The following is a 230,686-nucleotide window of genomic DNA, read 5'->3' on the forward strand; positions in this document are numbered from 1 at the left end:
GGCGCAGGTCTGCGCGGACGAGACCTGCGGGCCGGTCCCCTTCGGGCTGGACCTGTACATCCACCCGGTGGTGTGGGGCGGGATCGGGGCGGCCCTGACCGCCGCCGTCATCGGCCCGGTCGTGTCCCTCCTGAAGGGCTGGTACATGTCGTTCTGGCCGGTCTTGTCCCTGGCGCTGATCATGGTGAGCTCGGCGGCCGGAACGATGCTGACCCTGTTCAGCGAACGCTATTGGCTGTGATCGGGCCGCCATCACCATCCCGTGACGGCGCCGCCGCGCCGTAGCCGGCTGAGACCGAAATCACAACTGCGCATACGGGATTGGGCCACCCCAATCACCGTCCGGTCACGGTACGACAAAAAATCCCCTGGGGCCCTGGCGGCTAACTCCGTCTGTTGTCAAAGTGGCTGTTGTGACTGATGTGAATCGGCCGTCTGACGGGCCGGTTCACTTCGCAAGTGCCATGGACGGCGCGGCCCCAGCGTGGGGGTCGTCGCCCGGTCCATGAACCGGGGGCGGACGCGCGAGGTCACCGCGTCGAGGCCCAATGAGTGCCTGGAGAGGCCAGGGAAAGGCCAGAAACATGAAACGCATCTACGCCTTCGCGATCGGTTTGGCCCTGCTCGGGGCGCCGATGGTGGTTTCCACCGTCGCGACCGCCGACCCGGGCGCCAGGTCGATGGACTATCAGCAGGCCACCGACGTGGTGATCGCCCGCGGTCTGTCGCAGCGCGGTGTGCCGTTCTCCTGGGCCGGGGGCGGCATCAACGGCCCCACCCGCGGCACCGGCACCGGTATCAACACCGTCGGCTTCGACGCCTCGGGGCTGATGCAGTACGCGTACGCGGGCGCGGGCGTCAAGCTGCCGCGTTCCTCCGGGGCGATCTACCGGGTCGGCCAGAAGGTACTGCCGCAGCAGGCCCGCAAGGGTGACCTGATCTTCTACGGCCCCGAGGGCACCCAGAGCGTCGCGATGTACCTGGGCAACAACCAGATGCTCGAGGTCGGTGACGTGGTACAGGTCTCGCCGGTGCGCGCCAACGGCATGACCCCCTACATGGTCCGGATCCTCGGGGCTTCCGCGGCGACGCCGCAGGCCCCGGCGCAGCAGCTGCCCACCCAGCAGGCCCCGCTGCAGCAAACGCCGGCGCAACAGGCCCCGGCGCAGCAGTCGCCGTTCACCCAAGCGCCGCAGCAGCAACTGCCCACCCAGCAGGCGCCGCTTCAGCAGGTTCCGGCCCAACAGGTCCCGACGCAACAGGGCCCGACGCAACAGTCCCCGCTGCAACAGGTCCCCACGCAACAGGCGCCGTTGCAACAGCTCCCGACGCAACAGGCGCCGGCGCAGCAAGTGCCGACCCAGCGCGCCCCGCTGCAGCTGGCACCCACGCAGCAGGCGCCGTTGCAGCAGGCTCCCCTGCAGCAGCTGCCCGCCCAGCAGGCCCCATTGCAGCCGGCCGGCGCCGGTCTCACCCGGTAATTTCCCCGGTCGTCCGCTGCCTTCCGACACCCGCCACTCGCCCCCCCGCCGCGCGCGATGGGGAATGGGTGGCGGGTTTTGGGTAAATTAGCGGTCGATCATGCAGACCCCGACGCGCTCTTCCTCACCGGCGGCCGCCGCCGATCCGGGCGCCGCAGGGGCGCCCACTGAGGGTTCATGGGGATCTCAGGGGTTCTATCGCGACGACCTCGACGGCTTGCGCGGCATCGCGATCGCGCTGGTCGCCGTCTTCCACATCTGGTTCGGCCGAGTCTCCGGCGGCGTCGACGTGTTTCTGGCGCTGTCCGGATTCTTCTTCGGCGGCAAGGTCATTCGCGCCGCGTTGAACCCAGCGGCCACCTTATCGCCGGTGGCCGAGGTGATCCGGCTTATCCGCCGCCTGGTTCCGGCCCTCGTCGTCGTGCTGGCCGGGTGCGCGCTGCTCACCATCCTGGTTCAGCCCGAAACCCGCTGGGAGACGTTCGCCGACCAGAGCCTCGCCAGCCTCGGCTACTACCAGAACTGGGAGTTGGCCAACACCGCCTCCGACTACCTGCGCGCGGGTGAGGCCGTCAGCCCCCTGCAGCACATCTGGTCGATGTCGGTGCAGGGCCAGTTCTACGTCAGCTTCCTGGTCCTGATCGCCGGCCTGACCTACCTGTTCGGGCGTTCGCCGCGCGCCCGGCTGAAGACCGTGTTCCTGGTGGCGCTGAGCGCGTTGACGCTTGCCTCGTTCGTCTACGCGATCGTCGCGCACCAGCAGAACCAGACGGCCGCCTACTACGACAGCTTCGCCCGCGGCTGGGAGTTGTTGCTGGGAGCGCTGGTCGGCGCGCTGGTGACCCGGATTCGCTGGCCCATGTGGTTGCGCACCGTGCTGGCCACGGTCGCGCTGGGCGCGGTGCTGTCATGCGGGGCGCTAATCAACGGCGTGCGCGAGTTCCCGGGCCCGTGGGCCCTGGTGCCCGTCGGCGCCGCCATGCTGTTGATCCTTGTCGGAGCCGGCCCGACGGGCGATTCCGAGCGCCGGTTGCCGCTGCCGAATCGGCTGCTGGCGACGCGCCCGCTGGTCGAGCTGGGTGCCATGGCCTATTCGCTCTATCTCTGGCACTGGCCGCTGCTCATCTTCTGGCTGTCCTACACCGGCCACAAGCACGCCACGTTCCTCGAAGGCGCGGTGTTGCTGCTGGTGTCGGGTGTGTTGGCGTATCTGACCAACCGGCTTGTCGAGGACCCGCTGCGCTACCGCGCGTCCTCGAAACCGGCACCCCGGCCGGCCGCACGGACGACCCGATGGCTGGGCCGTCTTCGGCGGCCGACGCTGGTGTTGGGATCGGCGGTCGTGCTGCTGGGTGTGACGCTGACGGCGACGTCGTTCACGTGGCGTCAACACGTGACGGTGCTGCGGTCGGCCGGCAAAGAGCTCAGCGTTCTCAACCCGCAGGACTATCCCGGCGCGCGGGCCCTGACCGAACACGCGCGGGTGCCGGCATTGCCGATGCGACCCACGGTCCTGGAGGTCAAACAGGACCTACCCGCCTCGACCAAGGACGGGTGCATCAGTGACTTCGTCAACCCGGCGGTGGTCAACTGCACCTACGGCGATGCGGCCGCGGAGCGCACGATCGCGTTGGCGGGCGGGTCGCACGCCGAGCACTGGCTGCCCGCGCTGGACATCCTGGGCAAGGCGCACCACTTCAAGGTCGTGACGTATCTCAAGATGGGCTGTCCGCTGTCGACCGAGCAGGTCCCGCTGATCATGGGCAACAACGCCCCCTACCCGCAGTGTCGCGAGTGGGTGCAGCAGACGATGACCAAACTGGTCACCGACCGGCCCGACTACGTCTTCACCACGACCACCCGGCCGTGGAACATCAAGTCCGGCGACGTGATGCCCGCCACCTATATCGGGATCTGGCAAACGTTGTCCGACAACAACATTCCCATCCTCGGGATGCGAGACACCCCGTGGCTGGTGAAGAACGGCCAGCCGTTCGACCCGGCAGACTGCCTGGCCAAACGGGGCGCCACCGCCCGATCGTGTGCGATCAAGCGGTCCGACCTGCTCTCCGACCGCAACCAGACCCTCGACTTCGTCGCCCGGTTCCCGCAGCTCAAGGTGCTCGACATGTCCGACGCGGTCTGCCGCGCCGACGTCTGCCGCCCCGTCGAGGGCAACATCCTGGTCTACCACGGGGCCCATCACCTGTCCCCCACCTACATGCGGACCATGGCGCCGGAACTGGGCCGCCAGATCGCCGACAACACCGGCTGGTGGTGAGCCGCCCCGCGGACCGCCGTATGTTCGTGAGCGCCCCGCGGCGCGGATAAGGTCGAAAGGTGTCCACCAACAATCCCGCTTCAGAATCAGGCGGTTACCAACAACCCAAACTCGCCACCGTCTGGCCGGGAGACCCCTATCCGCTCGGCGCGTCCTACGACGGCGCCGGGACCAACTTCTCCCTGTTCTCCGAAATCGCCGAAAAGGTCGAGCTGTGCCTCATCGATCACCACGGCGGCGAATCACGGATTCCCTTAGAGGAAGTGGACGGATACGTCTGGCACGCCTATCTGCCCAATATCAATCCGGGCCAGCGCTACGGGTTTCGCGTCTACGGCCCCTTCGACCCGGCCGCCGGCCACCGGTGCGATCCCAGCAAGCTGTTGCTCGACCCGTACGGCAAGGCCTTTCACGGCGATTTCACGTTCGGCCAGCCGCTGTTCTCCTACGACCTGAAGGCCTACAACGACAGGGATCCCGACGGACCCAACGCCGACGGGGCCGACCCGGGGTCTCCCCCGATGGTCGACTCGCTGGGCCACACCATGACCAGCGTGGTGAGCAACCCGTTCTTCGACTGGGGATCCGACCGCGCCCCGCTGACCCCGTACCACGAAACCGTCATCTACGAGGCGCATGTCAAGGGCATGACGCAGAACCACCCCAGCGTCCCCGAGGAACTCCGGGGCACCTACGCCGGCCTGGCCCACCCGGCGATCATCGACCATCTCAAGTCGCTCAACGTCACCGCCATCGAGCTGATGCCGGTGCACCAGTTCATGCACGACTCGCGGCTGCTGGACCTGGGATTGCGAAACTACTGGGGCTACAACACGTTCGGGTTCTTCGCCCCGCACAACCAATACGCGGCCAACCGCAGCTCGAGCGTCGCCGAGTTCAAGTCCATGGTGCGCAGCTTCCACGAGGCGGGCATCGAGGTCATCCTCGACGTGGTCTACAACCACACCGCCGAGGGCAACCACCTCGGCCCGACCATCAATTTCCGCGGCATCGACAACGCCGCGTACTACCGGCTCGTCGACACCGACCTGCGGTTGTACAAGGACTACACCGGCACGGGCAACAGCCTCAACCCGCGCCACCCGCACGTGCTGCAACTGATCATGGACTCGCTGCGCTACTGGGTATCCGAGATGCACGTCGACGGGTTCCGCTTCGACCTGGCCGCCACGCTGGCCCGCGAACTGCACGACGTCGACCGGTTGAGCGCGTTCTTCGATCTGGTGCAGCAGGATCCGATCGTCAGCCAGGTCAAACTGATCGCCGAGCCGTGGGACGTCGGCGAGGGCGGCTATCAAGTCGGAAACTTCCCGGGTTTGTGGACCGAGTGGAACGGGAAGTATCGCGATACTGTGCGCGATTACTGGCGGGGTGAGCCCGCAACCCTGGGTGAGTTCGCCTCCCGGCTGACCGGGTCGTCGGACCTGTACGAGGCGACCGGCCGGCGCCCCAGCGCCAGCATCAACTTCGTCACCGCGCACGACGGGTTCACGCTGGGCGACCTGGTGTCCTACAACGAAAAGCACAACATGGCCAACGGCGAGGACAACCGGGACGGGGAAAGCCACAACCGCTCGTGGAACTGCGGTGTCGAAGGCCCCACCGACGATCCCGACATCACCGAGCTGCGCTACCGCCAGATGCGCAACTTCTGGGCAACGCTGATGGTCAGCCAGGGCACGCCGATGATCGCCCACGGTGACGAGCTCGGGCGCACCCAGAACGGCAACAACAACGTCTACTGCCAGGACTCCGAATTGTCTTGGATGGACTGGTCTTTGGTCGACAAGAACTCCGACCTGCTGGCATTCGCGCGCAAGGTGACCGCGTTGCGCAAGCAGCACCCGGTGTTCCGCCGGCGCCGGTTCTTCGAGGGCGAGCCGATCCGCAGCGGCGACGAAGTGCGCGACATCGCCTGGCTGAACCCCAGCAGCCGCGAGATGACGCACGAGGATTGGGACGAAAGCTTTCACAAGTGCGTGGCCGTCTTCCTCAACGGGGACGCCATCACCGCCCCGAACGCCCGCGGCGAGCGAGTGGTCGACGACTCATTCCTGTTGTGCTTCAACGCCGGCGACGAACCGGTTCAGTTCTCGATGCCGCCGGATGACTACGCCCGGGAGTGGACGGTGGAACTGGACACCAACGAACCGACGGGCCTCAAAGAGGGGGGCGATCAGGTGGTGGCCGCCGAGGAGAAGGTGTCGCTGCCCTCCCGTTCATTGCTCATCTTGCGTAAGACTTTGTGACGCATGGATTTACCCATCCTGTCCACCTATCGGCTGCAGCTGCGTGGTGAATCCAGCGGGTCCGCGTTCACCTTCGCCGACGCGGAAAACCTGCTGGACTACCTCGACGACCTCGGGGTGACGCACCTGTACCTGTCGCCGATCATGACCGCGACCACCGGGTCGAGCCACGGCTACGACGTCACCGACCCCACGACGGTTTCCCCCGAGCTCGGCGGCCACGACGGCCTGGCCCGGCTGTCGGCGGCGGCCCGGGCGCGGGGCCTCGGCCTGGTCGTCGACATCGTGCCAAACCACGTCGGCATCGACCAGCCCCAGCAGAACCCCTGGTGGTGGGACGTCCTGCAAAACGGCCGTTCGTCGCCCTACGCAACGTTTTTCGATATCGACTGGGACCTCGACCCGCAGGGCCGCATCGTGCTGCCGGTGCTTGGCTCCGACGACGACGCCGCCGACCTGACCGTCGACGGGGACCTGCTGCGCCTGGGCGATCTGGCGCTGCCGATCGCGCCGGGCACCGCCGGCGGCACCGGCCCCGAGGTGCACGACCGCCAGCACTACCGCCTGGTGGGCTGGCGCAACGGCGTGTGCGGCTACCGCCGCTTCTTCTCGATCACCTCACTGGCGGGGCTGCGCCAGGAAGATCGCGCGGTCTTCGACGCCACCCACGCCGAAGTCGGGCGGTGGTTCACCGAGGAGCTCGTCGACGGCGTGCGCATCGATCATCCCGACGGCCTGTCCGATCCGTGCAGCTACCTGGCCTGGTTGCGCGAATTGGCCGGGCCGTCGGCCTGGATCGTGATCGAGAAGATCCTGGCCGTCGACGAAGCGCTCGAGCCCACCCTGGCGGTCGACGGCACCACGGGTTACGACGTGCTGCGTGAGGTCGGCGGTGTTTTCCTGGATCCGCGGGGTGCCCCGGCCCTGACCGCGCTGGTGGACTCTTCCGGCGTGGACTACCGGGCGTTCCCGGCCATGCTGGCCGATCTCAAAATCCGTTCGGCCACCGACACGTTGGGCAGTGAGCTGGCCCGGCTGCGCCGCAGCATCGTGGCCGCCGCCGGCGCCGATGACCCGATGCTGCCCGACGCGGTCGCCGCGCTCCTCACGCACCTCGGGGTCTACCGCAGCGACTACCCCGGCCTGGTCGCACTGCTGCCCACCGCGCTGGCCGAAACCGAGGCGGCCGCACCGGAATTGGGCCCGGCGCTGCAGGTGCTGGCCGCGGCGCTGGCCCACGGCGGCGAGCCGGCCACCCGGCTGCAGCAGCTGTGCGGGGCCGTCACCGCCAAGTCTGTCGAGGACTGCCTGTTCTACCGCGACGCCCGCCTGGTATCGCTGAACGAGGTGGGCGGCGAGCCGCACCGCTTCGGGGTCGGCGCGGCCGAATTTCACCACAGCGCCGCCAGCCGCGCCCGGTTGTGGCCGCATACGATGACCACGCTGACCACCCATGACACCAAACGCGGGGAGGACGTGCGCGCCCGGATCGGGGTGCTGTCCCAGGTGCCGTCGCTGTGGACCGAGTTCGTCTCCCGGTGGGAGATCGACGCCCCCTCCCCCGATCCGGCGACCGGACAGTTCCTGTGGCAGAACATCTTCGGTGTGTGGCCGGTAGGCGGGCCCGACAAAGGAAAACCCACCGCCGAGTTGCGTGACCGATTGCACGGCTACGCGGAGAAGGCCATCCGGGAGGCGGCCTGGCACACCTCGTGGAGCGATCCCGACACCGACTTCGAAGACGCGATCCACCGCTGGCTGGACACGGTGTTGGACGGCCCGGTGGCCGGGCAGCTGACCGAGCTTGTCGCGCAACTCAATCCGCACGCCGCCAGCGACGCGCTGGGCCAAAAGCTGCTAGCGCTGACCGTGCCCGGGATACCGGACGTCTACCAGGGCACCGAGCTGTGGGACGACAGCCTGGTCGATCCGGACAATCGCCGCCCGGTCGACTACGCCGCCCGGCGCGCCGCCCTGCAGGCACTACAGCACCCGAAGATCCGGGTCGTCACCACCGCGCTTCGCGTGCGCCGCGCCCACCCGGACAGCTTCCTGCGGGGCGACTACGTCCCGGTGCTGGCCGACGGGGACGCCGCCGACCACGTGCTGGCCTTCCGCCGGGGCTCAAATGGCGGAGACATCGTGGTCGCGGTGATCCGCTGGACCGTGCGGCTCACCGAAACCGGTTGGGGCAACACGGTGTTGCCGCTGCCCGATGGCACCTGGAAAGACGCGCTCACCGGGGCCGTCGCGGATGGACCGACCTCGGCGGCCCAGTTGTTCGCCGACCTGCCGGTCGTTCTGCTGGAGCGCCATCATGACTGACTTCGGTGTCTGGGCGCCCAAACCCGAGCTCGTCCGTCTCGACGTCGACGGCGACGTGCACCCGATGACTCGCGCGAAGGACGGCTGGTGGCATGCGAGCGTGGACGCCGCGCCGGACGCCCGTTACGGATACCTGCTCGACGACGACCCCACGGTGCTGCCCGACCCGCGCTCGCCGCGCCAGCCCGAGGGCGTGCACGCCCGCTCGCAGCTGTGGGATCCCGCCGCCGCGACGTGGACTGACACCGGGTGGGCCGGCCGGTCGGTCGAAGGCGCGGTGATCTACGAGCTGCACCTGGGCACGTTCACCGGGGCAGGGACCCTCGACGCCGCCGTCGACAAGCTGGACTATCTGGTGGATCTCGGCGTCGACTTCGTGGAGCTGATGCCGGTGAATTCCTTTGCCGGCAGCTATGGCTGGGGCTACGACGGGGTGCTGTGGTACAGCGTGCACGAGCCCTACGGAGGGCCCGACGCGCTGGTGCGCTTCATCGACGCCTGCCACGCGAAGGGTCTGGGCGTGCTGATCGACGCGGTGTTCAACCACCTCGGCCCGTCGGGCAACTACCTGCCGCGGTTCGGCCCTTACCTGTCCTCGGCGAGCAACCCGTGGGGTGAGGGCATCAACATCGCCGACGCCGACTCCGACGAGGTCCGCCGCTACATCATCGGCTGCGCGCTGCGCTGGATGCGTGATTTCCATGCCGACGGCCTGCGGCTGGACGCGGTCCACGCGCTGGTGGACACCACCGCCATCCATATCCTCGAGGAACTTGCCACCGAAACCGATTGGCTGGCCCAGCAATTGGGGCGCCCGTTGTCGCTGATCGCCGAGAGCGACCTGAACGACCCGCGGCTGATCACCCCGCGTGACCGCGGCGGCTACGGCCTGACCGCGCAATGGGCCGACGACATTCATCACGCCATCCACACCGCGGTGTCCGGCGAGCGCCAGGGCTACTACGGCGACTTCGGCAGCCTGGCCACCCTCGCACACACGCTGCGCCAGGGCTTCTTTCACGCCGCGACCTATTCGTCGTTCCGGTACCGGCGCCACGGCCGCCCGCTGGACACGACCCAGAAATCCGGCATCCCGGCCACCCGGCTGGTCGCCTACACCTGCACCCACGATCAGGTCGGCAACCGAGCCCTGGGCGATCGCCCCTCGCAGAACCTGAGCGGCGGCCAGCTGGCCATCAAGGCGGCGCTGGCGCTCGGATCCCCGTACACCACAATGCTTTTCATGGGCGAGGAATACGCGGCCTCCACCCCGTTCCAGTTCTTCAGCTCACATCCCGAACCGGAGCTGGCCCGGGCCACCGCCGAGGGGCGCAAGGCCGAGTTCGCCGAGCACGGCTGGGACGCCGACGAGATCCCCGACCCACAGGACCCCGAGACGTTCGCGCGCTCCAAGCTGAACTGGGAGGAGGTCGACACCGGCGAGCACGCCCGCCTGCACCGGCTGTACCGCGACCTGATCGCGTTGCGGCGCACCGATCCGGACCTCGCCGACCCCTGGCTGGAGCACCTCACGGTCGACTACGACGAGGACCAGGGCTGGATCGCCATGTCGCGCGGGCGGCTGCGCATCGTGTGCAACCTGAGCGCCGAGTCGGTGCGGGTGCCGATCGGCGGCGACGTCGTGCTGGCGTGGGGAGAACCGGCTGTCGACGCCGACGGCGCTGTGCTGCAAGGCCATTCGTTCGCCATCCTGGCGGCGCCCACGGGGCCTGTGGATAACTGATTGGCGGCCGCGCCGGATCACCCCCGATGATGCGGCCATGAGTCATTCTGAATTCGGTCACAAACTGCGGCGGATCTGCTCGCACAATCCGGCCCGCCGGGGCCTCACCACGCGGCGCACCGTGCGCCGCGACACGCCGTCCAACACCATCGAACTGTTGTGGACCGGCCCAGGGCCGGGTGACGACGAGACGGCGTGACCCGCGGCTACACGATGGGCCGGCCGGCGGGGCGCACCGCCTGGGCGACCGCGTCGGCGAGCGGAGCGATCTCCTCGGGCGCCAGGTCCGAGATCGTGAGGCGGATGCCCGCCGGCGTCCGCATGCGGAACCGGGAGCCCGGCGCCGCCGCCCACCCCGCCCCGAACAGGCGGGAGATCGCGACCGCCTCGTCGGGGACCGGAACCCACACGTTGAGCCCGGAACGCCCGTGCGCGTCGAGACCGCGCTCGGCCAGCGCGTCGCACAGCCGCGACCGGCGGTCGGCGTAGTGCCGCTCGGCGCCGGCGACCAACTCGGAGGCCGCGTCGTCGGACCACAGGCCGACGGCCAGCCGCTGCAACACGTGGCTCACCCAGCCGGGGCCGAGCCGCAGGCGGCCATGCACCCGCTCGACGGTCCGGTGGTCGCCCGCCAGGACAGCCACGCGCAGGTCGGGGCCGTAGGCCTTGGACGCCGAGCGCACGAACGCCCAGTGGGTGGTGCATCCGGCCAGGGTGTGCAGCGGTACGCCGGCGATGCCCGCGCAGTGATCGTCTTCGACCAGCAGCAGGTCGTCGGCCCGGCGGGCCAGCACCGCGCGCAGGTCATCGGCGCGATCCGCCGATAGCGCGGCACCCGTCGGGTTTTGCGCGCGGTTGGTCAGGACCAGCGCGCGCACCCCGCGCCCCAGGACCCGGGCCAGGTCGGCGGTCAACGGCCCGTCGTCGTCCACCGGCACCGGCTCGGCCGAAAGCCCCAGGGCGGCAAGGAGATCCAGGAGGTTGGCCCACCCCGGATCCTCGATGGCCACCCGATCGCCGGGACGCAGATGCGCGGAGAGTGCGCGCTCGATGCCGTCCAGCGCGCCGCTGGTCACCGCCAGGTGATCGGCGGGCACCCCGTCGGCGGACAACGCGCGCCGGGCGAACTCCTCCAGCGCCGGCGAGATGGCCGGGCCGCCGTAAAGCACCGGCTGCGCGGGCGCCGGTCCGGGCGGGGCGGCTCCCGCGATGGGCAGCAGGTGCGGGTTGGGGTTGCCGGTGGACAGATCGCGCACGCCCGCGGGCACCTCGAGCCCGAGCAGCGAGCGCGGAGTGGTCGCCGGCCGGCGCCGCACCCGGGTGCCACGCCGGCCCGCGGTCTCGACGGCCCCGCGATCGCGCAGCAAGCGGTAGGCCGCGGCGGCGGTGTTGGCGTTGACGCCGAGTTGCGTGGCCAGCTCGCGGACCGGGGGCAGCGCGTCGCCGGGCGTCAGGGAGCCGGCCGAGATCGCCGCTTCGATGCTGGCGGCTATGGAATCCGCGCCGGTTCCCGTTATGCTGTTTTGTACTGGCACGCAATTCATTATGTACTAGGACAATTGTGAGGGCAAGCTCGTGGACATCGCATACCGACCGACCGCACGCACCACCCCGACCCGCTATCGGGAGCGCGCCCGCTACGACCGTCATACCGTCCACGCCATCCTCGACGAGGCGCTGATCTGCCATCTGGGCTACCTGAACGCCGGCCGCCCGGTCGTCCTGCCGACCACGCACGCCCGCCTGGACGAGAGGCTCTACCTGCACGGTTCGAGCGGCGGGGGCCCGCTGCTGGCGGCGCGGACGGCCGAGGCCTCGGGGTCGGGCCTGCCCGTGTGCGTCACCGTCACGCTGGTCGACGGGCTGGTGCTGGCGCGCTCGGCGATGCACCACTCGGTGAACTTCCGCTCGGTGGTCGTGGTGGGCGAGGCACGCGTGGTCGACGACCCGGCGGAGAAGTCGCGGGCGCTGGGCTGCCTGCTCGACCACATCGCGCCGGGGCGCGCCGCCGACTGCCGGGCCCCCGACGCCCGCGAGCTCGCCGCGACCGGGGTGCTCGCGCTCGACCTCGTCGAGGTGTCGGCCAAGGTGCGCAGCGGTCCCCCGGTCGACGACCCGCAGGACCTGCCGCTGCCCCACTGGGCCGGGGTGGTGCCGCTGACCTTGACGGCCGGGACGCCGGTGGCGGCGGACGACCTCGATCCGGGCACTGCCGCGCCGGCGTACCTGGGGCGGCCTCGGGGCTGAGCTCACGCCTCCGGTTGCCGGTCGCGTGCCCGGCGGGTGTTGTCCCACCAGGTTCCGACGACCATGACCGCACCCGCCCAGGCCATGCCCAGCAGCCAGCCCGCGAGCACGTCGCTGAGGTAATGCACGCCGAGGTAGACGCGCGAGAACCCGATCAGGAACGCCGCGCCGATCGTGACCGCCCACACCGTCACGCGCCCGGTCCACCTGGGGACCAGCCAGCGGGTCAGTATCCACGCGGAGATGACCATGATCGCGGCGGTGCCGGTGGCGTGTCCGGAGGGAAACGAATACCCGTCCGCGTCGACGAGGGCGAACGGCAGGGCCGGGCGGTTTCGCCCCACCAAGGCCTTGGCGGTGAAGAGCACCAGCGGGACCCCGGCGCCGCAGACGAGGGCCAGCACCACCGGGCGCCACGTCCGGCACCGCCAGCCGGCCACCAGGGAAATCGGCAGGGCGAACGCGGCCAGGAACAGGGGGCTGCCCGCGACGGTGATCGTCCGCAGGACGGTGGTCAGCCACAGGTCACGATGGGTCGCGAGCCACCGGGTCACCGGGTGGTCGATCACGGCGATGCCGTCGCCCTCGAGCACGTCGTCGAGCACTTCGGTGAAGCCGACCGCCAGCGTCACGACCACGGCCAGCCCGACCAGCAGGGCGACGGCCGCGACCTCGCTCACCGGCAGCCGGGCGGCCAGTGCCCGCCACCGGTCGCCGATCCGTTCGCGCGCCCAGGCCAGCGTCTCGCCGATCACCGCGGCGCCCGACACCCGCTCCCACAAATCCCGCAGCCGGCGCCCGCGCCGGGCGACCCAGATCGCGGCCCACGCGAGCAGGACGAGCGAGGCGATGATGGCGGCGCTGACCAGCCCGAAACCGGGCGTCCCGGGTCCATACGGCTCGTGCATCTATCGCGGCCCGGGGTTAGAGCAGCAGGTAGCGGTAGGCGGGCGAGCCGGGTTTGAGGGTTTCGACGTGCAGCTCCGTCGCGCGCATCCTAGACAGCAGGCCGTCCAGGTCGGCCGATGAGCCCAACTGGATGCCCACCAGTGCCTCGCCGGTCTCCCGGTTGTTGCGCTTGACGTACTCGAAGAGGGTGATGTCGTCGTTGGGTCCGAGCACCTCGTCGAGGAAGCGGCGCAGGGCCCCGGGCTCCTGCGGGAAGTCGACGAGGAAGTAGTGCTTGAGGCCGAGGTGGACCAGCGAGCGTTCGAGCACTTCGCCGTAGCGCGAGACGTCGTTGTTGCCGCCGGAGATCAGGCACACCACCGTCGAGCCGGGCTCGACATCGGCCTCGAGCAGTCCCGTCACCGACAGCGCACCCGCGGGTTCGGCGATGATGCCCTCGTTTTGGTAGAGGTCGAGCATCGCGGTGCACACGGCGCCCTCGTCGACCGCGGTGATCGACACCATGTCGCCGGCGGCCGCCAGCGCGGCGTAGGTCAGGTCGCCGGCGCGGCGCACCGCGGCGCCGTCGACGAACTGGTCGACGTGGTCCAGCGTCACCGGCTCGCCGGCGGACAGGGCGGCCATCATCGCCGCGGCGCCGGCCGGCTCGACGCCGAGCACCGACGTGTTCTCGGTCCGCTCGGCGAGGTAGCTGGTGATGCCGGCGATGCAGCCGCCGCCGCCCACCGGGACCACCACCAGGTCCGGCTCGGTCTCGAGTTGGTCGAGCAGTTCGACGGCGATGGTGCCCTGGCCCGCCATGGTGCGCAGGTCGTTGTAGGGCGGGACCAGGGTGGCGCCGGTGCTTTCCACGTCGGCCAGCGCGGCTTCGGCGGCAAGGTCGTAGGTCGTGCCACCGACGATCAGCTCGATGAAGTCCCCGCCGTGGTAGCGGATCCGGTCGCGCTTTTGCATGGGCGTCTTGGCGGGGACGTAGACGCGGCCGTGTACCTGCAACATCCGGCACGCGTAGGCGAAGCCCTGGGCGTGGTTGCCCGCCGACGAGCACACGACGCCCGCGGCCAGTTCCGTGTCGGACAGCTGAACGAGCAGGTTGTAGGCGCCCCGGAGCTTGTAGGAGCGCACGATCTGCAGATCCTCGCGCTTGAGATAGACCCGCGCGCCGGTGATGGCCGACAGCCGGTCGCTGAACTGCAGCGGGGTCGGCGTCACGACGGCCGCGATCCGCTTGGCCGCGGTGTCGATGTCCGCCGCGGTCAGCGGCGCGACGCTCGGGGAATGGCTCAATTCAGCGGACACTGATCAATGGTGCCATGCCAGCTGGTCAACTCCGGAATTCAGCCGACCGGGGTCAGCACGAACACCGGGATCTGGCGGTCGGTCTTGGTCTGATACTCGGCGTAGTCGGGCCACGCCTCGACGGCCCGTTCCCACCACGTCGCCTTCTCGTCGCCGAACACCTCGCGGGCGTCGTAATCGCCGGTGACGGCGCCGTCCTGCAGCTCGACCCGGGGGTTTTTGGTGATGTTGTGGTACCAGACCGGGTTTTTCGGCGCCCCGCCCAGCGAGGCGACGACGGCGTACCGGCCGTCGTGCTCGACCCGCATCAGCGGTGTCTTGCGGAGCTTGCCGGTCTTGGCGCCGACCGTGGTCAGCAGGATGATCGGCTTGCCCTTCATGTCGGCGGCCTCGGCGCCCCCCGACGCGGCGTACTTGTCGGCTTGCTCGCGAGACCAATCCCAGGGTGATGGCTCGTACTCTCCGGAAAGCGGCATGCCACCAACTTTAAGCGCGGGGGCGATCGGTGGCCCGGTACCTTCGCCGCATCGGTCGCACCTGTCCCGTCGGCCACGGCGCGGAAGGCATCGTTGCACGTGCCCGTCGCGGTGGTCGCACCTAGTCCCGGTGCTCAGGTTGCGGCGCGGCGAACGGACGAAGGCGCCGCCGCGTCTGGTGGTCGTCGGCCCCGGACTCGCCGTCGCTGTGCCGGCCCCGGGTGTAGTCGCCCTGCCAGGGCACCCGCTCGCCGGTGGCGCCGTCGGCCGCCTCCTGCTCGCGTCCCAGCGCGCCGCGCGAGCCCAGGAAGAATTCGTGCTTGCGGTGCAGTTCTTCGTCGGACTCGATGGGGCGGAGCTCGGGGGCGAACTCCTCCAGCTCGGCGCGGCGCTGCGGGACGATCATGCAGATCGGCTCGTCGACCTCGAATCGCACCGGCATGAACTCGCGGGTGAATTTCCAGTTCATGCTGAAACTCGAACTGGACCAATCGGTTTCGACGATCCCCTCCAACGGGGAGATGGCGTCCTTGGGATGGTTCGCCGGACCGCGCACCAACAGGTTGTAGCCGGGCGGGGTGCGAAACAGCATCGGCAGATGCCAGGTCAAGATGCCGTAGCCGAAGTGGCTGGAGGGCAGAAACTGGCCGCTTTCGCGGGTGTCGGGCGCGATCATCAGGTTGGTGCGGTCGTCCCCGCCCATCCACGTCGCGGTGAAGGCGTTGCGGTTGCGCACTTCCCAGCCGCTCTGATTGGCGATGAGCATCGGCAGGCACCGATGGGGCCACCCCTGGCGCATCTCCGACATCCACGCCCGCCCGATGGGTGCGGGGGTGATCTGCGGCGCGATCTCGTGGGTGACGTACCCGATCAGGGGGCGGGCCTGCCCGGTGGTCTTGTCGCTCATCAGATCCTCGCTTCGCCGATAGGGCCTACGCACTATCGCGACCACACGTTAATGGCCGGTGAACGACCGCGCCGGATGAACGAGCCCGGTCAGCAGGTCCTGGCCAGCTCCGCGATGGTGTTGACGCGCCGGACCGCGGTCGCGACCTCGTCGGCGAACTCGCGCCGGCGCCGGGCGATGTCCGGCTCCTCGGCGCCGTCGACCAACTCGCGATGCCGGGCCAGCCGCAGCGCCGTCTTGAACAACTCCATCGACCGCGACTCGGCGCTGGCGATCCTGCGCTGCAGCTCCCACTGCTTGCCGACCTCGAGGCACTCGGCGAGAAACGCCTCCTCGTCGAACGATTCGTCGTCGTAGGCGGCGAGCCGGTCGGCGACGATGTGGTAGGCGTCGAGGAACGGCCGCAGCACGAGGTGCGCCAGCAGGACGTCGGCCTTTTCCAGTAGGCCGCGCACGTCGGCCGCGCCGGCCGCCTTGCGGGTGTCTTCGACCCGCCCGATCAGGCGCACCTCGTCGGCGAGCTCCTTTTCGAACTGTGCGCGCGCCGAGAACAGGAACTCGAATTTCAGCAACTCGCGCAGGCGCAGCGCCTCGTCGCGCACGGCCGTCGGCTGGACCAGGCCGTCGACCGAGCCCTCGGCGTCTTCGATGGCGGCCAGCAGCGCCGTCTCGGCGATAGCGCGGTCGACCACGATGTGAATGGCGGCGTTGCGGTAGAACGCCGCCACCAGGTGTTGCTCGGCCCCGATACCCCAGACCGGTTCGGTGCCGGCGTCGTAGACGCTGACGACGCCGGAGGCGACCAGCTGGTGCAGGGTCCAGCGGATGGTGGAGCGGTTCGTCAGGTCGGCGGCGCCGGCCACCGTCCAGTTGCGCGCCGCGATGTAGCTCGCCAGTGGCCGCACGGTGGCCAGCACCTCGCTGATGGACAGCGAGCGGTCGGCGCCCAGCAGCGCCAGGCTCACCACCGCGGTCGGGGTGACGGGCGTGGCGCGGTTGATCCGGTGCTCGACGTCCAGGGCGATGCGTTCGATCTCGGTGCTGGTGCCGGACTCCGATGTTTTTTGTAAGGCGCGCAGCTCCTCGAGGCGTTTGCGCAGCGGCAGCGGTTCACCGAAGTCGAGGTAGGCGCGGCCGAGCCGCTCGCCCTGCTGGCGCGCCAGGCGGATCAGGAAGCGGAAGTCCTCCGGCCGCTTCGTCGCGCCGTAGGCCTCGGTGGTCATGGCTTCGACCTCGTGCAGCTGGTCGTAGACGATCGAGGTCGGCACCAAATACACTTCGGGGCCGTCGATTTCGTCGACCGCGTCGGCGATGTACCGCAAGATCCCGAACACCGGCGGCCGCAGCTTGCCCGTCCTGGTCCGGCCGCCTTCGATCGACCATGTCAGGTTGGCGTGGTTTTGCACCAGCTGCGCGGCGTACGCCCGCAAGACGAAGCGGTAGACGGGAATGTCCTTCGTCTGGCGCCGGATGAAGATCGTCCCGGTTCGCTTGGCCCAGGCGCCCATCGGGAAGAAGTTCAGGTTCGCGCCGCCGAACGTGAGCGCCGGCGAGAGCCGGTTGGCCTGGATCACCTCGGGCAGCAGCAGGCCGTCCAGATACGAGCGGTGCGAAAAGGCAAACGCCAGAGTGGCTTTGCGATCCAGCTTGCGCAACTGGGCGATCTGGTCCTCGTCGACCAGCACGTCGTAGGCCCGCATCAGCCAGCAACTGAAGCTGCGCCAGGCCCGCACCGCCCGCTCGTCCAGCGAGGGCGCCATCTCCCGCAGGTAACAGGCGGCCTCGGCGCGCACGGCGGAAAGATCGCGGCCGAGGTCGTCGGCCAGCTTGCTCAGCCGCTCGTCATACCATGGCGCGCGCAGCAATTGGGCGACCTCGACCGGGTCGGTCGCCAGCGGCGTCGTCGACTCCTCGATGAGTCCGGTGCGTTGCAAGAGCTTTCGCGCTCCGACGCGACCGAGTTCGCGGGCGCTGCCCGCCGGCCCGCCGATCATGCCGGCTGCACCGTTGCGGCGCCGGCAGGCTCGTGCACCTCCGGATGCGGATCGTCGATGTAGAGCTGTTCGATCTCCTCGGCGTATTTCGTCATGATCGGCTTGCGTTTGAGTTTCATCGTCAGCGTGATCTCGTCGCCGCCGGGCTCCCACAGTGTCGGCAGGATGCGGAACCGTTTGATCTGTTCCACCCGTGAGAGTTTCGCGTTGCCCGCCGCCACGCCGGCGGCGATCTCGGCGACGACGTCGGGGTCGGCCGCGAGGGCGGCGGGTGACGCGTCGGGCAGTCCGCGCTGGGCGGCGTACGGGCCGACCGAGTCGGCGTCGAAGACCATGAGCGCGGTGTTGTAGGGCCGCCCGTCGCCGATGGTGATCATCACCCCGACCATCGGGCACGCGGCCAGGATGGAGTTCTCAATGTTGGCCGGCGACATGTTCTTTCCGGCCGCATTGATGATCAGCTCCTTCTTGCGGTCCACCACCCGCAGGAAGCCCTGCGCGTCGGCCTCGAGGATGTCGCCGGTGTGCAGCCAGCCGTCGGCGTCGATCGCCTCGGCCGTCTTCGCCGGTTCCTTGCGGTAGCCCTTCATCACCAGCGGGCCGCGCACCAGGAACTCGCCGTCGTCGGCGATCTTGCCCTCGAGCCCGGGGAGCAATTTGCCGACGGAGCCCAGCCGGGCCTCGCGGGGATGGCTGACGGCGGCGACGCAGCTCAGCTCCGACATCCCCCAGACCTCGGCGATCGGAACGCCGAGGCCGACGAAGAAGGCCAGCGTCTCCCTGGGGATCGGCGCCGCACCCGAGACCGCCCAGCGCAATTCGCCGAAGCCGAGCCGCTCGCGCAGCTTGGAGAGCACCAGGTCGTCGGCGGTGGCCCATTCGGCGGCCAGGTCGTCCGGCATCTCCTCCCCGGCCACCAGGGCGGCCGCGCGCTTGGCGGCCACCGACATCGCCCACTGCAACGCCTGGCGCGTGGCCTCGTCCGCCTCGTTCGCGATCGCGAATTCGATTCCCGCCTTGAGCTTTTCCCACACGCGCGGCACCGCTCCCCACACGGTAGGCCGCGCGTCGGGCAGCGCGGCGGCGATGGCGCGTGGGTCGGAGACCACCGTCACCCGGGCGCCGAACACCTCCAGGCTGTAGAGGCCCATCACGCGGTCGGCGATGTGCGCCGTCGGCAGAAACGACGTGACGCGGTCGGCGTACTGGCTGGGCAGCACGGCGTCGAAGGCATACATCTCGAAGAGCAGGTTGGCGTGGGTCATCTCCACGCCCTTGGGGTTTCCGGTGGTCCCGGAGGTGTAGATGAGGGTGGCGATGTCGTCGGGTCGCACCGAGCGCCAGGTGGACTCGAAGTCGAAATCCGTTGGCGCGGCGGCATACAGGTCGTCCACCGAGAGGGTGCCGGGCGGCGAGCCGTCGATGCAGACAATCTGCTCGATGGGTGCACCGCTGGCGCGGATGCGGTCCACGTACTGCGCCTCGCAGATGGCGACCTTGGTGCCGGCGTTGTCGAACAGATACGTCAGCTGCTCGGCCGGCAGCGTGTTGTACACCGAAAACGATGTGGCCCCGAGGTGTTGGGCGCCGATTTCGAAGGGGTAGAACTCGATCCGGTTGGCCATCATCAGCGAGACCGTGTCGCCGCGCCGAACCCCCAGCCCCGCCAGGCCGGCGGCGACCTTGCGCACCTGCGTCGCGAGCTCTCGCCACGTCAACGTCTGGGTGTCGCCGGGCGTGCGGAGCGCGACGGCATTCGGGTCGATGTCGGCGGTGCGCTGGAACGCCTCGCACAGGGTGGCCGGATGCTCGGCAGTCGTCATTTCCGTAGCGTACGTCGGCGCCCAGGGCGCGGATACGTTTTCAGGTGCCGGGACGCCAGAGCTGCACCGTGCTCGTCGCGCCGGCGGGCAGCTCCAACAGTTCGATCGGTGTGTCGTCGGGGTCGTAGATGAAGAACATCCGCACGCCCCCGATATCGACGGGTGGGTCGGCCCGCACGCCGGGGTGCAGGCGCACCACGTCGTCGTAGGCCGCGTCGAGATCGTCGACCCGGAACGACATGTTGGTGTAGCCCAGGTGCGGGCCGCTGGGACATTCGGGCACCGCGCCCAGCGACAGCAGCTCGATCATCGTGCCCCCGATCAGCCCGCCGATCATGCGGCCCTGCTGGGCGGCGCCGCCGGTCACCGAATCGAGTCCGGCGCCCGCGAGTTCGACGTCGAAGACGACGTCCATGCCCAGCACCGCGGTGTAGAAGGCCAGGGACGCCTCGATGTCGGAGACGCCGACGCAGAGGTGGGAGAAGTTCTGCACGGCGAGGGGACGCGGTTGGCTCATGGCTGCTCCTTGGCGGGGTGGGGCGGATGAATGCCGCACGTGCAGGCGTCTATTGACGGGCAGGTGCAGCGCATCCCCCATTCGATGACGGCCCGCGCCCGGGTCAGCGACTCCAGCTGGGCGTCGATCTCGGCGAGTTTTGCCTCGGCGAGGGCGCGGCTTGCCGGGCGTCCCGGGGCGTCGTCGGCGAACAGCAGCTGGATCTCGTCGAGGGAGAACCCCGCGGACTTGCACAGCGCGATCACCTCGAGCCGGGACAGAATCGAGTCGTCGTAGCGGCGCTGCCCGCCCCGCCGCGTCGGCTCGGGCACCAGGCCGATCTGCTCGTAGTAGCGCAGGGTCGTCGCGGCGACCCCGGTTTCGCGGGAGATCTCTCCGATGGTGCGGCCACCGGCCATCGCGCCTCCCTCCGAAACCGATGCTTGACTTAGAGCCAACTCTAAGTCCTTGACTGTGGTTATGGCTATCCCCTCACGCCCTTCACGAGCGGAGCTGAATGCTTCCCGCTACGCCCTGCTCCGGTCCTTCCGCCGCGACGGCACCGCCGTCGAGACCCCGATCTGGTTCGCGTTCGACGACACTGGGCTGCTGTTTCGAACCAAGGTCGGCCCGAAGACCCGGCGGCTGGCTGTGCGCGGCGACGTCGAACTGGCGGCCTGCGATTACCGGGGCAGGGTGCGGGCGGCCGCGACGCCCTGGGTGGCGGGCCGCGCCACCGTGCTGTCGGGCGCCGACGCCGAGCGGGCGAACCGCGTGCTGCACCGCCGCTACGGCTGGCAGTGGAACATCGTGCCGCTGATCAAGGTCCCGGGCGTGACCAACGTGCATCAGGAGCTGTGCGTCCGTGAGAAGGTGCGGCGCGCGCGGGATCGCGGGGTGTGGCCGGACAGTGTCATCGTGCGGGTGGAGCTGCCGTGACGGGCACCGCGGTCTCCGATCCCGTCCGCTCCCCCACCCTGCGCCAATGCTGCGGCGCCGCAGCCGGACTCGTGCGCGGCATGGTGCGCCCGAAGCGGCCCGACGACCGGTTCCTCGGCAGCGTCGTGGACGCCGGGCTGCCGAACGCCGGCCGCACCGTGACGGTGCGGGCGCTGCGCCAGGTGCCGCGCCCGGTGCCGACGGCCGCCATCGTCGAGGGCACGTTCACGCCGGCGCGCATCGAGAATTCGCTCACGTCGTTCCTCATCGCCCACCCGCAGGCCACGTTCATCGTCGATCCGGCGGTGTGCGTCGACGCCGAGCACCGCGCGATCGCCCAGCTACCCGCCGTGTTGCGGGTCGCGGTGCGCCCGCCGGCCAGCACGCTTCCCACCATCACCGCGCTGGCCGAGCTGCCCGACGCGCCGGCGCTGGATTTCGCCTTGCCGACGCACGCGCACTGGGACCACGTCTCGGGGCTGCTGGATTTGCCGGACCTTCCCGTGTATCTGCACCGCCGCGAACACAATTGGATCGGTTCCGGCCCCATCGCACCCGTCGGCGGGGTGCGCGATTCGCTGCGCGGGCGACCGGTCAGCGAATACGAGCTCGACGGGCCGCCGGTGCTGACGTTCACCGCGAGCCACGACCTCTTCGGCGACCGTTCGGTGCTCCTGGTGGATCTCGCCGGCCACACTCCGGGCAGCGTCGGGGTGCTCGCGCACACCCGGCACGGATGGATCCTGATCGCCGGCGACGCCGCCTGGCACCGGTTGCAGATCGACAAGGTGCGGCAAAAGTCAAGCTACCCAGGCAATCTGGTGGACGAGGATCGCGAGGAGGCCTTCAAGACGCTGCAGCGCCTGCACCTGGCGCGCCACGCGGTCACGATCATCCCGACCCACGACCACCAGGCGGCGCTGGCGTTGGGGTGAGCGCGCGCCACGAGTGTGCGGCCAGCCGCGCCGCCGGACACGAGTGTGCGGCCAGCCGCGCCGCCGGCGGTTGGCCGGCGAGCGCCGCTAGCCGCCCAGGCAGCCCGGGCCGAGCAGCTCCTTGAGGTCCCCCATCAACGCGGGCGACGGCGTCACCCGAAGCGACGCATCGAGTTCCAGCGTGGTGATCCGGTCACCACTGATCAGGCGCAGATGCACCTGCGAAGTCCCCGGATGCCGGGCCAGCACCTGCTTGAGCGCGCTGACCTTGTCGATGGTGCACTGCCGCGTGGGCAGGCTGACGGCGATCGGACGATTCACCTGGGCGGTCGAAAAGTCCGGCACCACAAGCTCGTTGGCGATCAGGCTGATCCGGTCGTCGCGGATGGCCACCTTGGCGTTGATCAGCACGACGGTGTCGTCGGCGATGTCGGCGCCATAGCTGGAATACGCGTGCGGGAAGAACATCACCTCGATACCACCGGTGAGGTCCTCCAATTGCGCTGACGCCCAGGGCATCCCGTTCTTGTTGACCCGCCGGTTGACCGACGCGAGGATGCCGCCCACCCGCACCTGGGTCTCGTTGGCCACGTCGCCGTCGAGGATGGCCGGGATCTGGGTGTCCACCTGCGCGGCCAGCAGGTGCGCCACCCCGTTGAGCGGATGCCCGGACACGTAGAGGCCCAGCATCTCCCGCTCGAGCGCGAGTTTGTGCTTGTCCTCCCACTCGTCGTCGGGCACCTTGATGGTGAACACCGACTCGGTGCACCCGTCGTCGCCGCCGAACAGGTCGAACTGGCCGATCGCCTCGGCCTTCTTGGTGCCCAGCACCGAATCGACCGCGTCGGTGTGCACCAGGAACAGGCCCTTGCGGGCGTGACCGAGCGAATCGAAGGCACCCGCCTTGATCAGCGACTCGGTGACCTTCTTGTTGCAGGCCGCGATGTCGATCTTGTTCAGGTAGTCCGAGAAGTCGGTGAACTTGCCCTTGCCGTTGCGGGTCCCGATCAGCGAACCCACCACGTTGGCGCCGACATTGCGCACCGCGCCCAGCCCGAAGCGGATGTCCGTTCCGACCGAGGCGAAGTTCACCAGCGACTCGTTGACGTCGGGCGGCAACACCGTGATGCCCAGCTTGCGGCAGTCGGCCAGGTAGACGGCGGCCTTGTCCTTGTCGTCACCCACCGAGGTCAGCAGCCCGGCCATGTACTCGGCCGGATAGTTGGCCTTCAGGTAGGCGGTCCAGTACGAGACCAGGCCGTAGCCGGCCGCATGCGACTTGTTGAACGCATACCCCGCGAACGGAAGGATGGTGTCCCACAACGCCTTCACCGCTTTTTCGGAGAAGCCGTTGGCGGTCATGCCCTCGTAGAAGCCCTTGTACTCGGCCTCGAGCACCTCGAGCTTCTTCTTGCCCATGGCCTTGCGCAGCGCATCGGCCTTACCCATCGTGTAGGAGGCGACCTTCTGGGCGATGAACATGATCTGCTCTTGGTAGACGATCAGGCCGTGCGTCTCGGCCAGGATGTCGCGCAGCGGCTCCTCGAGCTCCGGGTGAATGGGCTTGACCGCCTGACGACCGTTCTTGCGGTCGGCATAGTCGTTGTGGGCATTCATGCCCATCGGCCCGGGCCGGTACAGCGCCAGCACCGCGACGATGTCGTTGAACTCGGTGGGCTGCATGCGTCGCAGCAGATCGCGCATCGGCCCGCCGTCCAGCTGGAACACGCCCAGGGTGTCGCCGCGGCCCAGCAGCTCATAGGTGGGCTTGTCGTCCAGCGGGACGGATTCCAGGTCGAGGTCAATTCCCCTGTTGGCCTTGATGTTATCCAGGGCGTCACCGATGATCGTCAGGTTGCGCAGGCCCAGGAAGTCCATCTTCAGCAGGCCGATGGCCTCACACGACGGGTAGTCCCAGCCGGTGATGATGGCCCCGTCCTGAGGCCGCTTCCACAGCGGAATGGCTTCGGTGAGCGGCTCGCTGCTCATGATCACCGCGCACGCGTGCACACCGGCGTTGCGGATCAGGCCTTCCAGTCCGCGGGCGGTCTGGTAGATGGTGCGGACGTCGGGGTCGGTTTCGATCAGGCCGCGGACCTCGGCGGCCTCCTTGTACCGCTCGTGGGCGGGATCGGTGATCCCCGACAACGGAATGTCCTTGGCCATGATCGGCGGCGGCAGCGCCTTGGTGATCCGGTCCGCGATCGCGAACCCGGGCTGACCGTAGTGGATCCGCGCCGAGTCCTTCAGGGCCGCTTTGGTTTTGATGGTGCCGAAGGTGATGACCTGCGCGACGCGGTCGGAGCCCCACTTGTCGGCGGCGTAGCGCACCATCTCGCCGCGACGGCGGTCGTCGAAGTCGATGTCGATATCGGGCGCCGACGGACGTTCCGGGTTGAGGAACCGCTCGAACAGCAGTCCGTGTGGAATCGGGTCGATGTTGGTGATGCCCAGGGCGTAGGCCACCAGCGAGCCGGCCGCCGAACCACGTCCCGGCCCGACCCGGATGTCGATGGACTTCGCGTGGTTGATCAGGTCGGCGACGATCAGGAAGTAGGCCGGGAATCCCTTGTCGCAGATGACCTTGATCTCGTACTCGGCCCGGTCGATGTAGTCCTGCCCGGCCCCGGACGGGAAGCGCCGCTGCAGACCCGCCATCACCTCGTGATGCAGCCAGCTCGCCTGGTCGTGGCCCTCGGGGACCGGGAAGATCGGCATCCGGTCGCGCGGCGCCCAGACCTCGTCGTAGGGCTGCACCCGCTCGGCGATCAACAAGGTGGAGTCGCAGGCGCCGGGGACCTCGTCGTCCCAGATCCGGCGCATGTCGGCGGCCGACTTGAGGTAGTAGCCGTCGCCGTCGAACTTGAACCGGTTGGGGTCCGAGAGCGTCTTGCCGGTCTGCACGCACAACAGCGCCTCGTGGTTGTGCGCGGCGTCGCGGGTGACGTAGTGGCAGTCGTTGGTGGCCAGCGGCGGAATGCCCAGCTTGCGGCCGATCTCGAGCAGCCCCTCGCGGACTCGCTGCTCGATGGACAACCCGTGGTCCATCAGCTCGAGGAAGTAGTTGTCGGCGCCGAAGATCTCGCGCCACTTGGCCGCCGACTCCAGCGCCTCGCGGTCGTGACCCAGCCGCAGGCGGGTCTGCACCTCCCCCGAGGGGCAGCCGGTGGTCGCGATGATGCCCTCGGCGTTTTCGGCGATGATCTCGGCGTCCATGCGCGACCACTTGCCCAGCTGGCCCTCGAACGACGCCAGCGAGGACAGCTTGAACAGGTTGCGCAGGCCGGTGGCGTTCTCGGCCACCATCGTCATGTGCGTGTAGGAGCCGCTGCCCGAGACGTCGTCGGACTTCTGGCCGGGGTCGCCCCACAGGATCCGTCGGGTGTCGAAGCGCGACGCCGGCGCGATGTAGGCCTCGACGCCGATGATCGGCTTGATCCCCGCCTTGGTCGCCGCGTTGTAGAACTCGCTGGCGCCGAACATGTTTCCGTGGTCGGTCATCCCGACCGCGGGCATTCCCAGCCGGTCCACCTCGGCCAGCATCGGCGCGATCTTCGCGGCACCGTCCAACATCGAGTACTCGGTGTGGTTATGCAGGTGCACGAACGACGACTCGCGACGAACGCCCGCGTGAGGAGGAATCGAACCGGTCATAGGGACGCCAGTCTATGACCGCCGACCGACACTAGTTGGGCGTGTCGCCGCGTGTGTTGCGATCAGTCGTCGGCGTACAACTCGACGAAGTTCTTCAACGACTTCTGCACGTCGCCTTTGACGGCGCGAGCCGCCGCCGCACCCACCGGACCGAACAGCGGGCGCCCGCCCAGCTCCAGGCGCAGGCCCAGCGTCGATCCCTCGCCGGTGGGCCGCACGGTGAGCGAAACGGCGTATTTGGCGCCGCCCTTGCCCGAGCCCGACATCGCCACCTCATGCGGCGGGTCCCACTTGGTCACCGTCCAGGTCACCCGGTTGCGCAAGCCCTTGGCCCGGGCCACGCCGACGACCTGGGTGCCTTCGCCCAGCTCGTCGGGCAGCTCGCTGCGCCACCCCTCGTGCATGACCAGCCAGTCGCCCAGGTCCGACAGATCGGAGACCTGGTCCCACATCCGCTGGGGGCTCATCGGTACGTCGGCGGTCATCTCCACGGCGGCCATCGACTGAGCTTAGCCCGCCGTCACATCCGTCACTCGAGTCGCGGCGCCTGCCACATGTCCTCGAGACTGCATCCACGCACACCCGTCTCGGCGTGTTGCGGACGTGGGTTCAGTGTCGCGGTCTCGCACGTCGATGCGAGACCCGCGACCCCTCGACCCCTCAGCGCTTGGGCCCGCCGCGGAATCGGTTGCCGATCCGGATGCCCGGCAACAGCAGGCTGCGCGGCGCGAACCGGCCACCCGTGCTGACCACCTTGGGCACCACGCCGGGCACCACCGTGCGCCGGCCCGACAGCATGCCGCCGATCGCCGCCTCGGCCACGTCGCGCGGCGAGACCTGCGCGAGCGGAATGCTGAATCGCTCGGCGTTGGCGATCTCCGCCCACTCGGTCGGCACCGGCCCCGGGCACAGGCAGGTCACCGACACCCCGGTGTCGTGCAGCTCCTCGTGGACGGCCTCGGAAAACGTCTGCACGAAGGCCTTGGTGGCCGAATAGACGGCCATGTAGGGAACCGGCTGGAAACCCGCGATCGAGGCGATGTTCATCACCGCGCCGGCACCGCGTTCGACCATGCCGGGCAGGGCCGCGTGGGTGAGCTCCATCAAGACCAGCGCGTTGAGGGTGACCTCTTCGCTCTCGCGTTCCACCGGCAACTCGTGGAAGACCCCGCTGGTGCCGAAGCCGGCGCTGTTGCACAGCCCGGCGATCGGCTCGGCGCGCAGCCGGTTCGCCAGCTTGGCGCGCGCCTGCTCGTCGCCCAGATCCAGCGGCAGCACCTCGACGGCGACCGAATACTCCTGGCCGACCTCGTTGGCCAGCTCGTCGAGGCGCTCGCGGCGCCGCGCCACCAGCAGCAGCGGGAAACCGCGGCGCGCCAGCCCGCGAGCCAGTTCGGCGCCGATGCCCGATGAGGCCCCGGTGATGACGACGGTGGTATCGATGTCAGGTTTTGGAAGGCTCATGTCTCACCAATGTATCCCTCGGGTCGCCCGTACAAACGTCTCGCTGCGTCGATCGAATTCCGTTGTGTCGGTGGTCGATTCACCACCCTTTGCGGCGCTGGAGTCGCTGAACATGGCGAACGCCCGGTTGCGCACCCGGTCCATCACCGCCGGGTTGACCGCGTCGGCGACGGCGGCGAACTGGCCGAACGGCGAGCTCGCCCGGCGGGGCCGGTGCACGATCGCGTCGGTGATCACGCCGGCCGCCTGGTCGGGCGTCAGCGCCGGGAACTTGTCGTAGAGCGTGGTCGGGCTGATCATCGGCGTGCGCACCAGCGCCATGTGCACGGTGGTGAACCGGACGTCGTCGTTCACGGTCTCGGCCTGCAGCGCGTCGCACAGGCTATCCAGCGCGGCCTTGCTCGCGATGTAGGCCCCGAAGCGGGGCGCCCGCGTCTGCACGCCGACCGAGGAGACGTTCAGCACGTGCCCGTAACCGCGTTCGCGCATCCCGGGGATGAACTTGAGGATCAGCTGGACCGCGCCGAGGTAGTTCAGCTGCATGGTCCGCTGGTAGTCGTGGATCCGGTCGTAGGACAGCTCCAGCGAACGGCGAATCGAGCGACCCGCGTTGTTGATCAAAATGTCGACGCCCCCCAGGTCGTCGAGCACCTGGTCGGCCATCGTGGCGATGGCGTCCATGTCGGTTAGGTCGCACGGGTAGACGTGGGCGGTCCCGCCGGCACCGCGGATTTCGTCGGCGACCTTCTCGAGATTTTCCCGGGTGCGGGCGACCAGCGCCACCGTGCCGCCGGATTCGGCGATCTTCTTCGCGGCGGCCTCCCCGATGCCCGACGATCCCCCGGTGATCAGTGCGGTCTTGCCCCCGACGGCCTCCTCGAGCGTGCGGCCCTGCACCGCGTCGAGCAGGTTCCTCAGATAGAACGGTCGATACCGGCCGGCCGAGTTCGGGGTGTTGACGATGTGCGACACCGCGGCCAGCGGCTTTTCCACCAGGTTCCCCAGCGAGTTCTCCACCAAGTTCGTCAAGTCGCCAAGGTTCATCGGCGTTCGCTCCTGGACAGTGATGTGACGTGCGTCATACCGCCAACCTAGGTCATCAGCCCCCCGCCCCGATGCAGATTGCGCTCATGTGACCGGGTGCGTTCTCTCACGGTTCGCCGACAGCATTTGCTATTTGCGGGCAATCGACTTGTTACACAAGGCAATCCGGGCGTGATCGCGCACTAACCGACGGGCAACGCCGGGATGTTCGAATCGGCTCTATGAAAATTCTGGCGCGCTTCCGCAAGTCCGGACCGGTCAGCATCTATGACCGGATCGGCGGGCACGAGGCGATCGAGGTCGTGGTCGACGACTTCTACGTCCGGGTGCTTGCCGACGACGAACTGGCCGGGTTCTTCACCGGCACGAACATGAACCGCCTCAAGGGCAAACAGGTCGAGTTCTTCGCCGCCGCCCTGGGCGGCCCGGAGCCCTACACCGGCGCACCGATGAAGCAGGTGCACCGGGGTCGCGGGATCACCATGCACCACTTCGGTTTGGTGGCCGGGCATTTGGCCGAGGCGCTAACCGCCGCCGGGGTGCCTCCCGAGACGGTGACCGAGATCCTCGGTGCGGTCGCGCCGTTGGCCCCCGAGATCGCCACGGGCAACACCAAGGCGACCGTCTGACCTCAGGCCTGCCATCCGTCGCCGACGGTGCCTAGCATGCTGACATGCGGCGCACATTTGACGACCTGATCGCGGAGGCGGACGCCGCACCGGTCGACGGCTGGGATTTTTCGTGGCTGGACGGCCGGGCGACCGAGGAACGCCCGTCGTGGGGCTACCAGCGCCTGCTGCGGCAGCGGTTGGCGAGCGTGTCGGCCGCGCTGGACATTCACACCGGCGGCGGGGAGGTGCTGTCCGGCGCAGCCCCGTTCCCGCCCACCATGGTGGCCATCGAGACGTGGCCACCCAACGCCGCCCTGGCCACTCAGCGCCTGCATCCGCTGGGCGCGGTGGTCGTCGCGACGCGCGATGAGCCGCCGCTGCCGTTCGCCGACGACGCGTTCGACCTGGTGACCACGCGCCATCCGATCTCCGTCTGGTGGAGCGAGATCTTTCGGGTGCTCCGCCCGGGCGGCAGCTACTTCGCGCAGCACATCGGTCCCGCCACGATGGCCGAGCTGGTCGAGTACTTCATCGGGCCCCAACCGGAGAAATCGACCGAGTTCCATCCCGACGCCGTGCGAGCGCGGGCCGAGGCGGCCGGGCTGCAGATCGTCGATGTGCGCATGGAGCGGATGCGCGCGGAGTTCTTCGACATCGGCGCCATCGTCTATTTCCTGCGCAAGGTGATCTGGTCGGTGCCCGGCTTTACCGTGCAGCGCTACCGCGACCGGCTGGCCGAACTGCACGAGCGCATCGAGTCCGAGGGGCCGTTCGTCACCGATTCCGTGCGGTTGCTGGTCGAGGCCCGTAAGCCGGGCTGAGTCAGCCCTCGTCGCGCAGCACGTCCAGCGCGTGCTGCAGGTCGGGCGGATAGGGGCTGACGATCTCCATCCGCCGCCCGTCGGCCGGGTGGGCGAACGACAGGGAACGGGCGTGCAACCATTGACGTTCCAGCCCAAGCCTTTTCGCGAGCTTGGGGTCGGCGCCGTAGATGAGGTCTCCGCAGCACGGGTGGTGCAGCGCGGAGAAGTGCACCCGGATCTGGTGGGTGCGGCCGGTTTCCAGGTGCACGTCGAGCAGGCTGGCGGCGACGAAGGCCTCCACGGTGTCGTAGTGGGTGAGGCTGTGCCGGCCGTCCTTGGTGACCGCGAACTTCCACTCACCGCCGCGGTGCCGCCCGATCGGCGCGTCGATGGTCCCGCTGGACGGATCCGGATGGCCTTGCACCAGCGCGTGGTAGCGCTTGTCGACGGTGCGCTGCTTGAACGCCCGCTTGAGCAGCGTGTAGGCGCGCTCGGAGAGCGCCACCACCATCACCCCGGAGGTGCCGACGTCGAGGCGATGCACGATGCCCTGCCGCTCGGGCACGCCGGAAGTGGTGATCCGGTATCCGGCGGCGGCGAGGCCGCCGAGCACCGTCGGCCCGCTCCAGCCGACCGACGCGTGCGCGGCCACCGCGGCCGGCTTGTCGACCGCGACGATGTCGTCGTCGGAATACAGGATCGTCATGCCCTCGATGTCGACCGGCGTGTTCTGCGGCGGCGCCGGCGCCTCGGGCAGGCGCACCTGCAGCCACGCGCCGCCGGTCAGCCGATCGGACTTGCCGGCCCGCACCCCGTCGAGCTCGACGTCGCCGTCCTCGGCCAGGGCCGCCACCGCGCTGCGCGACAACCCCAGCAGGCGGGCCAGCCCGGCGTCGACGCGCATGCCCGCCAGTCCCTCCGGGACCGGCATGGAGCGGTCACTCACCCGCGCTGTCCCCGTCGGCCTTGGAGCGCCGGCCAACTGAGTCGAAGTCGAAGCCGAAGATCGACAGCACCACCAGCAGGATGGCGCCGCCGACCACCGAGGGGTCGGCGACATTGAACACCGGCCACCAACCGACCGAGAGGAAGTCGACGACGTGGCCGCGCAGCGGTCCGGGGGCCCGGAAGAAGCGGTCGACCAGGTTGCCCATGGCGCCGCCGAGGATCAACCCCAGGCCGACGGCCCACCAGGGCGACACCAGCCGCCGGCCCATCCAGAAGATGCCGACCACGACGCCCGTCGCGATCAGGGTCAGCACCCAGGTGTAACCCGTCGCCATCGAGAACGCGGCGCCCGAATTGCGCACCAAGGTCCAGGTCACCGTGTCGCCGATGATCGGCACCGGCTGCCCGGGCGGCAGCAGCTTGACGGCGAGCACCTTGGTGACGACGTCCAGGGCCAGGACGATCGCCGCGACCGACAGCAGCAGGCGCAGCCGCCTTGGAGCAGACTCACGCGGCCGCTGCGGGTCGGTCGCCGCGTCCTCAGGCTTGTCGGCCGAGGTCACCGGCTCGGTCGATCCCGTTGGTTCTTCAGGCACTACCCCATCATCCCCTACTGCCCCGCGCGGGCGGGCGACGTCCGCGTCGGCGATGCGCAATGATTCGAAGATGGCCCGCCTCACCGTGATCGCCACCGGGGGCACGATCTCGACCGGTACCGGCGCCGACGGGGTGCACCGGCCCTCCTACAGCGGGGCGGATTTGACGGCGCCCTTTCGCGGGGAGCACGACGTCGACGTCGTTGACCTGCTGGCGGTCGACAGCTCGGAGCTGACGCTGGCCGATTGGGACCGGATCCGCGACGCGGTGACGGCCGCGCTCGATGACGGCGCCGACGGGGTGGTCGTCCTGCATGGCACCGACACCATGGAGGAAACCGCCCTGTGGCTCGACCTCACCTATGGCGGCGACGCGCCAGTGGTGCTGACCGGCGCGATGCGCAGCGCCGACGCGCCCGACGCGGACGGCCCGGCGAATGTGCGCGGCGCTCTGGCCGTGGCGGCCAGCCCGGCCGCGCGCGGCCTGGGCGTGGTGGTGTGTTTCGCGGGCCGGGTGCTGCAGCCGCTGGGCATGTACAAGGTGGCCACCGAGGACCTGAGCGGCTTCACCGGCCAGGTACTTGGCACCGTCGCCGGCGAGGTGACGCTGTCCGGTCCGAACACGCGGCCGTACGTGGGCGACCTGCGGGCGGGGTCGGCGCCGCGGGTCGACATCGTCGCGGCCTACCTGGGCAGCGACGGGGTGGCGCTCGACGCCTGCGTGGCCGCCGGGGCGCGGGCCGTGGTGCTCGAGGCGTTGGGCTCGGGGAACGCAGGGCCCGCGGTGGTCGAGGCGGTGCGCCGGCACTGCGGCGACGGCATCGTCGTCGCGGTGTCCACCCGGGTCCCCGGCGGGCGGGTCGGCGCGAGCTACGGCCCCGGCCATGACATGGCGGCCGCCGGGGCGGTGATGGTGCCCGGGCTGCGACCGTCTCAGGCGCGCGTCTTGCTGATCGCCGCGCTGGCCGCCGGTTTACCCGTCGCCGACGTCATCGGCCGGTGGGGCTGAGACGGCGTCGGCCTGCAGATCGCCCACGTAGTCCGGCCAGTCCAGCGAGTCGACGGGGTTGGCGCGGGTGAGTTCGCCGCTGTCGGCGGGAAACGTCCGGGCCAAGCCCGGTCCCGAGATGCGGGTTTCGAACCGCGCGGTGACCACGCCGTGGCCCGCGCCCTGCACCCAACCGTGCCCGAGGTCGGGGTGCACGACGTCGTCGCCCACCCGCCAGCCCGCCGCCTCTTCCCTTTGGGGCCCCGGCGCATACATCGCCTCGGCCGCGGTTTCGACCGACGGCGAATCCTGTTGCTCGCGCGGCAGTTCCAAATCCGGAAACAGTGACTCCTGGCGCACGTCGCTCAGTCCCGAAAACCCCACGCCGAGAAGGCGAATGGGCCCAATCTCGCGCGGATCGAGCAACAGCCGCCGGGCGACGCCGACCAGCGCGGCGACCTCGGTGGTGGCATAGGGCAGCGTCGCGGACCGGGTCAGCGTGCTCATGTCGGATTTCTTCAGCTTGACCGTGACGGTGCGGGCGCCGCGACCATCGCGCAGCAGCCGGTGATGGGCGTGCTCGGCGATGGGTTCGATCGCCTCGCGCAGCTGCTCGAGGCTGGTCAGGTCGGTGGCGAAGGTCGACTCGGAGCTGATCTGCTTGGCTTCGGCGCGCTCGGCGACGGGGCGGTCGTCGACGCCGAGGGCCAGCCGGTGCAGCGCCGGCCCGATCGTGGCGCCCAGGATGTTGGCCGCCTCGGCGTCGCTCAGCGCGGCCAACTCGCCGATGGTCTCGATGCCGAGGCGATGCAGTTTCTCCTCGGCGACCGGACCGATTCCCCACAGCCGGCGCACCGGCAACCCGCCGAGCAGGGGCCGTTCTTCGTCGCGGCGGACCACGCGGATCCCGTCGGGCTTGGCCAGACCGGAGGCGATCTTGGCGATCTGCTTGCCCGAGCCCGCACCAACCGAGGCGATCAGCCCGGTCTGGTCGCGCACGCGCCGGCGCAGGTCCTCGCAGAAGGTTTCGACGTCGGCGGCCGACGCCCCGGCCAGCTGCGCGGGTTCGCCGAATCCCTCGTCGAAGGAGAGCTGCTCGACGACGGGGACGACGGCGCGAATGGTGTCGAAGACCCGTCGGCTGGCCACCCCGTACACCACGCCGCGCGGCGGCAACACCACCGCGCTCACGCCGACCAGCCGGCGGGCCTGATGCATGGGCATGGCCGAGCGGGCGCCGAACACGCGCGCCTCGTAGCTGGCGCCGGCGACCACTCCGCGCCCGCCCAAACCGCCGACCAGCACCGGCCGACCACGCAGGGTCGGCCGGGTGAGCTGCTCGACGGAAGCGAAGAACGCGTCCATATCCAGGTGCAGCACCCAACGCGACTCCACAGGTTGATGCTATTGGTCTGGTGTCCAGGCCGTGTCCGCACCGCGAGAGTGCAACTGCAGACGTTCTCTCTCGGGAAACACGTCGTGGTTGCACTTTCGCGGCTCAGGCCTTGGCGATGCTCACCCGCACGCCGTCACCGATGTCCGCGCCGTCGGTGGGCTCGCCGAATTCGAAACTGGTGGCCAGGATTTCGCCCGCGATGAGGTCGCGGTGCGTCTGCGCCCAGTCGGCACGCTCGGCGGGCACCGCCATCACGACGCTGATGCGATCCGAGACGTCCAGCCCGGTCGTCTTGCGCAGTTCCTGCAATTCGCGGATGCGGTCCTTGGCCCAGCCCTCGGCCTCCAGCTCCGGAGTCACGGTGCCGTCGAGCACCACCAGCCCCGCGCCATCGGGCAGGGCCGCGGTGAATTCCGGGTCGGCGGCGACCAGCCGCGAGCTGTACTCGCCGGGCTGCAGCACCGCGGGCCCGGCGGTCAGGGTGCCGTCGTCGTTGACGACGCCCTCCCCCGCCTTGACCGCCTTGATCGCGGCCTGCACGTCCTTGCCCAGCCGCGGGCCGGCCACCCGCGCGTTGACGGTGAGCTCGAAGGAGCCGTAGGTGTCGATCGCATCGGTCAGCTCGACGCTTTTCACGTTGAGCTCGTCGGCGATCAGGTCGGCGAACGGTTCCAGGAGATGCGGGTTCTCCACGGCCACAGTGAGTTTCGGCAACGGCAGCCGCACCCGCAGCTTCTTGGCCTTGCGCAACGACGAGGCGGCCGAGCACACCTCGCGGACCTGATCCATCGCGGCGACCAGGTCCGGGTCGGCGGGCACCTCACCGGGCGCCGGCCAATCGGTCAGGTGCACCGAGCGCCCAGAAGTCAGGCCGCGCCAGACGATCTCGGTCACCGACGGAAGCAGCGGCGCGGCCAGCCGCGCGGTCACCTCCAGCACGGTGTGCAGGGTGTCGATCGCGTCGACGTCTTCGGTCCAGAACCGCGAACGCGACCGTCGCACATACCAGTTCGTCAACGCCTCGGTGAACAGGCGCAGCTGCTCGCAGGCCCGGGAGATGTCACAGCTGTCCATCTCGCGGGTCAGGTCGTCGCGCAGTTCGGCAAGCTTGGCCAGGATGTAGCGGTCCAGCACCTGAGTCGAATCGGTGCGCCAGGTGCCGACTTTCGGCGCGTAGAGGGCCAGGAAGCTGTAGGCGTTCCAGAACGGCAGCAGGACCTGGCGCACGCCCTCGCGGATGCCCTGCTCGGTGACGACCAGGTTGCCGCCGCGCAGGATCGGCGAGGCCATCAGGAACCACCGCATCGCGTCGGAGCCGTCGCGGTCGAACACCTCGGACACGTCGGGATAGTTGCGCAGCGACTTGCTCATCTTCTGGCCGTCAGAGCCCAGCACGATGCCATGTGCCACACAGGTTTTGAAGGAGGGCCGGTCGAACAGCGCGGTGGCCAGCACATGCAACGTGTAGAACCAGCCGCGGGTCTGGCCGATGTACTCGACGATGAAGTCACCGGGATAGTGGGTCTGAAACCAGTCGGCGTTCTCGAACGGGTAGTGCACCTGCGCGTACGGCATGGACCCGGAGTCGAACCACACGTCGAGCACGTCCGGGATGCGGCGCATCACCGAACGCCCGGTCGGGTCGTCGGGATTGGGCCGGGTCAGCTCGTCGATGAAGGGGCGGTGCAGGTTGGTGGGCCGCACCCCGAAGTCGCGCTCCAGCTCGTCGAGGCTGCCGTACACGTCGATACGCGGGTAGGCCGGATCGTCGGACTTCCACACCGGAATCGGGGTGCCCCAGTACCGGTTTCGCGAGATCGACCAATCACGGGCGCCCTGCAACCACTTGCCGAACTGGCCGTCCTTGACGTGCTCGGGATACCAGGTGATCTGCTGGTTGAGTTCCACCATGCGGTCCCGGAACTCGGTGACCGCGACGAACCACGACGACACCGCCCGGTAGATCAGCGGATTGCGGCACCGCCAGCAGTGCGGGTAGGGGTGCTCGTAGGTTTCGTGGCGCAGCAGCACCGCCCCGTTGGCCGCGGCGGCGCCGGTGCCGTTCTTCAGGTCGCGGATGATGTGCGGGTTGGCGTCAAAGACGTGCTGCCCCTGGTAATCCGGGACGCCGGCGTCGAATCGCCCCTTGGAATCGACCGGGGTGACCGGGGCGATGCCGGCGGCGTCGGCGACGGCCATGTCGTCCTCGCCGTAGGCCGGCGCCATGTGCACGATGCCGGTGCCGTCCTCGGTGGTGACGAACTCGCCCGGCAGGACCTGAAATGCGTTAGGAGCGTCCATGAAATACGGGAACGGCGGCAGGTACCGGGTGCCCAGCAGGTCGGCCCCGCGGTAGGTGCCCAGCACCTCGGGGTCGTCTCCCAATTCCTTCGCGTAGGCGGCCAGTCGCGCCTCCGCCAGCACGAAGCGGTGCTCTCCGGAACGCACCTGCACGTAGGTCACGTCGGGGTTCACGGCGACGGCGAGGTTGGACGGCAGCGTCCAGGGCGTCGTCGTCCAGATCAGCAGATGAGCCCCGTCGAGCGAGCCGCCCACCACGCGGAAGCCGACCGTGAGTGCGGGGTCCTGGCGGCTCTGGTAGACGTCGTCGTCCATCCGCAATTCGTGGTTGGACAGCGGGGTTTCGTCGCGCCAGCAATACGGCAAGACCCGGTAGCCCTCATAGGCCAGGCCCTTGTCCCAAAGCTGTTTGAACGCCCAGATCACCGACTCCATGTAGGGCAGGTCCAGCGTCTTGTAGTCGTTGTCGAAGTCGACCCAGCGCGCCTGGCGGGTGACGTAGGCCCGCCACTCGTCGGTGTAGCGCAGCACCGAGGCGCGGCAGGCGTCGTTGAAGGCGGCGATGCCCATGTCGTCGATCTGCGACTTGTCGGTGATGCCCAACTGGCGCTCGACCTCGAGTTCGGCCGGCAGCCCGTGGGTGTCCCAGCCGAACCGGCGTTCCACCTTGTAGCCGCGCATGGTGCGGTACCGCGGGACGATGTCCTTGACGTAGCCGGTGAGCAGGTGCCCGTAGTGCGGCAGGCCGTTGGCGAACGGCGGCCCGTCGTAGAACACGTACTCCGGCGAGCCATCGCGGCGGGCGATGCTGGCGCGGAAGGTGTCGTCGCCGGCCCAGTAGTCCAGCACCTCGACCTCGAGCGTCGGGAAGTCGGGCGCCCCGCTGGCCAGCTTCGGGTAAGTGTGCTCGGTCAAACGTCGTCTCCTGTGCCAGTCTCAGGCCTGGGGACGACGACGCGCTGGCTGCGCGAGCGCCGCGGTACCACCCCGCTTGCCGCGCTCGCGCGCGACCGCTCATTGAAAGGGCTGTGACGGGCCTACCCGTTCGGTTCTACTGAGCCGGCCGGCTGTTCTTCCGAAAGCTCCCCGGTGATGGCCGGATCGACGCCAGTAAATCTTATCGCGAGACTGCAACTGCCGACGCAAACGCCGAGTGAAGCCGGCCGTTGCAGTCTCGCGGTCGGACTGTCAGCCCCGAACCTCGAGCACACCGGCCCGCCACAGCGCCGCGTACACGTGGCGCAGCGGGATGCTCAGCAACCGGCAGGCGCCGTTGATCAGCGGGTCGCCCCCCGGGCCGAACAGCGGGTAGTCGCTGCGGCGCGGCTCTTCCACGGGCGCGGGAACCTGGATTTCGGTGACGTCGGGAACCACGCGCAGGGTGCGGGCGGGTGCGACGGTGACGACGTCGTCGTAGAGAGCTGCGGTCATGATCGACTCCTAGAGGAGAATGCCAACGGGGACCAAAAAGGACTGATGTGTCCCGTCCCGGGCGGTTCCGATCTCAGAACGCTTGGCGGATAAGCACTTAGCGTGTGCGCGACTCAGCCGAGAAGGTCGCGCCGGAGAACGGATCGGGACGAAACAGGGTTCGGACTTCGATCCGGACTATCGCTAGAACTCATGTGTCCCTCACCTCCTCGCGGTCACGACGCATGCGGGGTCGCATGCGATCTAGGCGCAGCAGAAGGAGCAGAATCCGACGACCGCCGGAGATCCGCACCCCTCTCGTCAGAGCTTCGGCACCACACGACGTGTCCTGGCCCGGAAGAACGATCCGAGCCGGAAGCCACCTGGGCTCAACCCTTAAGCCGGGAGGAGCTGTCCTGACCCGGGGCGTCTTTCGACGTTCGGGGTCAGTGGCCTGTATTCGTGTAGACGCCTCACCTAACGAGGTGCTTACCCGACCGATAATGCACGAGCGGTCTGACGCGGTCAAATCCCTGGCGAGCGTGTCCGCGATTCGTTACCGACCGGCCCGGGATCACTTCTCGACCAGGCCGTCGAGCCGGCCGATCGTCTCGATGAACTCCTCGACCATGTCCAGCACCACCGAGCGCGTCGGGCGGACCCGATCCAGCGAGCCCACCACCTGCCCGACGAAGTAAGTCGCCAGCTCACGCGCCTTGGCGCCGTCGTGGGCGGCGGCGGAGTTGATGCGCACCTGCGGCTCGGTGATCAGCGCGGTCTGCAACGGCATACCCAGCGGGTCGGGGTTCTCCGGCCGGTCCCACTCCTCGGTCCAGGCGGTGCGCAGCATCCGCGCCGGCTTGCCGGTCATCGAGCGCGACCGCACCGTGTCCGAGGACGTGGCGGCCAGGAACTTCTCCTTGACGACGGGCACCGTCTCGGCTTCCTCTGTGGTCAGCCACACCGACCCGCACCACACGCCCTCGGCGCCCAACGCCAGCGCCGCCGCGATCTGGCGGCCGCGGGCGATCCCGCCCGCGGCGAGCACCGGCACCGGCGCCACGGCGTCCACGACCTCGGGCACCAGCACCATGGTCGCGACGTCGCCGGTGTGGCCGCCGGCCTCGGTGCCCTGCGCGACGATCAGGTCGACGCCGGCCGCGGCGTGCCGCTGGGCGTGGCGGGTGGTGCCGGCCAGCGCGGCCACCAACACGTCCTGGTCGTGGGCGTGTGCGACGAGGTCCGCCGGGGGTGGGCCGAGCGCGCTGGCGATCAGCCGAATGTTGTGGTCAAAGGCCACGTCGAGTAGCGGCTGGTAGCTCTTGGGCGAGATGTTCAAGCCGCCCGCGGACGCGCGGGGTTCCCCGGCCGGCGCCGTCACGCCGTAGCGCGCCAACAGGTCGTCGACGAACGCGCGGTGCTCGTCGGGCAGCAGAGTCCGGGCCTGGGTGGCGTCGATCCCGCCCTGCTCGGCGCCGACGTATTTGGGTGGCAGCAGCAGGTCGACCCCATAGGGCTTGCCGCCGGTCTGCTCCTCGATCCAGGTCAGCTCGCTGTGTAGCCGCGCCGGGCTGTGCGCGGTGGCGCCCAGGATGCCGAATCCGCCCGCGTTGGTCACCGCGGCGACCACGTCGCGGCAATGACTGAAGGCGCAGATCGGGAATTCGACACCGAGCATCTCGGCGACCCTGGTTCTCATTGCCCGACGCTAAGAGTTCTCGATTGATAAGTCAATCGCTTACGGCCCTGAGCAATTCACGCCGACGCCCGGGCCCTAGGGGCCGGGTGGGCGGCCGTCCGGGGGCCAGCTGGACACGCCCTCCTCCAGCGGCACCTCGAGGCTCTGCAGGATGGAGGAGACCATGCGCCACGCCCCGATGACCGTGACAAGCTCAACGAGAACCGTTGTGTCGCCGTCGAATTCGCGCTCGCAGGCCGCCCAGCTGGCGGCACTGACCGCGCCGTCGCGCACCACGTCATCGGTGGCCGCCAGCACGGCCCGCTCGGCGGGCCCAAACCCGGCATGGTTCCGCCAATCTCGCACCCCGAGCAGGTCCTCGCCCGGGACGCCGAGGCGGGACGCGACGCGCCAGTGCTGTGTCCATTCGTAGTCGCAGGCGGTCAGCCAGCCGATGCGCATGATCGCCAACTCCCGCAACCGCGCGTCGAGGGCGCCGTGCCAGAGCATGGTGGCGAGCAGGTCGTTGATGGCGCGCGCCAGCGGCGGATGGTTGAGCAGCACTTGAAAGATGCTCAGTTCGGCCATGTAGTTGGGGACGGCCGCTTCGTCGGCGGCGGCTTTGGCTTCGTCCAGTGGCAGTTTGGGCAGGCGCGCTGTTGTCACGGATGAGCACTCCTCTCCTGCGGCGGGACAGTCGCGTTCTACCGGTCATGGTAGTCAGCGGCAGGCGCGGCGATGACGGCTTCGGGCCGGGGCGGCGAAATACGCTACCGGACAGGGTGTTTCAGAGCAGACCGAGCAGCTGCAGGTCGGCCACGTATTTGACGATCACCGCCGGGGTGATATGCGGGATGTCGTTGTCGGGGCCGATCTTGGCTTCCTGCACCGCGGCGCGGAACCGCTCGGTCGGTCCCAGGCAGCCGCGCGCCGGGTCCGCCGGCGGCACGTGTTGGGCGTTGCGCAACTGCAGCAGCTGCAGCACCGACTGGTGGCGCTGGCGTTCCGGCAGGGCGTGCAGCGCGGTCTCCATCCGGCGCAGCCACTCCCCGAAGTCGTCGACCCGCTCGATCGGGTAGCCGGCCTCGATGACCCAGTCGACGTACTCGTCGAGCCCGACGCCGTCGTCGTGCGGGTTCATCACGTGATAGGTCTCGAACCCGGCGGCGGAATCGCGGCCGACCTGGGCGCCCAGCGTGGTGATGGATTCGGCGACGAACTCGACCGGCAGTGCGTCGAAGTGCGCGCGTGGCCGGTTGCCGTGGGAGTCGAGCTGGTAGAACGAGCCCGGGGCGACGCCGCTGGCCACGACGCTGAACAGCAAGCGGGTGAACATGTCCGACAGGTTCAGCTGGCCCGCGTAGGTGGTGTCGGCCAGGATCATGTCGCAGCGGAACACCCCGACGGGCAGCGCACACAGGTCGTGGGCCTCGCGCAGCAGCACCTCGCCGGCCCACTTGCTGTTGCCGTAGCCGTTGCCGTAGCTGCCGTCGATGGTGCGGATCGGGCCGGCGACGCGGACGTCGGCGTCCTCGGTGAACGCGGCCGGCTCGATCTGGTCGCCGACGTTGGCGGTCGAGACATACGTGTACGACTTGAGTTTGGTGGTGAGCGCCAGCCGGATCAGCTCGGCGGTGCCGGCGACGTTGGGGGCGAACAGTTCGCTGTAGGGCAGCACGCCGTTGACCACGGCCGCGGAGTCCACGATCAGGTCGACGGTGTCGGCCAGCCGCTGCCAGGTCTCCTCGTTCAGGCCCAGATTCGCGTGGCCCTTGTCACCGGCGATGACCTCGAGGTGGTCGGCCGCGAGTTCGTCGAAATACCGCCGCAGGGCGGGGTCGCCTGCACAACCGGGGGGGTCGAAGGTCCTCTCCAGCCGGCGCCGCGCATCCTCGTCGGAGGTGGCCCGCACCAGGCAGATCAGCTTTCCGTCGGCCAGTTCCAGCCGTTCCAGCCATTGCAGCACCAAATAGCGGCCCAAAAAGCCGGTGGCCCCGGTCAATAGGACTGTGCGCACCTCGGCGCCCGGTCCCGGCAGCGACGGCGCGGCGGCCAGCGTCGGGGCGTCGATGAACTTGTCCAGCGTGAGGTCGCAGGCGTACACCTCGGTGGCGTCGCGGCCGTGCACCGAGGCGAAGTCGCCCTGTTGGCCTTCCGCCGCATCGTGATCGCGGTTGAGCTGCTGGCTCAGGCTGCGCACCGACGGCGCCTCGAAGACGGCGCGCACGGGCAGGTGGATGTCGAGGGCGTTGTAGATCGCGGCGACCAGGCGCATGGCCGACAGGGAATCCCCGCCCAGGTCGAAGAACGACTCCTGCACCCCGACCCGCTCGAGGCCCAGCACCTGGGCGTAGAGCCAGGCCAGGATCTCCTCGACGGCGGTGGCCGGTGCGAGGTAGTCGTCGCCGCCCTGGTAGTCGGGGGCGGGCAGGGCGCGGACGTCAAGCTTGCCGCCGGGCGTCAACGGCAGCGCATCCAGGACCACCACCGCGGCCGGCACCATGTAGGCGGGCAGGCGCTCGGCGAGCAGGGTGCGGAGTTCGGGCGGGTTGGCCGTCCCGGTGATGTAGCCGACCAGCCGCTTGTCGCCCGGGCGGTCCTCGCGGGCGATCACCAGCGCCTGCTCCACCCCGTCCAGTCCGGCCAGCGCGGACTGGATTTCGCCGAGTTCGATGCGATACCCGCGGATCTTGACCTGTTCGTCCGCGCGCCCCACGTAGCGCAGCTGCCCGTCGGAGCCCCACCACGCCAGGTCCCCGGTGCGATACATGCGCGCGCCCTCCCCGCCGAACGGGCACGCCACGAACCGGGACGCGGTCAAACCGGGTCGGCCCAGGTAACCGGTGGACACGCCGCCGCCGGCAACATACAGCTCGCCGACCACGCCCGCGGGTACGGGCTGCAGGCAGCCGTCGAGCACGAACAGCGCGGCCCCGGACACCGGCGAACCGATCGGCGGCACTTCGGGCCCCGGCGTGAGCGGCGCGCTGATGGCCGCGACGATCGTGATCTCGGTGGGGCCGTAGACGTTGACCATCACCCGCCCGGACGCCCACCGCTCCACGATCTCGACCGGGCACGCCTCGCCCGCGACCGCCAGCACGGCGGACTCCAGGCCCTCCGTGGCGAGCATCGCCACCTCGGACGGTGTCTGGGTCAGCATGTCGACCCGTTCGGCAACGAGCAAGGCGTGCAGGTCTTTCGGGGAACGCACGACCTCGTCCGGTACGACGAGCACCCGCCCGCCGTGCAGCAGGGCGCCGAAGATCTCCCACACCGAGAAGTCGAAGGCCAGGGAATGGCAGTGGCTCCACACCCGTCCCGGCGCCGCGGGCAGGCCGGCGGCGCCCAGCGAGGCGAACAGTTGGGTGGCGTTGTGGTGGGTGACCGCCACGCCCTTGGGGACCCCGGTGGTGCCCGAGGTGTAGATCGTGTACGCGATGTCGTGCGGCGCCGGCGCCGGCGGCGCCGTGGTGGGCCGGTCCTGGATCGCCGGGTCGTCGAGGTCGATGACCAGCAGGCCGAAATCGTCGAGGCGCGAACGGTATTCGGCGGTGGTGAGCACCGCCGCCGGTGCGGCGTCGCCGAGCATGAAGTCGATCCGGGACGACGGCAGGCCCGGGTCGACCGGGACGTACGCGGCCCCGGTCTTGAGCACCGCCAGGATGGCGACGACGGCCCGGGCTGAGCGCTCGGTGAGCAGCGCCACGCACTGTCCCGGCCCGGCACCATGGTCAATCAGCGTGTGCGCCAATTGGTTTGCGGACTCGTCGAGTTCGCGGTAGGTCCACGAATCCGCCCCGTGGGTCAGGGCCATCGATTCGGGGGTGCGCGCGACGTGGCCGGCGAACACCTCCGGCATCGACGCCGGGGGCCGCGACGGGCCGTCCAGCACCAGCCGGTTGCCGATCGCGTCGAGGCGGGCGTGCTCGTCGGCGCCGAGGATGTCGATCGACGACAGGCGCCGGGCCGGGTCGGCGGTCATGGCCGTCAGTACGCGGTGGAGCCGGGTGATCAGCGCTTCGATGGTGGCGGCGTCGAACACGTCGGTGCGGAACTCCACGGCGCCGCCGATCCCCTCGGGCTGGCCGTCGGCGCCCCAGCGTTCGGCCAGCGACCACGCGAGATCCATGCGGGCGGTGCGGGTATCGACGGGCAGCGGGGTGACGCGCACGTCGCCCAGGCTCAGGTCGGCGGAGTCGGTGTTCTGCCAGGCCAGCATGACCTGCACCAGCGGATGGTGCGCGAGACTGCGGGTGGGGTTGAGCCGTTCGACGAGGACCTCGAACGGCACGTCCTGATGTTCGTAGGCGGCCAGGCTGCGCGCGCGCACGTGGGACAGCACCTCGGCGATGGTGGGGTCGCCGGCCAGGTCGACGCGGAGCACCAGGGTGTTGACGAAGAAGCCCACGACGTCGTCGAGGGCGGGGTCGCGCCGCCCGGCGATCGGGAAGCCCACGGCCACATCGGAATTCGCGCTGACCTTGGCCAGCAGGACGGCCAGGGCGGCCTGCACCACCATGAAGCTGGTCGCGTTGTGGGCGCCCGCCACCGCGCGCACCCGCTGCTGCAACTCCGCGGGCCAGTCCACGGCGACGCTGGCCCCGCGGAAATCGGCCACCAGCGGATACGGCCGATCGGTGGGCAGTTCGAGTCGCTCGGGCATTCCGGCCAGGGCGTGTTCCCAATACCGCACCTGCCCGGCGATGAGGCTGTGCGGGTCCTGCAGTTCGCCGAACTGGGCGCGCTGCCACAGCGTGTAGTCGACGTACTGCACCGGCAGCGGCGCCCAGTCCGGGGCGCATCCGGCCGAGCGGCCGGCGTAGGCCTCCCCCAGGTCGCGCACCAGCGGGGTCAGTGACCACCCGTCGGCGGCGATGTGGTGCACGACGGCCACCAACAGGTGCTCGGTGTCGTTGAGGCGGAAAAGCAGTGCCCGCAACGGGATTTCGGTGGCCAGGTCGAACCGGTGGCCCACCACGGTCTCGATGGCGTTACGCAGCCGGGCGGTTGACCACCCACGCGCGTCGCTGATCTGCCAGCCGCAGTCGGCCTCGTCCACCTCGACGACCAGTTGCCGCGGTATCCCCTCGCGCGCCGGGAACAGTGTCCGCAGGCTTTCGTGGCGGGCCATCACGTCGGCCAGCGCCGCGCCGAACGCCTCGGCGTCGAGGCGGCCGTGCAGCTGCAGGGCGATCGCCATGTTGTGCACCGGTGAGGGCCCGTGCAATTGGCCGATGAACCACAGCCGCGACTGGGCGAACGACAGGGGCACCATCTCCGGCCGCTCGACGGCCACCAGCGGCGCGCGCCCGCCGCCGTCGGTGCCCAGGCGCGCCGCCAACCGGCGAATGGTGGGCGCCTCGAACAGGGCCCGCACGCCGAGGTGGACGTCGAGGCCGGTGTTGACCTCCGCGACCAGCCGCATGGCCGACAGCGAATCCCCGCCGAGGTCGAAGAAGGAGTCGTCGATCCCGACACCCTCGACGCCCAGGACGTGGGTGTAGATGTCGGCCAGAGCCTGCTCGACGGCGGTGGTCGGCGCGCGGTAGTGATCGGCGCCCTGCGACCAGCGCGAGTAGTCGGGCGCGGGCAGCGCGCGGGTGTCGAGTTTTCCGTTGGGCGTCAACGGGATTGCGTCGACGGCGAGCATTATGGCCGGGACCATGTAGGCCGGCAGCCGCTCGGCCAGCTGGGCGCGGACCTCGACCGGATCGGCGGTACCGGTGAAATAGCCGACGAGCCGCCGGTCGCCGGGCCGATCCTCGCGGGCGACGATCGCGGCCTGCTCGACGCCGTCCAATTCGGCGAGCGCGGACTGGATCTCGCCGAGCTCGATGCGGTAGCCGCGGATCTTGACCTGTTCGTCGGCGCGGCCCAAGTACTCGAGCTGACCGTCGTGGTTCCACCGCACCAGATCCCCAGTGCGGTACATGCGCGCGCCGGGTGCGCCGAACGGGCAGGCCAGGAACCGCGACGCCGTCAGGCCGGCCCGGCCGACGTAGCCCGCGGCGACGCCCGAGCCGGCGATGTACAGCTCGCCCGTCACGCCGGTGGGTACCGGCCGCAGCCACGCGTCCAGCACGAGAAATCCCAGATGCGCCAACGGCATTCCGATGGGGCTGGCGTTGGTCTCGAGGTCGCTGTCGGCGATCTCGCGGTAGGAGGCGTGCACCGTCGTCTCGGTGATGCCGTACATGTTGATCACGCGCGGGCGGTGGGGATGGTTGTCGAGCCACTTCGCCAGCCGCTGGGGGCTCAGCGCTTCGCCACCGAACACCAGGGTGTGCACGCTGAGCCGCGGGCCCGACTGCGCGCCGTCGACGCTCTGCAGCGCCGAGAACGCCGACGGGGTTTGGCTCAGCACGCCAACGTTCTCGGCAATCAGCAAGGCGTGCAGGTCTTCCGGCGAGCGCACCACCTGGTCGGGCACGACGAGCAGGGTCCCGCCGCCGAGCAGTGCGCCGAAAACCTCCCAGACCGAGAAGTCGAAGGCCAGCGAATGGCACTGGCTCCACACCCCCGTCGCCGACGCCAGCCGGTCGTGCAGCGCGGCGAGCAACTGGGTGACGTTGTAGTGGGTGACCGCGACGCCCTTGGGGGTGCCGGTCGTGCCGGAGGTGTAGATGACGTAGGCGACGTTGTCGTGGGCCGGCGCCGGCAAGGCGGTGGCGGACCGGGTGTGCACGGCGGGGTCGTCGACGTCGATGACCGCTCCGTCGAACCCGTCGAGCCGGTCCCGCAGGTCCGCGGTGGTAAGTGCGGCGATCGGTGCGGCGTCGGTCAGCATGAATGCGACCCGCGTGTGCGGCATCGCCGGGTCGATCGGTAGGTAGGTGGCCCCGGTCTTCAGTACCGCCATGATCGCGGCGACGGCGGGGGCCGAACGTCCCAGCAGTACCGCCACGCACCGGCCCGGCCGCGCGCCGCGCTCAATAAGCAAGTGCGCCAGGCGGTTTGTGGACTCGTCGAGTTCGCGGTAGGTCATCGAGCGGCCCTCGAAGGTCAGCGCAACCGCCTGGGGGCGGCGCGCGACCTGGGCGGCGAATATGGCGGGGATCGAGGCCCGGATCGAGGCCGTCGCATGCGGCCGGCGTAGCGCCGCGCGGTTGCCGATGGCGTCGAGGCGGGCGTGCTCGTCGGCGCCGAGGATGTCGATCGACGACAGCCGCCGGGCCGGGTCGGCGGTCATGGCCGTCAGTACCCGCCGCAATCGCTCGATCAGCGCTTCGATGGTGGCGGTGTCGAACACGTCGGTGCGGAACTCCACGGCGCCGCCGATGCCGGCGGGTTGGCCGTCGGCGCTACAGTGTTCGGCCAGCGAGAAGGCCACGTCGGTGCGTGCGGTGCGGGTGTCGACCGGCAGCGGGGTGACGTGCAGGTCGCCGAGGCTCAGCTCGGTGGGTTCGTCGTTCTGCCAGGCCAGCATGACCTGTACCAGCGGATGGTGCGCGAGGCTGCGGGTGGGGTTGAGCCGTTCGACGAGGACCTCGAACGGCACGTCCTGGTGCTCATAGGCGGCCAGGCTGCGCGCGCGCACCTGGGCCAGTAGTTCGGCCGTCGTGGGGTCGCCGCCGAGGTCGACGCGCAGCACCAGGGTGTTGACGAAGAAGCCCACGACGTCGTCGAGGGCGGGGTCGCGCCGGCCGGCGATCGGGAATCCCACGGCCACATCGGAATTCGTGCTGATCTTGGCCAGCAGGACGGCCAGGGCGGCCTGCACCACCATGAAGGCCGTCGCGTTGTGGGCGCCCGCCACCGCGCGCACCCGCTGCTGTAATTCCGCGGGCCAGTCGATGGCGACGCTGGCCCCGCGGTAGTCGGCCACCAGGGGGTAGGGGCGATCGGTGGGCAGTTCGAGCCGTTCGGGCAGCCCGGCCAGCGCCGCCTCCCAGTACGCCAGCTGTGCGGCGATCGGGCTGTTGGGGTCCTCGAGGTCACCGAACTGGACGCGCTGCCAGAGCGTGTAGTCGACATACTGCACCGGCAGCGGCGCCCAGCCCGGCGTATCCCCGACCGATCGGCTGGCGTAGGCGAGCGCGAGGTCGCGCACCAGCGGGGTCAGTGACCACCCGTCGGCGGCGATGTGGTGCACGACGGCCACCAGCACGTGCTCCTCGTCGCCGAGCCGGAAAAGGCGCACCCGCAGGGGGATTTCGGTCGCAAGGTCGAAGGTGTGCCGGGCCGCGTCGCGGATGGCGCCCTCGAGCCGGGCCGGTGACCAGTCGGTGGCGTCGGTGGTCTGCCATTTGACGTCGGCGCGCTCGGGGGGCAGCACCACCTGCTGGGCTATCCCGTCGGTGGCGGCGAACACCGTCCGCAGACTCTCGTGCCGCGCCACCACATCGCCGAGCGCGGCGCCCAGCGCGTCGGCGTCCAGGCGTCCGGTGAGGCGCAGCGCCGCCGCCATGTTGTACACCGGGGACGGGCCGTGCAGCTGATCGATGAACCACAGCCGCGATTGGGCGAACGACAGCGGCACCACCGCCGGCCGCTCGCGCGCCACCACGCCGGCCAGGCGCCCGCCGTTCGCGCTGACGCGGGCCGCCAGCGCGCCGATCGTGGGCGCCTCGAACAGCGTTCGCACGCCGAGCTGCGCGTCGAGACCCGTGTTGATCGCGGCGATCACGCGCATCGCCGACAGCGAATCCCCGCCCAGGTCGAAGAAGGAGTCGTCCACGCCGACCCGCTCGAGCCCGAGCACCTGGCCGTAGATGCCGGACAAGATCTCCTCGGTGGGCGTGGCCGGGGCCCGATACTGACCGCCGGTGTATTCGGGCGCCGGCAAGGCCCGGGTGTCGAGTTTGCCGTTGGGCGTCAACGGCAATGCCTCGATCGCCACCACGGCGGCCGGCACCATGTAGGCGGGCAGCCGTTCGGCCAGCCGGGCGCGAAGCCCGGCCGGGTCGGCCGTGCCGGTGATGTAGCCGACGAGCCGCTTATCACCGGGCCGGTCCTCGCGGGCGATCACCGCGGCCTGTCCGACCCCGTCCAATTCGGCGAGCGCCGTGTGGATTTCGCCCAGCTCGATGCGATGCCCGCGGACCTTGACCTGGTGGTCGGCGCGGGCGACGTAGTGCAGCCGGCCGTCCGGTGCCCAGCGCACCAGGTCGCCGGTGCGGTACATGCGCGCGCCGGCCGGGCCGAATGGGCAGGCCACGAACCGCGATGCCGTCAAACCGGCGCGCCGCGCATACCCGACCGCGACCCCGTGCCCGGCCACGTACAGCTCCCCAACCGCGCCGGCGGGCACCGGGCGCAGCCAGTCGTCCAGCACGACAAGCGCCGCCCCGGATACCGGGGACCCCAGCGGCGGCGCTCCGGCGCCAGGGGTCAGCGCGGCGCTGAGCGTCGCATCCACGGTGGTTTCCGTCGGGCCGTAGGCGTTGATCATCACGCGGTCCGGGGCCCATTGGTCCACGAGCGCGGCCGGGCAGGGCTCGCCGCCGATGATCAACGACGCGTGCAGCTTTCGCGGTGACAGCGCGGTGAGCGCCGACGGGGTGTGGCTCAGCACGCTGACCCCCTCGGCGGCCAGCAGCGCGTGCAGTTCGTCCGGTGAGCGCGTCACCGACTCGGGCACCACCACCAGCCGGCCGCCGCCGGCCAGCGCGCCCCAGATCTCCTGCACCGAGACGTCGAAGCCGTACGAGTGACATTGCGACCACACGCCCGCCGCGGGCAGCGGCGCGTGCAGGGATTCCAGCAGCTGGGTGACGTTGCGGTGGGTGACCGCAACGCCTTTGGGGACGCCGGTCGTCCCCGAGGTGTAGATGAGGTAGGCGACGTTCTCGGGTGCGGGCATCGGCAACGGATCGGCGGGGCCGGTGGGGGGTTCGCCGGCGTCGATGACCGGGACGCCGGATCCGTCCAGCCGGGACCGCAGGCCGGCGGTGGTGAGCGCGGCGACCGGCGTGGCGTCGCCGAGCATGAACTCGAGGCGCGCCGCGGGCAGGGCCGGGTCGATCGGCAGGTAGGCGGCCCCGGTCTTGAGCACCGCGAGGATCGCGACGATGGCCTCGGCCGAGCGGGGGAACAGCAGCGCCACGCACTCCCCCGGCCGCGCGCCACGTTCGATCAGCCTGTGCGCCAACCGGTTCGATGCGTCGTCGAGGTCCCGGTAGGTCATCGAACGGCCCTGGAAGGTGACCGCTCCCGCCTCCGGAACGCGGGCCGCCTGGGCGGCGAACAGCGCCGGCAGCGATACCGGGGCGCTGGGCCGTTCGGTCAACGTCGCGTGGTTGCCCCAGAGTTGCAGCCGGGCGCGCTCCGGCGCGTCGAGCACGTCCAGCGACCGCAATGGCCGAGTGGGATCGGCGGGCATGGCCGCCAGGAGCCGGTGCAATCGCCCGATCAGGGCGTCGACGGCCGCGGGTTCGAAGACGTCGGTGTCGAATTCGATGCGCAGTCGCAGTTCGTCGCCCGGTACGGCTTGCAGCGACAGCGGGTAGTGGTTGTATTCGTGGCTGGTGAACTCGGTGGCGGCCAGGCCGTCGGCCGCCGAGAGCGCGGCGGCGTCGATCGGGTAGTTCTCGTACACCAACAGCGTGTCGAACAGCTGGTCGTGTCCGGTGCTGCGGTGAATTTCGTTCAGCGCCAGGTGCTGATGCTCGACGGTGTCGTTGTGGGCGCGTTGCAGCCGGTCCAGGAATTCGGCGACGGTCGTCGTTGCGGTGGCGTGGGCGCGCACCGGCACTGTGTTGATCAACAGTCCCACCATCGATTCGGCGCCGGGCAGCTCGGCCGGCCGGCCGGACACCGCGGTGCCGAAGGCGACGTCGCGCCGGCCCGTCAGCGACATCAGCAGCTGCGCCCAGGCGGCCTGCAGCACGGTGTTGAGGGTGGTACGGCAGGTACGGGCGAGTTCGCCGAGCGCACTGGTGGTTTCGGCCGAGAGCCGGACCGCGGCGACTTCCCGCGGCCCGAGCTCCGCGCGGCCCGGCGGGCCGACCAGGGTGGGGGTGTCGAAACCGTCGAGCGCCTCGCGCCACGCGGCGTGCGCGGCCGCGACGTCCCGGTCCGCCAGCCAGGTGACGAAGCGGCGGTACGGCGGCGCGGCCGGTAACCGCGACCCGTGGTAGCAGGCGAAGACCTCCTGCAGCAGGATCGGCAGCGACCAGCCGTCCATCACGATGTGGTGGACGGTGAGCACGAACCGGAATTCGTTGTCGCCGACGCTGATCAGCGCGGCCCGCAGGGGCGGTTGATCATCGAGGTCTCGGACCGCGGTGCGTTCTTCGGCGGATATCTGCCGGACCTGCTCGTCGATGTCGCCGCCGTCGATTTCGATGTGCCGGTAGGCGAACTCGGGGGCGGCCGGGATGATCTGCAGAGGCTCGCCGAAGCCGGACCAGAATCGAGCGGCGAGGTTGGGGTGGCGGGCGATGACGGTCTGCGCGGCGCGGTGGAGACGCTGCGGGTCGAGGGCGCCGCGCAGCGTGATGGTCAGCTGCACCGCGTATACGTCACCGTCGGGTTGCGAATGAAAGAGCAGCCCCTGCTGCAGCGGGGTCAGCGGCAAGACGTCGGCGACGTCGTACCGCCGCTCGAGTTCGTCGATCTGCTGCTGGTCCAGGCGGGCCGGCGCGACGTCCGACGGGGTCAGCCCGCCGCCGCCGCGTCGCACGTGAGCGCAGATTCCGGCCAGGGCCTCAAACCACAACCGGCTCAACCGGTTTACCTGCTCGTGGGTCAGCGCCGAGGACGCCCACGACCAGCTGGCGTGCAGGCGCGGGCCGTCCTCGCCGTCCATGGTGCCGGCGTTGAGTTCCACCGTGTGCGGCAGTGGCAGGGCCACCGCGGCGACCGCGGCGCTCAGCGCGTGAGTGTTCGGGCTGAGTTGCCATAGCTCGTCGGACGATTCGGCGGGCGCTGCCCCGACGCGGCCCAGGTAGTTGAAGCCGATGGCCGGGTCCGGACCGTCCACGCCCGCTTCGGGATTCAGGTGTCGCAACAGCCCGTAGGTCAGGCCGTCGGGCAGGGCGCGCAGTTGCTCCTTGGCGTCCTTGACCACCGCGCCCAGCGCGGCCTCACCCGCGACCACGCGAGCCCAGTCCAGCCCGTGGACGTCGAGAGCCACCGGGTACTTGGCGGTGAACCACCCGACGGTGCGGGACAGGTGCACGTGCGGGCCCAGATCCTCGCTGCGCCCGTGCGCCTCGACGTCGACGCCGATCGGCGTCACGGTCCCTAGGAACTCCGTGAACGCCAGCCCGAAGGCGATCAGCAGGATGTCCTGCACCCCGGCGTGAAACGCGGCGGGCACCTCGCCCAGCAGCTGGCGGGTCGTCTCGGCATCCAGCGACGCCGACAACTGCCCGGCCGTCTCATAGGTGTCCCAGGGCTGGACGGCAGGCAGCACCGGCGGCGTCTCGGTGACCCGCCGCCACGCGTCCGCCAGCTCGGCCACCGCCGGGTCCTTCGCGTGCTCGGCCAGCAGCGACGACCAGCGGGCGAAGGAGGTGCCGGGGGTGGGCAGCTCGATGGGCTGGCCGCGGTGGTGCTGGGCCCAGGCGATGTTGAGGTCTTCGATCAGGGTCCGCCAGGAAACGGCGTCGACGGCCAGGTGGTGAACGATCAGCGCCAATTGGTTTGTCGCGCTTGACCATACCGCGCACAGCAGGACGCCGGCGCCCGGGTTCAGCCGCGCACGAGCACCTATCAGCGCCGCCTCCGAGAGCACGTCGACGGTGCGCAGGCAGGCGCGCGCGTCCACCGACCCCGCCTCGGGGACGTGCATGTTCCAGCCGCCGGCACCGTCGTCGTCGACGCAGAGCCGCAGCATGGGATGGCGGTCGAGCAGCGCCTGCAGCACAGCCACCACGTCGGCCTGGCTCACCCCGGCGGGCGCCGCCAGCACCATGGTCTGATTGAACTGCTCGATCGGGCCGTCCATATCGCGCAGCCAGCGCATGATCGGGGTCGCCACCACCGGCCCGGTGCCCTCGTCGACTACGTCGTCCTCGCCGGTGGCCAGCGTGACGACCCGCGCCAGCCGGGCCACCGACTGCTCGACGAAAACATCGCGGGGCCGGCACATCACGCCGGCCGCCCGGGCCCGGGCAACCACCTGCATCGACAGGATGCTGTCCCCGCCCAGGTCGAAAAACGAGTCGTCCACCCCGACTGGGTCCACGCCCAGCACCTGGGCGTAGATGCCGGCCAGGATCTCCTCGATCGCGTCGGCCGGCGCGCGATACCGGCTCACGGTGTATTCGGGTGCCGGCAGGGCGCGGGTGTCGAGCTTGCCGTTGACCGTCAACGGCAACGCGTCCAGGACCACCACCGCCGAGGGCACCATGTAGGACGGCAGCCGCTCGGCGAGCCGCGCCCGGATTTCGGGTGGGTCGGCGGTCCCGGTCACGTAGCCCACCAGCCGCGCGGCGGCGTGGTCTCCCCGAGCGATCACCGCGGCCTGCTCGACGCCGTCCAATTCGGTGAGGGCGGAACGGATTTCGCCCAGCTCGATACGGTGGCCGCGGATCTTGACCTGCTCGTCCGCGCGCCCGAGGTACTCCAGCTGACCGTCGTGGCCCCACCGCGCCACATCCCCGGTGCGATACATCCGCGTTCCGTTCCCGCCGAACGGACACGCCACGAACCGCGACGCCGTCAACGCGGCCCGGCCCAGGTAACCCGCGGCGACGCCGCGGCCAGCGATGTACAACTCGCCGACCACACCGGGCGGCACCGCGCGCAGCCATGGGTCCAGTACGAACAGGGCGGCCCCGGGCACCGGCGCACCGATCGGCACCCGGGCGGAGCCCGCCGTCAACGGGGGCGTCATGGCCGCGAACATCGTGGTCTCGGTGGGGCCGTACTGATTGACCATCACCCGCCCCGGAGCCCACCGGTCCATGACCTCGACCGGGCACGGCTCACCGCCGACGATCAGCGCCACCGATTCCAGTCCGTGCGGCGAGAGCGCCGCCACCGCCGACGGGGTCTGGCTCAACACCGTGACATGTTCGGCAATCAGCAAGGCGTGCAGGTCTTCCGGGGAACGGACGACCTCGTCGGGGACGACGACCACGCGTCCCCCGCGCAGCAGCGCGCCGAAGATCTCCCACACCGAGAAGTCGAAGGCCGGCGAGTGACAGTGGCTCCAGACCCGCCCTAGGCCCAGTTCGGCGTCCACCGACCGCAGCAGCTGGGTGACGTTGTGGTGGGTGACCGCCACGCCCTTGGGCACGCCGGTGGTTCCGGAGGTGTAGATGACGTACGCGACGTCGTCGGGCGACGGGTCCGGCAGCCCGGTGGCGGGCTGGTCGGCCAGGGCGGGGTCGTTGACGTCGATGACGAGATCGGGATTGCTCAGGCGGGAGCGGAATTCGGTCGTGCTGATCGCCGCGATCGGGGCGGCGTCGGCGAGCATGAACTCGATGCGGGCGGCCGGCAGCGCCGGATCGATCGGCACATAGGCGGCCCCGGTCTTGAGGACCGCCAGGATCGCCACGACCGCCTCGGCCGACCGCGGGATCACCACCGCGACCCGCTGGCCCGGTCCCGCTCCGCGACCAACCAGCATGTGCGCCAACCTGTTTGTGGCCTCGTAGAGTTCGCGGTAGGTCCACGCCCGCTCGCCGCAGGTGATCGCGACCGCCTTGGGGTCCCGCGCCACCTGCGCGGCGAACAACGCCGGGATCGACGACCGTGCGGTCGGGGGCCGGCCCAGCACGGCGCGGTTGCCGATGGCGTCGAGGCGGGCGCGCTCGGGTTCCTCGAGGACGTCGATGGCGGACAGCGGCCGGGCGGGGTCGGCGGTCATGGCGGCCAGCACCTGCTGCAACCGCGTGACGAGCGTCTCGATGCTGGCCGCATCGAAGACGTCGGTGCGGAACTCCACCGTTCCGCCGATGCCGGCGGGCTCGCCGCCCTCGCCCCACCGTTCGGCCAGCGACCACACCAGATCCATGCGGGCGACCTGGGTTTCGAGCGGCAGCGGCGTCACCCGCACCTCGCCGAGGCTCATGTCGGCGGGCTCGTTGTTCTGCCAGGCCAGCATGACCTGGACCAGCGGGTGATGAGCCATGTCGCGGGTCGGGTTGAGCCGTTCCACCAGCACTTCGAACGGCACGTCCTGGTGTTCGTAGGCCGCCAGGCTGCGCCGGCGCACCCGGGCCAGCAGTTCGGCGACGGTGGGGTCACCGCTGAGGTCGACCCGCAACACCAAGGTGTTGACGAAGAATCCGACCACCTCGTCCAGCGCCGGGTCGCGCCGGCCCGCGATCGGGAACCCCACGGCCACATCGGGACTCGCGCTCACGGCGGACAGCAGCACGGCCAGGGCCGCCTGGACGACCATGAAGCTCGTCGCATTGTGCGCCCGCGCCAGCTGGGCGATCTGGTGCTGCAGGGCAGCCGGCCACTGCACGTCGACGCTGGCGCCACGATAGTCGGCCACCAGCGGATAGGGCCGGTCCGTGGGCAGCTCAACGTGTTCGGGTAGCCCGGCCAGGGTGTGATCCCAGTAGTGCAGTTGCGCCGCGATGGGGCTGTCGGGGTCGTCGAGGGAGCCGAACTGGGCGCGTTGCCACAGCGTGTAGTCGACGTATTGCACCGGCAGCGGTGTCCACTCCGGCGCCCGCCCGCGGCAGCGGGCCGCGTAGGCGGCCCCGAGATCGCGCACCAGCGGGGACACCGACCACCCGTCGGCGGCGATGTGGTGGACGACGGCCACCAACACGTGTTCGTCCTCGCCGGTCTGGAAAAGCCATGCCCGCAAGGGGATTTCGGTGGCCAGGTCGAAGGTGTAGCGCGCCGCGTCCTGGGTGGCCTCCGCCAGCCAGGTCGCCGGCCACCGCGTCGCGTCGACGATCTGCCAGTTGACGTCGGCCTGCTCGGCCGGCAGCACCACCTGTTGGGGGGCGCCCTCGGGGGCGAGGAAGATCGTCCGCAGGCTTTCGTGGCGGGCCACCACGTCGTCCAGGGCCGCCCCCATCGCGTCGGTGTCCAGGCGCCCGGACAGGCGCAGGGCGACCGCCATGTTGTACACCGGCGACGGCCCCTGCAACTGATCGATGAACCACAAGCGGGACTGCGCGAACGACAACGGCACCACCACCGGCCGCTCGCCGACGACCAACCGTCCCGCCCGACCGGCGCCGGCCTCGACCCGGGGCGCCAGCTGCGCGACCGTGGGAGCCTCGAACACGGTCCGGACCGTCAGACCGGCATCCAGGTCGGCGTTGATCGCGGTGATCAGACGCATCGCGGAGAGGGAGTCTCCGCCGAGGTCGAAGAAGGAGTCGTCGGCCCCGACGCGGTCGACGTCGAGCACCCGGGCGTAGATGCCGGCCAGCGATTCCTCGAGCGCGTTCTCGGGCGCCCGGTAGCGGTCGGCGTCGCGGTATTCCGGCGCGGGCAGCGCGCGGGTGTCGAGCTTGCCGTTGACCGTCAACGGCAAGGCGTCGAGCACCACGACCGCCGAGGGAACCATGTACGTGGGGAGCCGCTGACCCAACCGGGCCCGAATGTCGGCGGAATCAGCGGCTCCGGTCACATAGCCGACGAGACGCTTCTCGCCGGCACGATCTTCGCGGGCGATCACCGCGGCTTGCTCGATACCCTCCAATTCGGCCAGCACAGCGCGGATTTCGCCCAACTCGATGCGATAGCCCCGGATCTTGACCTGATCGTCGGTGCGGCCGACATAGTGCAATTGCCCGTGGTGGTCCCATCGGACGAGGTCGCCGGTGCGATACATGCGCGTGGCGTTGCCGCCGAACGGGCACGCCACGAAACGCGACGCCGTCAGGCCCGCTCGCCCCAGATAGCCGGCGCCCACCCCGGCACCGGCGACGTACAACTCCCCCACCACCCCGGCCGGCACCCGGCGCAGGCACCCATCGAGCACGAAGAACGCGGCCCCGGCCACCGGCGACCCGATTGCCGGTGGCCCGGACCGCGCCGGCCCCCTTGTCAAAGGGGCACTGTGTGACACCCAGATGGTGGTCTCCGTCGGCCCGTACACGTTGACCATCACTCGACCGGGCGCCCACCGGTCCACCAGCTCACCCGGGCACGGTTCGGCGCCCACCACCAGCGTGACCGTCTCCAGGCCCTGCGGTGACAGCATCCCCAGCGCCGACGGCGTCTGCGCCAACACCGTGACGCGCTCGCCGATCAGCGTGGCGTGCAACTCGTCCGGCGACAGGGACGCCGAGTCGGGAACCACCACCAGGCGCCCGCCGTGCAGCAGCGCGCCCCAGATCTCCCACGCCGAGAAATCGAACGCGAGCGAATGGCACTGGCTCCAGACCTGATCCGGTCCCAGTGCCACTCCGGCGTCCAGCGCAGCAAACAGCTGGGTCACGTTCGCGTGACTGACCGCCACCCCCTTGGGCGTGCCCGTCGTGCCCGAGGTGTAGATGACGTGCGCGACGTCGTCGGCCGCCGGCCCCGCCGCGACTGCCGTCACCGGGTGGGCCGACAGGGCCGGGCCATCGATGTCGACGACGGTCCCACCGAATTCGCCGAGCCGCGAACGCAACTCGTCGCTGGTCACCACGACGCGCACACCGGCGTCGGCGACCATGAAGCCGATCCGCGCCGTCGGCACCGACGGGTCCATCGGCACGTAGGCAGCCCCCGTTTTCAGCACTCCCAGGATCGCGATGACGGCCTCGGCCGAGCGCTCCAGCAACACGCCCACGCACTGGCCCCGGCGCACACCATGGCCAATCAGCAGGTGCGCCAGTCGATTCGCGTCCGACTCCACTTGCCCGTAGGTCCACGAGCGCCCGCCGCACCTGATCGCCACCGCCTGCGGCGCGCGTTCCACCCACGCGGCGAACAGCGCCGGAACCGACGCTCCCGCCGCCGGCCGCCCCAACGCCGACCGATTGCCCCACCCGTCAAGCCGGGCGTGCTCGTCGTCGTCGAGCACGTCGATCGACGAGAGCCTGCGGGCCGGGTCGGCGGTCATGGCGACCAACACGCGCCGCAACCGTTCGGTCAGCGTGTGGATCGTGTCCGGGTCGAACAGGTCGGTGCGGAACTCGACGGTGCCGCCGATCCCCGCCGGCTGGCCGTCCCCGGTCCAGCGTTCGAACAGGGAGAACGTCAAATCCGTGCGTGCGGTGCGGGTCTGCACCGGGACCGCGGTGATCTGCAGCTCACCCAGGCTCAACTCGGCGGGATCGTTGCCCTGCCAGGCCAACAGCACCTGCGTCAGCGGATGATGCGTCAGGGAGCGAGTGGGGTTGAGCCGCTCCACCAGCACCTCGAACGGCACGTCCTGATTTTCGTAGGCCTCCAGGCTGCGCCGGCGCACCCGGGCCACCACGTCGGCGACGCTGGGATCACCGGCGAGATCGACCCGCAGCACCAACGTGTTGACAAAGAAGCCCACCAACTCGTCCAGCGCGGGATCGCGCCGCCCGGCGATCGGAAAGCCCACCGCCACATCGGAACTCGCCGTGAGCTTGCCCAGCAGCACCGCCAGCGCCGCCTGCACCACCATGAAGCTGGTGGCGTTGTGCGCCCGCGCCACCGCCCGGATCTGTTGCTGCAACTCGGCCGGCCAGTCGATGTCGGTGGCGGCGCCCCGGTAATCGGCCACCACCGGGTACGGCCGATCCGTCGGCAACTCGACCCGTTCGGGCAACCCCGCCAAGGTCCGCTCCCAATAGGCGAGCTGTCCGACGATCGGGCTCTCCGGGTCGTCGAGGTCACCGAATTGGGTTCGCTGCCACAGCGTGTAATCCACGTACTGCACCGCCAGCGGCGACCAATCCGGCGCCCGTCCGGCGCAGCGGCCGGCATAGGCGACCCCCAGGTCGTGCACCAGAGGATTCAGCGACCAACCATCCGCAGCAATATGATGGACCACCGCCACCAGCACATGCTCGTCGCCGGAGACTCGGAAAAGCTGGGTCTGCAAGGGTATTTCGGCTGACAGATCAAATGCATAACCGGCTGCGCCATCAACGGCCTCCTTTATTCGTGCCGGCGACCAGCCGGCGACATCTATCACGTCCCACCCGACAACGACCCCCTCGGCGGGCAGCACCACCTGCTGTGGCGTCCCGTCGGACACGGCAAACACCGTGCGCAAACTCTCATGGCGGGACACCACGTCGACGAGCGCCGCACGCAGCGCGTCGGTGTCCAGCGGTCCACGCAGCCGCAGCGCGGCCGCCATGTTGTACATCGGCGAGGGTCCCTGCAGCTGATCGATGAACCACAGCCGGGACTGCGCAAACGACAAGGGCACCACCGCCGGCCGCTCGGCGGCCTCCACTCGGGCAATCCGCTCCGCACCGCCGTACAGGCGCGGAGCCAATTGGGCCACCGTGGGCGCCTCGAACAACGCCCGCACCGAAACCCCGGCGTTCAGACCGGTATTCACGGCGGCGATCAGACGCATCGCCGACAGCGAGTCCCCGCCCAGGTCGAAGAAGGAGTCGTCCACCCCGATAACCTGGGGCGGCTCCACGCCCAGCACCTGCGCGTAGATGCCGGTCAGGATCTCCTCGACGGCGCCCGACGGCGCCCGGTACCGGTCGACGTCGCCGTATTCCGGCGCCGGCAGGGCGCGGGTGTCGAGCTTGCCGTTGACCGTCAACGGCAACGCATCGAGCACCACCACCGCCGAGGGAACCATGTACGTGGGGAGCCGCCGACCCAACCGGGCCCGAATCTCGGTCGGGTCAGCGGCTCCTGTCACATAGCCGACGAGACGCTTCTCGCCGGCACGATCCTCACGGGCGACCACCGCCGCCTGCTCGACGCCGTCGACGTCGGCGAGCGCGGCGCGGATCTCACCCAACTCGATGCGGTAACCGCGGATCTTGACCTGCTCGTCCGCGCGCCCGAGATATTCCAGTTGCCCCTCACCGGAACTAGAGCTGCCCCACCGCACCACGTCCCCGGTGCGATACATCCGTGCGCCGTACCCTCCGAACGGGCAGGCGACGAACCGCGCGGCCGACAGCCCCGGGTGGCCCACATACCCGGTGGCCAATCCCCCACCGGCGACGTACAACTCGCCCACCACCCCGACGGGCACCGGGCGCAACCACCCGTCGAGCACGAAGAAGCCGAGGTTGGCAAGCGGCACCCCGATCGGGCTGACGTTGCCGTCGACATCGCCGCCGAGGATCTCGCGGAACGAGGCGTGCACCGTGGTCTCGGTGATGCCATACATGTTGACCATCCGCGGCAGGCCCGGATGACGATGCAACCACGTCGCCAACCGTCGCGGATCCAGCGCCTCCCCACCGAACACGACCGTCTGCAACTTCAACTGCTCACCGAGCTCCGGCGCCAACGCGTCGGCGCTCTGCAACGCGTAAAACGCCGACGGCGTCTGACTCAACACGTTGACGTTTTCGGCAACCAGCAAGGCGTGCAGGTCTTCTGGTGATCGGACGATGTCGTCGGGCACGACGACCAGGCGGCCGCCGTGCAGGAGGGCGCCGAAGATCTCCCACACCGAGAAGTCGAAAGCCAGGGAATGACACTGGGTCCAGACCTGCCCGACGTCGAGTTGGGAGTCGATGCAGTCCAGCAACTGGGTGACGTTGCGATGGGTGACCGCCACACCCTTGGGCACGCCGGTCGAGCCCGACGTGTAGATGATGTAGGCGATGCTGTCCGCCGCCGGCACCGGCAGCCCGGTGGCGGGTCGGGTCCGCACGGCGGGATCGTCGATGTCGACGATCGGCCCGGCGAACCCGCCCAGCTGCGGGCGCACCCCGGCGGCGGTCACCGCCGCGATCGGGGCGGCATCGTCGAGCACGAACTGCACCCGCGTCGCGGGCACGCTCGGGTCGATCGGCACGTAGGCCGCGCCCGTCTTGAGCACCGCCAAGATCGCCACGATCGCCTCGGCCGACCGCGGCAGCGCCACCGCCACCCGTTGGCCAGGGCCGGCGCCGTGCTCAACGAGCAAGTGCGCCAACCGATTTGTGGCTTCGTACAGGTGCCGGTAGGTGAACGACCGCCCGCCGCAGCTGATGGCGACCGCCCCCGGGGCCCGGGCGACCTGCGCGGCGAACAGCGCCGGGATCGACACCAGGGCCATGGACGGCAGGGCCAACACCGTCCGGTTGCCGATGTCGTCGAGCCGTTCGTGCTCGGCCGCGTCGAGCAGGTCGATCGACGACAGCCGGCGGTCGGGGTCGGCGGTCATGGCCGCGAGGACCCGCCGCAGCCGTTCGATCATCGTCTCGATGCTGCCCGCGTCGAACACGTCGGTGCGGAACTCCACCATGCCGCCAATGCCGGCGGGCCGGCCGTCCTCGTCCCACCGTTCGGCCAGCGACCACACCAGATCCATGCGGGCGACCTGGGTGTCGACGGGCAGCGGGGTGACCCGCACCTCGCCCAGTTCCAGACCGGCGGCGGGCCCGTCGTGCTGCCAGGGCAGGTTCTGCCAGGCCAGCACCACCTGCACCAGTGGATGATGCGCCAGGTTGCGGGTGGGATGGAGCCGGTCCACCAGGACTTCGAAGGGCACGTCCTGGTGTTCGTAGGCGGCGAGGCTGCGTTGGCGAACCCGGTCCACCAGGTCGGCGACGCTGGGGTCGCCGCTCAGGTCGACGCGCAGCACCAGGGTGTTGACGAAGAAGCCGACGACATCGTCGAGCGCGGGATCGCTGCGGCCGGCGATCGGAAAGCCCACCGCCACATCGGAACTCGCGCTCAACTTGGCCAGCAGGACGGCGAGCGCCGCCTGCACGACCATGAAGGTGGTCGCGTTGTGGGCGCGGGCGACCTGCGCGACCTGGTCCTGCAGTTCGGCCGGCCACTCGACATCGATGCGGGCGCCGCGGTGGTCGGCGACCAGCGGGTAGGGGCGATCGGTCGGCAATTCAAGGCGTTCGGGCATCCCGGCCAGCGCGCCCTGCCAATACCTCAGCTGCGCGGCGATCGGGCTGCCCGGATCGTCGAGGTCACCGAATTGCGCGCGTTGCCAGAGGGTGTAGTCGACGTAGTGCACCGGCAACGGCGCCCAGTCCGGGGCCTGGCCGCCGGACCTGCGCACGTAGGCCGCGCCGAGGTCGCGCACCAAGGGGGTCAGCGACCAACCGTCCGCGGCGATATGGTGGGCCACCGCCATCAGCACGTGGTCGTCCTCGGCGAGGCGGAAAAGCCGTGCTCGCAAAGGGATTTCGTTGGAGAGGTCGAACCGGTGGCAGGCCTGGGTCTCGATGGCCTGGCTCAGCCGGCTGACCGGCCATCCGCCGGCGTCGATGACCTGCCAGCCCACGCGGGCGTCGGCGGCCGGGACCACCACCTGCCGGGGCGTCCCCTCGGACGCGACGAACACGGTGCGCAAGCTTTCGTGCCGGGCCACGACGTCGCCCAGGGCGGTGCCCATGGCGTCGGTGTCGAGCGGCCCGCGCAGCCGCAGGGCGACCGCCATGTTGTGCACCGGCGACGGTCCGTGCAGCTGGTCGAGAAACCAGAGCCGGGATTGCGCGAACGACAAGGGCACCACGGCGGGCCGCTCGGCCGCCACCACCCGCGCGAGCTTGCTGCCGCCGCCGCACACGTGCGGCGCGAGTTCGGCGACGGTCGGCGACTCGAACAGGGCGCGCACCCCGAGGTGGGCGTCGAGGCCGGTGTTGACCGCGGAGACCAGCCGCATTGCCGAGAGCGAGTCGCCGCCGAGGTGGAAGAAGGAGTCGTCGACACCCACGCGGTCGACGCCGAGCACCTGGGCGAAGATGCCGGCCAGGATCTCCTCGATCGCGTTCTCGGGCGCGCGATATCCGTTGCCGCCCTGGTACTCCGGGGCGGGCAGGGCGCGGGTGTCGAGTTTGCCGTTGACCGTCATCGGCAGCGCGTCGAGCACGACGACCGCCGACGGGACCATGTAGGTGGGGAGCCGCCGACCCAACCGGGCCCGAATGTCGGTCGGGTCAGCGGCTCCTGTCACATAGCCGACGAGACGTTTCTCGCCGGCACGATCCTCACGGACGAGCACCGCCGCGCGTTCAACGCCCTCCACATCGAGCAGCGCGGCACGGATTTCGCCGAGTTCGATGCGGTAGCCGCGGACCTTGACCTGTTCGTCGGCGCGTCCGAGGTAGCGCAGTTGACCGTCGGGTCCCCAGCAGACGAGGTCGCCGGTGCGGTACATGCGGGCACCGGGTGCCCCGAAGGGGCAGGCCATGAACCGCGACGCCGTGAGCCCGGGGCGGCGCCAATAGCCCACGCCCACACCCTCGCCGGCCAAATACAGCTCGCCGACCACACCGGCAGGCACCGGACGCAACCACTCGTCGAGCACGAAAAACGCCGCCCGCCTCACCGGCGAGCCAATCGGCGGGAACCCCGACCCAGCCCTCAACGGCGCGCTCTTACACGCCCACATCGTGGTCTCGGTCGGGCCATAGACGTTGACCATCACCCGATCCGGCGCCCACCGATCCACCAACTCGGGCGGACACGGCTCGGCACCGATCACCAACGCCGTCCCATCCAACCCCTGCGGCGACAGCATGCCCACCGCCGAGGGGGTCTGGGTCAACACCGTGACGCCCTCGTCGACCAGCAGCGCGTGGAACTCCTCGGGCGAGCGCGCCACCGCATCAGGCACCACGACCAGGCGCCCGCCATGCAGCAACGCACCCCAAATCTCCCACACCGAAAAGTCGAACGCATACGAATGAAACTGCGTCCACACCTGCTCAGCGGACAACGCGACACCGATCCGCAGGTCATCGAACAACTGCGCGACGTTATGTTGCGTCACCGCCACCCCTTTGGGCACCCCCGTGGTACCCGAGGTGTAGATCACATGCGCCACATCGCCCGGATCCGGCAACGGCGGCGGCGAACTGGGCTGGGCGCCGATCGCGGGATCGGCGATGTCAATGACCGTCAGGTCGAACCCCTCCAGCCTGCCCGCCAACTCCGCGGTGGTGATCACCGCCACCGGGGCCGCATCGGTGAGCATGAACTGCACGCGAGCCGCCGGCAGCGCCGGATCGATCGGCAGATAGGCCGCCCCGGACTTGAGCACCCCCACAATCGCCACGATCGCCTCAACCGAGCGCGAAAACACCAGCGCCACAAACGCACCCGGACCCACACCCCGCCCCGCCAGCACGTGAGCCAGCCGATTAGCGGCCTCATCGAGCTCCCGATACGTCATCGACACATCCCCGAACGTCACCGCCACCGCATCCGGAGTACGCGCCACCTGCGCGGCGAACAACTCGACCATCGACACCGGCATCGACGGCCGGCCCAACGCCGAACGGTTGCCCCATTCGTCGAGCCGGGCCCGCTCGTCGGCGTCGACGGCGCCCAGGGACAGCAGCCGCCGCGTCGGATCGGCCGTCATCGCCGTCAAGAGCTGTTGGAGTCGGTCCGCCAAGTCGCCGGCGTCGAGATGGGCCCACGGTTCCCACCTGCCCGCCGTGCTGAAGACGAGGTCGTCACCGTCGCCGGAAAAGATCAGCCCGAAGCCGTCCGCCTGGCCGGAGTTCGTGTACGACGCCGACGCCGTGACGCCGCCGAAGGGCAGCGTGAACGCCGACGGGATGAAGTTGACGCTGACCCGCTCGGGCGGTTGCGCCAGGCCGCGGACCTTGCGCTCCAGGGCGTGCACCGGAAAGCGCTGGTGCTGGATCGCTTCGTCGATTCGTGTCTCGACGTGTTTGCAGAACGCGGCGACCGTGGTCTCCGGCGAGACGCTCAGCACCAGCGGCACCACGCCGGCGACCATCCCGGGCAGCGTCTTCTGCTCCGGGCGCACGCGGCGGCTCACCGGGAAGTCGAGCACCACGTCCGAGCCCTCGGCGGACCACCCGCGCACCAGCAGCGCGCAGGCGGCGGTGATGACCGACGTCTGGGACACCCCCCACACCTCGGAGAACCGATTCACCCGGCGCAGCACGCCCGGATCCAGGGAGGTCGGGGCGGACGGCCACGGGTCGCGCTCGGCGGCGCCCTGCGACGGCCGATGCTGCGCCTGTCCGGCCGGGGGCAGGTTCGCCGTCCAATACGCCTCGTCGTCCCGGTAGTCATCGGAGCGTTCGTACTCCGATTCGCAGTCGATCAGCTGCCGCAGTGAGCCGAAGACGGCCGTGGGAATGGGCCCGGCGGACACGATCGCGGAGTAGATCGAGGCGATGCGATGACCGACCAGCCCGACGCCGGTCCCGTCGATGACGATGTGGTGGCAGCAGGCGAACAAGAAGAATTCGTCGCGCCGGGTCGCAAATAAGACGAACCGGAACAGCGGACCGGTGAGCGGCATGGGCGTGCGCTGGATCGCCAACGCCCGCCGACGCGCTTCCTGCACCGGATCGGGCACGCCGGTCAGGTCGTCAAAGGTGAGCTCGACGTTCGGGTAATCGACCGCCCGCTGGAAGACCTGGCCGTCGACCTCGACGAAGGCCACCCTGGCCGGCTCGGCTTCCCGCACCGCCTGCCGGATCGCCCACTGCAGGGCGTCGCGCTGGACCATGCCGTCGATCCGCACGAACAGGCCCAGCTGCCACTCGGTATCGGAGTGACCGGTTTCGCGCGCCAGCCAGATGTCCAGCTGTCCGCGCGTCAGCGGAAGTGCTTGATGATCAAGCTGCATCCAACGCCCCAACCACAGGGTCTTCCTTTCAACCCCCCGGTTGACTGAAGCGGCTCGCGCAGAAGCCCGGTCCGCTTCTGCTCGATGTAGCCCCGGCGCCCGGCGCGACCCCCCCTACGGCGCCCCGCCCGACGATCGGGTGGAGCGTTTGGCACAGGCCGACCGCAACCGGTGTTGCAGTTCGTCGCTGACCGAGACGGCCGAGCTGGCGGATGTCGCTATCGAACGGACGACGCTCACCGACTCCGGAAATCTCGTAGTCAACACGAGTGCAACAGTCCGAAACGCTAGTAGACGAGCACCCCGGTAGTCCAGGTTTATCCAAACTTAATGTCCTGTGAATTACCCAAAATCGTCGAGCAGACCTGGTGATCATCGCCTTAAGATACTTCTAGTACTGATCATAGGCAGTCTAGCTACATACAGTATTGACTGGAGCGAGGGGTTCAGTCGTTCCGCTTCCGCCACAACGGCGGCGACCGTTATTGCCGCGTGATAGGCGGCGGGGACCCGGTTACGCCTTTAACACCAATCGCGCATACAGCAGCGCGGCGCGGTCCGTAGGGACCACGCCGCGCTGAAGTTCCGCGAGCGGTTAGAGCAGACCGAGCAGTTGCAGGTCGGTGACGTATTTGACGATCACCGGCGCACTCACGTGCGGGATGTCGTTGTCCGAGCCGACCTTCGCTTCCTGCACGGCGGCGCGGAACCGGTCGGTCGGCGCGAAAGCGCCGCGAGCCGGCTCGGCGGGCTGCAGGTTCTTCGGATCGCGCAGCAGCAACAGCAGCATCTGCAGGACCGAGTTCTGCCGCTGCCGTTCCGGCAGGCCGCGCAGGCCGGTCTCGAAGCGCTGCAGCCACTCGCCGAAGTCGCCCACGCGCTCGATCGGGTAGCCGGCCTCGATCAGCCAGTCGACGTACTCGTCGAGCCCGATGCCGTCGTCGTGCGGGTTCATCACGTGGTAGGTCTCGAACCCCTCCATCACCTGGGCGCCCAGCTTGGCGATCGCCTCGGCGACGAACTCGACGGGTAGCCCGTCGAAGTGCGCGCTCTGCCGGTTGCCGTCGGCGTCGAGCTGATAGAACGACTTGGGCGCGCAGCCGGTGGCCACGACGCTCAGGATCATCCGGGTGAAGATGTCCGCGACGTTGAGCTGGCCGGCGTAGCTGGTGTCGGCCAGGATCATGTCGGAGCGGAACACCGAGACCGGCAAGCCGCACAGGTCGTGGGCCTCGCGCAGCAGGACCTCGCCCGCCCACTTGCTGTTGCCGTAGCCGTTGGCGTAGCTGCCGTCGATGACGCGGGTGGCGCTGATGACCCGGATGTCGGCGTCCTCGGTGAAGGCCGACGGCTCGATCTGGCGCCCCACGTCCGACGTCGACACGTACGCGTACGGCTTCATCTTCGTGGTGAGCGCCAACCGGATCAGCTCGGCGGTGCCGCCGACGTTGGGCGTGAACAGCTCGTTGTAGGGCAGCACACCGTTGACGACGGCCGCGGAGTCCACGATCAGGTCGACGGTGTCGGCCAGCTGCCGCCAGGTCTCGTCGCTCAGGCCAAGATTCGCCTGGCCCTTGTCGCCGGCGACCACCTGCAGGTGCTCTTCGGCCAGTTCCTGGAAGTGGCGCAGCAGTTCCGGGTCGCCGCTGTCGAAAGTCTTCTCCAACCGGCGCCAGGCATCTTCATCCGTGCGGGCCCGCACCAGGCAGACCAGCTTGCCCTCGACCTGTTCCAGCTGCTCGAGCCATTCCAGCACCAGGTAGCGACCGAGGAAGCCGGTCGCGCCGGTCAGCAGGACCGTCCGCACCTCGGAGCTGGGAGCGCGCAGCGACGGCACGGTCGACAGCGTCGTTGCGTCGATGAACTTGTCCAGCGTGAGGTCGCGGGCGTACACCTCGGTGGCGTCGGCGCCGTGCACCGCCGCGAAGCCCGGGCCCGCGGCGTTCTCGGTGTCGGCGCCGCTGGTGATCCGCTGACTCAGGGCCCGGATGGACTGCGAGTCGAACAGGGTGCGCACCGACAGGGCGCCGTCGAGGGCGGTGTTGATCTCGGCGATCACCCGCATCGCCGACAGCGAGTCGCCGCCGAGCTCGAAGAAGGAGTCCTCGACCGAGACCCGCTCCATCCCCAGGACCCGGGCGAAGATACCGGCGACGGTCTCCTCGGTGGGGTTGGCCGGGGCGACGTATTCGCCGCCGCGCTTCTGGTACTCGGGTGCGGGCAGGGCGCGCTTGTCGAGCTTGCCGTTGACCGTCAACGGCAGCGCGTCGAGCACCACCACCGCGGCCGGAACCATGTAGGCCGGCAACCGGTCGGCCAGCTGGATGCGGATGCCGACCGGGTCGGCGGTGCCGGTGATGTAACCGACCAGCCGCTTGTCGCCGGGACGGTCCTCGCGGGCGATCACCGCCGCCTGCTCGACCCCGTCGAGCCCGGCCAGCGCGGCCTGCACCTCGCCGAGTTCGATGCGATACCCGCGGATCTTGACCTGCTCGTCGGCGCGGCCCAGGTACTCGAGCTGACCGTCGTGGCCCCACCGGACCAAGTCGCCGGTGCGGTACATGCGTGCGCCCGGGGCGCCGAAGGGGCAGGCCACGAACCGCGACGCCGTCAGGCCGGACCGGCGCGAATACCCCGTCGCCACACCGTGACCGGCGATGTACAGCTCGCCGACCACGCCCTCGGGCGCCGGACGCAGCCAGCGGTCGAGCACGAACAATGCGGCCCGCGGGACCGGCGAACCGATCGGCGCCGAACCCGCCCCGGTCTGCAACGGCGAGCTCATCGCCGCATAGACGGTGGCCTCGGTCGGGCCGTAGGCGTTGATCATCACGCGCCCCGACGCCCAGCGGTCGACGACCTCGACCGGGCAGGCCTCGCCCGCCACGACCAGCGTCGTCGAGTCCAGGCCCTCCGGCGAGAGCATGCCCACCGCCGACGGGGTCTGGCTCAGCACGGTGACCTCTTCGGAGACCAGCAGCGCGTGCAGCTCGTCCGGGGAGGCCGCGACCGATTCGGGCACCACGACCAGGCGGCCGCCGTGCAGCAGCGCCCCCCAGATCTCATGCACCGACACGTCGAAGACCAGGGAGTGCCACTGCGCCCACACCCCCGCCTCCGGCAGGTCGGCGTGCAGCGACTCCACCAGCTGGGCGACGTTGTCGTGGGTGACGGCCACGCCCTTGGGGACACCGGTCGTGCCCGACGTGTAGATGAGGTAGGCGATGTTGTCCGACGACGGGATCGGCAGCTCGGTGCCGGGCTGGCTGTCCAGCGCCGGGTCGTCGACGTCGATGACCGTCGGGCGGCAACCCTCCAGCCGCGACCGCAGACCCGTCACGGTGACCACGGCGACCGGCTCGGCGTCGGTGAGCAGGAACTCGATCCGCGCGGCCGGCAGTGCCGGGTCGATCGGCAGGTACGCCGCCCCCGTCTTGAGGACCGCGAGGATCGAGACGATCGCGTCGGCCGAGCGGGAGAACAGCAGCGCGACCCGCTCACCCGGACCCGCGCCCTCCTCGATCAGCAAGTGCGCCAGCCGGTTTGCGGCCTCGTCGAGCTCCCGGTAGGTCATCGAGCGGCCCTCGAACGTCAGCGCCGCCGCGTCCGGGGTGCGGGCCACCTGCGCGGCGAACAAGCCGGGGATCGACTTCCCGGTCGCCGGCTCGCTCAGCACCGACCGGTTGCCCCACACGTCGAGCAACTCGTGCTCGGCCTCGTCGACGACGTCCAGCGCCATCAGCCGGCGGGTGGGGTCGACGGTCATCTCCGAGAGCACCCGCTGGAAGCGCTCGGTCATCTTCTCGATGCCGGCCGCGTCGAAGACGTCCGTGTCGTATTCGACGCGCAGGCCCAGTTCGCGCCCCGGGAGCGCCATCACCGACAACGGGTAGTGGTTGTACTCGCGGTTGGTGACATCGGTGATGGCCAGCTCGTGGAAGCCCAGCGGCACGCTGGTGTCGATCGGGTAGTTCTCGTAGAGGAACAGGGTGTCGAACAGCGCGTCGTGGCCCGTGACGCGGTGGATCTCGCTCAGCGCCAGGTGCTCGTGTTCGAGGGTGTCGTTGTGGTGCTGCTGCAGCTGGTCCAGCACGTCGGCGACGGTGGTCTCCGCGTCGACGTTGGCACGCACCGGGACGGTGTTGATCAGCAGGCCCACCATCGATTCGGCGCCGGCCAGGTCGGCGGGCCGACCGGAGACGGCGGTACCGAACGCCACATCGTGGTGGCCGGTGAGCCGCATCAGCAGCTGCGCCCACCCGGCCTGCAGCACGGTGTTGACGGTGGTGTGGCACGAGCGGGCCAGCTCGCCCAGGGCGCGCGTGGTCTCCGCGGACAGCCGGTAGGACTCCACGGCGCGCCGGCCGAGGCGCATGCGGCCCGCCGGACCCACCAGGGTGGGGGCCTCGAACCCGTCGAGCACCTCACGCCACGCCGCCTGCGCGGCGGTGCGGTCCTGGCCGGCCAGCCAGGTCAGGTAGCTGCGGTAGGTCGCGGGCGCGGGCAGCTGGTCGCCGTAGTAGTTGGCCAGGATCTCGCGCAGCAGGATGGGCAGCGACCAGCCGTCCATCACGATGTGGTGGTTGGTGAGCACGAACCGGTACCGGTTGTCCGCGGTGCGGATCAGCGCGGCCCGGAATGCCGGCCGGTTGGCCAAATCGCTCACCGCGGCGCGCTCGGCGGCGCACAGCTCGTCGACGCGCTGCTCGGGGTCGAGGTCTTCGGGGCCCAGCTGGATGTAGCGCCACGCCATGACCGGGTCGGCGGGGATCACCTGGACGGGCTCGCCGAACTGCGGGCAGAACCGGGCCGCCAGGTTGGGGTGGCGGTTCACCACGGTGTGCACCGCCTCGTGCAGCCGGTGCGAGTCCAGGGCGCCGGTCACGGTGATGCCGAGCTGGACCGCGTAGACGTCGTCGCCCGGGTCCTGCGCGAAGCTGGCGTGGAAGAGCAGACCCTGCTGCAGCGGGGTCAGGGGCAGGATGTCGGCGACCTGGTGCTGCTTGCTCAGCTCGTCGATCTGCCGCTGGTTCAGGCGCGCCGGCGCGATGTCCGAGGGGGTCAGCCCGCCGCCACCGCCCTGCACGTGGGTGCAGATGCCGGCCAGGGCCTCGAACCACAGCTGGCTCAGCTGGCTGATCTGCTCGCGGTTCATCGCCGAGGCCGCCCACGTCCAGTTGGCGTGCAGGTGCGGGCCGTCCTCGGTGTCCATGGTGCCGGCGTTGAGGTCGACGGTGTGCATCAGCGGCATCGCCACCGCCGCGGCCGCGCCGCTCAGCGACAGGCTGTCGGGGCTCAACCGCCACAACTCGCCGGGCAGGTCGGCGGCGGCGCCGAGCCGTCCCAGGTAGTTGAAGCCGATCACCGGGTCAGAGCCGCCCAGATCGATGTCGGGGTTCAGGTAGCGCAGCAGGCCGTAGGTCAGCCCGTCGGGCAGGGCGCGCAGCTGCTCCTTGGTGGACTTGACCGCCGCGCCCAGCGCGTCGTCGCCGTCCACCACGCTGGACCAGTCCAGCCCGTCGATGGTCAGGGCCACCGGGTACTTGGTGGTGAACCAGCCCACGGTGCGCGACAGGTCGACGTGCGGTCCCAGCTCTTCCTGGCGCCCGTGGCCCTCGACGTCGATGCCGATCGCCGTGCCGGCAGCCTTGGAACCGAGGAATTTCGTCCAGGCCATCCCGAACGCGATCAGCAGGATGTCCTGCACGCCGGCGTGGAACGCCGCGGGCACCTCACCCAGCAGCAGGCGGGTGGTCTCGACATCCAGCGACACCGACAACTGCTCGGCCGTCTGGTAGGTGTCCTCCTCGGGACGCACCGCGGGCAGGACGGCCGGGGTGGCCACCACCTCGCGCCAGGCGTCAGCCTGCTCGACCACCGCCGGGCTCTGCGCGTGCTCGGCCAGCAGCGACGACCACCGGGCGAACGAGGTGCCGCCCACCGGCAACGCGACCGGCTGGCCGCTGTGGTGCTGCGCCCAGGCGATGTTGAGGTCCTCGATCAGCGTCCGCCACGACACACCGTCGACGGCGACGTGGTGGATGATCAACGCCAATTGGCTTGTCTCGCTTGCCCACACGGCGCTCACCATCACGCCGGCGCCCGGGTTCAGGCGCGACCGCGCCTCGACCAGCGTGGCGTCGGTCAGGGTGTCGACGGATTGCAGGCACTCGGCGGCCTGCACCGAGCCCGGGTCGGGCGCGTGCAACTTCCAGCCGCCGTCGCCGTCGTCTTCGACGTGCAGTCGGAGCATCGGGTGGCGGTCCAGCAGGGCCTGCAGCACGACGACGACCTCGTCGGCGGTGACGCCCGCGGGCGCCGCCAGCACCATGGTCTGGTTGAAGTCGTCGATCGGGCCTTGCACGGTTTGCAGCCAGCGCATGATCGGGGTGGCCAGCACCGGGCCGATCCCCTCGTCGACCACGTCGTCCTCGTCGTCGCGGTCGGTGGCCACGCGGGCCAGCCGGGCCACCGTCTGCTCGACGAACACGTCGCGGGGGCGGCACATCACGCCGGCGGCCCGGGCGCGGGCCACGACCTGCATCGACAGGATGCTGTCGCCGCCGAGGTCGAAGAAGGAGTCGTCGACACCCACCCGTTCCACACCCAGCACCTGGGCGTAGATGCCGGCCAGGATCTCCTCGGTGTGGTCGGACGGGGCGCGGTATTCGCCGGCGCGCTTGTGGTACTCGGGGGCGGGCAGGGCGCGCTTGTCGAGCTTGCCGTTGACCGTCAACGGCAGCGCCTCGAGCACGACCACCGCGGCGGGGACCATGTAGGCGGGCAACCGCTTGCCCAGCTGGGTGCGCAGCACGGCCGGGTCGGCGGTGCCGGTGATGTAGCCGACGAGGCGCTTGTCGCCGGGGCGGTCCTCGCGGGCGATCACCGCGGCCTGGTCCACCCCGTCGAGGCCGGCCAGGGCCGACTGGATCTCGCCGAGTTCGATGCGGTAGCCGCGGATCTTGACCTGCTCGTCGGCGCGGCCAAGGTACTGCAGCTGGCCGTCGGTGCCCCAGCGCACCAGGTCCCCGGTGCGGTACATGCGTGCGCCCGGGCCGCCGAAGGGGCAGGCCACGAACCGCGACGCCGTCAGGCCGGAGCGTCGCGAGTATCCCGTCGCCACGCCGCGGCCGGCCACGTACAGCTCACCGACCACGCCCTCGGGCGCGGGCCGCAACCACTTGTCCAAGACGAACAGCGCCGCGCCGGGCACCGGCGAGCCGATCGGCGGCGCGCCCGAGTCCCCCGCCAGCGGCGCGCTCATCGCGGCGTAGACGGTGGCCTCGGTCGGGCCGTAGGCGTTGATCATCACGCGTCCGGGCGCCCACCGGTCGACGACCTCGGCCGGGCAGGCCTCGCCGGCCACCACCAGGGCGGTCGATTCCAGGCCCTCGGGCGAGAGCATTCCGACCGCGGACGGGGTCTGGCTCAGAACGTTGACCTTCTCGGAGACCAGCAGCGCGTGCAGCTCGTCGGGCGAGCCCGCGACCGATTCGGGGACCACGACCAGGCGCCCGCCGTGCAGTAGCGCGCCCCAGATCTCCCACACCGAGACGTCGAACACCAGCGAGTGCCACTGCGACCACACCTGGCCCGAGCCCGACGGCAGCTTGGCGTGCAGGGTCTTCAGGAATTCGGTCACATTGCGGTGCGTGACCGCGACTCCCTTGGGGACGCCCGTGGTCCCCGAGGTGTAGATCATGTAGGCGATGTCCTCGGGCGCCGGGCCGGGCAGCGCGCTGCTGGGCTGGCTGTCGGCCGCGGCCTCGTCGACGTCGATGACCGGCAGGTCGAATCCGTCCAGCCGGGTGCGCAGGCTGGCGGTGGTGACCGCGGCGATCGGGGTGGCGTCGCCGAGCATGAATTCCATCCGGGCGGCCGGCAGGGCGGGGTCGATCGGCAGGTATGCCGCCCCGGTCTTCAGCACCGCGAGGATCGAGACGATGGCCTCGGCCGAGCGGGAGAACAGCAGGGCGACGCACTCGCCGGGGCCGGCACCCTGGTCGGCCAGCAGGTGCGCCAGCCGGTTGGCGGCCTCGTCGAGCTCCTGGTACGTCATCGAGTGGCCGTCGAAACTCAGCGCCACCGCCTGGGGCGCGCGCGCCACCTGGGCCGCGAACATTCCGGGAATGGACGCCGGCGCCTTGACCGGCTTGGTCAATATCGCCCGGTTGCCCCACTCGTCGAGTCGGTCGTGCTCGCCGCCATCCAGTAGATCGATCGACAACAATCGCCGCCCTGCACCGACGGTCATGACTGCTCCTCCAAGTCCACGGTCATGGCTTCCAGCACCCGCTTGAAACGCTCAACCAGCTTCTCGATCCTCGCCTCGCCGAACACGTCGGTATCGAACTCAACGCGAAGGCCAATTTCATGGCCCGGCACGGCTTGCACCGAAAGCGGGTAATGGTTGTATTCCCGATTCGTGAATCCCCTAATAGTTAACTCGTCCACGGCCGATAGCGCGGCGGTATCGAGGGGATAGTTCTCATACACGAACATTGTGTCGAAAATTTGGTCGTGTCCCGTTACACGATGGATTTCATTCAGCGCCAGGTGCTGGTGGTCCAGGGTGTCGGTGTAGGCGCTTTGTAGCTGGTCAAGTAGGTCGGCGATGGTGGTTTCGGCGCCGATTGTCGCCCGGACCGGAACGGTGTTGATCAGCAGGCCGATCATGGCCTCGGACCCGGCCAAATCGGTCGGCCGGCCCGAAACCGCAGTGCCGAAGACCACATCGTGCTGGCCGGTCAGCCACATCAGCAGCTGCGCCCAGGCCGCCTGCAGCACCGTGCTGACGGTGGTGCGACACGAGCGGGCCAGTTCGCCGAGCAGGCGGCTGGTCTCCGCGGACACCTGGAATTCGGCGACGCCACGCGGCCCGAGCCCCATCCGGCCGGACGGGCCCACCAGGGTGGGGGTGTCGAAACCGGCGAGGACCTGGCGCCACGCCGCCTGCGCGGCGGTGCGGTCCTGCTCGGACAGCCACGTGATGAAGCTGCGGTAGGGCACCGGGGCGGGCAGGCGCACGCCGAAGTAGCTGGCGAAGATCTCCTGCAGCAGGACGGGCTTGGACCAGCCGTCGAGCACGATGTGGTGGTTGGTGAGCACGAACCGGTAGGTGTCGTCCCCGGTGCGGATCAGGGTGCCCCGGAACGGCGCTTTGCCCGCCAGGTCGCAGACGGCGACGCGTTCCGCGGCCGACAGCTGCTCGATCCGCTGGTCTAAGTCGCTGCCGGCGGCCAGCTCGACGTACTGCCAGGCCAGGTCCGGGTCGGCCGACATGACCTGGACCGGCTCGCCGAAGTCCTCGCTGAACCGGGCGACCACGTTGGGGTGACGGGTGATGACGGTCTGCACCGCCTCGCGCAGCCGCTCGGGGTCGATGGCACCGCTCAGCGAGATGTCAAGCTGCACGGCGTAGAGGTCTTCGGAGTCTTGGCCGCCCTGCGCGGTGCCGGTGTGGAACAGCAGGCCCTGCTGCAGCGGGGTCAGCGGCAGCACGTCGGCGACGCGGTGCTGCTGCTGCAGTTCGTCGATGTCCCGCTGGGTCAGCCGGGCGGGCGCGATGTCGGACGGGGTCAGCCCGCCGCCGCCGCCCTGCACGTGGGCGCAGATGCCGGCCAGCGCGTCGAACCACAGCTCGCTGAGCTTGCCGACCTGCTTTTCGTCCAGCGCCGAAAGCGCCCACGTCCAGTTGGCCTGCAGGTGCGGGCCGTCGGCGGTGTCCATGGTGCCGGCGTTGAGCTCCACGGTGTGCGGCAACGGCAGGGCCACCGCTCCGGCCGCACCGGCCAACGTGAAGCTGTCCTCGCTGAGCTGCCACAGGTCGGGCGACAGGTCGGCGGCCCCGCCACCGAGTCGGCCCAGGTAGTTGAAGCTGATGGCGGGATCCGAATCACCAAGGTCCACATCGGGATTCAGGTACCGCAGCAACCCATAGGTGAGGCCGTCGGGCAGGCCGCGCAGTTGCTCCTTGGCGTCCTTGATGACCGGACCCAGCTCGGCGTCCCCGCCGATCACCTGGCCCCACGACAGGCCGCCGACGCGCAGCGACACCGGGTACTTGGCGGTGAACCACCCCACGGTGCGCGACAGGTCCACCTGCGGACCCAGTTCCTCGCTGCGGCCGTGGCCCTCCACGTCGATCGCGATCGGCGCGCCGGTGCCGACGAACTGCGTCCACGCCAACCCGAAGGCGATCAGCAAAATGTCTTGCACCCCAGCGTGAAACGCCGCGGGCACCTCCGCCAGCAACAGGCGGGTCGTCTCGACGTCCAGCGTCGCCGACAGCTGCCCGGCCGTCGCGTAGGTGTCCTCGGGTTGCGCGGCCGGCAACACCGCCGGGATCGCGGCGACCTGCCGCCACTCCTCGGCCCGCTCGACCACGTCGGGGCGGCGCGCGTGCTCCTCCAGCAGCGACGACCACCGCGCGAACGAGGTCCCGCCCGCCGGCAGGGCCACCGGCTGGCCGCTGTGGTGCTGCGCCCAGGCGATGTTGAGGTCCTCGATCAGCGTCCGCCACGACACACCGTCGACGGCCAGGTGGTGGATCATCAACGCCAATTGGCTTGTCTCGCTTGCCCATACGGCGTTCACCATGAGGCCGTCGGCCAGGTTCAGCCGCGACCGGGCGTCGACCAGCGCCGCCTCGGACAACACGTCGACGGTCTCGAGCACGTCGCCGGCCTGCACCGAGCCGGCCTCGGGCACCTCGAATGACCAACCGCCCAGGCCGTCGTCCTCGACGCGCACCCGCAGCATCGCGTGCCGGTCCAGCAATGCCTGCAGCACCACCGTCACGTCGTCGCCGGTGACGCCGGCGGGGACCGCCAGCACCATCGTCTGGTTGAACTGCTCGACGGGACCGTCCATGTTCTGCAGCCAGCGCATGATCGGGGTGGCCACCACCGGCCCGGTCCCCTCGTCGACGACGTCGTCTTCGGGGCTGGCGATCGTGGCGACCCGCGCCAGGCGCGCGACCGTCTGCTCGGTGAAGACGTCCCGGGGGCGGCACACCACGCCGGCCGCCCGGGCGCGGGCGACCACCTGCATCGACAGGATGCTGTCTCCGCCCAGGTCGAAGAAGGAGTCGTCGACGCCGACGCGCTCCACGCCCAGCACCTGGGCGTAGATGCCGGCCAGGATCTCCTCGATGGCGCTCGCCGGGGCCCGGTACCGGTCGACGTCGGAGTACTCGGGCGCCGGCAGGGCGCGGGTGTCGAGCTTGCCGTTGACCGTCAACGGCAACGAGTCGAGCACCACCACCGCGGACGGCACCATGTACCCGGGCAGGCGTTCGGTGAGTTGGGCCCGGGCCTCGGCCGGGTCGGCGGTGCCGGTCACGTAGCCGACGAGCCGCTTGTCGCCCGGGCGGTCCTCGCGAGCGATCACGGCGGCGTGTTCGACGCCGTCCAGCGCGGCGAGTGCGGCCTGGATCTCGCCGAGTTCGATGCGGTAGCCGCGGATCTTGACCTGTTCGTCGGCACGCCCCATGTACTGCAGCTGCCCGTCGGCGCTCCAGCGGACGAGGTCGCCGGTGCGGTACATGCGCGCCCCGGGGGCCCCATGGGGGCAAGCCACGAATCGAGTGGCCGACAGCCCCGGGCGGCCGACGTAGCCGGTGGCCAATCCGCCGCCGGCGACGTACAACTCGCCGACCACCCCGACGGGCACCGGACGCAGCCAGCCGTCGAGCACGAAGAACCCGAGGTTGGCCAGCGGCACCCCGATGGGGCTGACGTTGTTGTCGACGTCGCCCTCGAGAATTTCGCGGAACGAGGCGTGCACCGTGGTCTCGGTGATGCCGTACATGTTGATCATCCGCGGCAGGCCGGGGTGGTGATGCAGCCACGTCGACAAGCGGTGCGGCTCTAGGGCCTCCCCACCGAACACGACCGTCTGCAACTTCAGCTGCTCACCGAGCTCGGGCGCCAACGCGTCGGCGCTTTGCAGCGCGTAGAACGCCGAGGGAGTCTGGCTGAGCACGCTGACCTGCTCGCGAACCAGCAAGGCGTGCAAGTCTTCTGCCGAACGCACCACCGCGTCGGGCACCATCACGAGGCGACCGCCGTACAGCAGTGACCCGAAGACCTCCCACACCGAGAAGTCAAACGCCAGCGAGTGACATTGCGTCCACACCTGGCCCAACCCCAGCTGAGCATCCAGTGTCTCCAGCAGCAACGTGACGTTGCGGTGCGGGATCGCGACGCCCTTGGGCGTTCCCGTCGTGCCGGAGGTGTAAATGATGTAGGCGATGTTGTCCGGTGCGGGCACCGGCAGGCCGGTTGCCGGCTGGTCGGCCATGGCGGGGTTGTCGATGTCGACGATCTGCCCGGTGAAACCGCCCAACTGCGGGCGCACCTCGGCGGTGGTGACCGCCGCGATCGGGGCGGCGTCACCGAGCACGAACTCCAGGCGCGCCGCGGGCACGCTCGGGTCGATCGGCACGTAGGCGGCCCCGGTCTTGAGGACCGCGAAGATCGCGATCACCGCTTCGGCCGACCGCGGGATCACGACCGCGACCCGCTGGCCCGGGCCCGCGCCCTGGGCAACGAGCAAGTGCGCCAACCGGTTTGCCGACTCGTCGACCTCGCGGTAGGTGAACGACCGCTCGCCGCAGGTGATCGCGACCGCGTCGGCGGCGCGGGCGACCTGCGCGGCGAACAGCGCCGGGATCGACTCCTGCCCGGTGGGCCGCCGGGCCAGCACGGCCCGGTTGCCCCACTCGTCCAGCCGTTCGTGTTCGGCGGGGTCGAGCAGATCGATCGACGAAAGTCGTTGCGCGGGATCGGCGGTCATGGCCGTCATCACGTGGCGCAGCCGCTCGATCAGCCTCTCGATGGCGGAGCCGTCGAACACCTCGGTGTCGTACTCGACGCGCAGGCTCAGTTCGTGGCCCGGCGTAGCCACGACCGACAGCGGGTAGTGGTTGAACTCGCGACTGCTGAACTCGGTGACGGCCAGCTCCTGGACACCCAGCAGCGCACCCGCGTCGATCGGGTAGTTCTCGTAGAGGAACAGGGTGTCGAACAGCTGGTCGTGCCCGGTGACGCGGTGAATCTCGTTGAGCGCCAGGTGTTCATGCTCGAGGGTCTCGGCGTGGGCCCGCTGCAGCTGCTCGAGCAGGTCGACGACGGTGGTCGCGGCGGCGATGTTGGCCCGCACCGGCACGGTGTTGATCAGCAGCCCGACCATCGCGTCGGCGTCGGCCAATTCGGTGGGCCGGCCCGAGACCGCGGCGCCGAAGGCGACGTCGTGCTGGCCGGTCAGCCATGTCAGCAGCTGCGCCCACGCGCCCTGCAGAACCGTGCTGATGGTGGTGCGGCTGGAGCGGGCCAGCTCGCCGAGCGCACGGGTGGTGTCGGCCGAAACCGTGTAGGTGGCAACGGCGCGCCGCCCGATCTTGCCGGGCGCGGCCACCAGGGTGGGCGCCTCGAACCCGTCCAGCGCCTCGCGCCACGCCGCTTGCGCGGCGGCGTGATCCTGGGCGGTCAGCCACATCAGGTAGCCGCGGTACGACGGCGGCGCGGGCAGCCGTTGCCCGTAATAGCCCGCGAAGACCTCCCGCAGCAGGACCGGCAGCGACCAGCCGTCGATCACGATGTGGTGGATGGTGAACAGCAGGCGGTGCCGGTCGTCGGCGATGCGGATGAGCGCGGCCCGGAAGGCGGGTTGGCCGGCCAGGTCGCACACGGCGGTGCGTTCGTCGGCGGCCACCGCCTCGAGCTGTTGGGCCTGTTGGTCCGAGTCGCCGCCGTCCAATTCGAGGTAGCGCCAAGCCATTACCGGCTCGGCGGGGATGATCTGCACGGGCTCGCCGAATTCGTCGAAGAACCGGGCCACCAGGTTGGGGTGGCGGTTGACGGCGGTCTGCACGGCCCCGCGCAGCCGGTGCTGATCCAGGCTGCCGCTCACGGTGATGCCCAGCTGCACCGCGTAGAGGTCTTCGAGCTCGGCGGCGAAGCTGGTGTGGAACAACAACCCCTGCTGCACCGGGCTCAGCGGCAGCACGTCGGCGATCTGGTGCTGCCGGCACAGCTCGTCGATCTGCCGCTGGTCCAGGCGGGCCGGCGCGATGTCGGACGGGGTCAACCCGCCGCCGCCGGCGCGCACGTGCGTGCAGATGCCGTTCAGGGCCTCAAACCATAACTGGCTCAACCGGTTTACTTGGTCGTCGGTCAGCGCCGAGGTCGCCCACCTCCAGTTGGCGTGCAGGAGCGGGCCGTCCGTGGTGTCCATGGTGCCGGCGTTGAGTTCCACGGTGTGCGCCAACGGCATCGCCACCGCCGTCGCGATCGCGGCCGAGGCCAGGCTGTCCTCGCTGACGCGCCACAAGTCGTCGGAGAGGTCGGCCCCCGCGGCCAATCGGCCCAGATAGTTGAACCCGATCACGGGGTCCGGTCCCTGCAGGCCGACCTCGGTGTTCAGGTAGCGCAGCAGCCCGTAGGTCAGCCCGTCGGGCAGGGCGCGCAGTTGTTCCTTGGCGTCCTTGATCACCGCGCCCAGCGCGGCGTCCCCGGCGGTCACCTTCGACCAGTTAAGCCCGCCGGTAATCGACAGCGCCGCAGGGTATTTGGTGGTGAACCAACCGACGGTGCGGGACAGATCGATGCGGGACGCGATTTCTTCGTTGCGCCCGTGCCCTTCGATGTCGATGCCGATCGGCGTCCCGGTCCCCACGGACCCCAGGAATTCGGTGAACGCCAACCCGAACGCGATCAACAGGATGTCCTGCACGCCGGCGTGGAACGCCGCGGGCACCTCCCCCAGCAGCAGGCGGGTCGTCTCGACGTCCAGCGACGCCGACAACTGTCCGGCGTTCGCGTAGGTGTCCTCCGGTCCGGCGGCCGGTAGCGCCGGCGGGGTGGCGGCCACTTCCCGCCACGTGTCGGCGTGCTCGAGGACCGCCGGATCCTTGGCGTGCTCGGCCAGCAGCGACGACCACCGGGCGAACGAGGTGCCGGGCGCCTGCAGCGCCACCGGCTGGGCGTTGTGATGCTGGACCCAGGCGATGTTGAGGTCCTCGATCAGGGTTCGCCACGAGACACCGTCGACGGCCAGGTGGTGGATGATCAACGCCAATTGGTTTGTCGCACTTGCCCATACCGCGCTGACCAGGACGCCGTCGGCCACATTGAGCCGGGAACGGGCCTCGACCAACTCCGCGTCGGAGAGCGCGTCGACCGTGCGTAGGCAGTCTGCGGCCTGCACCGAGCCGGCCTCGGGCGCCTCGAGCGACCAGCCGCCGGCGCCGTCGTCCTGCACGCGCAGCCGCAGCATCGGATGGCGATCCAGCACGGCCTGCAGCACCACCGCCACGTCGTCGGCGCTCACATCCGCGGGCGCCGCCAGCACCATGGCCTGGTTGAACTCGTCGATCGGGCCGTCGATGGTCTGCAGCCACCGCATGATCGGGGTGGCCACCACGGGACCGATCCCCTCGTCGGCGGCGCCGAGTTCGCCGTCGACCGCCACTTCGGACACCCGCGCCAGCCGGGCCACCGTCTGCTCGACGAATACATCCCGGGGGCGGCAGATCACGCCGGCCGCCCGGGCGCGGGAGACCACCTGCATCGACAAGATGCTGTCGCCACCGAGGTCGAAGAACGAGTCGTCCACACCGATGCGCTCCACACCCAGCACCTGGGCGTAGATGTCGGCCAGGATCTCCTCGATCGCGTCGGCCGGCGCCCGGTACTCGCTCGCCGTGTATTCCGGCGAGGGCAGGGCGCGCTTGTCGAGCTTGCCGTTGCCGGTCAACGGCAAGGCGTCGAGCACCATGACCGCGGTCGGCACCATGTAGGGCGGAAGCTTTTCGGCCAGTTGGGCGCGCAGCGCCGCGGGGTCGGCGGTTCCGGTGATGTAGCCGACCAGGCGCTTGTCGCCGGGGCGGTCCTCGCGGGCGATCACCGCCGCCTGGTCCACCCCGTCGAGACCGGCCAACACCGCTTGGATCTCGCCGAGTTCGATGCGGTAGCCGCGGATCTTGACCTGCTCGTCGGCGCGACCCAGGTACTGCAGCTGCCCGTCGGGACCCCAGCACACCACGTCCCCGGTGCGATACATGCGCGCCCCGGGACCGCCGAACGGGTTGGCCACGAACCGCGACGCCGTCAGGCCGGGCCGGCGCACGTAGCCGTGCCCGACGCCGCGACCCGCCAGGTACAACTCGCCGACCACACCGGCGGGCACCGGCTGCAGCCACTTGTCGAGGACGAACATCGCCGCCCCGGGTATCGGGGAGCCGATCGGCACCACCGGTGAGCCGGGCTCGAGGGGTGTGCTGATCGACGCGCAGACCGTGGTCTCGGTCGGGCCGTAGGCATCGATCATCACCCGCCCGGGCGCCGCCCACCGGTCGACGACGTCGGTCGGGCAGGCCTCGCCGGCCACCACCAGCGCCGTGGATTCGAGGCCCTCGGCCGGCAGCATCGCCACCGCCGACGGTGTCTGCGTCAGGACGCTGACTTTCTCCGCGACCAGCAGGTCGTGGAAGTCCTGCGGGGAGGACGCGACCGATTCGGGCACCACCAGCAGCCGCCTGCCGCGGAGCAGCGCGCCGAAGATCTCCCACACCGAGAAGTCGAAGGACGAGGAATGGCTTTGCGTCCAGACATCTCCCGGCGGCAGGGCGGCGTCGAGCGACTCGGTCAGCCACGTGACGTTGAGGTGCGGAATGGCGACGCCTTTGGGGGTTCCGGTCGTTCCGGAGGTGTAGATGATGTAGGCGACGTTCTCGGGGGCCGGGTTCGGCAGCGCGGTGCTGGGTTGGGTGTCGATGGCCGGGTCGTGCACGTCGACGACGAAAACGTCATGGCCGTCGAGCCGCGGCCGCAACTCCGCCGAGGTGATCACCGCGCGGGGTGCGGCGTCCTCGAGCACGAAGTCCATCCGCGACGACGCGTGCGCCGGGTCGATCGGCACGTAGGCCGCCCCGGTCTTGAGCACCGCCAGCATCGAGACGATGGCATCCGCGCAGCGGGGAAACAACACCGCGACGCAGTCACCCGGGCCCACTCCATGGTCGGCGAGCAAGTGCCCCAACCGGTTGGACGCCTCGTCGAGCTCCGCGTAGGTCAGCGAGTGGTCGCGGAATGTCACGGCCAGCGCCTCGGGCGCGGCCTGCACGTGCTCGGCGAACGCGGCCGGAATCGACACCGGGGCGGGCGCGGGCTCGGCCAACGCCGGCCGGTTGCTCCACTGGTCGATGAGCGCGGGCTCGTCGGGGGTCAGCAGCTCGATCGACGACAGTGGCCGTTCCGGGTCGGCGGTCATGGCGGCCAGGATCTGCTGCAGCCGGCCCGCCAGGTCGGCGACGCCGAAACTGGCGAACGGTTGACCCGGACCCGCGGTGCTGAGGAACAGCTGGTCACCGGCGCCGAGGAAGAACATGCCGAAGTGCCCGACGGGGCCATGGTTCGTGTACGACGCCGTCGCCGGCGATCCGGCCAGGTCCAGGGTCAGCCGCGACGGGATGAAGTTGATCCCGACGCGGTTGGGCGCCTGCCGCAGCCCGTCACCCTCGAGGGTGTGCACCGGGAAGCGCTGGTGCTGCAGTAGTTCGCGGATCCGCTTGTCCACGTGCTTGCAGAAGTCGGCGACCGTCGTCTGCGGCTCGGTCGCCAGCACCAGCGGCACGACGCCCGCCAGCATCGCGGGAAGCGTCTTCGACTCTGGAGTCACGCGCCGGCTGACCGGGAAGTCCAGCGCCACCTCCGAACCGCTGCCCGACCATCCGCGCACCAACAGGGCGCACGCGGCGGTGGTGACCGAAAACCGGCGGATGGCCAGCTTTTTGGACAGCTCCTTGATCCGGTTGGCGACCGAGGGGTCCAGCTGGACCGACGCGGACGGCGAGTAGTGGTCTTGCTCGGTGCCCGCATCCGGTAGCCGGTCGACCGGCCCGCTCTCCGGCGGAAGGTGCTCGCTCCAGTAGGCCTTGTCCTCGAGGTAGTCCTCGGAGGCCTCGTACCCCGACTCGAGGTCGACCAGGTCCTGCGCCGAACCGAAGTAGGCGTCGGGGATTGGCTTTCCCGCCACCATCGCCGAATAAATAGTCGCCACCCGGCGGCACACCAGGGCCATGCCCAGGCCGTCGATGGCGATGTGGTGGCAGCAACCAAACAAATAGAATTCCTCGTGCCCCGTTTGAAAGAGCACGAATTTGAACATTTGGCCGTTCAACGGCATCGGGGTGCGCTGGATGGCAGACGACATCTCGCGGGCTTCCTGCACCGGGTCCGCGGCGTCCGTGAGGTCGTGAAACTCCAGCTCGACGTGCGGGTAGTCGATCGGCTTCTGGACCACCTGGCCGTCGACCTCGAAGAACGAGACCCGACCTGGTTCGGCCTCGCCGACCGCTTGGGTGAGTGCCTGCTGAAAAGCGTCCCGATGGACCGGGCCGTCGATCTTGACCAGGAGGCCGAGCTGCCACTGGGTGCCGGCGAAGCCGGCTTCTTGGGATAGCCAGATGTCAAGCTGACCCCGTGTCAGTGGCAGCGTCCGATCATCCCTCGCCATCGACTCCCCCAAGTCTCCACCCACCCGCCCCGTACCCCGGCTGGTTACTGGTCAAAACCCCGACCCGTTGCGAGCTTGTCCCGCAGGCTCTTCGGCCTGATGTCGGGCCAATGTTGCTCGATGTACTCCAAACACGCAGCTCGGTCGGCTTCCCCGTGCACCACTCGCCAGCCCGCTGGAACATCGGCGAAGGCCGGCCACAAGCTGTGTTGCTCCTCGTCGTTCACCAGGACGAAAAAGCTGCCGTTGTCGTCGTCGAATGGATTGATGCTCACAATTCTCCAGATACATAGTGGACATGAGTGGAACAGGTCCAAACCATAGTTGAGCTGCTGAGCGCTCGCCCGTGGTTTGGTCAAAGTTCCTGGTGTGGCCTAGAAGGGTCTTTACGCCATCGAATGATTGGTGTGCGAAGGGGCCCCGATGCCCCTGAATTCGCTGCAGTGACCTGCATCAATGGCGTTGGTTGCGAAATGTCGCTATTGGGGCAGGCACGTCCTTCAGGCCGATGAAGTTATTGTGCTTGTCGACACACATCCTAGCCGAACTGGTGAGGGGCACGAAAATCACCCGGAGGCAAACCTGCCAGCTCCCGGCGGGCGTCGTGAACCATCCGGGCCAGTGACACGTAAGGAGTGCTGTGCTTAGGTGGTTGGGCGGCGTGGGCGACACTGCGCGGGCGGATCGGTCGGCAAAACGCTGTTTACGCAGGTCGTGTCGGTCACGATCCCGTATCGCGTTGCCAAAGTACTGATACGGAAGCGACGGGCGTGGTTTACTCGTCAAGACCTGGTCGCGCTCCCCGGGGGCGGGGCTCGCATGAGGTGACGGAGACACGACTGGTCGGCGACGTGCACCGCATTCGAGGCGCCGCAGTCTGGCGTGTTGCTACCGGTCTGTAGTTGCATGTTCGGGTGGCGAAGCCCGCGCGGACGTGAAGACGGCTGAAGGGGGTGCAGTGGTCGACTCCGATGTGCGGGCCCGGCCCGACAACACCATCGCGGAAGGACGAGACATTAGCCAACCGTCTGGCCGGGGACGCGGTTTCCTCGGCTTTGGTCGCCGATCCTCATCTGAACCCACGCAGCAAGGTGGCCGTCAAACGACTCGGCCCCAAAAGGGAGCAGCGGCTTTCGGTCTTCTCAAGCGCCTGTGGATCCCATTGGTGATCGTGGCCGTGGTCATTGCCGGGGGCATGACCGTTTCGCGGTTGCACGGCGTTTTCGGCTCCGAGCACCGCCCTTCCTACGCCGACACCAGGCAACAGGACACCAAGCCTTTCAATCCCAAGCACGTGAAGTACGAAGTCTTCGGCCCGGCGGGGACGATGGCCGACATCAGCTACTTTGACGCCAACGGCGAGCCGAACCACATCAATGGCATCGTGTTGCCGTGGACGTTCGACATCTCGACGACGTTGCCGTCAATCGTGGGAAACGTAGTGGCGCAGGGCAATAGCGACACTCTTGGCTGCCGCATCGTAGTTGACGGCGTTGTCAAAACCGAGAGGATCTCGCACCAATTGAACGCATTCACCTACTGCGTGTTGACCGCCACATGAGCACCGAACAACTGGAGACACAGCAGCCGGCCGCGCGATCACGGGCGGCGCGGCTGATCCACCGGTTGTCGGTGCCCATCATCTTGGGTTGGCTCGGCATTGCCGTCCTCATCAGCGTCGCCGTCCCCTCGCTGGAGCAGGTGTCGGCCGAGCATGCGGTATCGCTCAGCCCCCTGGGGGCGCCGTCGTTCAAGGCGATGGAACGCCTGGGCGAGGATTTCAAGGAGACCAATACCGGCGCTTTGGCCATGGTTCTGCTGGAGGGCCAGCAGCAACTGGGCGACGACGCGCACACGTATTACACGCGTTTGGTTCGGCTTTTGGAGGCCGACCACACGCATGTGCAGCACGTCCAGGATTTCTGGGGCGATCCGCTGACCCGCGGCGCCGCGCAAAGCCAGGACGGCAAGGCCGCCTATGTCCAGGTGAACCTGAACGGAAACGCGGGCGCGGCGGCGGGCGACGAATCTGTGGCCGCAATCAGAAAGATCGTGCAGCAGGCTTCTCCCCCGCCCGGGCTGAAGGTCTATGTGACCGGTCCCGCGGCCATCATCGCGGACATGAACATCGCCGGCGCGAAGACGGTCATGCTGGTTACGCTGGCGAGCCTTTGCGTGATCTTCTTGACGTTGCTCTTTGTTTACCGGTCAATTGTCACCGTCATTCTTTTGTTGCTCATCGTCGGCTTGGAATTGCAGATCGCGCGCGGAATGGTCGCGCTTCTCGGGCATCTCGGGCTGGTCGGCCTTACGACTTTTGCCGTCAACCTATTGGTCGCGGCCGTCATCGCGACGGGGACCGACTACGGCATTTTCTTCGTCGGCCGATATCAAGAGGCTCGGCAGGCCGGTGAAAGCCGGGAAGAGGCCTTCTACACCACGTACGCCGGCGTCGCCAAGGTCGTGTTGGCATCCGGATTGACGATCGCGGGCGCGGTGCTCTGCCTCAGCTTCACTCGCCTTCCCTATTTCCAGCCACTCGGTATCCCCTGTGCGGTCGGTATCGCGGTTGCGGTGCTGGTCGCGCTGACATTGGGACCGGCGCTGCTGGCCGCCGGCGCCCGGTTCGGCCTGTTCGAGCCGCGGCGGGCGGTCTCGGCCCGTCGGTGGCGACGGATCGGTACGGCCATCGTTCGGTGGCCGGCACCCATCCTGGTCGCCTCGCTGGCCGTCGCGCTGATCGGGCTGTTGGCCTTGCCGAATTACCACCCCAGCTACGACGACCAGAAATTCATTCCGCAAAGCATCCCCGCCAATGTCGGGTATGCGGCGGCGGCGCGCCACTTTCCCGGTCAGCGGATGCAGATGCCCGAGATTCTGTTGGTCGAGACCGACCATGATTTGCGCAATCCGACCGACATGTTGGTGATCAACAAACTCGCGAAGGCCGTGCTGGGGGTCCCGGGAATTGCCACGGTGCAAACCGTCACCCGTCCCGAAGGTGTTCCCCTGCAGCACACCACGATCCCGTGGATCATCAGCATGGGTCAGGCCAGCCAGATGCAGAATATGGCCTTTCAAAAAGACCGCATGAACGACATGCTTGTCCAGGCCAACGAGCTGGGAAAAATGATCGGCATCATGCAGCACATGCTGGATCTGATGAAAGAGCTCGTCTCCACGACTCACCATATGGTCCAGACGACACATGAAATGCAGGACATCACGTCAGAGTTGCGCGACCACATCTCGGATTTCGAGGACTTCTTCCGGCCCCTTCGCAGTTACTTCTACTGGGAAAAGCACTGCTACGACATCCCGGTTTGTTTCTCGCTGAGATCGATCTTTGATTCCCTCGACGGCGTAGATGAGATCAGCGACAAACTGGCCGAGATGGTCAAGAACCTCGACCAGCTCGATGCGATCCTGCCGCAACTGGTCATGCAGATACCGCCCATGATCGAAACGATGTCCGGCATGCGCAGCATGATGCTGACGATGCACAGCACCATGTCCGGCGTTATGGGCCAGATGGATTCGAGCTCCAAGGATCCGAGCATCATGGGGCAGGCTTTCGACGCCTCCAGAAACGACGATTCGTTCTACCTTCCGCCGGGGATCATCAACGGCTCCGAATCCTTCAAGCGGGTCGAAAAGGTGTTCATGTCGCCGGACGGGAAGGACTTCCGCCTGCTCATCTCGCAGCGGGGCGACCCGGCGACACCCGAGGGCCTCTCGCGGGTGGAACAGATCAAGACGGCGGCCGAAGAGTCGCTCAAGGGGACCCCTCTCGAAAACGCCAAGATCTACCTCACCGGTACGGCGGCGATCACCAAAGATCTGGTGGACGGATCCAAATTCGACCTGTTGATCGCCGGGGTCTCGGCGCTATGCCTCATTTTCATCATCATGCTGATCATGACGCGAAGTTTCATCGCCGCCATGGTGATCGTCGGGACGGTTTTGCTCTCGCTTGGCGCGTCCTTCGGTCTGTCCGTGTTGGTCTGGCAGTACCTGCTCGGCATGCAATTGCACTGGACGGTGCTCTCTACCTCGGTGATCGTGCTGTTGGCGGTGGGTTCCGACTACAACCTGCTGCTGGTCTCCCGCATGAAGGAGGAACTGGCCGCCGGAATCCATACGGGCATCATTCGCGCCATGGGCGGCACCGGGAAGGTCGTGACGAATGCCGGCTTGGTGTTCGCGTTCACCATGGCATCGATGGTGGTCAGCGATCTGCGCAGCATCGGCCAGGTGGGCACGACGATCGGGCTGGGCCTGCTGTTCGACACGTTGATCGTGCGGGCGTTCATGACGCCGGCCGTCGCCGCGCTGCTCGGGCGTTGGTTCTGGTGGCCACAGTTGGTGCGCCCCCGCCCCGCGAGCACGATGCTGCGGCCCACGGGTCCTCGTCCGTTGGTGCGTTCGTTGCTGCTGAAGCAGTCGCAGTAAGTGGCGGCTTTCCACTTCAGGATGGGAACAGCAATCGTGGGGAACATCGTGACACTGGGCAATAGCGCCGCCGGCCTCCTGGGGGCCGCATGACGACCCAAGGGACTCGGCCTCCCCGCGTCGCCCGGAACATCCGTCGTTTTTCGGCGCTCATCATCATCGGGTGGGTGGCCCTGACTCTGCTGGTGACCTTCGGCGTCCCGCGGCTCGAGATCGTGGGCCAACAGCATTCGGTGCCGCTGGCCCCTCAGGACGCCCCGGCGGTCCAGGCCATGCAGCGCATGGGCAGGGACTTCAAGGAGTCCGACTCGGACAGTTTCGCGATGCTGGTGATCGAGGGGCAGCAGCAGCTCGGAGACTCGGCGCACGCGTACTACGACAAATTGGTGCGCGAGCTCAAAGCCGACACCAAGCACATCGAGCATGTTCAGGATTTATGGGGAGACCGCCTCACCGCGGCGGGCGCGCAAAGTCCCGACGGCAAGGCCGTCTATGTGCAGTTGAATCTGGCCGGCAATCAGGGCACGACCCAGGGGCAGGAATCTGTGGCGGCGATCCGCGACATCATCGCGCGGACGCCACCGCCTCCCGGAATTCAGGCCTATGTCACCGGCCCCGCAGCGCTTTTTTCCGATATGCAGCTCGCGGGTGACCGATCCATTCTGAAGATGACCATGATCGGCGCCTTGATCATTTTCATCGTGCTGCTCTTGGTGTACCGCTCGGTCGTCACCGTGATCCTGTTGTTGCTCACGGTGGGCATCGAGGTCTTTGCCGCGCGCGGTGTCATTGCCTTTATCGCCGATCACAACCTCATCGCCCTATCCACATTTGCCGTCAACTTGCTGGTGGCATTGGCGATGGCGGCCGGGACCGACTATGCGATCTTCTTCTTCGGCCGCTATCAAGAGGCGCGGCAGGCTGGCGAGGACCGGGAAACCGCGTTCTTCACCACTTATCGCAGCGTCTCCCCCGTGGTCTTGGGTTCCGGTCTGACGATCGCCGGGGCCATGCTGTGCCTGAGCTTCACCCGCATGCCCATCTTCCAAACGATGGGCTTGCCTTGCTCTTTGGGCATGCTGATTTCGGTCGTGATAGCCCTGACGCTGGTTCCGGCGGTTCTGACCGTCGGCGGGGGCGTCGGGTTGTTCGACCCGACGCGCACGATCGGGTTCGGTCGCTGGCGGCGGATCGGCACGGCAATCGTCCGCTGGCCCGCACCCATCCTGTGCGCGACAATTGCGATCGCCATTGTGGGTCTGGCCACTTTGCCCGGCTATAAGACGAGCTACAACAACCGGCTGTATATGCCCAACAGTGTTCCCGCCAACGTCGGGTACGCTGCCGCCGACCGTCATTTCAATCAATCGCGCATGATGCCCGAAATCGTGATGATCGAGGCCGATCACGACATGCGGAATTCGGCGGACTTCCTGGTGCTGCATAGGCTTGCCAAGGCAATCTTCGCGGTTCATGGCATTTCGCGTGTGCAAGGCATCACGCGGCCGGAGGGAACGCCGATCCAGCACACGTCGATCCCGTTCCTGCTCAGCATGCAGCAGGCGATGATGAGTCAAGACATCAAATATATGCAGCTGCGTATGGACGACATGCTCGTCCAGGCGGACATGATGGCCAAGCAAATCGAGCTGATGAAGCGCATCTATTCGTTGCAGAAGCGCATGACCGACATCACGCATGACACCATCGTCAAGACCAAAGAGATGGCCGAGGTCCTTTACGAGCTGCGGGGCCATATGTCGGATTTCGAGGATTTCTTTCGGCCACTGCGCAGCTACTTTTACTGGGAAAAGCACTGCTACGACATCCCGATATGTTGGTCGTTGAGGAATATTTTCGAAACGCTCGACGGCGTCGATACGCTCAGCGACAAATTGACGCAGCTCCTCGGAGATCTCGATCATATGGACAAGCTGATGCCGCAGCTGCTCGAGCAATACCCGCCGATGATTGCGATGTCGGAGGACATGCGGAGCATGATGCTGACCAACCACAGCACCATGTCCGGGATCATCGGCCAGATGGACAGCAACAACAAGGACGCCGTTGCCATGGGGGAGGCGTTCGACGCCTCCAAGAACGACGACTCGTTCTATCTGCCACCGGATATCTTCGACAATGCGGACTTCAAGAAAGCGATGAGCCAATTCCTGTCGCCGGACGGAAAGGCCGCCCGCTTCATCATTTCCCACCGCGGTGACCCGGCAACGTCTGAAAGCGTGGGCCGCATCGACAAGATCAGGCAGGCGGCGGAGGAAGCGCTCAAGAACACGCCGCTCGAAAGCGCCAAGATCAACATCGCGGGTACCGCGTCCACTTTCAAGGACTTCCGGGACGGTTCGACCTACGACCTTTTGATTGCCGGCGTCGGTGCGCTGTGTCTGATTTTCATCATCATGCTCATCATTACCCGTAGTTTTGTGGCCGCCCTGGTCATCGTGGGCACGGTGACCCTGTCGTTGGGTGCCTCGTTCGGGCTGTCGGTGCTGATCTGGCAGTACATCTTCGGCATCGAGCTGTACTGGATGGTGCTGCCCATGTCGGTCATCGTCTTGTTGGCGGTCGGCTCGGACTACAACCTGCTGCTGGTGTCCCGCATGAAAGAGGAAATAGCCGCCGGCATCAATACGGGCATCATCCGCGCGATGGGCGGCACCGGGAAGGTCGTGACGAACGCTGGCCTGGTGTTCGCATTCACCATGGCATCGATGGTGGTCAGCGATTTGCGCATTATCGGTCAGGTCGGTACCACGATCGGCTTGGGCCTGATGTTCGACACCTTGATCGTGCGATCGTTCATGACGCCCACCATCGCGGCGCTGCTCGGGCGTTGGTTCTGGTGGCCGCTATTGGTTCGGCCGCGCCCGGCCAGCCTGCTGCTGCGCTCGGTGGGCACCCGCCCGTCGGTGCGCACCCTGTTGCACGACGACGACGCGGACGCTCCGACGGCCGAGATCCCGATCCCCCGGTCAACCGTCTAGGTGGTCCTCGCGTTTCTCATTGCCCGGACGACGGGACGCTCAACGCCCTCAGCGAAGAAGTGGTGAGAAAGGTTGGAAGCCAATGGTTTTGCATCGGACATTCGGAAATCCCCAGTTGCAAACAGCTTTGGGTTACGCCAGCAGATCTACCCACCTATACCGGCACCGCGCCGGTTCGCGCCATGAAATACTTCTACCGTGAGCCCATTGGCGATCGAGGTTGTAGGCCTCACAAAGACATTCGGGCGAGACACGCTCGCGCTGAGTGGCGTGGACTTTTCGGTTCCGGTGGGGACGGTGTGTGGACTCCTCGGCCATAATGGCGCCGGCAAGACGACCACGATCAACATTCTGTCAACGTTGATTCGCCCTAGCTCGGGCAGGGCCAGCGTCGCTGGATACGACCTCGCCCGCCAACCTGCCGAGGTACGGGCCAGCATCGGAATGGCCGGGCAGTTCACCGGCATGGACCCCATGCTGACGGGCCGAGAGAACCTGGTGCTGTTCGGCAGGCTGCGTGGGTTGAACCGGCGGCAGGCGAAGGCACGCGCCGACGAACTCCTCGAACAGTTCGACCTCGTCGCCGCAGCAGACCGGCGACTATCGACGTACTCCGGCGGCATGTTCCGCCGCGTCGACCTGGCCAGCGCCCTCGTGGTGCCGCCCAAGGTGCTGTTCCTCGACGAACCGACCACAGGACTGGACCCCCGCAGCCGGCGCGACGTGTGGGCCCTGGTGAGTTCGCTGACCGTGCAGGGCATCACCGTGCTGCTGACCACCCAGTACCTCGAAGAGGCCGACGTGTTGAGCGACTCGATCGTGGTCATCGACCATGGGCAGGTGATCGCCAGCGGCACCGCCGAGGAACTCAAGCGCGCGGTGGGTTCCAGCTACTGTCAGGTGACCCCGGCCAATCCCGCCGATCTGCCCCAAGTTGCAGGGGCGCTGACCGGGCTCGACGGGGTCGATATCGACACCGACACGAGTTCGGTGTCGGTGTTCGCCCCCAACGGTGTGACGACGCTGGTTGAGGTATTTCGCCGGGTCGATGCGCTCGGGCTCGAACTCGCCGATATCTCGCTGCGTAAGCCGTCGCTCGACGAAGCATTCCTGCATCTGACCGAGCGGACCGTCGCCCGGCCATGAGCGCCCTGGCCGCCCTCACCGAACGCTCGCTGATGTCGGCGGCACGCGATGGCGAGATGATCTTCGAAATCATCTCCCCCGCAGCGTATCTGGCTGGGTTCAGTGTCGCGCTGCACGGCCTGATCGACACTGGACCCGTCAGTTACACGCAGTATTTCCTGCCCGCGGTGGTCGCTCAATCGATGATTTTCGTCGGGCTGCTCACCGCCGACCGCGCGGCGCGCGACCACCTGTTTGGGTTCGGTGAGCGGATGCGGACCCTGCCCGTCCCTGCGGCGGCCACAGTCACAGCCCGCACGGTGGCCACCCTGATGCGCGCCGTGCTCTCCCTGCTAGTGGCGTTGATCGCCGGCTATGCCTTCGGTTTCCGGATAACCGGGGGATTGGGATACGCGGCGGCCTTCCTGCTCATCTCCTTGCTGCTGTGCCTGGCCATAGCTCTGGGCGCCGACGCACTGGGATCGAGCGCAAAGAGTGTCCAGGGTGCCAGCCACTTTTTGTTTGTCCCTCAACTGCTGCTGTTCATGCTCTCCACCGGAATCGCCCCCGAAAAGACCTTTCCCGAGTGGTTGCGTCCGTACGTCCGCAACCAACCGATTTCACAATTCGCCGAAACCCTGCGCGGACTGTCCACCGGGCATGTTTTGGTCAGCAACCTAGCGGCCACTCTGGCCTGGTGTCTGGGCATGGTGCTGGTCTTCGGAGCGATCACGTTGCGCATGCAAAGGCGCGGCTAGTGATGCATCGCCTCGCGCCGCACGGTTCCCTGCTGATCGAAAGTTGGGTGCAGGCAGGACGACTCCTACTCCGGTGGAGGCGTGACCAAGCGGTGCTGATGGGGTCGCTGCTATTACCTGTCTTCCTCCTCTTCATCTACAAAATTGTGCTCGGAGAACAGGTGCACAAGGTGACTGGTGTCGACAGCGTTTACGGCGTGGTCCCCATGTGCGCGGTGATTTCCGCGCTTTTCGGATCGCTGGGCAATTCGGTTGGGATCACCATGGACCGCGAGTCGCGCCTGCTCAGTAGGATGTGGATTCTGCCAATACACCGAGCGAGCGCGGTCACCGGCTGGGTGATCGCCGAGGTTGTGCGCGCGTTCATCGGCACCATCTTGATCACCGTGATCGGGGTGGCAATGGGTTTGCGCTTCACGCAGGGTTGGCCTGCGGCCCTACTTTTCCTTCTGATCCCGTCGATCGTGGTGACCGGGTTCACCGCTCTGGTGATGGCGATGGCGATCCGTAACAATGGCCGCACCGCGATGACTTGGCTCTTGGGCGTCACATTTGCGCTCGCGTTTGTCAATCCCGGTGCCACTCCAATCAAGCTGTTCCCGGATTGGGCTCAGCCATTGATCCGCATGCAGCCGATATCGCCGCCTATCGAGACCATGCGGTCATTAGCCCATGGCGGTCCAATCGGTGCGCCCTTCGTGACAACTTTGATTTGGGCTGTCGTGCTGCTCGCCGTGTTCCTCCCGCTTGCGGTGCGCGGATACCGGTTGTCCGCGGAGTCCAGCGCGTGACCGGTCCCGCCGACCAGCCTTGCCCTCCCGCTTCGGGCCTCGAACCCGCGGCCGCTGACCGAATCGACGATGCGCAGGCCGCGCCGCTGATCTCGGTGTGCGTGCCGATGTACAACAACGCGGCGACAATCGAGCGCTGTCTACGTAGCGTCCTGGATCAGGTTGGCGTCGAGTTCGAGATCGTCATCGTTGATGACCAGTCGACAGACGATGGCGCCGCTACAGCCGCGACATTGCTCCGCGCCGGAGACCGCTTGATACGCAACGACGCTCGCCTGGGCTTGAATGGAAACCACAACAGATGTTTGGAACTTGCCCGTGGCGACTACATCCAGTTTCTGCACGGAGACGATTGGTTGCTCCCAGGAGCCCTGCAGACACTGGCCCGATCTTTTGACGACTCTGACGTCGGGATGGCCTTCGCACCCCGACGGGTGCAGACCGACGATCTCCCTTGGAGCGAGCGGCGGCGGGCACCTAGCAAGCTGCACGTCTATTTTGTGAGGCTTCGGGAGCGAAATCGCGGGTCGTCGTTGGTCCTGCAGATCGTGGCCCTATGGGGCGCAAGCGCCAATTTGATCGGCGAACCGAGCTGCGTGATGTTCCGGCGGCGGCTGGCGGCGGACGCGGGAGGCTTACGGGACGACGTCTATCAGACCGTGGACTTGGATTTCTGGTTGCGTCTGATGCTGCGATCAGCGGTTTGCTTTGTACCGCAAGAGCTCTCGGTACGTCATCACACCGCAACCACCGAGTCGGCCAACATCACCAAGGCCCATCGGCACTGGCTGGACCAGCTACGCATTCTGACGTGGATGATCGTGGACCCGGCATCCACCAGCGCTGTCCGAGCCGCTGCACTGCCATGGTGGGCACTTGTCTGGTTGGGACTGCTCTTCAAAGTGACGGCGTTCGGACCTCAGCGGTCCTCGCGGCTGAAGGCGTTGCTCGCGGCGCCCGCTAGTGAGTTCGCCCGGGCGAGGCGGTTTCGCGCTGATCTTGCGCGCCCATTGCGATAGCCAACCGAAAAGCACGCCGCTCTTCGCCGTCACCGTCGAAATTCGACGAGGGCTGCGAGCGCCGGTGTACGCTCACCGCGTGCCTGTCCTGATGATGGCCGACAGCAACAAGCTCGTACATCCGGCGCCGCCTGGCACCGTAGGAGCTCGCAGTATCCGATTCAGGGCTACTCGGAAGACGCCTGTGCCCACCGCGATGCTCGGGTCTTCACGCACGACGAAAGCCCGTCTCGCGGTGCTGCGGCCGAACCCGACACGCATTGTCTATGAAGTTCTTCCAGGGCAGGCACCCAACCGCAGCTATGGCCGGAAGGATTCTCACCACATTGCCTGACGATGTATCGACATCAGTATCGGTAAATTCCAACGCTGAGGGTTCGCCAATCACCCCGATTATTTCGGTGTGCGTACCGATGTACAACAACGGCGCGACGATCGAGCGTTGTTTGCGGAGCATCCTGGATCAAGACGCTGAATACGAGCTCATCGTCGTTGACGACAACTCACCGGACGATAGTGTCGCCATCGCCGAAAAGATGCTACGCCCCGGAGACCGGCTGATACGCAACACGTCCAATCTGGGCGCGCACGGAAACCACATCAAGTGCTTGGAACTCGCGCGTGGCAGTTACATCCAATACGTGCACGGCGACGACTGGTTGCTTCCGGGAGCTCTTCGGACACTCGCCCGTTGTTTCGATGATCCCTCTGTCGGACTGGCTTTCGCGCCTCGGCGCGTGTTGACGGATGACCTCGAGTGGCTACGCCGATGCGGCACACTGCATACGCGCTTTCGGAACTTGCAAGAACACAACGACGGTCAGTCGTTAGTCATGCAAATGGCGTTGCAGGGCCTCGCAACTAACTGGATAGGAGAGCCCACCAACGTTATGTTCCGGCGCCAGCTGGCGCTCGACGCAGGAGGCATCCGCTCCGACATCGCTCATCTATCGGATTTGGACCTCTGGTTGCGTATGCTGCTGAGATCGGCGGCTTGCTTTGTCCCGCAAGAACTCTCGGTACGGCAACATTCCCCGTTTACGGTGCAAACTTTCGAGGCACGACCCTGGTGGCTTGACCGGCTGCGCCTTCTGACCTGGGTTATCGTTGATCCCGCATCACCCATCATGATTCGACTTACCGCGGGAATGTGGTGGGCGCCCGTCTGGCTGCTACGAGCTCTAGAAGTCATTGTCTACGGGCCGGACAGAGCCTCACGGATGAAAACGTTGCTGCTCGCCCCCGTCCGTGAGTTCGCCCGAGCTCGGCGGCTCCGTGCCAACCTGAAATGGAACGAGCCGTAGTCCCGACGTCTATCTGCGTACTTTCTTAAACCTTGCGGAATACATTTCCGCCTCCATCAGCACCACTTTGGCCGGCACCTTGTAGTCAGTGAGCTTGGATAGACACGCCGAACGCACACGTGCACGTAGCTCCGACAGCGGTTCGGGCTCGGTGAGCGCCACGTGTGCGACCACGATCTGCCCGAGCAGTGTGTGTTTCTCGCCCTTAACAACCACGTCAGTGACGTTTGGTAGTTGCAAAATGACATCTTCGACCTCAGCTGGGTACACCTTCTGCCCCGCCACGTTTATTAGATCGGTCACGCGGCCCAAGATCTTGAACCACTCGCCATCGACTTCCACACGATCCTGCGTGTTGAACCAGCCATCGTGATCAAAGGCAGACGGGGCGTTGAGGTAGCCGAGCATGCGGAACTCGGAGCGAACCCACAATATCCCTTCGCGCACCTGGGTCTCGAAGCCCTGTCCCCCAATTCGCACCCAGAGCGAGCCATCGGGGCGTGACTGAGATCGCAGCACACCAACCTCCGAAAGTCCGTACGTCTGCTGCAATTCGACGTTGGGGAAACGCTCACGGATGCGATCCAGGGTGGCTTGCGGCATGGTTTCGGTGCCATATGTGATGCGCTTCAAGGAGCTCAGGTCGTAACGCGTCGGCAAGTCGGTCGCCGCGAGCATGGTCAGAAATGATGGAGTTGTCGGCAGCAGGTCGACGCTGTACTTCTCGATTGCCGCACATATGGTCGGCAGGAGACGGTCCTCGGTCGTAACCACGGTGCCCAGGCTGCTGGTGATGGCAAGGATGGTGTTAATGCCACCGAAATGGTCAAGCAGGAGGAATGGAACCGCCACGACTGGCGCGCGCTGTACCTTGAACCGGTCCACGACACGCGAAAAGTCATACAGCATTCCTTTAGGCTTGCCTGTCGATCCAGATGAGAACAACACCAGGCCTGGGTTTTTCGTCCGGCGGAATTCAGTCATCAGCTGGTTGGTGACGGGCAGAGAATGTGTTTCCATCTCCCAAGTAATGCCGTTCGGGGAGAAGGTGATCCGGCGGGTACAGCCTGAGATGCTGAGCACCTCATCCTCTTCAATCACCGACCCGCGCGTCATGGGCACGACGGTTGCACGAAGCCTCGCGAGGGCCAGCAGCATGCACACAACTTCAGGCGCGTAGTCAGCCAGAACCACCACCGTTTCATGGTGCCCGACGCCGGCCTGCCGAAGTTGGAGTTCCAGGCTGGAGATGCGATCAACCATCTGGCCATAACTGAACGGCGTGCCGTGGTGAATGAAAGCCGTTCTCTCACCTGCACTTACGAAGCGCTCGATGAGCCAATCCATTGTGGCATCCACGAAGAGCCTTTCTGGAAGGGCATTCGCGTTCAGGCGACCTGCTCTTGTAGTACTAACGACAAAAGCTTGAACGAGGTCGCGTTCGCGGCGTCTTCATCTGGAAACGACACACCGAACTCTTCTTCGAGCGCCAGCACCAAACTCATCTGACGTAGCGAGTTCCAACTCTCGATACTGTCCATGCTGGCGTCCTCGCTGATCGTGGACGCGTCCACTCCCAGAACCGCGGCCATCACCTCTTTGATCTTCGCCTGATCAACCATCAATCAACTCCACCCAATCCCTATCCGCCGGCCGAAAGTCGTCCAGTTGGATTTCGTAACGGCGGCAACCGTCCTCGGATTCTTCCACCTTTGAGAGGCCAAGCCGGTCAAAGAAGTCTGCCACCTGTGTGTTTTTCGCAGTGGGCAGATAACTCGCCGACAAGGCGCGTTTACCGTGTATTCGTGAGTCTTCAAGGACGGCACGCCACACAGCAAACTCAACCCCCCGTCCGATCACACGGCAACTCATCAAGAACGCGTCTACCACGGCGTGTTCGCTGGTGAAGTCCACCACGATCACGCCTGTGACGCCGCACTTCCCAAACCGGTCGCTAACCTCAAACGAGTACACGGTACTGTCCGCGCGGTCCATTAGCGCCACAACTTCGCCCGGAGTGTAACGGCGCGTAGTCAAATTGAACTGGTTTGATTTTTGGGTCAGTTCGGCTATGCGGGGAATCTGCTCGCGCGCGTCGCGGTAGATGCGCACCTCCAAGTCCAACGAGCGCAGGTAATCCTCTTGATTGGCAAAGTTCGCTTGCGCGGCGGATGACTCGGCCAGCTGTCTGTAGTGACGAGTCTTGCTTTCGCTCTCGCTGATTACCCCGCCGGCCACGCAGAGCGCGGCCACGTCGCGAAGCATCGCCGGGTAGTCGCTCAACTTTTTCGGGACCTGGAACACCCTGACTTGGGGTAACTGTGTGCGAACGGCCTCCAACTCGAATACGGAGTCATCGATGAAGATGAAACTCTCGGCTCCAAGGTTTAGCTCCTTCGCCAGAGCTTGCAGGTTCGCAACCTTCGGCTCCCAATTCACCCTCTTGGCCGCGAAGTGTTCGTCCTTCAGCACCGCGTTAGGGTGCGTCGCAAATACCTCGTCCACATCTGCGGCGTTGTTCTTAGTACACAGGCAGAGCAAAACCCCGCTTGATTCAAGCTGGCGAAGCTGTTGCTGCACCGTCCAAAAGACATTGCCTGGGTAGTCGTACGGATCGAGCCCGATGCCGGTCAGCCCATCTTCGCCGACGATGCCTCCCCACAGCGTGTTGTCGCAGTCCAATGCCACAACTTTGTAGAAGTACGAATCAAAGCCACGCGTGGCCAGCGCGAAGCGGCGCGCGAACTCATCAAAGAAGGCGGGGGTATACGGGGCCTTGCCCGAGTAATAGAACCGCGCGTCTAACGCGGCTTTCTCCCCGAGGTGAGTCACGATCCCCGCGGTGTCGAAAAACTGCGCGTTGGCTTGCCCGTCCGCCAAGGCCTTCATTGCACGATTGAATTCGAGCAGCAACTCCCCTGCGGCTCCGTAAGGCCTGGAGTTCCACAGATGGGCGCCGGCAAGCGTCAAACGGCCTACGGAAGCGGTTTGGCCCACTGCGAGCTTGAGTTTGGAGAGCCAGGCCTGCATTCTCTCCTGCTGCTCATTGGTCGTGAGCCCATCGAGTTGAGATTCCCACGCAGCGTAGAGGTTGTCGAAAAATGGGATCACAAGCACGTGGTCAACGCCCTGGCTCACAAAGTCCGTGACGTCGTTCAGCAGATCGTCGTAGGAGCCCGTAATCACTTCCAACTTGACGTCCGCGATGTACGCATAGCGACGGAGATACGTGCCCAGAAGCTCTACCGAGATGTTGGCGGCGATTCCGAGCTTGACCGTCTGGCCGGTATGTTTTGCCTTGTCAAGAGTGGACAACGCCTTAAGCACATCGGTCATGGCCGCGGTTGGGTCGCGCAGAATCTCCAAGGCTTCAGTGCGAGCAGCACTCACGACATCGTTCCCCCGCCATTCACCTTCAGGCTTTGCCCCGTGATGTAGGAGGCCTGGTCGGATAGCAAAAAGGCGACGGCCCCGCCGTATCTTCCGGCGTACCCAAGCGGCGCAACGGTTTTAGACGCGCTGTCATCAACTGCTGCTTTTCAGAAATGCCGCTGATAAATCGGGTGTCCGTCATACCCGGGGAGACGCAGTTGATCGTGATCCCCTGCGGGCCAAGCTCTGCGGCGAGGTACCGCGCCATCGTCGCCAGAGCGCCCTTGGCCGTGGCGTAAGCCGTCCACCCGCTCACGGGGGCGCCGTCGATGGATTCCGATGTAATGCAAACGATGCGGCCTCCCCCGTTATCCGCCATAAGCGGCGCGACCGCTTGGACCGACAGGAATGCGCTTTTAACCTGTACATCGAGATGCTCTTGCACTTCGGCCCAGCGCATCTCAGCGAGCGGCTTGGGGACGATACGTGGCGAGGCGGCGTTGATCAGCGCACTCACTCCCCCAAAGTGCCGTCTCGCGGCGTCGTTCAGTCGCGCGCACCCTTCCGCAGTGGACACGTCCGCCTGTACTGCTACCGCACGCGTCTCAGGGGGCTCGATTGTGTTTAGTTGGCGCACCAGCGCATCGGCTCGATCGCGGCTGTTCAGATAGTTGACAACAAGGGAGTACCCATCAGTGGCGAGCATTTCACAGATCGCGCTACCGATACCCCCGCCCCCGCCGGTGACGATGGCGACCTTGAGCGTCGGCTTCGGTGTCACAACTTTGGCCTCGGGCGCTTCAAGCAGCTTGACCTTGCCCTGGCCTTTTAACACCGTTTGGCCGTGTTGGTTGGTGATCCGCATGTCCAGCTCTAGCAGGCGGTCGCGGGCGTGTTTGCGCACCACGGTGCAGGCCACGCTGAGCGTGTCACCTAGGCGCACCGGCAAGCTGAAGTCGAATGACTGCGATACCCACAACGCGCCTGGCCCTGGAAGTTTCGTGCCTATGACGGTTGAGATGAACGAAGCGCCCAGCATGCCATGGACGACGATCTCTTTGAAGGGCGTGCGGTTCGCAAACTCGGCATCTACGTGCAGGGGGTTGTCATCCCCGGTGAGCTCGACGAACCTTCGAATGTCGACATCGGTGATGGTCTTGACCACCGAAGCAGTGTCGCCCTCTTTTACGTCGTCAAAATTGGTGAACACGGTCATCGCAATCCTCGGTCGATCACCACACCGGCCGAGCCGAGGAACGGATGCGCACCAGCTCGGTGGACAAACATTCGCGCGACCCGCCTCATTGCGGTATCTCCAAAGTCCAATCCCATACGCTCGCCGCGAAATTGAACCCCGCGCCCACGCCGGCTAGCACCACGCGCTGGCCTCGGCTCAACTTGCGTTTGTGCACCGCTTCGCTCAGTGCGATTGCAAGCGATGCCGAGCCAGTGTTACCCACCTCGGCGACGTTGGCATATGTCTTATCCAAACCGAAGCCCATTTTTTTCACGAGGTATTCGATCAAGCGCAGATTCGCCTGGTGAAACACGACGAAGTCGATGTCGCTGATCTCGTAGCCCGACTTGGCGACTGCCTTGCGAATGGTGGGGGGCAGATGGGTGATGGCCTGCTTCCACGTCGCAATACCGTTCATCTCCATCAAGTCCACCGCGCGATCGAACGGCCGACCGTTCGTGGGAAACATCGAGCCTCCGCCGCGCTGGCGCACGGCATCGAAGTTCGAGCTGTCCGTGTGGAAGGCGGAGTGGAGGATGCCGCCTTGCTGCACTCGGCTCAGTACGGCTGCACCGGCGCCATCACTGAGGTATATGGCGGTGTTGACGTCGCTGCCATCGATGTAGCGGCTGAGCATTTCAACGCCGATAACCAGCGCGTAGCGCACAGTGTCGTCCACCTTCATGCGATCGGACGCTGCCGTCAACCCTGTAACGAAGCCCGAGCAGTTGGCTTGCACGTCGTAGATCTGTGCGTGCTTTGCCTCGAGCTGCTGCTGCACCTTGGCGGAGACCGGCGGATAGATGTAGTCCCCCGAGAAGGTGCAACAGATAATGACGTCGAGTTGCTCGGCGGTGACTTGCGCCATCGCCATCGCTTGCTTAGCTGCGGCCACTGCGAATCCCCACGCGGTGTCTTGCGGGTCTGCAATACGGCGCTGGCGGATACCAGTTTTTTCTTCGATCCACTCGGGCGTAATGGCTTGTGCCGGGTCCAGCTTCTGGCACAGCTCGTCGTTGCCGACCACTCGCGCAGGCAGGTGGTGGCCCACTCCGACGATGGAAACGGCGGGCATTGGGACGGCAGAAGTCGGAACAGTGTTCATAGCGTAAAGGCTTGCAACCCTCTCAGTGACAGGCGTGCGCTACGTCGGCATGCAGTGCGGGTCAATCGATCTCCGCCATGAACTCGCGCAGCTTGTGGTTCTTTTCGTGAATGTCTTTCAGCGTCGCGCTGCCGCCGTGTCCCGGTAGTACGAGCATCTCGTCGCCCACACGGGTGAACAGGCGACGCAGTGAGCGGCGCAGCGTCCGCGAGTCCTCGCCAGGCAATTGAGATAAGCCAATTCGCTTGGCATACAGCGAGTCTCCAGAGAAGAGCAAACCATCCACCTCGATCACAGCGCTGCCGGGGGTGTGACCCGGCACTGAATGAAAGAGGAACGACCGCCCGCCGCATTCTAGACGTGAGTCCTCGCCCTCTATCAACTGGAAATCCGGCAGTTCGATGCGCTTTTCGATCTTAAAAGCGGCCATCATGAAGTTAGACATTTTGGCCGCTTTTATATCGGCCGCGCAAAGGTAGACAGGGATGTGGTGCTGCGATTGCAGTTGAGCCGCTCCGCCTACATGGTCGAAGTGACCGTGAGTGCACAGCACAGCTTCAGGGGCCCAGTCGAGGTCGTTCAGCTTCTTCTCCAACGACGCGGAATCCAGTCCTGGGTCGACGATCACACAACGACCAGGTGCGCCAGAGGCTAAAAGGTACGTGTTTGAGGAAAAGCCTTGGTTTGCCACGATTTGCAAAGCGTCGGCGCTGGTAGTCATTTCTGTCAGGCCGCCTCGGTGCTGCAGCGTCGAAGGCGCGGTACAAACGATGTTGAACGCGATATCAGCATCTCAATGCACCCCGCCGAGGTACACCGTCTGCGCAGTAATACACCCGCTGCCAGGCCCGCAAAAGAAATCGAGCACATGCGCCACGTCTTCACGCGTCGCCATGCGCGCAAGCGGCAGGGCGGCGATCACGGCATTGACTTTATCGCGCGGTAGCTGGCTTAACATGTCGGTTTCGAAGGCGCTGACCCCGAGCGTGTTACAGGTGATGTTGGTGGTGGCCAGTTCCTTTGCCATTATGTTGGCGAGAGTGGTGACCGCAGCCTTGGTGGCAGCGTAGACCGAGTCGCCCATTGGCTCTAGGCTCACGGCCATCGAGCTCACGCTGACGATGCGACCCCATTTACCCTTGCGCATGAGCTTCGCGGCCTCGCGTGAGACGAGGAACGTGCCTAATATATTCGTTTCGACCATGGCCTGGGCCGACGCGGCCGGCAGTATCATCGCGTACTGCGAGGTCAGCACTGCAGCGTTGTTGACGCAGATGTCCAGCTTGCCGAAACGTTTGCGAATTTCTTCGAAACCAGCGCTGACTGAACTTGCGTCCCCGATGTCGACGGCTACGTCGTAGCGACGGTCCGACTTGGGAACTTCATCGACATGGCGACTAAACCCCACCACTTGGGCCCCGCGCCGCTCGAAATGTTCAGCGACCACGGCGCCCAGGCCCCGACGCGCGCCGGTTACCAACACCACCTTTTCGTCATAGCTTGCGGACATCGCCGTTACTCAGTCGCCCAGCAGTTCGAGGATGTAGGCGGTCAGTGTCGAGACGTTCAGAAATGGAACCGGATCGCGCTCCATAGCTGCGTCGTCTGTCAGGCTGACGGGCTGGCCGAATTCGTCGGCGGACAGCGTCTCGATGTCGACCATGACTGAGACGAGTTCAAGTGAATTCAACGACGCATCGGGTCCAAAAAGGGCCGTGCCAGGACCGACGTCGATCTGCTCATCCGACGCGCGCTCTTTGTTCAACGTTTCGAGAGCCTGAAAAATGATGCGTTCGACTGCTTCTTTGTTGCTCATGCTTGGACTCCGTTGCATCTCTTGATTTTTGCCCGCGGAACCGCCCACGCTGCCCGACCGACACGCGGGACGGGCGTGTTGGCAACAAGCGTTCCTAAACGCACCTCACTTCGCCTTTCTTGCCGCTTTGATAAAGACCTCCATATTTGGCTTCGTCTTTGCCGCGTACTCTTCGGCCAGCAAACCAAAAATTACCGCATCCTGGAATTTTCCGTTTATGAAATAGTGGTTACGCAACCGCCCCTCTTCGGTCATCCCCATGAATTTCTGCCACTTGATCATGAGCTTGTTGTCGGACGCGACAGATCCATGCACTCGTTGTAATCCCAGCTTGCCGAACGCCAGCTCGTACACGAGCTTCATGGCCTCTACCGCTACCGGCAGGCCGCGCACTGCCTCTTCGTCCCCGATTAAGAAGCGTCCCGGTTCAGCACGGCGGTGCGTGGTATCGACGCCAGTCAGAGAGACCATACCTACGCGACGGCCATCTTTTAGCTCAATGATGAAGTTATATTCCGAGTCGGGCCGCGTGGCGATCCAATTCGTTTGCTGCTCGAGGCTCTGCGGAGGGACGTTCAAGTTGGCCGCGCGCGCGCTTTTGCGCCACGTAAGGGTCAGTGAAGCGTCATCCACCGCTATCGGACGCAGGGTGACGAACTCGCCCTCGAGGGTGATGTCTGCCATGAAGCTCAGCGCTCCGGGGTGCACACCATGGCCATCGCGCCGGGGACGGGCACGCCCCGCGTCGGAGCTGGGTAGGCGTTGGCGAAGTAGTAGTGCTCCACGTGGAGGCCCGCTTCCTCGGCTTGCGCGAGGACGTCCTCGGCATTTCGGTAAAGGTAAATGTGGTCGGCGTTGGCGGCGTTGAGCGCGGCGGTGATGAAGAGCTTGCCGGCGGGGGCCGTCATGTTCTTCAGGGCTCGCAGTAACGCCACGGGGTCTTCGAGGTGTTCAAGCACCTCCACGCAGATCACGTGACTCACTTGGTCTTCCGGTGGCTGCGCGATAACGTCGCGCAAGCTGGTGTCATAGCGATCCAACAGCCCAAAAGCCTCGAGGTGAGCGCGGGTGAAGCGGACCGAGACCGGACTCAGGTCGTAACCAAGGCCTTCCGCCTTCGACACTGCCTGCAAAGCAGTGCGGGAGTACACACCTGTGCCGATACCGACCTCGGCAAAACGGGGTTGGGCCTCTTTAGCCAGCGAGGGCAAGAAGAACCGCTCGAAATACTGCAACTGCAGGTAGTGATGCGGCCATAGGTAATGAGAGAGCAGCAGCCCCGGCAAGTATTGCGTGTGCATGTACTCATCGTTCAGGTAAACCTCTTGCGCAGCCTCGGCGAACGTCTTGGCAGGGTATTCGCGTTCCGCCTCGAAGCGCCGTTGGCGGCGCATCGAGTCCACTGCAAAGGCGGCATAACCCTTGACCGCGTCGGCCATCGCCAGTGGATCACGGTAGACGCGGGCCAGTAGCTGCTCGAAGGCGTTGTCCCATTCAGAACCGAACTCGACGCTGGCCCGTTCAATGCTGCCGCGCGCAAAGCGGGCCTGCGTCTCGATGAGGGCCTGCGCGGCCTGGGTGTACTCGCGGGTCATCGGTTGAATCCCGTCCTCGTCGATTCCAGTCAGGCGTGGGCCCCCAGGCCCAGCGAGAGTGGGAGCGCGTTGGGTCGTTGGCATCGTATAGCGCGTTCACTTAGACAAAGAAAGCTGTGTTCATCCCCCTGGAAGCCATCATGTCAAACCACCCGACGATCAATCGGAAAGCCCAGGGTCGCATACGCGTCAGCCGTACCAAGCCGAATTGAAGAGTCGGCTTGGTTGACGTCGCCCGTGATGATTACTGTGTCCGCCCTATCGCAGCACACGTCGTCAGAGGTCGCCTTCCAGGGCCCCGAAGTCCCGAACGCGCGAGCGGGTTGCCGTCTCCCGAGCAGTCAGCGGGCATCGCGGCGGCGACGCACCTCGATACTCAAGCCGCGAACACCGCGGTGACGACGTAGCTCGATGATCACGTTACGTCGCGGTAAGAGGCGCAGGAGCACTGCGTGGGGCGGAGGCATTTGGTCCCGGAAATCCTCGCTGAAATCCCTGAAGGCCGTTCGGAAAGCATGTTCGCTCGCCCGATAGGCGTCGTAAACACGATTCAGCGCGGACTCTTGCCAGGGCTCGTCACGCGCGGCCGCTCGGGCCGCCTGATAGACGGTGGAAACCCAATCTGTGCCGAATGGCTCCGGCACCGGACCGTAGTCGCGATTGCGATGAAGATCCCTCGTGAGGAACTCGTCGATTGCGCGCTCATCGCGATGGGCCAGGTCGATTCCGAGCGCAGCGGAAATCCGTTTAATTTCGCGGCGCCAGTCGTCGAGAAGGTTGGCATATTCGACAAATACGCGTGGCACGCCGCGCGTATTCCGCTCGGCCAGAAGGTTGTACTTGAGCCACATGGCGCTCGGAAGCGCATGCGGAAGCTCCGGTGAGAGCCTCCGACTCGCCGCAACTGACGCGATGACCTCCTGTGGGCGGCGCAAGGCGACCACGACCGCGATGTCGAATCCTGCCTGTCGCGCCGCCGCAAACCACATCTCCGAAAGTGCCGTTATATAGAGGTCTTTAATCACTACAAGTGGCGCGTACGGCAGCGTCGTGAGGAAAGCCTTAATCTTGTCGATGAAGGCGGTCTTTTCTTCGACACCGATCGCGCCGTCTTCCTGCAAACGCAGTGACGGGTCGGCATCGGTGCTGTAGTGGCGGCGCAGCATATGGCCGTTGAGATGGTGAGTCTCACGCGGTTCCCAGTAGCCACGCGGATTATAGGAGTCGGCGACTTCGAGCTCGGCCGGAAGCGTAGCGCCGCACAGCGAGAGGACACGCGTGAGCGCCGACGTTCCGGACCGAGGCATGCCGAGAACGAATAAGGCGACCGGTCGGCCTCTGGTCCCCGTGGCTGCGGCGTGAACACTCAAGGGTACGTCCTTGCGATTGAGAGGCGACGCGGGGCAACGGCGCGGCATCGGGCGTCTGACGGTTCGAAAAACGCTTCATGCCATCGAGCGAGCGGAACGGTGCTACCTAGCGAGTTGTTCGTTTTCATCGCCGCATCAATGTGATGGGTCTGCACTGTCCTCGGATGGAACGGATGAGACACTGCGGCTCTGGTCGCGGCAGTGCGTCGACGCGTGCTCATCAAGGCGAGATCTTACGCGTGCGTCAGAAATGACGGCAATAGGGCACGCCCACATTTACGAACTTCACCCGCAACGAAATCCGGTGGCTCACTGTTCAACTCGTCCTTCCAGCAGTTATCGGGGCGATATGGCGACACTCTTGGTTGCACGAAAGCAGGCCACGTCCAAAGGCTTTAGAAGACACGGTGAAGTCTTGATGCGCTCGGCTAAGCCCGCCGCTGCAAAGTTGACTGCTATGCGCCTGGCACACAGCGCATCCCACAGCTGGCAGCCGTTCAGATTGAATGCCGATGGCTTACCAGACCTGGGTCACCGTAGCAACATTGGATCCAGCCTTCCGCCAGGCGCTGAGTCCACCTAGCAACTTGCCCGCGTCGCAGATCTTCCGCGGCAAATCGGGGCCGCGCGTGTGGCGGGGAGGAGCGCCGCGCACGCGTGCCTCACGGCGCTAGCGGATTGGAACCGTTCAAACGCATGGACGTAGCTAATATTTATTGGCGATTATCGCTAACCGTGTCGCGACTGAGACCGGCAACCGCCACGAGAAAACGTGCCGCCTCGGATCGGGCGATTCTTACGTTTACCGGCAGGACCGCGCCCGCAAGCCATTACGGCCAAAAACCCACGTCACGTCACGTCGCGTCGCCGTTGTCCGGACTTGACGTAAACGATCGGCAGGCGTCAACCACGCGGGAGATGTCTTCGTCCCGCAGATGGGGGCCAATGGGCAGGCTCAGGTGAGTTCGCGCCGCCCGCTCTGTGATGGGGAAGGCACCCTCGCCGAGCTCTAGTGATGCAAACGCACCAGACCTGTGCGGTGGGATCGGGTAGTGCACCAGAGTCTGAATCCCTCTGGTAATCAGGTACTTCTGTAAATTATCGCGAGATGCATGGTCGACGACGTAGAGATGCCACACATGCTCTCGATTAGGCGCGACCGCGGGCACTCCGAGGCCGGGCACGTCCGCGAGTTCGTCGGTGTAGCGTTTTGCGATCGCTTGCCGACGAGCATTCCAGTCGTCGAGGTGCTGCAATTTGATGCGCAATACCGCAGCTTGGATCTCGTCGAGCCGTGAATTCGCTCCAAGCAGGTCATGAACGTATTTCTTGCTGCTGCCATAGTTCCCGAGTGACCGGACACGAGCAGCAATACCTGCGTCGTCGGTAGTTACGGCTCCCCCGTCACCAAGCGCCCCAAGGTTTTTCCCAGGATAGAAGCTCCAGGCCACCGCGTCGCCGTGAGCGCCAATGCGCCGGCCGCTGTAGCGCGCCCCATGCGCCTGCGCCGCGTCCTCTACCACCGCCAACCCGTGTTTCTTCGCCACGTCGAGAAGTTCAGCAAGATCCGCGGGTTGGCCGAAGAGGTGTACGGGAACGAGGGCACGGGTGCGCGGGGTAATGGACTCAGCTACGCGAGCGGGATCAAGGTTCCACTGGCCGACGACCGGCTCCACGCCCACTGGCCGAGCACCGGTGTGTGCCACCGCGATCCATGTGGCGATGAAAGTATGTGCCGGAACGATAACTTCATCGCCTGGCCCGACCCCAAGCGCTTTCAATGCCAGAGTAATAGCATCCAAGCCATTGCCAACTCCAACGGCATGTCGGGCCTCCGTAAATTCAGCAAACTCCCGCTCAAACGCCGCCGTCTCTTCGCCAAGTACGTACCAGCCGCTGCGCACGACCCGCTCGACTGCTTCCCGCACAGGTGCATCGAGTTCCTGGGTGGCGGCGCGAACATCGAGAAAGGGCACCTGTGCAGGGACGTCAGGCATGACGGTTCCTTGCTTCGACTACGCGGCCGACAGGCCGTAGCCCGATCAACCGATATCACCCCCATCGGCACGGGCGCGGACCATCGACAAGAAGTCCCCATAGTCTCGGATGTAGTCGCGTTCGTCGTAGGGTAGCGAGGCGAACACCAAACATATGGCTCCGGTGCAGAAGCCGGTGATTTCGCGCCAGATCATGCTCGGCAGGTAAAGGCCATAATACGAGCGGTCGAGTGAAACGGTCCGTTGGTTCTCTCCGTCGTCGAGGGTGACGGCGAACGACCCCGAAGCTGCAACGATCAATTGTTGCAACTCTCGATGTGCGTGGCCACCGCGCTCTGCACCACCAGGAACGTCGTAAAGGTAGTAGACCCGCTTGATTGCAAAAGGGACGTGGACCTCGCCATATAGGGGAGACAGAGCGCCGCTGGTACTTTCGATTTTGTCCAGATCCACCAATCTGCATTCGTCTACGCGACTCATTGCTCATTCCTGAGCCGTAGAAAGTCACCATAATCGCGTACGTAATCGGCAGGCGTGAATGGGTTAGAAGCGAGGACGAGCGCCACCGAGTTCGTGGAGAAGTTGATCATTTCCCGCCATATGAGGTTAGGAACGAAAAGAGCATGGTAAGACCGGTTCAACACGTAACGCACTTGATGGGAGCCATCGTCCAAGGTGACCTCGAAACTCCCTGACAGCGCAAGTATCAACTCCTGGCCTGTCCGGTAAGCATGGCCTCCGCGCATTGAGCCGCCCGGGACGTCATAAATCCAGAAGGCGCGTTCTACTTCAAAGGGCAGATACTCCCCCGATTCGATGAAGGTGAGGTTGCCCCGTGGATCGTGAATTTTGGGTAGATCGATCAGCCGGCAGTCGTTGGTGCTGATCATGGATTGCCTTGCAGCTTCGGATTTAATTGCAGTGCGACAGCAAACGCGAGGGTCGGCCGCGAGTGCGATCGTCCGCCGCATACAGGTCGCAGTACGGCCGGCTTTACCCTGCGTAGTTTTCCGGCTGCAATCTTTTGCACCAATGCCTCCCGCAAAAAGCGATACAAACTCGTCCCGGACCAGTGCTAACGCATTACGCAGTAGTCGATATCAGATGTAGGTGTGCAATTCCATCGCATAGCTATTCGCGTGTAAAAATGAAGGCATGGTTCCTGAAGTTCCGCAACCTGCCAAAGCGGCCGCAGTCCTTCTTGTATACCAGCTTAAACCCGAGCTGAGAGACCTTCGCCTCGAGGTCGGTGTCTGTGATGCCCCACTGCCAAATGCCGGGGAAGTCACGCCACGGCCTGTCCATTTCAGGGTGCTTCTCACTAAGCTTCTCGAAAAGGTTTTCGTACTCGTCTATTCGCCGACTGTGCGGCACGTTACGGAAGTATTCTTTCTCGCCTAAATCCAGCAGGCGGACAGTTTCTTCCGAACCCGTCCACTGCTGGTTATAAATCAACAGCGAATTCGTCTGCTTTGCGTACATTTCGAGTATTGCATCCCAGTCAGGGGACACCTGGTGCAGCAATACATCGAACAAGAAGACCGCATCCATGTTACCAACTTGGTCGGCCACGGCTTGATCGCCAAAATTGCCGCCGACAAGGCGAAGCTGCGGATGGGACTGTGCCCGCGCGCTGACGGTCGGCGTCACGTTGAGGTCGACCAGCGCTGCATCCTTTATCTGGTGTGTCTCCAACGCATGAAATGTGTACGCGCCTTCGACCCTCCAAACAGCGCCCAAGTCCGCGAACGATTGGATGCCAAGAGAGGTGAATGCCCGATCTATGAGCTCGATTTTGTCGTTGTTAACCACTCGTCGAGCAAGTTGAAACACTGGTTCCCCTCCAGGATGATCGTGTGTTGGTCAACGCGCACAATACGTCTCACTATCCGATTGGGCGCTTTGCAGCCAGCTACTCGCTCACCTTACAGGCCCAGTCGCGTGATCTCCGGTGTTTGGTTGTCGCCAAGTACCGTCCACACGGGGGCACTGCATCGGCACAAGTTCGACCTGCTACATCAAACTGTGTCGTGCAGTCGGGTGCTGGGGGTCAAGCATGAATGCGTTACCAACGGTCGCTTCCGTCGGTACAAGAGCTGTGGCGGCCGATTCACGGCGGCGGAAACCAATGGAAGCGAGTTAGCAGCTGACAACCAGATAATCGTTGCCATTGCCGCTGCCGCGGCACGGCCACTGGAGCGATTCGTCGTGAAATCTGACCTGAAGAGCGATGGAACTTCCGGCGATGTCGAGCCCCGCACGGCGGTCGGCCGCAGACGGCAGCGCCTCCGCACCGCCGAACATAGAGATTCACTCATCGGCCAGATCTATAAGTGCTGGTAGGCGATTACGAGCGGTTGTCGGCTTCCCTTAGGGCACAATACGCAGACAACCAGAAGGATGGGTATGACCTCCACAGACGACGACACCCAGGATCAAACTCCACCGCTGACTCCTGCCGCAGCGTCTTCCGCCACCGCATCCAAAACGGTTGCTGGTGATGCCGCGGGTGGTGATCAGCGCTCGCAGACGGGATTTCGCCCGGATATCGAGGGGTTGCGCGCTGTTGCGGTGTTGGCCGTCGTTCTTTTCCATTGCAGTGCACCGGGATTGGGTGGCGGCTTCGTCGGTGTGGACGTTTTCTTCGTCATCTCGGGCTTCCTCATCACTGGGATGCTCTGGCGCGAGGCGAGCACCGCCGGGACCGTCAGGTTGCTCCGCTTCTATGGGGGCCGTGCACGCCGGCTGTTGCCGGCGTCGGCCACCGTCGGCGTTGTGACTGCGATTGCCTCGGCTGTGCTGCTGTCCCCGCTGGAGGTAAAAGGCGTTATCGGCGACGGCATCGCCAGCGCACTTTATGTCGGTAACTATCGATTCGCGTTGCAAGGCGTTGACTACTTTCACATCAGCAAGCTTTCGCTCTCGCCCTTCCAGCACTACTGGTCTCTGGGCGTCGAGGAGCAGTTCTACCTCGTGTGGCCGGCGCTGATTCTTGGTACCGCGTGGCTGATCCGGCGTGCGCATCGGCGCGCAGGTGCGGCACATGCCTCGTCGGTGGCTCCTTACGTGTTCGTCCTTGAACTGGTCGCCGCCGTGTCGTTCGCGATGTCGTGGGTGACTACTCGGACGGCGCCTCCCGTGGCGTTTTTTTCGTTACACACGCGCGCGTGGGAATTGGCCGTAGGCGGCCTGGTGGCCCTTACGACCACGCAATGGCGCCGGCTACCGGCATTGCCAGCTGCGATCGTGGGATGGGCTGGTCTGGCCTTGATCTTGGTGGCGTGCAACCAATTGGACGCGACCACGCCCTTTCCTGGTACCGCTGCGCTGCTGCCAGTGATCGGCACGGCGCTGGTGATCGGCGCGGGCTGCGCCACGGCTTCTCGGGGGTGTGGCCGCCTCTTGGCGGTGCGGCCCATGCGAGCGATCGGCCGGGTTTCGTATTCGTGGTACCTCTGGCACTGGCCGGTGCTGCTGCTGGCGACGCCGTTGCTGGGCCGTCCGTTGGGGCCCATAGATGGCTTAGCGGCAGTTCTCGTCTCCTTGGGGTTGGCCGTGCTCACGTTGCGCTTCATCGAGAACCCCTTCCGATACTCCGCTTCGCTGCGCCGGTCGGCCGCCCGCAGTTTGGCTCTCGGTGGTGTCGCCACCGCGATGGCGGTTTGTGTAGGCGTGGCGCTGCTGGTAGTCGTGCCTACCCCGGTCGGCCGCGGGCCGGCGGCCCCAGCATTGCGGGTCGCGGCAGGGCCTCCGCCCACCGGGCGGAACATTGAGCCGTACGACGCGGCGGTCCAGCAGATTTTTGCGCAGGTGCAGGCCGCTGTTGCGGCATCCGTCGACCTGAAGGCCGTGCCGTCAAATCTCGATCCATCGCTGGTCGGCGCAACACACGAAAGTGCGCCACCCGGCCTAGAGGACTGCCTGCGCAACCTCTTAGAAGTCGACCAGCCTGAGTGCGCGACGGGCGACACTGCTTCGAAGACCACGGTGGCCCTGGTCGGAGACTCGAATGCCTATAGCTGGAGCCCGGCGCTTCAGGAGGTCGCAACCCAGCGGCACTGGCGGCTGGAGGTCCTGACCAAGGGTGCCTGCCCGATGCTGGACCTGCCGATCAAAGTTTTCGGTCAACGCAACTACACCGAGTGCGAGCAGTGGCGCAGTCAGATCATCGCCCGACTGCAAAGCGAGCGCCCACGCCTGGTGGTGCTGGGCATGTTGCGCCACGGCGGCACAGGATCCTCGCCCTACGGGGCGGCGTGGACCGAGAGCCTTACACGCCTGGTGCGGCAGCTACGCGGCACTGGCGCGAACGTATTGGTACTCGGGCCAACCCCGGACCTGCATTCGATGGTGCCGGACTGCCTATCCCTTCACCTCGACGATGCGACGGCCTGCTCGTCGGGTTTGTCGACGGCGGTTAATCAGCCGGGTATCGCGGCTGAGAGCTCCGCGACCAAAGTTGGCGGTGGGCAATATGCCGACGTCACCGAACTGTTCTGCACCGCCGACCGCTGCCCGCCCATCGTGGGCAACACTCTCGTGTACGAGGACGAGTTCCATCTGACGCCCGAGTACGCCCGGGTGCTGGCACCGGCAATGGGTGCGCTGGCCGACCGAGCACTCGTCTCCGGTTGACTCGGCGCTGTGTGAGCGGTCGGGCCACCCACCGGTTGAATAACCGTAGATAATGGCCTCTGCCGTCGCCCACACGCACGACCACCGGAAGGACTCGTCGTGAAATTTGCCCTGGCGAGCTATGGAACTCGCGGCGATGTCGAGCCCTGCACGGCCGTTGGCCGCGAACTGCAGCGGCGCGGGCACGACGTGCGCGTGGCCGTGCCGCCCAATTTGGTCGCGCTGGTCGAGTCGGCCGGGCTCGCGGCGGCCGCCTACGGGCCCGACCAGCAGGACGGCTTCTGGGACACCGACTTCCTCAGTAAGGTCTGGAATTTCCCGGAGGTGAGAAGGCGGTGGCGCGAAGCCCAGGACATGCTTGTCCAATCCTGGGCGGAGATGAGCGCGACCCTGGCATCCCTGTCGGAGGGGGCCGACTTGGTGTTCACCGGCCCGGGTTTTCCGGGCGTCGCGGCGAACGTGGCCGAACACCTCGACCTTCCATTGGCCACCATGCATTACTTCCCCATGCGGCCCAATGGCCAGCTCTCCCCCGGCCTGCCCGCGCCGCTGGTCCGGTCCGCCATGACGGCGCTGGACTGGACCCAGTGGCGGGTGACGAAGAAGGCCGAGGACGCGCAGCGCCGTGCCTTCGGCCTACCGAAGGCAAAGGGCCCCGCACCGCAACGGATGGCAGCCCGCGGCGCGCTGGAGATCCAGGCTTACGACGAGGTGTGCTTCCCCGGGCTGGCCGCCGAGTGGGCGAAATGGCAAGACCAGCGGCCCTTTATCGGCACGCTGACCATGGAGCTGACGACCGACGCCGACGACGACGTCGCCGCGTGGATCGCCTCGGGAACTCCCCCGATCTGCTTCGGCTTCGGCAGCACTGCGGTCGATTCGCCGGCCGACACGATCACCATGATCGGAGAGGCGTGCGCGCAACTAGGCGAGCGGGCACTGGTGTGCTCCGGCAAAACCGATTTCACCGGCGTCCCGCAGTTCGACCACGTCAAGGTGGTAGGCGTAGTGAACTACGCAGCGGTGTTTCCGGCGTGCCGCGCGGTGGTGCATCACAGCGGCGCCGGCACCACGGCCGCCGGCCTGCGCGCCGGGGTACCCACACTGAGCCTCTGGAGCATGAGCGATCAAAAGATCTGGGCCGGCCAGGTCGACCGGCTCCAAGTGGGCACCGCCCGGCCGTTTTCGAACACCAGTCGAGAAACGCTGATCGCGGACCTGCGCAAAATCCTGGCTCCCGACTACGTCGCCCGCGCCCGTGAATTGTCTTCTCGGATGACCAAACCCGCCGAAAGCATCGACAGAGCCGCCGACCTCTTGGAAAAATTCGCCAGCACGAGGCACTTTGCCTGAATCCCTTGGTTCGCCGGATGCCAATGACCTTCGATACCGTTGACGCCGCCGGTGCACGGCGACTGCAAGGCAGGGAGCAGTAATGAAATTTGCCCTGGCGAGTTACGGAACTCGCGGCGACATCGAACCCTCCGCTGCGGTGGGCCGCGAACTGGTGCGCAGAGGGCACGAAGTTCGCCTGGCCGTCCCTCCCGAACTGGTTGCCTTCGTCGAATCGACCGGGCTCGTAGCGGTTCCTTACGGCCCCAAGGTGCAGGAGTTCCTCGACGAGGAATTCCTGCGGAACATGTGGGCGGATTTCTTCCGCAATCCGATCAGGCAGGTGCCCAAAGTTTGGGATCCGCTCATCAAGTACTGGGGCGACGTGAGCACGACGCTGAAATCGTTGGCGGATGGCGTCGACCTACTCTCCACCGGCCTGAATTTCGAGCAGGCCGCCGCCAATGTGGCTGAGTACTACGACATTCCGTTGGCCTCGTTGCACCACTTTCCCATGCGCGCCAACGGCCACCTGGTGCCGAGCATGCCGTCACCATTGGTCCGCTCGGCAATGACGATGATCGAGTGGTTGTTCTGGCGCTCAACGAAGAAGGTCGATAACGCGCAGCGCCGAGGACTCGGACTGCCTGAGGCGACACGTCGCTCGCAGCGACGGATCGCCGAACACGGTTGGCTCGAAATCCAGACCTACGATGACGTATTTTTCCCCGGTCTGGCCGCCGAATGGGCGACATGGGGCGACCAGCGCCCCTTCGTCGGCGCGCTCACGATGGAGTTGGCAACGGACGCTGACGACGGTGTCGCATCGTGGATCGCCTCGGGGACACCACCGATTTGCTTCGGCTCGGGAAGCATACCGGTCGAATCCCCTACCGCAACCGTCGAAATGATCAGCACGGCGTGCACACAGCTCGGCGAGCGGGCGCTCATTTGCTTCGGCGGCACGGACTTCAGTGACGTGCCGCACCCCGATCACGTCAAGCTCGCCGGCCCCGTGAACTACGCATCCATCTTTCCCGCCTGCCGCGCCGTGGTTCATCACGGCGGTTCGGGCACCACCGCCGCGAGCCTGCGTGCCGGAATCCCGACCCTGGCCCTGTGGAGCTCGGCCGATCAGCCGTACTGGGGGGCACAGATCAAGCGCCTGAAAGTCGGTACTGCTCGCCGCTTTTCGGCCACCAGCCCGGAATCGCTGGTAGCGGACCTGCGAACCATCCTCGCCCCCGACTACGCGACCAGGGCACGCGAACTCTCGACCCGGATGACCAAGCCCGCCGAGAGCATCGAAACCACCGCCGACCTGTTAGAAAACGCCGTCCGCAGGAAAGGGCTTGGCTGAGGAGCCTTTATCGCCGGCCGGCGGGCGTGGAATTCATCCGGCTGGCGACCGCCTTGAGTGAATCAGGCAGGAACCGCAAGGCCACCCCGACGGACTTGGTGGTCAGCGAGCCGCCAACCACTTTGCGGTCGCCGCGCATCATCGCCTCGAAGCCCTGCCTGGCAACCTCAGCTGGGTCGTCCTTGGGCTTTTGCCCCGCACGCGTATCATCCATACCCGCGCGACTGAAGAAGTTGGTCTCGATGGTGCCAGGCAGCAGAGAAGTGATTGTGATTCCGGTATCACGCAATTCGTCCTGCAAGGCTCCGGCGAAGGACTGCACAAACGACTTGGAGGCGTGATAAACGGCCTCGAAGGGCCCGGGCGCCATCGACGCCAGCGACGACGTGAGCAGGACCCTCCCCGCGCCACGCCGGGTCATGTTCCGGAGCACCAGCTTGGCCAAGTGCACCGTCGACCGCACGTTGAGATCGATGATCGACATATCGTGCGCCAAGTCGCCCTCGACGAAGCTTCCCCCGCCCCCGATGCCGGCGTTCAGCGCGGCCGCATCGAGCGTGCGATCACCTGCTGTGGCCTCCTGAAACAACTCTTCGACGCCTTCAGGAGTGCGTAAGTCGACCTGTACCGGCCGCACATCGACACCCCATCGGGACAACGTGGTGGATGCTGGGTAAATGCCGTCGTTTTCGGCGGCCACCACCAGGTCATATCCCCGCTGGGCAAAAAGCTCCGCTAGCTCGAGACCGATTCCACTGGACGCGCCGGTGATCAATGCTAATGCCATAGCAGGGGCCTACCCGCGCGTTAGGCCGTGAAACCCGCTTGGTCACAGGGCGGTGGTGCTGCTGGCCGGGCGCTCGGAGAGCTTCAGACCGGTCGTTCACCCCAAAACTGTTGGGAGATATCCCATCTCGAAACATGCCCTAGCGGGCCGGCTTGATGAGCAGGCCTTGGCCGGTGGGCAATGTGCAGATTTTCACACCCAGTTCGTCGGCCACCTCGTCCATGGCGGCGCGCTGCTCGTCTCGTCCCCTATTCGCGTAGTCGTCCAGCAGTACGAAGGCGCCGGGAGTCAGACGTGGCCAAAAGAATCGCAGCGCAGCGACTTCGGGGGGAGCGCAATTCATGTCGATATGCAGGTACGCCACGGACGGTGCGTCGACCTGCTCGAGCGTCTCCGGAACCGCGCCGACGATGATGCGGTGGTTTTGCCATTGCGCGAAATTGGCACGGACACTGTCAACCCCGTTGACGTACATCCCGTTGCGCAGGTGTCCCGCGCTCGTTTCCAGCGCCCCGGCCCGGCGTTCGTTCTCAGTGACGAAACGCGGATCGATGCCGGCAAAGGTGTCGAGCAGATAGAACGTCTTGCCCACCCGATCCCAATCGAGGTACTCCATGATGGCGCTGCTCAAGAACCCGTAGCTGACGCCGCACTCGACGAAATCGCCCTCGAGCTTGCTGGCGCTGGCCGCCGCCCACAGCCCCACGTGCACGCGCCACTGCCACTGGTACCAATCCTCGTTGCCGAGGGAGCGCGCACCACGCTGGTAGGCGCGCTGGAATTCGGGATTATCGAGAAACGCGTGAAAGTTGTTGAAGGTGATCAGCGCATCGTTGGCGTAGACGTCAGGCAACAGTTTGCGCGCGAGCCAATATTCGGTGCGCACCCACCACATCCGCAGGCGGGTGCCGGTTGTCAACCCAGTTGCCACGGCGGCAACCATAACATCGGCGCATACCGCCTCCGGTGGAAACGGAAGCGGTACATCATGATTGTGTTTCGCCCACCTTGGACCGGAGGGCAAATCGTCTCGTACACCTAGAGATTCAGCGTTCTCTCAGGACTTACGCCACAGCACGCCGGTGCCGTCTATCTCGACGATCTCGTCAGTCACCCCATGCTTGGCGCGATAGTCGGTCACCGCCTGCGCGCACGCCTTGATCGCATGGTAGTCGTCGACGATGCAGAAGCCCCCTGTCGACAACCGCGGGTAGAGCGCATCGAGGGCCTGGATGGTCGACTCGTACAGGTCGCCGTCAAGCCGCAGCACCGAAATGCGGTCGATCGGGGCGTCCTGCAGCGTGTCCTTGAACCACCCTGGCAGGAAACGCACCTGGTCATCCAACAACCCGTAGCGCTCGAAGTTCGCCTGGACGTGTTCTTGCGGCACACCCAGGATGCGCGCGTGGCGATGCAGCCTGATCCCTTTGTCCGCTTTGTAATTGACCGTGTCGGGGGGCGGCACTCCAGCGAACGAATCGCACAACCACACGGTTCGCTTCTCGTCTCCGTGGGCCGCCAACACGGCGCGCATCAAGATGGACGCGCCGCCGCGCCACACGCCGCACTCGACCAGATCACCGGGGACGTCCTCTTCCAGGACCGTCTCGACGCAGTGCTGCAGACTGGTAAGTCGCTGCATACCGATCATCGTCAAGGCATCCGCCGGCCAGTCCAGGCCCAAGTCACGAGCATTCTTGTTGAATGGCCGTTTGCGCACGAGCAGCAGATTGCGCGTACTGAAAAGGGGACGCCCCAAGCGGTACAACCCCACCGGCACCAACTCGTCGCTGCCGTACCTGGTGAGGTCGCGCCGGAGCAGATCGAGGTATGCAAAACGCGTGTCGTGATCGGTCACCGCCAAAGCTACCCCTTACTCCGCATGCCATTACTACCGGTAGAGAGCCTAGACGTCCGTCGACGCCGTCAATGCGTTTCGCAGTGTATCCGTCACCGGCTGCTCAGCGACTTCGCTCTGCGGATACTCCGGGAACGCAGCGCCCCGAACGCGCGAATTCTTCCAACAGATCGACTGCGTGCCCCGCGCTCTCGGCGGGTTTACTCATCCGGGTCGCGAGCTCACGGGCGCGAGTGGTGTATTCCGGGGCAAGTATCGTCCGCAGATCGGCAATCAGAGTTTCGGGAGTGGCGCCCGAGAAACGTCGGGATGTGCCTACCTTCAGTTGTTTGACGCGCGACCCCCACATCGGCTGGTCGCCGGCCGTCCAAAGGATCAGCGAGGGGATCCCCGCGCGCAGGCCGGCAGCCGTGGTGCCCGAACCGCCGTGATGAACGACCGCGCGACAGGCGGGAAAGATCTTCGTGTAGTTGACCACGCCGACGACCTTGACGTGATCCAACTGGGGGACGTCGCTGAAGTCGCTCCAACCGGAGCAGATCAACGCCCGCTCCCCCAACTCCGCGCAGGCAGCACCGATCATTTCGACCGTCTCGGCGGGCGATTCGGCGACCGGCATGCTGCCGAAACCGAAACAGATGGGAGGCGTGCCCTGGGCGATCCACGCCAGCACCTCGTCGTCGCATTCGGTCGTCAGTTCCATGGTCAGCGAGCCCACAAACGGCCGCTGGCCACCCCACTTCGCCCACTCGTGGGCCAGCCCGGGGAAGCAAACATCGTCGTAGGCCTGGATTTCCAGCGAACCCCGCTCGGCGATCCGGCGAGGTGAGGCCACCGTTGCGGTGGGGAGGCCGAGCTCGCGTCGCTGCCGATCCTCGGCCTTCTTGTTCATGCGCCAGCACATCCAGTCGTACGCGGCCATGCCGGTGCGGACCATGGGTCCGGGTATCCCCGGGACGACCTGGCCGTTGGGGCGCATCGGAATGTAGTGCAGTGTGGCCATCGGGATGCCGTAATAGTCGGCGACGTTGATCGCCAAATCCTGGTAAAGCTGCCCGGTGAATAGCAAATCGGCTCCGGCCCCCACCGCCATCAGCGCCGAACTCATTTCCTGCCAGTTTTTCAGTACCGGTTCCCAGGCCTCTCGCATCAACTTGACCGGGCCGCGGATGAAGTTCTTGAAGAAGTCCCGGATGAACTCGTCGCTCCAAAAGTCGTGCATATCCGGGCCATAGGGGATCGCCGGGACTCCGGCCGCCTCGGCCAGATCGACAAGATTTGGTGGAACGGCCATGCGTACCGAGTGGCCTCTGCGCATCAGTTCACGACCGATAGTGAGGCAAGGCTCGATATCGCCACGCGTCCCATAACTTGCCACAGCAAATTTCATCGCGACTGTTACCTTAATCAATCTCCGACGGCGCGGGCAACTTTGACTGCGGCGTTTCCGCTCGGTAATCTGCGGTCCGCCATGCGCTCTGGGGCTCGGTCGGCGTCATTCGTTGTCGTTGTTCCGCAACGGATTTGGCATCCCGCAGCCACGCGGGATTGTAACGGTGCACCGGAATAGCCGAGTGCGACAAAACCAACCTCATCGGCCCTTCCCCCCGAACCGTAGAAGTGTGACGACCCGTGGGCAGTGTGGCTGAAGCCCAGGTGTCGTCGCCTGATCTTTCCGTTAGTCTGCCAGACGATCGACATCATGTCCGCGAAAACGGGAAGTCGGCCCGGATCCAACGGTGCATCGAAACCGGTAACAAATTCGACTATTCCCCCAGCGCAACGCCCCTAAACCTGTTTGCTGCATCAGGCGCGACTCCGTGAGCTGGCAAACTTTTCCACGATGCCGGCGGCCTTGACGACGCTGTCGGCCGGTTTGGTCATCCGGGCGGCGATCTCGCGAGCGCGCCGCGCGTAATCCGGAGCGAGGATCTGGCTTAAATCCTTGATCAATGATTCGCGATCGGCGGCCGAAAACCGGCGTGTGGTACCGACTTTCAGCCGTTTGAGCTGAGCGCCCCAGATGGTCTGATTCGCATCCATCGAGAGGATCAGCGTGGGGACGCCGGCACGCAGGCTGGCGGCAGTTGTCCCGGAGCCGCCGTGGTGTACGACCGCACGACAAACAGGAAATATCGTCGCGTAATTCACCGGGCCCACCACCTTGACGTGATCGGCGAGCGGGACACCGCTGAAGTCGCTCCTGCCGGCGCAGATCAATGCCCGCTCGCCCAGCTGCGAACAAGCGGAGCTGATCATGTCGACGGTGTCGGCCGGAGATGCGACCGGCATGCTGCCGAAACCGAAGCAGATCGGCGGAGTTCCGTCGCGAATCCAGGACATCACGTCGTCGTCGGCCTCGGTGGTCAACTCCATCGTCAGCGTGCCGACGAAGGGGCGCAGGCCGTCCCATTTCTTCCATTCGTCGGCCAACCCGGGGAAGCATGCCTCGTCATAGGCCTGGATTTCCAGCGATCCGCGGTCGGCGATCCGCCGCGGTGACGGCGCTGTCGCCTTCGGCAGCCCGAGTTGCCGACGCTGGGCGTCCTCGACCTTTTTGTTCAGGCGCCAGCAGTACCAGTCGAACGCCGTCATCGCGGAGCGGGCCAACGGCGGCGGCAGGATCGAAACGACCTGGCCATTGGGCCGCATGGGAACGTGATGCAACGTGGCCAGTGGAAGGTCGTAATACTCGGCGACGTTGGCGGCGGGCTCCTGGTAACTCTGCCCCGCGAACAGCAGGTCAGCCCCGTCGGCCAGTGACAGCAGCGTCGTGTTCATCTGTGCCCAGCACTGGTCGCTGAGATCCCACATCTCGCGCCACATGCCGCGCATCTCCCGGACCTTCCAGAACCCGCGGAAGAAAGCGGTCCAGAAGTTGCGGTAGACGCCGAGCCAGGTCTGTGAGTCCAGCCCGTAAGGGACCGCAGTCAGCCCAGCCGCCTCGGTGAAGCTCACCGAATCGGGCGGGACGGCCATGACCATGTCATGCCCCCTGCGCTGCAGTTCGCGGGCGACGACCACGGAAGGCTCGATGTCGCCGCGCGTTCCATAGCTGGCCAGCACACATTTCATCGCGATTCCCAGCCCTTCGGTTGCGCCATCACGGTGCACCGATCACTCTAAAGATCGACGATCTCCACAGCACCGGTTTGCGCGAGTGCGCAGGCTATGAGTATGGCGTCAACGGCCGTCACGGCTTGCGCCACAGCACGCCGGTGCCGTCGATTTCCTGGATCTCCGCGGTCACGCCGTGCGCTGTGCGGTAGTCGGCCACCGCCTGCCGACATGCGTCGATGGCGTGGTAATCGTCGATGATGCAAAACCCGCCCGACGACAGGCGCGGGTAGAGGGCGTCGAGCGCCTGGATCGTCGATTCATAAAGATCACCATCGAGGCGCAATACGGAAATGCGATCAATGGGGGCGTCCTGCAACGTGTCTTTGAACCACCCCGGAACAAAACGAACGTGGTCATCGAGTAAGCCGTAGTTCTCGAAATTAGCCTTGACCTGTGCCTCAGACACCGCCAGCACCGCCGCGGCGCGATGCAGGTTGATGCCCCTGTCCGCCTCGTAATGCGCGGTATCCGGGGGCGGCACCCCTTCGAACGAATCGCATAGCCACACAGAGCGCTTCTCGTCCCCGTAGGCCGACAAGACCGCACGCATCAGAATTGACGCCCCACCGCGCCACACGCCGCACTCGACCAGGTCGCCGGGTACGTCTTCCGTCAGAACCGTCTCCACGCAGCGCTGCAGGCTGGTCAGCCGCTCCATACCAATCATCGTCAAGGCGTCGGCCGGCCAATCCAGGCCCAGCTTCCGGGCGTGCTCGTTGAACGGACGCTTGCGTACCAGCAGCAGGTTGCGGGTGCTGAAAAGAGGGCGCCCCAGACGGTCCCAACCCACCGGCACCAATTCGTCGCTGCCGTACCGGGTGAGGTTACGTCGCAGCAGGTCAAGGTAGGCGGATCGGGTATCGAGGAACGGAGATCGCATGTCACGATCGGTCACGGTCAAGGCTGCCCCCTGGTTCAAATGAAAACTGGCGGTGGGGGACCCGTCCCTGCCCCTACCGGGTAGTAGCAACCATCATAGGCGTAAATATGCGCTGCTTCGGCTACCGCCAGCCACGCTGGACCGGACTTCTCAGCGGCGTCCCGCCTGTTCAACGGCGGGACGGCCCGGTTCGTTCGATCCGGCGGCGGCCTCGGGCCGCTCGCCGATCCAGTCGAGCAGCGCGCGCAGGCCATCGTCGAGCGTCCACTTCGGGTGCCAGCCGAGCTCGTTGATCGCCGGCTCGATGTCGCAGCTCGCGGCGCGTACGTCGCCGTCACGGAATTTCGGGACGACGGTCGGTTCGGGCGCATCGCACATGGCGGCGATCTTGTTGGCCAGCTCGTGGATGGTGGTGGCATGGCCGGATCCGATGTCGAGGCAGCGCGGCTGGGTTGCCGGGCGCTCGACCGCCGCGAACAGCGCGTCGACGACCGCGTCGATGTAGACGAAATCTCGCACGATCCGGCCATCTTCGTACACCTCCAACGCAAGTCCCTGGCGCGCCAACCGCGCGAAGAGGGCGACGATTCCGGTGTACGAATTGGTCAGCGACTGCCCTGGCCCGTAGACGTTCTGCAAACGCAGCACGCTGAGGTTGGTGTCGTGCGCGGACGTCCAGGCGCCCAACAGGTGTTCTTGGGCGAGCTTGGTGGCCGCGTACACGTTGGTGGGCCGAGGTTCGGTCCGGTCGGCGCGGCTCGGCAGCGGCACCGCCTGCTCACCGGCGGGGCCTTGCGGATCCCAGCGACCCGCGACGAGCTGCGCGTGGCTGCGGGGTCGCGGGTAGAAGATCTGCGAGCCGGATTGCCATGAGCCCTCGCCGTACACCGCCCTGGATGACGCCAGGACGAGCTGTTCGGGCACGATCCCGGAACGGCTCAAGGCGTCGAGGAGCTGGGTGGTTCCCACGACGTTCACCGAGCCGTGCCGCGTCGCCTCGGACAGCGATTGCGCGGTTCCCGTTTCGGCGGCCAGGTGAACGACTTGGGAGGGGCGGAACAAACGGAGCACCGCGTCGAAGTCGGGCGCGTGGGTGACGTCGCCGGTGAACAACCGCACCGACGGCGGCAGCTCGACCGGCCGATCTCCCCCGTGCACCTGCGGATGCAGCACGTCCATCACGGCGACGTCGTATCCGGCCTCGATGAGACGACGTGCGAGCGCCGAACCGATGAATCCTGCCCCGCCGGTGATGAGCACGGACGCTGACACGAAACGACGCCTCCCTTTTCGGATGCCGAGGAAATCATGCGACCGGCACACTCGCCAAGATCGCGGTCCGGTCGATCATATCGGGCACTTACCGCGGTATCAGGCGATTCTGCTTTAGCGGCTCGGCGGCACGTCAGACCGCACCCGATGCGCGAAAGGCGCTATGCCCAAGTCCCCCTGTGCCGGTGGGCCATTGCGACGACCTCCATCACCGGCCTTGCGATGGCCGGCCGGAAAAGCCGGAACAGCATGCTGTTGGACAGGCCGTGAAAATCCTCGTACGCCTTACGGAAATCACGCTCGCTCGCGCGGTAGGACTCGAAAACGCGGTCCAACGTTGACGTGTCGATCGGGTCGTCCTGCGCGGCCTCGCGAAGCGCTTCGTAGACCGTGGAAATCCAGTCGGCACCGAAAAGATTCGCGACGGGGCCGCAGTGTCGCTGCCGGTGCAAGCCGGGGGTCAGGAACCCCTCGATGGCGTCCTCGTCCTTGGCATGCAATTCGATGGGCAACTCCGTGGAGATTCGCTTCATCTCTCGGCGCCAGTCCGTGAGAAGGTTCGCGTAGTCGACGAATATCCGCGGCACTCCGCGTGAATTGCGTTCGGCGAGGATGTTGCATTTCAGCCACAAGGCGCTCGCGAGTGCGGGAGAGACGTGCCAGGACTTCGCGATCGACGATATGACTTCCTGCGGATGACGTACCGCGATCACCGCGGCGACGTCGAACCCCGCCCCGCGTGCCGCCTCGAACCATAGGTCGGACAGTGTCGTGATCCTGGGTTCTTTGATCACCACGAGCGGCGCCGCCGGCAGCGTGGACAGATACTCCGCGACCTTGGCGACGCAGACCTTGTTTTCTTTGGTCGCCGCATCGTGGTCCAGAAAGCGTAACGAGGGGTCGTACCAATTGGTCCCCAGACGGCGCAGGATCGTTTCGTTGAGCGAGATGGCCGCTCGCGGTTCCCAATACCCGAGTGGATTGTTGGCGTCGGCGCCAAGCATCGCGGCCGGCAGCGTGCCACCGCACAGCGAGAGCACCCGGGTAAGCGCCGAGGTTCCCGACCGCTGAGGTCCCAGCACGAAAAGGGCGACCGGACGGTTTCCGGAGCGAAGCGGGTTGGAGGACGTGACAGCGTTTTCGACGGGCTTGGTCATCCGGGCCAATCTCATGGCGAATCCAGACCTTTCACTGATCGTGCACCTGAGCGACTTTCGAAGTTTGGTTGATATCCGGGGGTTGCCGATTCGGCACGCGCGCGGTCAGCGCGCAGCAATCGTTCGGAATCGACACCGTCGCGCACACAACGATGTCACAGAGATAAGTCCGGCCCGCTCAACAACTTTGGCAAAGAGAAGGCGACGTACCGCGCTCCTCACGCAGAGTCAGGCTTGACTTGTGACCGGCAACTTCTCCCCCCGGTGAGAACCATCGAATCATTGCGCCCGCTAAAGACTATAACCAGGCCCAGACGATCGCGGTGCCGCTTTTACGAAACTGTTTTGCTGACTTAATCTTTGGGGCGTTCTCCCTAGGCCCAGGCTCCCCTGCGCCGGTGAAGCATCGCTGCAACCTCGAGGATCCATTTCACGATAAACGGTCTGAACACCCGGCGGAGCATGCTGTTGGTGCGGACGTGGAAATCCGTGAACGCCACCCGGAAATCACGCTCACCGGCTTGATACGACTCGAAGACCCGATCCAGGGTTGCCACGTGCAGGGGGTAGTCCTGCGCGGCGCCGCGCAGTGCCTCATAGACGGCGGAGATCCAGTCCGCGCCGAAATGGTCCGCCACTGGGCCGACATATCGCTGACGACGAAGTTCGGCGGTGAGAAACTCCGCGATCGCGCTCTCGTCGGCGGTGTCCAGATCGATTTCCAGCGCGGCCGCAATGCGCTTCACCTCTCGATGCCAATCCTCGAGCAGGTTTCCGTAGTCGACGAACACACGCGGCATACCGCGCGTGTGCCGTTCGGCGAGCAGGTTGTATTTGAGCCACAATGCGCTCGACAGCTCCGGCGAAGTGTCCACGTACTTCGCCGCCGAAGCGACAACCTCTTGCGGGTGGCGCACCGCGATCACCGCGGCGAGATCGAACCCGACCTGGCGCGCCGCCTCGAACCACAGGCTCGACAGCGCCGTGATCCTCGGCTCCTTGATGACCACCAGCGGCGCCGCCGGCAGCGTGCCCAGATATGCCGCGATCTCCGCGATACAGGCCGCCTTTTCCTCGGCGCCGAAGGCGCACTCCTCCTGCAGACGCAGCGTCGGGTCGTACCAATTGCTGTCGTGGCGACGCAGGATCGTTTCGTTGAGCATGATTGCCGCGCGCGGCTCCCAATAACCACGCGGGTTGTTCCCGTCGGCCCCGCACATTCCGGCCGGGAGCGTGCTTCCGCACAGTGACAAAACCCGGGTAAGGGCGGACGTCCCGGACCGGGCCATTCCCAGCACGAACAACGCAACCGGACGAACGGCAGTCTCGGGGCGGGCGGATGGCTCGGGGAGATCGGCGGCTTGGCTCGCCCGGGCAGCTGTCATCGCGGACCCACACCTTTCCGTTGCGCGTCACGCGCGCGTCATGCGGCCCCCGGGATCACGGGTCATTATGCATGAGTTTGCAATTTCTGGGGCGAGTTCAATAGAACCCTTCAGCAATGCGGATTAGCAGGCGAAAGGCCGTCGATCTGAACGTCTTTTATCGCTCTAGCTAGAGGTGAGATCGAGGTTATGCGCCGGTTAGTCGCCCGAGGCGGTGTGCGCGGGCGGCCGCCCCTCAGCGACGGCATCGTCCCGCCCACGCACTTTGCGCTTGAAGCGGGATTTGAGCGCGAGTGCGCGCTTTTCCACCAGGAACCAGCTCAGTGCAGCTAATGGAAGAGTGGCGGTGGCAGCAACAACGGCGAACGCAAACGGCGGCAAGAAACCGAGCCCGCAGATCACCAATAACTGTTGCAGGGGCCAGGCATAGATGTACACGCCGTAGGAGAGGTCAGTGCGTAAACGCAAGCGCTGGTTGTGGATCAGCGCACCGGAAACAACGACGGCGTAGGCCAGCGGAATGGCCGCGAGTATGCGGTAATTGGGCACCAGCAAGCCGGCCGCCACCACGATGGCCGCGCTCATGGCGACGAGTGACCATCGAGCGGGAATCATGTCCTGAAATTGATGCAGCAGTGCTCCTGCGGCGAAGACGAGGGAGAAACGCGTGATCATCTGCGGGATCGTCTCCACCGCCCCCACGGGGTAAGACACTAGCGCCGCACCCACCAAGAACAGTGCGAACACCACCGGAGCGGGCCAGCGGCGGTTGAGGAGTCCGGACACGCCGGCAACGGCAACCGCGATGTAGCAAAGTAATTCGAATATCAGGGTCCACAGCACACCGTCCCAGACGCCCGGGAAGGGGACGTTTTTCGGTGTTCCATCGATACCGGTGTGATACACGTTCAGCACGGCGTTGTTCAACACGTACTCGAACGGCGCGGGAGACAGCAGAAGCTTGGCGGGCGAACCACCTTGGATCGCCACGCCGAGCGGCGCAATGACAAAGGCCACCACGACCAGGCAGACCCACAGCCCCGGAAAGATGCGAAGGGTCCGGGCGACGAAGTACTCGCGAAGCCGTGGGTTGCGCACCCAACTCGCCGTGATGAGGAAGCCCGATATCGCGAAAAACCCGTCGACCCAGACCTGAGTGAGCAACTGCTCAATCGGTGGGTAGATTTTGCGGCCGGTGAGCGACCAGGAGTGCTGCAGGATGACACCCGACGCCAGCACCAGTCGCCAGGCGTTCAGTGCGTTGTTTCGGGTATCGAATGCCTGGTCGAGCGTCGGACCCCCCGACCATCGTCGCTTTTGCCGGCGACTGACCGTTGCGTGGGGGCCAGAAACTGTCGGATTCGCGCTCATCTGAACGATTCTCGTCGCCCGGCGCCCTGCATTACTGCGCGGCGCTGTCGGGCAACGACGCGGGAATGCGCAGGAATGAACTGAGCAAACATCCGGTCAGAGTACAGCGCCCACAAAAACTGCACACGAGCAGTCGGACGCGGTCGTGGAATCCTCCGACCGATGTTGGAGCGCTCTTGTCAACTACACGCCCGTCGGTGGCGCACCGCGCAACGCGGTCGCACCGCCTCCCCGGATTGGCGTCAGCCGGCGACGGCCCCCGGTTCGCAGAACGGCGCCCCGAACTCGGTGACCGGTCGGAATCCGCGTTTGCGTACCTTCTCCGCGGCCCGGCGGATCAGCGCGTAGATTCCGACGAACGCCGCATGATCACTCATCACCAAGGGCGTCAGCAGCCGATTGTGCACCAACGAGAACGCCACGCCCGAGGCGGGGTCGGCCCATCCGACCGAGCCGCCCATCCCGACGTGGCCGAAGCCGGGCATCACGCCGCCGATCGGCAAACTGTGATAACCCAGGTGGAAAGCCAACGGCACGTAGATGTTTCGGTCCGGCCGCAGGCTGCGCTCACCCGTCAGGCTCGCCGTCAGGTCGCGGGAGAGGAATCGGATGCCCTCGACCTCGCCACCATTGGCGATGGCGCCGTACATCCGCGCCAGGCCACGCGCCGTGGCCACCCCGTTGGCCGCCGGGATCTCGGCGTCGAGCAGCGGGGTGTCGCCCTGCACCGCCGCGACCATGCCCGGGAAATAGATCGCCCTGAACCCGCCGGAGAGTTCGTTGGCGACCTTGCGCGAGACGTAGTTGACGAGCGAACTGCCCAGCAGGTTCTGCGGCGCGACGATCTCGGCGACCCGCGTTGGGCACCCGGCCGGCGGGCGGCCCAGGTACAGGCCGTCGACGCCCAGCGGCTCGGCGAGTTCCTCGCGAATCAGCGTGCGCATCCCTTTACCGGTCACCGCGCGGCCCAGGCCCGACATTAGCCAGCCGAAGGTCAGCGCGTGGTACGCGGATTTGCCCAGCAGACGCCCGGGAGCCGCCGCGGCCAGCCGCTCCTCCATCACTACGTGATCAAGGAGGTCTTCCTTGGTGGCGCCGCGCAGACCCGAGAGGCCGGCCTGGTGGCGCATCACCTGGCGAACGGTCATGTCGGCCTTGCCGTTGGCCGCGAACTCGGGCCAGTATTCGGCGACCGGGGCGTCGTAGTCGATCAGCCCCCGGTCCGCGAGCCGGTGAATGACGGTGGCGGCCATTCCCTTGGTCGCGGAGAACACCATCGGGGCGGTGTTCTCCGACCACGGCCGCTCGCCGCCCCGGTCGGCAAACCCCGTCCAGACGTCCACGACGGGCTGGCCGTCGACATAGACGGCCAACGCCCCGCCGCCGAACCGGCGGGCGGGAAACATGCTGGAAAAGCTACGAACGACGCACCCGAAGTGTGAGTCCGCCGCGCCGGACACACGGTGACCTGCGTCAAGGTCATCGTGGACACGGACCGCGCGGCGATTGACTCGGCTATCCACCGTCACACTTTGAATTTACTTGGATTACACAACCGGCAGGAGCGAAATCGAGGATTATTGACCTAACCGTTAACCCGACGCGGCCGTCAATATTTGCTGGGCGGCCAGCGCGGGAGTTAGCTCCCCCGCCTTGACCTTTCGCTCGACGTCGGCCCGGATCTTGCGCACCGCCGGGTTGGACGCCAACCGGTCCAACACCGTGTCGCGCACCATCTGCCAGGTCCAGTCCACCAGCTGGCCGCGGCGGCGCGCCTCGAACTCCCCCGCCTCGCTGAGCACCTGACGATGACGTTCGACGGTGTCCCACAGTTCGTCGAGGCCGGTCCCCTCGGCGGCGCTCATCGTGAGAACGGGTGGTCGCCACAGGGTTTCGCGCGGATAAATCAACCTGATCGCCCCGGACAGCTCGCGCGCCGCCGACCGCGCCTCGGGGAGGTGCTTCCCGTCGGCCTTGTTCACCACGACGATGTCGGCGAGCTCCAGCACGCCCTTCTTGATGCCCTGCAGCTGGTCGCCGCCGCGCGCCAGGGTCAGCAACACGAACGTGTCGACCATGTTGGCCACGGTCACCTCGGACTGCCCGACGCCGACGGTCTCGATCAGGACCACGTCGAAGCCGGCGGCCTCCAGCAGCACCGACGTTTCACGGGTGGCCTTGGCCACCCCGCCCAGGGTGCCCGACGTGGGCGACGGCCGAATGTATGCATCCGGGTGCATGGCCAGGCGCGCCATCCGGGTTTTGTCACCGAGGATCGAGCCGCCGGTGCGCGTCGACGACGGGTCGACGGCCAGCACCGCCACGCGATGGCCCCGTTCGATCAGACCCATGCCGAGGGCCTCGATGGTGGTGGACTTGCCCACCCCGGGAGTCCCGGTGATGCCCACCCGGTGCGCGTTGCCCGAGTCCGGCGTCAGCTCCAGCAGCAGCTGCTGCGCCTTCTGCTGGTGATCTTTGCGGGTGGACTCCAGCAGAGTGATGGCGCGTGGCAACGCCGCGCGGTCACCGCTGCGAACCGCCTTGGCCAGCTGCCCCACTGATTGCGCGCTCATCGGGCCGCCGACTGTAACGACGCTGCGAAAAACTGGGGCAAATGTCGCAGTGCCGTTACGCTCGCGAACACGGTTCCGGTCACTGGCCGAGGTCGTAACCCAGCCGCTCGGCGAGCTTGTGCAGCAAGCCGATCGCGGCGTCGGCGATCGCCGTGCCGGGCGGGAAGATCGCGGCGGCCCCGGCCTCGTAGAGCTCGTCGAAATCTCCGGGCGGGATGACGCCGCCGACGACGATCATGATGTCGGGGCGCCCCACCTCGGCCATCGCCTCGCGCAACGCCGGCACCAGCGTCAGGTGCCCGGCCGCCAGCGAGGACACCCCGACGACGTGCACGTCGTTGTCGGCGGCCTGGCGGGCCACCTCCTCGGGCGTGGAGAACAGCGATCCGACGTCGACGTCGAAGCCGATGTCGGCGAACGCCGTCGCGATCACCTTCTGGCCGCGGTCGTGGCCGTCCTGGCCCATCTTGGCCACCAGGATCCTGGGGCGGCGGCCGTCGGCCTCGGCGAACTTCTCGACGAGTTCGGTTGCGCTGGCCATGTTTCCGGCCTTTCCAGCTTCGTCGCGGTAGACGCCGGCGATGGTACGGATCTCCGCCTGGTGACGGCCATAGACCTTCTCCAGCGCGTCGGAGATCTCACCGACGGTGGCCTTGTGGCGGGCCGCGTCGATGGCCAGCGCCAGCAGGTTGTTGCCCAGCCCGTCCTCACCCGCGCGGCCCTGCGCGGCCGCCGCGCGCGACAACTCGGCCAGCGCGGCGTCGACGGCCTGCTGGTCGCGGCTTTCCCGCAGTCCCTTGAGCTTGGCCAGCTGCTCGGCACGCACCCGGCTGTTCTCGACCTTGAGGACCTCGACCTCCTGGTCCTCTTCCACCTGGTACTTGTTGATCCCGATCACCGGCTGGATCCCGGAGTCGATGCGGGCCTGCGTGCGCGCGGCCGCCTCCTCGATGCGCAGCTTGGGAATCCCGTCACTGATGGCCTGGGCCATGCCGCCGTGCTCGGTGACCTCGGCGATGTGGGCGCGGGCCTTCTGCGCGAGCTGATGGGTCAGCCATTCCACGTAGTACGAGCCCGCCCACGGGTCGATGGGCCGCGTGGTGCCCGACTCCTGCTGCAGCACCAGCTGGGTGTTGCGCGCGATGCGCGCGGAGAAGTCGGTGGGCAAGGCCAGCGCCTCGTCCAAGGCGTTGGTGTGCAGCGACTGCGTGTGCCCCTGGGTGGCGGCCATCGCCTCGATGCAGGTGCGGGCGACGTTGTTGAAGGCGTCCTGTGCGGTCAGCGACCAGCCCGAGGTCTGCGAATGTGTGCGCAGCGACAGCGATTTGGCGCTCTTCGGGTCGAACTGGGAGACCAGCTCGCTCCACAACAGCCGGCCCGCCCGCAGCTTGGCGACCTCCATGAAGAAGTTCATCCCGATGCCCCAGAAGAAGGACAACCGCGGTGCAAACTTGTCGATGTCCAGCTCGGCGTCCAGGCCGGCCTTGATGTAGTCGACCCCGTCGGCCAGGGTGTAGGCGAGCTCCAAATCCGCTGTGGCACCGGCTTCCTGGATGTGGTAGCCGGAGATCGAGATGGAGTTGAACTTCGGCATCTTGGCGCTGGTGTAGGCGAAGATGTCGGAGATGATGCGCATCGACGGTTTGGGCGGATAGATGTAGGTGTTGCGCACCATGAACTCTTTGAGGATGTCGTTCTGGATGGTGCCGGCCAGCTTCTCCGGCGGAACGCCCTGCTCCTCGGCGGCCACCACGTACAGCGCCAGGATCGGCAGCACCGCGCCGTTCATGGTCATCGACACCGACACCGTCGACAGATCGATGCCGTCGAACAGTTGCCGCATGTCGAGGATGGAATCGATTGCCACACCGGCCATTCCGACGTCGCCCTGCACTCGCGGGTGGTCGGAGTCGTAGCCGCGGTGGGTGGCCAGGTCGAAGGCCACCGACAGCCCCTTCTGGCCGGCCGCCAGGTTGCGGCGGTAGAAGGCGTTGGACTCGGCGGCCGTGGAGAAACCGGCGTACTGCCGGATCGTCCAGGGCTGGTTGACATACATCGTCGGGTAGGGCCCGCGGACGAACGGCGGTTCGCCGGGGAAGCTGTGCAGCGGATAGCCGTCGCCCTCGACGGCGGCGCGGTCGGCGGCGATGTAAACCGGTTTGACGTCGATGTCTTCCGGTGTGTGCCATTGCAGTTGGTCGGGCGTGTACCAGTGCGCGGCCGCGGCGGCGGCCACGTGTTCTTCGACTGCGGCTTCGGTGGCCGGCGCGATGGTCCGCTCGCTGTGCAGCGGCACATCGGCGAAGCTGCCGACAGCAGGTGCAGTGGTTGTCATCCTAACTACGCCCCCAGCCTCGTGAGCAGATCCGACAGTGCTTCGACCGCATTGATTTTCGCGGTCAGGAATTGGTCCGGTTGGTGCTCGGCGTCGGCCACGGCCTTCTCGGGACCGGCCAGATACACCCGGGAAATCCCGGCGCCGCGCGCCGCCTCCACGACGCCGGACGCCTCGTCCCCGTAACGCCTGTCGGTGCCGCAGATAACCGCCACCGTCGGCGTCCCTGCCTCGGCCACGGCCGCCGCGACACCGGCGGCGTCGACGGTTCCGGGGTTGACCGCCTCGATGCCGCCGGAGGCCAACAGGTTCGAGGCGAACGTCGCCCGAATGTTGTTCTCGGCCAACGGACCCAGGGGCAGCAACAGCGCCTGGGGCCGCGAGCCGGTGCGGGCCACGAAGGCGTCGGAGCGGTCACGCAGGGCTTCGAACTCCGCCGCGTACCGCACCAGCTTCCCGGCCGCCAGCGGCGAATACGACGAGTCGCTTTGCGGCAGCGGTGGTTCGGTGAGGTTCGGGAATTCGTTGACGCCCGTGATCGCCGTGCGTCGGTGCGCGATGTCGTCGCTGCGACGGGCCGCGATCTCGCCGATCTGACCGGCGATGAAGTCGACGGCCTCGGTGAATCCGCCGTGCGCCTCGATGGCCTGGAAATGCTGCCAGGCCTGCTCGGCCAGCCGGGCGGTGAGGTCCTCCACGAACCACGACCCGCCGGCCGGGTCAAGCACGCGGCCCACGTGTGACTCCTCGAGCAACAGCAGCTGGGTGTTGCGTGCGATGCGGCGCGCGAAACTCGTTGCGATGTCCGGAAATCCGCCGTCGATCGCCACATCGAACGGGAAGACCAGCAGCGAGTCGGCGCCGCCGACGCCGGCGCCGAAGGCGGCCAGGGTGCAGCGCAGCATGTTCACCCAGGGGTCGCGCTGGGTCATCATCGGCAGCGAGGTCTCGGCGTGGATGACGGCAGCACCGGCATCCGGCTCGCCGACGACCTCGGCGACTCGCGCCCACAAATTGCGCGCCGCGCGGAACTTGGCGATCGTCATGAACTGGTCGTCGTCGGCGGCGAACCGGAAGCTGATCTGCCGCAACGCCTGGCCGATGGGCATCCCCGCCTCGGTGAGCAGCCGCAGGTAACTCACCGCGGCCGCGACACCGGCGGCCAGCTCCCACGTCGCGTTGGCGCCGAGATTGTGGAACGCGGGCCCGTCAACGGTGATCGCCCGCACGCCGGTGTGCTCGGCGGCCCGCTTGGCGACGGTGACCACGTCGTCGATCTTCGGGGCGGCACGGTCACTGAGCGCCGCGGTCAGCGGGTCGCCGCCGAGGTCGATCGACACGGTGGCGCGCTGCTCGGGTTCCACCTCGTCGGCCAGTGCCAGCGCGACGTCGCCGGCCGCCGCGTAGTCGGCGCCGGCTTCCAGGATCAGCGGCGCCATGCTCAGGTAGACACCCTGCAGCGTGTCGGCCAGCTGCTCGGGCGCCACGCCGGACTCCCCGATGCGCAGCACCAGGGCACTGGCCCCGTTGCCCAGCGCGTCGAGCACAGCGGAGTTGACGTCCTTTGCCGCGACGCCCGGCACCGGGGTGGCCGGGAATGCCTCGGCGACCCGCCAGCCGGTCTTGACGTCGCGCAGCGCGTCGCCGCCGCGCACATAAGGCCACTCACCCGGGAGCGGCGGTTCGGGCAACTCGTCGAGCGCGGTGTAGAGCGCGCGAATCGCGACCCCGTCGTACGTCGGGGTTTCCAGCAGCCGCTCGGGCGCGTCCCCCAACTGCTCGGGGTCCTTCCGGGTGCTCTTGGCCAGCACTCCGGCGACCGCACTGCGCCAACGCCCGCGAACCTGTTCTAGGCCGGCGAGCTCGGGTACATCAATGGACACCGATTGCTCCCTTTTCCCAGCATTTGGGCTACAGCTTTGGGGATACCACTTAGCTATTGAGGCTAATTGATGGGAGCTCCCCGCTAAAAACCGCCAGGTGCCGCGAGCCGACCGGACTCACGACGAAACGCCAGCCATGGGCAACGCCCAATTCATCTGCGCCCCGTAACCTTGGATGCCGTGCCGGCTTCCGCCACCAGCAAAATCACCGCGACGCTTCGCGATCTCGGCTGCGCCATCCGCGCGGCCGGGCGCAGCGTCTCTCGGTCGCGGATCGTCTGGACAGTGGTGGGCATCACAGCGTTTCTGGTTCTGGCGTCGTTGCTTCCGCTGCCCTCACCGGTGCAGATGCGCGACTGGGCCCAGTCACTCGGGCCGTGGTTCCCGCTAGCGTTTCTGGTCGCGCACATCGTCGTGACGGTGGTGCCCATCCCGCGCACCGCGTTCACGCTGGCGGCCGGGTTGCTCTTCGGCCCGCTGCTGGGCGTTGCCATCGCGGTGGTCGCCAGCACGGCAAGCGCGATGATCGCCTTGCTGCTGGTGCGTGCGGCCGGGTGGCGATTGAACCGCTTGGTGCGCCACCGATCGATCGACACGGTGGAGGAGCGGCTGCGGCGACGGGGCTGGCTGGCCATCGTGTCGCTGCGATTGATTCCTGCGGTGCCGTTCTCGGCGCTCAACTACGCCGCCGGCGCGTCGAGCGTGCGGGTACTGCCCTACGCGTTGGCGACGCTGGCCGGACTGTTGCCCGGTACCACCGCCGTTGTCGTCCTGGGCGACGCGCTGGCCGGTCATCCCAGCTCGCTGCTGTATCTGGTGTCGGCGGTCACCAGCGCGCTGGGCCTGGCGGGCTTGATCATCGAGGTCCGCCACTTCCGTCGGCACCACCGCCGTGCACACCGTCACCTCGACGACGAGCTCTCCCCCGAGCCGGCCGCCGTCAGCTGATCCACCAACTCTGTCGAGAGCGCCGCGCGAGGCGGCAAAGATCGATCTAATAGAGGGCGTGTACGCGCTGGAGTTCACCAGCTGGGGGTCGCCATATTCGCCGGCTCGTACCGTCGCGCTCCCGCTCAGTGCCCTGGTGCTGGCGGTACTCGCCGTGTTGGGCTTCCTGCCCAGTCCGAGCCAGCGGCGACGCAGGCCGAAGACCCGTGCGTTCGTCCTGCCGCCGCGCGCCAAACTGCACACCACCCTGCTCGTCCTCGCGGCGGTGTGTAGCACCGCCGCCCTGGTCGCGGCCATCTGCCTGTTCCCCAAGGCCGCGACCCCGGCACAGCAGCCGCTCCCACCGCCGCCCACCCTGGCGCCGATCGATCTGCCCGCGGCCAGCGCGATCGGCCCGGGTGCCGGGATCTACGTCGACTATGCCGACGGCTCCGGCGGAATGGGTTGCACCGCAGGGTTTTTGGTGCATACCAGTGGCGGCCGGCCCGGGATACTCACCGCCGGTCATTGCAATCGCCCCGGTGCGCCGAGCAAGGTCACGATGAACCTGGGCGGGGTCCTGCCCTATACCCCGTTGGGCACCTTCACCCGGACGATCAGCGAAGGCGTCCACGACGAACAGCACGACATCGGCCTGATCACGCTGGACGGCGACCACGTTCCCCGGTCCTCGGCGGTCGCCGCGTCGCTGCCCGTCACCGGCGTGGCGACCAATCTTGAAGTCGGACAACAGTTGTGCAAGTTCGGCATGGGCTCGGGCGTGGACGCCTGTGGGCAGATCGTGGAGATCACCGCAAGCAAGGTCGTGTTTCTGGCGAGCGGGCAGTGCGGCGACTCGGGCGGCCCCGTGTACCTCTACGAACGCGACGGCACCGTCAGCGCCGTCGGCATTCTCATCCGCGGCGGTGACCCCTACATCCCCAAGGCCGGATGCGCCGCCCGCGCCAAATTCTCCGTCGCCGAGTTGGTGCGGCCGTGGCTGGACAAGTGGCGCCTGACCGCGATCACCGCTCCGTCGTCCCCGCCCTGACGGGCCCTTGCGCTCTGCCCCTCCGTCTTCAGGTCCACTTCAGGCTGACCTCCTACCGTCGTGACAAGCGGTGCGAGAAGGATGATTTCGCGCCGCCAGGTTAGGAAACGACGACTGGAAGGATGGATGGGTCGAGTGAAGTTCAAGCAACTCATCGCTGGTTCGTTGCTCGCGGGGGCCTTCGGGGCCGCGGTGGCCGGCATCGGTGCCGGAGTGGCGAGCGCGGATCCGCCGCCCCCGCCGCCGCCTCCGGGGCAGCCCGGACCGCCACCGCCGGGTGGGCCGTTCGGCGGACCACCGCCCGCGCCGGGCGGACCGCTGGGACCGCCGCCGCCGGGACACGGGCCGGGCGGACCCTTGCCGCCCCCACCAGGGTGGTGATCGCGGCGGTGCACTAGCCGTGTCGTGGTGTGGCCGTCTCGGGTGTCCGCGGCGGCCATCACCGTTTTCACCGCACGCCGCCTCCGCACAACGACCAAGTAGTTTGATAAAGGCGCGGTTTCGATAAAGGCCGCGGATTCGTCGCACGACCTCTGTCGAAAGTCGCAGGTGAGACCCGAGCATTCGTCGCCGCGTGGCCGTCCCACTACAGCGAGACCCAAACCGGTTGCAGCATCAATAAATTCGTGTAAACGGCCCACCGATACCGCACCGTCAGGATTAAGGCCGGCAACCCAAGCTCTGACCAGTGCCGGACCGCTACCTACCGATCTCCGCGATCTGCTTCGACGATGCGGCGACTGTCCCCCGCCATCTGCGGTACTCCGAAGGAGTCATTTCCTGCCCCCACGCGGTGCAGATCGGCACGTTTCGGTCCAGATACTCGGATTCTGCAGCTCTCCATGCCTTTACGTACAGGTAAAAGGGGATCCCAGTATGGATGTGATGAACTAGGTGATAGTTCTGATACATCAACAACGGACACAAAACACGCTCCCAGCCAACCCGAACCCGGGCGACCCGGAATCGGTCGCCCTTTGCCGTGAACAGGCCGTGATGAGGCAGCCAGTCAAACCACCACGCGAGGACGCCCACCCCGATCCGCTGTGGGATGAAATAGATGAGCACCAGCTCTTTCCCATAGCCGAGAACCAGGATGGCGGTTACGAAGGCGAGGGCCAGCGTGAGGTATATGGCAAATCCCAGGGCTTCCTTGTGCGGGCGCCGGCGCAGGCGCGTTAGGTAAAAGCGGCAGTACCAGGCATCGATTGTCAACCAGCGCAACGGCAGTTGCCAACGCGGGCCGGTGATACTCCACGCGTCCGGATCGTCGTGGATATTTTCGTTGGTGTTGCGGTGGTGCGCGAGATGCGTATACGCGAGCATTGGGAATGTTCCGAACAACGAGACGAACGGCATCGACAGGCGGCCGAAGACCTGGTTGATCCAGTTTGGCCGGCCGACGGTGTGGTGAATCGATTCGTGCGCCACGATGAACATGGAAACCGTCAGGAAACCCTGAACGACGATGGTGACCACCAACCACCAACGACTCACTCCGCAGAGAACCGCTGCCGTCGCCGCGCACCACGCAACGAGCGATCCAAGCCAGACGAGCACGGTCGGCACTGCAATGATCGGCCGCACAAACCTTGGAGGTGGGAAGCCTCGCCGGATTCCGGCCACCTCGGCGGCGCCGCGTGATCTTTGCTCGGTGACGGCAAGCATCTCGACTGCTGTCACCACGACCCCCTGCTGGGAACACGCCACCGATGCACTGTGTAGAAAGCCATGTGGCACCACCTTGTTTCGACCTTGCTTGTCATACTTATTTGCGTAATAAACTATTTGGCGATCTCGCCATGTGGGTGAACACAATAAAATTCGGTTATGCGTAGGCCGCATTCTCGACCTGCTCACAGCGCAACCCGATCGAGCCTCCCTCTTACCCTGGGAATTGCGATGTTGCAGAATGTTTGCCTGGATTAGACCTGGGTGTTCACCAGGATAAACATTAATGACCTAGTCGCTGAAAAGCACCGTTGTTACCGTCGGAAAGCAGCGTTCGTTGTTGATTTCCAGATGTTATTGTCTGGTGCTCCCCCTCGCCGTCGAAGTTATTAACCTTTCCTGTCCTAAAGCTGGTCACTTCGGACAGATGCGGCGTCCCCGCCTCTCGACAATCCGGGCACTCGGACGTTCAAGTATTTTGCATTACCTCCGATATCGCGGGTTCGGGGCTCCACGCATGCGCGAAGATTTTTCCGCCTTTCAATAGCGCGGTGAGCTCTCCGCCCAAATCGGCCGATACTGATCTGACGGTTGAAAGTCGAACATGATTCATGAGATTCGTCAGGGCATTCAGCTTATAGAGCGGTTCCAGCTGCGGACTTATCGAAGCGGGACATATTGCGATAGGTATCGTTTCGTGATACTTCATGCCCAGCACGAACGCTGTCTTGGAATCGGCGCTCAACATGAACGGTTCATCGCCTTTGTCGAGATTTCTGAGCATCAGAAGCGGAATATCGCTCACCCAAAGAGGCTCAACAGGCTTATCGCGATCCGTATGGGTTCCGATCGGATTTCTCGGATGAGTCCAAGCAATCGTCAGACCAGCAGCTATAAGCTCGAGTCTCATTTTCTGCCGCCACACTTCACCTTGGGCAGCGACCGCTTCCAAGAAGTTCTTGTCATTCTGATATGCCACGCCGACAACCAGATAACGATCAGAATGTCGAGCGTGAAATTCACGCAGCTCCATTATGGTTCGGTGAAATTCCTCCTCATCCAGGAGAAAATCGCTCGTATCATAGTAGAATTGACGCTTGACGAGCATCGTCCCGGTAAATGGACAATGAGCTTTTCGGCCGTCGCCGCGGACAAGAAAATCAAGGTATTGTTGTATTACCGGCACGCAGTCGTCCGTGTGATGGCTGAGCTCAGTGAAGACATAGTCCGATCGTCGGTACATTGACGCCCCTCCCAACGGCGAAACCCAACCCACGTCCTACCGGCGCCTGCGCTCACGTTGATCGCCCGAGATCAGGTGCATCGCTGGCGGTAAATCCCCCGAATCGAAGCGAAGTTTAACCGTGGTCCGGGCCATACGTTGGCAAAACCGCCGAGACGCGACGACGCTGTTACCTCCCGGCATGGTGGCAATCGTCACACCGATCTTGGGAAAGGCAGACGTGGGTCACGGCTCCCTGGGTGATGTGGTGCCCGGGTCCGGCCGGTCGACCAGCTGATCTGTTTGGCCATCATCTTGTGCTCGGGTCAGGAATCTTCTGCGGAACCGGTAGGCGCGTCGGTCCCGCTCCCAATTCGCCGGCTCCTCAACCGGATTCACACATCGCGGCGGCCGCGTGAGAACCTTGGCCAACGGAGCCGAAACTCTGACTGGCGTGCTCGAAGTAACCGTGCCTGCCCCCTTTTCCAGGTCGGGCAGCGCGCGCAGGCTCATGTACGGGTTCGCCGGTCCCAACCATCGGCGTCGGCAGGTGACCTACAAAGTGTCCGGAAGCCGACCGGGCGGGGTGCCTGCATCACATCGAACAGAATTGACCGGACATTCGGCCGAAATCCCGCGCGACAGGCTGGCGACGGGGCAGGATTTTGACCAGTAACCACTCAGGGCAAGGGGGCGAGTGGGTCGAGTTTTGGGGGAGTCGATGGCGCGTGATGACCGGGCGCTACCGCTGACACGCGGACAGCTAGACATCTGGCTCTCACAGCAATCGGGCTATGCGGGCACGGAGTGGCAACTCGGCTTATTGATAAAAATCGAGGGCACGATCAACCGTGATGTCCTCGGGCAGGCCATCCGCCAGACGATGGTGGAGGCTGAGCCAGTGAGGGTCTCGTTCTTTGAGATCGATGGTCGGGTGGCCCAAAAGCCGATCGATTGCCCGCGTGTCGAGCTCGAGTTTCATGACCTGACCGGCTCACCCGATCCCGTGCAGGATGTCCGCCGGAGGGCCTCCGCCGTCCAGCGCACGCCGATGGCGCTGGACGGCCAGTTATTCAAGTTCGTTCTGTTCCAGACACAGACCGAAGAATTCTATTTGTTCGGCTGCTGCCACCACATCGTCCTAGACGGACTCGGCATGGCGCTGGTATCCCGTCGGGTCGCAACCATCTATTCGGCAATGGTCGCTGGATCCCCCGTCCCTGACGCCTATTTCGCCTCGGCGCAGGACTTGGTTGATCTCGAGTCGGGGTATGAAGCGTCGACCGATTATCTGGACGATGAAGCGTACTGGCGCAAGAACCTTCCGCCGGACAGCGGAGCGGATTATCGGCCGCCTCAAACCAACGTCGACCGGGACCCGTATTCGCCGTCGGCGTCAGTTCAGTTGGATCCGTCCGCCGTCGGCAGCATCCAAGGGCTGTCCAAACTGCTGCGAATCCGTCGCTATGCGGTCACCACAGCGGCATGCGCGCTCTTGGTGCATGCATGGTCGGGAAGCGGTTCGGAGGTGGCGCTCGATTTCCCGGTCAGCCGGCGTGTGCGTCCCGAGTCGAAGACGCTCCCGGGGATGCTCGCCGGAGTTGTGCCACTGGTCTTGCAGACGTCACCGGAGACCACGGTCGCCGACTTTTGTCGGCACGTTGACGTACAGATACGAGAATTGCTGAAGCATCAGCGATTTCCGGTGCACTTGCTCGCCGATGAAGGTGGCTTTCGCGGCCTGAGACAGCCGGAGAACAGGGTAGGCATCAATTTCATCCCGTCCCGATTGACCCTGGAGCTTGGAGGCGCTCCGGCAACCGCGACATACACCAACAACGGCCCCGCCGGCCACTTCGGCCTGTTCTTCATTGGCGCCAGTGATCAGCTGTTTCTCAGCACGGCGGGCGTCGGACAGCCCTTTTCGAGCTTTGGCGTTCCCTACCTGGCGGCACGCCTGCAGCAGGTGCTGATGGAAATGACCGCCGATCCGGAGCGGCCGATCTCGTCGATCGAAATCCTCGATGAGGATGACAACGCCCGGCTCGATGAGTGGTCGCACCGCGCGGCGTTAACCCAGCCGGTAACCACGCCGGTGTCGATTCCGGTGGTGTTCGCCGAGCACGCCGAGCGTGCCCCCGCGGCGGTAGCGGTGACCTTCGACGGCCGCGTCATGACGTATCGGGGACTCGATGAGGGCGCGAACCGGTTGGCGCATCTTCTGGCCGGTCATGGGGTTGGCCCGGGGCAGTGTGTGGCGCTGCTTTTCCCCCGGTGCGCTGACGCGATCGTGGCGATGCTGGCGGTGCTCAAGACGGGCGCGGCGTATCTGCCGGTCGACCCGGGGCATGCGTCGGCGCGGATGAAGTTCGTTCTTGACGATGCCGCGCCCAGCGCGGTGATCACCACCGCGGACCTACGTTCGCGTCTGGACGGTTCCAATGTGCTGGTCGTCGATGCCCACGATCCCGCCATCGAGACCCAACCCGACACCCCACTTCCGATGCCCGCACCCGAAAACGTCGCCTACATCATCTACACCTCCGGCACCACCGGCACACCCAAAGGCGTAGCCATCACGCACCACAACGTCACTTGGCTGATCGAGGCCCTCGACGAGCGCCTGCCGCGAGGGGGGGTGTGGGCGCAGTGCTACTCCTCGGCCTTCGACTTATCGGTGTGGGATATCTGGGGTGCGTTGCTGCGGGGTAGGCGACTGCTGGTGGTGCCCGAGTCGGTGGCTGGCTCTCCGGAAGATCTCCACGCTTTGCTGGTCGCGGAGAAGGTCAGCGTGCTGGCTCAGATTCCGTCGTCAGTGGCGCTGCTGTCACCGGAAGGGTTGGAGTCGACGGCGTTGGTGGTGGGCGGGGAAGCCTGCCCGACAGACGTGGTGGAGCGGTGGGCGACACCCGGGCGGGTGATGATCAACGCCTACGGCCCGACCGAGGCGACTGTGTGCGCGTCGATGAGTACGCCGCTGATGCCGGGACAGGGCCTGGTGCCGATCGGGTCGCCGATACCGGGGGCGGCAATGTTCGTGCTCGACAAGTGGCTGCAGCCGGTGCCGGCCGGGGTGGTCGGTGATCTTTACCTGGCCGGGCGCGGCGTGGGCCTTGGATATGTGCGGCGGGCCGGTTTGACCGCGTCACGGTTTGTGGCGTGCCCGTTCGGGGCCCCGGGGACACGGATGTATCGCACCGGTGACTTGGTGTCCTGGGGTCCCGACGGGCAGCTGCGACACCTGGGCCGCGCCGACGAGCAGGTCAAGATCCGGGGGTACCGCATCGAGCTCGGTGAAATCCAGGTGGCCCTGGCCGCTTTGGATGGGGTGGACCAGGCGGCGGTCATCGCGCGCGAGGACCGTCCCGGCAACAAGCGGCTGGTGGGTTACATCACCGGCACCGCCAACCCGACCGACGTCCGCAACGCACTGGCTGATCGGCTCCCGGCCTACATGGTCCCCGCCGCGGTGGTGGTGTTGCCGGCAATTCCCTTGACAGTCAACGGGAAACTCGACAAGCGCGCCTTGCCCGCACCCGAATTCACCGCCGGTGAGTACCGGGCCCCGGCCGACGCGGTCGAGGAAATCCTTGCCGACATCTACGCCCAAGTCCTCGGGATGGAGCGGGTAGGTGTCGATGACTCGTTCTTCGATCTCGGCGGCGACAGCATCCTGTCGATGCAAGTCGTGGCCCGCGCGCGGGCGGCCGGCGTAATGTGCCGTCCGCGTGACGTTTTCGTCGAACAGACGGTGGCGCGACTTGCGCGGGTCGCAGCCGTGGCCGATGGCCAGGCCGGCGTCGTCGACGAGGGCATCGGCCCGGTGGCGGCCACCCCGATCATGCGCTGCCTGCACAGCGTCGAGGGCCCGATCGATGAGTTCAACCAGACCATGGTGGTGGATGCTCCCGCGGGCGTGACTGGGGCCGACGTGGCGGTCGTCCTGCAGGCGTTGCTCGATCGGCATGCCACGTTGCGGCTGCGCATCGACGATGACGGCGCAGAGGGCTGGTCGCTGGAGGCACCCGAAGCTGGGTCCGTGGACGCGGGCGGATGCCTGCATACCGTCGATGTGTTGTCGGATGAGGCGCTGGCACAGGCCCGGTCGCGGTTGAGCCCAGGGGCGGGACTGATGCTGAGCGCAGTGTGGGCGACCTCCACCGGCCAGCTGGCATTGATCATCCATCACCTGGCCGTGGACGGAGTTTCGTGGCGAATCCTGTTGGAAGACCTCAATATCGCCTGGGCGCAGCATCACAGTGGCCAGCCTGTCGCATTACCCGCCGGCGGGACGTCGTTCGTGCGGTGGTCGGCGCTGCTTGCCGAGCATGCGCGCCGCGCCGAGGTCGTGGCGCAGGCCGAGACATGGCGACAGGTGGCCGCAATACCGGCCGCGCTGCCGACGGTGCAACCCGAGGTGGACACCTACGAGTCCGCGGGCCAGCAGTCGGTGTCGCTAGATGTCGAGACAACCCGTCGGCTGCTGGGTGAGGTGCCGGCGGCGTTCCACGCCGGTGTCGGTGACATATTGCTGATCTCCTTCGGGCTGGCGTTCGCGGAGTTCCTCGGCACCGGCGCGGGTGTGCCGATCGGTGTCGACGTCGAGGGCCACGGGCGCCACGAGGAGCTGGCGCCCTCAGTGGACCTGTCTCGGACGGTGGGATGGTTCACCGCCAAGTATCCGGTCGCGTTGACGGTTGGCGGCCTGTCGTGGCCGCAGGTTGTCGCCGGTGAGGCCGCACTGGGCGCTCTGATCAAAGACGCCAAGGAGCAGCTGCGTGCCCTACCAGATCCGCTGACCTACGGTCTGCTGCGGTACCTGAACGCCGAGGTCGATCTCGGCGGGTCTGACCCGACGATCGGGTTCAACTACCTGGGCCGGCTCGGTGCGGGCACCGACCTGCCCGGTGAGTTGTGGCGGATCAACGAGGACAGCCTGTCGTTTGCGGGTGTGGCTACGGCGGTGCCCCTTACGTTGGCGCACACGGTGGAGCTCAATGCCGGCACCATCGACACCCAGGCCGGCCCGCAGCTGCGGGCCAACTGGACTTGGGCGCCCTCGGCGCTGGACGGTGAGCAGGTCAGCCGGCTGAGCCAGTTGTGGTTCGAGGCTCTTGACGGTATCTGCGCACACGTCAAAGCCGGTGGGGGCGGGCTCACCCCGTCCGATATCGCTCCTGCCCGCCTCAGCCAGCAGCAGATCGACGAACTCTGCTCGCAGGGCGACGTCTCAGACGTGCTGCCGCTGACCCCGGTGCAGCAGGGTCTGCTGTTCCACAGCAGCTTCGCGCCCGGTCTGGACGACCTGTACACCGTGCAGCTCGGTATCACCGTCAACGGTGCCCTCGATGCGCACCGCCTGCGCGAGGCTGTGCAGACGGTCGTCAACCGGCATCCCAACCTGGTGGCCCGGTTCTGCGAAGGCTTCGGTGAGCCAATGCAGGTTATCCCTGCCAAGCCGGTGATCGCGTGGCAGGACGTTGAACTGAACCCGGTGGGCGGGGACGCCGATCGGCAGATGGAACGACTGTGTGCTGCCGAGCGCGCCGCGGTATGCGACCTGGCTGACAAGCCGACATTCCGGGCGGCGTTGATCCGCACCGCAGAAGACCAACACCGCTTGGTGCTCACCATTCACCACATCGTGGCGGATGGCTGGTCGCTGCCAATCCTGATGAAGGAGATGTTCGGCAGCTACTACGGCGAACGGCTGCCCGCGGCTCCGTCGTACCGCAGCTTTGTCACCTGGCTGGATGGGCAGGATCGCACTGTCGCACAAGGGGCTTGGCGCGACGTGATGGCGGGTTTCGAGACCCCGACGTTGATGGGTACGCCCGGCCGGGTAGGGCGCCGTGACGTCGCATCCTTCCGGGTGTCCGCCGAGACCACAGCGGCCCTGACCGAGTTCGCCCGCTCATGCCACACCACCGTGAGCACCGTGTTGCAGGGTGCATGGGCGCAGCTGCTGATGTGGTTAACCGGTCAACATGATGTGGCGTTCGGCACCGCGGTCTCGGGTAGGCCGACCGAACTGCTCGGCTCGGAATCCATTGTGGGCCTGATGATCAACACAGTGCCGGTGCGCGCCAATGCCAGCACAGCGACCACAGTCGTCGATCTGCTGCAGCAGCTGCAGCGCGTCCACAACGACACCCTCGAGTATGAGTACCTCGCTCTCCCCGAGATCCACCGCGCCACCGGTCACGATCAGCTGTTCGACACGTTGTTCCTGTACGAGAATTATCCGATCGACGCCGGCGCCCTGTCGGGTGCCGATGACCTGGCCATCACCGACTTCACCAGCCGCGAGTACAACCACTACCCGCTGTCGGTAGTGGCGACGCCGGGCCACGAACTGAGCCTTCGCGTCGAATTCGACACGGACGCATTTGACCGTGCGGCCATCGACACGCTGATCGACCGGTTGCGGCAGGTGCTGGCGGCCATGATCGCCGATCCCGCCCGGCGATTGTCGTCGATCGATCTGCTCGACCGCCGTGAGCACGACCGCCTCGACGAATGGGGCAATCGGGCGATGCTGGTCGAGCCGGAGATGACCGCGATCTCGATCCCCGAATTGTTCGCCGCTCAGTTGGCGGTCCGCGCCCCGGAGGCGGTGGCGATCAGTTACGGGGATCGGTCGTGGACTTATCGCGAGGTGGAGGCGTCCGCTAATCGATTGGCGCACTTGCTGATTCCTCAGGGGGTCGGACCGGGTACGCGTGTGGCCCTGTTGCTTCCGCGTACCCCTGATGCGATAGTGGCGATGCTGGCGGTGCTCAAGACCGGTGCCGCGTATGTGCCGATCGATCCGACGGTGCCCGCGGCGCGGATCGAGTTCGTGTTGGGCGACTCCGCGCCTATCGCTGTGGTCACCAACGCGGACGGTCGGTCACGGCTGGAAGGGTCCGGCCTGCTGCTGATCGACATCGACGACCCGGCGGTGACGACCCAGTCCGAGGCCGCGTTACCGGCGGTTGGGGCCGAGAACATCGCCTACATCATTTACACCTCCGGCACGACTGGGACGCCCAAAGGTGTTGCAGTGCCTCACCACAACGTCACCCGGTTGCTGGATTCGCTGGATGCCCAGTTGACGTTGGGACAGGTGTGGACGCAGTGTCATTCGTTGGCGTTTGACTTCTCGGTGTGGGAGATCTTCGGTTCGCTGTTGCATGGCGGACGGTTGGTGATGGTGCCCGATTCGGTGGTGCGTTCGCCAGAAGAATTGCACGCCCTGCTGGTTCGTGAACAGGTCAATGTGTTGAGCCAGACGCCGTCGGCGTTTTACGTGCTGCAGACCGCTGACGGGCTCGCGTCGAGGTTGGGGCAGCAGCTGAAGTTGCAGTCCGTGGTGTTCGGCGGCGAGGCGCTCGAACCCCAGCGTCTGGAGACGTGGCTGAACCACCACCCCGGACTGCCGCGTCTGATCAATCTGTATGGCATCACCGAGACGACCGTGCACGCCTCGTTCCGCGAGATCGTCGACGGCGACGTCGACAGTGATGCCAGCCCCATCGGGGTGCCGTTGACCCACCTCGCCTTCTTCGTACTCGACGGGTGGTTGCGTCGGGTGCCCGCCGGGGTGGTCGGCGAGCTGTATGTGGCCGGTGCCGGGCTGGCCGCCGGGTATATAGGCAGGGCGGGGTTGAGCTCGACCCGGTTTGTGGCGTGCCCGTTCGGGGCGCCCGGGTCGCGCATGTACCGCACCGGGGATCTAGTGTCGTGGGGCGCCGATGGTCAGCTGTGTTACATCGGGCGTGCCGATGAGCAGGTCAAGATCCGCGGCTATCGCATCGAGCTTGGCGAGATCCAAGCGGCCCTCGCCTGTTTGGCCGGGGTCGATCATGTGGCGGTGATCGCCCGCGAAGACCGTCCCGGCGACAAGCGACTGGTGGGCTACATCACCGGAGCCGCCGACCCGGCTGAGATCCGTAGTCAATTGGGTGAACGGTTGCCGGCCTACATGGTGCCGGGCGCGATCGTCGTGCTCGAGACGCTGCCATTGACGGTCAACGGCAAACTCGACGTCCGCGCCCTGCCGGCACCCGAATACTCCGATGTCGACCACTACCGGGCTCCATCCAGCGCGGTCGAGGAAATCCTGGCCGGCATTTATGCCCAGGTATTGGGTATGCAGCGGGTCGGTATCGATGACTCGTTCTTCGATCTGGGCGGTGACAGCATCCTGTCGATGCAAGTCGTCGCCCGCGCCCGAGCGGCCGGCGTAATGTGCCGTCCGCGTGACGTTTTCGTCGAACAGACGGTGGCGCGGCTCGCGCATATCGCCACGCTGGTCGCTGGCGACGAGAGTGACGTGGTTGACGAAGGCACCGGGCCGGTGGTGACCACCCCGATCATGCGCTGGCTGCACGGCGTCGACGGTCCGGTCGAGCAGTTCAACCAGACGATGGTGGTGCAAGCTCCCGCGGGTGTCGCGCATGCCGATGTGGTGGTGGTCCTGCAGTCGTTGCTGGACCGGCATGCCACGCTGCGGCTGCGCGTCGACGACGACGGCGCCGGCGGCTGGCTGTTGTGGGTGTCTGAAGCCGGGACGGTAGATGCCGCCGGCTGCGTGGACACCGTCGACGCGTTGTCGGCTGAGGTGTTGGTGGCGGCCCGGTCACGCCTGGACCCGGGCACCGGGACAATGCTGCGCGCTGTGTGGGCCGAGTCGACGAACCAGTTGGCGTTGATCATTCACCACCTGTCCGTCGATGCCGTGTCGTGGCGAATCCTGTTGGAAGACCTCAACATTGCGTGGGTCCAGCATCACAGTGGCCAGCCGGTGGCGCTGCCTGCGCCTGGGACGTCGTTTGCCCGGTGGTCGTCGCTGTTGAACGAGTACGCTCAGAGCGCAGAGGTAATGGCCCAGGCCGAGGCGTGGCGTCAGGTGGCGGCAATCCCGGCCGCGTTACCGGCGGTGCAGCCGGCAGACACCTACGTCAGCGCCGGTCAATGGTCGGTGTCGCTGGATGTCAAGACGACCCGCCAGCTGCTTGGTGAGGCCCCGGCGGCGTTTCATGCCGGGGTTCAAGACATCTTGCTGATCGCGTTCGGCCTGGCGTGGACGCAATTCTTGAGCACCAGCACCCCGATCGGCATCGATGTGGAGGGCCACGGCCGCCGGGAGGAGCTGGCCCCGCATGTCGACTTGTCGCGCACGGTGGGCTGGTTCACCACCAAGTACCCGGTGGCCCTGAAATTCGCGGGGTCGGGCGGCGGCCTGCCCTGGGGACAGGTGGTGGCGGGTGAGGATGCACTGGGCGCTCTGATCAAGGACGCCAAGGAACAGCTGCGCGCCCTGCCCGACGGTCTGACCTACGGGCTGCTGCGCTACCTCGCCCCTGAGTTTGATCTGGGTGGGTGCGACCCCGCGATCGGCTTCAACTACCTAGGCCGTCTGGGTGGCGCGGTCGAGCTCTCCGGTGAGTTGTGGCGGCTCAGCGAGAACAGTTTCTCGCTGGGCGGCGCCGCGGGTGCAGTGGAGATGCCGCTGGCGCATACCGTGGAGCTCAATGCCGGCACCATGGACACCGAGGCCGGCCCGCAGCTTCAGGCCAACTGGACCTGGGCGCGCTCGGCGCTCGGCGAGAAGCAAGTCAGCCGGCTCAGCGAGCTGTGGTTCGACGCGCTGACCGGCATCTGCGCGCACGTGCGCGGCGGTGGGGGCGGCTTGACCCCATCCGACATCGCGCCGGCCCGTCTCACCCAGCAAGACATCGACAAGCTGGGGCAGCAGTACCGGATCGGCGATGTGTTGCCGCTGACCCCGCTGCAGCAGGGCCTGCTGTACTACACCGGCAGCGGGCAGGGCAGTGACGACTTGTATGCGGTGCAGCTCGATATCACCGTGAGTGGTGCCCTTGACCCGCAGCGTTTGCGCGAGGCGGTGCACTCCGTCGTCACCCGGCACCCGAACGTGGTGGCCAGTTTCTGCGAAGACTTGGGCGAACCGGTACAGGTGATGCCCGCCGATCCGGAGCTGGCCTGGCAGTACGTCGAGCTGAGCTCGGCAGATGCTGATGTCGAAGAACAGGTACAGCAGCTGTGTACCGCCGAACGCGTCGCGGTCTGCGATCTTGCCGGCCAGCCGCCCTTCCGCGCTGCCTTGATCCGCACCGCAGACGATCTGTATAGGTTTGTGCTCACCAACCACCACATCGTCCTCGACGGTTGGTCGAAGCCGATCCTGCTGCAGGAAATCTTCGCCAGCTATTACGGCGTGCGGTTGCCGGCTGCCCCGTCGTATCGCAGCTTTGTCACCTGGCTATCCGAACAAGATCGAGGTGCGGCTCAAACAGCATGGCGTGAGGTCCTCAGCGGGTTCGACACTCCCAGCCTGGTCGGACCCCTTGGGCGCCCAGCGCTCGGTCTGCGCGGTACGGAGTCGTTCCAGGTGTCCGCGGAGACCACGAAGGCGTTGGGCGAGCTGGCGCGCTCGTACCGCACTACGGTCAGCACCGTCTTGCAGGCGGCGTGGGCGCTCCTGCTGACGTGGCTGACCGGCCAGCACGACGTAGTGTTCGGCACAGCGGTCTCGGGGCGGCCGAGCGACTTGGCCGGCGCGGAATCGATGGTCGGCCTGCTGATCAACACGGTCCCGGTCCGGGCGACCATCGGCGCGGAGACGACCACCGCCAACCTGCTTGACCAGCTGCAAAGCACCTACACCAAGACCCTTGACCACCAGCACCTGGCCCTGAGCGAAATCCACCGTGTAACGGGGCACGACCAGTTATTCGACACAATGTTCGTCTACGAGAACTATCCGATGGACACCGCCGCGTTATCGGCCATCGACGAGTTGAACATCAAGAGCTTCACCAGCCGCGAATACAACCACTACCCGCTTTCGGTGCAAGCCGTGCCAGGCCACGAACTGGGTCTACGCGTCGAATTCGACATTGACGTGTTCACCGCGGCCAGAATCGAAAAGCTGGTCGAACAGTTCCGGCGCGTGCTGGTAGCCATGACCGCAGACGTGGAGGAGCAATCATGACCGTCCGTGTCGGACGGCCGATTGTTGTCGATGTCCCGGTCAACCGAGGCGGGGGCCAACCAGCTACCCCGATCGCCGGGCGTTGCTCGGCAGGCTGAGCCGGAACTGCGCGCCGTCCTTGTGCGGCAGGCACACCAGATCGCCGCCGTGCGCGCGGGCCAGCGCCCGCGCGATCGCCAGCCCCAGCCCAGCACCGCCGTGGTCGCGGGCGCGCCCGGCGTCCAGGCGCACCAGCCGCTCGAAGACGCGATCCCGCTCCTCCTCCGGGATGCCCGGGCCGGTGTCGGTGATGGTTACCTCCGCGGCGTCGTCGTCGGCGCGAAGGTCGACCGTGATGGCGCCGCCAGCCGGCGTGTACCGGCGGGCGTTGTCGAGCAGGTTGGACACGATCTGCGACAGGCGAGTCGCGTCAACTTGAAGCGTCAGTGACGGTAATCCGGTGCGGCACAGCGTAATCTGCGGCGCCAGCATGGCGGCTCTGTCGACTTCGCCATCGAGGACCGCGGCCACGTCGACGTCCTCGCGCTCGAGCGCGAGCCCGGCGTCGATGCGGCTGAGGTCCAGCATGTCGGCCACGAGGCGTCCGGCGCGGCGCGCATCGGAGAACAACAGCGCCGCCCGGCGATACTGGCCGTCGTGGTGTTCGGAGGCGCTGTTGGCGAGTTGCTCGGCGGCCACCTGCATGCCGGCGATCGGGGTGCGCAGCTCGTGGGCGGCGTCGACGAGGAATCGCCGGGTCGCCGTCTCCGCGCGCTGTGCGGTGTCGGCCGCGTGTCGAGCTCGCTGCTCGGAGGTTTCCAAGGCGTCCAGCATCCCGTCGAAAGCGCTTGCGGCGCGGCCGAGTTCGGTGTCGGTGCGCTCGGGATGCAGGCGACGGCCGCGGTCCCCGGTGGTGATGGCGGTGGCCAGTGCGGTGAGCCGATCCAGCGGACGTAGCGCCGCCCGGCTCACCGCGATCAGCAGCAGCGCCGCGATCAGCAGGGTGACCAGGCCCGCCGCGATCAACAGCCCTCGCAGTTGGTGAGTGACCTGCGTCGTCTGCGTGGTGTCGGCGACGAGGATCACCCGGGAACCGTCGGGCAGCGGGTGCACCACGGCGGTCGCGGTGGCATCCGGCGAAGGGCCCGGCCCCGGCGGCGGAAACCCGTAGGGCGGTGGCGGATAGGGCGGCGGATACGGAGGGGGCGGCGGTGGCGGAAAGGGCGGTGGCGGCGGGTAGAAGGGTGGCGGCTCGACGGGCCCGGCAGTCAGCTCGGGGCTGATCCCGCGGTCCCCGTAGGCGGTGCCGTCGGCCGTGACGACGAGCGCGCGAATCCCGCCGCCGTTGAGTTCGGCGGCGATCCGATCGGGTGAGGTGTGCGCGGCGCTCAGCGCGTCGGCGCGCGATGTCGCGGCGAGCAGCCGGTCGTGCAGATTGTGGCGGGCGAGGACGCCCATCGTGACGTCGATGGTCACCCCGAGCACCATCAGCAGGACGGCCAGCAACGCCAGCACCACCAGCGTCACGCGCCGTTGCAGCGACGGAGTCGGCGTCGTCGATGCGCCCGTCATGAACGCTCGGGTTGCAGCCGGTAGCCGATGCCTCGCACGGTGTGCAGGATCCGCGGCCCGTGCGCCTCGAGCTTGCGCCGCAATCCGCTGACGTGCACCTGCACCAGGTTGGGGTCGTAGGCGTCGTAGCCCCATACCCCGTTCAGGATCTGGGCGGCGCTGACGATCCGGCCGCGCTGCTCCACGAGAAACGCGAGCACGCGCAGCTCGGTGGCGGTCAGATCGAGTCGGCGGCCGTCGCGCGCGGCGACTCCGGCGCCGAGGTCCAGCGTGACGTCGCCCACCTGAACCGCCTGCGGCAGCCGCCCGCGCCGGCGCAGCACCGCGCCGACCCGCGAGACCAGCTCAGCCAGCTCGAACGGCTTGATGACGTAGTCGTCGGCCCCGCCGTCGAGGCCGCGCAACCGGTCGGGCAGCCCGTCGCGAGCCGTGATCAAGACGATGCCGATGTCACCCCAGTCGCGGATGACGTCGATGAGCGTGAAGCCGTCGCGGCCGGGCAGCATCACGTCGAGCACCACCAGGTCGGGCCGCATGCCGTCGAGCACCTCTTCCAGGCCGTCCCCGTGGCAGCGGGCATCGGTGTGATAGCCGACATCGGTCAGCGCCTCGCGGACCATCTCCCGGATGGTCTCGGAGTCCTCGACGACCAGCACCCGCGGGGTGCCGACGCTGAACTGGCCGCCACGGCCGGCGGCCGGGCGGGGAAGATCCGTCATGGCCTCCATTGTCGGTGCCGGTGCTGAAACCAACCTGAAGGTGGGGGCCTGGAGACTTCCGCCGCGGCAGCCTCGTCCGTCACGGGAGGTGGGCACAACGCCGCTTCCTTCCGCTGGTGACGGCGATGGCGGATGGGACTCGTCGGACGGCCGGTTTCTTCAGATCCGCTTCAGCTCCGACTCCTACCGTCCGTGGCATGACCACGAACGACGACATCGACACCAGTCCGCCGGCCAATCCGCCGCCCGCCCACCGACCGCCCGAGCGGCGCCGTCACTCCACCGGAGTGGTGATCGGCGCCGGCGTGGCGGGCGCGTTGGTGGGTGCGGTCGGCACCGTCGCGGCGATCGGCTTCGCCTGGATCGTCAGCGTCGGCCCGCCCGGCCCGCCGCCGCCTCCGGGGCCGCCGCCAATGCTGTTCCACGGGCCGCCACCGCCGCCGATGGCTGGTCCGGGCGGTTTCGGATTCGCGCCGCCGCCCGGGCCGCCCGGCCCGCCGGGGCCACCGCATGGGGCCTGGCCGGCGCCGCCGAACGAGGGCTTGCCGACACCACCCTCACCGCCGCCCGCTCCGCGTCCTTAGCCCGCCGTCACCGAGCCCGCCGCCGTCACGATGCCCGAAATCGTGACGGCGGCGGCCGTTGGGCCAGTACCGTCTCGGTATTCACCTCCGACGACCGTGGAGAGCGCCATGACATCGGACACCACCGGGACCCGCCGCTTTCCCGCCGGCGTCGCCGCCCTCGCCGGAGTAGCCGGACTGATCCTGGGCGCGCTGGCCACCTTCGCCATCACCGGTCTCGTCTGGACGGTGCGCGTCGAGTTGCCGCCGCCGCCATATCCACCGCCGCTGTCCCAGACGGCCGCGCCCGGATGTGTGTACCCGCCGTCACCGTCGCCATCGCCCGCGCAGGCGCCCGCTCCCGGCGGCGTGCCGCCCCTGCCGCTGCCCCCGCGTCCCTGAGTGCAGGATGGGGAGGGTGACACGAGATCACTCCTCGCCGCTTCCCGCCAGACTCGCCGCGCGGCTGCTGCGGTCGCGTCGACTGATGCGCGCACCGATCTGGATCTACAAGCTTCGTGCGGGCGCGGTGTTCGGTTCGCGCATCCTGTTGCTCGAACACATCGGCCGCAAATCCGGGGCGCCGCGCTACGCGGTGCTGGAGGTCGTCGACCATCCATCACCCGACACGTACGTCGTCGCCTCCGGATTTGGGCGAAAAGCCCAGTGGTTCCGCAACATTGAGGCCAACCCGCGGGTGCGGGTGTACGCCGGCAGCCACGGGCCCAGACCCGGCGCCGCGCGCGTCCTCGATCAACGCGAGGCCGACCGCACGATGGCCGACTACCGGGCCCGTCATCCCAAAGCGTGGGAGCGCATGCGCCCGGTCCTCGAGGACACGCTCGGCGCGCCGATCACCGACACCGACACCCCGCTGCCGCTGGTCGAGTTCAAGCTGGACTAACCCTGATCCGGGCCCTTGACCGTCATCGCGGCGAACAGGGCCAAGAACAACGCGGCCGGAAGGCCGTTGACGACCTTGTCGCGCACCCGCACGTGGGCGCCGACCGCCAGCACGAAGTACAGCGTCAGCATCGCCGTCGTCACCCTGGCCAGGACGGGGAACCGGGTGACCGACAGCAGGCCGACCGCGGCGGCCGCCTTCACCACCGGCAGCACGGGCCGCACGTTGTCCGGGACGCCCACGTCGTCCAGCGTCTTCCTGATGGGAGCGACCTGCACGCCGCATGCCACCGCGTCGACGGCGTGGAACGCGGCGAGCGCCGCATAGGTCTTTGGTGAAGTCAACGCACTCATACGGCAATCCTATTGAGTCAGCTCGCCAGGGCCCTCCGCCGGCTGACGGGCGATCGCCTCCGCCTTGGCCACCGCCTGAGCGATCGCGGGGTCGGTCTCGGTGGAGAACCAGTCCGCGACGTCGGCGTCGTCGTCGGCGCTGTGCTTGGGCGCGTCCTCGACGGGTGAGGGCTGGAAGCGGAACACCCCGTCCTGGTCCGGGGTGCCCAGGAGTTTGGTGAATCCCTGCAACGCCGCGCTGAAGTCGCTGGGCACCACCCACACCTTGTTGGCGTCGCCGCGGGCCATCTCCGGCAGCGTCTGCAGGTACTGGTAGGCCAGCATCTCCGGGGTGGGCCGGCCCGCCTTGATCGCCGCGAAGGTCTTCTCGATGGCCTTGGCCTGCCCCTGCGCCTGCAGGTAGGCGGCGGCCCGTTCACCCTGGGCGCGCAGCATCCGGGACTGCCGATCGGCCTCGGCGCCCAGGATCGCCGCCTGCTTGGCGCCCTCGGCGGCCAGGATCTGTGCCTGCTTTTGGCCCTCGGCCTCCTTGATCGCCGCCTCACGCATACCTTCGGCGGTCAGGATCATCGCCCGCTTCTCGCGGTCGGCCTTCATCTGCTTTTCCATCGACGCCTGGATCGACGGCGGCGGGTCGATGCTGCGCAACTCGACCCGGGCGACCCGCAAGCCCCAGCGGTTGGTGGCTTCGTCGAGCACGCCGCGCAGCTGCCCGTTGATCTGGTCGCGCGACGTCAGCGTCTGCTCCAGCGTCATGCCGCCGACCACGTTACGCAGCGTGGTGGTGGTGAGCTGCTCGACGCCGACGATGTAGTTGCTGATCTCGTAGACGGCCGCCTGGGGAACGGTGACCTGGAAGTAGACGACGGTGTCGATGTTGAGGGTCAGGTTGTCCTCGGTGATCACCGGCTGCGGCGGGAACGACACCACCCGCTCCCGCAGATCCACCCGCGCCCGGATGCGGTCGATGAACGGCACCAGCAGTGTCAGTTGCCCGCTGACCGTGCGGCTGTAGCGGCCCAGCCGCTCGATCACCGCGGCCTCGGCCTGCGGTATCAGCGCCACCGACTTGGCCACCACGACGATGGCAAAAATCACCAGCACCGCCAGCAGCACCAGACCAGCAACCGCACCTTGCATCGGAGTTCCTTTCTTTCGCAGCCGTTCTCGCGGCCCTACAGACCGGCCTTGAAGACCACTGCGGTGGCGCCGTCGATCTGCATCACGGTGACGGGCTCGCCGGGTTCGTAGACGTCGTTCTCGTCGAGCGGACGCGCCGTCCACACCTGGCCGTCGAGCTTCACCTGACCGTTGTCCCGGGCGACACGCTCGAGCACCAGCGCGGTTTTGCCCTCCAGCGCCTCGATTCCCAAGCGCGGCACGTTCGGCGTCAGCCGTCGCCGCAGCGGCGGACGCACCACTACCAACAGCAGCACCGAGACGACCAAAAACACCGCGCCGTCCACCCACACCGGAGAATCCAGCAACCAACTGGTGAGCGCCGCGGCCAGCGCGCCCCCACCGAGCATCACCAAAAACATATGACCGGTGAGGGCCTCCGCACCGGCCAGCACCAGCGCGAATATTAGCCAAAGCAGCGCGGCGTGCATGCGGCAAGGATACGCGTGATCGGCCTTTGCGGGGCAAAACAACTACACTGCGTCTCGTGTGGTGTCCCAGTGTTTCGCTGTCCCTGTGGGCCAATGCCTGGCTCGCGGGAAAGGCCGCGCCCGACGACGTCCTGGACGCGTTATCTGTTTGGGCGCCAAAGCAATCGGTGACCGCGTATGATGCTGTCGCGGCGGGCCATACCGGGCTGCCGTGGCCCGACGTGAACGACGCCGGCACGGTCACGCTGCTGCAGACGCTGCGCGCCGCGGTGGGCCGCCCGACGGTGGCCTCGGGGGCGCCTCCGCTGATGCGCGGGACCATCAACGTGGTTTTGCCGGTACCCGGAGATGTGCGCGGGCTGGCGCCGGGAACACAGTTCGAGCGGGACGCGCTGGCCGCCGGCGAGGCGATCATCATCACCAACCCCCACAGCCCCGCAACCGCCGTCGGCCTCGTCCCCGAATTCTCCTATCAAGATGACGACGACACGCCCGACGACTACGAGACGGGCCTGGCCGAACTGTGCGCGCTGACGTGGACGGTGTACTCGCTGCCCGGCGCGCCGATACTCGACCACTACGAGCTGGGCGACGCCGAATACACGCTGCGGTCCGCCGTGCGCTCGGCCGCCGACGCGCTCGGCGCCATCGGGCTGGGATCGGCCGCGGCCGACGTCGACGATCCACGGGGACTGGTCGAGCAGTTGCTGGAATCCGCACGGCAACACCGCATTCCGGACCACGCGCCGTCGCGCGCGTTGCGGGTGCTGGAGAACGCCGCGCACGTCGACGCCATCATCGCGGTCAGCGCGGGGCTGAGCCGGTCCGACTCACCGGACCGTTTCGCCGCGCCCATCGCGGCCGGCCTCGAACCGGTCGGCACGCAGTCGTCGTCGGAGGCCCGCATCGCCAGCGACGCGCTGCGGCCGCTGACCGCGGTGGTGCGTTCGGCACGGATGGCCGCCGTGACCGCGATCCTGCATTCGGCCTGGGCCGACTAGTCCTGATAGCGGGCCGCGCAGTGCGGCGGCCCGCACGGCACGCCGTCGACGCTGGCGAGGCACCCGGGTACCGGGTCGGGAGCGCTCACCCGTTCCGGCGCCCGGCCGTAACGCAATTCGTCGATCAAATCGACGGCCAGTTGCGCAAAACGGGGGTGGGCGTTGGGCGTTGACGCCCGCACCATGGTGATCCCCGCCGCCTCGGCCTGCAACGCCAACTCATGGTCGAGGTCCCATACCACCTCGATGTGGTCGGCCACAAACCCGATCGGGCAGACGACGACGGCCGTCGTGCCCGCCTCCGCCAGGGTTGCCAGGTGGTCGGCGACGTCGGGCTGAAGCCACGGAACCTGGGGCGGCCCCGACCGCGACTGCCACACCAGATCGTAGTCGGCGTATCCGGCGGCGGCCGCCACAAGGCTTGCGGCGTAGGCGACTTGGCGGCTGTAGAGCCGCGGGCCCAGCCGCTCGTCGGCCGCGACCGGGATCGAATGCGCGGTGAACACCAGACGCGCGCCCGCAACCTTTTCGGTCGCGTCGGCGATTGCCCCGGCGAACATCTCGACGAAAAGCGGATGGTCGAAATATGGCCGCAGCTTGACCAATTCGGGCGCGTCCGACCCGGCGGCCCGGCGCGCCCGGGCAATGTCCTCGACGTACTGGGTGCAGCTGGAATAGCCGCTCCACGCCGACGTGGTGAACACCGCTGCCCGGCGAATCCCGTTGTCGCGCATGGTCGCGACGGTGCCTTCGACGTAGGGCTCCCAGTTGCGGTTGCCGAAATAGACCGGGATGTCCAGGCCGCGGTCGGCCAGCTCGGCGCGCAACTGGTCGACCAGCGCCAGGTTGATCCTGTTGATCGGTGACACCCCACCGAAATGCAGGTAGTGCTCGGCGACATCGTCGAGGCGTTCCGGTGGCACGTTGCGGCCCCGGGTGACGTTCTCCAAGAACGGCCGAACCTGCTCGGGACCTTCCGGCCCACCGAAGGACAGCAGCAGGACGGCGTCGAATTCCATTAGGCTTTAAAGCAATTGGGTGCTTGCGCCACCGTCGGCGAAAATGATGGTCCCCGTCGTCGCCGGCAGCCAGTCCGACAGCAGCGCGCACACCGTCTTGGCGACCGGTGTGGGGTCCTTCATGTTCCAGCCGATCGGCGCGCGCTGGTCCCAGCCTTCCTCGAGCAGCTGCATCTGGGCGCCGGCCTCCTCGCCGAGCGCGCCGCCGACGATCGCGCTCATTGCCAGCGTCCGGATCGGGCCCGCAGCAACGAGATTGGAGCGAACCCCGAACTTGCCCGCCTCACGCGCCACGAACCGGTTGACCGATTCCAGCGCGCTCTTGGCGACCGTCATCCAGTTGTAGGCCGGCATCGCGCGGCTCGGGTCGAAGTCCATGCCCACGATGGAACCGCCGGGGTTCATGATCGGCAGCGCCGCCTTGGCCAGCGAGGCGTACGAATACGCCGAGATGTGAATGCCTTTGGAGACGTCCTCGTACGGCGCGTCGAAGAACGGGTTGACGCCCATTCCCGTCTGCGGCATGAAACCGATCGAGTGCACCACGCCGTCGAGCTTGTTGCCGTCGCCGATTTCGGCCGTCACCCGATCGGCGAGCGAATTCAGGTGCTCCTCGTTCTGCACGTCGAGCTCGATCAGCGGCGCCTTCTCGGGCAGCCGGTCGGCGATGCGCTGAATCAGGCGCAACCGGTCAAAACCGGTCAGCACCAACTGCGCCCCGGCCTCCTGGGCCGCCTTGGCGATGTGAAACGCAATCGACGAGTCGGTGATGATCCCCGAGATCAGGATCCGTTTGCCGTCGAGCAGTCCTGCCATGTCCGTCCTTAAAGTCGTTGTGTCGTCGTTGAACTCAGTGGCCCATACCCATGCCGCCGTCCACCGGGATGACCGCACCGGCGATGTAGCTGGCGTCCTCGGACGCCAGGAAGCTGACCACCCCGGCGACCTCGGCGGCGGTGCCCACGCGCTTGGCCGGGATGAATTCCAGTGCGCCCGCCTGGATCCGCTCGTCCAGCGCGCGAGTCATCTCGGTGTCGATGTAGCCCGGCGCCACCACATTCGCGGTCACCCCGGCCTTGGACAGCTCGCGGGAGATCGAGCGGGCCATGCCGATCAGGCCGGCTTTGGCGGCCGCGTAGTTGGACTGGTTGCCGATGCCCCAGCTGCCGGAGACCGAGCCGATGTAGATGATTCGGCCGAACCGCTTTTTCTGCATGCTGCGCGCGGCTCGCTGGGTCACCCGGAACGCCCCGGTGAGGTTGGCGTTGATGACCTCCTCGAACCGCTCCTCGGTCATCCGGATGAGGAAGGCGTCCTTGGAGATGCCGGCGTTGGACACCAACACCTCGACCGGGCCCTGGTGCTCCTCGACCGCTTTGAAGGCGCGATCGATGGCGTCGTTGTCGGTGACGTCGCACTCGACGCCGAACAGCCCCTCGGGCGCCCCGGATCCGCGGTGCGTGACGGCCACCTTGTGGCCGTCGGCGGCCAGCCGCTGGGCGATCGCCAGACCGATCCCCCGGTTTCCTCCGGTAACCAGGACCGAACGGGCTACGAATGCGGGTCTGCCGTAGTCGGCAGCACTTTCGGTGGTGTTGTCGGTGGCCGTGTCAGTCACCCCGTCAACCTATCGCTTCGGCTCACGTTGGCCGAAACCTCCCCCTTTTCCCACCTCCCCCCTTTTCCCACCTCCCCCCTTTTCCCACCTCCCCCCTTTTCCCACCGGACGTAACGCCAGGGCGGAGAATCGCGCGGAATTCCGCCGTGGCGTTACGTCCGCGGTCCGGTGTCGGTGTGACTCAGCACACTCTCGTCATGACCGACCCGTTCCTGGGCAGCGAAGCCCTGGCCGCGCGACTGATGTCGCGGCATGAGCTGCGAAGCCGTTACGTCGCCCTGCATCGCGATGTGTACCTGCCGAGGGATGCCGAACTGACGGCGCTGCTGCGGGCCAAGGCGTGCTGGCTGCGATCGCGCCGACGGGGCATCCTGGCGGGCTTTTCCGCCTCCGCCGTGCACGGCGCTCGGTGGATCGACCCGTCTCGACCCGCCGAGATCATCGATACCAATCGACGTCCGGCCTCGGGCGTGCACGTCTGGGAGGAACGCATCGAACCAGACGAGATCACCGTCGTCGATCAGATGCGCATCACCGCGCCGGCGCGCACCGCGCTTGACTTGGCACGCCGTCATCCCAGAGCCATCGCCGTCGCCGCGATCGATGCGCTGGTGCAAGCGACCGAGCTGAAGATGGCCGACGTCGAGATGCTCACGGACCGCTACCGCGGCCGTCACGGCATGAGGGCCGCCAAGGCGGTTCTCGAACTGGTCGACGGCGGGGCGCAGTCCCCGAAGGAGACGTGGCTGCGTCTGTTGTTGATAGATGCCGGCTTCCCGCGGCCGCAGACACAGATCGCCGTACGCAACGAATGGGGTTGGGCCGAAGCGTATTTGGACATGGGCTGGGAGGACATCAAGGTGGCCGTCGAGTACGACGGCGACCATCATCGGTCTCTTCGCACGCAATACGCCAAGGACATCGGCCGGTTCGAGATGCTCGAACGTTACGGGTGGATCGTCGTCCGCGTCATCGCCGAGCACCATCCCTCCGACATCATTCGCCGGGTGCGCGACGCCCGAGCCCGCCGCTTGTAACGCCAGGGCGAAGAATCGAGCGGATTTCCGCCGTGGCGTTACGGGCGCCGGGTTGACGGCGCCGGCTGGAGGCCCGCGAACGAGCCTAAGTCGGCAGGCGGCGGTTGATGAGCAACGCCGCCAGCGCCGCCAACGCCAAGACCAGCGCGCCGAGCCGCACCCAGCCCACGCTCGCGTCGCCCTTGATCGTCTCGTAGCCGATCTGCTGCTGCAGGGTCGCGTAAACGGCCTTCAGCTCCTGCAAAGACGCCGCGTTGTAGGCGTTCCCGCCCGAGAGCTGCGCCACCTTCTTGAGCGTCTCGTCGTCGACCGGCACCGGCTGGCGCTGGTCGTTGATCTCGACGAAGCCGTAGGGGGTGCCGAACGAGATCGTCGAGATCGGCACGCCCTGGTCCTTGGCGGTGCGCGCGGCGGTGAAGGCGCCCTTCGGGTTGTCCGGGTTGGTCGGCATCGTCTCCTTGCCGTCGGAGAACAACACGATGCGCGCCGGGGGCGGTTTGTCGCCGCCGCCGATCACCGCCCCGACCGTCGCGATGGCCTGCAGTGCGGTGAAGATGCCCTCCCCGGTGGCCGTGCGGTCGGCGAACTGCAGCTTGTCCAGCGCCCTCTTCGTCGAGTCCCGGTTGGTCGTCGGCGACACCAACACCGTCGCGGTCCCCGCGTAGGCGATCAGCCCAAGGTTGATGCCCGGGGTCAGCTCGTCGGCGAACTGCTTGGCCGCCTCCTGGGCGGCCGCCATCCGGTTTGGCGAAACGTCGGTGGCGCGCATCGACTGCGACACGTCGATCACCAGCATCACCACCGCGCGGTTGCGGGGGATGCGGACGTCGTTCGTCGGGCCCGCCATCGCGACGGTGAACAGCACCAGCGACGCGACGAGCAGGATCGCCGGCACGTGCCGCCAAGTCGACGGCCGTTTGGGCGCAACGCTTTCCAGCAGTTCCATGTTGGCGAACCGCAGCATGCGCCGCTGCCGCGCCAACTGCATCAGGATGTAGAGCGCGGCCAGCCCGAAGACAACCAAGAAGAACAGGAAGAACCACGAATGTTCGAAGCCCGACAACGACATCGGGCCGAGCAGCGGCAGGCTCATATCCGAGTCACTGCCGCCCCGCCAATGCCCCGCGCCGGCGCGATTCCACGAACCGCACGATGTCGGCGATCCAGTCGCGGTCGGTGCGCAGCGTCAGGATCGGGGCCCCGCAGCTGCGGATGGTGCGCGCGACGTCGGCGCGGTGCGCCGCGGCGGCCTTGGCGAAGTCGTCGCGCAACTGCGCGTCGATGGTGAACTCGCGGGTGACCCCGGACTCGGCGTCCTGCAGCACCACGTCGCCGATGTCGGGCAGTTCGACGTCGCGGGGGTCGAGCACCTCGATGGCCAGCACCTCGTGCCGGGCGGCGACCGCCCGCAACGGGCGCATCCAGTTGATCGGACCCAGGAAATCGCTGATGATCACCGCCATGCCGCGCCGGCGTTCCGGGCGGCGCAGGGCGTCGATCGCCGTCGCCAGATCGCCGCGCACCCCGACCGGCGCGCGGGGCGTGGTGGCGATGGTGCGCAACAGCGTCTGTTCATGCTGGCGCCCGGAGCGGGCGGGCACCCGGGTGATGTTCGCGCCGGTGGAGACGATCGCGCCGAGCCGGTTGCCGCCCCCGCTGTTGAGGAAGGTGATCGCGGCCGCGGCCGCCACCGCCAGGTCCCGCTTCTCGCACACGGTAGTGCCGAAGTCCAGGCTGGCCGACATGTCCACCACCAACCAGGTTTCCAGCTCGCGGTCGGCGATCATCTGCCGGACGTGGGGATGCGTGGTGCGCGCGGTGACGGCCCAGTCCATCCGGCGGACGTCGTCGCCGGGCTGGTACTCGCGCGACTCCCCCGGCTCCGAGCCCGGCCCCGGGATCAGACCGAGGTGATCGCCGTGCAGCACACCGTCGAGCTTGCGTTTGACGGTGAGCTCGAGGGTGCGCAGCGCCGCCGACAGCTTGGGGTCGTCGATCTGCCCCCGCTGCATCGACGGGGGATGCACAGCCGACGGCCTGGTGGGCTCGGTCACCGACCGCTGGCCGCGCCGGCGGGTTGCATCACCGGAGGAACCGAATGCCCTTGCTGCGGAACGGCATTCACCTGAGGCAGGGCAACCGTCTGCAGCACCCGGTTGATGACGATCTCCGGCGAGATCTCGTCGGCCAGCGCGTCGTAGGTGAGCACCAGCCGGTGCCGCAGGACGTCGGGAATGACGTCCACGACGTCTTGCGGAATCACGTAGTCGCGGCCGCGGACCAGCGCCAGCGATCGGGACGCGGCGATGATGCCCAGCGAGGCGCGCGGCGACGCACCGAAGGAGATCCAGGTCTTGACGTCGTTCATGCCGAGCTGTTCGGGATGACGGGTGGCGGTCACCACGCGCACCACGTAGTCCACCAGCGCGTGGTGCACGAAGACGTTGGCCGCGATGTCCTGCAGCCGCAACAGGTCGCCGGTGTTGAGGATCTGCTTGGGCTCAGGCGGGCGCACGCCCATCCGGTAGATGATCTCGCGCTCCTCTTCCGGCGACGGGTAGCCGACGTTGATCTTGAACAGGAAGCGGTCGCGCTGCGCCTCGGGCAGCGGGTACACGCCCTCGTGCTCGATCGGGTTCTGGGTGGCCATCACCAGGAACGGGTTGGGCAGCGGGAACGTCTTGCCGCCGATCGACACGTGGCGTTCCTGCATGACCTCCAGCAGCGCCGACTGCACCTTGGCGGGCGCGCGGTTGATCTCGTCGGCGAGCAGGAAGTTGACCACCACGGGGCCGAGTTCGGTGTCGAACTCCTCCTTGCCCTGCCGGTAGATGCGCGTACCGATGATGTCGGTGGGCACCAGGTCGGGAGTGAACTGGATGCGGGCGAATGTCCCGCCGACGACCCGCGCGAACGTCTCGACGGCCAGCGTCTTGGCGACGCCCGGCACACCCTCGAGCAGCACGTGGCCCCTGGACAGGAGGCCGACGAGCATCCGCTCGACGAGCTGGTCCTGGCCGACGATGATGCGCTTGACCTCAAAGATGGCGCGCTCCAAGGTCTGGACCTCGGCGGCCAGTCCGTTGCCCCCGCCCGTCGGCGCTTCGTGAGCCGGCGAACCTGATTGCCCGCCCGGGCCCGAGTAACCACTGGCGCCTGGCGGCGGCCCACCTGCTGCTGTCATCAAGAACCCTCCACGCTCAATCGGACACGACTGCCGGGCAGCGACGTGCCCTCGTCCAACTATTCCAGGCCCGCCGGTCTCCGTCGACGCTCGCCCGGCCGATGGGTCGCCGGACCCCGGGATCAGTACTCGATGATCCTGGTCAGGAACGGCGTCATACCGGGCTTGCGCACCGGGCTGACCGTAACCTTTCCGGCGCTGCCGGAGGCCTCCAGCATCTGGCCGTTGCCCAGGTACATGGTGACGTGTTGACCGCCGTTCGGCCCGTAGAAGATCAGGTCGCCGCGCCTGGCCTGATCCGGCGGGATGTGGCGCCCGGCGTTGTATTGGTCACCGGAAAACCGCGGGATCAGCACGCCGACCCCGGCGAAGCCGTAGCGCATCAACCCCGAGCAGTCGAAGCCGGTGATGTTGGCGCCGTCTCCGACGCCCTTGCTGGGGCCGTCCAGCGAGCCGCCGCCCCACGAGTAGGGCACGCCCATTTGCGACCCCATCCGCTTGATGACGTACTCGATGGCCTGGCGGCCGTAGACCCGCGGGATCTTGCCGCCGGGGTTGGTGGGGGTCGCCGCGGTGGGAGCGGGATCGCCGCCGATGTTGATCCCGAGCCCGCCGAGGAACTGCTTGCCCAGGTTGAAGGTGGTCTGGGTGGCCTGGGCGGTGGCCTGCAGCGAGGCGTTGGCGACGGCGAGCGGGTCGCCCGGGGCGCCGGCGCTGATCTGGGCCGGCAGGGTGGGGTCCCACCCGCCGGGATCGGCGACGGCCACCGGAGCCGGGGCGGCCACCGAAAGCATCAGCCCGGTCACCACAGTGGTGATCCAGGCGAAGGTGGTGAGACGAAACCGCTTGTGGCGCATGGCTCCTCGTTCAGTACTCGATGTAACGGACCACGTAGGGCGTCATGCCACTGGTGCGCACCGGGGCGACGCGGACCTTCAACCCGATGTCGGGAGCCTCGAGCATCTGGCCGTTACCGAGGTAGATCGTCACGTGCTGGCTGCCGCCCGGGCCGTAGAAGATGACGTCGCCGCGGCGCATCTGCGAGGACGGGATCTTGCGGCCCAGGTTGTACTGCGAACCCGAGTAGTGCGGCAGCTTGATGCCCACCCCGGCGAACGAGTACAGGACCAGACCCGAACAGTCGAAGCCGGTGATGCCCGCCCCGGAGTCGATGCCCTTACTCGGGCCGGCCGCGTTCCCGCCGCCCCAGGAGTAGGGCACGCCGATCTGCGACATGCCGCGCCGGATCACGTATTCGGAGGCCTGCCGCCCGTAGACGCGAGGAATGCGCCCCCCGACCCCGCCCGGCGACGCGTTGGTGATGCCGGTGTCGTCGGGCTTGAGGATGCCCATCTGTTGCAGGAAGTTGCGGCCGAGACCGGCGGTGACCTGTGTCGAGGTGGCCGAGATGCCCAGCACCTGGTTGATCACCGCGATCGGGTCGCCGGGGATGTTGGCGCTCGGGATCATCGGCAGCGTGGGGTCCCAGGCGCCGTCCCACTGGCGTCCGGCCGACGGTGCCGCGCCGCCGGGCGCTCCCGTCTCCCACCGATCGCCCGACCCCGCGGACCCTTGCCGGGCGGCGGCCTCGCGCTTGGCGGCCTCGAGCTTGGCCTGCGCCTGGTTCCGCTCGGCGGCCAGCCGCATCATGTCCTCGCGCTGCTCGTCGAACTTCTGCCGGGAATTGATCAGCGCCGCCACGGCGGCGTCCTGGCTGGACTTGGCGCCGGCGGCGGCCTTGTCGGCGTTCTGCTTGGCCAGCCGCGCGGCCGATTCCTTGTTCAGCTGCTCGGTGCGGGCCTGCTGCAGCTTGGCCATCACGGTCTGCGAACTGGCGGTCAGGTTCTTGGCGGCGGCCTCGGTGGCGATGATGTCGTCGGGGCTGCTGGCCGTCAGGTAGCTGCTCGACGGTCCGTTCATATAGGCGGCGGCGGCGAAGGTGTTGAAGCGCTGCTGGGCCCCGGCGATCGCGGCGTTGGCGTCCTTGACCGCCTGTTGGCTGGTCTCCAGGTCGTGTTGGGCGGTGGCCACGTTGTCCCGGGCGGTCTCGACGTCGACGAGGGCCTTGTTGACGCTTTCCTGCTCGGTCTGAATTTCCGCACTCAGGTTCTGCAGGCGCTGGTTGGCCTTGGCGACGTTCGCGATCAGCGCGGCCAGACTGTCGGCGCCGGGGTCGCCCTGCGCCAGTCCCGGGGTGCACACCAAGAGGGCCAGGCTCAACACCGATGGCACGACGGGCCGCACGAGTCTTGCGGCCGGTCGCGCGGAAGACCCCCAGCGTGTGCGTCTCATTCGACTAGGTCTCCTACGGCTCGACGCGACGGGTGGCGCCGGCCACAGCATTCTCGTAAGGCGCCAAAGACAACACCAGCATCATTTGCACCGTACGTCACATGGGTGGGCGTGCAAACGCTCCACCGAAATCGCACTCTCTACGTGCGTTTAATGTGACCGAACGGTGACCTGGCCCGTTTGCCGAATTTGCGGCGAGGCGTCAGGCCCCGGTGTTGGCCTCGGCATCCTGAGGCGTCGCGGTGTCCTCCGAGGTTGCTGGGCGCGTGCCGCGCGTCTGCAGCAGTCGGGTGCCCACGGCCGCGGCGAGGACCGCGATCAACAGGAAGATCGTCAGGCCGGTCCAGGGAAACTCGGGCGTGTCGAGCTCGTGCAGGAAATGCTGCGCCGAGACGACCGGGTTGCCCGTCTTGGCGATGTCCTCGCCGGCCTCGAGGGTGACGCGCGGGAACTGCGTGCTGTAGCTGCCGACGTAACTCGGGCTCAGCGTCAGCACCGTGGCGTCGTGGTAATCGGCGCCGACCACCGTCGAGATGTCGCGCAGCGGGGTGTCGTTCGGGGGGTTGTGGTCGAGCAGCACGATCTTGAGGTTGATGCCGTCGGCGTGCGCCTGGTTGACCACCTCGAGCAGTCCGGGCATGGCCGCCGGCGGCGCGCTGACTCCGGTGGCGGCGACCTGGGTCTTGATCATCGTCATGTCGACGTCCACCGGAATGTAGGTGGGGAGGACCGGAACCGTTTGCGGCAGCGGTCCGATGAAATCTTGCCCGGTCATCTGCGCCTCCTGCGTAGTGCTAGAGGCACCGTACGCGACGCCGCGGCGGCGCAGCGCGCCCGTCGGCGGTCGCCTCGCGTTCTGCGCCGACGAGATTGGGGCGCACGCGGAGGTTTAAACCGGTGGCCGCCGCGATAAGACTGCAATCAGGACTGCCGTCGTAATGCAGGACAAGCGTACTGTTAAAGTTGGCAGCGATCCGCCGACACCAGCCCGTCGCCGGGAGAACTAAATCCTTGGGAGTTGAAGTGACTGATTCTGTGAACTCATTCGGAGCCCGCAACACCCTCGAGGTCGGCGACAAGAGTTACCAGATCTATCGCCTCGACGCCGTCCCCAATACCGAGAAGCTCCCCTACAGCCTCAAAGTGCTGGCCGAGAACCTGCTGCGCAACGAGGACGGCAGCAACATCACCAAGGACCACATCGAGGCCATCGCGAACTGGGATCCCAAGGCGGAGCCCAGCATTGAGATCCAGTACACCCCCGCCCGCGTCGTGATGCAGGACTTCACCGGCGTGCCGTGCATCGTCGACCTGGCCACCATGCGCGAGGCGATCGGCGAGCTCGGCGGCGACGCGGAGAAGGTCAACCCGCTCGCCCCGGCCGATCTGGTGATCGACCACTCCGTGATCGCCGACCTGTTCGGCACCGCCGACTCGTTCGAGCGCAACGTCGAGATCGAGTACCAGCGCAACGGCGAGCGTTACCAGTTCCTGCGCTGGGGGCAGGGCGCATTCCAGGACTTCAAGGTGGTGCCCCCCGGCACCGGCATCGTGCACCAGGTCAATATCGAATACCTGGCCAGCGTCGTGATGGAGCGGGACGGGGTGGCCTACCCCGACACCTGCGTGGGGACCGACTCGCACACCACGATGGTCAACGGCCTCGGCGTGCTCGGCTGGGGCGTGGGCGGTATCGAGGCCGAGGCCGCGATGCTCGGCCAGCCCGTGTCGATGCTGATCCCCCGCGTGGTCGGCTTCAAGCTGACCGGCGAGATCCAGGCCGGCGTGACGGCGACCGATGTGGTGCTGACCGTGACCGAGATGCTGCGCAAGCACGGAGTGGTCGGCAAGTTCGTCGAGTTCTACGGCGAGGGCGTGGCCGAGGTGCCGCTGGCCAACCGCGCCACCTTGGGCAACATGAGCCCCGAATTCGGTTCCACCGCAGCCATTTTCCCTGTCGACGAGGAGACCATCTCCTACCTGCGCTTCACCGGGCGCAAGGAAGAACAGCTGGCGCTGGTCGAGGCCTACGCCAAGGAACAGGGCATGTGGCACGACCCGAAGCACGAGCCCGAGTACTCCGAATACATCGAGCTCGACCTGTCCGACGTCGTGCCGTCGATCGCCGGGCCCAAGCGCCCGCAGGACCGAATCGTGTTGTCGGAAGCCAAGTCCACGTTCCGGGAGCAGATCCCCAACTACGTCGGCGACCAGGACGGCCAGCAGGGCTACTCGAAGCTGGACGAGGTGGTCGAGGAGACGTTCCCGGCCAGTGACCCGGGATCCCCGACGAACGGCCACGCCGACGACGTGCCCGAGGCGCAGTCGGCCGCCGCGCACGCCAACGGGCGCCCGAGCAACCCGGTGACGGTCAAATCCGACGAGCTCGGCGAGTTCGTGCTCGACCACGGCGCGGTCGTCATCGCCGCGGTCACGTCGTGCACCAACACCTCCAACCCCGAGGTGATGTTGGGCGCCGCGCTGCTGGCGCGCAACGCCGTCGAGAAGGGGCTGGCGTCCAAGCCGTGGGTCAAGACCACCATGGCGCCGGGCTCGCAGGTGGTCAACGACTACTACGACAAGGCCGGCCTGTGGCCGTATCTGGAGAAGCTCGGCTTCTATCTGGTCGGCTACGGATGCACCACCTGCATCGGTAACTCCGGCCCGCTGCCCGAGGAAATCTCGAAGGCCATCAACGACAACGACCTTTCGGTGTCCGCGGTCCTCTCGGGTAACCGCAACTTCGAGGGCCGCATCAACCCGGACGTGAAGATGAACTACCTGGCGTCGCCGCCGCTGGTGGTGGCCTACGCGCTGGCCGGCACCATGGACTTCGACTTCGACGAGGAGCCCCTGGGCCAGGACAAGGAAGGCAATGACGTCTTCCTCAAAGACATCTGGCCGTCGCAGCAGGACGTCTCCGACACCATCGCCTCGGCGATCAACTCCGAGATGTTCACCAAGAACTACGCCGACGTGTTCAAGGGCGACGAGCGCTGGCGCAACCTGCCCACCCCGAGCGGCAACACCTTTGAGTGGGACTCGGATTCGACGTACGTGCGTAAGCCCCCGTACTTCGAGGGCATGCCCGCCGAGCCCGAGCCGGTCGCCGACATCACCGGCGCGCGTGTCCTGGCGCTGCTGGGCGATTCGGTGACCACCGACCACATCTCGCCCGCCAGCAGCATCAAGCCGGGCACCCCGGCGGCGCAGTACCTCGACGAGCACGGCGTGGAGCGCAAGGACTACAACTCCTTCGGCTCGCGGCGCGGCAACCACGAGGTGATGATCCGCGGCACGTTCGCCAACATCAGGCTGCGCAACCTGCTGCTCGACGACGTGTCCGGCGGCTACACCCGCGACTTCACCCAAGACGACGCGCCGCAGGCGTTCATCTACGACGCGGCGCAAAACTATGCGGTACAAGACATTCCGCTGGTAGTGCTGGGTGGCAAGGAGTACGGGTCGGGCTCGTCGCGTGACTGGGCGGCCAAGGGCACCCGGCTGCTCGGTGTGCGCGCGGTGATCGCCGAGTCCTTCGAGCGGATCCACCGGTCCAACCTGATCGGCATGGGTGTGATCCCGTTGCAGTTCCCGGACGGCAAGTCGGCCGAGGATCTGGGGCTGGACGGCACCGAGGTCTTCGACATCACCGGCATCGAGGCGCTCAACGACGGCACGACGCCGAAGACGGTGAAGGTCAAGGCAAGTAAGGATGGCAACGACGTCGAGTTCGACGCGGTGGTGCGCATCGACACCCCCGGCGAAGCCGATTACTACCGCAACGGCGGCATCCTGCAGTACGTGCTGCGCAACATGCTCAAGTCGGGCCAGAAGTCAGACTAGCGCGAGCCGGCCCAGCCAGTCGTGCCCAAGGTCAGCGAGGATCATCTGGCGGCCCGCCGCCGCCAGATCCTCGACGGCGCCCGCCGCTGCTTCGCCGAATTCGGCTACGACAAGGCCACGGTGCGCCGGCTGGAGAAGGCGATCGGGATGTCGCGCGGCGCAATCTTCCACCATTTCCGGGACAAGGACGCGCTGTTTTTCGCCCTCGCCCACGAGGACGCCGAGCGGATGGCCGATGTCGCCTCCCGCGCCGGACTGATCCAGGTGATGCGGGACATGCTGGCCGCGCCCGACCAGTTCGACTGGCTGGCCACCAGATTGGAGATCGCCCGCAAGCTGCGCAACGATCCCGCGTTCAGCCGCGGCTGGGCGGAGCGATCGGCCGAACTGGCGGCGGCGACCACCGATCGGTTGCGCCGGCAGACCGAGGCGCACCGGGTGCGCGACGACGTGCCCGGCGATGTACTGCAGTGCTATCTGGAGTTGGTGCTCGACGGCCTGGTGGCCCGGTTGGCGTCCGGCGAGGATCCGCAGCGCCTGTCCTCCGTGCTCGACCTGGTGGAAAACTCGGTGCGGCGCAGCGATTTTGGCGGTTCTCGACGCGAGAGTGGCGACACTGCGAGCAAGGGGACGTGATCCCGCAGTGACGCTATACCCGCGCGGCCTTCGCGGTCCGGTTGGGGCCGCCACGGCTGCGCATCGTGGTACCCGACTCCCGCAGCAGGCTGTGGATCGACCCGTACGACCTGCCGGTCGTGGCAACCAGACTCCGGATGCTGGCCCCGCCTTCGTAGGCGTGGCGAAGCTCGTCCAACAACTGGTCGCGCGCCTTGGCCGACCTTTGCACTGTTCTTCTCATGGCTCCTCCGACGCCGGGACACGACCGCAAGCACTTAGAGTAAGAAGCCGTTGTCGGCCGCGGGCGGATTTCGCCAAATCGCCTGCGGCCACGAGCCACCAGCGTCAAATCAGGCGAGCTCGATGAGATCCCGGTATTCGTCGGACCAGTAGTCCTCGGTGCCGTCGGGCAGCAACACCACCCGTTGCGGGTCGAGGGCCTCGGCGGCGCCGGGATCGTGCGTCACCAGGACCACCGCCCCCTGGTAACTGCGCAGCGCGTCGAGCACCTGCTCGCGCGACGCGGGGTCGAGGTTGTTCGTCGGCTCGTCGAGCAACAAGACGTTGGCGGTCGAGGCCACCAAACCGGCCAGCGCGAGCCGGGTTTTCTCACCGCCGGACAGGGTGCCCGCGAATTGGTCGAGCTGCGGGCCGCTGAACATGAACGCGCCCAGCAGGCCGCGCAGGTCCTGCTCGCCCGAATCCGGCGCGGCGTGCCGGATGTTCTCCCAGACGCTCGCATCGTTGTCGAGGGTGTCGTGCTCCTGCGCGAAGTAGCCGATCCGCAGGCCGTGCCCGGGCTCGAGGCCTCCGGTGTCGGGAACCTCGGTGCCGGCCAGCAGCCTCAGCAGCGTGGTCTTGCCGGCGCCGTTGAGTCCCAGCACCACCACCCGCGAGCCGCGGTCGATCGCGAGATCGACGCCGGTGAACACCTCCAGCGATCCGTAGGACTTGCTCAGCCCCTTGGCGACCAACGGCGTGCGCCCGCACGCGGCCGGCGTCGGGAACTTGATGCGGGCCACCTTGTCGGCGACGCGCTCCTCGTCGAGGGCCGCCATCATCCGGTCGGCGCGGCGCAACATGTTTTGGGCGGCAACGGCTTTGGTGGCTTTGGCGCCGAGCTTCGCGGCCTGGGTCCGCAGCGCGGCGGCCTTGCGTTCGGCGTTGGCGCGCTCCCGGCGGCGGCGCTGCTCGTCGGTCGCGCGGGCGTCGAGGTACTTCTGCCAGCCCATGTTGTAGACGTCGGCCTCGCCGCGCACGGCGTCCAAAAACCACACCCGGTTGACGACGTCGGCGAGCAATTCGACGTTGTGGCTGATGATCACCAGCCCGCCGGTGTGGGCCCGCAGGAAATCCCGCAACCAGCCGATGGAATCCGCATCCAGGTGGTTGGTGGGCTCGTCGAGCAACAGCGTGGTCTCCGAGCCCGACGTTCCCGCGCCGCCCTCGGAGGCGGCGAACAGGATGCGCGCCAGTTCCACCCGGCGTCGCTGCCCGCCGGACAGGGTGCGCAGCTGCTGGGTCAGCACCCGTTCCGGCAGACCGAGACTGGCGCAGATGCGGCTGGCTTCGCTCTCCGCGCCGTACCCGCCCAAGGCCACGAAACGCTCCTCGAGCTGCCCGTAGCGGCGGATCGCGCGGTCGCGGGCGTCGTCGTCGGCGACCTCGGCCATCAACGCCTGCTGCTTTTCCAGGTCGGTGAGCAACACGTCGAGCCCGCGGGCCGACAGGACCCGGTCGCGGGCCAGCACATCGAGGTCGCCCTCTTTGGGATCCTGTGGCAGATAACCGATTTCGCCAGTCCGGGTAATCGACCCGGCGTACGGCTCGGTCTCGCCCGCCAGGATGCGCAGGGTGGTGGTCTTGCCCGCGCCGTTGCGGCCGACCAGGCCGATGCGGTCGCCGGGCTGGATCCGCAGGTCGGGGCCGTCGGGTGAGAGCAGGATGCGCGCGCCAGCGCGGACCTCCAGGTCCGTGGCCGTGATCACGATCGCTCTCCTGAGTTGAAAAGACGCCTATTTGTCGTCGGTGAATACCGCTGGTCGTCGTTCTGCGCGTGCGGCAACCGCTTCTTCGAAGTTGGCGGTGAGCAGGCGGACGAAAAGCTGTCCCAAGCCTTCGGCTTGCATGTGCCCTTCCAGGCTACCGGCGTCCAGTCCACTCCACAGCGTGCGCTTGGTCAACTCGACGCCCGGGCGCGAGAACGCCGCGATTCTGGCGGCGATCGCGTAGCAGGTGTCCAGCAGCTGCTTGTCGGGCACCTGGCAGGACACCAGCCCGATGCGCTCGGCTTCCTCGGCGGTGATGTCGCGGCCGGTCAGCATGATCTCGAACGCCCGCGACGACCCGATCGCCCGCGGCAGCAGATACGACAGCCCCAGCTCGCTGGCCGTCAGCCCGTTGTTGATGCCGGCGGCGCGGAAGTACGCGCTGGTGGAGGCCACCCGGATGTCGGCGGCCAGCGCCAAACACAGGCCCCCGCCGATGGCGGGCCCGTTGACCGCGGCGATCACCGGTTGGTGCAGCCGGCGCAACCCCAGGATGACCTCGTCGAGGATCTCCATGGAGCGCAGCGCGTAGGTGGGGCGGGTCAGCCCCTCGACGTGGGGCACCGAGCCCGCGGACTTGTGGTCAGCGCCCGAGGAAAAGCCCCGGCCGGCGCCGGTGAGCACGACCACGCGCACCGAGTTGTCGTGCCTGACCTTCTCCAAGGCCTCCTTGAGCGGCACCATGACGTCGAAGGCCATGGAGTTCATCCGCTCGGGCCGGTTGAGGGTTATCAGCGCGACGCCGGGCCTCGGGTGGTCTACCAGTACCAAACTCACCCATGCAACCTAGCGCGTGGCCGACGGCGACGCGGTCGCTCCTACTCGGCCGAACCGGCCTCGGCGGCGTCGATGTCGAACGCCCGGACCTGTTGGACCAGGTCCTCCAGTGCCGCCGGTGGCAGCGCCCCGGGCTGGTTGAACAGCAGTTTGCCCTTCTTGAAGGCCATCAGCGTGGGGATGGACCGGATCTGGGCAGCCGCGGCCAGCTGTTGCTCGGCCTCGGTGTCGACCTTGGCGTGCACGATGTCGGGATGTTTCTCCGACGAGGCCTGGAAAGTGGGGCCGAACTGGCGGCACGGACCACACCAGGACGCCCAGAAGTCGACGAGCACGATGTCGTTGCCCTCGATGGTTTCGTTGAACTTCTCAGCGGTGAGATCAAGTGTTGTCACATTTGCCGTAACGCCCGGCGCCGACGTGGTGTTCCCGCCCCGCGACACCGCCCCCGCTCTGGTTACGGTTGCGTACGTTTTCCCGCGTCCGACAGACTGTGCCTGACCATCCGCCGCCTCAATGAACCAGTGAGGGAATCGCGTTGGGCCACTACATCGCAAACGTCCGTGATCTCGAGTTCAACCTCTTCGAAGTCCTCGACATCGGCGCCGTCCTGGGCACCGGGGACTACAGCGAACTCGACGAGGAGACGGTCCGCACGATCTTGGCCGAGGCCGCCCGCCTCGCCGAGGGCCCGGTCGCCGAATCCTTCGCCTTCGCCGACCGCAATCCACCGGAATTCGACCCGGCCGAGCACACCATCAGCGTGCCCGACGAGCTGGCCAAGACGGTGCAGGCCATCAAGGATGCCGGGTGGTGGCGGCTGATGCTGGCCGAGGAGATCGGCGGCATGGCGGCTCCCCCGCCGCTGGCGTGGGGGGTCAACGAAATGATCATCTGCGCCAACCCGTCGGCGAACTTCTTCTGCCTCGGCCCCTTGATGGCCCAGGCCCTCTACATCGAGGGCAACGAGCAGCAGCGGCACTGGGCCGCCGAGGGCGTCGAGCGCGGCTGGGCGGCCACCATGGTGCTCACCGAACCCGACGCGGGTTCCGACGTCGGCGCCGGACGCGCCAAGGCGTTCGAACAACCCGACGGCACCTGGCACATCGAGGGCGTCAAGCGATTCATCTCCGGCGGCGACGTGGGCGACACCGCCGAGAACATCTTCCACCTGGTGCTGGCCCGCCCCGAGGGCGCGGGGCCGGGCACCAAGGGCCTGAGCCTGTTCTATGTGCCCAACTATCTGTTTGACCCGGACACCTTGGAACTCGGTTCGCGCAACGGGGTTTTCGTCACCGGCCTGGAACACAAGATGGGCATCAAGTCCTCCCCCACGTGCGAATTGACCTTCGGCGCAACGGATGTGCCCGCCGTCGGTTACCTGGTCGGCGACGTGCACCGGGGTATCGCGCAGATGTTCACCGTGATCGAGCACGCGCGCATGACGATCGGCGTCAAGGCCGCCGGCACGCTGTCCACCGGTTACCTGAACGCGCTGGCCTTCGCCAAAGAGCGGGTGCAAGGCGCGGACCTGACGCAGATGTCCGACAAGACCGCGCCGCGGGTCACCATCATCCACCACCCCGACGTGCGCCGCAGTCTGATGACCCAGAAGGCCTACGCCGAGGGGCTGCGGGCGCTCTACATGTATGCCGCCGCGCACCAGGATGACGCGGTGGCCCAACGTGTTTCGGGCGCCGATCACGACATGGCGCACCGGATCGACGACCTGCTGCTGCCCATTGTCAAGGGGGTGAGCTCGGAGCGGGCCTACGAGGTGCTGACCGAGTCGCTGCAAACGCTGGGCGGTTCGGGGTTCCTGGCCGACTATCCGCTCGAGCAGTACATCCGCGATTCCAAGATCGACTCGCTCTACGAGGGCACCACGGCCATCCAGGCGCTCGACTTCTTCTTCCGCAAGATCGTGCGCGATCGGGGCGAGGCCCTGCAGTTTTTGACGACTCAGATCGTGGCGTCCATCGACGACTGCGACGAGGCCCTCAAGCCGGTGGCCCAAATGCTGCAGACCGCCTACGACGACGTGACGGCGATGACGGGTGCATTGACCGGGTACCTGATGTCGGCCGCCCAAGAGCCCACCGACATCTACAAGGTGGGGCTGGCGTCGGTGCGGTTCCTGCTTGCGGTGGGTGATCTGCTGATCGGCTGGAGATTGCTGGTGCAGGCCGGCGTCGCGCACCGCGCGCTGGCCGACGGCGCGGCGGGACACGACGAACCGTTCTATCAGGGCAAAGTCGCGACCGCGACGTTCTTCGCCAAGAACATGTTGCCGAGGCTGACGGCCCTGCGCGCCGTCGTCGAGGCCATCGACGACGAGATCATGAAGGTGCCCGAAGAGGCCTTCTGACGGCTCACAGGTTAGGCACAGCTCGAGTGGGTAAACCATGACGTTCGCTCTCACCGACGAATGGAGAAACGTTGATGTCTGCCAGCTGTGCCGTGCCCCGGCTCACGCGCTTCGCGGTATTCGCGGTCGCGGGGGCCACCGCCCTGTCCCTGTCCGCCTGCGGCTCTTCGAATAAATCCAGCTCCACCTCGACCTCAACCTCGACGTCGACGTCGACCGTGACCTCGGCGGCGCCCTCGTCCACACCGAACGCCGAAGCTAAGGTCCACGGCCTGATCGCGTCGGTGGCGGGCAACTCGATCCAGGTCACCAAGGAAGACAACGCCACCGCCGCGGTGAACTTCACCTCGACCACGAAGATCACCGAGGCCGTTCCGGCAGGCTTGCCCGACGTCACCCAGGGCAGCTGCGTCAGCGTGAAGCCCACCGAGGGATCGGCGCCCGGGCAGCCGGTCACGGCCGCGAAGGTCAAGATCAGCGAGTCCGTCAACGGCGTCTGCCCCAAACCGCACGAGTCGGCCCCCGGCGGGTCCAGCAGCACGCCGCCGCCCGGTTCGCCGTCGCCGGCGCCCGCCAAGCCGGCCTGGGTGCGGGGTTCGGTGGCGTCGGTTTCGGGCAACACCATCAACCTGACCGGCACGGATGCCAGTGGGAACACGACGCAATCCACGGTGACGGTCGACGACAAGACCAAGTACACCAAGCAGACGACCGCGAACACCGAGGCGATCGCGCCGGGCAAATGCCTGTCCGCGCGCGGAACCATGGAGAACGGCGGCGCGCTGCAGGCGACGAGCATCAAGCTACGACAAGCCGTCGACGGCAAATGCGGCAAGCCCAAGCAGCCCGGCCAGGGTGGCTGACCCCGGCCCGAGCCAGCTGAGATTGCCGTCACCCCCGGCGGGCGCGGAGAAGAAAACCGCGGCCGCCGGGGGTGATTGGCCACGACGGCGCAACATGTGATGGAGAAGAGTCTGTGCGTGCCGCTTCACTGAAACCCCGGCCGACGCAGATCGCGATCGGCGCGGTGATCGCTTTCATCGCGTTGTGCGTGGCCATGTGCGACTCCCCGCGCGACACGTCGGGCAGCAGCGCCCCACCCACCGTCACGGCCGTCCCGCCCAGCGCCGCACCGAGCGCGGTGCCGCCGCCGGCGCCACCCCCTCAGCCGCCGGTCGGCAAGGATTACGTCGAGGGCATGGTCCAATCGGTGACGGGTGGCACGATCGCACTGCGGACGCGAACCGGCTCCGCGACTGTGGATTACACGCCCGAGACGCGGGTCGTGCAGGTCACCCCGGCGAAGCTGGCCGATGTGACACCCGGCAGCTGCGTGAACGTGCGCGCCACCCCCCAGAGCGCGCCTACCCCCGGGGCGATCACCGCCCAATCGGTGACGGTCACCGCGTCCGCGGAGGGCAAGTGCCCGCCGCCGGCCGGGTTCTACGGGACGGTTGCGTCGGTGTCGGGCAACACCATCGCCGTCACCGGCCTGGGTCCCGGCGGCCCGGGCGCCCCCACCACCGTGACCGTCACTGACTCGACCTCATATCTTCGGCAGACGCCGTCGGATGCCCAGGCGATCACCAATGGTAAATGCCTGGGGGCCAACGGAACTCAAGACGGCGGCGTGCTGCACGCGGCGATGATCAGCTTGGAGACGTGCCCGCCCATGGGGCACCCGCACCACCATCTGCATCTGCCCCACCTGCCGCACATCCACCTTTAGCGGCGATAGCCAGCGCGGCGCAGCCGGTCAACCGGTGACGCGCAGTCCCTTTCGCGCCTCGAGTTCCTCTTCGGTAACCCATTCACGCAATGGTTTACCGGGCGCACACAGCAGGGTGAGGACGAAGCTACACGGAATGTCGGTGCGGTTGTTCGCGTCCTGATAGTGGATCACATCGCCGCCGGGCCCCCAGAACGCGTCCCCTGCACGGAGGACGCGGGGTGCTTCACCCTCGAGCTCGAACACCATCTCACCGGCGAGCATGTACCCGAATCCCGGACCGCCGGGAAGGCGATGCGGTGGGTATCCGTGGGTGTCCGGCGGATGGTTGATGAGGACGGTCATCACCTGGGCACCGGCAGGAATCGACGGCGACCGCACTTCCTGCAGCACTTTTATCGTTGATTTCGGTTCGGAGTCGCCTGTACCCAACAACATTCGCTATCCCAGCTTCGGGGTTACGACGCGGGACGCGCGTCGATCCAGTCGGAGTAACGAGTGCTGAAGATGGTGGCGTTCTCGTCGGGCGCGAGGGTGCCATCGTCGATCACCGCGCCGAAGTACGGCGCCCGGGCGTCGGTCACCACCCGACGATGATCACCGCTGGCGGCAAGGCCCGCGCGGACAAAGTCGTCCATTCCCATTGCTTCGGGCCCGGCGATCTCCGTCACTCCGTTGCTCGGGGCCCCGACCGCCGCGCGGGCCACGGCGGTGGCGACGTCGTCGGCGGCGATGGGACGGAACAACGCGTGCGGCAACCTCACAACTTCCCCGTCCGTGGCGGAATCGCCCAGGCCAAGCGCGAATTCGTAAAAGGGCGTTGCCCGCACGATCGAATAAGGCCGGCCCGAAGCCTTGATCAGGTTTTCCTGAGCTGCTTTCGCGGTGTTGTAGCCGCTGTCCGGCATGCTCTGCGCGCCCACCACGGACAACGCGACATGATGTTTGACTCCCGCTTCCTGTTCAGCGGAGAGAAGATTCGCGGTCGCGGTCGTGAAGAAGTGCATCACCGGTTCATCGTCGAACACCGGCGAATCGGCGACGTCGACCAGGACGTCGGCGCCGGCGACGGCGTTGGCGAGGCCTTCACCGGTGAGTGCATCAACACCTGATCGGCGTGAGGCGATGACCACGTCGTGTCCTAGCGCGCCGAGCTTGCTCACCACTTTCGAGCCGATAAGCCCACGGCCGCCGATGACCACGATCTTCATAATGAACCTTTCAAGGTTGCGCTTGACCGAATCGGTCTAGTTGCTGCCGAATCCGGCGATGGCGACGACCTCGATCTCGACGCGCTGGCCGGGCAGTGCGAGGGCCTCGACGCCCAGCGCGGTCCACAGCGGCTGCCGTTCACCGAGCCGCTTGCGGAACTGGTCCACCATCAACGACATGTGTTGACTGCCAATGGAATCGTCGGCGGTGGGGACATGGTACGAGTGTACGTTCACCACGTCGCCCCAGGTGGCGCCCGCCTCAGCGAGGGTTTTTTCGATGTTGTCGCACGCCTTGTCGATCTCGTCCTCTAGGGAGGTGACCGACAACGCGAAATTCGCATCCCAGCCGCCCTGGCCGGAGATCTCGATGCGATCGCCGATGCGCAGAGCTTGGCGGTAGTGGTTGCGGGTGCGGGCAATCTCGCCGTACCCGGGCGTATCGAAGAATTCGGGTTTGGACATGCGGGGGTTCCCTCTCATCAAATGGGCTCACCGGGGAATTTCACGCCGAAGCGTTTGCAGAGTTCGGGCACACTGTCGACATCCATCTCCAGCTCGTAGCGTGCACAGAGTTCGTCTAGGCTCTCCGTCGATATCTTGTCCACACCGCCGAGGTCGGTGAGCTCGTCGAAGAACTGCTCAAATCCTGCGGGGGAAATGATCTCGAGGATGCGGGCAGGCTCGTCGCCCGCATTCCAGAACGTATGCCATTGGCCCCGCGGCTTGAAGATGAAGTCGGCGGGCCCGCCATAGAGCACTTCATCGCCGAGCAAAGCGCCTACACGGCCCTCGATGATCCAGCTGTACTCATCTTCGTTGTGGTGACGATGAAGCGGTGCGCCCAGCGCTCGCGGTGACATCGGATGCTCGAGAACCGAGAACCGCCCTTCCGCATCAAGCTTGTCGAGGATGTGCCGGACACCGATCGTGCCCTGAAACACCGACTTGCCTTCGCTGCGCCCCACAGACCTAGCGGGTGGCCCGCCCGGCCTCAAGATGTCAGTTGCCACGGCCGTTTCTCCTTCCCAACTCTTCCCGTCGTCACCGAAACAACGATCACCTTGTGGCCTCACAATGCATGATCGAGGTCAGCTCCAGGTTTTCCGTGACGGCTCATCGCCGTCCTCGGTATCGACGGCGCTTAACAAGCTCGGCTCGGACGCCCCCAAATCGGGGACCATCCTGCCCGGTCCTGCTCTCAGTGAAACTGCAACCCCGCCGGGTGAGCTGTCATCACCCCGACCACCAATTCACCCGGGTGAGTAGCGCTCGCCGAGAACCGAGCGTGGATGGATGAGCCTGCGTTCGCGGGCATCGGCTGGTCGCGGGACAGGTCGAACGCGTCCGCACTATGACTGTGGACTTGCCTCCCATGCCGGGGCATCCTATCTTCCGAAACTCAACGCACACAGCAGGATACGCTGACTAACGCGGCACCTACACCGATGTCGTCGCCGTATCCGGTGCCAGTACACGGATTTTCGTCTCCGCAATCCCCATCTCGGCGAAGACGACGCCCGCATCCCAGACGATCACCCCATGGGCCACGACGGTCAGTCATCCACTCACCCGGGTGAATATGCGCCGAAGGTGACGACATTTCACCCGGTCCGGCGGCATAGTTGGTGGCCGAAGCGTCGTCGACTCCGTCTGCATCACTCGCGAAAACCGTGGCCGGACCACAACCATTGCCGACGACCGGAGGGCCAGCCCGCGATCACCTTCGGGGCACCACGCAGCCGCTGAACCGGGAGGGCAAGAAGTGATATCACATAATTCGCACGGGACGGTGGCCTCTGTGGTGATCGTGGGAAGCGGTTTCACCGGATTCACCTGCGCCCGCCATCTGGCCCAGATCCTGCGCCGGCGGCACGCTCGCGTGAACATCACCATCATTTCTCCGGTCGACTACATGCTCTACACACCGTTGCTGCCCGACGTGGCGGGCGGAGTGCTCGATGCCCGCTTTGTCGCTGTGCCCCTGGCCAATTCGTTGCGGGGCGTGCACGCGGTGCGCGGCCGCGTCGACGGCGTCAACTTTCAGCAACAGACGCTGACGTATTGCGATCCCGAAGAACGCAGCCATTCGATGTCCTGGGACCGGCTGGTGCTCACACCGGGTTCGGTGACGCGCCTGTTCGACGTCCCCGGGCTCGCGAAGCATGCGCGCGGGCTGAAGACCACCGCCGAGGCCCTCTACCTGCGCGACCACTTCGTCGAACAGCTGGAGCTGGCCAACATCGAAGACGACCCCCGCGTGGCCGCGGCCCGGCGCACCGTCGTGGTGGTCGGCGCCTCGTATTCGGGCACCGAACTGGTGGTGCAGCTGCGGGCCCTGGCCGACGCGGCGGCCAAACAGATGGACTTCAACCCCGCCGAAGTGCGCTTCCTGCTTCTCGACCTGGCCGAGCAGGTGATGCCCGAAGTGGGCAAGAAACTCGGCGAGGCGGCGATGAAGGTGTTGCGGCGCCGCGGTATCGACGTCCGACTCGGCATCACGCTCAAGGAAGCCCACGCGGATCACGTTGTCCTCAGCGATGATTCGCGTGTCGACACCCGCACGATCGCCTGGGTGACGGGCGTGACCGGCGCGCCCCTGGTCGAACACCTGGGATTGCCGACCGAGAAGGGCCGGATCACGGTGCAACCCGATCTACAGGTGCCCGATCACCCCGACGTGTTCGCCGCCGGCGACGCGGCCGCAGTACCCGACCTGACCCAGCCCGGCAAGATCACGCCGCCGACCGCCCAGCACGCCACCCGGCAGGGCAAAGCCCTGGCCCGCAACGTCGCCGCCAGCCTCGGCTACGGCAACCCCAAGCAATACAAGCACCGCAACCTGGGCTTGGTGGTCGATCTGGGACCGCGCTACGCGGTGGCCAACCCGCTCAACATCCACCTGTCCGGGCTGCCGGCCAAGCTGGTGACCAGGTCTTACCACCTGTACGCGATTCCCCGCGGCGTCAACCGCTGGGCGGTCTCGCTGGCCTACCTGACCGACCTGCTGTTCACCCGCTCCGTGGTCTCCATCGGGCTGTCCTCCGAGGACGACGCCGAATTCACGGCCAGCGAGGGCATCCCGATGCCCAAGACCGGCTGACGGGCGACCGGCTACAGCACAGGGCCCGACCGGGCCCCGGGCGATTAGGGGCTGTCCGGAGCGGGCCGCGACACCGGGCGGAGCAATCCCTGATATTGGTCGGCCACCAGATCCCGGTATTCGGGATGGCGCAGGATGTAGTCGGCCGTGATCTTGCACCGTGGAATGACCGTATGTCCGGCCCCGCGGATCAGGGTGAGCACACCATTGATCATTGCCGAGGAGACACCCCGATCACGCCATTGCGCATCGACTTCGGTGGCCATCAACACGATGTGCGCGCGGTAGCGGCGGTAGGGCTGCCGACCGATCACCTGGCCGTCGACAGCGGCCTCGAACCGATTGTCTTGGGCGTTGTCGGTGATGATTGTCTGCAGTCCATCGTGGGCGCTGCGTTCGATACTGCCCATCGACGTTGCCGATTCACTCACAATCAGCTCTCCCTTCCATGTCATCACAGGTGAAACCCGCACTGCGCCACGCCAGGGCGCCGAAAACTACACGGCATCAGGGTTTTCCACCACCACCGCCACGCCTTGGCCCGAGCCGATGCAGACCCCGATCACGCCATAGCGTGCGCCACGTTCCCGTAGCTCAATGGACAACGTCAACAGGTATCGCGCCCCGGTCGCGCCAAACGGATGCCCGATCGCCACCGCACCACCGTTGGGCGTGAGCTTGTCATCGGGCACGACAAAGCCGTCGAGCTGATTGGGCAGCTCCCGCAACACCCCCAAGGCTTGCGCGCTGAACGCCTCGTGGATCTCCCAGACGTCGATCTGTTGCGGGGTCAGGCCGGCGTGCCGGATCGCCGCCGGCATCGCCCACGCGGGAGCTATCCCCATGACCAGCGGATCGATCCCATAGACGGCGCTAGACACCATCCTGGCCAACGGCTGGACGCCCAAGTCGGCCGCGCGCTCCTTCGAACCGATGAGTACCGCGCTCGCACCGTCACTCAGGGGCGAGGAGTTGGCCGCCGTCATCTGCGTGGTGCCCGGCTGGACCGGAAGTGCGGCCAACGCCTCCGCCGTGGTGTCGTCACGGATGAACTCATCATGCTCAACCATGCGCGCCGCCGTCTTCTTGGTCGCCGCGATGGGCACCGCCATGATCTCTTTGGCCAGCCTCCCTCGGTCGCGAGCGGCTTTGGCATGGCGCTGCGAGCGCAGCGCGAACGCGTCAATCTCCCGACGGCTCAGCGAATAACGGTCCGCGACATTCTGCGCCGTCTCGATCATGCTGAGATAGGCGTTGCGCGCCAGCAACACTGGATTCGGCGGCCCGCCCGCACCACTCCACATGGTGTCGAGCATCAACACCGGACCACGCGGGTTGAACGCCGCGTCGCCCTTCATCAGCGCCCAGCCCGAGCGCGACATCGATTCGACCCCGCACGCGATGCCTAGGCCCAGATCGCCGGCCTTGATGGCATGGCTGATGCTCACCGCCGCACTCAACGACGAGCCGCAGAACCGATTCACGGTCACGCCCGCGACGCTGTCGGGAAATCCCGCCGCAAGTGCGGCCCATCGCGCAATATCACCCATCCCCTCATGGGCGGGGTTGACGCACCCGGCGTGGACATCTTCGACGGCTCCCAGGGGAACGCCCACCCGTTCGCATGCGCCCTTGAGCGTCATTCCCAACAGGTCGTCGGCCCGGATCGCCGATAGCGCACCCCCGTAGCGGGCAAATGGCGTACGCACTCCGCCGAGGACATATGCCTCACTCATCGGGGTCCCTGTCCGTCAAGGCCGGCATTGGTGATCCCCTTCCCCGGTTGCGTTCATCGGCCGAGTCGGCCGAGAGTTCGGTCTGGAGCGCGAGGCGATTGAGCAACACCGGATCGGCTTCTCGGTAGCGCACGTTCGATCAGTTGCGGCCGGCCATGACGCCGCCGTCGACGTTGAGGATTGCGCCGGTGACCCAGCCGGCCTGGTCGGAGAGCAGATACGTGACGGCGTTCGCGACGTCGGCGGGGGCGCCGACTCGACCCAATGGATGAAACGGCGCGAAGCTGTCGAGCGTGGCGTCGATCTCGTCCTTCGGGACCCATCGCTCCAGAGCGGGGGTTTTCACGGCCGCCGGTGCCACCGCGTTGACGCGAATCTTGTGCTGGGCAAGCTCGATAGCCAGATTGTGGGTGAGCGCGTGCAGACCCGCCTTTTGCATGGAGTGCCCAGCGGATGGGGTCCGGCCGATCGCTTGATGTGCCCACATGCTGCCGATGTTGACGATGGACCCACCCTCGCCGCCGGAGATCATGCCCGCAACGACCGTCTGTGTCAGAAAGAACAGGGCGTAGTTGAGCTCCATGTAGGAGTCGTAGAACCGCGCGTCGTACTCGAGAAATGGCTTGGGGATGAAGAATCCGGCCGCGTTGACGAGCAAGGTCGCGTCGCTGTGCTGTTCCGACAGCGCGCGCTGCACCTCCGCGACGGCAGCGCGATCCGTCAGGTCAGCGGCAATGCCCCAGGCCTGTCCAGGCCGGCTCGTCAGCTCGGCAACGGTGTCATCGACCCGGGCTTGCGAGTGTGCGACGATCACCGCGCTGCCGCCATGGTCGACGACATCGAGAGCGACCTGCCGGCCCATGCCGGCGCTGCCCCCGACAACGACGACCTTCTTGCCCTCAAAATGCATATTCGGCGTCCCTTCCACGTTCTCCCGACGGCTTCTACGGGACCGTCGGTACCCGGGTCGAGGACACGTGACGCATGAGGATCGGGCGCCCCGACGACGGGTGGCAATCCCCCGGTTCTGCTGCTCGCACCGAGACTGAGACTGCAGCCAGGAAGGGCGAGCTGTCATCACCCCAACCACCTATTCACCCGGGTGAGTAATGCGCCGCGGTAAACCGGACCGTGAATGGATAGGCGCCTGCGAGCGACCGTCAACTGTTTGCGCGCCGCGTCGATCGCGTCCGCTGGCGGCCCGCAGCGTAAAGGCGGGCTGAATTGCGCGCCACCTGTTTCTCGGAACGTAGATTTGTGCGCCGTCGAGGTGAAACCAGCACCGATTTAAGACCATGGCGCGTACCCTGACCAGTATGGTCAAGACCAAGACCTGCGTGCATTGCGGCCACACGTTCGACCCGAACGCCCGGCCGCGTGACCTCTCCGATCCGGAATGGCTTCCCGCCGCATCGATCTATTGTTCGCATGAATGCAGCGACCGCTTCCATTGCGAAATTGGGCATTGCTGCTCCGCCCACGCGAAAGAGAAGGCGCGGCGCGAAGCGGCCATGACGACGCAGCACGCAACCTAGACCGACCGCCGCGCCGGATGACTACGGCTGCGGCTCCCGCGGGGCCGCGTGCCGCGGCTGATGCAGCAGCGCACGAACCAGCGGGCGAGGCCCGACGGACCGCAGCATCTCGCTGGCCGGGCGGACCCGTACCCGCTTGGGCCACCAGAACCATCGTCCCATCACCGTCATGATCGACGGCGTGATGAGCGATCGGACGACGAAGGTGTCGAACAACAGGCCGATGCCGATCGTCGTGCCGAATTGGCCGATCGCCCGGAGATCGCTGGAGATCATCGCGCCCATGGTGACGGCGAACACCACACCGGCGGCAGTCACCACCGGACCCGTCACACCCATGCCGCGGATGAGCCCCGTTTTCAGGCCGGCTCCGATCTCCTCCTCGATTCGCGACACCAGCATCAGGTTGTAATCGGATCCCACCGCCAAGAGCACGATCAACGCGAATTCGGTTGCCACCCAGTGCAACTGGAAATTGCCAAGGTGCTGCCAGATCAGTGTCGAGAACCCGAAGGCGGCCCCGAGCGACATCACGATGGTGCCGACGATGACGCCGGCAGCGACCAACGCGCGGGTGACGATCACCATGATGATGAAGATGAGCACGATCGAGGCCACGCCGGCGATCATCAGGTCGTACTTGGCGCCGTTGGCGATGTCGTAAAACGTTGCGGCCGTACCCCCGAGGTAAATGTCGGCGTTCTCCAGCGAGGTGAGTTTCAGCGCCTCCTTGGCGGCTTGGCGCTCCTGGTCGACAGACGCGATTCCCTGTTTCGTCGCCGGATCCACGGTGTGAGTGATGATGAAGCGCGCGGCCTTGCCGTCCGGCGACACCATCAAGCTCAACCCCAGCAAAAAGTCTGGGTTCTGGAAGATCTCGGGCGGCAAGTAGAACAGGCTCTCCACCTGGGCGTCGTTGAACGACTTGCCCATCACGGCGTTCGTGTCGGTCAGCCGGTCGAACTGATCGATCAAGCTGTCGAACGTGCTGTAGATGGTCAGCGTCGTATCCCGAATCGACTTCGAGACAGCGATGTTCTCGGGAATGATCGCCAGCAACTCGCGCGTGGCCTTGGCCGTGTCGGTGAGGTCGCTGGTAAGGGCGTGGAACTTATCGGCGAGTTGATCGAAGCCGTCCAGCGCGTCGAAGAGCGATCGTAGCGACCAGCAGATCGGGATGTCGTAGCAGTGCTTCTCCCAGTAGAAGTAACTGCGAATCGGTCTCCAGAAATCGTCGAAATCGGCGATGTGATCCCGGATTTGGTCCGTGATGGCCGCCGTCTCCCCCGTGGTTTTCGAACTGTCGTCCGCTGCGTTCGCGAGCTTCTGGGTCACCGCGTACTGGCGCTCCAACAGTGCGATCTGAGTGTCGAGGAAACCGGTGATCTTCTTGATGTCGCCGACGCGGTCCTTCAGGTAGTTCAGGTTGCTGCGGATCGGCGCGCTTTGCACACTGAGCTGGAACGGAATGGATCCGTCTTGAATCGGCGGGCCAAGAGGTCTGGTGATGCTCTGCACCCGTTCGATGCCCGGCACCCGGAAGATCGCGCCGGCGATCTTGTCCAGGACCAGCATGTCTCTGGGATTGCGCAAATCGTGGTCCGATTCGATCATCAGCAGGTCCGGGTTCAGACGGGCCTGGGTGAAGTGTTGATCGGCCGCGGTGTACGCCTTCACTGACGACGCGCTCTGCGGCAGGTAGTACAGGTCGTTGTAGCGAGGAGTGAAGCCCATCAAGCCAATTGCGCCGACGATCGCCAGGATCACGGAGGTGGCGAGGATGGGCGCCGGCCACCGCACGATGGCCGTCGCCAGACGGCGCCACCGGGTGTAGTTGAACTCGCGCTTCGGGTCGAACAAGCCGAAGCCGCTTGCGAAGGCGATCAGCGCCGGCGTCAGCGTGACCCCGGCGACCACCACCACCAGCAGACCCACGGCGCACGGAAACGCCAGCGAACTGAAGTACGGCAGCCGGGTGAATTTCAGACAGGCCAGCGCCCCGACGATCGTCAAACCCGAGCCGAGCACCACCTTGGTGACACCGGCGAAGGTGTCGTAGTAGGCGGCCTCGCGGTCCAGTCCCCGTTCGCGGCCCTCCTGGTAGCGGCCGACCATGAATATCGCGTAGTCGGTACCCGCCGCGATGGCCAGCGCCGTCAGCAAATTGACGGCGAAGGTCGACAACCCCATGATGCCGGTTTCGCCCAACAGCGCTACGACGCCGCGGCCGGTGGCCAGTCCGACGAACAGGATGACCATCGTCAGCAGCACCGTGCCGATGGATCGATAGACGAACATCAGCATGATCGCGATCATGATGATCGTGATGATCGTCATCTTGGCCAGGCTCGCGTCGCCGACGACGATCGTGTCGGCGGTCAGGGCTCCCTGGCCCGCGACGTAGGCCTTCACCCCCGCCGGCGGCTTCGAGTCCGCGACGATTTTGCGAACCGCGGCAACCGATTTGTCGCCGATGGCTCCGCCCTGGTCTCCGCGCAGGTTGACCTGAACATAGGCGGCCTTGTGGTCGTAGCTCTCGACACCCGAGGACGTGAATCGCTGTCCCCAGAAATTCAGCGCATGCTCGACGTGCTCGTGGTCCTGCTGCAGCTTTCTGACCAGATCGTCGTAAAAGTGGTGAGCGTCCTCCCCGAGCGGCTTGTCACCGACCAGGGTCACCAGCACGAGGTTGTCGGAGTCGTACTCCTTGAATTTCTCCCCGATGTGCTTCATCCCGGTCACCGACGGTGCGTCGGACGGCGAGAGCGGCACCGAGACCTCCTCGGCAACCTTCTCCAACTGCGGGACGAAGACGTTAACCCCGACCGCGATCAGCAGCCAGATCACGATGATCGGCAGCGCCAGCACGCGGATGGTGCGGGCCAGACGTGGTTTGCGCTCGACCGAGGTGCGCTGCGCGACGGGGATTTCGTCCGTGTCGGCAGCGTCACCGCTATTGCTGCTCACGCGGACTTGTCCAAGCAGGAAACCTGAGCGTTCCGGGTGCTCGCCTGTTGTTGATCGACCAACTTGCCGTCGACGGTAATGCGGCAGCCGATGAAGGGACTGTCACCTTGGGCGACGACGTAAGCGAAGATGCCGGGCATCTCGGCGACGATCGTCGTCGACCACGGCAACGTGGTGAAATTGGCCTTCTGCGGAATTGACTCCGCATCCATCCAGTTGACGACACCGGTCGTCCCGGGCGGCCCCAGGATTTCGTAGATGGCGGTCTTGGCCGCATACGGCGGGGTCGCATCCCGGGGATCGGGCTTGGGTAGGCCGGGTCCTGGGAAAACACCATTGAGTCGGATGACCGCAATGCCGCCGATGATCAGCGCCACGGTCACAACCAGCGGAACCCACGCCCGCTTGAGCAGCGTCAACACCGTGCCCCCCGATCAGGAATGCTCGACGGGCTGATATTAAGACATCTCTGCGCGTGCGCCACGGCTAGGCGAACGCAACAGCGGTCGACTTGATTCCCGCGGTGGTCTAATTCGCTGGGATGCCCAGTTCATATCCCGACGGTCTCTATGACGGCGAACTGCCCTGCCTGGCCGACGGTCGTGCGGCGAAGTCCGGTGGCGGCGAACAGCGCGTCGAACTCGGCGATGTCGCGCTCCTTGCCACCAGTCATGACCAACATGTTCATGTCCATCATTGTCGGTAGCCCGGGATCTCCGAATTCTCCGACGAGATAATCGATGACGACGAGGCGGCCACCCTCTTGCAGGGCGGCACGGCAGTTTGTCAAGATCCGTACGCAGTTCTGGTCGTCCCAGTCGTGCAGGATATATTTGAGCACGTACAGATCTGAGGGCGGCACCGACTCGAAGAAGTCCCCTCCCACTGCGCTAAGCCGTTCCTGCAGACCATCTTTGCGAGCCGCCGCCGCGGCGTCGGGCACGACGTGCGGCAGGTCGAAGACGCCGCCGCGCAGGTCGGGGTTGGCCCGCATCATCGCCCGAAGAACCTCGCCGTTCGCTCCCCCAACGTCGAGCGCATAGTTGACGCCTCGGGTATCGACCAGCTTCGCGATCTCGATCGCCGCGGCCGCACTGAGGTTCGACATGGCTTCCGTGAAATGACTCGCCTCGTCGGGATGAGCGGCCAAGTAGTCGAAGATCGTGCCGGGCGTACCGTGTGCGGCCTCCATCTGACTGGTGCCGCTGCGAACAGCATCCGGGAAGCATCCCCAGGTCAACCAATGACCAGGTGCGGCTTGCGCAAGGACCATGCCACGCAACGAATTCGGGTCGTCTCTGAGCAGCGTGCTGAGCAAGGAGGTGCCGCTGAGCCGCACGCCATCGGCCGACGTCACGAGACCCAGCGAGGCGCAGGCACGGATCAGCCTCCGAGTGGCGCCCGGATCGATGGACTCCTCCACGGCGATCGCTTCAGCCGTGTCGACGCCGGCCGCGAGATGGTCCGCCACGTTGAAAGCCGCTGCAGCACGCACGATCTGGGTGACCCAGAAACCCATCAGCATGGCCATCATGCGCTCGCGGTCTTGGGCTCCGGACGGTGCGGGTCGTGCTGTCATCTTACCTCCAATACTTGCTGTGCCACGTGGTCTTTTCTGCGCGTCAACGATCACTGCGGCGGGGACGGCTGCGTTGCGGTAGACGGGCGGCTGGCCAGCGCCGGTTGTGCACCGGGCCGGTCGCGGCACAACGCCGCGATGTCGCATGGGACAGGTCCGCACCCGGCGGGAGGATTGGTTATCAACAGCGCGGCACACAACGCGCCCAGTGCGAATAGCGCGGCGCTCACCTCCAACACGTGGGCGAATCCGGCGGCGCTCGCCGTGCCGGCGGTGATCAGGCCCATGGACCCGATCGACATGAGCGCGGCCAGCCGCGAGACGGCGTTGTTGATCGCCGACGCCAAGCCGCTATGTTCGGTCGGCACCGATGCCAGCATCACCGAGGTCAGCGGTGTGATCGTCGCGACCAGCCCGATGCTCAGCACGGTCATTCCGGGCAGCAGATCGGTGATCGCGTGGAATTCAACAGGTTTCGGGCGGATCAGCAGCAGCCCGATCCCCGCCAAGGTGGGGCCGACGATCAGGAAGGCGCGTGGTCCCACCCGCGCGGCGACGCGGCCGACATGACGGGCGAACACGAACGACAGCGCCGGGATCGGCAGGGTGGCGAGTCCAGCCGCGGTGGCCGAGTACCCGCCGATTTCTTGGGTGTAGAGGGCGACGGCCAGCGAGCCCAGCGTCAGCGCACCGTAAACGAAGGCGGTGACGAGGTTGGCGGCAGCGAAGTTGCGAAAGGTGAACAGCGACAACGGAAGCATCGGGGTCCTACTGCGGTGCTGCCAGCGTGCGAAGCCGGCCAGGGCGGCAATCCCGAACACCAAAAGTGTGATGACCATCGGGTCGGTCCAGCCGTCACGTTGCGCTTCGATCAACGCGTACACGGTCGCTGCCAGCCCGCCCGCCGACAGGACCACTCCTGCGATGTCGACACGGGCGCCGTCGACCCGCCCCGACATCGGGCACAGCCAGAACGTCAGCGCATAACCGACCGCCATGGGGATTGCCGACAGCACGAAAATCCAACGCCAGCCCAGGAAATCGACGCACAATCCACCCAGCAGGGGGCCCAACGCAAAGGCGGTCCCCGTCCACCCGGTCCAGACGCCGATCGCGGTGGACCGGCGTGCTTTGTCGAAGACCGTGTTGATCAGCGCCAGCGAGCCCGGCACGAGAAACGCCGCCCCCAGGCCTTGGATGAGGCGCGCGGTGATGAGCGTTGCCGGTGAGGTGGCGACCGCCGCCAGGACCGAGCCCGCCCCGAACGCCGACAGCCCGAACCGCATCACCGGAACGCGCCCGAACAGATCCGAGATGGATCCGCCGGGCAGAATCGCGGCCGCCATCGCCAACAGGTAGCCGTCGATGATCCATTGCTGCGCCGCCAGGCCACCGCCGAGGTCGTGCTCGACCGCCGGCAGCGCCAGGTTGATCACGGTGGAGTCGAGGAACGCGACCATCGACACCGTCACCGCCACCACCATCGCGCGGCTGGTCGGTGCCGCGTCGCGCAACGTCACTGCAGGCGCCGAAGATCGTCGTGATCGCAGTTCATCGTTGTCCTCCTTCATATTTCGCTCCCGCACTGGTGACCGGCCCGCCGGTTGGCTGCGGTGGGCCGCTCACCACCGGTCGAAATGCAGCACCTCATCGAGCGGAATCCGTCTGGCGCGGCGGAAGGTCGTGCCGCTGTAGTAGGCGGTGGGGATCGTCGTGGCGTGATAGACGTTGCCGGGCAGTCCGAGGATGGCCCGCATCTCGCCGTCGGCCATGATGGTCACCCCGGTCCACGTGGTTCCCAGCCCCCGCGAACGCGCGGCGAGCATGTAGCTCCACGTCGCCGGCATCACCGAACTCCAATATTGGTTGGCGTTTTCGCCCGTCAGCGTGCCGTCGCCGTCGATGACCTCGACGCACGGGATCATCAAGACGGGGACCTCGCCGATGTGCTCGGCGAGATATGCCGCACTGTCGGACACTTTGCGCTGCTCGAGATTGCGCGCGGGATCGTCCTTGAACCGATCGGCGACTGCGTAAGGGGACGCGACAATCGAGTCCCAGGTGCGCCGGTATACCTCGGCGATCGCGTGACGCTGTTCGGCATCGGTGACCACGATGAAGCTCCAGTTCTGTACATTGGCCGACGTAGGCGCCTGCACCGCGATCTCCAGGCACTCCCGGATCAGGCCGATAGGAACGGGTTTGGTCAAATCGAGACGTTTGCGCACCGAGCGGGTCGTGGTCAGCAGTTCGTCAGTGGACAGGTCGACGATCGGGTAATCGCTCATGCCGGCAGGATGGCGGTGACTTCGACTTCCACGCGGATGTTGGGCCACACCAGCCCGTCGATGATGCTGAACATGGCGGCGGGTCGGTGCTGGATGATCTCTTTGCTCACCGCCAGGTAGGCGGAAGCATTGTCACGGCTGGTGACCCATTGGCGCATGTAGACGATGTCGGTGAGCTTGGCGCCGGCCTTGGCGAGCGCGGCTTCGACGTTGGCCCAGCACTGGCGGGCTTCGTCGGTGAAGTCCTCAGGCAGGGTGCCGTCTTCGCGTACCCCGGGTGTGCCGGAGACGAAAATCTGTGTGCCGCCACCGGATACGGCGACAGCGTCGGCATAGTGTCCGATGTGGGCGGCCACTCCGGTGAGGATCGGGGTAATCGTGGTCATCGAGACTCCTTGGTGGTGTGAGCTTTTTTCGGCTGACTTCGTGAGATGTCTGTCGTGATGACGACTCCGCTGGCCTCGTGGCCTGCGACGACATGTGCGAGGGCGGCGGCGGCTTGGTCCAGGCCGCAGGCACGCGGGGTCGGCATGCTCAACCGACGGGAGGCGAGTAGCGCGGTGAGGCGGTCGAGTTGGGCCCCGTCGGAACGGACGTAAACCGCGCTGACGCGGATCCCGCGGGTAGATGCGGGTGGGTCCGGGGTGATGGTGGCCAGCCGGCCGCCGTCGGAGAGCGCGGTCATCGCCGCAGCCGCACCGCCCGGGGCGGCGTTGGCGACCGCGTCAATGGAGTCGTTCGCCAACGCCCTTGCGTGTTGGGGCCATAGCGGATCGCGGTAGTCGATCACTTCGCGGGCGCCGTGCCCGTGGACCCGGTCGGCGCTGCGCGGGCCGGCGGTGGCGAGCACATCGACACCACGCAGGGCGGCAAGCTGGACGATGAGCCCGCCGGTGATTCCACCCGCGCCATGAACGAGCAATGTTTCTCCACCGCGCAGGGCCAATGCCTCGGCGACCACCTGCTCGGCGGTCAAGGCCGGTACCGGAAAGATCGCTGCCGTCTCCCACGCAAGCTCGGGCGGCTTGCGGGCGAGCGATGCGACGGGTGCGATCACAGACGGCGCCCACGTGCCCTGGTCGCGTAGGGGCACGGGGTGGCACAGCACTTCATCGCCCACATTGAATCCGCTGGGCTGGGCACCGATGGCCTTGATGACCCCGGCGGCCTCGACGCCGAGCGCCAGTGGCGGCCCCGTGCCCACGTCCCAACCGCCGTAACGAACGATGTTGTCCCAGTTGCCAACCCCGGCGCCACGAATGTCGATGAGGACCTCGTCGGCCGCCAACGGTCGCGGGTCCTCCAGTTCAATGATCTCCACTTTGCCGCCGAGCGTGCGAACCCCCGCTACCAGCGTGGTCACGGTGAGACGACCGTCCGCTCGTGGGTCATCGTGGTTCCTCTCATGGATGTGATTCGCTCATGCGCTCTTCTGGGCTTGCTGCGACTCGCTTTTCAGTAACGGGGCGAGTTCGGACTCTTGGGCGACGAGCAGATCCCAGACTTGATTGACCGTCGGGTGCGGCGCGACAGCGTGGCGTAGGAGACTGACCGGAACCTTCGCGACGATGGCCAGGGTGGCTGCTTGAACCAGTTCCGAGAATTCGGGGCCGACGAACGTCGCTCCGAGCACCGTGTTGGTCTCGGCGTTGATGACCAATTTCGCCCATCCGTAAAAGCCCTCCCTGAACAGGGCCAGGAATGACAGTGTGCCCGGATAACGGGCCGTTCGTGTCCGTACCGCGAACCCTTCTGCGCGGGCTCGACTTTCCGTGCGCCCGACCCAGGCCACTTGCGGCTCAGTGAAGATGACCTGTGCAAGGCTGCCGGCATCATGGGCAGTCAACTCGTTCTCGGACAGTTCTCGCCCCGCCGCCCGGGCCGCGATGATGTCGGCCACGAGGCGCCCATGGTAGGTCGAGATATGAGACAGCCGAGCCCGCCCGGTGGTATCTCCCAGGGCATAGAGCCAGTCGCCTGCGACACCGACCGCCTGGAGATGGTCGTTCACGGCAACGAACCCGCCGCTGGGCAGGCCGAGGGTTTCCAGTCCGATGTTGTCGGTATTGGTGCGCCGTCCGGCAGCCAGGATGAGCTCGTCTACCTCGATGGTCTGGCCGTGGAACGTTGCGGCGACGGGCCCGCCCGCCGCGGGACGCGCTACCGCCGACAACTCTGTCTCAAAGTGAATCGTGACGCCCTGGCTTCGCAGCGCCTGCGCGATCAGCTCGCGAGCCTCGGGTTCGCAGCTTGGCAGAAGGGTGCTCCCACGCACCAGAAGCGTTACCGCAGAGCCCAATCCGGTCAGGATGGTCGCGAACTCGACACCGACGGGACCGCCGCCCACCACCAGCGCGCGAGGTGGCACCTCTGTCATGGTCGTCACGTCCCGATTGGTCCACGGGCGTGCCTGCGCCAACCCGGGTATCTGTGGCACGTTCGGACGGGTCCCGGTGGCCAGCACCACCGCGTGGCGCGCGGTCAAGACCGCTTCGGTGGTATCTCCCAGGGCGTAGGCCACCCGCACTGTTCGTTCGCCGCTCAACCGGCCGTACCCATGAAAAACCGTTACACCGGCTTCGCGCAGTGACGCTGTTCGGTCTTGGTCCGAGAGATTCTCAATGATCGCGTCGCGTTTCGCGAATATCGCCGCAATGTCCAATCCGTTGCCCGAAATAGCCTCTCGCACACCAGGGACCGCTTTCGCGAGGTTGAACACCTCGATCGGGCGAAGCAGCGTTTTGCTCGGGTTGCAACCCCAGTAATGGCACTCCCCACCGACCAAGCGATCCTCAACGAGCGCCACTGAAAGGCCCACGGACGCAAGCTTTCGCACTGCCGCCACACCGCCCACGCCGCCACCAACGACGATCACGTCGAAGTCTTTGCCGGCTTTCATCTACCCTCGTATCCGAGATTTGGTACGCCCAGCCGCCGTGTGTGGGCGCGAGACTCACCCGTCACAACGAGCCGGCTCGCGACGGTTGAAAATTTCCGGACCGAATGAGTGCCAGTGGTGTGTGACGACGATGGCGTGCCGAGTATCGCGTAGGCCGCGGCCGCACTCGCCGCGGAGAAGACGCTGTAGCTCAGCGGCGATTCGACCCCGAGGGATACAGCCATCGCCGTTCCAAAGAGGATGAGCACCAAGCAGGTCGCCGCCCCAACGAGTTTTGGCCGCCAGCCCGAGATAAGGAGGACGCCCAGGGTTGCTTCGGTGGCGGTGGCAACCCACACGATGACGGTCAATAACCATCCGGAAGCAAACGGGACAAGCTGGTGGGTGTAGTCGGCGAAGCGGGCCATGCTCCCCCAGCTTCCCTGCCCGAACGGTTTCCACCAACCGAATCGGTCGGCAACAGCGGACAGAAAGGCCGCCGCCAGCGAGAATCGCAATGCCATCCGGACGATTCGGGTCGGATCAGGGGTGCGCATGGACTTCTCCCGGAAATCGGAATGGCGTCAAATCGTGTATGTCGAACGGTGCGAACATTTTCCGTCGTTGACGCGCTGCCTCATCTTCTCGCGTTGTCGTCCGTGGTGAGTGGCCCGTCTCCGGTATCGAGCAGGAAGACCGCCAGCAATTCAGCGGGTTCAGTGGCGCTGGCATTTTCACTGATCGTGTGGTGCGCGCCGGGGGCTTCACTCCACGTCTCGCCGGGATGATAGACGCGCACCGGCTCACCTTCGACTTGACTGCGGATCGCTCCGGAGATCACGTAGGCCATGATGAACGCCGATTTCGCGTGGTGGTGAGCTCCGCTCTTGGCCCCGGGCGGATAGCTGACGGTCACTGCCTCGAGTGATTTGCCCGGAACATTGGTTGATTGATTGAAAACGGGGCGGACCACCGGGATTTGATCCGAATGCTCCGGCGTCGGCTCGGCGTATGCCCCAGGCGCGAACATCACCGCGACGGTCAGTGCGGCGAGCGCTACTTTCAGGGCCATTTTTGGCCGCCTTCCCTCGGGATGTCTGGACGACTGGCTGACGTGATCGCACGATGTGGGGTGACCGGTGCGGGTGCCGAGTCTCGTTTTCAGTCCTCGGCGACCCGCAGGATCGTCTTGCCGGGGATACGCTTGCCGGGGGCGAACGCGGTGGCAGCTTCGGCGAGCGGCAGCACGGCACCCACCACCGGTTTGAGGCGTCCGTCGCGCACTCGCGCGGCGAGGTCGGCGAGCTGAGCGCGGTCGGCCTCGACAAGGAAGAAAATCGCCCGTCCGTCGTGCGGCTGGGTCTTCGGCGGCTCGGCGATGGTGACGAGCGTCCCGCCAGCCCGCACCAGCGCGGCCGATCGGGCGAGAATTTCTCCGCCGATCACGTCAAACACCACGTCGACTTCGCCTGCGTCCTCGAGCTTTTCGGTCTCCAGGTCGAGGAAGGTGTGGACGCCGAGCTCGCCGGCCCGGTCTCGGTCTGCGGTCCGACCGGTACCGATGACGCGCGCACCGACTTCACGGGCGAGCTGCACCGCGATCGAGCCGACCCCACCGGCAGCGCCGTGGATCAGAACCGTTTGTCCGGCGGCGAGGCGGCCGTGGTCGAACAGGCCCTGCCAGGCGGCCAATCCAGAGATCGGGAGCGCCGCGGCAACAGTGTGGTCGATGTCCATCGGCAGCGGTGCGAGATTGCGGGCTTCCACCGCGGTGTACTCCGCCAGGGAGCCGTTGCGGGCCCAGTCGGCGAGTCCGAACACCCGTTGACCGACACTCAAAAGGGTGGTGCCGTAACCTAACTCAACCACGACGCCCGATAGCTCGTGGCCGGGCACGCTCGGTGTGCGGTCATGACCCGAGCGGTCGATCCAGGTGTGCGGCCAGTCGAGCTCCCCGGTGGTGAAACCGGCGGCGTGTACCCGCACGACGACATCGTTGTCGGCCGCCTCAGGGTAGGGCAGGTCCGTTAGCGACAGGCCGGCGACACCAGCGTCACGATCTGAAACAGTGATGGCTCGCATTACAGGTCCTTCCTGATGGGGGTTAATGTCTCAGGGTCAGCCGTGAGCTGCGGTTGTACGCTGACGAGCTCAAGGCCTAGGTCACGGACCCGGTCGAGAAGCCCGTAAAGCTGTGACTGGTCGCGGATTTCACCGGTGAACACGGTGTCGTTCGCACCGGCCTCGAGGCGCATCCCTTCAAGTGCGGACCCGAGCCGCTCGGTCACGCGGCCTCGAATGCAGATCTGGTAAATCGTCGACTGCACTTGCCCTCCGCTCGCCAGCTGTTGAGCCAGCATTCATCGATCCGGGGTGAGTCGTCATCACCCGGCGGACAAATTCACCCGGGTGAGCGCCAAGCCATGACTGGGCGACTCGGAAGGCATTCGAGGCGGGCGGTTGGTCCGAGTCTCTTCCGCCGCCGGCACGCAGTCAACGCCCGATTTCGCTATCCGGTGGGTGCTGCGTGACGGTGATGGTGATCCTGGGCCGGCCTCGCGGGGCATTACCGGTGATGCCGCGTACCGCCATGCCCGCCAGAACCATTTCGTTGAGCAGGTTTTCTGGGATCGCCGCCAGGACCGTCGGAACAGTCTCGGACAGAGTGTCCGGTCCCGCTACCGAGATGCGCCTGATCGGCGGGGCGGTTGCGGTCCAATTCGGCGGCACCGATAGCGCGCCAACCGAGCAGGCCCGGCCTAAACCCGCCGATGATGCGGGCGCCGCATCGCCGCCTGCCCTCAGGTCTGCCGAACCCAATGACATTGACGCGCTTGGCCCGAAGGCTTCCGGAGCCGCCCCCAAACGCTGCAGTATGGCGTCCATTTTGCTGGCACCGTCTGCGTCGTAGTGCGCCGCATATCCCAGGCCGGCGTACGAACCGGCCGTCCCCGTCGACGTGATGGCTGTCGCCACCGACGAGACGGCCAGATTCACCGGGCTCAGTAAGCTCAGCAATTCGAAGAACGATGGAAGTGGTGCCGCGGCCGATAGCGGTAAGCCAAGTCCTTCAAGCGCGTTGGGCATTGCGGAGAGCAGCCGCGAGCCCGTCGATATGACGGTCTGGGTGGCCGTGCCCGCAGACATGGCGCCGGCGTTCGCTGCTGCGGCTCCCTGGGCGGCGACGCCCGCTGGGTTCGAGGTGGGCGCGGGCGAGGTGAACGGCGGTAACGCCGAAGCGGCAGCGGACAGGCCGGCATATTCGTACATTGCCCCGGCGTCTTGGGCCCACATTTCGCCGTACTCGGCTTCGGTGGCCGCGATCGCCGGTGTGTTTTGGCCGAGGATGTTTGTCGCGATCAGCAACATCAGTTGCGCGCGGTTGGCCGCCACCACCGGTGGGGGCACCGTCATCCCAAACGCGGCCTCGTAGGCGGCCGCCGCGCCCCTGGCCCCGGCAGCGGCCTGCTCACACAGGACAGCCGTCGTCGTGAGCCACGAGATGTAGGGTGCGGCGGCGGCCGCCATCGCCACCGACGCGGAACCCCGCCATGCCGCGCTGGTCAGGTCCGAGATCACCGTCCCATAGGAGCCGGCTGCCGAATGCAGGTCGGCCGCCAACCCGTCCCACGCCGCCGAGGCAGCCAGCATCGACCCGCAGCCGGGACCGGAATACATGCGGCCGGAGTTGATTTCTGGTGGCAGCGCCCCGAAATCCATCGTCGAAAACCTCAGATTCCTCTGGCTATCCAGTCGCCTCGCGGATGTAGTGGCCGATCTGACGCAGCGAGCGGGTGGCTTCGGGGATCATCGGCGCGGCGAGTTGGAAGACGTGGATTTGGCCCGGCCACACCTGCACTTCGACTGGCACGCCGGCGGTGGCCAGTCGTTGAGCCGCCAGCTGCGCGTCGTGGAGCAACACCTCGCGACCGGACACATGGATCAACATGGGCGGCAAGCCCGGTCGGATGTGGTCGAGTGGCTCGTAGAGCGCGTCGGAATGCCCGGTGGCGGCGGGGTGTGCTGCGGCGCGGGTGATCAAGGCGTGGAAGGCCTCGAAAGCTCTGGGCGGAAACATCGCGTCCGAGCCGATGTTGGGGTGAGCCGTTTTGGGTTGGGTGGCCAGTTGCAGCAGAGGTGACATGGCCACCATCGCTGCCGGCCGCTCACCGCACGCGAGGAGGCGTTGGGCCAGCGTCAGCGCCAGATAACCGCCGGCGGAATCGCCGGCCAGCACGATCTGGTCGGGCTCGTAACCCTGTCGGCGCAGCCACGAGTAGCCGTCGTAGCAGTCGTCGATCGCCTCGCCGATCGAATGTTTGGGAATCTTGCGGTAATTGGGCACCAGGACGGGGCTGTCGGCGAAGCTGGACAGCATGCTGACCAGCCGACCGTGCGAGTGGGCGCCGCAAGTGAGGAAGGCTCCGCCGTGCAGGTACAGGACGGCCCGGTGGATGCCGTCGGCCGGTAGCACTCCGGCGGCGCGGACCAGCTGCGCGGTGCAGTGCGCCAGCCCGACGCCCGTGCGCACCGTGCCCGGTGGCGGCGTGATGGCGCGGGCGGCGATCTCGACGGCGCCCCATGGCCACGGCGCCGAGGGCAGGTGGCTGCCCACGCTCAATGCCGGGCGGATCATCAGTCGGGCACTCAGCGAGGCGATGCGCCCAGCCATGCTCGGACCGTCCTGGAGAACGTCAACGACGACGTCCGCGCGGAACGCGGACCGCCGCGCTTTTCGTGCCCTGGGTGCTCCTAGACCGGGGCGCGGTGAACCCGGCATCGCGGCGGGTGCGGTCATGTCAACGCTTCCACGCCGGGGTCATCGGTTGCCCTACGCCCCAACCGATTTCACGTGACGTTTGCGCCGAGAGCGGCCACGGGCTCGTCGTGCCGGCCGCCTGCCGATCACGACGCTGCCAGACAGCAGCACGTCCCCGCGCGATCGCTTGGCGGCGTCGCCTGCTGCCGTAGGCGATCAGGCCCGCCGCTGCCGAGGAGCCCGCGCAGATGGCGGCGGTGACGCCGAAATCGATCAGTCGACCATTGATCAACATGAGGAGCGCGTAATCACCGGCCACCACCGCGACAAACAGGGAGGCAACGCGTAGCCCGGTCATCATGACAATCCCTCGGGCCCGATCGGACGCACAGCGAAGACGCTGCGCAGGTACCCAGTGGAACGACCGCAGGTCGCGCACACCGGGCGGGTGCCGCAGCGGGACGCCATCTCGCGCTTGTCGCCCACGTACGTCGCCATCGCCCATCGCACAGTGGCCAGGCAGTCTTGACAGAGCGTTTCGACGACGTCGCCGTCCGGGCTCAGCCCCATTTGGTCACAGCCGTCAATGGCGTGTATCTCGGCGACCGCCACCGCAGGGGCACCGCATGTGGTGCCGGTCGCCAGCCCCTGGGCACTGCAGATGGGCTGCAACGCGTGAAGTTGGTCCTCGATCGCCGGGATGACGTCCAGCCCGGCGATTCCGTTGCGGCGCGCCCAGTGCCGGGCAGATGCAGCGGCGTCCCGTAGCCGATGCAGCAGCCATGGTGTTCGCGCGGCGCCGGAGCCGTAAGCGGCAGGCGATCGTTGAAATTGGCGAGGCTTCATCTGTCTTTCTCCACTTCGTGGCGATGGCGTTCCGCGGTGATCGATACACCCGGGCCGTCCACCTTCATCACGACCCGTTGCTCGCTCATGCGGCCCGAACACCGATCCCAGAAAACGTGGTGGGCTCCACGTACCGTCCGCCCGCCAGTTGTTAGGCCAGCATTAACCGACGTGGGATGAGTGGGCATCGCCCGGCGAACTGATTCACCCGGGTGATTTGCCGCGTATTGCGGGCGTCACGAGCGGCCAAGCGAAACGACGCTTCGAGGTAGGTATTCGCGACCTCCTGCCGCCGTGCATGGGCGAGCAGCCATTTGCCCAGAGGATGCGCGATGGGAATCGGGCGGCGGTCACCCGCTCATCGTGTTGCCACAGGCCCAGGGACGCCGGGCTTCCCGATGATGATTGTGGGCCAATGATTTTCGGCCGACGAGCGCAAGAACGTTAGGCGATGCCGTAGTCGTTGATCTTGCGGTAGATGGTCGCGCGGGACATTCCCAGGGCGCGTGCCGCCTCTTGTTTGTTGCCGCCGTTGTCCTGAAGGCTGCGGACGATCGCATCGCGCTCCAGAGCTTCCATCGGAGTCAGCTTGCGACGTGTGACGGACCGGCACTCCGGTGGCAACTTGTCGACGTTGATGACGCCGGATCGTTGGCGGGCAACGGTGTCCGTCAGGACCCGACGCAGCTGCGAGACGTTGCCCGGCCACGGCAACCTGCTCAGTTGCCGCATGGCCTCGGGCGCCAGCACCACATCGGCGCCCCGGGTGATCTCGCGCAGCAGCAGCGGCACGAGGTTCCTCGAGGTCGTCAATCCGGTGTCGCAACGCGGGCACGGTGACGGTGTGGGTGAACAGCGGCAGTAGCTGTTTGATCGGTGCGGAAACAGCCGCGGAACTTGTGGTGGCTGCGATCCACCCGTGACCTGAGCGCGCGGCCAGCATCGACGCGATCGCTTCGAGTATGTCCGTGTCGATGTCATCCACGTCGGCGATCACCACCGCGAAGTCCTCATCGGCGGCCACTGTCGCCAGTTCGGCGACGAAAGACGCGGCGCTCGCGAAGGTTTCGGAGCGCATCACGCGGATCGTTCGGTCCGGCTTCACATACTGTCCGACCGCCTGCGCCAGCTTTGCGCGGCCGGATCCCTTCTCTCCCTCGATCATCACCCACTCTCGGTCGCGGCAACACTGCCGTACCTGCTGGCAGCAGTGCAGCCAGGCGCTATTGCGACCCGCCAGGCCAGGGATGTAGGTGGGCGCCAAGCGGCCTGTTTGACGCGATCGTGAGCCGTCCTCGCCGGAAAGATCAACGCGGAAAACGACATTGGGGCAGCCGGCGCGGGTCGTCGACCGGTCGGCGGCAGTGATTTTGGCGACGTGTCCCCTCGGCAGAACAACCAGCGCGGTGCCCGACAGCGTGGAGGTGACCAGATCCGACGCGTGTTCCAGCAGCGCGGTCTGCTCGTTCCCGTCGAGCGTGCGACGCAGGTAGGCGTTCATCAACACCACATCGCCGCCGATCGCCAACACGCCGCCCGAATATCGCCGTGCCTGTTGCAGATAGGCTGCCAGAAGTGCCGTCTCGCTCTCATGAGCCACCGCGCGCATGCGATCCTCAATGTGGCGACTGGTGCTGGTAGCCAGCGCGAGCAGCAGCGGATCGGATCGGTCGGCGAGACAGCTCAGATTGACGGCGCCGATGAGTCTGCCCGTCAGCGGATCACGGATCGGTGACCCCGCGCATGCGAAACCGGTGAACATCGCGACGTAGTGCTCGCTGCCTCCGATGAACGTGGGCTGTCCGGTTTCCAGGGTCGTGCCTATCCCGTTGGTGCCGGCCACCTCTTCAGCCAAGCTATAGCCCGGTGCGAGGCTCACCGTGTCCAACGCGTCGAGGATGGACACTGCCGCAGCGGTCCGATCCACGACCACACCGTCAGCTGAGGTCAGGACGACGCTGACATCTTGCGCGGCCAGGTCAACAGTGACGCGCTGCAGCACCGGCGCAGCCGCGCGCGCCAGGCGCGAACCCCTGTCGGGTTCGCGCACATAGGGCAGCTCGACCTGGTCGGGGTGAACTTGCAGGGCCTGGGACCGACGCCACGAATCGAGGACGCTGGGCCGCAGAATGTCCTCATCGAGCGAGCGCATAACGTCAAGGGATTCCACGGGCAGGAAAGTTTCCCTGGCCTGCTCGAGTTCGGCCGTGCGGCGCGCCTGTGCACCCATCCCCAACTACCTCGACTCCGGGTCACCGTCGCGAAGCGGCGGGCTGGCACCCGTCGACCGTGAGCGGAGACTTGGTGTCCCTTCGCTGCAGCAGCAAACTTTTATCTGCTTCGGCGATTACCCTACGCGCGCGACGGTGGCGTTGCTCAGACGAACCGACACATCCGCCCGGAGCCGAGCGGAAAGACCACGACGGACCGTCCACCGCCGTCTCACTTTGAGACACCCGTTCACCTCATGTTGAGACGCTCATCATCCGCGTTCGGCGATGTCATGAGTTGGCAGGAGCCGATACATCGATCCAAAGAGGAGAAATACGGTGAGCGGGCACAGCATGAGCGCGGATCACGAGAAAATCATGAGGTCCTTGGGGCTAGGGCCCGCCAGCAAAAGCGGGCGTGCATCGGGTGTAATTGCTGAGAACACTGATTCAGTCGGACGCGACGCACAGCGCGCGGGCCGGCGGGACACGCCTACACTGACTGCCAGCGCTAACGGTGGCGAGAACTGTGGATTACATAACGTGGATGTCCACCGCCCGCCTACATCACGTCGGTGGGGGGCGGTTCGTGTGAGTACCGCGAGTGCGTCGGGGCAGGTGCGCACACCGCCGATTCGGGGGCGGGCGGGCGAGCTGAAGGCGATCGATGCGCTCATCGCGGCGCTCGCTCAAGGGCGCGGGGGCGTACTGGTCATCGAGGGGCCACCGGGCATCGGAAAGAGCCGCTTGTTGACCGAGGTCTTGGCGCGCGCCGAGAAGGCCGGCGTCCGGGCGCTATTCGGCGAGGCCTTCGAGTACCAGCAGACGGTACCATTCTTCTCGCTGTTCATGGCGACCTTGCGCGCGGATCCACCCGTCGGTGATGCGGAGGCCTTGCGCCGCTTGGGCACTTCGGCCGATCTGCGCTACTGGGTGGTGCGCGATTTGCAAGCCGCCATACACGCGGCCGCGTCCCGAACGCCCTTGGCGATCCTGCTCGAGGACATCCATTGGGCCGACAACGCCACCCTGATGGCACTGCGGTCGTTGGCCGCGACACGGCCGGATGTGCCGGTGCTGTGGGTGTTTACCGCGCGAACCGGTGCCGGCGGGCCGGTCGCTCGCGAAACGCTGACCGCGCTGGAACGCGAGGATGCCGAGTTTCTGCGGTTGACGGCCATGCCACCGAGCGCGGTCGCCGACATTGTGCAAGACGCCGTGCGAGCCAACGCGGATGCGTCACTCTTGAGTCTGGCCGACAAGGCGCACGGCAACCCGTTCCTGCTCACGGAGCTGCTGCGCGGACTGGACGAGGAGGGCCGACTCGCGGTCAGCGGCGGCCGCGCCGGTGCCACCGGGGAGACGTTGCCACGACGGCTCAGCGACACCATGCAGCAACGACTCGAGCAGCTCTCCCCCGTTGCGAGCCAAGTCGTGCGCGTCGCCGCGGTGCTGCCCGACCGGTTCTCGGCCCGGCTGCTCGCCGCGATGCTGGAACGCCGTCCGGCCGCCCTGATATCGGCGGTCGAAGAAGCGGTCCGCGCCGACCTGCTCATCGAAGACGGTGAACAGATGAGGTTTCGCCACGACCTGCTGCGCGAAGCGACGCGGCAGTCTTTGCCGCAGTCGCTGCGCCGAGCAATGGAGCGGCAATCCGCGAGCGTCATGCTGGACATGGGGGCGGCGCCCGAGGAGGTCGCAACCCAGCTCGCCCGCAGCGCGGAGGTGGGCGATCAGGCCGCGATCGCCGCGCTCCGCGAAGCCGCGCAGTCGGTGGCCAACAGCGACCCGGGCGCCGCATCGGATTTGAGCGGGCGCGCGTTGGATCTCCAGCCGCCCCAAGACCCGGGACGCGGGCCGCTCGTGGCAGAAACGATCGTCCTGCTCAATCGGGCCACCCGCTACGAGGAGGCGGAAAGGTTGGCCGGCACCACCCTGTCCGCCGCGCTGGCGCCCGAAGAAGAGGCCGAGATTCTTCTCCGGCTCCGGACGCCGATCACCGACACGACGACGCGGCACATCGAAGACAACCGCCGCGCCCTTCAGTTGCCTCAGCTCACCGACGTCACCCGGGCACGACATCAGGCGTGGCTGGCGTACAACCTGGCGATGTACGGCCTCCACGGACAGGACAGCGCGGCAGCCGACGAGGCGGCGGCGGCCGCGGCAACCACCGGCGATCTCGAGTCGAGAATGTTGTCCGGGGTGGCACTCGCCTGCCTCGACTGCGCAAACGGGTACGCGGGTCGCGCCCTGCGCCGCGTCGAGGAGATGCAAACCCTGCCGCCCGCGGGCGACATGACCGCCCACAACCTCGCCGCATGCCACCTGGCAAATCTGCTTGCCGTGGTGGGACGGCTGGAAGACGCCACAATGCTGGTCGCGAGCCGCACGGAGAAATCCCAGCACGAACACGACGGCATGGCGCTGCACATCTGGGCGCTGACGGCGGGGGTGGTGCAGGTGGCCGCGGGCCGGTTGTCGGCTGCCCGCACCACCACCGAGCGGCTGCCCACGCCCGAGCGGACGGGATCGACCTTCGTCACGGCGATGCGCATGTTCACCCTGGCCGAGATCGCGGCCCGCACCGACGACCGAACGTTGTTGGCAGCGACGATGGGCGAGGCGCGCGATGCGTACATCACCGGTTCACCGGCCGTACGTCGCGGGGCGGCGTGCGCGCTGGGGCTGGCGGCGTGGCAGCGCGACGACGTCCATGAAGCCCTGCGCTGGCTCGGCGGCGATATCTCGCTGGTCGTGACACCGTTCTTGCCGACGGTGTTGGATCAGCTGACCTTGACCGCGCGGGTGGCGTCGGCGGCCGGCGATGCCGGTCTGCGCGCGCGTCTCCTGGACGCCGTTGACCTGCTCGAACGCGAGCGGCCGCCGGTTCGGTTGTTCGCCACGGTCGCGCAACACATTCGCGGGATTCTCGAACGTGATGCCCAGGCGCTGGTGGTTGCCGCGGAGTCGCTTCGCTCATCGCAGCGACCGCTTCTCTACGCCAGCGCGGCCGAGGACGCCGGCGCCGAACTGGCTCGCGCACAGCACAACGCCGAAGCACTCGACCACCTCAACGCCGCATTCGACACCTACATCGAGTGCGGGGCCACCGCCGACGCCCGCCGAGTCGGCCGCGCACTACGCCGGCTAGGCGTGGAACGCCGCATCGTCACCCACCCCAGGGCAAAAACGGGCTGGGACAGCCTCACCGAATCCGAACTCACCGTCGTCAACCTCATCGCCGAAGGCGCCACCAACCGCTCCGTCGCCCAACAACTGCAAATCTCCCCCCACACCGTGAAGACCCACGTGCGCCATGCGTTCACCAAACTCGGCATCACCTCCCGCGCCCAATTGACCCAGCTCATGCGCGGCTCGGATTGACCCGTAGCAAATCGCTCGGCGGCCAGGCACGGCCTACAATGACGTGCACTGCAACGGCAGTCCGCTAACTAAACCGTAGACAGGACACCCGATGGGTCCTTCAGCCGGCCTGTTCGACGTCGGCGGCCAGCGCGTGGTCACTCCGCCGATTCGCGGGCGGACGGACGAGCTGAAAATGATTGCCGAGCTCGTGAGCGCGCTGACCCAGGGGCGCGGGGGCGTGCTGGTGATCGAAGGCCCGCCGGGCATCGGAAAAAGCCGGTTGCTGACCGAGGTCCTGGCGCTGTCCGACAAGTGCGGGGTGCGCGCCTTGTTCGGTGAGGCGTTCGAGTATCAGCAGACGGTGCCGTTCTTCTCGCTGTTCATGGCCACGCTCAACGCCGATCCCCCGGTGGGTGACGCCGAGGCGTTGCGCCAACTCGGCGGCTCGGCCGATCTGCGCTATTGGGTGGTGCACGATTTAGCCGATGCGATTCACGCCGCGGCCGCGCAGGCCCCGCTGGTGATCGTGCTGGAGGACATTCACTGGGCCGACAACGGCACGCTGTTGGCGCTGCGGTCGCTGGCCACCGCGCGGCCGGATGCGGCGGTGTTGTGGATATTGACCGCCCGCACCGGGGCCGGCGGGCCGGCGGTGCACGAGACCTTGTCGATGCTGCAACGCGCGAATGCCACCTTCTTGCGATTAGGGGCCATGACGCCGGATGCGGTCGCGGACATGGTCAGCGACGCCGTGCGGGCGAAAGCCGATGTGTCACTGCTGAATCTGGCTGCCAAAGCGCACGGAAACCCGTTTTTGGTCAGCGAGCTTGTCCGGGGGCTGGGCGAGGAGGACCGACTGAGCGTTACCGGTGGACGCGCGGTGGCCACCGGCCATGAGCTGCCGCGGCGGCTGGGCGCCAGCATGCACCAACGGCTCGACCTGCTCTCCGAAAGCGCTTCAGAGGTGGTCCGGGTCGCTGCGGTACTGCCGGACCGGTTCTCGGCCGGCTTGCTGGCCGCAATGCTGGAGCGATCGCCGACATCGTTGCTGTCGGCGCTCGAGGAGGCGGTGCGCGCGGATCTTTTCATCGAAGACGGCGAGCAGTTGCGGTTTCGGCACGACTTGCTGCGTGAGGCAACCCGGCAGTCCTTGCCGCAGTCGCTGCGCCGGGCGATGGAGCGCCAGTCCGCGTCGGCCATGCTGGGCTTGGGCGCGGCCCCCGCCGAGGTGGCCGCCCAGCTGGCGCGCAGCGCCGAGCCGGGAGACCGGGAGGCCATCGACGCGTTGCGCCGAGCCGCGCAATCGGTTGGCCGCGGCGATTCGAGCGCGGCCGCGGACTTGAGCAAGCGCGCCTTGGAGCTGTTGCCCGCCAACGACGCTGAGCAAGGGTCACTGGTCGCGGAAACGGTGGCGTGGCTCAACCGGGCCAGTCGCTACGGCGAGGCCGAGGAATTGGCCGACGTGGCGCTCTCGGAGGCGGCGTCGCCCGAAGTAGAGGCCGAGATCCGGCTGCGGCTCCCGGTGCACACGAAGCACACTGACCAGCGGCGGGTCGAGGAGAATCGGCGGGCGCTTGAGTTGAGCGGCATCAGCGAGCTCACCCGGGCACGGCTCTTGGCGTGGCTGGCCTACAACCTGGTGTTCGACGAGGGTGGGCAACGGCGCGCGGCCGCCGACGAGGCTGCCGCGGCCGCGGCGGTCACCGGCGATCTCGAGGCCACGATCATGGCCGGTGTCACCCACGCTTTGCTCGATGCCGGTGAGGGGTACACGGCGCGCGCACGAGGCCGCCTCGAACAGCTTCGCCCGCTCGCCTACACGAACGAGACGGCGTTAGCGCATGCCTATGCCGGGATGTATCACGCAAACCTACTGGCAGTGGTCGGCCGGTTGGACGACGCGACGGCCCTGGTCGCCGACGGCGTCGGCCAAGCCGGCCGGGAAGGCAACGCGATGGCCCTCGCTACCTGGGCCGTCTATAGCGGGATGGTTCACCTGGCTGCGGGGCGACTGTCGGCCGCTCGCGACGCGACGGAGCCCCTGCCGCCCCCACAGCCGACAGGCGCGACCGAGCACGACGTACTGCGCACGGTGATCCTCGCCGAGGTGGCGGCGCACACCGATGATCGGAACTTGCTGCAGCAGATGGCCAATGATGCGCGCGATGCCCACTCCACCGGCTCCGCCGGCATACGTCGCGGATCAGCGTATGTGCTGACGCGGGCGGCGTGGCAGCGCGACGACGTCCACGACGCGATGCGCTGGCTCGGCGACGTCATCCTCCTGGGAACACCACTTTTCCCCCATGCATTAGTTCGGCTGATCCTGGGTGCGCGGGTGGCCTCGGCCGCCGGTGACGCCGGCTTGCGCGCGCGCGTACTGCAGGCAATCGAGGTGCTTGAGCATGAGCGGCCCGCGGTGCCGCTGCTGGCGGCGGTGGCCGGGTATGCCCGCGGGATTCTCGAACGTGATGCCCAGGCGCTGGTGGTTGCCGCGGAGTCGCTTCGCTCATCGCAGCGACCGCTTCTCTACGCCAGCGCGGCCGAGGACGCCGGCGCCGAACTGGCTCGCGCACAGCACAACGCCGAAGCACTCGACCACCTCAACGCCGCATTCGACACCTACATCGAGTGCGGGGCCACCGCCGACGCCCGCCGAGTCGGCCGCGCACTACGCCGGCTAGGCGTGGAACGCCGCATCGTCACCCACCCCAGGGCAAAAACGGGCTGGGACAGCCTCACCGAATCCGAACTCACCGTCGTCAACCTCATCGCCGAAGGCGCCACCAACCGCTCCGTCGCCCAACAACTGCAAATCTCCCCCCACACCGTGAAGACCCACGTGCGCCATGCGTTCACCAAACTCGGCATCACCTCCCGCGCCCAATTGACCCAGCTCATGCGCGGTTTGGATTGACGGGCCCGTCGAATACCGAGGGCACTAGGTATACACCGACCGGGACTTAAAGATCGCCCGCCGGGCGATGGTGACGGGCCTCCCACGGTGCGAACGTAGTGATTGCGCTCCGGCTCGCACGACTCAACCAGGGACCAGCGCCGGAGGGCAAAGCGCAGAGGGTTGAGAAGACGATGATGAGCACGTTGTTGGGAATGTTGATGATGATGCCGGTGGTCTTCGGCGTGGGTGGCTACGTGCTGGTGTCGCGACGACCATGAGCGCGCCGAAAACGATGGCATGCCGCCCGCCGGTGCGCGTGCGCTCATTCAGCTCGTTTCGAGACGTTCACCATCCGCCCGCGGCGGTGTCATGCGTTGCACGAGTGCAGGCTTCGGTGAAAGAAGAGGGAGAACTACGGTGAGTGGGCACAGTGTGAGCGCGGCTCACGAGACAACCATTGAGCCCGCCGCGGAGTGCGCGTCCGCCAGCCCGAACGGTCACCGCAAGCGTGCGCCTGCGGTATTTCTGCACGACGCATCTGATTCAATAGAGTCGCCGCGGCTACCGGGCGTAACGAGCTCGGGCGGCCCCGCAAGGACAAACTGGGATGCCGAGAGGACAGCGTCCACCCGGGACGCAACAACGCCGAGTTTTCCCGCCCGGCAGCTGGATTCAACAAGATCGCGGAGTTCGGACATGAGCGGCTCAGCTGGGCGCAGCGACAACGGGAGCGGAGAAGCCGCTGCGCGCGCAGTCCTGCTCGCCACCAAGCTGCACGTCCCGGCCATTGGAGCGCAGCTGGTGCATCGGGCCGCCCTGCTGGACGTATTGTCGGCGGGGCGTGCCCGCAAGCTGACCCTACTGAGCGCGCCGGCGGGGTGGGGCAAGACGACAGTGCTCGCGCAGTGGGCTTCGGGGGCGGGTGAGAACGGGCGGTTCGCCTGGTTGTCGCTTGATGCCGCCGACAACGACCCGGTGTGGTTCTGGATGTACGTGGTCGCCGCGCTGCAGAAAGTCAGTCCCGGGGTGGGCATTCGCGCGGTCGAACTCCTGGCGATGGGTGCCGACCCGGTGCAAGTCGTTTTGCCTACGCTGCTCAATGATCTGGACACAATCGCCAGCCCGGTCGTGCTCGTTCTTGATGACTACCACCACGTGGTGCGCCGAGCGGTGCACGAGCAGCTGGCGTTCTTCATCAGCCGAATGCCGGCCAACCTTCACCTGGTGTTGGCCACCCGATCCGACCCGACGTTGCCGTTGGCTCGGCTCAGAGCCAGCGGCGAGCTTGCCGAGGTGCGAACGGACGACTTGCGTTTCGGGCCGATCGAGGCGGACCATCTGCTGAACGATGTCCTCGGGCTCGGCTTGGCCCCCACAGATATTCACCTGTTGCACCGACGCACCGAAGGCTGGGCTGCCGGCCTCTACCTTGCCGCCCTCTCGCTTGCCGGGCGTGCCGATATCGCCACGTTCATCAGGACGTTCGCAGGCGACAACCGCCATATCGTCGACTATTTGATGGCCGAGGTCCTCGACGGTCAGCCACCGCATCTGCGCAGTTTTTTGCTACGCACGTCGATCCTGGGACGACTCAGCGGTGCCCTGTGCGACGCAGTGCTACAGACGTCCGGCTCCGCCTCGGTCTTGCAGGACATCGAGCGCGAAAACCTGTTTGTGGTGCCGCTGGACACGTCGCGTCGTTGGTATCGCTATCACCAGCTGTTCGGAGAGCTGCTGCGCACCGAGCTGCGCCGCACCGAGCCCGATCTCGTCGCCGATCTGCACCGCCGCGCCGCGACATGGTTCGAAGCCGAGGGACTCGTCGATGAGGCGGTGCGCCACCTGCTTGCCGCCGGTGACATCGCGCGCAGTGCTGACCTGATCGCCGCGGATTGGGTCGCCGAATTCAACAGCGGTGGCGTGTCAACCATCTCGGGCTACCTCGACCTCCTTCCCGAGGAGACCGTTCTGCAGGATCCACGGCTGAGCGTCGCCCGAGCCTGGATCGCTTTGAGCGTCGGCCAACTCGATGACGCCGCCGAGTGGATCGAGGCGGTCGAGACCCGATTCGCGGCCGACACCGCGGAAGGTGGCGCCCTGAACGCTCAGGCCGCCGTGTTGCGCGCGGTTCACTCGTTCAAGACGGCCGACATTGCCGCGACGCTCGAGACGGCAGGCCGGGCGATCACCCTCGATTTCGGCGAAGCACCCCTGGGCCAACCCAGCGCCTACTGCATTTATGGGTCAGCGCTGTACTTTTCGGGCAACACCCCCGAGGCGCAAGTCGCCTTCCGGCGCGCCGCGCAGCTCGCCGAGAAGGCGGGCGATCGTCGCGCCCGCATTTGCGCGTTGGGCTATCTGGCGCTGATTTCGGCCGAACGTGGTCAGCCTGTCGACGCCGAGCGTCGGATCCGCGAGGCTTCGGGTAGCTCCCGCGACTTGGCGGATGCCGAACATCTTGTGGACGTGATGGTGTCGCTTGCCACCGCCGAAGTCCTCGCCCAGCGCGGTGCCGCGACGGCGGCGGTGGCCGCCGCCGATATGGCCGTCATGTCGGCCCGCCAAGGTGGAGCGATCCTCGAGGTGGCCAAGTCGCTGATGGTCAGCGCGGAGATCTTCGATCGCCTCGGTGACCACCAGGCCGCGAAGGTGAGCCTCGACGAGGCCGGCACGCTGGTCCGCGGTTGCGCCGATGCGGGCATCGCCCCGACGCTGCTCGCTTCGGCCGAACGCAACGCCGGCGTCGCGGTGCCGACTTCGCGCAACGAGGGCTACGCGGTCGGTGAGGAGCTGACCCCCAAGGAGCTTGAGGTGCTTCGCCTGCTCGCCACCCGGTTATCGCGACGCGAAATCGGTGAGCGGCTCTACGTTTCGCTCAATACCGTGAAGACACACCAACGCGCCGTGTACCGCAAGCTCGGCGTCGAGCACCGCGGCGCGGCGGTCAGCCGGGCTCGAGAACTCGGCCTCTTGTAATAAATCCGCCGGCATCGCGACACATGTTCCTGATAACGAATTCCCTTGTCTGAGAACGCCGTTAATGAACCCCCAAGGCGAACAGACGCTGGGGTCGATGACGATCCACCCGGCGGCGGCGATATCCTGCCAGCGCGGATGACGTGGCCGGTGGCCATACTCTCAAAAGCTGACCGGCTGCAGTTCGAGGCGGTTTAGGTGCGCATGACCCGCCAGACCGGCCGTGCTCGGTCGGTGGTGTTCGTGGGTAGTGGGTTCGCGGATTCGTCACGTCGTTTATCACCCGGGTGAGCAACGGAGGTGGGCGAGGACAGTTCACCCCTTTGTGCGCCATGCTCATGACATCTACACGCGCGCAGCCGTGCCTGTTGTGTGAGACAACCTCCAGCTGGGAGGACCCTGACAGGGAGGACCAGAGTGAGCGCCGCCAAAAGAATGTTGGAGACCTATCCCCGAGATCTGGGCCGGATCGATACAGACAAGCTGATCGCATGTATCGACGCCTGTATTGAATGCGACCAAGCGTGCACGGCGTGTGCAGATGCCTGCCTCAGTGAAGACGACGTCAATCACTTGACCAAATGCATCCGTACTTGCCTCGATTGCGCGGATGTCTGCGCCACCACCGGCCGCGTGCTGTCCCGGCACACAGGCTACGACGCGAACTTGACCAGGACGGTGCTCCAAACGTGCGCCACCGCCTGTAAGACAAGCGCGGACGAGTGTGACAAGCATGCGGCGAGACACGAGCATTGCCGCGTATGCGCCGAGGTATGCCGTCGCTGTGAACGGGCTTGCCGCGACCTTGTCGAGGCGCTCGGTTGAGACAAGCACCGAGCGGGCGTACGGCTTCACTGCGCGAGCGTGACCTTGCCGATATGGAATGGAGATGGCGCTGATGGGGATTTCTGAATTCGACGACGTCGGGGCTCATTTGCTCGAGCCGGAAGAAAGCGTGGACTCTGAGCAGACGGGCGTCGACCTGGACGAGGGCTATTCACCTCCGGAACGCCCGCAGGAATTGCGGGCGTGGGGCCTCACGGCGAGGGAAGCGCGGACCCACGAAAGTCTGGCGCGCCGGCTGGCCCGTGAGCTGCCCGACGTGACCGACCAATGGGACGGCGACGGAATCGGTGATAGCGCCGACGGCGATGGCGAGCCGATCGACGATCAGGTCGGCGGCATGCGCGCAGGCCGGCTGGTCGCCTTCGACGTCGACCCGACAGATCCGGCGACGGATTACCTTGCCTACGACGTCGGCATCGACGGTGGCGCCGCGTCGGCTGAGGAAGCCGCCATCCATATCATCGGCGACGAGGACATCAACGCCGGTGGGGGATGGCGTCTTTGATGACCTGTCGTCCGGCCAGTAAGTGAGGTTCGAGCCGTGCCGACCCGCATTGTGATCCTCGGCGGTGGCCCGGCCGGTTACGAGGCGGCACTGGTCGCCGCCGCCCGAGGGCCTGAGGTCGCGCAGGTGAGCGTCGTGGACGCCGACGGTATTGGCGGTGCGGCCGTGCTGTGCGACTGCGTGCCGTCAAAGACGTTCATCGCCTCCACCGGACTACGCACCGAACTGCGCCGGGCGCCACTGGGGTTGGACGTCGATATCACCGACGTCGAAATCTCGTTGCCCGAAATCCACCAGCGGGTCAAGGCATTGGCCGCCGCCCAGTCCGCCGACATCACCGCCGACCTGCTCAGCATGGGCGTCGAGCTGATCGCCGGTCGCGGTGAGTTGATCGACTCGGCTGCCGGGTTGGCGCGCCACTGCATCAAGGTGACGGTGCCCGACGGCACCACGATGGTGCGAGATGCCGACGTCGTACTGATCGCGACCGGCGCCAGCCCCCGGATCCTGCCGTCGGCCCAGCCCGACGGCGAGCGCATCCTGACCTGGCGCCAGCTCTACGACCTGACCGCGCTGCCCGAGCACCTCATCGTCGTCGGCTCGGGAGTCACGGGCGCCGAGTTCGTCAACGCCTACGCCGAACTCGGTGTCACGGTGACCGTCGTGGCCAGCCGGGACCGGGTGCTGCCCTATGAGGACGCCGACGCCGCGTGGGTGCTGGAGGAATCGTTCGCCGAACGCGGCGTCAGACTGGTCAAAAACGCACGCGCACAATCGGTTGTCCGCACCGACGGCGGAGTTGTGGTGACGATGGCCGACGGCCGCACCGTCGAGGGCAGCCACGCCCTGATGACGATCGGATCGACCCCCAACACCGACGGCCTGGGCCTCGAGCGGGTGGGCATCGAGCTGGGCCGCGGCGGCTACCTGACCGTGGACCGGGTGTCGCGGACCTCGGTGACCGGCATCTACGCCGCCGGCGACTGCACCGGCCTGCTGCCGCTGGCCTCGGTCGCCGCGATGCAGGGCCGCATCGCGATGTATCACGCGCTGGGCGAGGCGGTCAGCCCTCTCCGGCTGCGCACCGTCGCGGCGACGGTATTCACGCGTCCCGAGATCGCCGCCGTCGGCGTGCCCCAGACGGCGATCGACGACGGCTCGGTGCCGGCGCGGACCATCATGCTGCCGCTCGAAACCAATGCGCGCGCCAAGATGTCGGAGCTGCGTCACGGCTTTGTCAAGCTCTTCTGCCAACAGGCCACCGGGGTGGTGATCGGCGGTGTGGTGGTCGCCCCGATCGCCTCCGAGCTGATCCTGCCGATCGCGGTGGCCGTGCAGAACCGCATCACGGTCAACGAGCTGGCGCAGACGCTCGCCATCTACCCGTCGCTGTCCGGCTCGATCACCGAGGCAGCCCGCCGGCTGATCGCTCACGATGATCTGGACTGACGCCGGGCGACGGTTCGCGCCGCGGCTCGTGGCTCGCACGGCGCTTGTCGTCGTCGCAATGCCAGTCGCCTTAGGGTGGCTGGCGCCGTGGAAGTTGTTGATTCGGACCACAATCGATGAGCTGCTGCCGCCAGGAGCTCAGACCACCCAGTTAGGAGAATTCACCAGCCACATCCACCGAACCAGCGGTGCCGCGCGGCTAGCGACCTTGCCCGATGGGTCACGGATTCTGCGGCTGGAGAATCTCCATGCCACGTTGGGTCCGCAGCTGCGCGTCTGGCTAAGTGACGCGCGAGTAGCCAACGACCGTAGCCGATTTCGAAGTTTTGGTCGCAGCCATCACACCGATCTCGGTCCCCTGCGCGCCAACCGGGGCAACGCCAACTACGCCATACCCGACGATGTCGACACCGCCGGGGTCGGCAGCGTCATTCTGTGGTGCGCCCGCTTCGGTGTGTCCTTTGGCGCAGCGGAGCTGCAATTCGTGCCGCAATAACTGACACACCCTCGACTGGACCTAAAGTTCGTCCCCCTTGAGCATTATCACCCGGGTGAATGGTGCTGGAGGGTGATGACAGCTGGGGCGGCACCGAGGCACGCTCAGAACACCGCCCGGCAGGTGCCGATACACAACCTGGCCATCGACTCGGCGGACATGCGTTCCGCAGCAACGGGCTTGCACGCGCGGTCGTGAAAACAACGCTCTACGAAGCCTGGTAACGGAGGATCTGTGACGCAAACAGCGCGCCGCTTTAGCTTGACGACGCGGGATCGGCAGATGCTGGCCGGCGCGTACTGGCCGGTCGTGGCGTTCGCCGCCGCGCTCGTCACCGTACGAACCGCTCGCCGCCACCGAGACCGGCAGGAGGCAGCGGCCCAATGACGCAAAACCCCACCCTGACCGCGCTGGCGGCGGCCGGCGTGTCGGTTTGGCTGGACGACCTCTCGCGCGACCGCCTGGTATCCGGCAACCTACAGCAGCTGATCGACACCAGAAACGTCGTCGGCGTCACCACCAACCCCTCGATCTTCCAGCGGGCAATCTCACATGGCCACGCCTACGACCGGCAGATCACCGAACTGGCGCAACGCGGTACCGACGCCGAATCGGCGATCCGCACCGTCATCACCGACGACGTCCGGCAAGCGTGCGACGTCCTGCGCCCGCAGTGGGAAGCCTCCGCCGGCGTCGACGGAAAGGTATCGATCGAGGTCGACCCGCGAGTGGCCCACGACGCCGAGCAGACGGTCAGCCAAGCCGTCGAGCTGTGGAAGATCGTCGATCGGCCGAATCTGTTCATCAAAATTCCCGCGACATCGGCCGGTATGTCCGCGATCACCGCCACTGTGGCCGAAGGCATTTCAGTCAACGTGACCCTGATCTTCTCGGTCGAGCGCCATCGTGCGGTGATGAACGCCTACCTGGCCGGACTGGAGGCCGCGCAACGCGCCGGTAAAGACATCACCCAAATCCATTCCGTGGCATCCCTGTTCGTGTCCCGCATCGACACCGAAGTCGACCGGCGGCTGGAGTCGATCGGCACCGACGCGGCTCTGGCCCTGCGCGGGCAGGCCGGCATCGCCACCGCGCGGCTTGTCTATGCCGCCTACCAGGAGGTGTTCCCGGCTGGCCGGCGCTTCGCCGCGCTCAGCGACGTCGGGGCTAATGTGCAGCGGCCGCTGTGGGCCTCCACCGGGGTGAAAAACCCCGCCTATCCCGACACCGTGTACGTCACCGAGCTGGTCGCGCCGGACACAGTCAGCACCATTCCGGAAAAAACCTTGGAAGCCCTCGCCGACCACGGCATGATCACCGGTGACTCCATCGTCGGCACGGCCACCGGCGCCCAAAAGGTGCTCGACAGCATCAGCGCAGTCGGAGTCGACCTCGTGGACACCGTCAGGATGCTCGAAAACGACGGCGTCGCCAAATTCGAAGCATCCTGGCGGCAACTGCTCGGGTCCTATCCCGCTCCCCCACATCCGCTGGCAGGAGGACACCAATGACTGTCGTCAACAAAGGCTTTCGCGGACGCCGAGCCGAGTCGGTGCTCGAGTTGCCGCCCGGTCAGCATCTGACCGCGGACTTCCCCGTCCTGCAGGCCGGACCCACCCCGCGCATCGATCTCGATCGGTGGCGGTTCACCATCCGCGACGAGCGTGGCACCGAGCACGCGTGGACCTGGGCCCAGTTGAAGCAATTGCCGAGCGAGCGGCCCACCGTCGACATCCACTGCGTCACCACGTGGTCCAAGCTGAACACCATGTGGGAGGGGGTATCTGTGGACACCCTCTTCGAATCAATCGACACGGCTGCCGGATTCGCACTCGTCGGCTCCTACGGCGGTTATACCACCAACCTCCCGTTGCGCGACCTTCTCGGCGGCAAGGCGTGGATCGTCTACGCCTACGGCGGAGCGCCGCTCAGGCCGGTGCACGGCGGGCCGGCCCGATTGCTGGTGCCGCACCTGTATTTCTGGAAGTCCGCAAAATGGGTGAAATCCATCGAGTTGCGCGACAGCGACATACCGGGGTTTTGGGAGGGGTTGGGCTACCACAACTACGGCGACCCGTGGCGAGAACAACGCTACGCCGGGGACTGACGACGGTTGACAACGACTGTGGACGTCGACGTGAAACCGACGCTACGCTGGCGAGTCGCCCAGGTGGTGGACTCACGACCGGAGACCGAGTCTGCGCAGACGATCGGGTTAACCGTACCCGGCTGGGGCGGCCACCTGGCGGGCCAGCACATCGATCTCAAGCTGACCGCCGAGGACGGTTACAGCGCGCAACGCAGCTACTCGCTGGCCAGACCGGCAAAGGGTGACCACATCGAGCTCACCGTGCAGCGTATCGCCGACGGAGAGGTGTCGCCGTATCTCGTCGGACTCACTGCCGGCGACGAGATCGAACTGCGCGGACCGATCGGTGGCTGGTTCGTCTGGCGGCCGGCCGAGGAGGCTCAGGTTCTGCTCGTCGGCGGCGGATCGGGAATCGTGCCGTTGATGGCGATGCTTCGTCAACGGGTCGCGGCGGGCGGCGCCAACTTTCGGCTGGTCTATTCGGTGCGCAGCCCCGCCGATGTGTACTACGCCCAAGAGCTTTTCCGACTCGAGCGTGACTGTGATTGGCTTCAGGTGACGCTGCTCTATACCCGTTCGGCCCCGCCTCAGACCACGCGGCCGCCGGGCCGGGTGCGCGCCGCCGACCTCGCCACGACCCGGTGGGCAATCCACGATGGGGTGCGCTCCTACGTCTGCGGCCCAACGGGATTCGTGGAATCGGTTACCACGAAGCTGACCGAGTTGGGCCATCGGCCGTCAGCCATCCGGACCGAGCGATTCGGACCGAGCAACTAATCGGGAAACGAGGAACGATGACCGAACCAATGCACGTCGACGGCAACGCGGCCGCGGGCGCCTTCGCGGAGTTTCTGGGATTCGATGTCACCACCGCGATGCTCACCTGCGGGAAATGTTGTCACGCCACGGCCTTCGCCGAGGGGCATGTCTACAACCGCGGGCCCGGCATCGTGGTGCGCTGCCCGGGCTGCGATGACGTGCTGGCCCGGCTCGTGCGAACGAGCACCGACATGTGGCTCGACTTCCGTGGCGCCCAGTCATGGCGTGTTGCGATCCCCGACCGCTGATGCAATCGCTCGACGCGCTCGCCGGTCGCGTGCGCACCGCCGACATCGTTGACGCCGTGGGGCGGGTGCACCGACATCGCTGTCACCTCCTCGATCTGGTGAGCCCGACACCCGGTCGCCGGCTCTTCGGCCCCGCCGTGACGATCTCCTACTTCCCGGCGTGCAGGGCCGCCCTCCCGCCCGAGCGCTACAGCTTCAAGAGGTTGTTCTACGACGCCATCGCAAGCGGCGGCGACGGACGCGTTCTGGTTCTGGCCAGCAACGGCTGTAGCGATGCGTCGCTGGGCGGCGGGACAAAGCTGTCGCGTGCCCAAAACCACCGGCTCGCCGGCATTCTCGCGGACGGGCGGCTGCGCGACTTTGCCGAGCTGGCGCACTACGACCTCGCCGTCTATTGCCGTGGCGAGACCACGAGGTCGGGCGGTGATTTCGTCACCCCGTACGAGGCGAACCGTCCGGTGGTGATCGCGGGGGTGGCGGTCCGTCCCGGCGACTATGTCTTCGCCGATGCGTCCGGGGCTGCGGTGATACCCGCCGGTGACGTGCGCGCTGTGCTGCGCGCCGCCAACGAGGTCGTGCTGGAAGATGCGGAGGCCATTGCCACTATCAGGGGCGAGACGCCAAACACACTGGAAGCCAACGAGAACTGACGAACCGGGGTAGACGCCCGTCACTTTTGGGTACCGCACACGACAACGCTAGGGGCCGGAATGGTTGAGCATCACCACGTCGTCTGGGACGCGGGCACACGGCGCATCACGACACCCCGGCTGATCTTGCGGCCGTGGCGGCTCGATGATGACCTCGCCGCGTATGCGATCTACGGTGCGCCCGAAGTGGCCCGTTGGCTGTGTCCGGCCTTGCCTCCCATCGCCGACACGATCGAAATGCGGCGCGTCCTGGCGGCGTGGATCGCCGAAAGCGACCCGACGGGACTGCCGTTGGGCCGGTGGGCGATCACCGACAAGAGCTCCGGAGGCGTGCTCGGGGGCGTGGCCCTGCTACCACTGCCGCCGGGCGACACGGATCTGGAAATCGGGTGGCAGCTGTCTCCGAATGCCTGGGGCTACGGGTACGGCGCGGAAGCCGGTCATGCGGTTGCCCATCAGGCGTTCGAAAACCCCGGCATCAGTGAGGTCTTTGCAGTCGTGCGACCGGAGAACCGCCGTGGTGTGGCTACCGCCCGGAGAATTGGGATGGAATGGGTCGGGGAGACCGCCAAGTACTACAACCTCACGCTCCAGGTCTACCGCCTGACGAAGGCCGATCTGGACCTCCCGGAGCCGGCCTGCGCACAATGAGCAGCAATGCCGCACCTGGGCTTATCGTCCTCTCACCCGGGTGAATTACACGTGGGGATGAGGACAATTCACCCGCTGCGCAGAGATAGTGGTCGCTGACTGAGCCCGCGACCAAACCGCCTGGATGACCGTGTCGGCCGACTGTACCGCCGGCCAAGGCAGTGCGAGGCCGGTAGCGGTCACGCGGTAAGCGAAACACACAGAACGGAGACCACATGTCACAGAGTGAGGCCACCGCCATCACGAGTGCCGGGCCGGGAAAGTCTCGTGCGACCGTCATCGCACCCCTCGTCGCACGGTACGGTTTGGCTATAGTTCTGGCCTGGTTCGGCGCCATGAAATTCACTCACTATGAGTCCCAGGGTATTTCGCATTGGGTGGCCAACAGCCCCTTTTTGGGTTGGGTCTACGAAGTCATGTCCATCGACGCCTTTGGCCGATTGAACGGAACGGTAGAACTGATCACCGCGACACTGCTGGCCCTCAAGCCCTGGTATCCGAAAGCTGCCGTGCTGGGCGGCGTAGTCGCCTCTCTGTTCTTCGTGACCACGCTGAGTTTCATGATCACGACCCCCGGCGTCGGCGAGGCGTCTGCGGGTGGCTTTCCCGTGTTGTCCGCCGACGGAGAGTTCTTGATGAAGGACATCGCGCTGATCGGCTTAGCGCTCTGGCTGCTGGTGGACGCCGTCGACGCGGCCCGCGGACAGGCGAGCGTCGCCAAATCACATTGACACGTCCCGCTGATGACATTGGACGTTGTCTGCGCCGCGGAATCTGGTGTCCGCCCAATCTGTAAGGCAACCGGGCACGCAACTCCGCAGCAATCACCCGGGTGAAGAGGCGGTTGGGGTGATGCCGGCTCACCCCACAAAGTTGCAGTCTCGTTAGACGGGAAGTGGGCGGGTGTGTCGGCTCGCACTCACTCGAATTCAAGACATCGGCGGCCCGGCTGGAGCCGTCAAGGAAACCAGGAAGGGACCGAACATGCATTTTGACGACAAGAAGGTCATCGTTGTCGGCGGAAGTGCCGGCATGGGTCGGCAGGTCGCTCTCGATGTCGTCGACCATGGCGGCAGCGCGGTGATCATCGGACGTTCGAAAGACCGTGTCGATGACACCGTCGCCGAGCTGACGAACCGGCGTGGCCAAGCCTGGGGTATCGCCGCCGAACTGACGGATCGCGCTGCGGTCGCGGACGTGCAGCGCGCGCTGTCCGAGCAGCACGACGACGCGACCTTGCTCGTCAACGCGGCCGGATTCTTCATCCCGAAGCCATTTCTCGAGTACGACGCGCAGTTCTACGACTCCTACATGGAGCTCAACTACGCGCTGTTCTTCCTGACGCAGACGGTCGTCGCGGGCATGATCGCCAACGGTGAGGGCGGCTCCATCGTCAACATCGGCAGCATGTGGGCACATCAAGCCATCGGCTTGACACCATCGTCTGCGTATTCGATGCAAAAGGCCGGCCTGCACGCCCTCACCCACAATCTGGCCATCGAGCTTGCGGAGCACAAGATTCGCGTCAATGCGGTGGCGCCGGCGGTTGTCAAGACCCCGCTGTATGAAGGCTTCATCCCGAAGGACGAAATCGACGCCACGCTAGACACTTTCGCGCCGCTTCATCCGCTGGGACGAGTCGGCACCCCCGTCGACGTCGCCAACGCCGTAACCTATCTGCTTTCCGAACAGGCCAGCTGGGTCACCGGCGCGATCCTCAACGTCGACGGCGGCATCATGGCCGGCCGCAACTAACGCACTCACTCACCAAGGAGCATCCGTGTCACACGAATACAACAAGAACCCCGCCGCGGTCGACGCGTTGAACCCCGAGCAGTACCACGTCACCCAGGAGAACGGGACCGAACGTCCATTCTCCGGCGAGTACTGGGCTAACAAGGAACCCGGCATCTACGTCGACATCGTCTCCGGTGAGCCGCTGTTCGCATCGGTAGACAAGTTCGACAGCGGCACCGGCTGGCCCAGCTTCACCCAGCCCATCGACACCGACAACGTCGTCGAGAAGAGCGACCGCAGCCACTTCATGGAACGCACCGAGGTGCGCTCGGCGCACGGCGACAGCCACCTCGGGCACGTCTTCAGCGACGGCCCGAGGGATCAAGGCGGCCTGCGCTACTGCATCAACTCGGCGTCGCTGCGTTTCATTCACCGCGACAACCTCGAAGCCGAAGGTTACGGGCAATACCTGAGCCTGTTCTCCGACGCGGCTGCGGAGCAACGCAGCGGCGCACCCGTGAGCGAGCAGCGGTCATGACACACAAGGTTGCCGTCCTGGCGGGTGGATGCTTTTGGGGCATGCAGGATCTGATCCGCAAACAGTCCGGCGTGGTCTCCACCCGGGTCGGCTACACCGGCGGCCAGAACGCGCACCCCACCTATCGCAACCATCCCGGCCACGCCGAGGCGATCGAAATCACCTACGACCCGGACAAGACCGACTATCGGACGCTGCTGGAGTTCTTCTTCCAGATCCACGACCCGACCACCAAGAACCGCCAGGGCAACGACGTCGGGACCAGCTACCGCTCAGCGATCTTCTATCTGGACGACGAGCAGAAGCGGATTGCGCTCGAGACCATCGCTGACGTCGACGAGTCGGGATTGTGGCCCGGCACGGTGGTCACCGAAGTGGCTCCGGCCGGCGAGTTCTGGGAGGCAGAGCCCGAGCACCAGGACTACCTCGAGCGGTATCCGTCGGGCTATACATGCCACTACGTCCGGCCAGGATGGAAGCTGCCCCACCGCAGCGGCTTTCGCGATGTCGCGTCGCCGTCAGCGCACGCGACCCGCGATGGGTGATCGTGGTCGTCCGGCGCCGAGGTCGTTGACCGCCGGCGGGAGGCAGATCCAGCATTAGGAGACCAATCTGATGTCCGCCTACGCACCCCCGGTGGGTGAGCTGCGCGCCCACCGGGCCTTTCCGGCGCGCATCGGACCCAAGGGCAACCTGATCTACCGCCTGATCACCACGACCGATCACAAGCTGATCGGGATCATGTACATCGTCGCCTGCTTCGCCTTCTTTTTCGTCGGCGGGCTGATGGCGCTGTTCATCCGTACCGAGCTGGCCGCACCGGGGCTGCAGTTCTTGTCGAACGAGCAGTACAACCAGCTGTTCACTATGCACGGCACGGTGATGCTGCTGTTCTATGCCACCCCGATCGTGTTCGGGTTCGCCAATCTCGTGCTGCCCTTGCAGATCGGCGCCCCCGATGTGGCGTTTCCGCGGCTCAATGCATTGTCGTTCTGGCTCTTCGTGTTTGGGGCCCTGATCGCCCTGGCGGGATTCATCACCCCGGGCGGCGCCGCGGATTTCGGCTGGACGGCTTACACCCCGCTTTCCAACGAGGTCCATTCCCCCGGCGCCGGAGGTGATCTGTGGATCTTGGGGCTGATCGTCGGTGGCCTGGGCACCATCCTGGGCGGGGTCAACATGATCACCACGGTGGTGTGCCTGCGCGCGCCGGGTATGACGATGTTCCGCTTGCCGGTCTTCACCTGGAACATCCTGGTGACCAGCACCATGGTGATCGTGGCTTTCCCGCTGCTGACGGCCGCGCTGTTCGGCGCCGCCGCCGACCGCCACCTCGGCGCGCACATCTTCGACGCGGCAAACGGCGGAGTCCTGCTGTGGCAACACCTGTTCTGGTTCTTCGGCCACCCCGAGGTCTACATCATCGCGCTGCCCTTCTTCGGCATCATCACCGAGGTCGTCCCCGTGTTTTCCCGCAAGCCCCTGTTCGGCTACTCCACGATGGTGTACGCCACCATCAGCATCGGGGCGCTGTCGATCGCGGTCTGGGCGCATCATCTCTACGCCACCGGCGCGGTGCTGCTGCCGTTCTTCTCATTCACGACGTTCTTGATCGCGGTCCCCACCGGGATCAAGTTCGTCAACTGGATCGGCACCATGTGGAAGGGCCAGCTGACCTTCGAGACACCGATGCTGTTCGCGATGGGCTTCCTGGTCACGTTCCTGCTGGGCGGCTTGTCCGGGGTGCTGCTGGCCAGTCCTCCGATCGACTTCCACGTGACCGACACGTATTTCGTGGTCGCGCACTTCCACTACGTGCTGTTCGGCACGATCGTGTTCGCCACCTATGCCGGGGTGTACTTCTGGTTCCCGAAGATGACCGGCCGCCTCCTCGACGAGCGGTTCGGCAAGCTCCACTTCTGGCTGACGCTGATCGGCTTTCATACAACGTTCCTGGTGCAGCACTGGCTGGGCAGCATGGGCATGCCGCGCCGGTACTCCGACTATCTGCCCACCGACGGCTTCCAGCCGCTCAACATCGTCTCGACGATCGGGGCGTTCATCCTCGGCTTCTCGATGCTGCCGTTCGTGTGGAATGTGTTCAAGAGCTGGCGGTACGGCGAGCCGGTCACCGTCGACGATCCATGGGGACACGGCAACTCGCTGGAATGGGCCACCTCGAGCCCGCCGCCGCGACACAACTTCACCGAACTCCCCCGGATCCGCTCCGAGCGGCCCGCCTTCGAACTGCACTACCCGCACCTGGTCAACCGATTGCGCGCTGAATCCCACGTGCGGTACGGGAGTGCGGATGTGCCGTGAGCGCGACGCCGGAGTCGTTGTCGCTTAGACCTTTTAGCGCGTTTCCCCCACCCGCCCCCGCAGTGCCGGAACCGCGCCGTATCCATGATGTCGTCATCGTCGGATCGGGGCCGGCGGGGTACACCGCAGGGATCTATGCGGCGCGAGCGCAGCTCGACACGGTGCTGATCGAAGGGACTTCGCGTGGCGGGGCGCTGATGACCACCACCGCCGTCGAGAACTATCCCGGCTTCCGCGAGGGCACCAGCGGGCCACTTCTGGTGCAGGACATGTGTGCCCAGGCCAAACGGTTCGGCGCCCAGCTGCATCCCGACGACGTCGATGATTTCCGGCTAGACGGCGACGTCAAGACCGTGGCGGCAGCCGGAAAGGTCTGGCGTTCCCGCGCCGTCATCCTCGCCATGGGTTCGGCCCCGCGAGCGCTTGGCATCCCCGGCGAGAAGAGGCTACGGGGCCGAGGCGTCAGTACCACCGCCAAGGATGCGGGGTTGTTGTTGCGCGACAAGGATGTCGCCGTCGTCGGCGGAGGGGATGCCGCCATGGAGGAGGCGCTCTTCCTGACGGGGATCGCGCGCAGTATCACCATCATTCATCACCGCGATACCTTTCGCGCATCGCCGCTCACCGCGGCCCGGGTGAGCGCACACGACAAGGTCACCGTCCTGACCAATACCTCGGTCCTCGCCGTCCAGGGGAGGCGGTGGGTGACCGGCCTGCGGCTGCGACAGCGCGTAGACGGCGCCGAGCGCGATCTGCCGGTTTCCGCGGTGATCGTGACCGTCGGGCAGGGCCCCCGTTCGGAGCTGCTGGTGGGCATCGTCGATCTCGATCCCCACGGGTATGTCCTCACTCGAGACGGGACCAGCCGCACCTCGGTCGACGGCGTATTCGCCGCCGGCGACCTGGTCGACCGCCGCTACCGGCAGGCCATCACCGCGGCCGCCAGTGGTTGCGCATCCTCCCTCGACGCCGAACGCTGGTTAGCGAGATCTGCTCTGAGACAGGGTCGATGACCAACGGGGGGGCCTGGCTAGAGCATCACGACGACCTGCAGAATGTCGGCGGCGGATCGGATGGGTCTATCGCAGGACGGGCATCGAGCGGCGCGCCGGGCCAGCCGCCGCGCGAGCGTCGTCGGGTGTAGCTCCCGCGCGGTGCACTCGGCTGTGTACTCCAACGCATCGAGATGGTCGGCGCACACAAAACCGAAGGCATTGCCATCCTCGTCGCAGTCATCGCGTTTGCAGTAACCGACCATGTGAAACTCCACATACGCCGCCGCCGGCCGGATGCACCGAAAACCGTTGTCGAGGAACGCCAGTTGACACTGTGGCGAGAAATCGAGATGTTCGATGCCGCAGGGAGTGGCGATCGGGCTGCGCGCCCGCACCGGCGACTTTGTGATCGCGGCGGTGGGTCTCGGCGCGACATCCTGGGCCTGTTCAGGTCTGCTCATACAGTGAGCGTGACGCGCGGCGGGGTTAACCGTCATCACCCCCGCCGTTCATTCACCCGGGTGATCGGTCGTGAAGGGTGATGACAGTTCACAACGGTTGGGCCAGGCTCACTACCGGGAACGGAGGCACGCGTGGACCGGATATTTCATGCCCTGATCGGCGACTCGGCCGGTGTCACCGGTGCCGCCATCAAATCCTCGACGCTGTTCCTCACCGCCGCGCTCCTATTTCGCTTCACGGAGCGGCGCACCCTCGCCGAATTCGCGCCCTTCGACTGGATCGCCGCGGTCGCCGCGGGCGCCATCGTCGGTAGGGCCGCCACCGCCAGTGACGCATCGTGGCTCAGCGCAACCACGGCGCTGATCTGCCTCCTGGCCACCCACGCGGTGTTGGCACGGTTGCGCTTCATTCCGGGTGTTCGACGATTCATCGATCCACCCCTGAAAGTGCTGATTCGCGACGGAAAGGTAGACCGACGCAATCTGCGTCAATGCGGATTGACCGCCGCCGACCTGGAGGCCGTGTTACGCCTGCACGGCCACCCCAACGCCGACCGCATCAATCTCGCGATCTTCGAGGCCAAAGGCGCCATTTCCGTTCTGCGCAAAGACGATGACTGCAGAGCGGCGCGAGATTCGAGTGGATCCCGAAGTCCTAGACCGTGAAGCCCAGGGCGCGCAGTTGCTCGCGCCCGTCGTCGGTGATCTTGTCCGGGCCCCACGGCGGGTTCCACACCCAGTTGATCTTCAGCTCGTCGACCAAGCCGGCTCCGACGAGCGCGCTGCGCGACTGGTCTTCGATGACGTCTTGCAACGGGCAGGCCGCCGAGGTGAGCGTCATGTCGATCAACGCGACCGGGCCCATCTCGCCGTGCTCGACCTCCAAGCCGTACACCAGGCCCAGATCCATGACGTTGATGCCGAGTTCGGGGTCGACGACGTCATGCATCGCTTCCTCGACATCGGCGAGTAACTCGTCATGCGGTGTGGTGGTCTCGCTCATGTGTAACCTCCTCGAGGGCTGCTTACTTTTTTGAGTAGGCCTGTGCCAGCGCGTCTTTGCACGCCATCCATCCCAGCAGTGCGCATTTCACCCGCGCGGGGTATTTGGCCACCCCGGCGAACGCGACCCCGTCGCCGAGCACATCCTCGTCGCCCTCGATGGTGCCGCGCGAGGACACCATCTCGGTGAACGCGGTGATGGTCTTGAGGGCATCGCCGACACTTTGACCGATCACCTGCTGGGTGAGGACCGAGGTGGCCGCCTGGCTGATCGAGCAGCCCTGCCCGTCATAGGACACGTCGGCGACGGTTTCGCCGTCGTCGGACAGCGCGACGCGCAGGGTGACCTCGTCACCGCAGACCGGGTTGACGTGGAACACCTCGGCGCCGAACGGCTCCCGCAGCCCGCGGTGCTGCGGGTGCTTGTAGTGATCGAGGATCACGTCCTGATACATCTGTTCGAGGCGCAAGGTCATTCTCTCCCAAAGAAATCCAGCGCGCGGCGCACGCCCGTCACCAACCGCTCGACCTCCTCGGCGGTGTTGTACACCGCGAAGGACGCCCGGGCGGTGGCCGCCAGTCCGAACCGGCGGTGCAGCGGCAGCGCGCAGTGGTGCCCCACACGCACCGCGACGCCATCGTCGTCGAGCACCTGCCCGACGTCGTGCGCGTGCACGCCGTCGACGACGAACGCCACCGGCGAGCCGCGGTTTTCCAGTGCGGTGGGTCCGATGATCCGCACCCCGTCGATCCCGGACAGGCCCTCCAGGGCGGCGGCGACCAGCTCGCGTTCGTGCGCCTCGACGGCGTCCATGCCGATGTCGTCGAGGTAGCGGGCCGCCGCGGCCAAGCCGACCACCTGGGACGTCATCGGGGTGCCGGCCTCGAAACGCTGCGGGGGCGCGGCGTAGGTGGAGGAGTCCATGGCCACGTTCTCGATCATCGAGCCACCGGTGAGGAAGGGCGGCATCGCCGACAACAGCTCACCGCGGCCGTAGAGCACGCCGATCCCGTTGGGGCCCAGCATTTTATGTCCGGAGAAGGCGGCGAAGTCGACGTCGAGGGCGTGGAAGTCGACCGGCCGGTGCGGCACCGACTGGCAGGCGTCCAGCACGGTGAGCGCGCCGACGGCTTTGGCGCGGGAGACCAGCTCGCCCACCGGCGCGAGCGCGCCGGTGACGTTCGAATGGTGGCTGAAGGTCACGACTTTGACGCGCTCGTCGAGCTCCAGCGAGTCCAGGTCGATGCGGCCCTGGTCGGTGACGCCGTACCAGCGCAGCGTGGCACCGGTGCGGCGGGCCAGCTCCTGCCAGGGGACCAGGTTGGCGTGGTGCTCGAGCTCGGTGGTGACGATGACGTCGCCGGGACGGACGGCGCGCTCGAACCGGTTGTCGCCCAGCACATAGGAGACCAGGTTCAGCGCCTCGGTGGCGTTCTTGGTGAAGATCAGCTCTTGCGCGTCGGCGCCGACGAACGCCGCGATATCGGCGCGGCCCTGCTCGTAGGCGTCGGTGGCCTCCTCCATCAGCTGGTGCGCCCCGCGGTGCACCCCGCCGTTGGACGTCAGCAGAAATTCGCGCTCGGCGTCGAGCACCTGCAGCGGGCGCTGCGCCGTCGCCCCGGAGTCCAGATAGGCCAACTGATTTCCGCCGCGCATGACGCGCTTGAGGATCGGGAAGTCGGCACGGATCGCCGCGAGATCGAGACTGGAAGCCGCCGCATCACGCCGAGTCATGTCAGGCCTTCGCAGACGCCGCCTGCACGAAGCGCTCGTAGCCGTGCTCCTCGAGCTCGTCGGCCAATTCGGGGCCGCCGGCTTCGACGATGCGCCCGCCGACGAACACGTGGACGAACTGCGGCTGGATGTAGCGCAGGATGCGGGTGTAGTGGGTGATCAGCAGGATGCCGCCCTGCTCGGCTTCGGCGTAGCGATTCACACCCTCGCTGACCACTCGCAGCGCGTCGACGTCCAGGCCGGAGTCGGTCTCGTCCAGGATGGCGATCTTGGGCTTGAGCAGCGACAGCTGAAGAATCTCGTGGCGCTTCTTCTCGCCACCGGAAAAGCCTTCGTTCACACTGCGTTCGGAGAACGCCGGGTCGATGCCCAGGTCGTCCATCGCGGCCTTGACTTCCTTGACCCAGTGCCGCAGCTTCGGCGCCTCACCGCGCACGGCGGTGGCCGCCGAGCGCAGGAAGTTCGACATGGACACCCCGGTGACCTCGATCGGGTACTGCATCGCGAGGAACAGCCCGGCCCGGGCGCGTTCGTCGACGCTCATCGCCAGCACGTCTTCGCCGTCCAGCGTGATCGACCCGGACGTCACCTCGTACTTCGGGTGCCCGGCGATGGCGTAGGACAGGGTGGACTTGCCGGACCCGTTGGGTCCCATCAGCGCGTGCGTCTCCCCCGACTTCACCGTAAGGTTGACGCCCTTGAGGATTCCGATGGCGTCGGCCTCGTTGGAACGCGCGACGCTGACATGCAGGTCCTTGATTTCGAGTGTGGTCATCAGTTCTTGTTTCCTTCGGTCAGCTCAAGCTCGTGTTCGATGGCCTCGGTCAGCCGCTCGCGCACGGCGGGCACGGCGATCTTTTGGATGATCTCGGCGAAGAACCCGCGCACGATCAGCCGTCGGGCCTGGTCTTCGGGGATGCCGCGGGCCCGAAGGTAGAACACCTGCTCGTCGTCGAATCGCCCTGTGGCGCTTGCGTGTCCGGCGCCGACGATCTCACCGGTCTCGATCTCGAGGTTGGGGACCGAATCGGCGCGGGCGCCGTCGGTCAGCAGCAGGTTGCGGTTGGTTTCGAAGGTGTCGGTGCCGGTGGCCTCGGCGCGGATCAGCACGTCGCCCACCCAGACGGCGTGTGCGTCCGGACGGTCGGATTCCGGATCCGCTTGCAGCGCACCCTTGTACAGCACGTCCGAGCGGCAATTGGGATGCGCGTGGTCGACGAGCAGCCGGGATTCGATGTGCTGGCCGTCATCGGCGAAGTAGGTGCCGAGCAGTTGAGCGTCGCCGCCGGCGGCGGTGAACCGGACCGTCGTCGACGTGCGAACCAGGTCTCCCCCGAGCGTCACGTTGACGTGGCCGAGCACCGAATCCTTGCCCAGCCGTGCGTGATGCGCACTGACGTTGACCATGTCGTCGGCCCAGTCGGCGATCCAGATCACGCCGAGTGCCGCCGAGTCTGCAACGATGATCTCGACGTTGTCGGCGTACGTTCCGCTGCCACGCAGGTCGACGACCACGATGGCCCGCGCGAGTTCTTCGACGCGAATCTGCAGATGGCCGTAGGCGACCGCGCCCTCGCCGGGCCCGTCCACGACGATCTCGATGGGCTTGGCGATCTCGGTGTCACGCTCCACGGTCACCACCGTCGCGGAGTTGAATGACGAGAAGGCCTGAGCCGCAACGCGATCGGTGGGGACGCCGCCCTGGCCCAGCCGCTCGTCGCCCCGGCGGACGGTCTCGGTGCGCACACCGGGCTGGTCGGTGACGGTGATCTGCGCCTTGCCGGTGGCATGCGCCGAACCGTCGTGCAGGCCGCGCAGCCGGCGCAACGGGGTGAAGCGCCAGATTTCGTCGCGGCCGTGCGGGACCTCGAACGCATCCACGTCGAAGGAGGAGAACAGCTCCCCCTTGTTCAACGCGGTCAGGGCCGAACCCTCAACCGCTTCGGTCAGATTCGTCACTATCCGACCGCGCCTTCCATTTGCAGCTCGATGAGGCGGTTGAGCTCGAGCGCGTACTCCATTGGCAGCTCTTTGGCGATCGGCTCGACGAAGCCGCGCACCACCATCGCCATCGCCTCGTCCTCGGTCAGCCCACGGCTCATCAGGTAGAAGAGCTGGTCCTCGCTGACCTTGGACACGGTGGCCTCGTGCCCCATCGTGACGTCGTCCTCGCGGATGTCGACGTACGGGTAGGTGTCGCTGCGGCTGATCGTATCGACCAGCAGCGCATCGCATTTCACGCTGGAACGTGATCCGTGGGCGCCCTTGTTCACCTGCACCAGGCCGCGATACGACGCGCGGCCCCCGCCGCGCGCCACCGACTTGGACACGATGTTGCTCGACGTGTTGGGCGCCAGGTGCAGCATCTTGGCGCCGGTGTCCTGGTGCTGGTCTTCGCCGGCGAAGGCCACCGAGAGCACCTCGCCCTTGGCGTACTCGCCGGTCATCCACACCGCCGGGTACTTCATGGTGACCTTGGACCCGATGTTGCCGTCGACCCACTCCATGGTGGCGCCGGCCTCGGCCCGGGCCCGCTTGGTGACCAGGTTGTAGACGTTGCCCGACCAGTTCTGGATCGTCGTGTAGCGCACGCGCGCATTGGGTTTCACGATGATCTCGACGACGGCGGAGTGCAGCGAATCCGATTTGTAGATCGGTGCCGTGCAGCCCTCGACGTAGTGCACGTACGAACCCTCGTC

At 66.8% G+C, this 230,686-nt stretch carries 163 protein-coding genes, 4 pseudogenes and 1 riboswitch (2 of these 168 only partly in view); of the genes and pseudogenes, 62 read left to right on the forward strand and 105 right to left on the reverse strand.

Annotated features, from left to right (window positions below; all coding sequences use genetic code 11):
- The 7 genes and pseudogenes from G6N26_RS06520 to G6N26_RS25745 all read left to right on the forward strand — a co-directional run.
- Positions 1 to 241: the 3' portion of a hypothetical protein gene (locus tag G6N26_RS06520; RefSeq protein WP_067167671.1), read on the forward strand. Its footprint begins 233 nt before the window's first position; only the last 241 of its 474 coding nucleotides appear in the window; its start codon lies off the left edge, out of view; the stop codon is at positions 239 to 241.
- Between the two features lie 343 nt (positions 242 to 584).
- Positions 585 to 1,253: pseudogene (ripD, locus tag G6N26_RS06525) on the forward strand (NlpC/P60 family peptidoglycan-binding protein RipD); the annotation flags it as partial.
- A gap of 328 nt (positions 1,254 to 1,581) precedes the next feature.
- On the forward strand, positions 1,582 to 3,762 hold the full coding sequence (locus tag G6N26_RS06530) for an acyltransferase family protein (RefSeq protein ID WP_083016169.1): 2,181 nt from the start codon (positions 1,582 to 1,584) through the stop codon (positions 3,760 to 3,762).
- A 59-nt stretch (positions 3,763 to 3,821) separates the two neighbouring features.
- A complete protein-coding gene (gene glgX, locus G6N26_RS06535) occupies positions 3,822 to 6,032 on the forward strand; it encodes a glycogen debranching protein GlgX (protein ID WP_083016173.1) in 2,211 nt (736 codons plus the stop codon).
- Between the two features lie 3 nt (positions 6,033 to 6,035).
- Positions 6,036 to 8,357, forward strand: coding sequence for a malto-oligosyltrehalose synthase (gene treY, locus G6N26_RS06540; RefSeq protein ID WP_083016176.1), 2,322 nt, complete (start codon positions 6,036 to 6,038; stop codon positions 8,355 to 8,357).
- A complete protein-coding gene (treZ, locus tag G6N26_RS06545) occupies positions 8,350 to 10,101 on the forward strand; it encodes a malto-oligosyltrehalose trehalohydrolase (protein ID WP_083016180.1) in 1,752 nt (583 codons plus the stop codon). The genes treY and treZ overlap by 8 nt, the downstream gene beginning before the upstream one ends.
- A gap of 37 nt (positions 10,102 to 10,138) precedes the next feature.
- A complete protein-coding gene (locus G6N26_RS25745) occupies positions 10,139 to 10,300 on the forward strand; it encodes a hypothetical protein (RefSeq protein ID WP_169925509.1) in 162 nt (53 codons plus the stop codon).
- Between the two features lie 7 nt (positions 10,301 to 10,307).
- Here the strand turns inward: G6N26_RS25745 and G6N26_RS06550 are convergent, their stop codons facing one another.
- Positions 10,308 to 11,636, reverse strand: coding sequence for an aminotransferase class I/II-fold pyridoxal phosphate-dependent enzyme (locus G6N26_RS06550; RefSeq protein ID WP_083016243.1), 1,329 nt, complete (start codon positions 11,634 to 11,636; stop codon positions 10,308 to 10,310).
- A 40-nt stretch (positions 11,637 to 11,676) separates the two neighbouring features.
- Between G6N26_RS06550 and G6N26_RS06555 the strand changes: the two genes are divergently transcribed.
- On the forward strand, positions 11,677 to 12,348 hold the full coding sequence (locus G6N26_RS06555; RefSeq protein ID WP_083016184.1) for a pyridoxamine 5'-phosphate oxidase family protein: 672 nt from the start codon (positions 11,677 to 11,679) through the stop codon (positions 12,346 to 12,348).
- 2 nt (positions 12,349 to 12,350) lie between these two features.
- Here the strand turns inward: G6N26_RS06555 and G6N26_RS06560 are convergent, their stop codons facing one another.
- From G6N26_RS06560 to G6N26_RS06595, 8 genes are all read right to left on the reverse strand, one after another.
- On the reverse strand, positions 12,351 to 13,256 hold the full coding sequence (locus tag G6N26_RS06560; protein WP_083016188.1) for a phosphatase PAP2 family protein: 906 nt from the start codon (positions 13,254 to 13,256) through the stop codon (positions 12,351 to 12,353).
- A gap of 16 nt (positions 13,257 to 13,272) precedes the next feature.
- Positions 13,273 to 14,556, reverse strand: a complete 1,284-nt coding sequence (gene ilvA, locus G6N26_RS06565; RefSeq protein WP_067169042.1) for a threonine ammonia-lyase — start codon at positions 14,554 to 14,556, stop codon at positions 13,273 to 13,275.
- A 38-nt stretch (positions 14,557 to 14,594) separates the two neighbouring features.
- Positions 14,595 to 15,032: a nitroreductase family deazaflavin-dependent oxidoreductase gene (locus G6N26_RS06570; RefSeq protein WP_067169043.1), complete on the reverse strand. Its 438-nt coding sequence runs from the start codon at positions 15,030 to 15,032 to the stop codon at positions 14,595 to 14,597.
- A gap of 121 nt (positions 15,033 to 15,153) precedes the next feature.
- Positions 15,154 to 15,939: a DUF6065 family protein gene (locus tag G6N26_RS06575; RefSeq protein WP_067169045.1), complete on the reverse strand. Its 786-nt coding sequence runs from the start codon at positions 15,937 to 15,939 to the stop codon at positions 15,154 to 15,156.
- A gap of 89 nt (positions 15,940 to 16,028) precedes the next feature.
- Positions 16,029 to 17,933, reverse strand: coding sequence for a lysophospholipid acyltransferase (locus tag G6N26_RS06580; RefSeq protein ID WP_083016192.1), 1,905 nt, complete (start codon positions 17,931 to 17,933; stop codon positions 16,029 to 16,031).
- Entirely contained in the window at positions 17,930 to 19,756 is a 1,827-nt protein-coding gene (gene fadD11, locus G6N26_RS06585; RefSeq protein WP_083016195.1) for a fatty acid--CoA ligase FadD11, read from the reverse strand. The genes G6N26_RS06580 and fadD11 overlap by 4 nt, the downstream gene beginning before the upstream one ends.
- A gap of 40 nt (positions 19,757 to 19,796) precedes the next feature.
- Positions 19,797 to 20,273, reverse strand: a complete 477-nt coding sequence (locus G6N26_RS06590) for a VOC family protein (protein WP_067169051.1) — start codon at positions 20,271 to 20,273, stop codon at positions 19,797 to 19,799.
- Positions 20,270 to 20,671 (reverse strand): helix-turn-helix domain-containing protein, encoded by a 402-nt coding sequence (locus tag G6N26_RS06595; RefSeq protein ID WP_067169053.1) that lies wholly within the window; start codon positions 20,669 to 20,671, stop codon positions 20,270 to 20,272. The genes G6N26_RS06590 and G6N26_RS06595 overlap by 4 nt, the downstream gene beginning before the upstream one ends.
- A gap of 61 nt (positions 20,672 to 20,732) precedes the next feature.
- Between G6N26_RS06595 and G6N26_RS06600 the strand changes: the two genes are divergently transcribed.
- Positions 20,733 to 21,191 (forward strand): PPOX class F420-dependent oxidoreductase, encoded by a 459-nt coding sequence (locus tag G6N26_RS06600; protein ID WP_083016198.1) that lies wholly within the window; start codon positions 20,733 to 20,735, stop codon positions 21,189 to 21,191.
- Complete coding sequence (locus G6N26_RS06605) at positions 21,188 to 22,126, forward strand: MBL fold metallo-hydrolase (protein ID WP_083016202.1); 939 nt, start codon at positions 21,188 to 21,190, stop codon at positions 22,124 to 22,126. Before G6N26_RS06600 ends, G6N26_RS06605 begins: the two co-directional genes overlap by 4 nt.
- 87 nt (positions 22,127 to 22,213) lie before the next feature.
- On the opposite strand, the gene dnaE is transcribed toward G6N26_RS06605, so the two are convergent.
- The 4 genes from dnaE to G6N26_RS06625 form a co-directional block, all read right to left on the reverse strand.
- Positions 22,214 to 25,780 carry a DNA polymerase III subunit alpha gene (dnaE, locus tag G6N26_RS06610; protein ID WP_083016206.1) on the reverse strand — a complete coding sequence of 1,189 codons (3,567 nt, stop codon included), beginning with the start codon at positions 25,778 to 25,780 and terminating at the stop codon, positions 22,214 to 22,216.
- 62 nt (positions 25,781 to 25,842) lie between these two features.
- Complete coding sequence (locus tag G6N26_RS06615; RefSeq protein ID WP_067169058.1) at positions 25,843 to 26,280, reverse strand: type II toxin-antitoxin system Rv0910 family toxin; 438 nt, start codon at positions 26,278 to 26,280, stop codon at positions 25,843 to 25,845.
- A 160-nt stretch (positions 26,281 to 26,440) separates the two neighbouring features.
- Positions 26,441 to 27,244: an SDR family NAD(P)-dependent oxidoreductase gene (locus tag G6N26_RS06620; protein ID WP_067169059.1), complete on the reverse strand. Its 804-nt coding sequence runs from the start codon at positions 27,242 to 27,244 to the stop codon at positions 26,441 to 26,443.
- A gap of 3 nt (positions 27,245 to 27,247) precedes the next feature.
- Entirely contained in the window at positions 27,248 to 28,288 is a 1,041-nt protein-coding gene (locus G6N26_RS06625; protein ID WP_067169061.1) for an SDR family NAD(P)-dependent oxidoreductase, read from the reverse strand.
- A gap of 221 nt (positions 28,289 to 28,509) precedes the next feature.
- Here G6N26_RS06625 and G6N26_RS06630 point away from each other — a divergent pair, with 221 nt between their 5' ends.
- Positions 28,510 to 28,917: a group I truncated hemoglobin gene (locus G6N26_RS06630; protein WP_083016210.1), complete on the forward strand. Its 408-nt coding sequence runs from the start codon at positions 28,510 to 28,512 to the stop codon at positions 28,915 to 28,917.
- A 44-nt stretch (positions 28,918 to 28,961) separates the two neighbouring features.
- Positions 28,962 to 29,720: a class I SAM-dependent methyltransferase gene (locus G6N26_RS06635; RefSeq protein ID WP_067169064.1), complete on the forward strand. Its 759-nt coding sequence runs from the start codon at positions 28,962 to 28,964 to the stop codon at positions 29,718 to 29,720.
- A gap of 1 nt (position 29,721) precedes the next feature.
- Here the strand turns inward: G6N26_RS06635 and G6N26_RS06640 are convergent, their stop codons facing one another.
- Complete coding sequence (locus tag G6N26_RS06640) at positions 29,722 to 30,648, reverse strand: RluA family pseudouridine synthase (RefSeq protein WP_083016213.1); 927 nt, start codon at positions 30,646 to 30,648, stop codon at positions 29,722 to 29,724.
- On the reverse strand, positions 30,641 to 31,246 hold the full coding sequence (lspA, locus tag G6N26_RS06645; protein ID WP_082991388.1) for a signal peptidase II: 606 nt from the start codon (positions 31,244 to 31,246) through the stop codon (positions 30,641 to 30,643). Before lspA ends, G6N26_RS06640 begins: the two co-directional genes overlap by 8 nt.
- 52 nt (positions 31,247 to 31,298) lie before the next feature.
- Here lspA and G6N26_RS06650 point away from each other — a divergent pair, with 52 nt between their 5' ends.
- Positions 31,299 to 32,255: an asparaginase gene (locus tag G6N26_RS06650; protein WP_083016216.1), complete on the forward strand. Its 957-nt coding sequence runs from the start codon at positions 31,299 to 31,301 to the stop codon at positions 32,253 to 32,255.
- Here G6N26_RS06650 and G6N26_RS06655 read toward each other — a convergent pair.
- The 9 genes from G6N26_RS06655 to G6N26_RS06695 all read right to left on the reverse strand — a co-directional run bounded on the left by G6N26_RS06655 (position 32,220) and on the right by G6N26_RS06695 (position 83,362).
- Positions 32,220 to 33,629 carry a DNA polymerase IV gene (locus G6N26_RS06655; RefSeq protein ID WP_067169072.1) on the reverse strand — a complete coding sequence of 470 codons (1,410 nt, stop codon included), beginning with the start codon at positions 33,627 to 33,629 and terminating at the stop codon, positions 32,220 to 32,222. The two genes, G6N26_RS06650 and G6N26_RS06655, sit on opposite strands and share 36 nt — an antisense overlap.
- Positions 33,630 to 33,732: 103 nt before the next feature.
- Positions 33,733 to 36,846: an isoleucine--tRNA ligase gene (gene ileS, locus G6N26_RS06660; RefSeq protein WP_083016219.1), complete on the reverse strand. Its 3,114-nt coding sequence runs from the start codon at positions 36,844 to 36,846 to the stop codon at positions 33,733 to 33,735.
- Positions 36,847 to 37,119: 273 nt separating this feature from the next.
- Positions 37,120 to 37,362, reverse strand: coding sequence for an Rv1535 family protein (locus G6N26_RS06665; RefSeq protein WP_067169077.1), 243 nt, complete (start codon positions 37,360 to 37,362; stop codon positions 37,120 to 37,122).
- Positions 37,363 to 37,647: 285 nt separating this feature from the next.
- A riboswitch (M-box (ykoK) riboswitch) is annotated at positions 37,648 to 37,833 on the reverse strand.
- 82 nt (positions 37,834 to 37,915) lie between these two features.
- Positions 37,916 to 39,040, reverse strand: coding sequence for an NAD(P)H-dependent flavin oxidoreductase (locus G6N26_RS06670; protein ID WP_083016222.1), 1,125 nt, complete (start codon positions 39,038 to 39,040; stop codon positions 37,916 to 37,918).
- A gap of 75 nt (positions 39,041 to 39,115) precedes the next feature.
- A complete protein-coding gene (locus tag G6N26_RS06675; RefSeq protein WP_067169082.1) occupies positions 39,116 to 39,685 on the reverse strand; it encodes a carboxymuconolactone decarboxylase family protein in 570 nt (189 codons plus the stop codon).
- A gap of 121 nt (positions 39,686 to 39,806) precedes the next feature.
- Positions 39,807 to 64,568 (reverse strand): non-ribosomal peptide synthase/polyketide synthase, encoded by a 24,762-nt coding sequence (locus G6N26_RS06680; protein WP_163648739.1) that lies wholly within the window; start codon positions 64,566 to 64,568, stop codon positions 39,807 to 39,809.
- Positions 64,569 to 65,163: 595 nt separating this feature from the next.
- Positions 65,164 to 72,822 (reverse strand): non-ribosomal peptide synthetase, encoded by a 7,659-nt coding sequence (locus G6N26_RS06685; RefSeq protein WP_083018198.1) that lies wholly within the window; start codon positions 72,820 to 72,822, stop codon positions 65,164 to 65,166.
- Positions 72,819 to 83,087, reverse strand: a complete 10,269-nt coding sequence (locus tag G6N26_RS06690) for a non-ribosomal peptide synthetase (protein WP_083018286.1) — start codon at positions 83,085 to 83,087, stop codon at positions 72,819 to 72,821. The genes G6N26_RS06685 and G6N26_RS06690 overlap by 4 nt, the downstream gene beginning before the upstream one ends.
- A gap of 44 nt (positions 83,088 to 83,131) precedes the next feature.
- Positions 83,132 to 83,362, reverse strand: a complete 231-nt coding sequence (locus tag G6N26_RS06695; RefSeq protein ID WP_003877688.1) for an MbtH family protein — start codon at positions 83,360 to 83,362, stop codon at positions 83,132 to 83,134.
- A 920-nt stretch (positions 83,363 to 84,282) separates the two neighbouring features.
- Between G6N26_RS06695 and G6N26_RS06700 the strand changes: the two genes are divergently transcribed.
- The 8 genes from G6N26_RS06700 (at position 84,283) to G6N26_RS06735 (ending at position 95,538) form a co-directional block, all read left to right on the forward strand.
- A complete protein-coding gene (locus G6N26_RS06700) occupies positions 84,283 to 84,648 on the forward strand; it encodes an MmpS family transport accessory protein (RefSeq protein WP_067173146.1) in 366 nt (121 codons plus the stop codon).
- Complete coding sequence (locus G6N26_RS06705) at positions 84,645 to 87,539, forward strand: MMPL/RND family transporter (protein WP_083018199.1); 2,895 nt, start codon at positions 84,645 to 84,647, stop codon at positions 87,537 to 87,539. The genes G6N26_RS06700 and G6N26_RS06705 overlap by 4 nt, the downstream gene beginning before the upstream one ends.
- Positions 87,540 to 87,628: 89 nt before the next feature.
- The gene (locus G6N26_RS06710) at positions 87,629 to 90,541 is read left to right on the forward strand and encodes an MMPL/RND family transporter (protein ID WP_083018201.1); all 2,913 of its coding nucleotides are present in this window, start codon (positions 87,629 to 87,631) and stop codon (positions 90,539 to 90,541) included.
- 198 nt (positions 90,542 to 90,739) lie between these two features.
- On the forward strand, positions 90,740 to 91,687 hold the full coding sequence (locus G6N26_RS06715) for an ATP-binding cassette domain-containing protein (protein ID WP_083018203.1): 948 nt from the start codon (positions 90,740 to 90,742) through the stop codon (positions 91,685 to 91,687).
- The gene (locus G6N26_RS06720) at positions 91,684 to 92,424 is read left to right on the forward strand and encodes an ABC transporter permease (RefSeq protein WP_067173107.1); all 741 of its coding nucleotides are present in this window, start codon (positions 91,684 to 91,686) and stop codon (positions 92,422 to 92,424) included. The genes G6N26_RS06715 and G6N26_RS06720 overlap by 4 nt, the downstream gene beginning before the upstream one ends.
- A 2-nt stretch (positions 92,425 to 92,426) precedes the next feature.
- Positions 92,427 to 93,215, forward strand: a complete 789-nt coding sequence (locus G6N26_RS06725) for an ABC transporter permease (RefSeq protein WP_082991485.1) — start codon at positions 92,427 to 92,429, stop codon at positions 93,213 to 93,215.
- A 62-nt stretch (positions 93,216 to 93,277) separates the two neighbouring features.
- A complete protein-coding gene (locus G6N26_RS06730; protein WP_083018287.1) occupies positions 93,278 to 94,234 on the forward strand; it encodes a glycosyltransferase family 2 protein in 957 nt (318 codons plus the stop codon).
- A gap of 266 nt (positions 94,235 to 94,500) precedes the next feature.
- Positions 94,501 to 95,538, forward strand: a complete 1,038-nt coding sequence (locus G6N26_RS06735; protein WP_225323428.1) for a glycosyltransferase family 2 protein — start codon at positions 94,501 to 94,503, stop codon at positions 95,536 to 95,538.
- Positions 95,539 to 95,547: 9 nt separating this feature from the next.
- Here the strand turns inward: G6N26_RS06735 and G6N26_RS06740 are convergent, their stop codons facing one another.
- From G6N26_RS06740 to G6N26_RS06810, 15 genes and pseudogenes are all read right to left on the reverse strand, one after another.
- Positions 95,548 to 96,885 (reverse strand): class I adenylate-forming enzyme family protein, encoded by a 1,338-nt coding sequence (locus tag G6N26_RS06740; protein ID WP_083018289.1) that lies wholly within the window; start codon positions 96,883 to 96,885, stop codon positions 95,548 to 95,550.
- A 41-nt stretch (positions 96,886 to 96,926) separates the two neighbouring features.
- Positions 96,927 to 97,160: an acyl carrier protein gene (locus G6N26_RS06745; protein WP_067173104.1), complete on the reverse strand. Its 234-nt coding sequence runs from the start codon at positions 97,158 to 97,160 to the stop codon at positions 96,927 to 96,929.
- Positions 97,153 to 98,928 carry an HAD-IIIC family phosphatase gene (locus G6N26_RS06750; RefSeq protein ID WP_139799142.1) on the reverse strand — a complete coding sequence of 592 codons (1,776 nt, stop codon included), beginning with the start codon at positions 98,926 to 98,928 and terminating at the stop codon, positions 97,153 to 97,155. The genes G6N26_RS06745 and G6N26_RS06750 overlap by 8 nt, the downstream gene beginning before the upstream one ends.
- Positions 98,925 to 100,126: pseudogene (locus G6N26_RS06755) on the reverse strand (SDR family oxidoreductase). Before G6N26_RS06755 ends, G6N26_RS06750 begins: the two are co-directional and overlap by 4 nt.
- An 85-nt stretch (positions 100,127 to 100,211) precedes the next feature.
- A complete protein-coding gene (locus tag G6N26_RS06760; protein WP_225323427.1) occupies positions 100,212 to 101,252 on the reverse strand; it encodes a 3-oxoacyl-ACP synthase III family protein in 1,041 nt (346 codons plus the stop codon).
- A 61-nt stretch (positions 101,253 to 101,313) separates the two neighbouring features.
- Complete coding sequence (locus tag G6N26_RS06765; protein WP_067173095.1) at positions 101,314 to 101,973, reverse strand: MBL fold metallo-hydrolase; 660 nt, start codon at positions 101,971 to 101,973, stop codon at positions 101,314 to 101,316.
- 72 nt (positions 101,974 to 102,045) lie between these two features.
- The gene (locus G6N26_RS06770) at positions 102,046 to 102,762 is read right to left on the reverse strand and encodes an SDR family NAD(P)-dependent oxidoreductase (protein WP_083018208.1); all 717 of its coding nucleotides are present in this window, start codon (positions 102,760 to 102,762) and stop codon (positions 102,046 to 102,048) included.
- Positions 102,763 to 102,771: 9 nt separating this feature from the next.
- A complete protein-coding gene (locus G6N26_RS06775; RefSeq protein ID WP_067173089.1) occupies positions 102,772 to 103,068 on the reverse strand; it encodes a hypothetical protein in 297 nt (98 codons plus the stop codon).
- A gap of 105 nt (positions 103,069 to 103,173) precedes the next feature.
- A complete protein-coding gene (locus tag G6N26_RS06780; protein WP_232067540.1) occupies positions 103,174 to 103,752 on the reverse strand; it encodes a GNAT family N-acetyltransferase in 579 nt (192 codons plus the stop codon).
- A 5-nt stretch (positions 103,753 to 103,757) separates the two neighbouring features.
- Positions 103,758 to 104,663: a class I SAM-dependent methyltransferase gene (locus G6N26_RS06785; RefSeq protein ID WP_067173083.1), complete on the reverse strand. Its 906-nt coding sequence runs from the start codon at positions 104,661 to 104,663 to the stop codon at positions 103,758 to 103,760.
- A 341-nt stretch (positions 104,664 to 105,004) separates the two neighbouring features.
- On the reverse strand, positions 105,005 to 105,970 hold the full coding sequence (locus G6N26_RS06790) for a sulfotransferase family protein (RefSeq protein ID WP_067173080.1): 966 nt from the start codon (positions 105,968 to 105,970) through the stop codon (positions 105,005 to 105,007).
- A 917-nt stretch (positions 105,971 to 106,887) separates the two neighbouring features.
- The gene (locus G6N26_RS06795; protein WP_131813345.1) at positions 106,888 to 108,030 is read right to left on the reverse strand and encodes a DegT/DnrJ/EryC1/StrS family aminotransferase; all 1,143 of its coding nucleotides are present in this window, start codon (positions 108,028 to 108,030) and stop codon (positions 106,888 to 106,890) included.
- A gap of 45 nt (positions 108,031 to 108,075) precedes the next feature.
- A complete protein-coding gene (locus G6N26_RS06800) occupies positions 108,076 to 108,510 on the reverse strand; it encodes a sugar 3,4-ketoisomerase (RefSeq protein ID WP_169925523.1) in 435 nt (144 codons plus the stop codon).
- Positions 108,507 to 108,920 carry a sugar 3,4-ketoisomerase gene (locus G6N26_RS06805; RefSeq protein ID WP_083018212.1) on the reverse strand — a complete coding sequence of 138 codons (414 nt, stop codon included), beginning with the start codon at positions 108,918 to 108,920 and terminating at the stop codon, positions 108,507 to 108,509. The genes G6N26_RS06800 and G6N26_RS06805 overlap by 4 nt, the downstream gene beginning before the upstream one ends.
- Positions 108,921 to 109,161: 241 nt before the next feature.
- On the reverse strand, positions 109,162 to 109,842 hold the full coding sequence (locus G6N26_RS06810) for a hypothetical protein (protein ID WP_067173071.1): 681 nt from the start codon (positions 109,840 to 109,842) through the stop codon (positions 109,162 to 109,164).
- Positions 109,843 to 110,436: 594 nt separating this feature from the next.
- On the opposite strand from G6N26_RS06810, the pseudogene G6N26_RS26525 reads away from it, so the two are divergent.
- From G6N26_RS26525 to G6N26_RS06825, 4 genes and pseudogenes are all read left to right on the forward strand, one after another.
- A pseudogene (locus G6N26_RS26525) lies at positions 110,437 to 111,600 on the forward strand (acyltransferase family protein); the annotation flags it as partial.
- A gap of 84 nt (positions 111,601 to 111,684) precedes the next feature.
- Positions 111,685 to 112,665, forward strand: coding sequence for an SGNH hydrolase domain-containing protein (locus G6N26_RS26530; protein ID WP_372509337.1), 981 nt, complete (start codon positions 111,685 to 111,687; stop codon positions 112,663 to 112,665).
- Positions 112,666 to 112,764: 99 nt separating this feature from the next.
- A complete protein-coding gene (locus G6N26_RS06820; RefSeq protein ID WP_083018216.1) occupies positions 112,765 to 114,018 on the forward strand; it encodes a glycosyltransferase in 1,254 nt (417 codons plus the stop codon).
- Positions 114,019 to 114,100: 82 nt separating this feature from the next.
- Positions 114,101 to 115,357, forward strand: a complete 1,257-nt coding sequence (locus G6N26_RS06825; protein ID WP_083018218.1) for a glycosyltransferase — start codon at positions 114,101 to 114,103, stop codon at positions 115,355 to 115,357.
- Positions 115,358 to 115,364: 7 nt separating this feature from the next.
- Here the strand turns inward: G6N26_RS06825 and G6N26_RS06830 are convergent, their stop codons facing one another.
- From G6N26_RS06830 to mutA, 14 genes are all read right to left on the reverse strand, one after another.
- Positions 115,365 to 116,144: an SDR family NAD(P)-dependent oxidoreductase gene (locus tag G6N26_RS06830; RefSeq protein WP_083018220.1), complete on the reverse strand. Its 780-nt coding sequence runs from the start codon at positions 116,142 to 116,144 to the stop codon at positions 115,365 to 115,367.
- Between the two features lie 139 nt (positions 116,145 to 116,283).
- Entirely contained in the window at positions 116,284 to 117,087 is an 804-nt protein-coding gene (locus G6N26_RS06835) for a class I SAM-dependent methyltransferase (RefSeq protein WP_169925524.1), read from the reverse strand.
- A 114-nt stretch (positions 117,088 to 117,201) separates the two neighbouring features.
- A complete protein-coding gene (locus G6N26_RS06840) occupies positions 117,202 to 118,008 on the reverse strand; it encodes a TylF/MycF/NovP-related O-methyltransferase (RefSeq protein ID WP_083018224.1) in 807 nt (268 codons plus the stop codon).
- 97 nt (positions 118,009 to 118,105) lie between these two features.
- A complete protein-coding gene (locus G6N26_RS06845) occupies positions 118,106 to 119,392 on the reverse strand; it encodes a glycosyltransferase (protein ID WP_083018226.1) in 1,287 nt (428 codons plus the stop codon).
- A 416-nt stretch (positions 119,393 to 119,808) separates the two neighbouring features.
- The gene (locus tag G6N26_RS06850) at positions 119,809 to 121,077 is read right to left on the reverse strand and encodes a glycosyltransferase (RefSeq protein WP_083018294.1); all 1,269 of its coding nucleotides are present in this window, start codon (positions 121,075 to 121,077) and stop codon (positions 119,809 to 119,811) included.
- A gap of 118 nt (positions 121,078 to 121,195) precedes the next feature.
- On the reverse strand, positions 121,196 to 122,002 hold the full coding sequence (locus G6N26_RS06855) for a TylF/MycF/NovP-related O-methyltransferase (RefSeq protein ID WP_083018296.1): 807 nt from the start codon (positions 122,000 to 122,002) through the stop codon (positions 121,196 to 121,198).
- A gap of 150 nt (positions 122,003 to 122,152) precedes the next feature.
- Positions 122,153 to 123,262: an NAD-dependent epimerase/dehydratase family protein gene (locus G6N26_RS06860; RefSeq protein WP_083018228.1), complete on the reverse strand. Its 1,110-nt coding sequence runs from the start codon at positions 123,260 to 123,262 to the stop codon at positions 122,153 to 122,155.
- A gap of 173 nt (positions 123,263 to 123,435) precedes the next feature.
- Positions 123,436 to 124,446 (reverse strand): sulfotransferase family protein, encoded by a 1,011-nt coding sequence (locus G6N26_RS06865; protein WP_083018230.1) that lies wholly within the window; start codon positions 124,444 to 124,446, stop codon positions 123,436 to 123,438.
- A 359-nt stretch (positions 124,447 to 124,805) separates the two neighbouring features.
- Positions 124,806 to 125,720 carry a sulfotransferase family protein gene (locus G6N26_RS06870; protein ID WP_083018299.1) on the reverse strand — a complete coding sequence of 305 codons (915 nt, stop codon included), beginning with the start codon at positions 125,718 to 125,720 and terminating at the stop codon, positions 124,806 to 124,808.
- Between the two features lie 294 nt (positions 125,721 to 126,014).
- Positions 126,015 to 127,187: an acyltransferase family protein gene (locus G6N26_RS06875; protein ID WP_083018232.1), complete on the reverse strand. Its 1,173-nt coding sequence runs from the start codon at positions 127,185 to 127,187 to the stop codon at positions 126,015 to 126,017.
- A 242-nt stretch (positions 127,188 to 127,429) separates the two neighbouring features.
- On the reverse strand, positions 127,430 to 128,716 hold the full coding sequence (gene lipL / locus G6N26_RS06880) for an esterase/beta-lactamase LipL (protein WP_083018233.1): 1,287 nt from the start codon (positions 128,714 to 128,716) through the stop codon (positions 127,430 to 127,432).
- A gap of 63 nt (positions 128,717 to 128,779) precedes the next feature.
- Positions 128,780 to 129,760 carry a methylmalonyl Co-A mutase-associated GTPase MeaB gene (gene meaB, locus G6N26_RS06885; protein ID WP_083018235.1) on the reverse strand — a complete coding sequence of 327 codons (981 nt, stop codon included), beginning with the start codon at positions 129,758 to 129,760 and terminating at the stop codon, positions 128,780 to 128,782.
- Positions 129,761 to 129,839: 79 nt separating this feature from the next.
- Complete coding sequence (gene scpA / locus G6N26_RS06890) at positions 129,840 to 132,095, reverse strand: methylmalonyl-CoA mutase (protein WP_083018237.1); 2,256 nt, start codon at positions 132,093 to 132,095, stop codon at positions 129,840 to 129,842.
- A 5-nt stretch (positions 132,096 to 132,100) separates the two neighbouring features.
- Positions 132,101 to 133,978: a methylmalonyl-CoA mutase small subunit gene (gene mutA, locus G6N26_RS06895; protein WP_083018239.1), complete on the reverse strand. Its 1,878-nt coding sequence runs from the start codon at positions 133,976 to 133,978 to the stop codon at positions 132,101 to 132,103.
- A 180-nt stretch (positions 133,979 to 134,158) separates the two neighbouring features.
- On the opposite strand from mutA, the gene G6N26_RS06900 reads away from it, so the two are divergent.
- The 3 genes from G6N26_RS06900 to G6N26_RS06910 all read left to right on the forward strand — a co-directional run bounded on the left by G6N26_RS06900 (position 134,159) and on the right by G6N26_RS06910 (position 136,337).
- Positions 134,159 to 134,926, forward strand: a complete 768-nt coding sequence (locus tag G6N26_RS06900; RefSeq protein WP_139799143.1) for a TVP38/TMEM64 family protein — start codon at positions 134,159 to 134,161, stop codon at positions 134,924 to 134,926.
- Positions 134,927 to 134,975: 49 nt separating this feature from the next.
- Positions 134,976 to 135,956 carry a S1 family peptidase gene (locus tag G6N26_RS06905; RefSeq protein WP_083018302.1) on the forward strand — a complete coding sequence of 327 codons (981 nt, stop codon included), beginning with the start codon at positions 134,976 to 134,978 and terminating at the stop codon, positions 135,954 to 135,956.
- A gap of 126 nt (positions 135,957 to 136,082) precedes the next feature.
- Positions 136,083 to 136,337, forward strand: coding sequence for a hypothetical protein (locus G6N26_RS06910; protein WP_163648741.1), 255 nt, complete (start codon positions 136,083 to 136,085; stop codon positions 136,335 to 136,337).
- Between the two features lie 318 nt (positions 136,338 to 136,655).
- Here G6N26_RS06910 and G6N26_RS06915 read toward each other — a convergent pair whose 3' ends face one another.
- Entirely contained in the window at positions 136,656 to 137,639 is a 984-nt protein-coding gene (locus tag G6N26_RS06915) for a fatty acid desaturase family protein (RefSeq protein WP_232067541.1), read from the reverse strand.
- Positions 137,640 to 138,096: 457 nt separating this feature from the next.
- On the reverse strand, positions 138,097 to 138,870 hold the full coding sequence (locus G6N26_RS25905; RefSeq protein ID WP_179960299.1) for a 1-aminocyclopropane-1-carboxylate synthase: 774 nt from the start codon (positions 138,868 to 138,870) through the stop codon (positions 138,097 to 138,099).
- 700 nt (positions 138,871 to 139,570) lie between these two features.
- Here G6N26_RS25905 and G6N26_RS06925 point away from each other — a divergent pair.
- Complete coding sequence (locus tag G6N26_RS06925; protein ID WP_083018246.1) at positions 139,571 to 149,851, forward strand: non-ribosomal peptide synthetase; 10,281 nt, start codon at positions 139,571 to 139,573, stop codon at positions 149,849 to 149,851.
- Positions 149,852 to 149,914: 63 nt separating this feature from the next.
- Here G6N26_RS06925 and G6N26_RS06930 read toward each other — a convergent pair whose 3' ends face one another.
- Complete coding sequence (locus G6N26_RS06930; RefSeq protein WP_083018248.1) at positions 149,915 to 151,402, reverse strand: sensor histidine kinase; 1,488 nt, start codon at positions 151,400 to 151,402, stop codon at positions 149,915 to 149,917.
- Complete coding sequence (locus G6N26_RS06935) at positions 151,399 to 152,130, reverse strand: response regulator transcription factor (RefSeq protein WP_083018250.1); 732 nt, start codon at positions 152,128 to 152,130, stop codon at positions 151,399 to 151,401. The genes G6N26_RS06930 and G6N26_RS06935 overlap by 4 nt, the downstream gene beginning before the upstream one ends.
- Positions 152,131 to 152,318: 188 nt before the next feature.
- Here G6N26_RS06935 and G6N26_RS26335 point away from each other — a divergent pair, with 188 nt between their 5' ends.
- From G6N26_RS26335 to G6N26_RS06950, 3 genes are all read left to right on the forward strand, one after another.
- A complete protein-coding gene (locus G6N26_RS26335) occupies positions 152,319 to 152,705 on the forward strand; it encodes a hypothetical protein (RefSeq protein ID WP_083018252.1) in 387 nt (128 codons plus the stop codon).
- 108 nt (positions 152,706 to 152,813) lie between these two features.
- Positions 152,814 to 153,086: a hypothetical protein gene (locus tag G6N26_RS06945; RefSeq protein WP_083018254.1), complete on the forward strand. Its 273-nt coding sequence runs from the start codon at positions 152,814 to 152,816 to the stop codon at positions 153,084 to 153,086.
- Positions 153,087 to 153,093: 7 nt separating this feature from the next.
- Positions 153,094 to 153,588 (forward strand): nitroreductase family deazaflavin-dependent oxidoreductase, encoded by a 495-nt coding sequence (locus tag G6N26_RS06950; protein WP_083018256.1) that lies wholly within the window; start codon positions 153,094 to 153,096, stop codon positions 153,586 to 153,588.
- Here the strand turns inward: G6N26_RS06950 and G6N26_RS06955 are convergent.
- The 3 genes from G6N26_RS06955 to G6N26_RS06965 are packed head-to-tail and all read right to left on the reverse strand — an operon-like array spanning position 153,585 to position 155,551.
- On the reverse strand, positions 153,585 to 153,941 hold the full coding sequence (locus G6N26_RS06955; RefSeq protein ID WP_067173002.1) for a DoxX family protein: 357 nt from the start codon (positions 153,939 to 153,941) through the stop codon (positions 153,585 to 153,587). The genes G6N26_RS06950 and G6N26_RS06955 overlap by 4 nt on opposite strands.
- Before the next feature lie 9 nt (positions 153,942 to 153,950).
- Entirely contained in the window at positions 153,951 to 155,081 is a 1,131-nt protein-coding gene (locus G6N26_RS06960; protein ID WP_067172999.1) for an SPFH domain-containing protein, read from the reverse strand.
- A gap of 35 nt (positions 155,082 to 155,116) precedes the next feature.
- Positions 155,117 to 155,551, reverse strand: a complete 435-nt coding sequence (locus G6N26_RS06965) for an NfeD family protein (RefSeq protein ID WP_008257952.1) — start codon at positions 155,549 to 155,551, stop codon at positions 155,117 to 155,119.
- A 56-nt stretch (positions 155,552 to 155,607) separates the two neighbouring features.
- On the opposite strand from G6N26_RS06965, the gene G6N26_RS06970 reads away from it, so the two are divergent.
- Entirely contained in the window at positions 155,608 to 156,552 is a 945-nt protein-coding gene (locus tag G6N26_RS06970) for a hypothetical protein (protein WP_067172996.1), read from the forward strand.
- Here G6N26_RS06970 and G6N26_RS06975 read toward each other — a convergent pair.
- From G6N26_RS06975 to fabG1, 3 genes are read right to left on the reverse strand one after another with little or no spacing between them, the layout of a single operon-like run.
- Positions 156,549 to 157,571 carry a ferrochelatase gene (locus G6N26_RS06975; RefSeq protein WP_083018258.1) on the reverse strand — a complete coding sequence of 341 codons (1,023 nt, stop codon included), beginning with the start codon at positions 157,569 to 157,571 and terminating at the stop codon, positions 156,549 to 156,551. The two genes, G6N26_RS06970 and G6N26_RS06975, sit on opposite strands and share 4 nt — an antisense overlap.
- A 6-nt stretch (positions 157,572 to 157,577) precedes the next feature.
- Positions 157,578 to 158,387, reverse strand: a complete 810-nt coding sequence (gene inhA, locus G6N26_RS06980; protein ID WP_067172990.1) for an NADH-dependent enoyl-ACP reductase InhA — start codon at positions 158,385 to 158,387, stop codon at positions 157,578 to 157,580.
- Positions 158,388 to 158,421: 34 nt separating this feature from the next.
- Entirely contained in the window at positions 158,422 to 159,189 is a 768-nt protein-coding gene (gene fabG1 / locus G6N26_RS06985; protein WP_083018260.1) for a 3-oxoacyl-ACP reductase FabG1, read from the reverse strand.
- Positions 159,190 to 159,386: 197 nt separating this feature from the next.
- Between fabG1 and G6N26_RS06990 the strand changes: the two genes are divergently transcribed.
- Positions 159,387 to 160,226 carry a hypothetical protein gene (locus G6N26_RS06990; RefSeq protein ID WP_083018262.1) on the forward strand — a complete coding sequence of 280 codons (840 nt, stop codon included), beginning with the start codon at positions 159,387 to 159,389 and terminating at the stop codon, positions 160,224 to 160,226.
- An 85-nt stretch (positions 160,227 to 160,311) separates the two neighbouring features.
- Here G6N26_RS06990 and G6N26_RS06995 read toward each other — a convergent pair whose 3' ends face one another.
- From G6N26_RS06995 to G6N26_RS07020, 6 genes are all read right to left on the reverse strand, one after another.
- Positions 160,312 to 161,319: a VWA domain-containing protein gene (locus tag G6N26_RS06995; RefSeq protein ID WP_083018264.1), complete on the reverse strand. Its 1,008-nt coding sequence runs from the start codon at positions 161,317 to 161,319 to the stop codon at positions 160,312 to 160,314.
- A gap of 7 nt (positions 161,320 to 161,326) precedes the next feature.
- The gene (locus G6N26_RS07000) at positions 161,327 to 162,238 is read right to left on the reverse strand and encodes a DUF58 domain-containing protein (protein WP_082991348.1); all 912 of its coding nucleotides are present in this window, start codon (positions 162,236 to 162,238) and stop codon (positions 161,327 to 161,329) included.
- A 38-nt stretch (positions 162,239 to 162,276) separates the two neighbouring features.
- Positions 162,277 to 163,410 carry a chaperone MoxR1 gene (moxR1, locus tag G6N26_RS07005; RefSeq protein WP_083018266.1) on the reverse strand — a complete coding sequence of 378 codons (1,134 nt, stop codon included), beginning with the start codon at positions 163,408 to 163,410 and terminating at the stop codon, positions 162,277 to 162,279.
- Positions 163,411 to 163,532: 122 nt separating this feature from the next.
- Positions 163,533 to 164,267, reverse strand: a complete 735-nt coding sequence (ripB, locus tag G6N26_RS07010; protein WP_083018268.1) for an NlpC/P60 family peptidoglycan endopeptidase RipB — start codon at positions 164,265 to 164,267, stop codon at positions 163,533 to 163,535.
- A 10-nt stretch (positions 164,268 to 164,277) separates the two neighbouring features.
- Entirely contained in the window at positions 164,278 to 165,702 is a 1,425-nt protein-coding gene (gene ripA / locus G6N26_RS07015) for an NlpC/P60 family peptidoglycan endopeptidase RipA (protein ID WP_083018270.1), read from the reverse strand.
- Between the two features lie 202 nt (positions 165,703 to 165,904).
- The gene (locus tag G6N26_RS07020) at positions 165,905 to 166,477 is read right to left on the reverse strand and encodes an Rv1476 family membrane protein (RefSeq protein WP_083018272.1); all 573 of its coding nucleotides are present in this window, start codon (positions 166,475 to 166,477) and stop codon (positions 165,905 to 165,907) included.
- Positions 166,478 to 166,725: 248 nt separating this feature from the next.
- Between G6N26_RS07020 and G6N26_RS07025 the strand changes: the two genes are divergently transcribed.
- Both G6N26_RS07025 and G6N26_RS07030 read left to right on the forward strand, forming a co-directional pair.
- The gene (locus tag G6N26_RS07025; RefSeq protein ID WP_139799145.1) at positions 166,726 to 169,548 is read left to right on the forward strand and encodes an aconitate hydratase; all 2,823 of its coding nucleotides are present in this window, start codon (positions 166,726 to 166,728) and stop codon (positions 169,546 to 169,548) included.
- Between the two features lie 21 nt (positions 169,549 to 169,569).
- Entirely contained in the window at positions 169,570 to 170,184 is a 615-nt protein-coding gene (locus G6N26_RS07030; protein WP_067168221.1) for a TetR/AcrR family transcriptional regulator, read from the forward strand.
- Positions 170,185 to 170,197: 13 nt separating this feature from the next.
- Here the strand turns inward: G6N26_RS07030 and G6N26_RS07035 are convergent, their stop codons facing one another.
- The 4 genes from G6N26_RS07035 to trxA form a co-directional block, all read right to left on the reverse strand.
- Entirely contained in the window at positions 170,198 to 170,407 is a 210-nt protein-coding gene (locus G6N26_RS07035) for a helix-turn-helix domain-containing protein (protein ID WP_263644455.1), read from the reverse strand.
- A 109-nt stretch (positions 170,408 to 170,516) separates the two neighbouring features.
- A complete protein-coding gene (locus G6N26_RS07040; RefSeq protein ID WP_067168223.1) occupies positions 170,517 to 172,154 on the reverse strand; it encodes an ABC-F family ATP-binding cassette domain-containing protein in 1,638 nt (545 codons plus the stop codon).
- 27 nt (positions 172,155 to 172,181) lie between these two features.
- On the reverse strand, positions 172,182 to 172,991 hold the full coding sequence (locus G6N26_RS07045) for an enoyl-CoA hydratase (RefSeq protein WP_083018278.1): 810 nt from the start codon (positions 172,989 to 172,991) through the stop codon (positions 172,182 to 172,184).
- A gap of 41 nt (positions 172,992 to 173,032) precedes the next feature.
- On the reverse strand, positions 173,033 to 173,386 hold the full coding sequence (trxA, locus tag G6N26_RS07050) for a thioredoxin (protein WP_064940198.1): 354 nt from the start codon (positions 173,384 to 173,386) through the stop codon (positions 173,033 to 173,035).
- Between the two features lie 143 nt (positions 173,387 to 173,529).
- On the opposite strand from trxA, the gene G6N26_RS07055 reads away from it, so the two are divergent.
- Complete coding sequence (locus G6N26_RS07055; protein ID WP_083018280.1) at positions 173,530 to 175,359, forward strand: acyl-CoA dehydrogenase; 1,830 nt, start codon at positions 173,530 to 173,532, stop codon at positions 175,357 to 175,359.
- A gap of 4 nt (positions 175,360 to 175,363) precedes the next feature.
- Here the strand turns inward: G6N26_RS07055 and G6N26_RS26100 are convergent, their stop codons facing one another.
- Positions 175,364 to 175,669 (reverse strand): hypothetical protein, encoded by a 306-nt coding sequence (locus G6N26_RS26100; protein ID WP_232067542.1) that lies wholly within the window; start codon positions 175,667 to 175,669, stop codon positions 175,364 to 175,366.
- Here G6N26_RS26100 and G6N26_RS07065 point away from each other — a divergent pair.
- A complete protein-coding gene (locus G6N26_RS07065; RefSeq protein ID WP_067168226.1) occupies positions 175,644 to 176,222 on the forward strand; it encodes a DUF5666 domain-containing protein in 579 nt (192 codons plus the stop codon). The two genes, G6N26_RS26100 and G6N26_RS07065, sit on opposite strands and share 26 nt — an antisense overlap.
- 128 nt (positions 176,223 to 176,350) lie before the next feature.
- The gene (locus G6N26_RS07070; protein ID WP_067168231.1) at positions 176,351 to 177,088 is read left to right on the forward strand and encodes a DUF5666 domain-containing protein; all 738 of its coding nucleotides are present in this window, start codon (positions 176,351 to 176,353) and stop codon (positions 177,086 to 177,088) included.
- 27 nt (positions 177,089 to 177,115) lie between these two features.
- On the opposite strand, the gene G6N26_RS07075 is transcribed toward G6N26_RS07070, so the two are convergent.
- From G6N26_RS07075 to G6N26_RS07090, 4 genes are read right to left on the reverse strand one after another with little or no spacing between them, the layout of a single operon-like run.
- A complete protein-coding gene (locus G6N26_RS07075; protein WP_083018282.1) occupies positions 177,116 to 177,526 on the reverse strand; it encodes a cupin domain-containing protein in 411 nt (136 codons plus the stop codon).
- Between the two features lie 20 nt (positions 177,527 to 177,546).
- On the reverse strand, positions 177,547 to 178,299 hold the full coding sequence (locus G6N26_RS07080; protein ID WP_083018284.1) for an SDR family oxidoreductase: 753 nt from the start codon (positions 178,297 to 178,299) through the stop codon (positions 177,547 to 177,549).
- Positions 178,300 to 178,335: 36 nt separating this feature from the next.
- Positions 178,336 to 178,764 carry a Rid family hydrolase gene (locus tag G6N26_RS07085; protein WP_067168229.1) on the reverse strand — a complete coding sequence of 143 codons (429 nt, stop codon included), beginning with the start codon at positions 178,762 to 178,764 and terminating at the stop codon, positions 178,336 to 178,338.
- A gap of 17 nt (positions 178,765 to 178,781) precedes the next feature.
- Entirely contained in the window at positions 178,782 to 179,312 is a 531-nt protein-coding gene (locus tag G6N26_RS07090) for a cupin domain-containing protein (protein ID WP_232067543.1), read from the reverse strand.
- A 779-nt stretch (positions 179,313 to 180,091) separates the two neighbouring features.
- Here G6N26_RS07090 and G6N26_RS07095 point away from each other — a divergent pair.
- Complete coding sequence (locus G6N26_RS07095) at positions 180,092 to 181,402, forward strand: NAD(P)/FAD-dependent oxidoreductase (RefSeq protein WP_163648743.1); 1,311 nt, start codon at positions 180,092 to 180,094, stop codon at positions 181,400 to 181,402.
- 44 nt (positions 181,403 to 181,446) lie between these two features.
- Here G6N26_RS07095 and G6N26_RS07100 read toward each other — a convergent pair whose 3' ends face one another.
- The 3 genes from G6N26_RS07100 to G6N26_RS07110 all read right to left on the reverse strand — a co-directional run bounded on the left by G6N26_RS07100 (position 181,447) and on the right by G6N26_RS07110 (position 184,048).
- Positions 181,447 to 181,833: a GNAT family N-acetyltransferase gene (locus tag G6N26_RS07100; protein WP_067170229.1), complete on the reverse strand. Its 387-nt coding sequence runs from the start codon at positions 181,831 to 181,833 to the stop codon at positions 181,447 to 181,449.
- Positions 181,834 to 181,899: 66 nt separating this feature from the next.
- On the reverse strand, positions 181,900 to 183,138 hold the full coding sequence (locus tag G6N26_RS07105; RefSeq protein WP_083020172.1) for a thiolase family protein: 1,239 nt from the start codon (positions 183,136 to 183,138) through the stop codon (positions 181,900 to 181,902).
- A gap of 139 nt (positions 183,139 to 183,277) precedes the next feature.
- Positions 183,278 to 184,048 (reverse strand): SDR family NAD(P)-dependent oxidoreductase, encoded by a 771-nt coding sequence (locus G6N26_RS07110; protein ID WP_083020174.1) that lies wholly within the window; start codon positions 184,046 to 184,048, stop codon positions 183,278 to 183,280.
- Between the two features lie 406 nt (positions 184,049 to 184,454).
- Here G6N26_RS07110 and G6N26_RS07115 point away from each other — a divergent pair, with 406 nt between their 5' ends.
- Positions 184,455 to 184,673 carry a ferric uptake regulation protein gene (locus G6N26_RS07115; protein WP_067170218.1) on the forward strand — a complete coding sequence of 73 codons (219 nt, stop codon included), beginning with the start codon at positions 184,455 to 184,457 and terminating at the stop codon, positions 184,671 to 184,673.
- A gap of 21 nt (positions 184,674 to 184,694) precedes the next feature.
- Here the strand turns inward: G6N26_RS07115 and G6N26_RS07120 are convergent, their stop codons facing one another.
- The 17 genes and pseudogenes from G6N26_RS07120 to G6N26_RS26535 form a co-directional block, all read right to left on the reverse strand.
- The gene (locus tag G6N26_RS07120) at positions 184,695 to 187,640 is read right to left on the reverse strand and encodes an MMPL/RND family transporter (protein ID WP_083020176.1); all 2,946 of its coding nucleotides are present in this window, start codon (positions 187,638 to 187,640) and stop codon (positions 184,695 to 184,697) included.
- Positions 187,637 to 188,059 (reverse strand): MmpS family transport accessory protein, encoded by a 423-nt coding sequence (locus G6N26_RS07125; RefSeq protein ID WP_179960347.1) that lies wholly within the window; start codon positions 188,057 to 188,059, stop codon positions 187,637 to 187,639. The genes G6N26_RS07120 and G6N26_RS07125 overlap by 4 nt, the downstream gene beginning before the upstream one ends.
- 131 nt (positions 188,060 to 188,190) lie before the next feature.
- A complete protein-coding gene (locus tag G6N26_RS07130) occupies positions 188,191 to 189,174 on the reverse strand; it encodes a methyltransferase (protein ID WP_083020178.1) in 984 nt (327 codons plus the stop codon).
- A gap of 95 nt (positions 189,175 to 189,269) precedes the next feature.
- Positions 189,270 to 190,739 (reverse strand): MFS transporter, encoded by a 1,470-nt coding sequence (locus tag G6N26_RS07135; RefSeq protein WP_232067544.1) that lies wholly within the window; start codon positions 190,737 to 190,739, stop codon positions 189,270 to 189,272.
- A 102-nt stretch (positions 190,740 to 190,841) separates the two neighbouring features.
- Complete coding sequence (locus tag G6N26_RS07140) at positions 190,842 to 191,507, reverse strand: nitroreductase family protein (protein WP_083020182.1); 666 nt, start codon at positions 191,505 to 191,507, stop codon at positions 190,842 to 190,844.
- Positions 191,504 to 191,893 (reverse strand): RidA family protein, encoded by a 390-nt coding sequence (locus G6N26_RS07145; protein ID WP_083020184.1) that lies wholly within the window; start codon positions 191,891 to 191,893, stop codon positions 191,504 to 191,506. Before G6N26_RS07145 ends, G6N26_RS07140 begins: the two co-directional genes overlap by 4 nt.
- Positions 191,890 to 192,870 (reverse strand): NADP-dependent oxidoreductase, encoded by a 981-nt coding sequence (locus G6N26_RS07150; protein WP_083020186.1) that lies wholly within the window; start codon positions 192,868 to 192,870, stop codon positions 191,890 to 191,892. The genes G6N26_RS07145 and G6N26_RS07150 overlap by 4 nt, the downstream gene beginning before the upstream one ends.
- 57 nt (positions 192,871 to 192,927) lie before the next feature.
- Entirely contained in the window at positions 192,928 to 194,406 is a 1,479-nt protein-coding gene (locus G6N26_RS07155) for a dihydrolipoyl dehydrogenase family protein (protein ID WP_083020188.1), read from the reverse strand.
- 107 nt (positions 194,407 to 194,513) lie between these two features.
- Positions 194,514 to 194,942: pseudogene (locus G6N26_RS07160) on the reverse strand (hypothetical protein); the annotation flags it as partial.
- 80 nt (positions 194,943 to 195,022) lie between these two features.
- The gene (locus G6N26_RS07165; RefSeq protein ID WP_083020189.1) at positions 195,023 to 195,457 is read right to left on the reverse strand and encodes a cupin domain-containing protein; all 435 of its coding nucleotides are present in this window, start codon (positions 195,455 to 195,457) and stop codon (positions 195,023 to 195,025) included.
- A gap of 89 nt (positions 195,458 to 195,546) precedes the next feature.
- Positions 195,547 to 196,467 (reverse strand): NADP-dependent oxidoreductase, encoded by a 921-nt coding sequence (locus G6N26_RS07170; RefSeq protein WP_083020191.1) that lies wholly within the window; start codon positions 196,465 to 196,467, stop codon positions 195,547 to 195,549.
- A complete protein-coding gene (locus G6N26_RS07175; RefSeq protein WP_083020193.1) occupies positions 196,467 to 196,745 on the reverse strand; it encodes a hypothetical protein in 279 nt (92 codons plus the stop codon). Before G6N26_RS07175 ends, G6N26_RS07170 begins: the two co-directional genes overlap by 1 nt.
- A gap of 133 nt (positions 196,746 to 196,878) precedes the next feature.
- A complete protein-coding gene (locus G6N26_RS07180) occupies positions 196,879 to 198,105 on the reverse strand; it encodes a PPE family protein (protein WP_083020195.1) in 1,227 nt (408 codons plus the stop codon).
- A gap of 25 nt (positions 198,106 to 198,130) precedes the next feature.
- Positions 198,131 to 199,183 (reverse strand): alpha/beta hydrolase, encoded by a 1,053-nt coding sequence (locus tag G6N26_RS07185; protein ID WP_067170178.1) that lies wholly within the window; start codon positions 199,181 to 199,183, stop codon positions 198,131 to 198,133.
- 1 nt (position 199,184) lies between these two features.
- Positions 199,185 to 199,505 (reverse strand): hypothetical protein, encoded by a 321-nt coding sequence (locus G6N26_RS07190; protein ID WP_139799220.1) that lies wholly within the window; start codon positions 199,503 to 199,505, stop codon positions 199,185 to 199,187.
- Complete coding sequence (locus G6N26_RS07195; RefSeq protein WP_067170171.1) at positions 199,502 to 199,990, reverse strand: phosphoenolpyruvate carboxylase; 489 nt, start codon at positions 199,988 to 199,990, stop codon at positions 199,502 to 199,504. Before G6N26_RS07195 ends, G6N26_RS07190 begins: the two co-directional genes overlap by 4 nt.
- 444 nt (positions 199,991 to 200,434) lie before the next feature.
- Complete coding sequence (locus tag G6N26_RS26535) at positions 200,435 to 200,971, reverse strand: helix-turn-helix domain-containing protein (RefSeq protein WP_372509338.1); 537 nt, start codon at positions 200,969 to 200,971, stop codon at positions 200,435 to 200,437.
- A gap of 460 nt (positions 200,972 to 201,431) precedes the next feature.
- Here G6N26_RS26535 and G6N26_RS26540 point away from each other — a divergent pair, with 460 nt between their 5' ends.
- From G6N26_RS26540 to G6N26_RS07295, 20 genes are all read left to right on the forward strand, one after another.
- A complete protein-coding gene (locus tag G6N26_RS26540) occupies positions 201,432 to 201,725 on the forward strand; it encodes a hypothetical protein (protein ID WP_372509339.1) in 294 nt (97 codons plus the stop codon).
- 1,066 nt (positions 201,726 to 202,791) lie between these two features.
- The gene (locus G6N26_RS07205; RefSeq protein WP_083020199.1) at positions 202,792 to 205,587 is read left to right on the forward strand and encodes a helix-turn-helix transcriptional regulator; all 2,796 of its coding nucleotides are present in this window, start codon (positions 202,792 to 202,794) and stop codon (positions 205,585 to 205,587) included.
- Positions 205,588 to 205,762: 175 nt separating this feature from the next.
- Complete coding sequence (locus tag G6N26_RS07210; RefSeq protein ID WP_232067578.1) at positions 205,763 to 208,486, forward strand: helix-turn-helix transcriptional regulator; 2,724 nt, start codon at positions 205,763 to 205,765, stop codon at positions 208,484 to 208,486.
- A gap of 678 nt (positions 208,487 to 209,164) precedes the next feature.
- Positions 209,165 to 211,444, forward strand: a complete 2,280-nt coding sequence (locus G6N26_RS07215; protein ID WP_083020203.1) for a LuxR C-terminal-related transcriptional regulator — start codon at positions 209,165 to 209,167, stop codon at positions 211,442 to 211,444.
- Between the two features lie 435 nt (positions 211,445 to 211,879).
- The gene (locus tag G6N26_RS07220; RefSeq protein WP_197746767.1) at positions 211,880 to 212,269 is read left to right on the forward strand and encodes a four-helix bundle copper-binding protein; all 390 of its coding nucleotides are present in this window, start codon (positions 211,880 to 211,882) and stop codon (positions 212,267 to 212,269) included.
- Positions 212,270 to 212,327: 58 nt separating this feature from the next.
- A complete protein-coding gene (locus G6N26_RS07225) occupies positions 212,328 to 212,795 on the forward strand; it encodes a DUF5709 domain-containing protein (RefSeq protein ID WP_083020205.1) in 468 nt (155 codons plus the stop codon).
- A gap of 36 nt (positions 212,796 to 212,831) precedes the next feature.
- On the forward strand, positions 212,832 to 214,244 hold the full coding sequence (locus tag G6N26_RS07230; RefSeq protein ID WP_083020207.1) for an NAD(P)H-quinone dehydrogenase: 1,413 nt from the start codon (positions 212,832 to 212,834) through the stop codon (positions 214,242 to 214,244).
- Positions 214,231 to 214,740, forward strand: a complete 510-nt coding sequence (locus tag G6N26_RS07235; RefSeq protein WP_083020208.1) for a DM13 domain-containing protein — start codon at positions 214,231 to 214,233, stop codon at positions 214,738 to 214,740. Before G6N26_RS07230 ends, G6N26_RS07235 begins: the two co-directional genes overlap by 14 nt.
- Before the next feature lie 383 nt (positions 214,741 to 215,123).
- The gene (gene tal, locus G6N26_RS07240) at positions 215,124 to 216,251 is read left to right on the forward strand and encodes a transaldolase (protein ID WP_083020210.1); all 1,128 of its coding nucleotides are present in this window, start codon (positions 215,124 to 215,126) and stop codon (positions 216,249 to 216,251) included.
- Entirely contained in the window at positions 216,248 to 216,847 is a 600-nt protein-coding gene (locus G6N26_RS07245; RefSeq protein ID WP_083020212.1) for a molybdopterin-dependent oxidoreductase, read from the forward strand. The genes tal and G6N26_RS07245 overlap by 4 nt, the downstream gene beginning before the upstream one ends.
- A gap of 18 nt (positions 216,848 to 216,865) precedes the next feature.
- Positions 216,866 to 217,606 carry a ferredoxin reductase gene (locus tag G6N26_RS07250; protein ID WP_067170143.1) on the forward strand — a complete coding sequence of 247 codons (741 nt, stop codon included), beginning with the start codon at positions 216,866 to 216,868 and terminating at the stop codon, positions 217,604 to 217,606.
- 17 nt (positions 217,607 to 217,623) lie between these two features.
- Positions 217,624 to 217,896: a DUF6510 family protein gene (locus tag G6N26_RS07255; RefSeq protein WP_067170140.1), complete on the forward strand. Its 273-nt coding sequence runs from the start codon at positions 217,624 to 217,626 to the stop codon at positions 217,894 to 217,896.
- A complete protein-coding gene (locus tag G6N26_RS07260; protein ID WP_083020214.1) occupies positions 217,896 to 218,546 on the forward strand; it encodes an RraA family protein in 651 nt (216 codons plus the stop codon). The genes G6N26_RS07255 and G6N26_RS07260 overlap by 1 nt, the downstream gene beginning before the upstream one ends.
- Before the next feature lie 60 nt (positions 218,547 to 218,606).
- Entirely contained in the window at positions 218,607 to 219,197 is a 591-nt protein-coding gene (locus G6N26_RS07265; protein ID WP_083020215.1) for a GNAT family N-acetyltransferase, read from the forward strand.
- 215 nt (positions 219,198 to 219,412) lie between these two features.
- Positions 219,413 to 219,928: a YkgB family protein gene (locus G6N26_RS07270; RefSeq protein ID WP_067170131.1), complete on the forward strand. Its 516-nt coding sequence runs from the start codon at positions 219,413 to 219,415 to the stop codon at positions 219,926 to 219,928.
- Positions 219,929 to 220,181: 253 nt separating this feature from the next.
- A complete protein-coding gene (locus G6N26_RS07275) occupies positions 220,182 to 220,952 on the forward strand; it encodes an SDR family NAD(P)-dependent oxidoreductase (protein WP_083020217.1) in 771 nt (256 codons plus the stop codon).
- A 25-nt stretch (positions 220,953 to 220,977) separates the two neighbouring features.
- Positions 220,978 to 221,472 carry a peptide-methionine (R)-S-oxide reductase MsrB gene (gene msrB, locus G6N26_RS07280; RefSeq protein WP_083020220.1) on the forward strand — a complete coding sequence of 165 codons (495 nt, stop codon included), beginning with the start codon at positions 220,978 to 220,980 and terminating at the stop codon, positions 221,470 to 221,472.
- Positions 221,469 to 222,017: a peptide-methionine (S)-S-oxide reductase MsrA gene (gene msrA, locus G6N26_RS07285; RefSeq protein ID WP_067170119.1), complete on the forward strand. Its 549-nt coding sequence runs from the start codon at positions 221,469 to 221,471 to the stop codon at positions 222,015 to 222,017. Before msrB ends, msrA begins: the two co-directional genes overlap by 4 nt.
- A gap of 70 nt (positions 222,018 to 222,087) precedes the next feature.
- Positions 222,088 to 223,794 carry an aa3-type cytochrome oxidase subunit I gene (gene ctaD, locus G6N26_RS07290; RefSeq protein ID WP_083020221.1) on the forward strand — a complete coding sequence of 569 codons (1,707 nt, stop codon included), beginning with the start codon at positions 222,088 to 222,090 and terminating at the stop codon, positions 223,792 to 223,794.
- 62 nt (positions 223,795 to 223,856) lie between these two features.
- A complete protein-coding gene (locus G6N26_RS07295; protein WP_083020223.1) occupies positions 223,857 to 224,807 on the forward strand; it encodes an NAD(P)/FAD-dependent oxidoreductase in 951 nt (316 codons plus the stop codon).
- A 17-nt stretch (positions 224,808 to 224,824) separates the two neighbouring features.
- Here the strand turns inward: G6N26_RS07295 and G6N26_RS07300 are convergent, their stop codons facing one another.
- Complete coding sequence (locus tag G6N26_RS07300) at positions 224,825 to 225,286, reverse strand: hypothetical protein (RefSeq protein ID WP_083020225.1); 462 nt, start codon at positions 225,284 to 225,286, stop codon at positions 224,825 to 224,827.
- Between the two features lie 96 nt (positions 225,287 to 225,382).
- Between G6N26_RS07300 and G6N26_RS07305 the strand changes: the two genes are divergently transcribed.
- Entirely contained in the window at positions 225,383 to 225,916 is a 534-nt protein-coding gene (locus G6N26_RS07305) for a DUF421 domain-containing protein (protein ID WP_067170104.1), read from the forward strand.
- On the opposite strand, the gene G6N26_RS07310 is transcribed toward G6N26_RS07305, so the two are convergent.
- The 6 genes in view from G6N26_RS07310 to sufB are tightly spaced (at most 22 nt apart) and all read right to left on the reverse strand, a layout consistent with a single transcriptional unit that may run on beyond the window.
- On the reverse strand, positions 225,906 to 226,253 hold the full coding sequence (locus G6N26_RS07310) for a metal-sulfur cluster assembly factor (protein ID WP_008258091.1): 348 nt from the start codon (positions 226,251 to 226,253) through the stop codon (positions 225,906 to 225,908). The two genes, G6N26_RS07305 and G6N26_RS07310, sit on opposite strands and share 11 nt — an antisense overlap.
- A 22-nt stretch (positions 226,254 to 226,275) precedes the next feature.
- The gene (sufU, locus tag G6N26_RS07315) at positions 226,276 to 226,728 is read right to left on the reverse strand and encodes a Fe-S cluster assembly sulfur transfer protein SufU (RefSeq protein ID WP_163648746.1); all 453 of its coding nucleotides are present in this window, start codon (positions 226,726 to 226,728) and stop codon (positions 226,276 to 226,278) included.
- Positions 226,725 to 227,987 (reverse strand): cysteine desulfurase, encoded by a 1,263-nt coding sequence (locus tag G6N26_RS07320; RefSeq protein ID WP_083020227.1) that lies wholly within the window; start codon positions 227,985 to 227,987, stop codon positions 226,725 to 226,727. The genes sufU and G6N26_RS07320 overlap by 4 nt, the downstream gene beginning before the upstream one ends.
- A gap of 1 nt (position 227,988) precedes the next feature.
- Positions 227,989 to 228,762 (reverse strand): Fe-S cluster assembly ATPase SufC, encoded by a 774-nt coding sequence (gene sufC / locus G6N26_RS07325; RefSeq protein ID WP_067168573.1) that lies wholly within the window; start codon positions 228,760 to 228,762, stop codon positions 227,989 to 227,991.
- On the reverse strand, positions 228,762 to 229,946 hold the full coding sequence (gene sufD / locus G6N26_RS07330) for a Fe-S cluster assembly protein SufD (RefSeq protein ID WP_067168571.1): 1,185 nt from the start codon (positions 229,944 to 229,946) through the stop codon (positions 228,762 to 228,764). The genes sufC and sufD overlap by 1 nt, the downstream gene beginning before the upstream one ends.
- Positions 229,946 to 230,686, reverse strand: the 3' portion of a protein-coding gene (sufB, locus tag G6N26_RS07335) for a Fe-S cluster assembly protein SufB (RefSeq protein WP_067168569.1). Its footprint extends 708 nt past the window's final position; 741 of the gene's 1,449 nt are visible here — the last part of the coding sequence; its start codon lies off the right edge, out of view; it ends in the stop codon at positions 229,946 to 229,948. Before sufB ends, sufD begins: the two co-directional genes overlap by 1 nt.

The sequence above is a fragment of the Mycobacterium marseillense genome (assembly GCF_010731675.1).
Classification (GTDB): domain Bacteria; phylum Actinomycetota; class Actinomycetes; order Mycobacteriales; family Mycobacteriaceae; genus Mycobacterium; species Mycobacterium marseillense.

Coding starts and splice junctions, on each gene's coding strand:
- sufU (WP_163648746.1), bottom strand. CDS start 226,728: ATGACCTTGCGCCTCGAACAGATGTATCAGGACGTGATCCTCGATCAC.
- G6N26_RS07265 (WP_083020215.1), top strand. CDS start 218,607: ATGGTTGAGCATCACCACGTCGTCTGGGACGCGGGCACACGGCGCATC.
- G6N26_RS06780 (WP_232067540.1), bottom strand. CDS start 103,752: ATGGCAGACATCACCCTCGAGGGCGAGTTCGTCACCCTGCGTCCGATA.
- G6N26_RS06530 (WP_083016169.1), top strand. CDS start 1,582: ATGCAGACCCCGACGCGCTCTTCCTCACCGGCGGCCGCCGCCGATCCG.
- G6N26_RS06690 (WP_083018286.1), bottom strand. CDS start 83,087: ATGGCGAGGGATGATCGGACGCTGCCACTGACACGGGGTCAGCTTGAC.
- G6N26_RS06990 (WP_083018262.1), top strand. CDS start 159,387: ATGACCGACCCGTTCCTGGGCAGCGAAGCCCTGGCCGCGCGACTGATG.
- G6N26_RS06650 (WP_083016216.1), top strand. CDS start 31,299: ATGCGCAATGATTCGAAGATGGCCCGCCTCACCGTGATCGCCACCGGG.
- G6N26_RS06865 (WP_083018230.1), bottom strand. CDS start 124,446: ATGAGATTGGCCCGGATGACCAAGCCCGTCGAAAACGCTGTCACGTCC.
- G6N26_RS06760 (WP_225323427.1), bottom strand. CDS start 101,252: ATGAACACTGTTCCGACTTCTGCCGTCCCAATGCCCGCCGTTTCCATC.
- G6N26_RS07210 (WP_232067578.1), top strand. CDS start 205,763: ATGATTGCCGAGCTCGTGAGCGCGCTGACCCAGGGGCGCGGGGGCGTG.
- G6N26_RS06775 (WP_067173089.1), bottom strand. CDS start 103,068: ATGAGCAACAAAGAAGCAGTCGAACGCATCATTTTTCAGGCTCTCGAA.
- fadD11 (WP_083016195.1), bottom strand. CDS start 19,756: ATGACGACTGCCGAGCATCCGGCCACCCTGTGCGAGGCGTTCCAGCGC.
- G6N26_RS06630 (WP_083016210.1), top strand. CDS start 28,510: ATGAAAATTCTGGCGCGCTTCCGCAAGTCCGGACCGGTCAGCATCTAT.
- G6N26_RS07105 (WP_083020172.1), bottom strand. CDS start 183,138: ATGAGTGAGGCATATGTCCTCGGCGGAGTGCGTACGCCATTTGCCCGC.
- G6N26_RS06790 (WP_067173080.1), bottom strand. CDS start 105,970: ATGCCTCGGTCCGGAACGTCGGCGCTCACGCGTGTCCTCTCGCTGTGC.
- G6N26_RS07275 (WP_083020217.1), top strand. CDS start 220,182: ATGCATTTTGACGACAAGAAGGTCATCGTTGTCGGCGGAAGTGCCGGC.
- G6N26_RS26530 (WP_372509337.1), top strand. CDS start 111,685: ATGGCGGTTTGTGTAGGCGTGGCGCTGCTGGTAGTCGTGCCTACCCCG.
- G6N26_RS25905 (WP_179960299.1), bottom strand. CDS start 138,870: ATGTACCGACGATCGGACTATGTCTTCACTGAGCTCAGCCATCACACG.
- G6N26_RS06570 (WP_067169043.1), bottom strand. CDS start 15,032: ATGCCGCTTTCCGGAGAGTACGAGCCATCACCCTGGGATTGGTCTCGC.
- sufC (WP_067168573.1), bottom strand. CDS start 228,762: ATGACCACACTCGAAATCAAGGACCTGCATGTCAGCGTCGCGCGTTCC.
- treY (WP_083016176.1), top strand. CDS start 6,036: ATGGATTTACCCATCCTGTCCACCTATCGGCTGCAGCTGCGTGGTGAA.
- G6N26_RS07310 (WP_008258091.1), bottom strand. CDS start 226,253: ATGAGCGAGACCACCACACCGCATGACGAGTTACTCGCCGATGTCGAG.
- G6N26_RS07020 (WP_083018272.1), bottom strand. CDS start 166,477: ATGACCGGGCAAGATTTCATCGGACCGCTGCCGCAAACGGTTCCGGTC.
- G6N26_RS07075 (WP_083018282.1), bottom strand. CDS start 177,526: ATGTTGTTGGGTACAGGCGACTCCGAACCGAAATCAACGATAAAAGTG.
- G6N26_RS07255 (WP_067170140.1), top strand. CDS start 217,624: ATGACCGAACCAATGCACGTCGACGGCAACGCGGCCGCGGGCGCCTTC.
- G6N26_RS07145 (WP_083020184.1), bottom strand. CDS start 191,893: ATGACCACGATTACCCCGATCCTCACCGGAGTGGCCGCCCACATCGGA.
- G6N26_RS06710 (WP_083018201.1), top strand. CDS start 87,629: ATGACGACCCAAGGGACTCGGCCTCCCCGCGTCGCCCGGAACATCCGT.
- meaB (WP_083018235.1), bottom strand. CDS start 129,760: ATGAGCGCGCAATCAGTGGGGCAGCTGGCCAAGGCGGTTCGCAGCGGT.
- G6N26_RS07080 (WP_083018284.1), bottom strand. CDS start 178,299: ATGAAGATCGTGGTCATCGGCGGCCGTGGGCTTATCGGCTCGAAAGTG.
- G6N26_RS07115 (WP_067170218.1), top strand. CDS start 184,455: ATGGTCAAGACCAAGACCTGCGTGCATTGCGGCCACACGTTCGACCCG.
- G6N26_RS06975 (WP_083018258.1), bottom strand. CDS start 157,571: ATGGAATTCGACGCCGTCCTGCTGCTGTCCTTCGGTGGGCCGGAAGGT.
- G6N26_RS06575 (WP_067169045.1), bottom strand. CDS start 15,939: ATGAGCGACAAGACCACCGGGCAGGCCCGCCCCCTGATCGGGTACGTC.
- G6N26_RS07175 (WP_083020193.1), bottom strand. CDS start 196,745: ATGCTGGCTCAACAGCTGGCGAGCGGAGGGCAAGTGCAGTCGACGATT.
- G6N26_RS07245 (WP_083020212.1), top strand. CDS start 216,248: ATGACTGTCGTCAACAAAGGCTTTCGCGGACGCCGAGCCGAGTCGGTG.
- G6N26_RS06910 (WP_163648741.1), top strand. CDS start 136,083: ATGGGTCGAGTGAAGTTCAAGCAACTCATCGCTGGTTCGTTGCTCGCG.
- G6N26_RS06580 (WP_083016192.1), bottom strand. CDS start 17,933: ATGATCGGCGGGCCGGCGGGCAGCGCCCGCGAACTCGGTCGCGTCGGA.
- G6N26_RS07035 (WP_263644455.1), bottom strand. CDS start 170,407: ATGAGAAGAACAGTGCAAAGGTCGGCCAAGGCGCGCGACCAGTTGTTG.
- G6N26_RS07130 (WP_083020178.1), bottom strand. CDS start 189,174: ATGATGGCCATGCTGATGGGTTTCTGGGTCACCCAGATCGTGCGTGCT.
- G6N26_RS06830 (WP_083018220.1), bottom strand. CDS start 116,144: ATGGCATTAGCATTGATCACCGGCGCGTCCAGTGGAATCGGTCTCGAG.
- G6N26_RS07140 (WP_083020182.1), bottom strand. CDS start 191,507: ATGAGCGATTACCCGATCGTCGACCTGTCCACTGACGAACTGCTGACC.
- G6N26_RS06740 (WP_083018289.1), bottom strand. CDS start 96,885: ATGGATTGGCTCATCGAGCGCTTCGTAAGTGCAGGTGAGAGAACGGCT.
- G6N26_RS07320 (WP_083020227.1), bottom strand. CDS start 227,987: ATGACTCGGCGTGATGCGGCGGCTTCCAGTCTCGATCTCGCGGCGATC.
- G6N26_RS07270 (WP_067170131.1), top strand. CDS start 219,413: ATGTCACAGAGTGAGGCCACCGCCATCACGAGTGCCGGGCCGGGAAAG.
- G6N26_RS06950 (WP_083018256.1), top strand. CDS start 153,094: ATGGGGAGGGTGACACGAGATCACTCCTCGCCGCTTCCCGCCAGACTC.
- G6N26_RS06870 (WP_083018299.1), bottom strand. CDS start 125,720: ATGGCCCGGTCCGGGACGTCCGCCCTTACCCGGGTTTTGTCACTGTGC.
- G6N26_RS07110 (WP_083020174.1), bottom strand. CDS start 184,048: ATGCATTTTGAGGGCAAGAAGGTCGTCGTTGTCGGGGGCAGCGCCGGC.
- ripA (WP_083018270.1), bottom strand. CDS start 165,702: ATGAGACGCACACGCTGGGGGTCTTCCGCGCGACCGGCCGCAAGACTC.
- G6N26_RS06635 (WP_067169064.1), top strand. CDS start 28,962: ATGCGGCGCACATTTGACGACCTGATCGCGGAGGCGGACGCCGCACCG.
- G6N26_RS06875 (WP_083018232.1), bottom strand. CDS start 127,187: ATGAGCGCGAATCCGACAGTTTCTGGCCCCCACGCAACGGTCAGTCGC.
- G6N26_RS06620 (WP_067169059.1), bottom strand. CDS start 27,244: ATGAGCCTTCCAAAACCTGACATCGATACCACCGTCGTCATCACCGGG.
- G6N26_RS06745 (WP_067173104.1), bottom strand. CDS start 97,160: ATGGTTGATCAGGCGAAGATCAAAGAGGTGATGGCCGCGGTTCTGGGA.
- moxR1 (WP_083018266.1), bottom strand. CDS start 163,410: ATGACAGCAGCAGGTGGGCCGCCGCCAGGCGCCAGTGGTTACTCGGGC.
- G6N26_RS06925 (WP_083018246.1), top strand. CDS start 139,571: ATGGCGCGTGATGACCGGGCGCTACCGCTGACACGCGGACAGCTAGAC.
- msrA (WP_067170119.1), top strand. CDS start 221,469: ATGACACACAAGGTTGCCGTCCTGGCGGGTGGATGCTTTTGGGGCATG.
- G6N26_RS06770 (WP_083018208.1), bottom strand. CDS start 102,762: ATGTCCGCAAGCTATGACGAAAAGGTGGTGTTGGTAACCGGCGCGCGT.
- treZ (WP_083016180.1), top strand. CDS start 8,350: ATGACTGACTTCGGTGTCTGGGCGCCCAAACCCGAGCTCGTCCGTCTC.
- G6N26_RS06595 (WP_067169053.1), bottom strand. CDS start 20,671: ATGGCCGGTGGCCGCACCATCGGAGAGATCTCCCGCGAAACCGGGGTC.
- G6N26_RS07260 (WP_083020214.1), top strand. CDS start 217,896: ATGCAATCGCTCGACGCGCTCGCCGGTCGCGTGCGCACCGCCGACATC.
- G6N26_RS06600 (WP_083016198.1), top strand. CDS start 20,733: ATGGCTATCCCCTCACGCCCTTCACGAGCGGAGCTGAATGCTTCCCGC.
- G6N26_RS06685 (WP_083018198.1), bottom strand. CDS start 72,822: ATGACCGTCGGTGCAGGGCGGCGATTGTTGTCGATCGATCTACTGGAT.
- G6N26_RS06625 (WP_067169061.1), bottom strand. CDS start 28,288: ATGAACCTTGGCGACTTGACGAACTTGGTGGAGAACTCGCTGGGGAAC.
- G6N26_RS06785 (WP_067173083.1), bottom strand. CDS start 104,663: ATGACCCGCGAGTACACCCAGGCCGCGCAGGCCCTCATCGAGACGCAG.
- G6N26_RS06795 (WP_131813345.1), bottom strand. CDS start 108,030: ATGCCTGACGTCCCTGCACAGGTGCCCTTTCTCGATGTTCGCGCCGCC.
- G6N26_RS06735 (WP_225323428.1), top strand. CDS start 94,501: ATGAAGTTCTTCCAGGGCAGGCACCCAACCGCAGCTATGGCCGGAAGG.
- G6N26_RS06720 (WP_067173107.1), top strand. CDS start 91,684: ATGAGCGCCCTGGCCGCCCTCACCGAACGCTCGCTGATGTCGGCGGCA.
- G6N26_RS06670 (WP_083016222.1), bottom strand. CDS start 39,040: ATGAGAACCAGGGTCGCCGAGATGCTCGGTGTCGAATTCCCGATCTGC.
- G6N26_RS07000 (WP_082991348.1), bottom strand. CDS start 162,238: ATGCAGCGGGGGCAGATCGACGACCCCAAGCTGTCGGCGGCGCTGCGC.
- dnaE (WP_083016206.1), bottom strand. CDS start 25,780: ATGACCGGTTCGATTCCTCCTCACGCGGGCGTTCGTCGCGAGTCGTCG.
- tal (WP_083020210.1), top strand. CDS start 215,124: ATGACGCAAAACCCCACCCTGACCGCGCTGGCGGCGGCCGGCGTGTCG.
- G6N26_RS07155 (WP_083020188.1), bottom strand. CDS start 194,406: ATGAAAGCCGGCAAAGACTTCGACGTGATCGTCGTTGGTGGCGGCGTG.
- G6N26_RS06680 (WP_163648739.1), bottom strand. CDS start 64,568: ATGCAGCTTGATCATCAAGCACTTCCGCTGACGCGCGGACAGCTGGAC.
- G6N26_RS06935 (WP_083018250.1), bottom strand. CDS start 152,130: ATGGAGGCCATGACGGATCTTCCCCGCCCGGCCGCCGGCCGTGGCGGC.
- G6N26_RS06590 (WP_067169051.1), bottom strand. CDS start 20,273: ATGAGCCAACCGCGTCCCCTCGCCGTGCAGAACTTCTCCCACCTCTGC.
- G6N26_RS07170 (WP_083020191.1), bottom strand. CDS start 196,467: ATGCGAGCCATCACTGTTTCAGATCGTGACGCTGGTGTCGCCGGCCTG.
- G6N26_RS06955 (WP_067173002.1), bottom strand. CDS start 153,941: ATGAGTGCGTTGACTTCACCAAAGACCTATGCGGCGCTCGCCGCGTTC.
- G6N26_RS07185 (WP_067170178.1), bottom strand. CDS start 199,183: ATGACCGCACCCGCCGCGATGCCGGGTTCACCGCGCCCCGGTCTAGGA.
- G6N26_RS06825 (WP_083018218.1), top strand. CDS start 114,101: ATGAAATTTGCCCTGGCGAGTTACGGAACTCGCGGCGACATCGAACCC.
- G6N26_RS06560 (WP_083016188.1), bottom strand. CDS start 13,256: ATGCACGAGCCGTATGGACCCGGGACGCCCGGTTTCGGGCTGGTCAGC.
- G6N26_RS06615 (WP_067169058.1), bottom strand. CDS start 26,280: ATGGCCGCCGTGGAGATGACCGCCGACGTACCGATGAGCCCCCAGCGG.
- ctaD (WP_083020221.1), top strand. CDS start 222,088: ATGTCCGCCTACGCACCCCCGGTGGGTGAGCTGCGCGCCCACCGGGCC.
- G6N26_RS06855 (WP_083018296.1), bottom strand. CDS start 122,002: ATGCGATCTCCGTTCCTCGATACCCGATCCGCCTACCTTGACCTGCTG.
- inhA (WP_067172990.1), bottom strand. CDS start 158,387: ATGGCAGGACTGCTCGACGGCAAACGGATCCTGATCTCGGGGATCATC.
- G6N26_RS07225 (WP_083020205.1), top strand. CDS start 212,328: ATGGAGATGGCGCTGATGGGGATTTCTGAATTCGACGACGTCGGGGCT.
- G6N26_RS25745 (WP_169925509.1), top strand. CDS start 10,139: ATGAGTCATTCTGAATTCGGTCACAAACTGCGGCGGATCTGCTCGCAC.
- G6N26_RS06960 (WP_067172999.1), bottom strand. CDS start 155,081: ATGCAAGGTGCGGTTGCTGGTCTGGTGCTGCTGGCGGTGCTGGTGATT.
- G6N26_RS06800 (WP_169925523.1), bottom strand. CDS start 108,510: ATGAGTCGCGTAGACGAATGCAGATTGGTGGATCTGGACAAAATCGAA.
- G6N26_RS06805 (WP_083018212.1), bottom strand. CDS start 108,920: ATGATCAGCACCAACGACTGCCGGCTGATCGATCTACCCAAAATTCAC.
- G6N26_RS07220 (WP_197746767.1), top strand. CDS start 211,880: ATGTTGGAGACCTATCCCCGAGATCTGGGCCGGATCGATACAGACAAG.
- G6N26_RS06705 (WP_083018199.1), top strand. CDS start 84,645: ATGAGCACCGAACAACTGGAGACACAGCAGCCGGCCGCGCGATCACGG.
- G6N26_RS06725 (WP_082991485.1), top strand. CDS start 92,427: ATGCATCGCCTCGCGCCGCACGGTTCCCTGCTGATCGAAAGTTGGGTG.
- G6N26_RS07235 (WP_083020208.1), top strand. CDS start 214,231: ATGATCTGGACTGACGCCGGGCGACGGTTCGCGCCGCGGCTCGTGGCT.
- G6N26_RS06995 (WP_083018264.1), bottom strand. CDS start 161,319: ATGAGCCTGCCGCTGCTCGGCCCGATGTCGTTGTCGGGCTTCGAACAT.
- G6N26_RS07215 (WP_083020203.1), top strand. CDS start 209,165: ATGAGCGGCTCAGCTGGGCGCAGCGACAACGGGAGCGGAGAAGCCGCT.
- G6N26_RS06965 (WP_008257952.1), bottom strand. CDS start 155,551: ATGCACGCCGCGCTGCTTTGGCTAATATTCGCGCTGGTGCTGGCCGGT.
- G6N26_RS26335 (WP_083018252.1), top strand. CDS start 152,319: ATGACCACGAACGACGACATCGACACCAGTCCGCCGGCCAATCCGCCG.
- G6N26_RS07300 (WP_083020225.1), bottom strand. CDS start 225,286: ATGACGGTTAACCCCGCCGCGCGTCACGCTCACTGTATGAGCAGACCT.
- G6N26_RS07190 (WP_139799220.1), bottom strand. CDS start 199,505: ATGATGACCGGGCTACGCGTTGCCTCCCTGTTTGTCGCGGTGGTGGCC.
- G6N26_RS07165 (WP_083020189.1), bottom strand. CDS start 195,457: ATGGCCCTGAAAGTAGCGCTCGCCGCACTGACCGTCGCGGTGATGTTC.
- ripB (WP_083018268.1), bottom strand. CDS start 164,267: ATGCGCCACAAGCGGTTTCGTCTCACCACCTTCGCCTGGATCACCACT.
- G6N26_RS07085 (WP_067168229.1), bottom strand. CDS start 178,764: ATGTCCAAACCCGAATTCTTCGATACGCCCGGGTACGGCGAGATTGCC.
- G6N26_RS06930 (WP_083018248.1), bottom strand. CDS start 151,402: ATGACGGGCGCATCGACGACGCCGACTCCGTCGCTGCAACGGCGCGTG.
- G6N26_RS06700 (WP_067173146.1), top strand. CDS start 84,283: ATGACCGTTTCGCGGTTGCACGGCGTTTTCGGCTCCGAGCACCGCCCT.
- G6N26_RS06665 (WP_067169077.1), bottom strand. CDS start 37,362: ATGACCGCAGCTCTCTACGACGACGTCGTCACCGTCGCACCCGCCCGC.
- scpA (WP_083018237.1), bottom strand. CDS start 132,095: ATGACAACCACTGCACCTGCTGTCGGCAGCTTCGCCGATGTGCCGCTG.
- G6N26_RS07180 (WP_083020195.1), bottom strand. CDS start 198,105: ATGGATTTCGGGGCGCTGCCACCAGAAATCAACTCCGGCCGCATGTAT.
- G6N26_RS26535 (WP_372509338.1), bottom strand. CDS start 200,971: ATGACATCGACACGGACATACTCGAAGCGATCGCGTCGATGCTGGCCG.
- G6N26_RS07195 (WP_067170171.1), bottom strand. CDS start 199,990: ATGAAGCCTCGCCAATTTCAACGATCGCCTGCCGCTTACGGCTCCGGC.
- G6N26_RS06850 (WP_083018294.1), bottom strand. CDS start 121,077: ATGAAATGTGTGCTGGCCAGCTATGGAACGCGCGGCGACATCGAGCCT.
- G6N26_RS06945 (WP_083018254.1), top strand. CDS start 152,814: ATGACATCGGACACCACCGGGACCCGCCGCTTTCCCGCCGGCGTCGCC.
- G6N26_RS06765 (WP_067173095.1), bottom strand. CDS start 101,973: ATGACTACCAGCGCCGACGCTTTGCAAATCGTGGCAAACCAAGGCTTT.
- G6N26_RS06845 (WP_083018226.1), bottom strand. CDS start 119,392: ATGAAATTTGCTGTGGCAAGTTATGGGACGCGTGGCGATATCGAGCCT.
- G6N26_RS06835 (WP_169925524.1), bottom strand. CDS start 117,087: ATGGTTGCCGCCGTGGCAACTGGGTTGACAACCGGCACCCGCCTGCGG.